212 protein-coding genes and 9 tRNA genes (2 of these 221 running past the window's edge) are annotated in these 225,157 nt (G+C 62.3%); 125 read left to right on the forward strand and 96 right to left on the reverse strand.

Translation table 11 applies throughout. From position 1 onward, the window contains the following. The 3 genes from BMY68_RS02070 to BMY68_RS02080 all read left to right on the forward strand — a co-directional run. Nucleotides 1-785: the 3' portion of an NADP-dependent oxidoreductase gene (locus BMY68_RS02070; RefSeq protein ID WP_009042951.1), read on the forward strand. Its footprint begins 250 nt before the window's first position; only the last 785 of its 1,035 coding nucleotides appear in the window; its start codon lies off the left edge, out of view; it ends in the stop codon at nt 783-785. 65 nt (nt 786-850) lie between these two features. After that, nucleotides 851-1,453 (forward strand): recombination mediator RecR, encoded by a 603-nt coding sequence (recR, locus tag BMY68_RS02075; protein ID WP_007922386.1) that lies wholly within the window; start codon nt 851-853, stop codon nt 1,451-1,453. A gap of 182 nt (nt 1,454-1,635) precedes the next feature. Continuing rightward, nucleotides 1,636-2,784, forward strand: a complete 1,149-nt coding sequence (locus BMY68_RS02080; RefSeq protein WP_085530286.1) for an acyl-CoA dehydrogenase family protein — start codon at nt 1,636-1,638, stop codon at nt 2,782-2,784. A gap of 107 nt (nt 2,785-2,891) precedes the next feature. Here BMY68_RS02080 and BMY68_RS02085 read toward each other — a convergent pair whose 3' ends face one another. The 18 genes from BMY68_RS02085 to ccoN (BMY68_RS02170) all read right to left on the reverse strand — a co-directional run bounded on the left by BMY68_RS02085 (nt 2,892) and on the right by ccoN (BMY68_RS02170) (nt 19,490). After that, the gene (locus tag BMY68_RS02085) at nt 2,892-3,440 is read right to left on the reverse strand and encodes an adenine phosphoribosyltransferase (RefSeq protein WP_085530287.1); all 549 of its coding nucleotides are present in this window, start codon (nt 3,438-3,440) and stop codon (nt 2,892-2,894) included. Nucleotides 3,441-3,524: 84 nt separating this feature from the next. Beyond that, the gene (fnr, locus tag BMY68_RS02090) at nt 3,525-4,259 is read right to left on the reverse strand and encodes a fumarate/nitrate reduction transcriptional regulator Fnr (protein WP_009042954.1); all 735 of its coding nucleotides are present in this window, start codon (nt 4,257-4,259) and stop codon (nt 3,525-3,527) included. A 307-nt stretch (nt 4,260-4,566) separates the two neighbouring features. Continuing rightward, nucleotides 4,567-5,949, reverse strand: a complete 1,383-nt coding sequence (gene hemN, locus BMY68_RS02095) for an oxygen-independent coproporphyrinogen III oxidase (protein WP_062823112.1) — start codon at nt 5,947-5,949, stop codon at nt 4,567-4,569. A gap of 155 nt (nt 5,950-6,104) precedes the next feature. Beyond that, nucleotides 6,105-6,788 carry a sulfite exporter TauE/SafE family protein gene (locus BMY68_RS02100; RefSeq protein ID WP_009042956.1) on the reverse strand — a complete coding sequence of 228 codons (684 nt, stop codon included), beginning with the start codon at nt 6,786-6,788 and terminating at the stop codon, nt 6,105-6,107. Beyond that, the gene (gene ccoS / locus BMY68_RS02105; protein WP_085530288.1) at nt 6,781-7,011 is read right to left on the reverse strand and encodes a cbb3-type cytochrome oxidase assembly protein CcoS; all 231 of its coding nucleotides are present in this window, start codon (nt 7,009-7,011) and stop codon (nt 6,781-6,783) included. Before ccoS ends, BMY68_RS02100 begins: the two co-directional genes overlap by 8 nt. A 24-nt stretch (nt 7,012-7,035) precedes the next feature. Continuing rightward, nucleotides 7,036-9,486 (reverse strand): heavy metal translocating P-type ATPase, encoded by a 2,451-nt coding sequence (locus BMY68_RS02110; protein WP_085530289.1) that lies wholly within the window; start codon nt 9,484-9,486, stop codon nt 7,036-7,038. Nucleotides 9,487-9,573: 87 nt separating this feature from the next. Beyond that, the gene (locus tag BMY68_RS02115; protein WP_085530290.1) at nt 9,574-10,113 is read right to left on the reverse strand and encodes a FixH family protein; all 540 of its coding nucleotides are present in this window, start codon (nt 10,111-10,113) and stop codon (nt 9,574-9,576) included. Nucleotides 10,114-10,124: 11 nt separating this feature from the next. Continuing rightward, nucleotides 10,125-11,540 (reverse strand): cytochrome c oxidase accessory protein CcoG, encoded by a 1,416-nt coding sequence (gene ccoG / locus BMY68_RS02120; protein WP_037004574.1) that lies wholly within the window; start codon nt 11,538-11,540, stop codon nt 10,125-10,127. A gap of 205 nt (nt 11,541-11,745) precedes the next feature. After that, complete coding sequence (locus BMY68_RS02125) at nt 11,746-12,156, reverse strand: type II toxin-antitoxin system VapC family toxin (RefSeq protein ID WP_085530291.1); 411 nt, start codon at nt 12,154-12,156, stop codon at nt 11,746-11,748. Then, entirely contained in the window at nt 12,156-12,410 is a 255-nt protein-coding gene (locus BMY68_RS02130) for a type II toxin-antitoxin system Phd/YefM family antitoxin (protein ID WP_007922405.1), read from the reverse strand. Before BMY68_RS02130 ends, BMY68_RS02125 begins: the two co-directional genes overlap by 1 nt. Nucleotides 12,411-12,575: 165 nt before the next feature. Beyond that, nucleotides 12,576-13,553 carry a cytochrome-c oxidase, cbb3-type subunit III gene (ccoP, locus tag BMY68_RS02135; RefSeq protein ID WP_062823108.1) on the reverse strand — a complete coding sequence of 326 codons (978 nt, stop codon included), beginning with the start codon at nt 13,551-13,553 and terminating at the stop codon, nt 12,576-12,578. Then, entirely contained in the window at nt 13,550-13,735 is a 186-nt protein-coding gene (locus BMY68_RS02140) for a CcoQ/FixQ family Cbb3-type cytochrome c oxidase assembly chaperone (protein ID WP_003175465.1), read from the reverse strand. Before BMY68_RS02140 ends, ccoP (BMY68_RS02135) begins: the two co-directional genes overlap by 4 nt. A gap of 5 nt (nt 13,736-13,740) precedes the next feature. Then, nucleotides 13,741-14,349 carry a cytochrome-c oxidase, cbb3-type subunit II gene (gene ccoO / locus BMY68_RS02145; RefSeq protein ID WP_009042961.1) on the reverse strand — a complete coding sequence of 203 codons (609 nt, stop codon included), beginning with the start codon at nt 14,347-14,349 and terminating at the stop codon, nt 13,741-13,743. Next, on the reverse strand, nt 14,349-15,791 hold the full coding sequence (gene ccoN, locus BMY68_RS02150; RefSeq protein ID WP_009042962.1) for a cytochrome-c oxidase, cbb3-type subunit I: 1,443 nt from the start codon (nt 15,789-15,791) through the stop codon (nt 14,349-14,351). Before ccoN (BMY68_RS02150) ends, ccoO (BMY68_RS02145) begins: the two co-directional genes overlap by 1 nt. 477 nt (nt 15,792-16,268) lie before the next feature. Then, the gene (gene ccoP / locus BMY68_RS02155; RefSeq protein WP_085530292.1) at nt 16,269-17,222 is read right to left on the reverse strand and encodes a cytochrome-c oxidase, cbb3-type subunit III; all 954 of its coding nucleotides are present in this window, start codon (nt 17,220-17,222) and stop codon (nt 16,269-16,271) included. Beyond that, nucleotides 17,219-17,443 (reverse strand): cbb3-type cytochrome oxidase subunit 3, encoded by a 225-nt coding sequence (locus BMY68_RS02160; protein WP_007921351.1) that lies wholly within the window; start codon nt 17,441-17,443, stop codon nt 17,219-17,221. Before BMY68_RS02160 ends, ccoP (BMY68_RS02155) begins: the two co-directional genes overlap by 4 nt. Nucleotides 17,444-17,446: 3 nt before the next feature. Next, nucleotides 17,447-18,055, reverse strand: a complete 609-nt coding sequence (ccoO, locus tag BMY68_RS02165; RefSeq protein WP_062823107.1) for a cytochrome-c oxidase, cbb3-type subunit II — start codon at nt 18,053-18,055, stop codon at nt 17,447-17,449. A gap of 10 nt (nt 18,056-18,065) precedes the next feature. Next, complete coding sequence (ccoN, locus tag BMY68_RS02170) at nt 18,066-19,490, reverse strand: cytochrome-c oxidase, cbb3-type subunit I (RefSeq protein WP_009042964.1); 1,425 nt, start codon at nt 19,488-19,490, stop codon at nt 18,066-18,068. A 99-nt stretch (nt 19,491-19,589) separates the two neighbouring features. Here ccoN (BMY68_RS02170) and BMY68_RS02175 point away from each other — a divergent pair, with 99 nt between their 5' ends. Further along, nucleotides 19,590-20,288, forward strand: coding sequence for an alpha/beta family hydrolase (locus BMY68_RS02175; RefSeq protein ID WP_085530293.1), 699 nt, complete (start codon nt 19,590-19,592; stop codon nt 20,286-20,288). Nucleotides 20,289-20,482: 194 nt separating this feature from the next. On the opposite strand, the gene BMY68_RS02180 is transcribed toward BMY68_RS02175, so the two are convergent. From BMY68_RS02180 to acnA, 3 genes are all read right to left on the reverse strand, one after another. After that, nucleotides 20,483-22,048, reverse strand: a complete 1,566-nt coding sequence (locus tag BMY68_RS02180) for a methyl-accepting chemotaxis protein (protein ID WP_009042966.1) — start codon at nt 22,046-22,048, stop codon at nt 20,483-20,485. Between the two features lie 171 nt (nt 22,049-22,219). Continuing rightward, the gene (locus BMY68_RS02185; RefSeq protein ID WP_062823105.1) at nt 22,220-23,011 is read right to left on the reverse strand and encodes a CPBP family intramembrane glutamic endopeptidase; all 792 of its coding nucleotides are present in this window, start codon (nt 23,009-23,011) and stop codon (nt 22,220-22,222) included. A gap of 163 nt (nt 23,012-23,174) precedes the next feature. Further along, nucleotides 23,175-25,916 (reverse strand): aconitate hydratase AcnA, encoded by a 2,742-nt coding sequence (gene acnA, locus BMY68_RS02190; protein WP_085530294.1) that lies wholly within the window; start codon nt 25,914-25,916, stop codon nt 23,175-23,177. Nucleotides 25,917-26,130: 214 nt separating this feature from the next. Here acnA and rlmM point away from each other — a divergent pair, with 214 nt between their 5' ends. Beyond that, on the forward strand, nt 26,131-27,204 hold the full coding sequence (gene rlmM / locus BMY68_RS02195; protein WP_085530295.1) for a 23S rRNA (cytidine(2498)-2'-O)-methyltransferase RlmM: 1,074 nt from the start codon (nt 26,131-26,133) through the stop codon (nt 27,202-27,204). A 79-nt stretch (nt 27,205-27,283) separates the two neighbouring features. After that, nucleotides 27,284-27,535: a sulfurtransferase TusA gene (gene tusA, locus BMY68_RS02200; protein WP_038580637.1), complete on the forward strand. Its 252-nt coding sequence runs from the start codon at nt 27,284-27,286 to the stop codon at nt 27,533-27,535. On the opposite strand, the gene BMY68_RS02205 is transcribed toward tusA, so the two are convergent. Next, entirely contained in the window at nt 27,532-28,938 is a 1,407-nt protein-coding gene (locus BMY68_RS02205; protein ID WP_085530296.1) for an MATE family efflux transporter, read from the reverse strand. The two genes, tusA and BMY68_RS02205, sit on opposite strands and share 4 nt — an antisense overlap. 179 nt (nt 28,939-29,117) lie before the next feature. On the opposite strand from BMY68_RS02205, the gene pdxB reads away from it, so the two are divergent. Beyond that, nucleotides 29,118-30,263: a 4-phosphoerythronate dehydrogenase PdxB gene (gene pdxB, locus BMY68_RS02210; protein WP_085530297.1), complete on the forward strand. Its 1,146-nt coding sequence runs from the start codon at nt 29,118-29,120 to the stop codon at nt 30,261-30,263. Between the two features lie 98 nt (nt 30,264-30,361). Here pdxB and BMY68_RS02215 read toward each other — a convergent pair whose 3' ends face one another. Then, nucleotides 30,362-30,541, reverse strand: a complete 180-nt coding sequence (locus BMY68_RS02215; RefSeq protein ID WP_007921326.1) for a PA1571 family protein — start codon at nt 30,539-30,541, stop codon at nt 30,362-30,364. A 362-nt stretch (nt 30,542-30,903) separates the two neighbouring features. Between BMY68_RS02215 and BMY68_RS02220 the strand changes: the two genes are divergently transcribed. Further along, entirely contained in the window at nt 30,904-32,679 is a 1,776-nt protein-coding gene (locus tag BMY68_RS02220) for an ABC transporter transmembrane domain-containing protein (protein WP_175534802.1), read from the forward strand. Nucleotides 32,680-32,740: 61 nt separating this feature from the next. Here BMY68_RS02220 and BMY68_RS02225 read toward each other — a convergent pair whose 3' ends face one another. Continuing rightward, a complete protein-coding gene (locus BMY68_RS02225; protein ID WP_062823101.1) occupies nt 32,741-34,669 on the reverse strand; it encodes a transglycosylase SLT domain-containing protein in 1,929 nt (642 codons plus the stop codon). A 213-nt stretch (nt 34,670-34,882) separates the two neighbouring features. Here BMY68_RS02225 and BMY68_RS02230 point away from each other — a divergent pair, with 213 nt between their 5' ends. Next, nucleotides 34,883-36,802 carry an ATP-binding cassette domain-containing protein gene (locus BMY68_RS02230; protein ID WP_007921321.1) on the forward strand — a complete coding sequence of 640 codons (1,920 nt, stop codon included), beginning with the start codon at nt 34,883-34,885 and terminating at the stop codon, nt 36,800-36,802. Between the two features lie 84 nt (nt 36,803-36,886). Here BMY68_RS02230 and BMY68_RS02235 read toward each other — a convergent pair whose 3' ends face one another. After that, complete coding sequence (locus BMY68_RS02235; protein WP_007921319.1) at nt 36,887-37,324, reverse strand: universal stress protein; 438 nt, start codon at nt 37,322-37,324, stop codon at nt 36,887-36,889. Between the two features lie 104 nt (nt 37,325-37,428). Here BMY68_RS02235 and BMY68_RS02240 point away from each other — a divergent pair, with 104 nt between their 5' ends. The 9 genes from BMY68_RS02240 (at nt 37,429) to BMY68_RS02285 (ending at nt 47,491) form a co-directional block, all read left to right on the forward strand. Next, nucleotides 37,429-37,866 carry a hypothetical protein gene (locus tag BMY68_RS02240; RefSeq protein WP_085530298.1) on the forward strand — a complete coding sequence of 146 codons (438 nt, stop codon included), beginning with the start codon at nt 37,429-37,431 and terminating at the stop codon, nt 37,864-37,866. A gap of 567 nt (nt 37,867-38,433) precedes the next feature. Then, the gene (gene fadB / locus BMY68_RS02250; RefSeq protein WP_009042975.1) at nt 38,434-40,581 is read left to right on the forward strand and encodes a fatty acid oxidation complex subunit alpha FadB; all 2,148 of its coding nucleotides are present in this window, start codon (nt 38,434-38,436) and stop codon (nt 40,579-40,581) included. Between the two features lie 29 nt (nt 40,582-40,610). Next, nucleotides 40,611-41,786, forward strand: coding sequence for an acetyl-CoA C-acyltransferase FadA (fadA, locus tag BMY68_RS02255; protein WP_007921313.1), 1,176 nt, complete (start codon nt 40,611-40,613; stop codon nt 41,784-41,786). Between the two features lie 88 nt (nt 41,787-41,874). Beyond that, nucleotides 41,875-42,111 carry a DUF1653 domain-containing protein gene (locus BMY68_RS02260; RefSeq protein WP_007921312.1) on the forward strand — a complete coding sequence of 79 codons (237 nt, stop codon included), beginning with the start codon at nt 41,875-41,877 and terminating at the stop codon, nt 42,109-42,111. Nucleotides 42,112-42,225: 114 nt separating this feature from the next. Continuing rightward, nucleotides 42,226-44,838, forward strand: coding sequence for a type I DNA topoisomerase (gene topA, locus BMY68_RS02265; protein WP_007921310.1), 2,613 nt, complete (start codon nt 42,226-42,228; stop codon nt 44,836-44,838). 143 nt (nt 44,839-44,981) lie between these two features. Next, a complete protein-coding gene (locus tag BMY68_RS02270; protein WP_007921306.1) occupies nt 44,982-45,506 on the forward strand; it encodes a DUF6586 family protein in 525 nt (174 codons plus the stop codon). A 51-nt stretch (nt 45,507-45,557) separates the two neighbouring features. Then, nucleotides 45,558-46,592 carry a hypothetical protein gene (locus BMY68_RS02275; RefSeq protein ID WP_085530299.1) on the forward strand — a complete coding sequence of 345 codons (1,035 nt, stop codon included), beginning with the start codon at nt 45,558-45,560 and terminating at the stop codon, nt 46,590-46,592. Further along, a complete protein-coding gene (locus BMY68_RS02280) occupies nt 46,593-47,147 on the forward strand; it encodes a LemA family protein (RefSeq protein WP_009042979.1) in 555 nt (184 codons plus the stop codon). Between the two features lie 110 nt (nt 47,148-47,257). Beyond that, nucleotides 47,258-47,491 carry a hypothetical protein gene (locus tag BMY68_RS02285; protein ID WP_009042980.1) on the forward strand — a complete coding sequence of 78 codons (234 nt, stop codon included), beginning with the start codon at nt 47,258-47,260 and terminating at the stop codon, nt 47,489-47,491. 104 nt (nt 47,492-47,595) lie between these two features. Here the strand turns inward: BMY68_RS02285 and sulA are convergent, their stop codons facing one another. Both sulA and lexA read right to left on the reverse strand, forming a co-directional pair. Beyond that, complete coding sequence (sulA, locus tag BMY68_RS02290; protein WP_007921302.1) at nt 47,596-48,069, reverse strand: SOS-induced cell division inhibitor SulA; 474 nt, start codon at nt 48,067-48,069, stop codon at nt 47,596-47,598. Nucleotides 48,070-48,079: 10 nt separating this feature from the next. Beyond that, nucleotides 48,080-48,688 carry a transcriptional repressor LexA gene (gene lexA / locus BMY68_RS02295; RefSeq protein WP_007921301.1) on the reverse strand — a complete coding sequence of 203 codons (609 nt, stop codon included), beginning with the start codon at nt 48,686-48,688 and terminating at the stop codon, nt 48,080-48,082. Nucleotides 48,689-48,940: 252 nt separating this feature from the next. Between lexA and BMY68_RS02300 the strand changes: the two genes are divergently transcribed. From BMY68_RS02300 to BMY68_RS02310, 3 genes are all read left to right on the forward strand, one after another. Further along, entirely contained in the window at nt 48,941-49,648 is a 708-nt protein-coding gene (locus BMY68_RS02300; protein WP_009042982.1) for a TetR/AcrR family transcriptional regulator, read from the forward strand. A gap of 204 nt (nt 49,649-49,852) precedes the next feature. Then, entirely contained in the window at nt 49,853-50,851 is a 999-nt protein-coding gene (gene nagZ, locus BMY68_RS02305) for a beta-N-acetylhexosaminidase (protein ID WP_175534822.1), read from the forward strand. A gap of 11 nt (nt 50,852-50,862) precedes the next feature. Continuing rightward, nucleotides 50,863-51,606: an S-methyl-5'-thioinosine phosphorylase gene (locus BMY68_RS02310; RefSeq protein WP_009042984.1), complete on the forward strand. Its 744-nt coding sequence runs from the start codon at nt 50,863-50,865 to the stop codon at nt 51,604-51,606. Between the two features lie 124 nt (nt 51,607-51,730). Here the strand turns inward: BMY68_RS02310 and BMY68_RS02315 are convergent, their stop codons facing one another. The 3 genes from BMY68_RS02315 to mfd are packed head-to-tail and all read right to left on the reverse strand — an operon-like array spanning nt 51,731 to nt 58,459. Beyond that, nucleotides 51,731-54,424, reverse strand: coding sequence for a DEAD/DEAH box helicase (locus BMY68_RS02315; protein ID WP_085530300.1), 2,694 nt, complete (start codon nt 54,422-54,424; stop codon nt 51,731-51,733). An 11-nt stretch (nt 54,425-54,435) separates the two neighbouring features. After that, on the reverse strand, nt 54,436-54,999 hold the full coding sequence (locus BMY68_RS02320; protein ID WP_085530301.1) for a CsiV family protein: 564 nt from the start codon (nt 54,997-54,999) through the stop codon (nt 54,436-54,438). Between the two features lie 10 nt (nt 55,000-55,009). After that, nucleotides 55,010-58,459, reverse strand: a complete 3,450-nt coding sequence (gene mfd / locus BMY68_RS02325) for a transcription-repair coupling factor (protein ID WP_085530302.1) — start codon at nt 58,457-58,459, stop codon at nt 55,010-55,012. Nucleotides 58,460-58,809: 350 nt separating this feature from the next. Between mfd and BMY68_RS02330 the strand changes: the two genes are divergently transcribed. After that, the gene (locus BMY68_RS02330; RefSeq protein ID WP_007921292.1) at nt 58,810-60,273 is read left to right on the forward strand and encodes a glyceraldehyde-3-phosphate dehydrogenase; all 1,464 of its coding nucleotides are present in this window, start codon (nt 58,810-58,812) and stop codon (nt 60,271-60,273) included. A gap of 110 nt (nt 60,274-60,383) precedes the next feature. On the opposite strand, the gene BMY68_RS02335 is transcribed toward BMY68_RS02330, so the two are convergent. After that, complete coding sequence (locus BMY68_RS02335) at nt 60,384-61,682, reverse strand: MFS transporter (protein WP_085530303.1); 1,299 nt, start codon at nt 61,680-61,682, stop codon at nt 60,384-60,386. A gap of 373 nt (nt 61,683-62,055) precedes the next feature. On the opposite strand from BMY68_RS02335, the gene BMY68_RS02340 reads away from it, so the two are divergent. Further along, nucleotides 62,056-63,033, forward strand: coding sequence for an FAD:protein FMN transferase (locus BMY68_RS02340; RefSeq protein ID WP_085530304.1), 978 nt, complete (start codon nt 62,056-62,058; stop codon nt 63,031-63,033). Between the two features lie 200 nt (nt 63,034-63,233). After that, a complete protein-coding gene (gene sthA / locus BMY68_RS02345) occupies nt 63,234-64,628 on the forward strand; it encodes a Si-specific NAD(P)(+) transhydrogenase (protein ID WP_007926939.1) in 1,395 nt (464 codons plus the stop codon). Between the two features lie 42 nt (nt 64,629-64,670). On the opposite strand, the gene BMY68_RS02350 is transcribed toward sthA, so the two are convergent. After that, entirely contained in the window at nt 64,671-65,393 is a 723-nt protein-coding gene (locus BMY68_RS02350) for a glycerophosphodiester phosphodiesterase (protein WP_007926940.1), read from the reverse strand. A 61-nt stretch (nt 65,394-65,454) separates the two neighbouring features. Further along, nucleotides 65,455-66,042 (reverse strand): PilZ domain-containing protein, encoded by a 588-nt coding sequence (locus BMY68_RS02355; RefSeq protein ID WP_007926941.1) that lies wholly within the window; start codon nt 66,040-66,042, stop codon nt 65,455-65,457. 94 nt (nt 66,043-66,136) lie between these two features. Between BMY68_RS02355 and BMY68_RS02360 the strand changes: the two genes are divergently transcribed. The 3 genes from BMY68_RS02360 (at nt 66,137) to BMY68_RS02370 (ending at nt 69,387) form a co-directional block, all read left to right on the forward strand. Beyond that, the gene (locus tag BMY68_RS02360; RefSeq protein WP_007926943.1) at nt 66,137-67,387 is read left to right on the forward strand and encodes a lipoprotein-releasing ABC transporter permease subunit; all 1,251 of its coding nucleotides are present in this window, start codon (nt 66,137-66,139) and stop codon (nt 67,385-67,387) included. Between the two features lie 7 nt (nt 67,388-67,394). Then, nucleotides 67,395-68,078: a lipoprotein-releasing ABC transporter ATP-binding protein LolD gene (gene lolD / locus BMY68_RS02365; RefSeq protein ID WP_164485326.1), complete on the forward strand. Its 684-nt coding sequence runs from the start codon at nt 67,395-67,397 to the stop codon at nt 68,076-68,078. Nucleotides 68,079-68,142: 64 nt separating this feature from the next. Then, nucleotides 68,143-69,387: a lipoprotein-releasing ABC transporter permease subunit gene (locus tag BMY68_RS02370; RefSeq protein WP_009047979.1), complete on the forward strand. Its 1,245-nt coding sequence runs from the start codon at nt 68,143-68,145 to the stop codon at nt 69,385-69,387. Between the two features lie 56 nt (nt 69,388-69,443). Here the strand turns inward: BMY68_RS02370 and BMY68_RS02375 are convergent, their stop codons facing one another. Together BMY68_RS02375 and BMY68_RS02380 are read right to left on the reverse strand one after the other, a co-directional pair. Further along, nucleotides 69,444-70,805, reverse strand: coding sequence for a heavy metal sensor histidine kinase (locus BMY68_RS02375; protein WP_085530305.1), 1,362 nt, complete (start codon nt 70,803-70,805; stop codon nt 69,444-69,446). After that, on the reverse strand, nt 70,805-71,485 hold the full coding sequence (locus BMY68_RS02380) for a heavy metal response regulator transcription factor (protein WP_085530306.1): 681 nt from the start codon (nt 71,483-71,485) through the stop codon (nt 70,805-70,807). Before BMY68_RS02380 ends, BMY68_RS02375 begins: the two co-directional genes overlap by 1 nt. A gap of 156 nt (nt 71,486-71,641) precedes the next feature. On the opposite strand from BMY68_RS02380, the gene BMY68_RS02385 reads away from it, so the two are divergent. Together BMY68_RS02385 and queF are read left to right on the forward strand one after the other, a co-directional pair. Then, nucleotides 71,642-72,196: a copper-resistant cuproprotein CopI gene (locus BMY68_RS02385; protein WP_085530307.1), complete on the forward strand. Its 555-nt coding sequence runs from the start codon at nt 71,642-71,644 to the stop codon at nt 72,194-72,196. A gap of 68 nt (nt 72,197-72,264) precedes the next feature. Continuing rightward, nucleotides 72,265-73,095 (forward strand): NADPH-dependent 7-cyano-7-deazaguanine reductase QueF, encoded by an 831-nt coding sequence (gene queF / locus BMY68_RS02390; RefSeq protein ID WP_053278166.1) that lies wholly within the window; start codon nt 72,265-72,267, stop codon nt 73,093-73,095. 46 nt (nt 73,096-73,141) lie between these two features. Here the strand turns inward: queF and BMY68_RS02395 are convergent, their stop codons facing one another. Both BMY68_RS02395 and BMY68_RS02400 read right to left on the reverse strand, forming a co-directional pair. Then, nucleotides 73,142-73,405: a DUF4404 family protein gene (locus BMY68_RS02395; protein WP_007926964.1), complete on the reverse strand. Its 264-nt coding sequence runs from the start codon at nt 73,403-73,405 to the stop codon at nt 73,142-73,144. 113 nt (nt 73,406-73,518) lie between these two features. Beyond that, on the reverse strand, nt 73,519-74,139 hold the full coding sequence (locus BMY68_RS02400) for an HAD superfamily inactivated hydrolase PcrP (RefSeq protein WP_085530308.1): 621 nt from the start codon (nt 74,137-74,139) through the stop codon (nt 73,519-73,521). Between the two features lie 200 nt (nt 74,140-74,339). On the opposite strand from BMY68_RS02400, the gene BMY68_RS02405 reads away from it, so the two are divergent. Continuing rightward, nucleotides 74,340-75,023, forward strand: coding sequence for an MlaA family lipoprotein (locus tag BMY68_RS02405; RefSeq protein WP_062823091.1), 684 nt, complete (start codon nt 74,340-74,342; stop codon nt 75,021-75,023). Nucleotides 75,024-75,080: 57 nt separating this feature from the next. On the opposite strand, the gene BMY68_RS02410 is transcribed toward BMY68_RS02405, so the two are convergent. Next, complete coding sequence (locus BMY68_RS02410) at nt 75,081-75,380, reverse strand: PilZ domain-containing protein (protein WP_085530309.1); 300 nt, start codon at nt 75,378-75,380, stop codon at nt 75,081-75,083. A 277-nt stretch (nt 75,381-75,657) separates the two neighbouring features. On the opposite strand from BMY68_RS02410, the gene rssB reads away from it, so the two are divergent. Both rssB and rssC read left to right on the forward strand, forming a co-directional pair. Further along, on the forward strand, nt 75,658-76,839 hold the full coding sequence (rssB, locus tag BMY68_RS02415) for a two-component system response regulator RssB (protein ID WP_062823089.1): 1,182 nt from the start codon (nt 75,658-75,660) through the stop codon (nt 76,837-76,839). Continuing rightward, nucleotides 76,839-77,321, forward strand: a complete 483-nt coding sequence (gene rssC / locus BMY68_RS02420) for an anti-sigma factor antagonist RssC (protein ID WP_007926970.1) — start codon at nt 76,839-76,841, stop codon at nt 77,319-77,321. Before rssB ends, rssC begins: the two co-directional genes overlap by 1 nt. Nucleotides 77,322-77,395: 74 nt before the next feature. Here the strand turns inward: rssC and tal are convergent, their stop codons facing one another. The 3 genes from tal to BMY68_RS02435 form a co-directional block, all read right to left on the reverse strand. Continuing rightward, a complete protein-coding gene (tal, locus tag BMY68_RS02425) occupies nt 77,396-78,322 on the reverse strand; it encodes a transaldolase (RefSeq protein WP_009043002.1) in 927 nt (308 codons plus the stop codon). A 189-nt stretch (nt 78,323-78,511) separates the two neighbouring features. After that, nucleotides 78,512-79,513: a tRNA dihydrouridine(20/20a) synthase DusA gene (gene dusA / locus BMY68_RS02430; RefSeq protein WP_085530310.1), complete on the reverse strand. Its 1,002-nt coding sequence runs from the start codon at nt 79,511-79,513 to the stop codon at nt 78,512-78,514. 224 nt (nt 79,514-79,737) lie between these two features. Continuing rightward, complete coding sequence (locus tag BMY68_RS02435) at nt 79,738-80,376, reverse strand: FMN-dependent NADH-azoreductase (protein ID WP_085530311.1); 639 nt, start codon at nt 80,374-80,376, stop codon at nt 79,738-79,740. A 94-nt stretch (nt 80,377-80,470) separates the two neighbouring features. Between BMY68_RS02435 and BMY68_RS02440 the strand changes: the two genes are divergently transcribed. Further along, nucleotides 80,471-81,325, forward strand: coding sequence for a LysR family transcriptional regulator (locus BMY68_RS02440; protein WP_085530312.1), 855 nt, complete (start codon nt 80,471-80,473; stop codon nt 81,323-81,325). A 51-nt stretch (nt 81,326-81,376) separates the two neighbouring features. Here BMY68_RS02440 and BMY68_RS02445 read toward each other — a convergent pair whose 3' ends face one another. After that, a complete protein-coding gene (locus BMY68_RS02445; RefSeq protein ID WP_085530313.1) occupies nt 81,377-81,865 on the reverse strand; it encodes a hypothetical protein in 489 nt (162 codons plus the stop codon). Between the two features lie 256 nt (nt 81,866-82,121). On the opposite strand from BMY68_RS02445, the gene BMY68_RS02450 reads away from it, so the two are divergent. Beyond that, entirely contained in the window at nt 82,122-83,684 is a 1,563-nt protein-coding gene (locus BMY68_RS02450) for a sensor domain-containing diguanylate cyclase (protein WP_085530314.1), read from the forward strand. A gap of 224 nt (nt 83,685-83,908) precedes the next feature. Then, a complete protein-coding gene (locus tag BMY68_RS02455) occupies nt 83,909-84,745 on the forward strand; it encodes an arylamine N-acetyltransferase family protein (RefSeq protein WP_085530315.1) in 837 nt (278 codons plus the stop codon). 46 nt (nt 84,746-84,791) lie between these two features. Here BMY68_RS02455 and BMY68_RS02460 read toward each other — a convergent pair whose 3' ends face one another. Then, complete coding sequence (locus BMY68_RS02460) at nt 84,792-85,211, reverse strand: hypothetical protein (RefSeq protein WP_085530316.1); 420 nt, start codon at nt 85,209-85,211, stop codon at nt 84,792-84,794. A gap of 240 nt (nt 85,212-85,451) precedes the next feature. Here BMY68_RS02460 and BMY68_RS02465 point away from each other — a divergent pair, with 240 nt between their 5' ends. Next, the gene (locus tag BMY68_RS02465; protein ID WP_085530317.1) at nt 85,452-86,990 is read left to right on the forward strand and encodes a nucleobase:cation symporter-2 family protein; all 1,539 of its coding nucleotides are present in this window, start codon (nt 85,452-85,454) and stop codon (nt 86,988-86,990) included. A gap of 52 nt (nt 86,991-87,042) precedes the next feature. Here the strand turns inward: BMY68_RS02465 and BMY68_RS02470 are convergent, their stop codons facing one another. Continuing rightward, a complete protein-coding gene (locus BMY68_RS02470) occupies nt 87,043-88,209 on the reverse strand; it encodes an MFS transporter (RefSeq protein ID WP_345788660.1) in 1,167 nt (388 codons plus the stop codon). 553 nt (nt 88,210-88,762) lie between these two features. Beyond that, nucleotides 88,763-88,838, reverse strand: a tRNA-Asn gene (locus BMY68_RS02475). Between the two features lie 270 nt (nt 88,839-89,108). Between BMY68_RS02475 and BMY68_RS02480 the strand changes: the two genes are divergently transcribed. After that, a complete protein-coding gene (locus BMY68_RS02480) occupies nt 89,109-89,342 on the forward strand; it encodes a hypothetical protein (RefSeq protein ID WP_007923734.1) in 234 nt (77 codons plus the stop codon). Nucleotides 89,343-89,348: 6 nt separating this feature from the next. Here the strand turns inward: BMY68_RS02480 and BMY68_RS02485 are convergent, their stop codons facing one another. Both BMY68_RS02485 and BMY68_RS02490 read right to left on the reverse strand, forming a co-directional pair. Beyond that, nucleotides 89,349-89,543, reverse strand: a complete 195-nt coding sequence (locus BMY68_RS02485) for a hypothetical protein (RefSeq protein ID WP_007923732.1) — start codon at nt 89,541-89,543, stop codon at nt 89,349-89,351. A gap of 134 nt (nt 89,544-89,677) precedes the next feature. Beyond that, nucleotides 89,678-90,874: an amino acid aminotransferase gene (locus BMY68_RS02490; protein ID WP_009043014.1), complete on the reverse strand. Its 1,197-nt coding sequence runs from the start codon at nt 90,872-90,874 to the stop codon at nt 89,678-89,680. Between the two features lie 335 nt (nt 90,875-91,209). Here BMY68_RS02490 and uvrB point away from each other — a divergent pair, with 335 nt between their 5' ends. Continuing rightward, entirely contained in the window at nt 91,210-93,225 is a 2,016-nt protein-coding gene (uvrB, locus tag BMY68_RS02495; RefSeq protein WP_025804187.1) for an excinuclease ABC subunit UvrB, read from the forward strand. Nucleotides 93,226-93,351: 126 nt separating this feature from the next. Here uvrB and BMY68_RS02500 read toward each other — a convergent pair whose 3' ends face one another. Both BMY68_RS02500 and BMY68_RS02505 read right to left on the reverse strand, forming a co-directional pair. After that, a complete protein-coding gene (locus BMY68_RS02500) occupies nt 93,352-94,842 on the reverse strand; it encodes an MDR family MFS transporter (RefSeq protein ID WP_175534823.1) in 1,491 nt (496 codons plus the stop codon). A gap of 49 nt (nt 94,843-94,891) precedes the next feature. Next, nucleotides 94,892-95,953: an HlyD family secretion protein gene (locus BMY68_RS02505; protein ID WP_085530320.1), complete on the reverse strand. Its 1,062-nt coding sequence runs from the start codon at nt 95,951-95,953 to the stop codon at nt 94,892-94,894. Nucleotides 95,954-96,189: 236 nt separating this feature from the next. Between BMY68_RS02505 and gltX the strand changes: the two genes are divergently transcribed. The 12 genes from gltX (at nt 96,190) to BMY68_RS02565 (ending at nt 105,676) form a co-directional block, all read left to right on the forward strand. Then, complete coding sequence (gene gltX, locus BMY68_RS02510; protein WP_007922014.1) at nt 96,190-97,671, forward strand: glutamate--tRNA ligase; 1,482 nt, start codon at nt 96,190-96,192, stop codon at nt 97,669-97,671. A 225-nt stretch (nt 97,672-97,896) separates the two neighbouring features. Then, a tRNA-Ala gene (locus BMY68_RS02515) sits at nt 97,897-97,972 on the forward strand. 78 nt (nt 97,973-98,050) lie between these two features. Beyond that, nucleotides 98,051-98,126: transfer RNA gene (locus BMY68_RS02520), tRNA-Glu, on the forward strand. Nucleotides 98,127-98,179: 53 nt separating this feature from the next. Further along, a tRNA-Ala gene (locus tag BMY68_RS02525) sits at nt 98,180-98,255 on the forward strand. Nucleotides 98,256-98,335: 80 nt separating this feature from the next. After that, nucleotides 98,336-98,411, forward strand: a tRNA-Glu gene (locus BMY68_RS02530). 182 nt (nt 98,412-98,593) lie between these two features. Further along, nucleotides 98,594-99,133, forward strand: coding sequence for a TetR/AcrR family transcriptional regulator (locus BMY68_RS02535; protein ID WP_007922012.1), 540 nt, complete (start codon nt 98,594-98,596; stop codon nt 99,131-99,133). Between the two features lie 29 nt (nt 99,134-99,162). After that, complete coding sequence (locus BMY68_RS02540; RefSeq protein ID WP_009043018.1) at nt 99,163-99,996, forward strand: alpha/beta fold hydrolase; 834 nt, start codon at nt 99,163-99,165, stop codon at nt 99,994-99,996. 48 nt (nt 99,997-100,044) lie between these two features. After that, on the forward strand, nt 100,045-100,482 hold the full coding sequence (locus tag BMY68_RS02545) for an acyl-CoA thioesterase (protein WP_085530321.1): 438 nt from the start codon (nt 100,045-100,047) through the stop codon (nt 100,480-100,482). A 100-nt stretch (nt 100,483-100,582) separates the two neighbouring features. Beyond that, a complete protein-coding gene (locus BMY68_RS02550; RefSeq protein ID WP_085530322.1) occupies nt 100,583-101,542 on the forward strand; it encodes a tRNA dihydrouridine synthase in 960 nt (319 codons plus the stop codon). A 121-nt stretch (nt 101,543-101,663) separates the two neighbouring features. After that, complete coding sequence (locus tag BMY68_RS02555; RefSeq protein ID WP_009043021.1) at nt 101,664-102,110, forward strand: Hsp20 family protein; 447 nt, start codon at nt 101,664-101,666, stop codon at nt 102,108-102,110. Nucleotides 102,111-102,296: 186 nt separating this feature from the next. After that, nucleotides 102,297-102,995, forward strand: coding sequence for a DUF1266 domain-containing protein (locus BMY68_RS02560; protein WP_085530323.1), 699 nt, complete (start codon nt 102,297-102,299; stop codon nt 102,993-102,995). Continuing rightward, nucleotides 102,992-105,676 (forward strand): DUF805 domain-containing protein, encoded by a 2,685-nt coding sequence (locus BMY68_RS02565; protein WP_085530324.1) that lies wholly within the window; start codon nt 102,992-102,994, stop codon nt 105,674-105,676. Before BMY68_RS02560 ends, BMY68_RS02565 begins: the two co-directional genes overlap by 4 nt. On the opposite strand, the gene BMY68_RS02570 is transcribed toward BMY68_RS02565, so the two are convergent. From BMY68_RS02570 to BMY68_RS02580, 3 genes are all read right to left on the reverse strand, one after another. Then, on the reverse strand, nt 105,673-107,364 hold the full coding sequence (locus BMY68_RS02570) for a molecular chaperone HscC (protein ID WP_085530325.1): 1,692 nt from the start codon (nt 107,362-107,364) through the stop codon (nt 105,673-105,675). The two genes, BMY68_RS02565 and BMY68_RS02570, sit on opposite strands and share 4 nt — an antisense overlap. A 106-nt stretch (nt 107,365-107,470) precedes the next feature. Further along, nucleotides 107,471-110,749 (reverse strand): sensor domain-containing protein, encoded by a 3,279-nt coding sequence (locus BMY68_RS02575; protein WP_085530326.1) that lies wholly within the window; start codon nt 110,747-110,749, stop codon nt 107,471-107,473. 81 nt (nt 110,750-110,830) lie between these two features. Next, entirely contained in the window at nt 110,831-111,721 is an 891-nt protein-coding gene (locus tag BMY68_RS02580) for a LysR family transcriptional regulator (protein ID WP_062823060.1), read from the reverse strand. A 145-nt stretch (nt 111,722-111,866) separates the two neighbouring features. On the opposite strand from BMY68_RS02580, the gene leuC reads away from it, so the two are divergent. The 6 genes from leuC to BMY68_RS02610 all read left to right on the forward strand — a co-directional run bounded on the left by leuC (nt 111,867) and on the right by BMY68_RS02610 (nt 120,432). Continuing rightward, a complete protein-coding gene (leuC, locus tag BMY68_RS02585; RefSeq protein ID WP_085530327.1) occupies nt 111,867-113,285 on the forward strand; it encodes a 3-isopropylmalate dehydratase large subunit in 1,419 nt (472 codons plus the stop codon). 10 nt (nt 113,286-113,295) lie between these two features. Further along, nucleotides 113,296-113,940, forward strand: coding sequence for a 3-isopropylmalate dehydratase small subunit (gene leuD, locus BMY68_RS02590; RefSeq protein WP_007921993.1), 645 nt, complete (start codon nt 113,296-113,298; stop codon nt 113,938-113,940). Between the two features lie 228 nt (nt 113,941-114,168). After that, nucleotides 114,169-115,251: a 3-isopropylmalate dehydrogenase gene (gene leuB, locus BMY68_RS02595; RefSeq protein WP_009043028.1), complete on the forward strand. Its 1,083-nt coding sequence runs from the start codon at nt 114,169-114,171 to the stop codon at nt 115,249-115,251. 54 nt (nt 115,252-115,305) lie between these two features. Continuing rightward, on the forward strand, nt 115,306-116,418 hold the full coding sequence (gene asd / locus BMY68_RS02600; protein WP_007921989.1) for an aspartate-semialdehyde dehydrogenase: 1,113 nt from the start codon (nt 115,306-115,308) through the stop codon (nt 116,416-116,418). A 184-nt stretch (nt 116,419-116,602) separates the two neighbouring features. Then, nucleotides 116,603-117,613: an aspartate-semialdehyde dehydrogenase gene (locus BMY68_RS02605; protein WP_085530328.1), complete on the forward strand. Its 1,011-nt coding sequence runs from the start codon at nt 116,603-116,605 to the stop codon at nt 117,611-117,613. 203 nt (nt 117,614-117,816) lie between these two features. Next, the gene (locus BMY68_RS02610) at nt 117,817-120,432 is read left to right on the forward strand and encodes a motility hub landmark protein FimV (RefSeq protein WP_085530329.1); all 2,616 of its coding nucleotides are present in this window, start codon (nt 117,817-117,819) and stop codon (nt 120,430-120,432) included. A 77-nt stretch (nt 120,433-120,509) separates the two neighbouring features. Here the strand turns inward: BMY68_RS02610 and BMY68_RS02615 are convergent, their stop codons facing one another. Continuing rightward, a complete protein-coding gene (locus BMY68_RS02615) occupies nt 120,510-121,169 on the reverse strand; it encodes a M24 family metallopeptidase (protein WP_085530330.1) in 660 nt (219 codons plus the stop codon). 230 nt (nt 121,170-121,399) lie between these two features. Here BMY68_RS02615 and truA point away from each other — a divergent pair, with 230 nt between their 5' ends. The 11 genes from truA (at nt 121,400) to BMY68_RS02670 (ending at nt 130,659) form a co-directional block, all read left to right on the forward strand. After that, nucleotides 121,400-122,224, forward strand: a complete 825-nt coding sequence (truA, locus tag BMY68_RS02620) for a tRNA pseudouridine(38-40) synthase TruA (RefSeq protein ID WP_016704910.1) — start codon at nt 121,400-121,402, stop codon at nt 122,222-122,224. A gap of 64 nt (nt 122,225-122,288) precedes the next feature. Continuing rightward, nucleotides 122,289-122,912: a phosphoribosylanthranilate isomerase gene (locus BMY68_RS02625; RefSeq protein ID WP_085530331.1), complete on the forward strand. Its 624-nt coding sequence runs from the start codon at nt 122,289-122,291 to the stop codon at nt 122,910-122,912. Between the two features lie 268 nt (nt 122,913-123,180). After that, nucleotides 123,181-124,101 carry an acetyl-CoA carboxylase, carboxyltransferase subunit beta gene (gene accD / locus BMY68_RS02630; protein WP_007921980.1) on the forward strand — a complete coding sequence of 307 codons (921 nt, stop codon included), beginning with the start codon at nt 123,181-123,183 and terminating at the stop codon, nt 124,099-124,101. Continuing rightward, nucleotides 124,098-125,405 (forward strand): bifunctional tetrahydrofolate synthase/dihydrofolate synthase, encoded by a 1,308-nt coding sequence (gene folC / locus BMY68_RS02635; RefSeq protein ID WP_085530332.1) that lies wholly within the window; start codon nt 124,098-124,100, stop codon nt 125,403-125,405. The genes accD and folC overlap by 4 nt, the downstream gene beginning before the upstream one ends. Continuing rightward, nucleotides 125,389-126,066, forward strand: a complete 678-nt coding sequence (locus tag BMY68_RS02640; protein ID WP_085530333.1) for an SPOR domain-containing protein — start codon at nt 125,389-125,391, stop codon at nt 126,064-126,066. Before folC ends, BMY68_RS02640 begins: the two co-directional genes overlap by 17 nt. A gap of 98 nt (nt 126,067-126,164) precedes the next feature. Next, entirely contained in the window at nt 126,165-126,722 is a 558-nt protein-coding gene (locus BMY68_RS02645) for a CvpA family protein (RefSeq protein WP_007921975.1), read from the forward strand. A 41-nt stretch (nt 126,723-126,763) separates the two neighbouring features. Further along, nucleotides 126,764-128,269, forward strand: coding sequence for an amidophosphoribosyltransferase (gene purF / locus BMY68_RS02650; RefSeq protein ID WP_009048108.1), 1,506 nt, complete (start codon nt 126,764-126,766; stop codon nt 128,267-128,269). A 34-nt stretch (nt 128,270-128,303) separates the two neighbouring features. Further along, complete coding sequence (locus BMY68_RS02655) at nt 128,304-129,515, forward strand: O-succinylhomoserine sulfhydrylase (protein WP_085530334.1); 1,212 nt, start codon at nt 128,304-128,306, stop codon at nt 129,513-129,515. Continuing rightward, nucleotides 129,512-130,288, forward strand: a complete 777-nt coding sequence (locus BMY68_RS02660; protein ID WP_007921969.1) for an SDR family oxidoreductase — start codon at nt 129,512-129,514, stop codon at nt 130,286-130,288. Before BMY68_RS02655 ends, BMY68_RS02660 begins: the two co-directional genes overlap by 4 nt. 159 nt (nt 130,289-130,447) lie before the next feature. Further along, a tRNA-Val gene (locus tag BMY68_RS02665) sits at nt 130,448-130,523 on the forward strand. A gap of 59 nt (nt 130,524-130,582) precedes the next feature. Beyond that, nucleotides 130,583-130,659 (forward strand) — tRNA-Asp (locus BMY68_RS02670). A gap of 207 nt (nt 130,660-130,866) precedes the next feature. Here BMY68_RS02670 and BMY68_RS02675 read toward each other — a convergent pair. Then, a complete protein-coding gene (locus BMY68_RS02675; RefSeq protein ID WP_085530335.1) occupies nt 130,867-132,150 on the reverse strand; it encodes an NAD(P)/FAD-dependent oxidoreductase in 1,284 nt (427 codons plus the stop codon). 183 nt (nt 132,151-132,333) lie between these two features. Here BMY68_RS02675 and BMY68_RS02680 point away from each other — a divergent pair. The 7 genes from BMY68_RS02680 to BMY68_RS02710 all read left to right on the forward strand — a co-directional run bounded on the left by BMY68_RS02680 (nt 132,334) and on the right by BMY68_RS02710 (nt 137,424). After that, a tRNA-Val gene (locus BMY68_RS02680) sits at nt 132,334-132,410 on the forward strand. 422 nt (nt 132,411-132,832) lie between these two features. Continuing rightward, nucleotides 132,833-133,309: a DUF3757 domain-containing protein gene (locus BMY68_RS02685; RefSeq protein ID WP_175534803.1), complete on the forward strand. Its 477-nt coding sequence runs from the start codon at nt 132,833-132,835 to the stop codon at nt 133,307-133,309. Between the two features lie 171 nt (nt 133,310-133,480). Further along, complete coding sequence (locus tag BMY68_RS02690; protein ID WP_009043045.1) at nt 133,481-133,843, forward strand: NUDIX hydrolase; 363 nt, start codon at nt 133,481-133,483, stop codon at nt 133,841-133,843. Nucleotides 133,844-133,999: 156 nt separating this feature from the next. After that, complete coding sequence (locus BMY68_RS02695) at nt 134,000-134,350, forward strand: hypothetical protein (RefSeq protein WP_007920558.1); 351 nt, start codon at nt 134,000-134,002, stop codon at nt 134,348-134,350. A gap of 323 nt (nt 134,351-134,673) precedes the next feature. Then, nucleotides 134,674-135,303: a lytic polysaccharide monooxygenase auxiliary activity family 9 protein gene (locus tag BMY68_RS02700; protein WP_085530336.1), complete on the forward strand. Its 630-nt coding sequence runs from the start codon at nt 134,674-134,676 to the stop codon at nt 135,301-135,303. A 60-nt stretch (nt 135,304-135,363) separates the two neighbouring features. After that, nucleotides 135,364-136,827 carry a carbohydrate-binding protein gene (locus BMY68_RS02705; RefSeq protein ID WP_085530337.1) on the forward strand — a complete coding sequence of 488 codons (1,464 nt, stop codon included), beginning with the start codon at nt 135,364-135,366 and terminating at the stop codon, nt 136,825-136,827. A 135-nt stretch (nt 136,828-136,962) separates the two neighbouring features. Then, complete coding sequence (locus BMY68_RS02710) at nt 136,963-137,424, forward strand: DUF2214 family protein (RefSeq protein ID WP_085530338.1); 462 nt, start codon at nt 136,963-136,965, stop codon at nt 137,422-137,424. A gap of 64 nt (nt 137,425-137,488) precedes the next feature. Here the strand turns inward: BMY68_RS02710 and BMY68_RS02715 are convergent, their stop codons facing one another. Together BMY68_RS02715 and csrA are read right to left on the reverse strand one after the other, a co-directional pair. Further along, nucleotides 137,489-137,737 carry a hypothetical protein gene (locus BMY68_RS02715; protein ID WP_062823043.1) on the reverse strand — a complete coding sequence of 83 codons (249 nt, stop codon included), beginning with the start codon at nt 137,735-137,737 and terminating at the stop codon, nt 137,489-137,491. Nucleotides 137,738-138,084: 347 nt separating this feature from the next. Beyond that, a complete protein-coding gene (gene csrA, locus BMY68_RS02720) occupies nt 138,085-138,279 on the reverse strand; it encodes a carbon storage regulator CsrA (RefSeq protein WP_007920550.1) in 195 nt (64 codons plus the stop codon). 267 nt (nt 138,280-138,546) lie between these two features. On the opposite strand from csrA, the gene BMY68_RS02725 reads away from it, so the two are divergent. Then, nucleotides 138,547-138,903 carry an SPOR domain-containing protein gene (locus BMY68_RS02725; protein WP_085530339.1) on the forward strand — a complete coding sequence of 119 codons (357 nt, stop codon included), beginning with the start codon at nt 138,547-138,549 and terminating at the stop codon, nt 138,901-138,903. Nucleotides 138,904-139,006: 103 nt separating this feature from the next. Here the strand turns inward: BMY68_RS02725 and BMY68_RS02730 are convergent, their stop codons facing one another. The 3 genes from BMY68_RS02730 to BMY68_RS02740 form a co-directional block, all read right to left on the reverse strand. After that, nucleotides 139,007-139,696: an endonuclease gene (locus BMY68_RS02730; protein ID WP_007920548.1), complete on the reverse strand. Its 690-nt coding sequence runs from the start codon at nt 139,694-139,696 to the stop codon at nt 139,007-139,009. Nucleotides 139,697-139,700: 4 nt separating this feature from the next. Beyond that, complete coding sequence (locus tag BMY68_RS02735) at nt 139,701-139,937, reverse strand: DUF1654 domain-containing protein (RefSeq protein WP_007920547.1); 237 nt, start codon at nt 139,935-139,937, stop codon at nt 139,701-139,703. A gap of 235 nt (nt 139,938-140,172) precedes the next feature. Beyond that, the gene (locus BMY68_RS02740) at nt 140,173-141,261 is read right to left on the reverse strand and encodes an asparaginase (RefSeq protein WP_062823040.1); all 1,089 of its coding nucleotides are present in this window, start codon (nt 141,259-141,261) and stop codon (nt 140,173-140,175) included. Nucleotides 141,262-141,584: 323 nt separating this feature from the next. Here BMY68_RS02740 and BMY68_RS02745 point away from each other — a divergent pair, with 323 nt between their 5' ends. The 8 genes from BMY68_RS02745 (at nt 141,585) to BMY68_RS02780 (ending at nt 149,254) form a co-directional block, all read left to right on the forward strand. Then, nucleotides 141,585-142,034, forward strand: a complete 450-nt coding sequence (locus BMY68_RS02745) for a hypothetical protein (RefSeq protein ID WP_062823039.1) — start codon at nt 141,585-141,587, stop codon at nt 142,032-142,034. Nucleotides 142,035-142,279: 245 nt separating this feature from the next. Further along, the gene (locus tag BMY68_RS02750; RefSeq protein ID WP_009043052.1) at nt 142,280-143,236 is read left to right on the forward strand and encodes a sugar ABC transporter substrate-binding protein; all 957 of its coding nucleotides are present in this window, start codon (nt 142,280-142,282) and stop codon (nt 143,234-143,236) included. A gap of 57 nt (nt 143,237-143,293) precedes the next feature. Further along, complete coding sequence (locus BMY68_RS02755) at nt 143,294-144,847, forward strand: sugar ABC transporter ATP-binding protein (protein ID WP_085530340.1); 1,554 nt, start codon at nt 143,294-143,296, stop codon at nt 144,845-144,847. After that, nucleotides 144,844-145,821, forward strand: a complete 978-nt coding sequence (locus BMY68_RS02760; RefSeq protein WP_053260356.1) for an ABC transporter permease — start codon at nt 144,844-144,846, stop codon at nt 145,819-145,821. Before BMY68_RS02755 ends, BMY68_RS02760 begins: the two co-directional genes overlap by 4 nt. A gap of 3 nt (nt 145,822-145,824) precedes the next feature. Further along, nucleotides 145,825-146,844 (forward strand): LacI family DNA-binding transcriptional regulator, encoded by a 1,020-nt coding sequence (locus BMY68_RS02765; protein WP_085530341.1) that lies wholly within the window; start codon nt 145,825-145,827, stop codon nt 146,842-146,844. 22 nt (nt 146,845-146,866) lie between these two features. Further along, on the forward strand, nt 146,867-147,784 hold the full coding sequence (rbsK, locus tag BMY68_RS02770) for a ribokinase (RefSeq protein WP_085530342.1): 918 nt from the start codon (nt 146,867-146,869) through the stop codon (nt 147,782-147,784). Further along, nucleotides 147,781-148,185 (forward strand): D-ribose pyranase, encoded by a 405-nt coding sequence (gene rbsD / locus BMY68_RS02775; protein WP_085530343.1) that lies wholly within the window; start codon nt 147,781-147,783, stop codon nt 148,183-148,185. Before rbsK ends, rbsD begins: the two co-directional genes overlap by 4 nt. A gap of 40 nt (nt 148,186-148,225) precedes the next feature. After that, the gene (locus BMY68_RS02780; protein WP_007920524.1) at nt 148,226-149,254 is read left to right on the forward strand and encodes a nucleoside hydrolase; all 1,029 of its coding nucleotides are present in this window, start codon (nt 148,226-148,228) and stop codon (nt 149,252-149,254) included. 34 nt (nt 149,255-149,288) lie between these two features. Here the strand turns inward: BMY68_RS02780 and BMY68_RS02785 are convergent, their stop codons facing one another. Next, nucleotides 149,289-149,501, reverse strand: a complete 213-nt coding sequence (locus tag BMY68_RS02785) for a hypothetical protein (protein ID WP_009043057.1) — start codon at nt 149,499-149,501, stop codon at nt 149,289-149,291. A 163-nt stretch (nt 149,502-149,664) separates the two neighbouring features. Here BMY68_RS02785 and BMY68_RS02790 point away from each other — a divergent pair, with 163 nt between their 5' ends. Together BMY68_RS02790 and BMY68_RS02795 are read left to right on the forward strand one after the other, a co-directional pair. After that, complete coding sequence (locus BMY68_RS02790) at nt 149,665-149,970, forward strand: hypothetical protein (RefSeq protein WP_007920522.1); 306 nt, start codon at nt 149,665-149,667, stop codon at nt 149,968-149,970. Between the two features lie 161 nt (nt 149,971-150,131). Beyond that, a complete protein-coding gene (locus BMY68_RS02795; protein ID WP_007920521.1) occupies nt 150,132-150,443 on the forward strand; it encodes an I78 family peptidase inhibitor in 312 nt (103 codons plus the stop codon). A gap of 73 nt (nt 150,444-150,516) precedes the next feature. On the opposite strand, the gene BMY68_RS02800 is transcribed toward BMY68_RS02795, so the two are convergent. Next, nucleotides 150,517-150,729 carry a cold-shock protein gene (locus BMY68_RS02800; RefSeq protein ID WP_003179963.1) on the reverse strand — a complete coding sequence of 71 codons (213 nt, stop codon included), beginning with the start codon at nt 150,727-150,729 and terminating at the stop codon, nt 150,517-150,519. Nucleotides 150,730-151,022: 293 nt separating this feature from the next. Continuing rightward, complete coding sequence (locus BMY68_RS02805) at nt 151,023-151,322, reverse strand: hypothetical protein (protein WP_009043058.1); 300 nt, start codon at nt 151,320-151,322, stop codon at nt 151,023-151,025. Between the two features lie 384 nt (nt 151,323-151,706). Here BMY68_RS02805 and thrS point away from each other — a divergent pair, with 384 nt between their 5' ends. The 9 genes from thrS (at nt 151,707) to BMY68_RS02850 (ending at nt 159,174) form a co-directional block, all read left to right on the forward strand. After that, the gene (thrS, locus tag BMY68_RS02810) at nt 151,707-153,629 is read left to right on the forward strand and encodes a threonine--tRNA ligase (protein WP_009043059.1); all 1,923 of its coding nucleotides are present in this window, start codon (nt 151,707-151,709) and stop codon (nt 153,627-153,629) included. Then, entirely contained in the window at nt 153,629-154,180 is a 552-nt protein-coding gene (gene infC / locus BMY68_RS02815; protein ID WP_169914426.1) for a translation initiation factor IF-3, read from the forward strand. The genes thrS and infC overlap by 1 nt, the downstream gene beginning before the upstream one ends. A 60-nt stretch (nt 154,181-154,240) precedes the next feature. After that, nucleotides 154,241-154,435, forward strand: coding sequence for a 50S ribosomal protein L35 (gene rpmI / locus BMY68_RS02820; RefSeq protein ID WP_002553160.1), 195 nt, complete (start codon nt 154,241-154,243; stop codon nt 154,433-154,435). A gap of 30 nt (nt 154,436-154,465) precedes the next feature. Next, nucleotides 154,466-154,822 (forward strand): 50S ribosomal protein L20, encoded by a 357-nt coding sequence (rplT, locus tag BMY68_RS02825; protein WP_007905879.1) that lies wholly within the window; start codon nt 154,466-154,468, stop codon nt 154,820-154,822. A 109-nt stretch (nt 154,823-154,931) separates the two neighbouring features. After that, nucleotides 154,932-155,948, forward strand: a complete 1,017-nt coding sequence (gene pheS / locus BMY68_RS02830; RefSeq protein ID WP_007920512.1) for a phenylalanine--tRNA ligase subunit alpha — start codon at nt 154,932-154,934, stop codon at nt 155,946-155,948. Between the two features lie 36 nt (nt 155,949-155,984). Further along, nucleotides 155,985-158,363 carry a phenylalanine--tRNA ligase subunit beta gene (gene pheT, locus BMY68_RS02835; protein WP_085530344.1) on the forward strand — a complete coding sequence of 793 codons (2,379 nt, stop codon included), beginning with the start codon at nt 155,985-155,987 and terminating at the stop codon, nt 158,361-158,363. A gap of 3 nt (nt 158,364-158,366) precedes the next feature. Further along, entirely contained in the window at nt 158,367-158,669 is a 303-nt protein-coding gene (gene ihfA / locus BMY68_RS02840) for an integration host factor subunit alpha (protein ID WP_002553164.1), read from the forward strand. Then, nucleotides 158,650-159,006, forward strand: a complete 357-nt coding sequence (locus BMY68_RS02845; protein ID WP_007920509.1) for a MerR family transcriptional regulator — start codon at nt 158,650-158,652, stop codon at nt 159,004-159,006. Before ihfA ends, BMY68_RS02845 begins: the two co-directional genes overlap by 20 nt. A 91-nt stretch (nt 159,007-159,097) precedes the next feature. Then, nucleotides 159,098-159,174 (forward strand) — tRNA-Pro (locus BMY68_RS02850). Between the two features lie 70 nt (nt 159,175-159,244). On the opposite strand, the gene BMY68_RS30010 is transcribed toward BMY68_RS02850, so the two are convergent. Then, nucleotides 159,245-159,502 carry a hypothetical protein gene (locus BMY68_RS30010; RefSeq protein ID WP_085530345.1) on the reverse strand — a complete coding sequence of 86 codons (258 nt, stop codon included), beginning with the start codon at nt 159,500-159,502 and terminating at the stop codon, nt 159,245-159,247. A 391-nt stretch (nt 159,503-159,893) separates the two neighbouring features. Beyond that, nucleotides 159,894-160,250 carry a phiTE_072 family protein gene (locus BMY68_RS02865; RefSeq protein WP_239694061.1) on the reverse strand — a complete coding sequence of 119 codons (357 nt, stop codon included), beginning with the start codon at nt 160,248-160,250 and terminating at the stop codon, nt 159,894-159,896. Between the two features lie 599 nt (nt 160,251-160,849). Here BMY68_RS02865 and BMY68_RS02875 point away from each other — a divergent pair. Next, complete coding sequence (locus BMY68_RS02875) at nt 160,850-161,146, forward strand: hypothetical protein (protein WP_085530348.1); 297 nt, start codon at nt 160,850-160,852, stop codon at nt 161,144-161,146. Nucleotides 161,147-161,896: 750 nt separating this feature from the next. On the opposite strand, the gene BMY68_RS02885 is transcribed toward BMY68_RS02875, so the two are convergent. Next, on the reverse strand, nt 161,897-163,705 hold the full coding sequence (locus BMY68_RS02885) for a calcium-binding protein (RefSeq protein WP_085530349.1): 1,809 nt from the start codon (nt 163,703-163,705) through the stop codon (nt 161,897-161,899). 280 nt (nt 163,706-163,985) lie between these two features. Then, on the reverse strand, nt 163,986-164,540 hold the full coding sequence (locus tag BMY68_RS02890; protein WP_085530350.1) for a cytochrome b: 555 nt from the start codon (nt 164,538-164,540) through the stop codon (nt 163,986-163,988). Between the two features lie 309 nt (nt 164,541-164,849). On the opposite strand from BMY68_RS02890, the gene BMY68_RS02895 reads away from it, so the two are divergent. After that, nucleotides 164,850-165,305: a MarR family winged helix-turn-helix transcriptional regulator gene (locus BMY68_RS02895; RefSeq protein ID WP_009043065.1), complete on the forward strand. Its 456-nt coding sequence runs from the start codon at nt 164,850-164,852 to the stop codon at nt 165,303-165,305. Nucleotides 165,306-165,396: 91 nt separating this feature from the next. On the opposite strand, the gene fabF is transcribed toward BMY68_RS02895, so the two are convergent. Continuing rightward, nucleotides 165,397-166,665: a beta-ketoacyl-ACP synthase II gene (gene fabF / locus BMY68_RS02900; protein WP_085530511.1), complete on the reverse strand. Its 1,269-nt coding sequence runs from the start codon at nt 166,663-166,665 to the stop codon at nt 165,397-165,399. A gap of 114 nt (nt 166,666-166,779) precedes the next feature. Between fabF and BMY68_RS02905 the strand changes: the two genes are divergently transcribed. Then, complete coding sequence (locus BMY68_RS02905) at nt 166,780-167,286, forward strand: winged helix-turn-helix transcriptional regulator (RefSeq protein ID WP_085530352.1); 507 nt, start codon at nt 166,780-166,782, stop codon at nt 167,284-167,286. A 46-nt stretch (nt 167,287-167,332) separates the two neighbouring features. On the opposite strand, the gene BMY68_RS02910 is transcribed toward BMY68_RS02905, so the two are convergent. The 7 genes from BMY68_RS02910 to BMY68_RS02940 all read right to left on the reverse strand — a co-directional run bounded on the left by BMY68_RS02910 (nt 167,333) and on the right by BMY68_RS02940 (nt 172,952). Then, entirely contained in the window at nt 167,333-167,746 is a 414-nt protein-coding gene (locus tag BMY68_RS02910; RefSeq protein WP_009043068.1) for a VOC family protein, read from the reverse strand. A gap of 217 nt (nt 167,747-167,963) precedes the next feature. Next, the gene (locus BMY68_RS02915) at nt 167,964-169,427 is read right to left on the reverse strand and encodes a GDL motif peptide-associated radical SAM/SPASM maturase (protein WP_007932309.1); all 1,464 of its coding nucleotides are present in this window, start codon (nt 169,425-169,427) and stop codon (nt 167,964-167,966) included. Nucleotides 169,428-169,580: 153 nt separating this feature from the next. Further along, nucleotides 169,581-170,162, reverse strand: coding sequence for a DUF1842 domain-containing protein (locus tag BMY68_RS02920; RefSeq protein WP_062822933.1), 582 nt, complete (start codon nt 170,160-170,162; stop codon nt 169,581-169,583). A gap of 53 nt (nt 170,163-170,215) precedes the next feature. Next, nucleotides 170,216-170,860, reverse strand: a complete 645-nt coding sequence (locus BMY68_RS02925) for a DUF1842 domain-containing protein (protein WP_009043071.1) — start codon at nt 170,858-170,860, stop codon at nt 170,216-170,218. 34 nt (nt 170,861-170,894) lie between these two features. Further along, the gene (locus tag BMY68_RS02930; RefSeq protein ID WP_009043072.1) at nt 170,895-171,083 is read right to left on the reverse strand and encodes a DUF1843 domain-containing protein; all 189 of its coding nucleotides are present in this window, start codon (nt 171,081-171,083) and stop codon (nt 170,895-170,897) included. A gap of 428 nt (nt 171,084-171,511) precedes the next feature. Continuing rightward, entirely contained in the window at nt 171,512-172,108 is a 597-nt protein-coding gene (locus BMY68_RS02935; RefSeq protein ID WP_062822931.1) for a TetR/AcrR family transcriptional regulator, read from the reverse strand. After that, nucleotides 172,101-172,952 (reverse strand): 3-hydroxybutyryl-CoA dehydrogenase, encoded by an 852-nt coding sequence (locus BMY68_RS02940; protein WP_085530353.1) that lies wholly within the window; start codon nt 172,950-172,952, stop codon nt 172,101-172,103. The genes BMY68_RS02935 and BMY68_RS02940 overlap by 8 nt, the downstream gene beginning before the upstream one ends. Before the next feature lie 171 nt (nt 172,953-173,123). Here BMY68_RS02940 and BMY68_RS02945 point away from each other — a divergent pair, with 171 nt between their 5' ends. Then, nucleotides 173,124-174,140, forward strand: coding sequence for an AraC family transcriptional regulator (locus BMY68_RS02945; protein ID WP_085530354.1), 1,017 nt, complete (start codon nt 173,124-173,126; stop codon nt 174,138-174,140). A 165-nt stretch (nt 174,141-174,305) separates the two neighbouring features. Here BMY68_RS02945 and BMY68_RS02950 read toward each other — a convergent pair whose 3' ends face one another. Continuing rightward, entirely contained in the window at nt 174,306-176,174 is a 1,869-nt protein-coding gene (locus BMY68_RS02950; protein ID WP_085530355.1) for a sigma-54-dependent Fis family transcriptional regulator, read from the reverse strand. A 342-nt stretch (nt 176,175-176,516) separates the two neighbouring features. Here BMY68_RS02950 and BMY68_RS02955 point away from each other — a divergent pair, with 342 nt between their 5' ends. The 5 genes from BMY68_RS02955 to BMY68_RS02975 all read left to right on the forward strand — a co-directional run bounded on the left by BMY68_RS02955 (nt 176,517) and on the right by BMY68_RS02975 (nt 181,906). Then, nucleotides 176,517-177,617: an ATP-NAD kinase family protein gene (locus BMY68_RS02955; protein WP_009043077.1), complete on the forward strand. Its 1,101-nt coding sequence runs from the start codon at nt 176,517-176,519 to the stop codon at nt 177,615-177,617. After that, entirely contained in the window at nt 177,595-178,572 is a 978-nt protein-coding gene (locus BMY68_RS02960; RefSeq protein ID WP_085530356.1) for a thiamine pyrophosphate-dependent dehydrogenase E1 component subunit alpha, read from the forward strand. Before BMY68_RS02955 ends, BMY68_RS02960 begins: the two co-directional genes overlap by 23 nt. Nucleotides 178,573-178,618: 46 nt before the next feature. Then, nucleotides 178,619-179,635 carry an alpha-ketoacid dehydrogenase subunit beta gene (locus BMY68_RS02965; protein ID WP_009043079.1) on the forward strand — a complete coding sequence of 339 codons (1,017 nt, stop codon included), beginning with the start codon at nt 178,619-178,621 and terminating at the stop codon, nt 179,633-179,635. Continuing rightward, nucleotides 179,632-180,744 carry an acetoin dehydrogenase dihydrolipoyllysine-residue acetyltransferase subunit gene (locus BMY68_RS02970; RefSeq protein WP_085530357.1) on the forward strand — a complete coding sequence of 371 codons (1,113 nt, stop codon included), beginning with the start codon at nt 179,632-179,634 and terminating at the stop codon, nt 180,742-180,744. The genes BMY68_RS02965 and BMY68_RS02970 overlap by 4 nt, the downstream gene beginning before the upstream one ends. 88 nt (nt 180,745-180,832) lie before the next feature. Beyond that, complete coding sequence (locus BMY68_RS02975; protein WP_239694081.1) at nt 180,833-181,906, forward strand: 2,3-butanediol dehydrogenase; 1,074 nt, start codon at nt 180,833-180,835, stop codon at nt 181,904-181,906. A gap of 99 nt (nt 181,907-182,005) precedes the next feature. Here the strand turns inward: BMY68_RS02975 and BMY68_RS02980 are convergent, their stop codons facing one another. Beyond that, complete coding sequence (locus tag BMY68_RS02980; protein WP_085530359.1) at nt 182,006-182,635, reverse strand: HAD family hydrolase; 630 nt, start codon at nt 182,633-182,635, stop codon at nt 182,006-182,008. A gap of 929 nt (nt 182,636-183,564) precedes the next feature. Next, the gene (locus BMY68_RS02985; protein ID WP_085530360.1) at nt 183,565-183,786 is read right to left on the reverse strand and encodes a hypothetical protein; all 222 of its coding nucleotides are present in this window, start codon (nt 183,784-183,786) and stop codon (nt 183,565-183,567) included. 211 nt (nt 183,787-183,997) lie between these two features. Between BMY68_RS02985 and BMY68_RS02990 the strand changes: the two genes are divergently transcribed. Further along, nucleotides 183,998-184,627, forward strand: coding sequence for a DUF3885 domain-containing protein (locus BMY68_RS02990; RefSeq protein ID WP_085530361.1), 630 nt, complete (start codon nt 183,998-184,000; stop codon nt 184,625-184,627). Between the two features lie 304 nt (nt 184,628-184,931). On the opposite strand, the gene BMY68_RS02995 is transcribed toward BMY68_RS02990, so the two are convergent. Beyond that, entirely contained in the window at nt 184,932-185,579 is a 648-nt protein-coding gene (locus BMY68_RS02995; RefSeq protein ID WP_085530362.1) for a hypothetical protein, read from the reverse strand. Nucleotides 185,580-185,924: 345 nt separating this feature from the next. Here BMY68_RS02995 and BMY68_RS03000 point away from each other — a divergent pair, with 345 nt between their 5' ends. Continuing rightward, complete coding sequence (locus BMY68_RS03000; protein ID WP_239694062.1) at nt 185,925-186,641, forward strand: hypothetical protein; 717 nt, start codon at nt 185,925-185,927, stop codon at nt 186,639-186,641. A gap of 379 nt (nt 186,642-187,020) precedes the next feature. Here BMY68_RS03000 and BMY68_RS03010 read toward each other — a convergent pair whose 3' ends face one another. From BMY68_RS03010 to BMY68_RS03030, 5 genes are all read right to left on the reverse strand, one after another. Then, a complete protein-coding gene (locus tag BMY68_RS03010) occupies nt 187,021-187,404 on the reverse strand; it encodes a type II toxin-antitoxin system HicB family antitoxin (RefSeq protein ID WP_085530363.1) in 384 nt (127 codons plus the stop codon). A gap of 234 nt (nt 187,405-187,638) precedes the next feature. Then, nucleotides 187,639-187,920, reverse strand: coding sequence for a hypothetical protein (locus BMY68_RS03015; RefSeq protein ID WP_085530364.1), 282 nt, complete (start codon nt 187,918-187,920; stop codon nt 187,639-187,641). A gap of 355 nt (nt 187,921-188,275) precedes the next feature. Beyond that, entirely contained in the window at nt 188,276-188,632 is a 357-nt protein-coding gene (locus BMY68_RS03020) for a DUF7079 family protein (RefSeq protein WP_085530365.1), read from the reverse strand. Then, nucleotides 188,617-189,399 (reverse strand): hypothetical protein, encoded by a 783-nt coding sequence (locus tag BMY68_RS03025; RefSeq protein WP_063429476.1) that lies wholly within the window; start codon nt 189,397-189,399, stop codon nt 188,617-188,619. Before BMY68_RS03025 ends, BMY68_RS03020 begins: the two co-directional genes overlap by 16 nt. A gap of 10 nt (nt 189,400-189,409) precedes the next feature. Further along, nucleotides 189,410-189,955: a PAAR domain-containing protein gene (locus tag BMY68_RS03030; protein WP_085530366.1), complete on the reverse strand. Its 546-nt coding sequence runs from the start codon at nt 189,953-189,955 to the stop codon at nt 189,410-189,412. Between the two features lie 331 nt (nt 189,956-190,286). Between BMY68_RS03030 and BMY68_RS03035 the strand changes: the two genes are divergently transcribed. Together BMY68_RS03035 and BMY68_RS03040 are read left to right on the forward strand one after the other, a co-directional pair. Continuing rightward, nucleotides 190,287-190,550 (forward strand): hypothetical protein, encoded by a 264-nt coding sequence (locus BMY68_RS03035; protein ID WP_085530367.1) that lies wholly within the window; start codon nt 190,287-190,289, stop codon nt 190,548-190,550. Between the two features lie 259 nt (nt 190,551-190,809). After that, nucleotides 190,810-192,255: an ATP-dependent nuclease gene (locus BMY68_RS03040; protein WP_085530368.1), complete on the forward strand. Its 1,446-nt coding sequence runs from the start codon at nt 190,810-190,812 to the stop codon at nt 192,253-192,255. 510 nt (nt 192,256-192,765) lie between these two features. Here BMY68_RS03040 and BMY68_RS03045 read toward each other — a convergent pair. After that, the gene (locus tag BMY68_RS03045) at nt 192,766-193,314 is read right to left on the reverse strand and encodes a YniB family protein (RefSeq protein WP_085530369.1); all 549 of its coding nucleotides are present in this window, start codon (nt 193,312-193,314) and stop codon (nt 192,766-192,768) included. Between the two features lie 147 nt (nt 193,315-193,461). Between BMY68_RS03045 and BMY68_RS03050 the strand changes: the two genes are divergently transcribed. From BMY68_RS03050 to BMY68_RS03090, 10 genes are all read left to right on the forward strand, one after another. Beyond that, nucleotides 193,462-193,611, forward strand: coding sequence for a hypothetical protein (locus BMY68_RS03050; protein ID WP_307669563.1), 150 nt, complete (start codon nt 193,462-193,464; stop codon nt 193,609-193,611). A gap of 185 nt (nt 193,612-193,796) precedes the next feature. Next, entirely contained in the window at nt 193,797-194,450 is a 654-nt protein-coding gene (locus BMY68_RS03055; RefSeq protein ID WP_085530371.1) for a peroxiredoxin, read from the forward strand. 267 nt (nt 194,451-194,717) lie between these two features. Next, a complete protein-coding gene (locus BMY68_RS03060; RefSeq protein ID WP_085530372.1) occupies nt 194,718-195,386 on the forward strand; it encodes an ABC transporter ATP-binding protein in 669 nt (222 codons plus the stop codon). Between the two features lies 1 nt (nt 195,387). Then, the gene (locus tag BMY68_RS03065) at nt 195,388-197,868 is read left to right on the forward strand and encodes an FtsX-like permease family protein (RefSeq protein WP_085530373.1); all 2,481 of its coding nucleotides are present in this window, start codon (nt 195,388-195,390) and stop codon (nt 197,866-197,868) included. Next, on the forward strand, nt 197,858-198,940 hold the full coding sequence (locus BMY68_RS03070; protein ID WP_085530374.1) for a lipocalin-like domain-containing protein: 1,083 nt from the start codon (nt 197,858-197,860) through the stop codon (nt 198,938-198,940). Before BMY68_RS03065 ends, BMY68_RS03070 begins: the two co-directional genes overlap by 11 nt. Before the next feature lie 203 nt (nt 198,941-199,143). Next, on the forward strand, nt 199,144-199,281 hold the full coding sequence (locus tag BMY68_RS29795; protein WP_164485835.1) for a hypothetical protein: 138 nt from the start codon (nt 199,144-199,146) through the stop codon (nt 199,279-199,281). A 101-nt stretch (nt 199,282-199,382) separates the two neighbouring features. After that, on the forward strand, nt 199,383-200,573 hold the full coding sequence (locus BMY68_RS03075; protein WP_062822918.1) for an efflux RND transporter periplasmic adaptor subunit: 1,191 nt from the start codon (nt 199,383-199,385) through the stop codon (nt 200,571-200,573). Next, nucleotides 200,570-203,752 (forward strand): efflux RND transporter permease subunit, encoded by a 3,183-nt coding sequence (locus BMY68_RS03080; protein ID WP_062822917.1) that lies wholly within the window; start codon nt 200,570-200,572, stop codon nt 203,750-203,752. Before BMY68_RS03075 ends, BMY68_RS03080 begins: the two co-directional genes overlap by 4 nt. Then, nucleotides 203,745-205,127, forward strand: a complete 1,383-nt coding sequence (locus tag BMY68_RS03085) for an efflux transporter outer membrane subunit (RefSeq protein WP_062822916.1) — start codon at nt 203,745-203,747, stop codon at nt 205,125-205,127. Before BMY68_RS03080 ends, BMY68_RS03085 begins: the two co-directional genes overlap by 8 nt. A 118-nt stretch (nt 205,128-205,245) precedes the next feature. Then, nucleotides 205,246-205,833: a hypothetical protein gene (locus BMY68_RS03090; protein WP_007923530.1), complete on the forward strand. Its 588-nt coding sequence runs from the start codon at nt 205,246-205,248 to the stop codon at nt 205,831-205,833. A 396-nt stretch (nt 205,834-206,229) separates the two neighbouring features. Here the strand turns inward: BMY68_RS03090 and BMY68_RS03095 are convergent, their stop codons facing one another. The 3 genes from BMY68_RS03095 to BMY68_RS03105 form a co-directional block, all read right to left on the reverse strand. Next, nucleotides 206,230-206,520 (reverse strand): addiction module antidote protein, encoded by a 291-nt coding sequence (locus BMY68_RS03095; protein ID WP_009043099.1) that lies wholly within the window; start codon nt 206,518-206,520, stop codon nt 206,230-206,232. A 1-nt stretch (nt 206,521) separates the two neighbouring features. After that, on the reverse strand, nt 206,522-206,815 hold the full coding sequence (locus BMY68_RS03100; protein ID WP_085530375.1) for a type II toxin-antitoxin system RelE/ParE family toxin: 294 nt from the start codon (nt 206,813-206,815) through the stop codon (nt 206,522-206,524). A gap of 235 nt (nt 206,816-207,050) precedes the next feature. Then, nucleotides 207,051-208,445 carry a 2-oxoadipate dioxygenase/decarboxylase HglS gene (locus BMY68_RS03105; protein ID WP_085530376.1) on the reverse strand — a complete coding sequence of 465 codons (1,395 nt, stop codon included), beginning with the start codon at nt 208,443-208,445 and terminating at the stop codon, nt 207,051-207,053. 264 nt (nt 208,446-208,709) lie between these two features. On the opposite strand from BMY68_RS03105, the gene BMY68_RS03110 reads away from it, so the two are divergent. The 3 genes from BMY68_RS03110 (at nt 208,710) to BMY68_RS03120 (ending at nt 211,817) form a co-directional block, all read left to right on the forward strand. After that, on the forward strand, nt 208,710-209,834 hold the full coding sequence (locus tag BMY68_RS03110; protein ID WP_085530377.1) for a diguanylate cyclase: 1,125 nt from the start codon (nt 208,710-208,712) through the stop codon (nt 209,832-209,834). A gap of 93 nt (nt 209,835-209,927) precedes the next feature. Then, nucleotides 209,928-211,172: a M20/M25/M40 family metallo-hydrolase gene (locus BMY68_RS03115; protein WP_085530378.1), complete on the forward strand. Its 1,245-nt coding sequence runs from the start codon at nt 209,928-209,930 to the stop codon at nt 211,170-211,172. 249 nt (nt 211,173-211,421) lie between these two features. Next, nucleotides 211,422-211,817: a carboxymuconolactone decarboxylase family protein gene (locus tag BMY68_RS03120; protein ID WP_062822909.1), complete on the forward strand. Its 396-nt coding sequence runs from the start codon at nt 211,422-211,424 to the stop codon at nt 211,815-211,817. A 24-nt stretch (nt 211,818-211,841) separates the two neighbouring features. Here BMY68_RS03120 and astA read toward each other — a convergent pair whose 3' ends face one another. From astA to BMY68_RS03160, 8 genes are all read right to left on the reverse strand, one after another. Next, entirely contained in the window at nt 211,842-212,906 is a 1,065-nt protein-coding gene (gene astA, locus BMY68_RS03125; RefSeq protein WP_009043105.1) for an arginine N-succinyltransferase, read from the reverse strand. 58 nt (nt 212,907-212,964) lie between these two features. Beyond that, on the reverse strand, nt 212,965-213,981 hold the full coding sequence (locus tag BMY68_RS03130; RefSeq protein ID WP_085530379.1) for an arginine N-succinyltransferase: 1,017 nt from the start codon (nt 213,979-213,981) through the stop codon (nt 212,965-212,967). 192 nt (nt 213,982-214,173) lie between these two features. Continuing rightward, nucleotides 214,174-215,517: an APC family permease gene (locus tag BMY68_RS03135; protein ID WP_009043107.1), complete on the reverse strand. Its 1,344-nt coding sequence runs from the start codon at nt 215,515-215,517 to the stop codon at nt 214,174-214,176. Between the two features lie 193 nt (nt 215,518-215,710). Continuing rightward, a complete protein-coding gene (locus BMY68_RS03140; protein WP_085530380.1) occupies nt 215,711-216,463 on the reverse strand; it encodes an N-formylglutamate amidohydrolase in 753 nt (250 codons plus the stop codon). After that, nucleotides 216,447-217,793, reverse strand: a complete 1,347-nt coding sequence (locus tag BMY68_RS03145) for a type I glutamate--ammonia ligase (RefSeq protein ID WP_085530381.1) — start codon at nt 217,791-217,793, stop codon at nt 216,447-216,449. Before BMY68_RS03145 ends, BMY68_RS03140 begins: the two co-directional genes overlap by 17 nt. Then, the gene (locus BMY68_RS03150; protein ID WP_009043110.1) at nt 217,790-218,434 is read right to left on the reverse strand and encodes a cysteine hydrolase family protein; all 645 of its coding nucleotides are present in this window, start codon (nt 218,432-218,434) and stop codon (nt 217,790-217,792) included. Before BMY68_RS03150 ends, BMY68_RS03145 begins: the two co-directional genes overlap by 4 nt. A 2-nt stretch (nt 218,435-218,436) precedes the next feature. Continuing rightward, complete coding sequence (locus tag BMY68_RS03155) at nt 218,437-219,291, reverse strand: MurR/RpiR family transcriptional regulator (protein ID WP_085530382.1); 855 nt, start codon at nt 219,289-219,291, stop codon at nt 218,437-218,439. 169 nt (nt 219,292-219,460) lie between these two features. After that, the gene (locus tag BMY68_RS03160; RefSeq protein ID WP_085530383.1) at nt 219,461-220,327 is read right to left on the reverse strand and encodes a LysR family transcriptional regulator; all 867 of its coding nucleotides are present in this window, start codon (nt 220,325-220,327) and stop codon (nt 219,461-219,463) included. A 94-nt stretch (nt 220,328-220,421) separates the two neighbouring features. Between BMY68_RS03160 and BMY68_RS03165 the strand changes: the two genes are divergently transcribed. From BMY68_RS03165 to cobF, 3 genes are all read left to right on the forward strand, one after another. Then, nucleotides 220,422-220,985: a DUF4865 family protein gene (locus tag BMY68_RS03165; protein WP_085530384.1), complete on the forward strand. Its 564-nt coding sequence runs from the start codon at nt 220,422-220,424 to the stop codon at nt 220,983-220,985. 94 nt (nt 220,986-221,079) lie between these two features. Then, entirely contained in the window at nt 221,080-221,643 is a 564-nt protein-coding gene (locus BMY68_RS03170) for a histidine phosphatase family protein (RefSeq protein ID WP_085530385.1), read from the forward strand. Between the two features lie 179 nt (nt 221,644-221,822). Beyond that, a complete protein-coding gene (cobF, locus tag BMY68_RS03175) occupies nt 221,823-222,587 on the forward strand; it encodes a precorrin-6A synthase (deacetylating) (RefSeq protein WP_062822901.1) in 765 nt (254 codons plus the stop codon). An 80-nt stretch (nt 222,588-222,667) separates the two neighbouring features. On the opposite strand, the gene ftrA is transcribed toward cobF, so the two are convergent. Beyond that, nucleotides 222,668-223,645, reverse strand: coding sequence for a transcriptional regulator FtrA (gene ftrA, locus BMY68_RS03180; RefSeq protein ID WP_085530386.1), 978 nt, complete (start codon nt 223,643-223,645; stop codon nt 222,668-222,670). 101 nt (nt 223,646-223,746) lie between these two features. Here ftrA and BMY68_RS03185 point away from each other — a divergent pair, with 101 nt between their 5' ends. Continuing rightward, on the forward strand, nt 223,747-224,181 hold the full coding sequence (locus tag BMY68_RS03185; protein WP_009043116.1) for a rhodanese-like domain-containing protein: 435 nt from the start codon (nt 223,747-223,749) through the stop codon (nt 224,179-224,181). 465 nt (nt 224,182-224,646) lie between these two features. Next, nucleotides 224,647-225,157 carry the 5' portion of an ABC transporter substrate-binding protein gene (locus BMY68_RS03190; RefSeq protein WP_007932592.1) on the forward strand. 269 nt of this gene lie beyond the right edge of the window, so the window shows 511 of its 780 coding nt (coding positions 1-511); its start codon is at nt 224,647-224,649; the stop codon falls past the right edge of the window.

Consider the following 225,157-nt stretch of genomic DNA (forward strand, 5'->3'; position numbering starts at 1 on the left):
GCTCGCTGAATCCGAAATTCCAGGAGGGCGACCTGGTGGTAGGCGCCACCGGATGGCAGAGCCACAGCATTTGCGACGGGCGTAACCTGATACCGGTGCCGGCGGGTTTGCCCAGCCCTTCGATGGCCCTGGGCGTGCTGGGTATGCCGGGCATGACCGCCTACATGGGCCTGATGGACATCGGCCAGCCCAAGGCCGGGGAAACCCTGGTGGTGGCCGCGGCGTCGGGCGCCGTGGGCTCGGTGGTGGGGCAGGTGGCCAAGATCAAGGGGCTGCGGGTGATCGGGGTGGCGGGCGGTGCCGACAAGTGCCGCTATGTGGTCGAGGAGCTGGGGTTCGATGCCTGTATCGACCATCACAGCCCGGACTTTGCCGACGAACTGGCGCAAGCCTGCTCCGAGGGCGTGGACATCTACTTTGAAAACGTCGGTGGCAAGGTGTTCGATGCGGTGCTGCCGTTGCTCAACCCCAAGGCGCGGATTCCGCTGTGCGGGCTGATCGCCCAGTACAACGCTCAGGAGTTGCCGCCAGGACCTGACCGCCTGCCACTGTTGCAGCGCCAGCTGTTGACCAAGCGCGTGCGCATCCAGGGGTTTATCGTGTTCGACGACTACGGCGATCGGCAGCCGGAGTTTGTCAGCGCCATGGCGCCCTGGGTGCTGCAGGGCAAGGTCAAGTTCAAGGAAGATGTGGTCGACGGCCTGGAGCACGCACCGCAAGCCTTCATCGGGCTGCTGGAAGGGCGTAACTTCGGCAAGCTGGTGGTGCGGGTCGCCCCGGACTGAGCATTTGACGCTAATCGGAGGCGCGGGTATAAACCGCGTCTCGTCGTTTTGTCGGACCTTTACCCATGAGCTTCAGCCCCCTGATTCGCCAACTGATCGACGCCCTGCGCACTTTGCCGGGCGTGGGTCAGAAAACCGCCCAGCGCATGGCCTTGCAGCTGCTGGAGCGCGACCGCAGCGGCGGTACGCGATTGGCCCAGGCGCTGAGCCAGGCCATGGAGGGCGTCGGCCACTGCCGCCTGTGCCGCACCCTGACCGAGGACGACCTGTGCCCGCAATGCGCCGATCCGCGGCGCGACGACACGCTGCTGTGCGTGGTCGAGGGACCGATGGATGTCTACGCGGTGGAGCAGACCGGTTATCGCGGTCGCTACTTCGTGCTCAAGGGCCACCTGTCGCCGCTCGACGGCCTGGGCCCCGAAGCCATCGGCATCCCCCAGCTGCTGGCGCGAATCGAAGAGCAAGGCAGTTTCACTGAGGTGATTCTGGCCACCAACCCGACGGTGGAAGGCGAGGCGACCGCCCATTACATTGCCCAGCTGTTGACCAACAAAGGCCTGATCACCTCGCGTATCGCCCATGGCGTGCCCCTGGGCGGCGAGCTGGAACTGGTGGACGGCGGCACCCTGGCGCACTCGTTTGCCGGGCGCAAGCCGATCGCGCTGTAAGTGTTTCGGCTGCGAGCAAAAAACTACTGTAGGAGCGAGCTGGCTCGCGATGGCCGCCCGACCTGGCGCACCGCGTCGCCTGCATCGCCAGCAAGCTGGCTCCTACAGGTGGTTCGGGCGGTCCTTCTTGAAAACCAAGCAAGCGCTAGGTAAGTTTCCTCAACCTTCAGAGGAGCTTGCCGATGTCTGCCTGCCAGGAATACTTCGACCCTAGCCATCAGTTGGTCCGCGACAGCGTTCGACGTTTCGTCGAGCGGGAAATCCTCCCGGACATCGATCAATGGGAGGAGGCGCAAGGCTTCCCCCGCGAGCTGTACCTCAAGGCTGGCGCGGCCGGCATCCTCGGTATCGGCTATCCAGAAGCCCTGGGGGGCAGCCATGAGGGCGACCTGTTCGCCAAGATCGCCGCCAGCGAGGAGCTGATGCGCTGTGGCTCCGGCGGCCTGGTGGCGGGCCTGGGCTCGCTGGACATCGGTTTGCCGCCGATCGTCAAATGGGCGCGCCCCGAGGTTCGCGAGCGGGTGGTGCCGCAGGTATTGGCGGGGGAAAAGATCAGCGCCCTGGCGGTCACCGAGCCCGGCGGCGGTTCGGACGTGGCCAATCTGCAGACCCGGGCGCTGCGTGACGGCGACTTCTATCGCGTCAGTGGCAGCAAGACCTTTATCACCAGTGGCGTGCGCGCCGATTTCTACACGGTGGCGGTACGTACCGGCGAGCCCGGTTTCGGCGGCATCAGCCTGCTGCTGATTGATAAGGGCACGCCGGGATTCACCGTCGGCCGGCAACTGAAGAAGATGGGCTGGTGGGCGTCGGATACCGCCGAGCTGTTTTTCGACGATTGCCGGGTGCCGGCCAGCCACTTGATTGGCGTCGAGAACCTGGGCTTCGCCTGCATCATGGGCAACTTCCAGAGCGAGCGTCTGGCGCTGGCCTTGATGGCCAACATGACCGCGCAGTTGGCGCTGGAAGAGAGCCTGAAGTGGGCCCGGGAGCGCGAGGCCTTTGGCAAGCCCATCGGCAAGTTCCAGGTGATCAAGCATCGCCTGGCGGAGATGGCGACCGCGCTGGAAGTGTCCCGCGAATTCACTTATCGCCAGGCGGCGAAGATGGCGGCGGGCCAGAGCGTGATCAAGGAGATTTCCATGGCCAAGAATTTCGCCACCGATGCCGCCGACCGCATCACCCACGATGCCGTGCAGATTCTCGGCGGGCTGGGTTACATGCGCGAAAGCCTGGTGGAGCGGCTGTATCGCGACAACCGCATCCTGTCCATCGGCGGCGGCACCCGGGAAGTGATGAACGAAATCATCAGCAAGCAGATGGGGCTGTAGGGCTATTGCTTCGCGAGCAAGCTCGCTCCTACAGGGGAATGCAAGCGACTGTAGGAGCGAGCTTGCTCGCGATAGCGTCGGGCCTGACTACTCAAGGGCGGAGTGATTTACCGCTCGCTCAACGAGAACTGCGTCAGGCAGAAGGTTGGAATGTCCAGGTCGCGCAGGCGTTGCGAACCGCCCAGCTCAGGCAGGTCGATGATGGCGGCGGCTTCGTAGACGCTGGCCCCCATGCGGCGCACCAGGTTGGCCGCGGCGATCAAGGTACCGCCGGTGGCGATCAGGTCATCGAACATCAGCACCGAATCGCCTTCGCACAGGCTGTCGGCATGTACTTCCAGGAAGGCTTCGCCGTATTCGGTCTGGTAACCCTCGGCAAGCACATCGGCCGGCAGCTTGCCTTGCTTGCGGAACAGGATCAGCGGTTTGTTCAGTTGATAGGCGATGATCGAGCCGATCAGGAAGCCGCGGGCGTCCATGGCACCGACGTGAGTGAAGTCTTCTTCGACATAACGCTGGGCAAAGGTGTCGGCGACCAGGCGCAAGGCCTTGGGCGACTGGAACAGGGGAGTGATGTCACGGAAGATCACGCCCGGCTTGGGGAAGTCGATGACTGGGCGGATCAGGGATTTGATGTCGAAGGAGTCGAAGGCCATCGTGGCGGTGTCCTGGCGGGCATGAAGTGGAGCGCGCCAGTATAGCCCCGACCGAGCCGCTTGGCTCGGACGGGGGGCTCTGCCTCAGCCTTCCAGGGAGCCGCCGGCGAGGGCGCACAGCTGGATCGGATCGAGAATGTGCACCTCTTTGCCTTCGGCGGCGATCAGCGCGTTCTGCTGGAAGCGGGTGAACACCCGGGACACGGTTTCCACCGCCAGGCCCAGATAGTTGCCGATCTCGTTGCGCGACATGCTCAAGCGGAACTGGTTGGCCGAGAAGCCGCGGGCGCGAAAGCGTGCCGACAGGTTGACCAGGAAAGTGGCGATGCGCTCGTCGGCGGTCTTTTTCGACAGCAACAGCATCATCTGCTGGTCGTCGCGGATCTCGCGGCTCATCACCCGCATCAGCTGGCGGCGCAGTTGGGGCAACTGCAGGGCCAGTTCGTCGAGGCGTTCGAAGGGGATTTCACAAACCGATGTGGTTTCCAGGGCCTGGGCGGAAACCGGGTGGATCTCGGTGTCCATGCCAGACAGGCCGACCAGTTCGCTGGGCAGGTGGAAGCCGGTGATCTGTTCTTCGCCGCCGTCGCTGAGACTGAAGGTCTTCAGCGCACCGGAGCGCACTGCATAGACGGAGTCGAAGGCGTCGCCCTGGCGAAACAGGAACTCGCCTTTTTTCAGCGGGCGGCCGCGTTTAACGATTTCGTCCAGCGCATCCATGTCTTCCAGATTCAGAGAAAGTGGCAGGCAGAGGGGGGCCAGGCTGCAATCCTTGCAATGGGCCTGGTTGTGAGCGCGCAGTTTTACTGGCTCGGACATTCAATAGAATCCTTGTGGGAAAACACACATAAGCCGTAAGGGTAACTCACGGGAGGAGGTTCCGGCCAGTCCGTGCCGTATTGGCGCTTAGTCGTAAAGCTGTCCGTTTGTAGCTTCCAGGCCACTGCGGAAAAATGCGCTCGTGCAGTCCATTCAGGGTATTTCCAGCGCTGACCGTCACTTGCAGCCGCCGATTATCCCAGCGTCAAGTATCAGGCTTGTTTGCGCCTTGTCTGTCCCGACATTTTTTGCCCGCCACCTGCGACAAGTTGCCGCGCCGAACGGTCGGGCCGCGGCTCATGACGCCCTAGATGACCCGGGAAAAACGCTGTCGATTCTGTTGCTCCAGATACGTGTCGAACACCATGCACACCGAACGCACCAGCAGGCGCCCGGCCGGCAGCACTTCAATGCCTTGGTTGCTCAGCTTGATCAGGCCGTCTTCGGCCATGGCTTGCAGTTGCGGCCAGAGGTCGCCGAAGTAACCGCGAAAGTCGATGTTGAACTGCTGCTCGATGGCCTCGAAGTCGAGGCTGAAATTGCAGATCAACTGCTGGATCACCGCGCGCCTGACGCGGTCGTCCTGATTGCACACCAGGCCGCGGCTGGTGGCCAGTTGCGCGCCACCCAGCAGGTTCTGGTACTGGGTCAGGTCGCTGCTGTTCTGGCAGTACAGGTCGCCGATCTGGCTGATGGCCGAGACGCCCAGGCCGATCAAGTCGCAGTGGCCGTGGGTGGTGTAGCCCTGGAAATTGCGTTGCAGGGTCGACTCTTCCTGGGCGATCGCCAGCTCGTCGTCGGGCAGGGCGAAATGGTCCATGCCGATGTAGCGGTAACCCGCGGCCGTCAGTTGTTCGATGGTGCGCTGCAGCATCTGCAGTTTTTCCGCCGGTTCCGGCAGCTCGTGGCTGTTGATCCGCCGTTGCGGCATGAAGCGCTCCGGCAGATGCGCGTAGTTGAACACCGACAGCCGGTCCGGCTGCAGGTTGATGACTTCCTCGACGGTGCGGGCGAAGTTGTCCGGCGTCTGTTTTGGCAGGCCGTAGATCAGGTCGATGTTGATCGAGCGAAATTGCAGGGTGCGCGCCGCTTCGATCACCGCCCGGGTTTCCTCCAGGCTCTGCAGGCGATTGACCGCGCGCTGCACCGCCGGATCGAGGTCCTGCAGGCCGATGCTGACGCGGTTGAAGCCCAGCTCGCGCAGCAGGCCCATGGTCGACCAGTCGGCTTCGCGCGGGTCGATCTCGATGCCGTAGTCGCCCGAATCGTCGTCCAGCAGGTTGAAGTGCTGGCGCAGATGGCTCATCAACTGCCGCAGTTCGTCGTGGCTGAGAAAGGTCGGGGTGCCACCGCCGAAGTGCAGTTGCTCGACCTTCTGCCCGGGGTCGAGATGGCAGGCGATCAGCTGGATTTCCTGCTCCAGGCGCTGCAGGTAGGGCAGGGCGCGCCCGCGGTCCTTGGTGATGACCTTGTTGCAGGCGCAGTAGTAGCAGATGTTCGCGCAGAACGGCACATGCACGTACAGCGACAGCGGGCGCAGCGCCTTGCGGCTCTCGCGCAGGGCGTGGAGCAGGTCGAAGGTGCCCACCTGGCTGTGGAATTGCACAGCGGTGGGGTAGGAGGTGTAGCGCGGTCCCGCCAGGTCGTAACGGCGGATCAGATCGGTGTCCCAACGAATGGCGTCGAGCATGCGGGAATTCCCCCGGTAGGCAGGCAGTGTTCGCGAGTCTAGGGGGTTGGCGCCCGGACCATCTTGATTTGCATCAAGGCTGGCGGGGCGCGGAGTCTGTCATACGAGTCTTGCGTCGGCGCTGCCGAAGGCCGGAGGCCGGAGGAAGGGTTGCCTCAGTGCCCCATCAACCAATGCTGATGCGGACCGGGCAAGGTCCAGATGCCGAACAGGATCACCAGCAGGCCACCGGCCATGCGCACGCTGCGCCGGCGCAGCAGCGCGGTGACCCGTTCCGCTGCGAGCCCGGTCGCCAGCAGCACCGGCCAGGTACCCAGGCCGAAGGCCAGCATCAGCAAGGCGCTGTCGAGGGCATTGCCCTGGCTGGCGGACCACAGCAGGGTGCTGTAGACCAGGCCACACGGCAGCCAGCCCCAGAGCGCGCCCAGCAGTAAGGCGCGTGGCAGGCTCGACACCGGCAGCAGGCGATTGGCCACCGGCTGTATATGGCGCCACAGGCCGCGTCCGAGGCTTTCGATGCGGGTCAGGCCGCTCCACCAGCCGGCCAGATACAAGCCCATGGCGATCAGCAGCAGGCCAGCCAGCACACGCAGGGCCATGGCCGCCGGGCTGCTGGCCACGGCCCAGCCGGCCAGGCCGATCAGCAGGCCCGCGGTGGCGTAACTGAGAATGCGCCCCAGGTTGTAGGCCAGCAGCAGGCGAAAGCGCCGGCTGCGTTGCTCCTGGGGAATGGCCAGGGTCAGGGCGCCCATCAGGCCGCCGCACATGCCCAGGCAGTGACCGCCGCCGAGCAGGCCGAGAATCACGGCGGAAACCAGCAGCGGTGCCAGCTCAAGCATGGGGCGGCGCCTGGTCTTTGTGCGGTGGTTGCTCGGCCGTCGGTGAGCCCTTGGCTTCGTCGATCGCGGCGGTGTGCTTGGGGTCCTGGTCGTCGAACAGAATGCTGTGGGCGGGGCCGTCGAGGTCGTCGTACTGACCGCTGTCGACCGCCCAGAAGAAGATGTAGATGGCGATGGCCACGATCAGCAGCGCCGCCGGAATCATCACATAGAGAGCTGGCATGGGTAGGCTCCATGCCCGCGCGGCTCAGGCCGGCAGCGGGCGGGTTTGGGTCGTGGCCTCGGCCTGGGGCTGGCCCGGCAGGCGAGTCAGGCGCAGGGCATTGAGCACCACGGTCAACGAACTGATGGACATGCCGATGGCGGCCCATACCGGAGTGATCCAGCCGAGGGCGGCGAACGGCAGCATGAGGCCATTGTACAGCCCGGCCCACAGCAGGTTCTCGATGATTATCCGGCGTGTGCGGCGGGCCAGGCCGAAGGCCTGCACCAGCGCATCCAGGCGGTTGGACAGCAGCACCGCATCGGCGCTGGTCTTGGCCAGGTCGGTGGCCGAGCCCATGGCCACGCTGATATCGGCGGCGGCCAGCACCGGCACATCGTTGACCCCGTCGCCGAGCATCAGCACTTTGCGACCCTGGCGATGCAGTTGCTGCAGCACCTGCAGCTTGTCGTCCGGGCGCAGGCCGCCGCGGGCTTCGTCGATGCCCAGTTCGGCGGCGACGCTGGCGACCATCGGCGAGCTGTCGCCCGAGAGCAGCAGGGTGTTCCAGCCGCGCGCCTTGCAGGCGGCCAGCAGCGCCGGAGCATCGCTGCGCAGGCGATCGTCGAGGACCAGCCAGGCCAGCGGCCCTTGGCTATCGCCCAGCAGCAGCCATTGGCCGGCTTCGTCCGGCATCGCCGGGACCGCACAGGCGCTGAGCTCGCAGACGAAGGCGGGCTGGCCGATGCGCAGGCGTTGTTCACCCACCCGCCCTTCCAGGCCCAGCCCGGGCATGCTCAGCACTTCTTCCGCGGCCAGCGGCGCACGGCCGAAGGCCCGGGCAATCGGGTGTTCGGAGCGGTTTTCCAGGGCAGCGGCCAGGCCCAGGCACTGCTGGCTGTCGAGGTCGCCCACAGGACGAATCGAGCGCAAGGCCAGGCGCCCCTCGGTGAGGGTGCCGGTCTTGTCGAAAATCACCGTATCAATCTGGTTCAGACCTTCGAGTACATGGCCGCGGGTCAGCAGCAGGCCGAGTTTGTGCAGGGTGCCGGTGGCGGCGGTCAGCGCGGTCGGGGTGGCCAGGGACAGCGCGCAGGGGCAGGTGGCGACCAGCATGGCCAGGACGATCCAGAAGGCCCGGGAGGCGTCCAGCTGCCACCAGAGCAGGCCAATGGCGGCCGCGGCGATCAGGGAGAACAGCAGGAACCATTGGGCGGCGCGGTCGGCGATTTCCGCCAGGCGCGGTTTTTCCGCCTGGGCCCGGTCCAGCAGGCGGACGATGGCTGACAGGCGCGTGTCCTGCCCCAGGGCCAGGACTTCCACGGTCAGCGCGCCCTCGACATTGAGGGTGCCGGCGGTGACTGCATCGCCGATGCTGCGCGGTTGCGGCAGGTATTCACCGGTGAGCAGGGATTCGTCGATGCTCGACTGGCCATCGAGGATCTTGCCGTCGGCCGGCAGGATGGCGCCGGGATGCACCAGCACCTTGTCCCCCAAGCGCAGTTCGCTGAGCAGGATGCGTTCGCTCTGGCCATCGGCGCCCAGGCGCAGGCACGAGGCCGGCAGCAGGTTCACCAGTTGCGCGGTGGCGGCGGCGGTGCGCTCGCGGGCACGGCGTTCCAGGTAGCGCCCGGCCAGCAGGAACAGGGCGAACATGCCCACGGCATCGAAGTACAGCTCGCCGACGCCAGTGATCGAGGTCCAGATCCCGGCGATGTAGGCGGCGCCAATTGCCAGCGACACGGAAACGTCCATGGTCAGGTGGCGGGTGCGCAGGTCGCGCAGGGCACCCTTGAAAAACGGCGCGCAGCTGTAGAACACGATCGGCGTGGTGAGAAACAGCGCGACCCAGCGCAGGATGGTGTGCAGCTCGGGGCTCAGGTCGATATTGAATTCAGGCCAGGTGGCCATGGTCGCCATCATCGCCTGGAACCACAGCAGCCCGGCCACGCCCAGCTGGCGCAGGGCCAGGCGGTTTTCACTGGCCAGTTGCTCGGAAGCACGGTCGGCCTGATAGGGGTGCGCGGCGTAGCCGATCAGGCGCAACTCGCTGAGCACCTGGCTCAGTGGCAACTGGCTGTCGGCCCAGCGCACATGCAGGCGATGGTTGGACAGGTTCAGCCGCGCCTCGGCCACCGCCGGCAGGCTGCGCAGGTGTTTCTCGATCAGCCAGCCACAGGCGGCGCAGCTGATGCCTTCCATCAGCAGGGTGGTTTCGGCCAGCTCGCCCTCATGCCGGACGAAGGGTTGCTGCACGTCCGCCCGGTCGTACAGCGCCAGTTCGTCCACCAGTTGCACCGGCAGCGCCTCCGGGTTGGCCGAGGCTTCGCTGCGATGGCTGTAGTAGCTTTCCAGGCCGCCGGCGACTATGGCTTCGGCCACCGCCTGGCAGCCCGGGCAGCAGAACTCGCGGGGAGCGCCGAGCACGACGGCGGTGAAGCGGCTGCCGGCGGGGACGGGCAGGGCGCAGTGGTAGCAGGGCAGTGGCGTGGTCATCGCGGGTCTTTGTTCCAGGGGCGGACCTCATCGCCGGCAGGCCGCTGCCTGGGAAGCAGCAGCCTGCCGGCGATGTTCGGAGGGCGCTTACTTGTCCAGGTGTTCCGCGCCTTGCAGCGGTTCATCACCCAGCAGCAGGTCCTTGTCGTGGCTGACCTGTTCCTCTTCGAACAGGCGCCAGGTCTTGTCGCCTTCGACACCCAGCAGTTCGACAAACCGGCGGCCATCGACCTTGTCGCTCAACTGGCCAATGTAGCGGCCCTGTTCGGTTTCGCTGCGGGCGAGGGTGATCTTGCGGTCTTTTTCCGGCTGGGTCGGCGAGATCAGGTTCAGCTCCAGAGTGGCGGGCGCGCTGTTGCCGCTCAGGCGCAGGTCGACTTCGCCGGTAAGGTCATCCAGGTGCACGCTGGCGCGCAGTTGCAGGGTCTGGGCCAGCAGCTCGCGGTCCAGGGAGCGGTTGATGCCTTTGCCGGCCTCGTAGTAGTTGTCGTTGACCAGGTTGTCCGGGTTGTTCACCGCGATGGTCACCATGGACAGGGTCAAGGTCACCGAGCAGGCCAGGATACCGATGATGATCCAGGGCCAGAGGTGCTTGTACCAGGGGCTTGTGGCGGTCGCTGCGGGCATGATGACTTCTCTTAACGAATTTGTGGGCCGATGAACCGGCTCTTGGCTTCAACGTGGACGCTTTCGTCGTCGGCGTCCTTGAGGATGAACTTCACCTCGTTGGTGCTCGACGGCAGTTGCTCCGGCGAACTCGACAGTTCGACCGGCATGCTGACGATATCGCCGGCTGCCACCTTGATCTCGCGTCGGCCTTGCAGTTTGAGGTCCGGCAGGCCGGCGGCGTCCAGGACGTAGGTATGGTCGCGCTGGTCCTTGTTCATGATCTTCAGGCTGTAGACGTTTTCGATCCGGCCTTCGGCGTTCTCGCGATAGAGCACGCGGTCCTTGCTGACATCGAAGCCCACCAGCGAGCGCATGAAGAAAGCCGTGACCAGCAGGCTGATCATCGCCAGCAGCACCAGCGCATAACCGATCAGGCGTGGACGCAGTTTATGGGTTTTCTGCCCGGACAGGTTGTGCTCGGTGGTGTAGCTGATCAGGCCGCGCGGGTAGTCCATCTTGTCCATGATGTTGTCGCAGGCATCGATACAGGCGGCGCAGCCGATGCATTCGATCTGCAGGCCGTCACGGATGTCGATGCCGGTCGGACAGACCTGCACGCACATGGTGCAGTCGATGCAGTCGCCCAGGCCCATGGCCTTGTAGTCGACACCTTTCTTGCGCGGGCCGCGACCTTCGCCGCGACGCGGGTCGTAGGAGACGATCAGGGTGTCCTTGTCGAACATCACGCTCTGGAAGCGGGCGTACGGGCACATGTAGATGCACACCTGTTCGCGCAGCCAGCCGGCGTTGCCATAGGTGGCGAGGGTGAAGAAACCGACCCAGAAATACGACCAGCCATCGGCCTGGCCGGTGAAGAAGTCGATGACCAGCTCGCGGATCGGCGAGAAGTAACCGACGAAGGTCATGCCGGTGACGAAGCCGATCAGCAGCCAGAGGCTGTGCTTGCTGAACTTGCGCAGCAATTTGTTGGCGCTCATCGGCGCCTTGTCGAGCTTGATGCGCTGGTTGCGGTCGCCTTCGGTGACCTTCTCGCACCACATGAAGATCCAGGTCCAGACGCTTTGCGGGCAGGTATAGCCGCACCAGACGCGCCCGGCATACACGGTGATGAAGAACAGGCCGAAGGCGGCGATGATCAAAAGCCCCGACAGCAGGATGAAATCCTGGGGCCAGAAGGTGGCGCCGAAGATGAAGAACTTGCGCTCCGGCAGGTTCCACCAGACGGCCTGGTGGCCGCCCCAGTTGAGCCAAACCGTACCGAAATACAGCAGGAACAGGGCCGCCCCGCCCACCATCCGCAAGTTGCGGAAGAGGCCGGTGAAAGCGCGTGTGTAGATTTTTTCCCGAGAGGCGTAGAGGTCTACGCTGTTGTTCGAATTCTTGGCAGGAGGGGTGACGTCATGTACCGGAATCTGGTTGCTCATCATTGCATCCCACGGCAGTGGAGAAATGCCCCGGTCAGTACGTGCCGACCGCGATCAAATAGGGGTGTTGCAGTGGCGCAATGATACGCCTGTCGCTCTAGCTCAAGGGTGCGACCTTTGGTCGCGTTGGGGGAAATCAATTGATGGTGTAATGACTTGAATCAATTGACTTGTGAATTATGGACGCTTTTCGCCGCGACCGCGTTCAATCGTTCCACGGGTTGAGCAGCTGCACACCGCTGGACTGGAAGTCGGCGATGTTGCGGGTAACGACTGTCAGCCCATGTTCCAGGGCGGTCGCCGCAATCAGGGCATCGCATTCATTACTGTGATCAGGAGCGTGCAATCGGGCGCAGCGCATTGCGACAGCAGGGTCAATGGCCAGTATTCGTCCGTCGAAAGCAGGCATCACGTGCAGTTCCAGCCAGGCACGCAGCAGCGCCCCTTGGGTGCGGTCGCGGCGTTCCAACCGCAGGATGCCGGTTTCCAGTTCCAATAACGTAATGACTGACAAAAACAGGCTGGTTGGCGCCACGGTCTGAGCCCAGGCCACTACCTTGCGATCAGCGTTGGGCTTACGTAATTCGGACACGACGTTGGTATCGAGCAAAAACATCAGGACAGATCGATCTCGCGAGGAATGATGGTTGCGCGCTCTGTTTCGAAATCGATTTCAGGCGCTTCAGGCATGACCAGCATGTCGACGATGCTGGTGTTCAGGCCGCTCAGTTTTTCGTAGTCCTCAATGCTTAGCAGCACATGGGCGGGCCTGCCACGGTCGGTGATGATGACCGGGCCGTTTCTTGAGGCTTTTTTGGCACCACTTGTGTCCTGATTGAATTCGCGACTGGAGATGGTGGTGGTAGGCATCGTCATACCCTCGACAAAAATTTCATGTAGCAACGTTACTACTCTTGGCGGTGAGGCGGCAATCTCAAGCGGGGGCAGAGCGACGGACGTGAGGGGAGAGGAAAATAAAAAGGCCCCGCCAATGGACATTGGCGGGGCCTTTTCTGTTACCCGAAGGTGTCTGCCTTACTCGGCGTCCGCCGGCTTGTCACTGTGGGACAGGCTGTAGACGTAAGCGGCCAGCAGGTGAACCTTGTCGTTGCCTTGCAGCTGTTCCTGGGCAGGCATCTGGCCCTGGCGGCCGTAACGGATGGTCTGCTGCAGTTGGGCGAAGCTCGAGCCGTAGATGAACGCGCCCGGGTGGGTCAGGTCAGGCGCGCCCATGGCTGGGGTACCTTTACCGGCCGGACCGTGGCACGCCACGCAGTTGGCGGCGAAGATCTTCTGGCCGTTGGCCGGGTCGGCCTTGGCGCTTTCCGGCAGCTTGCGGCCATCGAGGTTAGTCAGCACATAGGCGGCCACATCGCTGACGCCTTGCTCGCCGATGACTTCGGCCCAGGCCGGCATCACCGCGTGACGACCGCCCATGATGGTGGTCTTGATGGTTTCCGGCTCGCCGCCCCAGCGCCAGTCGGCGTCGGTCAGGTTGGGGAAGCCATAGGCGCCCTTGGCGTCGGAACCGTGGCAGACCGAGCAGTTGGAGGCGAACAGGCGGCCACCCATCTTCAAGGCTTGCGGATCCTTGGCGACTTCTTCGATCGGCATGGAGGCGAACTTGGCGAAGATCGGACCGAACTTGGCGTCCGACTTGGCCATTTCCTTTTCCCACTCGTGCACGCCGGTCCAGCCGGTCTGGCCGTTGGCGAAGGGGGTCTGCTTTTCGGTGTCCAGGTAGTTGTAGCCTGGCAGCAGGCCTTTCCAGTTGCCCAGGCCCGGGTAGAGCACCAGGTAACCCAGGGCGAAGACGATGGTGCCGACGAACAACATGAACCACCATTTCGGCAGCGGGTTGTCGTACTCCTCGATCCCGTCGAAGGCGTGGCCGACCGTCTCGTCGGTCTGCTCGGCGCGCTGGCCCTTGCGGGTCGACAGCAGCAGCCAGGTCAGGGCGAAAATGGTACCCAGACTGAGGACTGTGACGTACAGACTCCAGAACGTAGTCATTCTTTGTTACTCCTAGAAGCTTGCTCGACGTGCTTGATGGCTTCGGGATCATCCGCGAACGGCAGCAAGGTCGCGTCTTCGAACTCGGACTTGCGCTTGGGGCTGAACACCCACAGCGCCAGGCCGATGAAGGCCACCATCACCACTACGGTGCCCAGGCCACGAATCATCCCGATATCCATCTAAATCACCGTTTGCTTTTGATGATGGTGCCCAGGCCTTGCAGATAGGCCACCAGCGCGTCCATTTCGGTTTTGCCCTTCACGGCATCCTTGGCACCGGCGATGTCTTCGTCGGTGTAAGGGACGCCGAGCGTGCGCAAGACTTCCATTTTTTTCGCGGTGTCTTTACCGTCGAGCTTGTTTTCTACGAGGAACGGGTAAGCCGGCATTTTCGACTCGGGTACAACGTTGCGCGGGTTGTACAAGTGCGCACGCTGCCAGTCATCGGAGTAACGACCACCGACGCGGGCCAGGTCCGGACCGGTACGCTTGGAACCCCACAGGAACGGGTGGTCCCAGACGCTTTCACCGGCGACCGAGTAGTGGCCGTAGCGTTCGGTTTCGGCACGGAACGGACGGATCATCTGCGAGTGGCAGCCGACACAGCCGTTGGCGATATAGACGTCGCGGCCTTCCAGTTCCAGGGCGGTGCGCGGCTTCATGCCTTCCACCGGCTTGTTGGTGACGTCCTGGAAGAACAGCGGGACGATCTGGGTCAGGCCGCCGATGCTGACGGCGATGACCATGAAGAAGGCCAGCAGGCCGATATTCTTCTCTACTGCTTCATGCTTCATCAGTGAGCTCCAACTACAGCGATCTGAGCGGCGGCTTCAGCTTCAGCCGGGTTCGAGGCGCGAACGGTGCGGAACACGTTGTACGCCATGAACAGCATGCCGGCGGCAAAGAACGCACCGCCCAGGGCGCGCACGATGAAACCAGGGTGGCTGGCCTGCAGGGCTTCGACGAAGGAGTAGGTGAGGGTGCCGTCATCGTTGATTGCACGCCACATCAGACCCTGGGTGATGCCGTTGACCCACATCGAGGCGATGTAGAGCACGGTACCGATGGTTGCCAGCCAGAAGTGGGTGTTGATCAGGCCGATGCTGTGCATCTGCTGGCGACCGAAGACTTTCGGGATCATGTGGTACAGGGCGCCGATCGAGATCATCGCTACCCAGCCCAGGGCGCCGGCGTGTACGTGGCCGATGGTCCAGTCGGTGTAGTGCGACAGCGAGTTGACGGTCTTGATCGCCATCATCGGACCTTCGAAGGTCGACATGCCGTAGAACGCCAGGGACACTACCAGGAACCGCAGGATCGGGTCGGTGCGCAGCTTATGCCAGGCGCCCGAGAGGGTCATCATGCCGTTGATCATGCCGCCCCAGCTTGGCGCCAGCAGGATGATCGACATGGCCATGCCCAGGGACTGCGCCCAGTCCGGCAGCGCGGTGTAGTGCAGGTGGTGCGGACCGGCCCAGATGTACAGGGTGATCAGCGCCCAGAAGTGCACGATGGACAGGCGATAGGAGTAGATCGGACGCTCGGCCTGTTTCGGCACGAAGTAGTACATCATCCCCAGGAAGCCGGTGGTCAGGAAGAAGCCCACCGCGTTGTGGCCGTACCACCACTGGATCATGGCGTCGGTCGCACCCGAGTAGGCCGAGTAGGACTTGAAGAAACTGACCGGCAGGGAAGCGTGGTTGACGATGTGCAGCATCGCGGTGACCACGATGAAGGCACCGTAGAACCAGTTACCCACATAGATGTGCTTGGTCTTGCGCTTGACGATGGTGCCGAAGAACACCAGACCGTAGGTGACCCAGACGATGGCCAGCAGAATAGCCAGGGGCCATTCCAGTTCCGCGTATTCCTTGGTGGTGGTGTAACCCAGCGGCAAGGTAACGATCGCGCCGACGATCACGGCTTGCCAACCCCAGAAGGTGAAGGCCGCCAGGCTGTCGGAAATCAGTCGCGTTTGGCAGGTTCGCTGCACGACGTAGTAAGAAGTGGCAAACAATGCACATCCACCGAAGGCGAAAATCACCAGGTTGGTGTGCAGCGGGCGCAGGCGTCCAAAGGTCGTCCATGGCAGACCGAAGTTCAACTCCGGCCAGACCAGTTGCGAGGCGATGAAGACACCGAGCCCCATGCCAAGGATCCCCCAGACCACCGTCATGATGGCGAACTGGCGGACTACCTTATAGTTATAAGCAGTCGGACTGATTGCTGTGCTCATTCTAAGGTTCCACGGTTTGGGTGTTTTATTAGGAGTAAAAATCGGCCGCAAGTATGGAGAAAGCAGGGGGTCATTGCAACGCGCCATGACCTGGGTCAATGCTTTCAAAAGCTGATTCTGCGGCCTTTCCATGCGCGGAGTAAGGACAAAATCGGCCCAGGACAAAATGTCGCAGCGGATGAAAAAGGCGAGGGGTACAGGTCAGTTGTAACCGGGTGTGTGGAAAGCCATTCAACGAGCGACAGACGGTAAGTGGCACGACAGCCGGTATACACCAGCCTTTGCGGCCTGTCCTCGAACGACGGCTTCGAATGGAACGGCTACTTCTGGTCTGTGACCGGCCATTGCCAGTCCACTGCGAAGCAGCTTAGACCTGAATCCGGAGAGTGGAAAGGCAGAGGGTAGAGAGGGTGCGACACTTGGTCGCGCAGAGGCAGGGAACTGCCGCATCGAGCGATGCGGCAGTGGGTGGAGCGGCTATTGCTCGCTTGGGGTTTCAGTCTGCGGCTGGCTGGCCGCGTTGTGGGACAGGCTGTAGACGTAGGCCGCGAGCAGCTGCACCTTGTCGTTGCCCAGCAGTTCGCTCTGCGCCGGCATGTGGCCCTGGCGACCGTGGCGAATGGTCTGTTGCAGCTGGGTCAGGCTGGTGCCGTAGATGAAGCCCGCCGGTTGCGTCAGGTTCGGCGCGCCCATGATTTCCGTGCCCTGGCCGTTGGCGCCGTGACAGGCGACGCAGGTGGTGCTGAACGCCTGCTTGCCGGCGACCAGGTCGGCGCTGCTGTCGGCGGGCAACGGCAGGCCGGCGAGTTCGTGACGCACATAGGCCGCGACGTTCTTCACCCCGTCCTCGCCCAGCACTTCGCCCCAGGCCGGCATGGCCGCCATGCGACCGCCCATGATGGTGGCCTTGATGGTGTCGGCGTTGCCGCCCCAGCGCCAGTTGTTGTCGGCCAGGTTAGGGAAGCCGAAGGCGCCCTTGGCATCCGAGCCGTGGCACACCGAGCAGTTGGAAGCGAACAGGCGTCCGCCCATTTTCAGCGCCTGCGGATCCTTGGCCACTTCTTCCACGGGCATGGCGGCGAACTTGGCGAAGATCGGGCCGAACTTGGCGTCTGCCTTGTTCATTTCCTTTTCCCATTCCTTGGTCTGGGTCCAGCCGTCCTCGTAGCCCGGCAGGATGCCTTTCCAGTTGCCCAGGCCCGGGTAGAGGATCAGGTAGCCGACGGAAAACACCAGGGTGCCGGCGAACAGTAGGAACCACCATTGCGGCAGGGGGTTGTCGTACTCCTCGATGCCATCGAACGCGTGCCCCATGGTCTGGTCGACGCTGCCCTTGGTCTCGCCCTTGCGCGTGCCGATCAACAGCCAGGTCAGGCCGATCAGGCTGCCTATGGTCAGTACGCAGATGTACGTACTCCAGAAGGTGGTCATGGCCGAATGCTCCTTGTCGCGTGCTCTTCGGATTGAGCGTCATCAGATGGATTGCCGTGTACTTGCGGCGAAGGTTCGTCGGCGAAGGGCAGCAGGCGCGCCTGGGCGAACTCCGGGTTGCGCTTGGCGTTGAAGACCCAGATCGACAGGCCGATGAAGGCAATCATCACCACCAGCGTGCCGAGCCCGCGGATCATGCCGCTATCGAGTTCAAGAACCATGGCTCACCTCTTGCTCTTGATCGCAGTGCCAAGCACTTGCAGGTAGGCGACCAGGGCGTCCATCTCGGTCTTGCCCTTGAGGGAGGCGACGGCACCGGCGATATCGTCGTCGTTGTACGGCACGCCGAGGGTGCGCATGGCGCGCAGCTTGGTCTCGGTGTGGCTGCTGTCGACCGGCTGGGTGACCAGCCATGGGTAGGCCGGCATCTTCGACTCGGGCACCACGTTGCGCGGGTTGTACAGGTGCGCGCGGTGCCAGTCGTCGGAGTAGCGGGCGCCGACCCGGGCCAGGTCCGGACCGGTACGCTTGGAGCCCCACAGGAACGGATGATCCCAGACGCTTTCGCCGGCGACCGAGTAGTGGCCGTAGCGTTCGGTCTCGGCGCGGAACGGGCGGATCATCTGCGAGTGGCAACCGACGCAGCCTTCGCGGATGTAGATATCGCGGCCTTCCAGCTGCAGGGCGGTGTAGGGCTTCATGCCTTCCACCGGCTTGTTGGTGACGTCCTGGAAGAACAGCGGGACGATCTGGGTCAGACCGCCGATGCTCACGGCAAATACCATCAGCAGCATCAGCAGGCCGACGTTTTTCTCGATGACTTCGTGTTTCATGGCGGACTCCTCAGGCCATCTGCGCAGCGGCGGTGATTTCGGCAGGCTGGGCCGCGCGCACGGTGCGCCAGGTGTTGTAGGCCATCAGCAACATGCCGAAGAGGAAGATCGCGCCACCGACCAGCCGCACGATGAAGCCTGGGTGGCTGGCCACCAGGGTTTCGACGAAGGAGTAGGTCAGCGTCCCGTCTTCGTTGACGGCGCGCCACATCAGGCCCTGGGCGATGCCGTTGACCCACATCGAGGCGATGTAGAGCACGGTGCCGATGGTGGCGAGCCAGAAGTGCGCATTGATCAGGCCGATGCTGTGCATCTGCTGGCGACCGAAGACTTTCGGGATCATGTGGTACAGGGCGCCGATGGAAATCATCGCCACCCAGCCCAGGGCGCCGGCGTGGACGTGGCCGATGGTCCAGTCGGTGTAGTGGGAGAGGGCGTTGACGGTCTTGATCGCCATCATCGGACCTTCGAAGGTCGACATGCCGTAGAACGCCAGGGACACCACCAGGAACCGCAGGATCGGGTCGCTGCGCAACTTATGCCAGGCCCCCGACAGAGTCATCATGCCGTTGATCATGCCGCCCCAGCTTGGTGCCAGGAGGATCAGCGACATCACCATGCCCAGGGACTGCGCCCAGTCCGGCAGCGCGGTGTAGTGCAGGTGGTGCGGGCCGGCCCAGATGTACAGGGTGATCAGCGCCCAGAAGTGCACGATGGACAGGCGATAGGAATACACCGGACGTTCGGCCTGCTTGGGCACGAAGTAGTACATCATCCCCAGGAAGCCCGCAGTCAGGAAGAAGCCCACCGCGTTGTGGCCGTACCACCATTGCACCATGGCGTCGGTCGCACCGGCATACACCGAGTAGGACTTGGTCAGGCTGACGGGCAGTTCCAGGTTGTTGACGATGTGCAGGATGGCCACGGTGATGATGAAGCCGCCGAAGAACCAGTTGCCGACGTAGATGTGCTTGGTGTTGCGCTTCATCACCGTGCCGAAGAACACGATGGCGTACGCCACCCAGACGATGGTGATGAGGATGTCGATCGGCCATTCCAGCTCGGCGTATTCCTTGGAGCTGGTGTAGCCCAGCGGCAGGCTGATGGCCGCCAGGAGGATTACCAGCTGCCAGCCCCAGAAGCAGAACGCGGCGATTTTCGGCGCGAACAGCTGGGTCTGGCAGGTGCGTTGCACCGAGTAGAAGGAGCTGGCGAACAGTGCGCAGCCACCGAAGGCGAAGATCACCGCGTTGGTGTGCAATGGGCGCAGGCGACCGAAACTGGTCCAGGGCAGGTTGAAGTTGAGTTCGGGCCAGACCAACTGGGCAGCGAGAAAAACCCCGAGCCCCATGCCGACGATGCCCCACACCACCGTCATAATGGCGAATTGGCGGACCACCTTGTAGTTGTAGGCGGTACTGATAGAAGTGTTCATGGTTCCCCATCCACGGTTCAGCTGAAGTGAAAGCGACTGCGCACGGCAAGGCGCGCTCACTTCTTCTGGAGTTATAGGCAGACTAAAAGCGAGGTAAGCATGGGCAAACGGCAAGGGGCTGTTATTGACGGGGATCAATGGGCGCAGTGCGTGCGGGAACGGGGCTGGCTCTGGGATGTCGCGCAGCAGTCGCTGGCCGGCGAACCGCTGACCCTGATCCTGGCCCATGGCGCTGGCGCGCCGATGGACAGCGCTTTCATGAACGATATGGCCGCACGCCTTGCGGCGCATGGGGTCAACGTCCTGCGCTTCGAGTTTCCCTATATGGCCCAGCGTCGCCTCGATGGTGGCAAACGGCCGCCTAACCCGGCGCCGAAGCTGCTGGAGTGCTGGCGCGGGGTGTATGCCCAGGTGCGACCTCATGTCGCTGGGCGGTTGGCCATCGGCGGCAAGTCCATGGGCGGGCGCATGGCCAGTTTGCTCGCCGACGAGCTGGGCGCCGATGCGCTGGTGTGCCTGGGGTATCCGTTTTATGCCGCCGGCAAGCCGGAGAAACCGCGGGTCGCCCACCTGGCCGAATTGCGCACCACGACCCTGATCGTCCAGGGCGAGCGCGACGCCCTCGGTAACCGGGCGGCGGTCGAAGCCTATGCGCTGGCGCCGGCTATCGAGCTGTTCTGGCTGGCGGCGGCCGACCATGACCTGAAACCGCTCAAGGTCTCAGGCTTCACCCATGAGCAGCACCTGGAAGCGGCGGCGCAGAAAGTTGCCGAGGTCTTGCGCCAGTTGAATGGCTGAACGCGTTTTCACTGCAGGAGCGAAGCTTGCTCGCGATGCGGCCTGGCAGTCGCCATCGTTGTCGCCTTGAAAAACAATCGCGAGCAATCGAGCGTCGACCGGCTGCTCCTACAGAAAATGCACGCGTGGTGCTTGAAAACAGGCAATAAAAAACCCGGAAGGCGAACCTTCCGGGTTTTTTGTCTGGTTTCGGCTTAGCGGTTAAAGCGTTCGACCAACGAGTACTGCGTATTGGCGGTGCGGGTCAGCTCTTCGCTGAGTTGCGCCGAATGCTGCGCCTGTTCCGAGGTCTGGTCGGCCAGTTGGGCGATGGTGCTGATGTTGCGGCTGATCTCCTCGGCCACGGCGCTTTGCTCTTCGGTGGCGGCGGCGATCTGGGTGGTCATGTCGGTGATGTTGGCCACCGCTTCGCTGATGCCCACCAGCGCCTGGTCGGCTTCCAGTACCCGGGCCACGCCTTCCTCGGCCTGACGGTGTCCGGCGTCCATGGTCTGCACCGCCGTGCTGGCGGTTTGCTGGAGCTTGGCGATCAGGGTGTGGATCTGCCCGGTGGATTCGCTGGTACGTTGCGCCAGTTGGCGAACCTCGTCGGCCACCACCGCGAAGCCGCGGCCCATTTCCCCGGCACGCGCCGCTTCGATGGCCGCGTTCAACGCCAGCAGGTTGGTCTGGTCGGCGATGCCCTTGATCACATCGACCACGCCACCGATTTCGTCGCTGTCCTTGGCCAGCTGGGTCACGGTCAGGCCGGTTTCGCCCACCACCACCGACAGGCGCTGGATCGCTTCGCGGGTTTCCCCGGCGATGTCGCGCCCGCGCCCGGTGAGGCGGTTGGCTTCCTGGGTAGCGTCGGCGGTGCGCTGCACGTGGCTGGCCACTTCCTGGGTGGTGGCGGCCATTTGGTTGACCGCGGTGGCCACCTGTTCGGTTTCCACGCGCTGGCGTTCCAGGCCGCTGGAGCTGTTGTGCGCCAGGGTGTCGGACTGCCGCGCCTGCTCGTTGAGGTGCTCGGCGGTGTCCTGCAGGCGGGTCAGGCAGGTTTTCAGGCGGGCTTCCTGGCTGAGGATCGACATCTCCAGGCGCGCCTGGGCGCCACGGCTGTCGGTGTACATCTGGGCGATCAACGGGTCGGAGGTGGTCTGTTCGGCCAGGCGCAGCAAACGCTTGAGGCCGCGCTGTTGCCAGCTCAGCCCGAGCAGGCCGAGCGGCACGCAAAGGCCGGCGGCGAGGGCAAAGCCCCAGGAAGAGTTGAGCCAGGCGCCAATCAGGAAGCTCAGCTGGCTGATCAGGATGAATGGCAGCCAGTCCTGAAGTATCGGCAGCCATTTGTCGCGTTTCGGAATGGCCGACTTGCCCTGGTTGATGCGTTGGTAAAGCGCTTCGGCGCGGCGGATCTGCTCGGCGGTGGGCTTGACCCGCACCGACTCGTAGCCGACCACTTGCTGGCCTTCGAAGACCGGTGTCACGTAGGCGTTGACCCAGTAGTGGTCACCGGTCTTGCAGCGATTCTTGACAATGCCCATCCATGGCAAGCCTTGTTTCAGGGTGGCCCACATATGCGCGAACACCGCGGCCGGGACGTCGGGGTGACGGACCAGGTTGTGCGGTGCGCGGACCAGTTCCTCACGAGAAAACCCGCTGATTTCAACGAAGGCATCGTTGCAGTAGGTGATCACGCCTTTGGCATCGGTGGTGGAGATCAACCGTTGCTGAGCTGGAAAGGTACGTTCGCGCTGGGTGACGGGCTGGTTGTTACGCATGGTTTTTCAATCCGCAAGGCTTTGGTAGGTTGTCGGCGGCCTTCGCCAATTGTTGAAGTTTTTTTCAGTAATTTGAGAAGTGCCTCATTGACAGAGGCCTGATTCTGCAAGGAGGGGCGAGGGGAAGCGGCGAAGCCGAGGCCCGTCCAGGGAACCCCGGCTTGGCCAGGGTCAACCCGCGAGCATCGGGTAGGTGAACAGCCCGAAGTGCAGCAGGTTCAAGCCGAAATGGGTGGCCACCGCGGCGCCCAGGCCGCCAAAGCGGTAGGCCAGGCCGTAGCCGACCCCGGCGATGCTCGCCAGCAGCCACCATTGCCAGCCGGCGCCCACATGCACCAGGCCGAACAGCAGGGCCGCGCACATCAGCGCCAGGTTTTCACCATAGGGCAGGTGCTTGAAGCGACGGCTCAGGCCGCCCTGGATGTAGCCACGGAACAGCGCTTCTTCCACCAGGGTGACCAGCAGCAGGTTGTTCAGCACCCACAGCCAGGCCTGGTCCGGCCATTTCGGCGCCCAACTGATGATGCCCAGCAACACTGCGCCGCCCAGGGCCGCCAGGGCGGTCAGGGTCAAGGCCAGGGCGGTGGTGTAGAGGGACAGGCGCAGCGAGCGGCGCCCGATGATCCAGGGGCAGACCAGCAACAGCCAGAAGCCGATCAGCGGCTTGTCCTGGTTCAGGTACATGGAAAACGGTACGGCATCGGCGGTGAAGCGTTGCGGGCCGATCGCCCGGCCATTGTAGAAACCGGGCAGCCAGTGCATGGCCAGCGCCAGGGCCAGCACCACGAACAGGCCGTGTCCCAGGTAGCGCGCGTAAGGGCTCTTCTGCTGGCGCACGGCAAAGCCCGCGCACAGCAGCAAGGCGACGGAAACTGCCGCCAGCAGGCCCAGTTGGCCGTAGCTCAGGGCCAGGGCGTAACCAATGGAGAGAAGTGCCAGGTACATCCATGGCAGAACAGTCATGTGAAATCCTTGTTGCGAAGAATGGAATCAGCCGCTCGCGCAATCTGCGCCGGGGCGGTTACTGGATAGAACGAGCGGGCGGCCAGTATAACGAGGCGCGGGCGATGAATAAGTGAAACAAAAAAACACCGCCCGTAGGCGGTGTTGGTGTTGCGGCATGGCGTTACGCGGCGATCAGTTGCCGCAGGACATAGTGCAGGATCCCGCCGGACTTGAAGTATTCCACTTCGTTCAGGGTGTCGATGCGGCACAGCACCTCGACCTTTTCCTGGCTGCCATCCTCGCGGGTGATCACCAGGGTCAGGTTCATCCGCGGCGTCAGCTCGACGCCGGTCAGACCCTGGATATCCAGGGTTTCCTTGCCGGTGAGGTTCAGGCTCTTGCGGTTCTGATCGAGCTTGAACTGCAGCGGCAGCACGCCCATGCCCACCAGGTTGGAGCGGTGGATGCGCTCGAAGCTCTCGGCGATCACCGCCTTGACCCCCAGCAGGTTGGTGCCCTTGGCGGCCCAGTCGCGGCTGGAGCCGGTGCCGTATTCCTGGCCGGCGATCACCACCAGCGGCGTACCCGATTGCTGGTACAGCATGGCCGCGTCATAGATCGCCAGTTTCTCGCCGGTGGGGATGTAGATCGTGTTGCCGCCTTCTTCGCCGCCGAGCATTTCGTTGCGGATGCGGATGTTGGCGAAGGTGCCGCGCATCATCACCTGGTGGTTGCCGCGACGCGAGCCGTAGGAGTTGAAGTCCCGCGGCTCCACGCCCTGCTCGCGCAGGTAGCGGCCGGCCGGGCTGTCGGCCTTGATGTTGCCGGCCGGGGAAATGTGGTCGGTGGTCACCGAGTCGCCCAGCAGCGCCAGGACCCGCGCGCCCTCGATATCCTTGATCACCGGCAGCGGGCCGGCGATGTCGTCGAAGAAGGGTGGATGCTGGATATAGGTGGAATCCGCCTGCCACACGTAGGTCGCGGCCTGCGGTACTTCGATGGCTTGCCATTGGGCGTCGCCGGCGAACACCTCGGCGTATTCCTTGTGGAACATCCGGGTGTTGACCTGGGTGACGGCCTCGGCAATTTCCTGGCTGCTCGGCCAGATGTCGCGCAGGTAGACCGGCTTGCCATCCTTGCCTTCGCCCAGCGGTTCGCTGCTGATATCGATGCGCACGCTGCCGGCCAGGGCATAGGCCACCACCAGTGGCGGGGAGGCCAGCCAGTTGGTTTTCACCAGCGGGTGCACCCGGCCTTCGAAGTTGCGGTTGCCGGACAGCACCGAGGCGACGGTCAGGTCGGCTTTCTGGATGGCTTTCTCGATCGGCTCCGGCAAGGGGCCGGAGTTGCCGATGCAGGTGGTGCAGCCATAACCCACCAGGTCGAAGCCCAGGGCGTCGAGGTATTGGGTCAACCCGGCGGCCTTGTAGTAGTCGGTGACCACTTTCGAACCCGGGGCCAGCGAACTCTTCACCCAGGGCTTGCGCTTGAGACCTTTTTCCACAGCCTTTTTCGCCACCAGGCCGGCGGCCATCATCACGCTGGGGTTAGAGGTGTTGGTACAGGAGGTAATGGCGGCGATCACCACCGCACCGTTTTTTAGGCGGTAGGTCTGGCCGTTATGGGCGTAATCGACTTCGCCTATCAGGTCGGCGCTGCCCACGGCCACGCCGCCACCGCCTTCGCTTTCCAGGCGGCCTTCTTCCTTGCTGGTGGGCTTGAACTGCAGATCGAGAAAGTCGGTGAAGGCCTGGCCAACGTTGGGCAGGGAGACTCGGTCCTGCGGCCGCTTCGGCCCGGCCAGGCTGGCTTCCACCGTGCCCATGTCCAGCGCCAGGCTGTCGGTGAATACCGGCTCCTTGCCCGGCAGGCGCCACAGGCCCTGGGTCTTGCTGTAGGCCTCCACCAGTTTCACCACGGCGTCCGGGCGGCCGGACAGGCGCAGGTATTCCAGGGTGACGTCATCCACCGGGAAGAAGCCGCAGGTGGCGCCGTATTCCGGGGCCATGTTGGCGATGGTGGCGCGGTCGGCCAGCGGCAAGTCGGCCAGGCCGTCGCCATAGAACTCGACGAATTTGCCGACCACGCCTTTCTTGCGCAGCATCTGGGTGACGGTCAGCACCAGGTCGGTGGCGGTGATGCCTTCCTTGAGCTTGCCGGTCAGTTTGAAACCTATGACTTCCGGGATCAGCATCGACACCGGCTGGCCGAGCATCGCCGCCTCGGCCTCGATGCCGCCCACGCCCCAGCCGAGTACGCCGAGGCCGTTGATCATGGTGGTGTGGGAGTCGGTGCCGACCAGGGTGTCGGGGAAGGCGTAGGTGCGGCCGTCTTCGTCCTTGGTCCAGACCGTGCGGCCCAGGTATTCCAGGTTGACCTGGTGGCAGATGCCGGTGCCCGGTGGCACCACGCTGAAGTTGTCGAAGGCGCTCTGGCCCCAGCGCAGGAAGGCATAACGCTCGCCGTTGCGCTGCATTTCAATGTCGACGTTCTGTTCGAAGGCGGTGTTGCTGCCGAACTTGTCGACCATCACCGAGTGGTCGATCACCAGGTCCACCGGCGACAGCGGGTTGATGCGCTGCGGGTCGCCGCCGGCCTTGGCCATGGCCGCGCGCATGGCCGCCAAGTCGACCACCGCCGGCACGCCGGTGAAGTCCTGCATCAGCACCCGCGCCGGGCGGTACTGGATCTCGCGATCGGAGCGGCGCTCCTTGAGCCAGGCGGCTAGAGCCTTGAGGTCGGCGCCGGTGACGGTCTTTTCGTCTTCCCAGCGCAGCAGGTTTTCCAGCAGGACTTTCAACGACATCGGCAGTTTGTCGAGATCGCCAAGGCTCTTGGCGGCTTCCGGCAGGCTGAAGTAGTGGTAGGTCTTGTCGTCGATTTTTAATGTTTTAAGGGTTTTCAGGCTATCGAGGGACGGCATTGAATCACTCCTTTTGGTCCGCACGGCTACGGACCTGACGGGACGGGCAGAGCTCTTAACCTAGCCCTGTTTTCAGTAGCTGGCTAATAACTGGACTCTATGGACAAGTCCAAGGTTCCGAACTCGGCTATCATGCGCCGGTTTTCGTGACAGGCTTTGCGCGCACTTCGGGCAGGTTTGCGCATGATTCATTGCCCATTGCCCAGGAGATTCGATGAACACCCTCTTTATGCACTGCCGGCCGGGCTTCGAAGGCGAAGTCTGTTCCGAGATCGCCGACCATGCCGCGCGCCTGAACGTGGCCGGGTACGCCAAGGCCAAGCCGAGCACCGCCTGTGCCGAGTTTGTGTGCAGCGAAGAAGACGGCGCCGAGCGCCTGATGCGCGAGCTGCGTTTCGCCGAGCTGATCTTCCCGCGGCAATGGGCGCGGGGCGTCTTCGTCGATCTACCGGAAACCGACCGCATCAGCGTGATCCTGGCCCATCTGGCGAGCTTCCCGGCCTGCGGCAGCCTGTGGCTGGAAGTGGTGGATACCAATGACGGCAAGGAGCTGTCGAACTTCTGCAAAAAATTCGAAGCACCGCTGCGCAAGGCCCTGACGGCGGCCGGCAAGCTGGTGGACGATGCCGGCAAGCCGCGCTTGCTGCTGACCTTCAAAAGCGGCCGCGAGGTGTTTGTCGGCCTGGCGGATGCCGGCAATTCGGCCATGTGGCCGATGGGCATTCCGCGCTTGAAGTTCCCTCGTGAAGCGCCCAGCCGCTCGACCCTGAAACTGGAGGAGGCCTGGCACCACTTCATTCCTCGCGATCAGTGGGACGAGCGCCTGCACGGCGACATGACCGGCGTCGACCTGGGCGCGGCCCCGGGTGGCTGGACCTGGCAACTGGTCAACCGCGGCATGCTGGTCACCGCTGTCGACAACGGGCCGATGGCCGAAAGCCTGATGGACACCGGCCTGGTGCAGCACCTGATGGCCGACGGTTTCACCTTCAAGCCCAAGCAGCCGGTGGACTGGATGGTCTGCGACATCGTCGAGAAACCGGCGCGCAACGCCGCCTTGCTGGAAACCTGGATCGGCGAGGGGCACTGCCGCGAAGCGGTGGTCAACCTGAAGCTGCCGATGAAGCAGCGTTACGCGGAAGTGAAGCGTTTGCTCGAGCGGATCGAAGACGGCTTCAAGGCCCGTGGCATTCGTGTAGCCATTGGCTGCAAGCAGCTGTACCACGACCGCGAAGAAGTGACCTGCCACCTGCGCCGGCTGGATGAAAAGAAGCCCAAGGCCCGTTGATCGTGGTTGCGGCGCAATGCCACAGATAGCGTCGATGCCGGCATTGCGCGACAATGCCGGCCAGTTTCAGGAGTGAGTTATGAGTCAAATCATCGATACGCCGGTCGACGGCACGCTGGATGCCACCGGGCTCAATTGCCCGGAGCCGGTCATGATGCTGCACCAGCATATTCGTGACCTGCAGCCCGGCGGCCTGCTCAAGGTGATCGCCACCGATCCCTCGACCCGCCGCGACATCCCCAAGTTCTGCGTGTTCCTCGACCATGAGCTGGTTGCTCAGCAGGAAGAGGCCGGCACCTATCTGTACTGGATTCGCAAGAAGTCCGATTAAGCCGCCGCCCGGCTGATGCGGATCCGCTTGCGCGCGCTGCGCGCCAGGCGGATCGATAGCATCAGCGCCGCGCAACTCAGGCCGGCGATCAAGCCTTCCCACAGCCCGCTCGGGCCGCTGGCAGGGCCGAACCAGTCGGTCAACCCCAGCACATAACCCACCGGCAAACCGATGCCCCAGTAGGCGAGCAGCGTCAGGACCATGGTCACCCGAGTGTCCTGGTAGCCACGCAGCGCGCCGGCGCAGATCACCTGGATCGCGTCGGAGAACTGGTAGAGCGCGGCATACACGATCAGCATCGCCGCCACCTGGATCACCGCGGTGTCCGGGGTGTAGATCGAGGCGATGGACTCGCGCAGCAGCAGGATCAGGCTCGCGGAGAACAGGGCGAAGGCCAGCGCCGCGCCCAGGCCGACGCCGGCGGCGAAGCGCGCCTGATGCGGGTTGCCGGCGCCCAGGGCCTGGCCGACCCGCACCGTGACCGCCATGCCCAGGGAATACGGAATCATGAACAGCAGGGAGCTGATGTTGAGGGCGATCTGGTGCCCGGCCACCACCGTGGCGCCGAGGCTGCCGATCAGCAGGGCGATCACCGCGAAGATGCTCGATTCGGCGAACACCGCGATGCCGATCGGCAGGCCGACGCTCAGCAAACGCTTGATCACCGCCCATTGCGGCCAGTCGAAACGCTTGAACAGCTGGCTGCTCTGGTAGGCCGGGGCCCAGCGGGTCCAGCCCGCCATGGCCAGCATCATCGCCCACATCACGATGGCCGTGGCCCAGCCGCAACCGACGCCGCCCATGGCCGGCACGCCGAAGTGGCCATAAATGAACACGTAGTTGATGGGGATGTTCAGGGCCAGGCCGAACAGGCCGATGACCATGCTTGGCCGGGTGCGGCCCAGGGCATCGCTGCAGCAACGCAGCACGTAATACAGCGCCACCGCCGGCAGGCCGCTGGCAATGCCGTGCAGGTATTCCATGCAGGGGCCGATCAGCGTCGGGTCGACCTTCATCAGGTGCAGCACCGGCTCGGCACTGATCAGAATCAGGCTGGCGCTCAGGCCGACCGCCAGGGCCAGCCACAGCGCCTGGCGCACGATCGGGCCGATCTCGCCATAGGTGCCGGCGCCGACCCGCTGAGCCACCTTGGGCGTGGTGGCCAGCAGGGTGCCGGTCATCAACAGGAACACCGGGATCCAGATTGAGTTACCCAGCGCCACCGCCGCCAGGTCCCGTGGGCTGACCCGTCCGGCCATCACTGCATCGACGAAGCCCATGGCCGTGGTCGCCAGTTGCGCGATCATGATCGGCAAGGCCAGGGCCAGCAGGCTGCGCAGTTCAAGGCGCACCCGGGCCGGGCGGTTGAGGGAAGTGGCAGGAGTATCGGTCAAGGAATTCACAGGCGAAGCGTCCACAGGGTTGATGCGCAGGGCGGCGTATTCTACGCATTGACGGATAAGTCAGGAAAAAACCTCTGTTGTCGATTTGTAAGTGCTGGCGGCGGTTGACGGAGTGGATTGCTCGCTGGCCCCAAACGGCCTTCTACGCCTAAACTGCGGCTCCGCGAAAGGAGCCTGCCATGCTGATTGTTGCCGACGAAAATATTCCCCTGCTCGATGCCTTTTTTGCCGGCTTCGGCGAGATCCGCCGTTTCCCGGGGCGGGCTATCGACCGCGCCGCCATCGAGGACGCCGATGTGCTGCTGGTGCGTTCGGTGACCCAGGTCAGCCGCGCCCTGCTCGAGGGCAGCCAGGTGCGGTTTGTCGGGACCTGCACCATTGGCACCGACCATTTGGACCTCGAGTATTTCCAGGAGGCGGGCATCCGCTGGTCCAGTGCGCCGGGCTGTAATGCGCGCGGGGTGGTCGACTATGTGCTGGGCAGCCTGCTGACCCTGGCGGAAATCGAATGCGCCGACCTGACGCAACGCACTTACGGCGTGGTGGGCGCGGGCGAGGTCGGTGGACGGCTGATCGAAGTGCTGCGCGGCCTGGGCTGGAAGGTCCTGGTCTGCGACCCGCCACGGCAGGTGGCGGAAGGTGGCGACTACGTCAGCCTGGAACAGATCCTCGCCCAGTGCGATGTCATCAGCCTGCACACCCCCTTGACCAAGGCCGGCGAGCTATCGACCTGGCACCTGCTGGACAAGCAGCGCCTGCGGCAACTGCGCCCCGGCGCCTGGCTGATCAACGCCAGCCGTGGCGCGGTGGTGGATAACACTGCCCTGCGTGAAGTGCTGCTCGAGCGTGAAGACCTGCAGGCGGTGCTGGATGTCTGGGAGGGCGAGCCCCAGGTCGACGTGGCCCTGGCCGACCTGTGCGTACTGGCCACGCCGCACATCGCCGGTTACAGCCTCGATGGCCGGCAGCGTGGGACGGCGCAGATCTATCAGGCACTCTGCGATGACCTTGGGCAGCCGCAAGCGATTCATTTGCGCGACCTGCTGCCCCGGCCATGGTTGTCGGAGGTGAGCCTCGATGCCCATAGCGACCCGGCCTGGTCCCTGGCGATGATCTGCCGAGCGGTCTACGACCCGCGGCGCGACGATGCGGATTTCCGCCGCAGCCTGGTGGGCAGCGTGGCCGAGCAGCGCGCGGCCTTCGATGCGTTGCGCAAGGGTTATCCGCCGCGCCGTGAAATCGACGGGTTGGCCGTGCGCATCCAGGGCGAAGCGCCAGGCTTGCAGCAGATCGTCTCGGCCTTGGGCGCGGTGTCGGTTCGCTGAAGGCTCGAGCCCAGTCGTTTGTGACGGGGCGACAAGGAATCCGGCAGGCATAAAAAACCCGGCTTCAGGGCCGGGTCAAGAGGACGTGAGGCTATGTGTCAATCTTGCTGCGCAGGCTTGACCAGTCGCTTTTCCAGTTCGCGGCAGGCGTTCTGGATCATGTCTTCGGTGATCGGTACTTCGCGACCCTGAGCGTCGATGATGGCGCATCCCAGAGACTGGTCGGGGTGGGTACGAATCACTTCAATCTTGTCATTGCTGCTGTTTTGCAAGGACATGGCCTGTCTCCTCATCAGGTTGTGCGCTTACTTTAAAACCGCCAGGTGACCAAGCTGTGACAACTCCCTGCAAGGTCCCACTACGGCGTTTTCTATCCGGGGCGTCCTCAGTCCAACAGAAATGTCTGTGGACTTCCACTCGGACCTTAGACCAATAGCATCTAGGCTCTAGTGTTGGCGGACATAATTAACCTGACTCATTTTGATTTACCTAAGTTCCAGGAAATGCAGGTTCCAGGAAATGCAGGTTCCAAGAAACAGGCTCCAGGAAAATCGGTTCCGACAAACAGGGCTCAACCTCATCGCCTTGCTGGATCACGCGGCGGTGAATGGGGCGGGGCCGTTCCCAGGTGTGCTCCCGGATGAACTTCATGCTTTCTTCGCGTCAACGCCGGGCGATTCGCCTGGCCAGTCGTTTCATCGCGCCTTATCGCTGGCAGGCCCTGGGGGCGTTGCTGGCGCTGGTGGTGACCGCGGGCATCACCTTGTCCATGGGGCAGGGCATCCGCCTGTTGGTGGACCGGGGCTTCATGACCGGGTCGCCGGATTTGCTCAACCAGTCCATCGGCCTGTTTCTGTTATTGGTGCTGGGGCTGGCGGTGGGGACGTTCGTGCGTTTCTACTTGGTGTCGTGGATTGGCGAGCGTTGCGTGGCGGACATCCGTCGGCAGGTGTTCAACCATCTGATCTACCTGCACCCGGGCTTCTATGAGAACAATCGCAGCTCGGAGATCCAGTCGCGGCTGACCGCCGACACCACCTTGCTGCAATCGGTGATCGGCTCGTCGCTCTCACTGTTTTTGCGTAATGCGCTGATGGTCATCGGCGGCATCGTGCTGCTGTTTGTCACTAACCCCAAGCTCACTAGCATCGTGGTGATCGCCTTGCCCCTGGTGCTGGTGCCGATCCTGATTTTCGGCCGCCGGGTGCGCAGCCTGTCGCGCTTGAGCCAGGACCGTATCGCCGATGTCGGCAGCTACGTGGCGGAAACCCTGGGCCAGATCAAGACCGTCCAGGCCTATAACCACCAGCCCCAGGATGAGCAACGTTTTGCCCAGACGGTGGAAGAGGCGTTCAATACCGCGCGCCGGCGTATCGTCCAGCGCGCCTGGCTGATCACCCTGGTGATCGTGCTGGTGCTGGGGGCGGTCGGGGTGATGCTCTGGGTCGGCGGCATGGATGTGATCGCCGGGCGCATTTCCAGTGGCGAGCTGGCGGCCTTTGTCTTCTATAGCCTGATCGTCGGCAGTGCCTTCGGCACCCTGAGCGAGGTGATCGGCGAGCTGCAACGGGCCGCCGGCGCGGCGGAGCGGATTGCCGAATTGCTGCGTTCGGAAAACCTGATCCAGCCGCCGAGCGACGGCCCGGCCAGCTTGCCCGAGCGGGTTCGGGGCGAGCTGGTGCTGGAGAACTTGCGCTTCTCTTATCCGTCGCGTCCGGACAGTTACGCCGTCGATGGCTTGAGCCTGACTATCCACGAGGGGGAAACCCTGGCGCTGGTCGGGCCGTCGGGGGCGGGCAAGTCGACCCTCTACGATCTGCTGCTGCGCTTCTACGACCCGGAGCAGGGACGGATCCTGCTCGATGGCGTGCCCTTGACCCAGCTCGACCCGCAGGATGTGCGGCGCTGTTTTGCCCTGGTGTCGCAAAGCCCGGCGCTGTTCTTCGGCAGCATCGAGGAGAACATTCGTTATGGCAAACCCTCGGCCACCCCGGAGCAGGTCAGGGAGGCGGCAAGGATCGCCTACGCCCATGACTTCATCGAGAACATGCCCGAGGGTTACCGGACCCATCTCGGCGACGCGGGGCTGGGACTGTCCGGCGGCCAGCGCCAGCGCCTGGCGATTGCCCGGGCGCTACTGGTGGATGCGCCGATCTTATTGCTGGATGAAGCCACCAGCGCCCTGGATGCCCAGAGCGAGCATTTGATCCAGCAAGCCTTGCCGAGCCTGATGAAGAATCGCACCACCCTGGTGATCGCCCATCGCCTGGCCACGGTGAAAAACGCCGACCGCATCGCGGTGATGGATCAGGGCCGGCTGGTGGCGGTGGGCACCCACCAGGAGCTGATCGCCAGCAATCCGCTGTATGCGCGCCTGGCGGCCTTGCAGTTCAGCGATGGCCAGTCTGTGTCCTGACCTTGCGCTGGAAACGAAAATGCCCGCATCGCTGCGGGCATTTTTTATGAGGCGTTATCGCTTACTGATCGTCGAAATACCGCTCATGCCAATCCACCAGTGGCTGTGGCGAATTGAGCTTCTGGCCGTAGATCACCGAATAGGACAGCACGTTCTGCACATACTGGCGGGTTTCGTCGAACGGAATGCTTTCCACCCAGACGTCGAAGCTCAGGTGGTCGGCGCCACGGAGCCATTGGCGCACGCGTCCGGGGCCGGCGTTGTAGGCGGCGGAGGCGAGCACCCGGTTGCCGTTGAACTGGCTGTGTACCTGGCTCAGGTAGGCGGCGCCGAGCTGGATGTTCTTGTCCGGGTTCAGCACTTGCTGCGGCGAGGCCAGCGGGATGCTGAACTTGCGTGCGGTTTCCTTCGCGGTGCCGGGCATCAGTTGCATCAGACCGGCCGCGCCGACGCCCGAACGAGCGTCGTCCATGAACGCGCTTTCCTGGCGGGTGATCGCGAAGATCCAGCTCGAGTGCAGGCCACGGACCTTGGCTTCGCGCACCAGGGTGTCGCGGTGGGCCATCGGGAAGCGGATGTCCAGGTCGTCCCAGTACTTCGCTTGGCTGATGGTGCGAATGGCCGGGAAGTACCATTTCAGGTCATAGGCCAGCTTGGCCTGGGCGACCATTTCGTCACGGTTGAAATGACGGCTGACGTGGTACCACTCACGCCGGCCATCGACGATCTGGCCACGGGCATGAAACTCCAGGGCGCGCCGCACGCCGGGCGTATTGCGCACCTTGTTGATCACCTGCTGGCTGAGCGCCAGCGGTTTGTTGTTCAGCTGATAAGGCAACTGGGTACGGTCGGCCGCGAGGAAACCATAGAAATCGCGCTCGTTGGCCAAGCCTTTGTAGAGGGTCTGGGCCTGGGGGTTCTGCGGTTCGGCCAGTTCCAGGCTGCGCGCTTGCCAGTAGCGCCAGCGGTTGGTGGTCGCCAGATCCTGGGGCAGCTTGCGGGTCAGCTGGTAGGCATCTTCCCAGCGAGCCAGGCGCAACAGCAGGCGCAGGCGCCATTCGGAAACGGTGTTGTCGCGCAGCTCGGGATCGTATTTGGTCATCACTTCAAGGCCACGGCTGTCGAAGCGCCGCGCCAGGGTCAGGCCGATTTCCCGGGCGATCGCCACTTTTTCGTCACGGGAGAAGTGCATGCTGCTGGCATAACCGTCGAGCAGGGCCATGGCCCTGTCCGGATCCTGGCGGGCCAGGCGGCGCAGACCCAGGCCAACCACGTCGGACATGGCTTCGCTGGCCGGAGTGAAGCGCGACGGCTGGCTGAGCAGTTCGGGCTTCTGGGCAACGTCTACTAGCAGCCGACCCTGAGGGGCGAGGGTGGTCATGCTTTTGACCAGGCTATTGGCCAGCGGATAGTTGCGGGCCTCGGCAGCCAGTTTGGCGCGCTGCCAGCGCTTCTGTTCGGTCAACTGGCCTTCGGCGGCCCACTGGGCGAACAGCGCGTCGCAGGTGGCGGGCAGGGACTTGCCGCTGAGCCAGAGCTTGTCGGTGGCGGCGTAACCTTCGGCCTTGAGGTTGTGGCCCAGCTGGTATTGCGCGTTCAGGCAGTCCAGCTCGGTGAAGTTGAGTTTGGGGTCGTAATACTTGACGAAGGTGGCCCAGTCGCCGCGTTCGGCCAGCCAGCGCAACCAGCGCAGTTTCATCCAGTTGGCCTGGGGCAGGTCGCCGTGTTCACGGAGAAACTTTTCGATCTCGGCGTTGCTGGCGGTCTTTAGTCGGGCGGTCAGTTCGTCATAGGCCAGATAGGGCTCGAGCGGGTAGTCGGCCAGGACCTGGCTGTAGCGGAAATACGGGCCGGAGTCGCCCTTGGCCAGGGCGCGTTTGGCTTCATCGTAATATTGACGCTGGAGTGAGAGGTCTGCGGCCTGAGCGGTGTGCACGGCAGAGGCAGAAAGAAGCAGGCAGGATAAAAGACTGAAAAGGCGACTGCGCATGAGACATCCGGGCAGAGAAATCATGACAAGTGCCGACAATGCCAACACTGATTATTCCCTAGCTTAGCCTTTTGCCAGCAGCGGGTGAAAGCTTTGCCGGCCTCTTGTCGCCAGTTCGCTGCAAATGTTGTTCAGGGTGCTTCAGGAATGAAAATGCCGGCCTTCTGAGGCCTCAACTCAGGTAGAATGCGCGCCCGGTTTTTGGAGAAGCTCATGACCCTGCTCAAATTCAGCGATGTGTCCCTTGCGTTCGGCGCTATGCCGTTGTTGGACAAGGTGTCCTGGCAGATCGCCCGTGGTGAGCGGGTGTGCATCATCGGCCGTAACGGCACTGGCAAATCCAGCATGCTGAAGCTGGTCAAGGGCGATCAGAAGCCCGACGACGGTTCCGTATGGCGCGCACCCGGTCTGAAAATCGGCGAATTGCCGCAGGAATTGCCAGTGGCCGACGAGCGGACGGTGTTCGACGTGGTCGCCCAGGGCCTCGATGGCGTTGGCGAATTGCTGGCGCAGTATCACCACCTGAGCCAGAACATTGTCACCGATGCCGATCTGGAAAAGCTCATGCACGTCCAGCACGACCTCGAAGCCCGTGACGGCTGGCGCTTGCAGACCCTGGTGGACAGCACCCTGAGCCGCCTGCAGTTGCCGGCCGACAAGACCCTCGCCGAGTTGTCCGGTGGCTGGCGTCGTCGGGTCCTGCTGGCCCAGGCCCTGGTGTCCGAACCGGACCTGCTGCTGCTCGACGAACCGACCAACCACCTGGATATCGGCGCCATCGCCTGGCTGGAAGAAGCCCTGAAGGACTTCCAGGGCGCCGTCCTCTTTATTACCCACGACCGTTCCTTCCTGCAGAACCTGGCGACCCGGATTCTGGAGTTGGACCGTGGTGGGCTGATCGACTGGAACGGCGACTACGCCAGCTTCCTGGTGCACAAGGAGGCCGTGCTGGCGGCTGAAGAGACGGCCAACGCGCTGTTCGACAAGCGCCTGGCCCAGGAAGAAGTCTGGATTCGCCAAGGCATCAAGGCTCGCCGTACCCGTAACGAAGGCCGCGTACGCGCCCTCAAGGCCCTGCGTGTCGAGCGCAGCGAGCGTCGCGAGCGTACCGGCAAGGCCAATATCCAGCTGGAAACCGCCGACAAGTCCGGCAAGCAGGTCATGGTGCTCGAAGACGTGAGCTTCGCTCATCCGGGCGGTCCGTTCCTGGTCAAGAATTTCTCCATGGTCCTGCAGCGCGGCGACCGTATCGGCCTGCTCGGCGCCAACGGTACCGGCAAGACCACGCTGCTCAAACTGATGCTGGGCGGCCTGGTGCCGAGCAGCGGCAAGGTCGAGGAGGGCACGCGTATCGACGTGGCCTACTTCGACCAGTTGCGTCACCAGCTGGACCTGGAAAAGACCGTGATCGACAACGTCGCCGAAGGTCGCGACTTTATCGATATCGATGGCCAGAGCCGCCACGTGCTCAGCTACCTGGGGGATTTCCTGTTCAGCCCGCAGCGTGCCCGCACGCCGGTCAAGGCGCTGTCCGGTGGCGAGCGTGCTCGCTTGTTGCTGGCCAAGCTGTTCAGCAAACCGGCCAACCTGCTGGTGCTCGACGAACCGACCAACGACCTGGACGTGGAAACCCTCGAGCTGCTGGAAGAAGTGTTGCTGACCTTCCAGGGCACCGTGCTGATGGTCAGCCACGACCGGGCATTCCTCGATAACGTGGTGACCAGCACCCTGGTGTTCGAAGGTGAAGGCAAGGTTCGCGAATACGTCGGTGGTTATCAGGATTGGTTGCGCCAAGGCGGTTCGCCACGCCTGCTGGGCGTGACCGAGAACAAGTCGGGCAAGGCCGAGCTGAACTCGGCGGTGGTTGCGCCTGTGGCGGCGGCACCTGCCGCGGCACAGGAAGCGCCTGCGGCCAAGAAGAAGCTCAGCTACAAGTTGCAGCGCGAGCTCGAGGCGTTGCCTGGCCAGATCGAAGCCATGGAGCAGCAGATCGCCACCGTGGAAGCGGAAATGGCCGACGCTGGCTTCTATCAGCGTCCTGCGGCCGAGACCACGGCGGTTATCGCTCAACTGGAACAGCTCAATGCTGAACTGGATGTGATGGTCGAGCGCTGGGCCGAGCTGGATGCCTGAGTGACCTGGCGGCAATAAAAAAGCCCGACATTCATGTCGGGCTTTTTGCAGGGCCGGTGCGGGCGGAGCATTCCGCCGGCGGGCTCAGCGTTTGACCAGGTGCACGGCCAGCACGTCGCAAGGGGCGCCGTGCAGCACGTCGTTGGCGGTCGAGCCCAGCAGCAGCGCCAGGCCGTGCCGGCCATGGCTGCCGACCACGATCAGGTCGCATTCCTGTTCCTTGGCCAGATGATGGATTTCCTGGCGTGGCTGGCCATAGGTCAGGTGGCTGTATTCCTTGGACAGCTCAGGGTATTTGGTGATGAGGCGATCGAGGCGTTCCTTGGCCTGGTCGAACTGCTGCTGTTGCAATTGGGACAGGTCCATCGGTACGTCGCCGCCGAACGCCATGGCCATCGGCTCGACGATATGCACCAGGGACAATTTGGCGCTGTTGCTGACCGACAGCTCGCGAGCCCGGTGGATAACAGGATCGCACTCTTCGGTTAGATCTACGGCGACCAGAATATGGTGGTAGGGCATGAGGTGCTCCTCCTGAGGATTGCAATAGCTTCAAGTATGGCTGGTTTCAAGCGGATTGGTTCCGACCTGGATCAATCGGCTCATCAAGAATCGGGAGTACAGATATGACGGTCTGGATAGTGGTGTCAATCCTCGCGGTGGTGTTGAGCCCGCTGGCATGGCTGCGCCCGTCGCGCCGCCAGAGCGGGCAGATCGCCCTGCGCATGGAGGCGCGCCGCATGGGCCTGGGCATGCAACTGGCGCCTCAGGAGTGGCCCCACTGGATGGATCCGCAGCCTCCAAGCCCCTGTGCGCAATACCATCGGCCGCGGCGCGGCACACAACCGGCCTGCTGGGCCTACTGGCAAAGTGCGCCGGGCGTGTGGGTCAACCAATGGCGGGAAGTCTGTGAGGATCCTGCTTTGCTCGAGCACTTTCGCACACTGCCGGCCAACGTGTTCAAGGTCGAGGCCGACCGGCAGATGATCGTCTTGTATTGGGGCGAACGTGGCGAAGTCAGTGTTTTGCAAGACATTGCCGCAGTGCTCAAGGCGCTGGCGTGAAGCATGACCTACGCTGCAATGGCACAGGTTATTGAAAAGCAGGCAATAAAAAGCCCGACAAGGTCGGGCTGGGTTGGCCAGGCAGGCCGGTAAATCCTTTCTGATCCCCAGGTTCTGAGCGGCGGGGATGAGAGTTGTCGCTGATCTTACGCCTGGTTTTCGGCCAGGCATCCATATTTTTGCTCCAGGATCATGCCAGCGTAGCCGCGAATCGGTTATGGGGGCCACGCATTAGGGCGACTTTTCTAAAGATTGATTCTATGAATGTCCTCAGATGAGCCAGCTTGTTGATGGTGCGTGCCCGTCTGGAATGACTAAGAAGTCGCGTTTTAAACAACCTTTTGGGCGATTGACAATTGTCGGATTTTGCCTGAATGTGGCGTACCCAAATCAAACGGGCGTATGAATTGAGCGTTTGTATTACCAGACGGCTCTTCCAGAATCCCGACTATCGCGTTGGCGGGTGTGCCTGGCGGATTGGCGTAGCATCGATGGAAACGTCGTTGCCGAGTCAGAAGTTAGCGTCCGACGTGTACTGTTCAGCTTCCATATCGTGGAGATCAGTTGATGATTTACGAAGGTAAAGCCATCACGGTTAAGGCTCTTGAAAGTGGCATCGTCGAATTGAATTTCGACCTCAAGGGTGAGTCCGTCAACAAGTTCAACCGTCTTACCCTGAACGAATTGCGTTCGGCCGTGGACGCCATCAAGGCAGATGCGTCGGTCAAGGGTGTGATCGTCAGCAGTGGCAAGGACGTCTTCATCGTCGGCGCCGACATCACCGAATTTGTCGACAACTTCAAGCTGCCGGATGCAGAGCTTGTCGCAGGCAACCTCGAAGCCAACAAGATTTTCAGCGATTTCGAAGACCTCAACGTTCCGACCGTTGCCGCGATCAATGGCATCGCGCTGGGCGGCGGTCTGGAAATGTGCCTGGCAGCTGACTATCGCGTCATGTCCTCCAGCGCCAAGATCGGCCTGCCGGAAGTCAAGCTGGGCATCTACCCGGGCTTCGGCGGTACCGTTCGCCTGCCACGCATCATCGGTGCCGACAACGCCATCGAATGGATTGCCGCCGGCAAGGAAAACCGTGCTGAAGACGCACTGAAAGTCGGTGCGGTCGACGCTGTCGTCGCTCCGGAAAAACTGCATGAAGCGGCCCTGGCCACCGTCAAGCGCGCCATCTCCGGCGAGTTCGACTACAAGGCCAAGCGTCAGCCGAAGCTGGAAAAGCTCAAGCTCAACGCCATCGAACAGATGATGTCCTTCGAAACTGCCAAGGGTTTTGTCGCCGGCCAGGCTGGCCCGAACTACCCGGCGCCGGTCGAAGCCATCAAGACCATCCAGAAAGCCGCCAACTTCGGTCGTGACAAGGCGCTGGAAGTCGAGGCAACAGGCTTCGTCAAACTGGCCAAGACCTCTGCTGCGCAGAGCCTGATCGGCCTGTTCCTGAATGACCAGGAACTGAAGAAAAAGGCCAAGGCCTACGACGAAATCGCCCAGGACGTGAAGCAGGCCGCCGTACTCGGCGCCGGCATCATGGGTGGCGGTATCGCCTACCAGTCGGCGTCCAAGGGCACGCCGATCCTGATGAAAGACATCAACGAGCACGGTATCGAGCAAGGCCTGGCGGAAGCCGCCAAGCTGCTGGTCGGCCGTGTCGATAAAGGTCGCATGACCGCGGCGAAGATGGCCGAAGTGCTCAACGGCATTCGCCCAACGCTGTCCTACGGTGACTTCGGCCACGTCGACCTGGTGGTCGAAGCGGTCGTCGAGAATCCTAAGGTCAAGCAAGCGGTTCTGGCCGAAGTCGAAGACCAGGTCAAGGAGGACACCATCCTCGCTTCGAACACCTCGACCATTTCCATCAGCCTGCTGGCCAAGGCCCTCAAGCGTCCGGAAAACTTCGTCGGCATGCACTTCTTCAACCCGGTGCACATGATGCCGCTGGTCGAAGTCATCCGTGGCGAGAAGTCCAGCGAGCTGGCCGTGGCCACCACCGTTGCCTACGCCAAGAAAATGGGCAAGAACCCGATCGTGGTCAACGACTGCCCGGGCTTCCTGGTCAACCGCGTGCTGTTCCCGTACTTCGGCGGTTTCGCCAAGCTGGTCAGCGCCGGCGTGGACTTCGTGCGCATCGACAAGGTCATGGAAAAATTCGGCTGGCCGATGGGCCCGGCGTACCTGATGGACGTGGTCGGTATCGACACCGGTCACCACGGTCGTGACGTGATGGCCGAAGGTTTCCCGGATCGCATGAAAGACGACCGCCGTTCGGCTATCGATGTGCTCTACGAAGCCAAGCGCCTGGGCCAGAAGAACGGCAAGGGTTTCTACGCCTACGAGGCCGACAAGAAAGGCAAGCAGAAGAAGGTGGCCGACCCGTCGGTGCTGGAAGTGCTCAAGCCTATTGTGTACGAGCAGCGTGAAGTCACTGACGAGGATATCGTCAACTGGATGATGATCCCGCTGTGCCTGGAAACCGTTCGTTGCCTGGAAGACGGCATCGTCGAAACCGCGGCCGAAGCCGACATGGGCCTGGTGTACGGTATTGGTTTCCCTCCATTCCGTGGCGGCGCGCTGCGCTACATCGACTCGATCGGTGTTGCCGAGTTCGTTGCCCTGGCCGACCAGTACGCCGATCTGGGCGCGCTGTACCACCCGACCGCGAAGCTGCGCGAGATGGCCAAGAACGGCCAGAGCTTCTTCGGTTAAGCGCCCCCTACTAGAGCGAGAGTGAATATATGAGCTTGAATCCTAGAGACGTCGTGATTGTCGACTTCGGTCGTACTCCGATGGGCCGCTCCAAGGGCGGCATGCACCGCAATACCCGCGCCGAAGACATGTCGGCGCACCTGATCAGCAAATTGCTGGAACGCAACGCCAAGGTCGATCCGGCGGAAGTCGAGGACGTGATCTGGGGCTGTGTGAACCAGACCCTGGAGCAGGGCTGGAACATCGCGCGCATGGCGTCGCTGATGACCCAGATCCCGCACACCTCGGCCGGCCAGACCGTCAGCCGTCTGTGTGGCTCGTCGATGAGCGCGCTGCACACCGCCGCGCAGGCGATCATGACCGGCAACGGTGACGTCTTCGTGGTGGGTGGCGTCGAGCATATGGGCCACGTGAGCATGATGCATGGCGTCGACCCGAACCCGCACATGTCCCTGTACGCGGCGAAAGCCTCGGGCATGATGGGCCTGACCGCCGAGATGCTCGGCAAGATGCACGGCATTACCCGTGAGCAACAGGATGCCTTCGGCCTGCGCTCCCACCAGCTCGCCCACAAGGCGACCGTGGAAGGCAAGTTCAAGGACGAAATCATCCCGATGCAAGGTTACGACGAGAATGGTTTCCTGAAACTGTTCGACTACGACGAAACCATTCGTCCCGAGACCACCCTGGAAAGCCTGGCGGCCCTCAAGCCGGCCTTCAATCCAAAGGGCGGCACCGTGACGGCCGGTACTTCGTCGCAGATCACCGACGGTGCTTCGTGCATGATCGTGATGTCGGCGCAGCGTGCCCAGGACCTGGGTATCCAGCCGCTGGCGGTGATTCGCTCGATGGCGGTGGCGGGTGTGGATCCGGCGATCATGGGCTATGGTCCAGTACCGGCCACGCAGAAAGCACTGAAGCGCGCGGGCCTGGGAATTGCCGATATCGACTTCTTCGAGCTCAACGAAGCTTTCGCGGCGCAGGCTCTGCCGGTGCTGAAAGATTTGAAAGTGCTCGACAAGATGAACGAGAAGGTTAACCTGCACGGCGGCGCGATCGCCCTGGGTCACCCATTCGGCTGTTCCGGTGCGCGTATCTCCGGCACCTTGCTCAATGTCATGAAGCAGAATGGCGGCACCTTTGGCGTGTCCACCATGTGCATTGGCCTTGGCCAGGGCATTGCCACCGTCTTCGAACGCGTTTAAGCGTTGCGTTGATGGAAGCCGGGGCCCAGTGCCCCGGTTTTTGTTTTTCTGAAGATTTATATTTTTTATTTTGCACGAGGGCCAGAACATGCAATTACAACCCGGGCTCTATCAGCATTACAAGGGACCGCAGTACCGCGTTTTCAGCGTGGCGCGGCATTCCGAGACGGAAGAGGAAGTAGTGTTCTATCAAGCCCTGTATGGCGATTACGGCTTTTGGGTGCGCCCCTTGAGCATGTTCCTGGAGTCGGTCGAGGTTGACGGCGAGCAGGTGCCACGCTTTGCTTTGGTGCAGGCCGAACCCAGTCTTTTTTCGCAGCCTTAAGCTGAGGTCGCGCAGTACCCTGCGCTTGACCTCACCTTGTTGCCACTATATATAGCGGTGCCGCGTCAGGCGCCAACCGCCTCTCACTTCTCGAATTCAGGAATTTTCCGATCCATGGGCAAATCGCTGGTCATTGTGGAATCCCCGGCTAAGGCCAAGACCATCAACAAGTACTTGGGTAACCAATACGTGGTGAAGTCGAGTATCGGCCATATCCGAGACCTGCCCACCAGTGGTTCGGCGAGCGCCGCCAAAGAGCCTGCCGCCAAGCGTGGCAAGGCGGCTGCTGGTGAAGCACCGGCGCTGTCGGCCAAGGAGAAGGCGCGCAAGCAGCTGGTCTCGCGCATGGGAGTCGATCCGGACCACGGCTGGAAAGCCAAGTACGAGATCCTTCCAGGCAAGGAAAAAGTCATCGAAGAGCTGCGCCGGCTCGCCAAGGATGCCGACACCATCTATCTCGCAACGGACTTGGACCGCGAAGGGGAGGCCATTGCCTGGCACCTGCGGGAAGCCATTGGTGGGGATGACAGCCGCTACAAGCGCGTGGTGTTCAACGAAATCACCAAGAAGGCGATCCAGGAAGCCTTCTCCCAGCCGGGCGAGCTGGATATCGATCGGGTCAACGCCCAGCAGGCGCGTCGCTTCCTCGACCGCGTGGTGGGTTACATGGTTTCGCCGTTGCTGTGGGCGAAAATCGCCCGTGGCCTGTCTGCCGGTCGTGTGCAATCGGTGGCGGTGAAGCTGGTGGTGGAGCGCGAGCGCGAAATTCGTGCCTTCATCCCTGAAGAATACTGGGAAGTTCACGCCGACCTCGGCACCGCCAAGGGCGCCAATGTGCGCTTCGAAGTGGCCCGGGAAAACGGCGAGGCCTTCAAGCCGCTGAACGAAGCCCAGGCCATGGCGGCGCTGGAGAAGCTCAAGGCGTCGACCTACACCATCGCCAAGCGCGAAGACAAACCGACCAGCAGCAAGCCGTCGGCCCCGTTCATTACTTCCACCCTGCAGCAGGCCGCGAGCAACCGCCTGGGCTTCGGGGTGAAGAAAACCATGATGATGGCCCAGCGTCTGTATGAAGCCGGCTACATCACCTATATGCGTACCGACTCGACCAACCTCTCGGCTGATGCCCTGACGATGGCGCGGACCTATATCGAAGAAGAGTTCGGCAACAAATACCTGCCGTCCTCGCCGAACTTCTACAGCAGCAAGGAAGGGGCCCAGGAGGCGCACGAAGCGATTCGTCCGTCCGATGTGAACACCCATCCAAGCAAGCTGTCGGGCATGGAACGTGACGCCGAGCGGCTCTACGAGCTGATCTGGCGCCAGTTCGTGGCCTGCCAGATGCTGCCGGCACAATACCTGTCGACCACCGTCAGTGTCGCCGCTGGTGGCTTCGAGCTGCGTGCCAAGGGCCGCATCCTCAAGTTCGACGGTTACACCCGGGTCATGCCGCAGATGAGCAAGCCGGGCGACGACGATGTCCTGCCGGACATGGCGCAGGGCGATGTGCTGAAGTTGATCAAGCTCGACCCGAGCCAGCACTTCACCAAGCCGCCGGCGCGTTACTCCGAAGCCAGCCTGGTCAAGGAAATGGAAAAACGTGGCATCGGTCGTCCTTCGACCTATGCGGCGATCATTTCCACGATTCAGGACCGTGGCTACGTGGCGCTGCACAACCGTCGTTTCTATTCGGAAAAGATGGGCGACATCGTCACCGAGCGTCTGTCCGAGAGCTTCTCCAACCTGATGGACTACGGCTTCACCGCCGGCATGGAAGAGCACCTCGATGACGTGGCCCAGGGCGAGCGTGACTGGAAAAACGTCCTCGACGAGTTCTACGGCGACTTCAAGAAGAAGCTCGAAGTGGCCGAAGGCAGCGACAGCGGTATGCGCGCCAACCAGCCGGTGATGACCGATATCCCGTGCCTCACCTGTGGTCGCCCGATGCAGATTCGCACCGCGTCGACTGGTGTATTCCTCGGCTGTTCGGGTTACAGCCTGCCGCCGAAAGAACGCTGCAAGGCTACCGTCAACCTGGTGCCGGGCGATGAGATCGCCGCGGACGACGAGGGTGAATCCGAGTCGCTGGTACTGCGCGGCAAGCACCGTTGCCCGATCTGCAGCACGGCGATGGACGCCTATCTGCTGGACGAGAAACGCAAGCTGCACATCTGCGGTAACAACCCGGATTGCGCGGGCTATGAGATCGAAGAGGGCAGCTACCGCATCAAGGGTTACGAAGGTCCGAGCCTGGAATGCGACAAGTGCGGCAGCGAGATGCAGCTCAAGACCGGCCGTTTCGGCAAGTTCTTCGGGTGCACCAACCCGACCTGCAAGAACACCCGCAAGCTGCTCAAGAGCGGTGACGCGGCACCACCGAAGATGGATCCGGTGAAGATGCCCGAGCTGAAATGCGAGAAGGTCAACGACACCTACATCCTGCGCGACGGGGCATCGGGTCTGTTCCTGGCGGCCAGCCAGTTCCCGAAAAACCGTGAAACCCGCGCACCGCTGGTGCTCGAGCTGATCCCGCACAAGGACGAGATCGATCCGAAGTATCACTTCCTCTGCGAAGCGCCGAAGAAGGACCCGGACGGTCGCCCGGCGGTGATCCGCTATAGCCGCAAGACCAAGGAGCAATACGTGCAGACCGAAGTCGACGGCAAGCCGACCGGCTGGCGTGCGTTCTACGACGGCGGTAGCTGGAAGGTCGAAGACAAGCGTTAAGGTCCGCATCGGACGCTTCTGAAAAGGCCGCGTAAACCTCTCAAGGGTACGCGGCCTTTCTTTTGGGCTTGCGGTGGGCTGGAGTGTTCCACGACACTGTACGGCCAGCCTGCTGTTATCTATTCGTTGTGGAGATTGCCGTCATGGCCCACGAACTCTATACCCGCACCAACCAGAAAATTTACTTCGCCGGTCTGTCGCTGGAAGCCTTGGCGCGAGCCGAAGCGGGCGGGGCAATGAATGCTCAGGCGCTGGTGCAGGCGGGACGAGAGTCAGTGTTGTTTCACCTGTATGGCGCGCTGCTTGGCTTGTGCCATGAAATCGCCGGCTTCTATCGCCTCCCACAGGCCAATGCGCCCCGCGCGGAGCTGCTGCTCACCCGTGAGGTGCTGGAAAGTATCGCCATCCCCGAGCTGGCCGAGCTGGTGGAACTGGCCCATAACCCGGAGACCTGGCTGGCGAAGCTGCTGGCTGCCCATTCGGCGATGTTCCAGCCACCGCGGGTGCCGCATAAACCCAAGGGCGATGTCACCCAGCCGTTGATTGTCGCAGTGAACCTCGATGAAGAAGAGCAGGCACCGCAACTGAGCCGGGAAGAGCTGGAGCAATGGCGTCAGAACCTCAAGGCTTTGGCGATTCGCTTCCGTGACGGCCTGAATGAGTGTTGAGCCGCCGCTAGCGGATATCTTCGAGTACGACCAATCATTCAAGGATGAGTAATGGCTTCAGCTACAGAGACGAATGCGCTGCCTGCGTTGTTCGATCGTGTCGATCGTCTGGCGGACGCGGCCGCTTCGTCCCGGGATTTGCTCAAGGCGGTGGAGCAGATTCGCGATTTTCCCGAACCTATTGTCCTTAGTCGTTCAGATCCCAATTCAAAAAAACTGGCCTGGTGCCTGTGCATTGTCGGAATACTGGTCTGGCCGTTGCTGATTCCCGGGATCTATCTGATGCGCCGGCGTGGCGCCAACCACTTCATTCATCCGGATGTGGTGAAGGCGCTATCGCAGAAGATCATTCGTAAAGCGGCTCTGCTCAGCGCTGGTGTAGGTGATGCGTCGGCTTCGGGGATTTTCACCTTGGCCGTGATGATGAATGAGTTTGCGCACTATCGTCGGGGTAACTATTCCCGTGAGCTCAAGAACACGCTGCTGGGCGTTTATAACGGTGCGGTGCACGATCTGCCTTACGCTTTCCACCATCTGCATTACGTCGATATGGAAACCTACGAAGTATCGGTTTCCGATGGCAAGGGCGGTTCTCGAAGGGAAACCAGAACCCGCTATGTTGGGTATGACCGCTATAGCTTGGTGTTCGATTTTCCCTGGACAGCCGAGGTTGCCGTTCGTGGTGACAAGCATCGAGCCATGGACCGCAAGCATCTCTACAAGACCACGACTCGGGAATTCAATTCTGCCTTCACCCTGACTGGCGCGACGGAGATGGCCTGCGCGACTTTCGCCACGCCGGTCACCGTGCTCAAGTTGCTGCAGATCGCCAAGGAGCTGAAAGACGTCAGTTTCGAGTTTTCCTCCCAGAGTCGCCTATGCGTGAGCTTCAACAATGATGATGTGGTTGGCATCGCTACCTCGGCGGTAAGCCTTGCGGAGCCGGTCGCCTTTCATGCCGGCTTGATGCAGGGGGCGACGATGCCGCGCCTGAGGCCGGTGCTGGAGCTGTTGCACCAGTTTGCCGAGTTGCATGACGACAATTTCAATCTACCGAAGAAAAGAACGCAGGACATGGAGCAGTAAATGATCATCCTTCTTACAGCGATACTGGTGGCCTGGCTCCTCTGGTACTACTACAACAAGATTGTCGGCGCAGGGAACCGTGCTCAGCGCGCATGGGCCGATGTGCTCGTGTATGAGCGGCAGAAGATCAAGGTGCTGGATGCCCTGGAGGAGCAGGCTTCCAGCTTCAAGATCTATGAAAGCAACGTGCTGGAGAAAGTGGTGGGCCTGCGTTCGGCCCTCGGAAGGTTGCCTGAGGCGGCCAGTGGTGAGGCGCTGAAGTCGACGCAAATGGCCACTAGGGAACTGGTGGGTGGCCTGAACATGGCCTTTGAGGCCTATCCGGAACTCAAGGCGGCGGGAATCGTCAGTGGGTTGATGAAGGAAATCGTCGAACAGCAGGCGAACATTGCAGCTGCCGTTACGGTCTTCAACCGGACTGTCGAGGAGTTCAATAACTGCATTCAGATGTTCCCCAGTTCGATGGTCAACACGGTCATCAACAAGAAGCAGGCCATTACGCCGTTTTCCGATAAGGAAGCCGCCGCGAGTTTTGATTACAGGCCGAATTTCTGATGGCAAATGCCTGTTTGTAACGTCAGGCCAATAAAGAAAACCGTTTGGGCCCGCGCGAGGTCGGGGTGATGACTGATATAATCCCGGCCTTTCGTGGAGAACAGACCTTTATGCCAACGTCCTTTCTAGAAATTGTCGAATTGCCAGACGGTCGTATCGAGCTGCGCAGGGCCGAGGACGAGGGTTCTCTGGTCACTCTGGACTTTTCAGAAGATGCCAAAGCCTTCTTGCAAGGCCAGCATGTCGAGGTGGCCAAGGCCATGTTGAGCGTGGGTGTGCAGATGGCGGGTCGCCTGGTTGAAGGCGAATTGGAGAAAGAAGAGGGGCCACGGATTCTTCACTGAGTCCGTTTGTCGGTTTTTTTGCTGTCGTTCGTCGCCTCCTTTCGGCTTCTCAATCCTGGAGAAGCCTTGTGTCATTCAAGCGTATCCATCGACGCTTCTAGCGGTCAGCCCAGACGAATATTCAGGCTTTGTGCGTCGCCCGTGCGGGCTGCGCTGATGAGCTGTTGACGGGCGCTGCTGTTCAGCGGGTTGAGCCAGCTGACAACGGTGTGGCTGCGTCCCAGGCGCAGAGCCTCGCAAGCCAGCTGTTGCGCGCTTTGGGCGCCACGCGGGTGCAGCAGCAGAATCCGTTCGCGGTTCAGGCCGGCATCCCGCAACCAGGCCTGGGTCAGGCTGGCCGGCGGGGCAATCAATGTCAGCCAGCGCGCATCCTGGTCCTGGCTCAGTTCCCTGAGGATGGGCGCCAGCAGGCTCAGGCAGTTCCCGGCGGCACCGCGTAACGACAGTTCACTGAAGGCTTCCGGTTCGTTGCTCCAGGGCGATTCGACGACCTCTTTGAGGATAGGCGCCAGGGGTTGGGCCATGAACGCTTCGAACAGTGGCAGTTGTGCATGCTGTGGTGTGTGAGGGAACTGCATACAGCCTCCTTTAGCGGCGAATGACGCCGACACTCAAGCCTTCGATCACCAGGTCCTGATCTTTCAGGTTGACTTCGATAGGGGCGAACTCAGGGTTTTCGGCAATCAGCCAGACTTTGCTGCCTTCGCGCTTGAAGCGTTTCACGGTGACTTCGTCGCCAATGCGGGCGACGACGACCTGGCCGTTGCGGGCCTCGCGAGTGGTATGCACGGCCAGCAGGTCGCCATCGAAAATACCGATGTCCTTCATGCTCATGCCGTGAACCCGCAGCAGGTAGTCCGCACGAGGGTGGAAGAAGGCCGGATTGATGTTGCAGGACTCTTCGATGTGCTGTTCGGCGAGAATCGGAGCACCGGCGGCAACCCGGCCAATGATGGGCAGGCTGGAGTCGTCGGGCTTGGCTTCGAACCCCGGGATACGAATACCGCGGGAGGCGCCTGGAGTCATTTCGATCGCGCCTTTGCGGGCCAGCGCCTTGAGGTGTTCTTCGGCGGCGTTGGGCGACTTGAAACCCAGTTCCTGGGCGATTTCCGCGCGGGTCGGTGGGTAGCCGTTGTCTTCGAGGCAGCGTTTGATAAAAGCCAGAATCTCAGCTTGGCGTGGCGTCAGTTTTAGCATGTCGATCGCTCTGTCTTTTTATACAGTGACTGGAATTATATACAGTGAATGCGGCTTGGCAATCCTCCTTTTTCCAATCGCCGCTGGACGGTCGGGTCGCCGCTGCGCATGCCTGGTGTCGCGTGGCTGGCTACAGGAAGCGGCAGGTATGATTAAATAACTGACTGACCGGCCGCAAAACGGACAGGCAGGCTTGACAAGGCTGGGGCTGAAACGTATGTTTCAAACAAGTGTTTGTCAGGCGGAGTAGCCATGGCCCAGTCGGAAACCGTTGAACGCATTCTCGATGCTGCCGAGCAGTTGTTCGCGGAAAAAGGTTTTGCCGAAACCTCATTGCGGCTGATCACCAGCAAGGCCGGGGTCAACCTGGCGGCGGTGAATTATCATTTCGGTTCCAAAAAGGCCCTGATCCAGGCGGTGTTCTCGCGCTTCCTCGGGCCGTTCTGCATCAGCCTCGACCGTGAGCTGGAGCGGCGTTCGGCCAAGCCGGACAGCAAGCCAAGTCTTGAAGAGTTGCTGGAAATCCTCGTCGAGCAGGCCCTGGTGGTCCAGCCTCGCAGCGGCAACGACCTGTCCATTTTCATGCGCCTTCTGGGCCTGGCCTTCAGCCAGAGCCAGGGGCACCTGCGGCGTTATCTGGAAGACATGTACGGCAAGGTGTTCCGCCGCTACATGCTGCTGGTCAACGAAGCCGCGCCGCGTATCCCACCGATCGAACTGTTCTGGCGTGTGCACTTCATGCTGGGAGCGGCGGCTTTCAGCATGTCGGGGATCAAGGCCTTGCGTGCGATTGCCGAGACCGACTTCGGGGTCAATACCTCGATCGAGCAGGTAATGCGTCTGATGGTGCCGTTCCTCGCGGCCGGCATGCGCGCCGAAACCGGCGTCACCGATGATGCCATGGCCACAGCGCAGCTCAAGCCGCGCAGCAAATCGACTCCGGCGGTCGCCAAGGCCTGACCGTCCGGGTGGGCGCGGCAGCTTACATCCGCTAAGCTAGCCGCCCATGCCAACTCTCGTTTCCTACCTCTCTTCACACCTTTCGCCGATCGTCGCTTGCCGGGCCTTGCCGCCGGCAATGGACTCGTGCGTCCGCGCCACGCCAGCACCCTTTGCGGTGCCGTGCGCGCACTTCGTTACTAAGGAATTGCTATGACCACAGGCCTGCAAGGCTCCTTGATGGTGGATGTCGCCGGTACCTGGCTGACGGCTGAAGATCGCCAACTCCTGCGCCAGCCCGAAGTGGGCGGGCTGATCATCTTTGCCCGCAATATCGAGCATCCGCGGCAGGTGCGTGAGCTGAGCGCGTCCATCCGGGCGATTCGCCCGGACCTGCTGCTGGCGGTGGACCAGGAGGGCGGCCGGGTGCAACGCCTGCGTCAGGGCTTCGTGCGGCTGCCGGCCATGCGCGCCATCGCCGACAATCCGAATGCCGAGTACCTGGCCGAGCAGTGCGGCTGGATCATGGCCACCGAAGTGCTGGCCGTCGGCCTGGACCTGAGCTTCGCGCCGGTGCTGGACCTCGATCATCAGCGCAGCGCCGTGGTCGGCACCCGTTCCTTCGAGGGCGACCCCGAGCGCGCCGCCTTGCTGGCAGGCGCCTTTATCCGTGGCATGAACAGCGCCGGCATGGCGGCCACGGGCAAACATTTTCCCGGGCACGGCTGGGCCGAGGCGGACTCCCACGTGGCGATCCCCAATGACGAGCGCAGTCTCGACGAGATTCGCGCCAAGGACCTGGTGCCTTTCGCGCGCCTGAGCAAGCAACTGGCAGCGGTAATGCCGGCCCACGTCATCTACCCTCAGGTCGATGCCCAGCCAGCCGGGTTCTCCCGTCGTTGGTTGCAGGAGATCCTGCGCGGTGAATTGCAGTTCGACGGTGTCATCTTCAGTGACGACCTGTCGATGGCCGGTGCTCATGTGGTGGGCGATGCCGCGAGCCGGATCGAAGCGGCGCTGTCGGCCGGTTGCGATATGGGCCTGGTGTGCAACGACCGGGCAGCGGCCGAGCTGGCCCTGAGCGCGGCCCAGCGTCTGAAAGTGACGCCGTCGGCGCGTATTGCGCGGATGCGTGGCCAGGCGTTTGCCTGCACCGACTATCGTCAGGATCCGCGTTGGCTGACGGCGCTCGGCGCACTCAAAGATGCCCAACTGATCGATTAAGGGCTTTTGCGATGACGGTCTACGCGATTATCGGCGGTACCGGCCTGACCCGGCTCGAAGGCTTGAGCATTCACCAATCCTTGCCCCTGGACACGCCCTATGGCGCTCCGTCGGCGGATATCCAGAAGGGTGAATACGCCGGTCGCGAGGTGCTGTTTCTGGCGCGTCACGGTCATCCGCATCGCTTCCCGCCGCATCAGGTGAACTATCGGGCCAATCTCTGGGCGCTGAAGCAGGCTGGCGCCGAGGCGATTCTGGCGGTCAACGCGGTGGGTGGCATTCATCCGGCGATGGGCTCCGGGCATTTCTGCGTGCCGCATCAGCTGATCGACTACACCAGCGGTCGTGAGCACACCTATTTTGCCGACGACCTGGAGCAGGTCACCCACATCGACTTCAGCTATCCCTACAGCGAGTCGCTGCGCCAGCAATTGATTGCCGCGCTGGCCGCCGAAGGCTGCGAATTCAGCAGTCAGGGCGTGTACGCCTGCACCCAGGGCCCGCGCCTGGAAACCGTGGCGGAGATCGCCCGCCTGGAACGTGACGGCTGCGACATCGTCGGTATGACCGGCATGCCGGAAGCGGCGCTGGCCCGGGAGCTGGAGCTGGACTACGCCTGCCTGGCGCTGGTGGTGAACCCGGCGGCGGGCAAGTCCGCTGCGGTGATTACCATGGCCGAGATCGAGCAGGCGTTGCAGGACGGCATGGGCAAGGTGCAGGCGACGCTGGCGCGAGTGCTCGCGGCAAACCTGTAGCCGCTGCCGCAGGCTGCGATCGAGCGCGTAGCGCTCGCAAAACCTGAGCCCGCGATATTACTGAAACATCATGAGGCTTTACGTCTGTTGCGCAGCCGATCGCAGGCGCGCCAGCGGCTCCAGATCAGCGTCCGCCTTTCTTGTCGGGCAGCGGGGCGAAGAGGGCTTCGATGTCTTCGCTCTGCAGCTTCCAGTCCCCGGCCTTGCGCCCATCCAGCACGCCCGCGGCCAGGTCGGACTTCTCCTGCTGCAGGTGCTGGATTTTCTCTTCCACCGTGCCGCGGGCAATCAGCTTGTAGACGAACACCGGCTTCTCCTGGCCAATTCGATAGGCGCGGTCGGTGGCCTGGTTTTCCGTGGCCGGGTTCCACCAGGGGTCGTAGTGGATCACGGTGTCGGCTTCGGTCAGGTTGAGGCCGACGCCGCCGGCTTTCAGGCTGATCAGGAAGATCTGCAGCTTGCCGCCCTGGAAGTCCCTGACCGGCGTGCGGCGATCGCGGGTCTGCCCGGTCAGTAGGGCGTAGGCGACGTTGCGCCGTTTCAGCTCGGCCTCGATCAGGCTCAGCATCGAGGTGAATTGCGAGAACAGCAGGATGCGCCGACCCTCGTCGAACAGTTCCTCGAGCATCTCCATCAGGCTGTCGAGCTTGCCGGAGGAGCTGCCTCGCGCCGGCACCGCGTCTTCGTTGACCAGGCGCAGGTCGCAGCACACCTGGCGCAGTTTCAGCAACGCTTCAAGAATGATGATCTGGCTGCGGGCCACGCCCTTGCGGGTGATCTCGTCGCGGACTTTCTTGTCCATGGCCAGGCGCATGGTTTCGTACACATCGCGCTGGGCTTCATTGAGCTCCACCCAATGGATGATCTCGGTCTTGGGCGGCAGTTCGGTGGCCACCTGTTCCTTGGTGCGGCGCAACAGGAAGGGCTTGATCCGCCCATTGAGGTGCTGCAGGCGCACTTCGCTGGCATGCCTTTCGATCGGCACGCGGTAGTCGCGATTGAAGCTCTTCACGTCCCCCAGCCAGCCGGGCAGCAGGAAATGGAACAGCGACCACAGCTCGCCCAGGTGATTCTCCAGTGGCGTGCCGCTCAGGCACAGGCGCTGCCGGGCATTGAGCGCGCGCGCGGCCTGGGCCGCCTTGCTCGACGGGTTCTTGATGTATTGCGCCTCATCCAGCACCAGGACATGCAGGGGCAGGGCGGCGAGTTGCTCGACATCCTTGGGCAGTAGCGCGTAGGTGGTCAGGATCAGGTCGTAGTCGCTCAGCCGGGCGAAGTGCTTATGGCGGCCGGCGCCATACAGGGCCAGGACCTTGAGTTGCGGCGTGAAGTGCGCCGCCTCGTCGAGCCAGTTGGGGATCAGGCTGGTGGGCATCACCACCATGCACGGCCGGTCCAGGCGCCCGGCGTTCTTTTCGCTGAGCACATGGGCCAGGGTCTGCAGGGTTTTGCCCAGGCCCATGTCGTCGGCCAGGATGCCGCCGACTTCCAGCTGGCGCAGGGACTGCATCCAGCTCAGGCCTTCGAGCTGATAGGGGCGCAGCGTGGCGTTCAGGCCCTCCGGCGCGGGGGCCGAGTAGTCCTTGATGTCGCGCAGCCGCTGGGCGAAGGAGCGGATGTGTTCGCCGCCTTCCCAGAGCAGGGGCAGGTCTTCCAGCGGATTGAGGCGGGTCGCGTCGGCACTGCTCAGGCGCAGTGTGGTTTCGCCGGGTTCCTGCAGATAGAACTCGCCCAGGGTGGCCAGCACCGGCTTCAGCCGGCCGTAGGGCAGCGCCACTTGCAGGGGACCGTTGGGCGAGTTGGGGCGCCCGGGAATGTTCACCAGGATCAGCTCGTCGTCCCGGCGTCTGGCCAGGCGTTCCGGGTTGAGAATCTCGGTGTGGGAGCGCATCAGGTTGAGCAGGATCGGCAGCAGGCTCAGGCGCTCGCCGTTGACGATGATGCCCAGTTCCAGGTCGAACCAGTCGCGCCCCGGCGCTTCGTCCACCGTGGCGTACCAGTCGTCCACGGCAGTCAGGTCGAAGCCGAAGTCGTCGTCGATCTGCAGCTCCCAGCCCTGGGTGCGCAGCTTGGGCAGTTCGTTGAGGGTGAAGGTCAGCCAGGCGCTGTCGTTGACCATTTCATACAGCTCGCCGGCGCTTTCCGGCAGGGCTTTGCTTTGCCGGGTGGCGATCTTGAAACCCAGCGCCCGCAGCTGTTCGCGATAGCGTTGTTCGACTTCCGGCTGGCGCTTGATGCGCAGGGTCTGGTGTTCCTGGCGAATCACCACGTCGGCGTTTTTCTGGCCGCTGACGTATTCCTCCAGGTAGCTGAACGACAGCGCGGCACGGTGCTGGATGTAGCGCTGCATCTTGCCGTTACGCGGTTCGAAGGCGCTGAACTCGATACTGGCCAGCCACAGCCGGGGCACTGGCTGCACGTTGTCGACGATCTGTTGCGGCAGCGGGGCGGGGCTACGGTTTTCCAGGACGGCCTGGAGTTTTTCCAGCAGCTCGGCGTCTTTCGCCGCCGCCGGATAGGCCAGGGTCTCCTCGATTTTCAGCAGCACCGCGGCAATGTGTTTGCAATTGCTGCGCACCGGGCAGGTGCAGGAGGCTTCGACCATCAGCAAGGTGTTCCTGGCCGACTCGCGCAGGCTGATGGTCTGTCGATAGACGTTGCCTCCCGAGCCCTCGCAACTGGCGGTGATGACGCTGTCGCCGGCCTGGACGATCCTGACGCGGTTCTCCAGGGCGTAGCGGCGGCCACGCTCCAGGGCTTGTTCCTTGAATCGGCTGACCCAGGAAGGTGCCAGGGGTTTGGTCAGGGTCGGGGGCATAGGGACTTCTGTCAGTCCACGATTTCAGGCGGCGCCTCGCGCGGCGTGGGGGCCGACAGCGAGGTGATCTTGATCAGCAGGGCCAGGTGACCGTTGTCGAGGTAGTTGAGCTGGCCGTTCTTGGTGTGGCTTTCCTGTTTCAGGCGTTCGCTGGCGGTCACCAGGCCGTTGCTGTCGATCCGGTTGACCCAGAACTGCGCATCCACATCGGTGAAGCGCCCGAGCTTGAGGGTCAGGGTGCCCTCGATCGGGAACTGGCCGAACTGTTCCTGGCCCTCGCTGACCGCGACTTTCACCGGGTTTTCGCCCAGCGCCTGTTGCCAGGCCTTGTGCATCAGCACGCTGTAGTCGCCGCTGGCGGTGAGTTTCTCGACCACGCCACCCAGCGCCGGGGTGCGCTGGCTGTCGGCGCCCAGGCGTTGGGCGCCGGCGGCCCAGTCTTCGGGGGCGGCGCGGCTGACGATGGCGGGAACCGCGTTCTGCCGGACCAGAATCATTTCGACCTGATACATGTCGGCAAACGCCGAGGGAGCGACCAGGGTCAGGAGCAAGGTCAGTGAGCGAAACAGGCGCATGGGGCGTCCTTCAAGCAGTTTTCGGGGTGAGGCGCTCGAACAGCGCCTCCAATGTGTTGAAGCGTTCTTCCGGGCGTTCCATCGGCACCATGAATTTGAACAGCGTGGCGCCTTCAAATTTGTAGCGATTGGGTTGGCCCTGGATGAGTTTGATCAGCGCCAGCGGGTCCACCGGGGTATCGGCGGCGAACTCGAGACGACCGCCCTGCGGGCCGCCGTCGACCTTCTTGATGCCCAGTTGCTCGGCCTGCAGTTTCAGCAGGGTCAGGCGTACCAGGTTCTTGGTCGGTTCCGGCAGCAGGCCGAAGCGGTCGATCATCTCCACCTGCAGGTCCTTCAGGCCGTCCTCGTCGGTGGCCGAGGCGATGCGCTTGTACAGGATCAGTCGTGCGTGCACATCCGGCAGGTAGTCTTCGGGAATCAGCGCCGGCAGGCGCAGGTTGATTTCCGGACCGCCGCCCAGCGGCTGGTCGAGGTTCGGCTGCTCGCCCTTGCGGATGGCTTTCACCGCGCGCTCGAGCATCTCCATATAAAGGGTGAAACCCACCGCCTGGATTTGCCCGCTTTGGCCATCCCCCAGCAGTTCGCCGGCACCGCGGATCTCCAGGTCGTTGGTGGCGAGCACGAAGCCGGCGCCGAGGTCCTGGGTGTTGGCGATCGCCTCCAGGCGCTTTTCCGCGTCTGGGGTGATCTGCTGGCGCGGTGGCGTCAGCAGGTAGGCATAGGCCTGGTGGTGACTGCGACCGACCCGGCCGCGCAACTGGTGCAGCTGGGCCAGGCCGAACTTGTCGGCGCGCTCGATGATGATGGTGTTGGCACTCGGCACGTCGATGCCGGTCTCGATGATGGTCGAGGCGATCAGCACGTTGAAGCGCTTGTGGTAGAAGTCGCTCATCACCTGTTCGAGTTCGCGTTCGCGCATCTGCCCGTGGCCGATGCCGATGCGCGCTTCCGGCACCAGTTCGGCGAGGTCGGCGGCGCATTTCTCGATGGTCTTCACATCGTTGTGCAGGTAGTAGACCTGGCCGCCACGCAGCAGCTCGCGCAGCAGGGCCTCTTTGACCGTGCTCTTGTTCTGCTCCATGACGAAGGTGCGCACCGACAGGCGTCGGGCCGGTGGCGTGGCGATGATCGACAGGTCGCGCATGCCCGACACCGCCATGTTCAGCGTGCGCGGAATCGGCGTGGCGGTCAGGGTCAGGATGTCGACCTCGCTGCGCAGGGCCTTGAGCTGTTCTTTCTGGCGCACGCCGAAGCGGTGTTCTTCGTCGATGATCACCAGACCGAGGTTCTTGATCTTCACATCGTCCTGCAACAGCTTGTGGGTGCCGATGACGATGTCGATCTTGCCTTCGGCCAGGTCGGCCACCGCGGCATTCACTTCCTTGGCGGATTTGAAGCGGCTCATCACTTCCACGCTCACCGGCCAGTCGGCGAAGCGGTCGCGGAAGCTGTTGTAGTGCTGCTGGGCGAGCAGGGTGGTGGGCACCAAGATCGCCACTTGTTTGCCGCCATGCACGGCGATGAACGCGGCGCGCATCGCCACTTCGGTCTTGCCGAAGCCGACGTCGCCGCAGACCAGGCGGTCCATCGGCTTGGCCGCGAGCATGTCCTCGCGCACCGCTTCGATGGTGGTTTGCTGGTCGGGGGTTTCTTCGAACGGGAAGCCGGCGCTGAAGGTGGCGTAGTCGGCTTTCGGATCGGCAAAGGCATAGCCTTCGCGGGCCGCGCGGCGAGCGTAGATGTCCAGCAGTTCGGCGGCGACATCGCGCACCTGTTCGGCGGCCTTGCGCTTGGCTTTCTGCCAGGTTTCCGAACCCAGGCGGTGCAGCGGCGCCAGGGCATCGTCGCTACCGGTGTAGCGGGCGATCAGGTGCAGGTTGGCCACCGGCACATAGAGCTTGGCGCCCTCGGCGTATTCGAGGGTGAGGAATTCCGCGGCCTGGTTGTCGATTTCCAGGGTGGCCAGGCCCAGGTAGCGGCCCACGCCGTGATCGATATGCACCACCGGCGCGCCTTCGCGCAGCTCGGTGAGGTTCTTGATCACCGCATCGTTGTTGGCGTCGGCGCGTTTTTCCCGGCGCCGGCGCTGCATCACGCGCTGGCCGAACAGCGGGCTTTCGGCCACCAGCGCCAGGGCCGGATCGTCCAGCAGCAAGCCTTCGTCCAGCGGTGCGATGGTGATCGCCAGGCGATCCTTGCCCGCGACGAAGTCCGGCCAGCTGTCGACGGTCTTCGGCCGCAGTTTCAGGCGCTCCAGCAACTCCAGCAGCACCTCGCGGCGTCCGGCGGATTCGGCGGTGAACAGCACGCGCCCAGAGAATTCATCGAGGAAATTGGCCAGGGCCGCCAGCGGCTGATTGGCCTTGGCTTCAATGGCGAGGTTGGGCAGGGGCTGCGCCGGGAAGCGCTCGCGGCCGCCGCCAGCCTCGATGTCCTGCTGGCTGGCGACCACCCGCGGCCAGCTTTTCAGGCGGGCAAAGCAGTCTTCCACCGGCAGGAACAACTCGGCAGGCGGCAATAAAGGACGGGACGGATCGACGCGGCGTTCTTCGTAACGGTTGCGCACGTCGTTCCAGAAGTTTTCGGCCGCTTGCTCGATGCCCGGCAGGGAGAACACCTGGGTGTCCTGGGGCAGATAGTCGAACAGGGTCGAAGTGTCTTCGAAGAACAGCGGCAGGTAATACTCGATGCCGGCCGGGGTGATCCCGCTGCTCAGGTCCTGGAAGATCGGGCAGCGGCGGAAATCGACGTCGAAGCGTTCGCGGAAGCGCGCCTTGAAGCGGGTGACGGCTTCTTTCTGCAGTGGGAATTCTTTCGCCGGCAGCAGGCGCACCGAATCGACCTTGTCGATGGAGCGCTGGTTTTCCGGATCGAAGGTGCGCAAGGTCTCGATTTCATCGTCGAACAGGTCGATGCGATAAGGCAGTTTGCTGCCCATCGGGAACAGGTCGATCAAGGCGCCGCGCACCGCGAATTCGCCGTGCTCGTAGACCGTGTCGACACAGCGATAGCCGCTGGCTTCCAGGCGAGTGCGCATCTGTTCGACATCCAGCTTCTGACCGATGTCCAGCACCAGGCTGCTGCCCAGCAGGAACTTGGTCGGCGCCAGGCGATGCAGGGCCGTGGTGATCGGCACCACCAGCACGCCATGCTCCAGCTCCGGCAGCCGGTACAGGCTGGCGATTCGCTGGGAGATGATGTCCTGGTGCGGCGAGAACAGGTCGTAGGGCAGGGTTTCCCAGTCCGGGAAGTGCAGCACGGGCAAATCCGGGGCGAAGAAACTCAGCTCCTGCTCCAGCCGTTCGGCACTTTGGCTGTCGGCGGTCAGCAGCAGGGTGAAGCGCTTGGCGGCGCTGGCAGCCTCGGCAATGGCGAGGCTGAGGGCGGCACCGGGCAGATTGCCCCAGTGCTGTTTGCCGGCGGCGGCAGGGAGTTGCGGTAGACGCAGAACGGGCACGGAAGGTTGAGCTCCAGCGTTGCGACAAAGTCGGTAATTGTAGCGGTCCGGCGTACCGGCTGTCAGTTGCTGATGTGTCTAATACGCGGTTGCGGAAAATGTAGTGGTTATGACAAAAAAACGCGTTTTTTGGCGGGAAATGTAGTGCCGAATCGGGGCGGTGTTACGGAGGGTTACAGACAACGCTGGGATACCGCGCAAAATGAGGCCTTTCTGGAAGCCGCGTATTTACTGGGCTGGAGCGGGGTGTATTTTTTTCGGATGGGTTTTTGTTACGTTCCGCGCGACAGGCGCGCATTGCTACGCAGGGGACTCGGCTGCATAATGTAGCCCCTTTTTTCAGCCCCTACATGTGGAAGGTTCCCGTGACTCAGAAGCCCGACCAGTGTCTTGGTGAATGGATCGACCGTGAAGCGCTCGCAGAAGCGATGATTCCGCTTATCGGTCAGCTCTACCGCAATAACAATGTGGTGAGTTCGATCTATGGCCGCAGCCTGATCAACCAGTCTGTCATCGCGATTCTCAAAGCTCACCGCTTTGCTCGCCATCGCTCTTCCGACGATAGCGAACTCTCCGTCCACGAAACATTCCCACTGCTCAAGGCCATGAGCGAGCTCAAGCTCGGCGCGGCTTCGGTGGACCTGGGCAAGTTGGCGTTCAAATTCCGTAACGAAGGCAATGGCCGCACCGCCGAGCAATTCGTTCGCGAAGAGCTGGCTGACGTGGTTGGCCAGCAAAACGCTTCGCCCCGCAAAGGCACCGATGTGGTCCTGTACGGCTTCGGTCGTATCGGCCGTCTGCTAGCGCGCATCCTGATCGAGAAAACCGGTGGTGGCGATGGCCTGCGCCTGCGCGCCATCGTGGTGCGCAAAGGCGCCGAAAACGACCTGACCAAGCGCGCCAGCCTGCTGCGTCGCGATTCGGTGCACGGTTCGTTCAACGGCACCATCACCATCGACGAAGCCAACAACACCATCACCGCCAACGGCAACCTGATCCAGGTTATCTACGCGAAGAATCCGACCGAGGTGGACTACACCCAGTACGGCATCAAAGACGCGCTGCTGGTGGACAACACCGGTGTATGGCGTGACGCCGACGGCCTGGGTCAGCACCTGGCCTGCCCGGGTATCGACCGCGTCGTTCTGACCGCGCCTGGCAAAGGCAAGCTGAAGAACATCGTTCACGGTATCAACCACGCCGAAATCACCGCTGACGACAAGATCGTTTCCGCCGCCTCCTGCACCACCAACGCCATCGTGCCGGTGCTCAAGGCCGTGAACGACAAGTTCGGCATCGTCAACGGTCACGTCGAAACCGTTCACTCGTACACCAACGACCAGAACCTGATCGACAACTTCCACAAGGGCGATCGTCGTGGCCGTAGCGCCGCGCTGAACATGGTCATCACCGAGACCGGTGCTGCCACCGCTGCCGCCAAGGCCCTGCCTGAGCTGGCCGGCAAGCTGACCGGTAACGCGATCCGCGTTCCGACGCCAAACGTGTCGATGGCCATTCTCAACTTGAACCTTGAGAAAGCCGCTACCCGTGAAGAGATGAACGAGTACCTGCGCTACATGGCGCTGCACTCCGATCTGCACAAGCAGATCGACTTCGTCAATTCCCAGGAAGTGGTTTCCACCGACTTCGTGGGCTCGCGCCACGCTGGTGTGGTGGACGCTGAAGCGACCATTACCCAGGATAACCGCGTTGTTCTGTACGTCTGGTACGACAACGAATTCGGTTACAGCTGCCAGGTGGTTCGCGTGATGGAAGACATGGCCGGTGTGAACCCGCCTGCGTTCCCGCGCTAAGCCTTAGCCGCACATGAAAACGCCCCGACTTGTCGGGGCGTTTTTGTTTGTGGCGTTTGACGGCTGGAGGGATGAGTTGATTGTGTGGGCTTGCCCGCGCAGGCTGTCGATCAGGCGCCACCCACTACTGCTGCCTGCGCAGTGCGCAGTTCATGCTTGTTGCCGCGGAACAGCACCAGGGTCGCGATCAGGCCCAGCACCGCCGCGCCGCTGAGCCAGATCCCCGGCGCCGCCTTGTTGTCCAGCGCATGGATCAGGTAGGTGCAGGCCGCCGGCGTGAAGCCGCCAAAGGTGGCAGTGGCCAGGCTGTAGGCCAGGGAGAAGCCGGTGGTGCGCACTTCAACCGGCATGATCTCGGTGAGAGCCACCACCATGGCGCCGTTGTATGAGCCATAGAGGAAGGACAGCCACAGCTCGACGATCAGCAGGTGGCTGAAACTCGGGTTGGCCACCAGCCAAGACAGTGCCGGGTAAGCCGTGAGGATCGCCAGGATGGTCGCCGCCAGCAGCAGCGGCTTGCGCCCGACCTTGTCCGAGACGGCGCCCATCACCGGCAGCCAGAAGAAGTTCGACAGGCCGATGCACACGGTGACCAGCAGAGCGTCCAGGTCCGACAGCTGCAATTCGGCCTTGCCGAAGGTCGGGGTGTAGGCGGTGATCAGGTAGAAGGACACAGTGGTCATCACCACCAGTGCCATGCCGGCCAGGACGATGCCGAAGTTCTGGCCGATGGAGCGGATGATCTCCTGCAGGGTAGGGCGGTGCTTGCGTGCCTGGAACTCCGGGGTTTCTTCCAGCGAACGACGGATCATGAAGATCGCCGGCACTATCATGCAGCCCACCAGGAACGGCATGCGCCAGCCCCAGTCGCCCATTTGTTCCGGGCTCAGCCAGTGGTTCAGGCCAACGCCCAGCAGGCCGGCGAAGACCACGGCGGCCTGCTGGCTCGCCGATTGCCAGCTGACGAAGAAGCCCTTGCGGCCCGGAGTGGAGATTTCCGCGAGGTAAACCGAGACGCCTCCCAGCTCCACTCCGGCAGAGAAGCCCTGCAGCAAGCGGCCGAGCAGCACCAGCAACGGCGCAGCGACGCCGAGGGTGGCATAACCCGGGACGCAGGCGATCAGCACAGTGCCCGCAGCCATGAGCAGCAGGGTGATGATCAGGCCCCGGCGCCGGCCATGGCGGTCGATATAAGCGCCAAGAAAGATCGCGCCCAGCGGGCGCATCAGGAAGCCGGCGCCGAAGGTTGCCAGCGACAGCATCAATGACGCGAAAGCACTGTCGGCAGGGAAGAAGGTCTTGGCAATGGCCGTGGCGTAAAAGCCGTAGACCATGAAGTCGAACATCTCCAGAAAGTTGCCGCTGACAACGCGAAAGATCGCCTTGCCTTTGCCCGTGGTCGTGGACATTTTATTCACTCACTTTGGCTATTTTGTTAGCGATCCCTGGTTGTTATCCGTCCTGGCTGCCCGGTCTGGGGCGGCTAAGCCGCAGGCCAGACAGTTTGTAACAATATGTGTATGAGTCTGCCGAGGCAACAAAAACTCTTAGCTTGCTTGCTAAGTAGATGGACGGCTTGGGATTTATTGCCAGCTAGTTCGCGGAATAAACCCCCAGGAGCGAGTTCACGATGAGCCGGGTTCGGCCTGCATCAAATCCGCGCTGGCTGCCGCATAATGGCCCGCCCTGGTCGGACGAAGCCGGGAGGGAAATCGATTGTCGGGAGGCGAAGTCTTGCTGGGTGGATCTTGGGTGCGAGGGGGGCTTCCTGTCGTTTTGGCAATGGCCCTGGCCGGATGCGGTCGGGGCGACTCGCTGGAAAGTTTTGGCGGCCCGACCATGGGCAGCACCTACTCGATCAAGTACGTGAGGCGGGCAGGCTTGGCTGCGCCGAGTGAGGTGCAGGCCCAGGTCGAGCGGATACTTGCGCAGATCGACCGGCAGATGTCGACCTATCGCAGCGACTCGGACATCGAACGCTTCAACGATCTGCCGGCCAATAGCTGCCAGGCGATGCCGGCGGCGGTCCTGCGCTTGATCGAGGTTGGCCAGCAGCTGTCGCGGGACAGCCAGGGCGCCTTCGATCTGACGGTCGAGCCGTTGCTCAACCTCTGGGGCTTCGGTCCGCAGGGGCGCGGGGAGGCGGTGCCGAGCGATACGGCGCTGGCGCAGGTGCGGCAGCGAGTCGGCTATACCCATCTGCGTATCGAGGGCGACCAGCTGTGCAAGGACGCCGCGGTCGAGGTGGATTTCAACAGCATCGCCGCCGGTCATGCGGTGGACCGGATTGCCGCCAGGCTCGCGGAAATGGGCATCGACAGTTACCTGGTCGAAGCCACTGGCGAACTCAAGGCAGTCGGCAGGAAACCCGACGGTTCGGCGTGGCGCATTGCCCTGGAGGAGCCGCGGGACGATCGACAGCTGGCCGAGCGGGTCATCGCCGTCGATGGTTATGGGATCTCGACTTCCGGCGACTACCGCAATTATTTCCAGCGCGATGGACAGCGTTATTCCCACGCCTTCGACGCTCGTACCGGCAGGCCTGTCGAGCATGGGCTGGCTTCGGTCACGGTGATTCATCCTGCGGCCGTGATGGCCGATGGTCTGTCGACCCTGCTGCTGATCCTCGGCCCCGAGCGCGGTTGGGATTACGCGGAAAAACACGATATCGCCGCATTTTTTGTGATTCGCGCCGATACAGGCTTCGTCACACGCAGCAACCGCGCGTTTGATCGCCTGTTTGCCGGACAAAAGCAGTAATCTTGCGCGGTGCCGCGGCGCGATGTCGCAGGCAAAAGTAGCCGGCGACGCGACCAAGGGTTAATGTGCGCGGCGTTGACGCTTCTATAGACTGTGCCCGGGTTCGTAACCGAGCCAAATTGATCCTTCATGCCGCTGGCCGCGACATGATTTAGCCGCAGGTGCCACACGGGTGCCGCGGCCTGTTCTGAGGAGTACGCATGGCTGTCTACAACTACGACGTAGTGGTGCTGGGTTCAGGCCCCGCTGGAGAAGGTGCGGCGATGAACGCCGCGAAAGCAGGGCGCAAGGTAGCGATGGTCGATAGCCGTCGCCAGGTCGGCGGTAACTGCACCCACCTGGGCACCATCCCGTCCAAGGCCTTGCGTCACTCGGTCCGGCAGATCATGCAGTTCAACACCAACCCGATGTTCCGGGCCATTGGCGAGCCACGCTGGTTCTCGTTCCCCGACGTACTGAAAAGCGCCGAGAAAGTCATCTCCAAGCAGGTTGCCTCGCGCACCGGCTACTACGCGCGTAACCGGGTCGATGTGTTCTTCGGCACCGGCAGCTTCGCCGACGAGCAGACCATCGAAGTGGTCTGCGCCAACGGCGTGGTCGAGAAGCTGGTGGCCAAGCACATCATCATCGCCACCGGCTCGCGCCCGTATCGCCCGGCCGATATCGATTTCCACCACCCGCGTATCTATGATAGCGACACCATCCTCAGCCTCGGCCACACCCCGCGCAAACTCATCGTTTACGGCGCTGGCGTGATCGGTTGTGAATACGCCTCGATCTTCAGTGGCCTGGGGGTACTGGTCGAGCTGGTGGACAACCGCGGCCAGTTGCTGAGCTTCCTGGATTCCGAGATCTCCCAGGCGCTGAGCTACCACTTCAGCAACAACAACATCACCGTGCGCCACAACGAGGAATACGACCGCGTCGAAGGCCTCGACAATGGCGTGATCCTGCACCTCAAGTCGGGCAAGAAGATCAAGGCCGACGCCTTGCTCTGGTGCAATGGCCGGACCGGCAATACCGACCGGCTGGGCATGGAAAACATCGGGGTCAAGGTCAACAGCCGTGGCCAGATCGAGGTGGACGAGAACTACCGCACCTGCGTGCCGAACATCTACGGCGCCGGCGACGTGATCGGCTGGCCGAGCCTGGCCAGTGCCGCCCATGACCAGGGTCGTTCGGCCGCCGGCAGCATCGTCGACAACGGCAGCTGGCGCTTCGTCAACGACGTGCCGACCGGGATCTACACCATTCCGGAGATCAGTTCGATCGGCAAGAACGAGCAGGAACTGACCCAGGCCAAGGTGCCGTATGAAGTGGGCAAGGCCTTCTTCAAGAGCATGGCCCGCGCGCAGATCGCCGGTGAGCCGCAAGGCATGCTGAAGATCCTGTTCCACCGCGAAACCCTGGAAGTCCTGGGCGTGCACTGCTTCGGTTACCAGGCTTCGGAGATCGTGCACATCGGCCAGGCGATCATGAACCAGCCGGGCGAACTCAATACCCTGAAGTACTTCGTCAACACCACGTTCAACTACCCGACCATGGCCGAAGCCTATCGGGTAGCCGCTTACGACGGCCTCAACCGGCTTTTTTGAGCGACTCCGGCCGGTGGCCTGAGCCGGCCGGGGAGACCGATTTCAGTAACTCTCGAGCGTGGCGCTGGCCAAACCGGGAAAGTCTGTAATCAGGCTGTCTACGCCGAAGTCGGCGAGTCTGCGCATCAGCGCAGGCTCGTTGACTGTCCATACCGACACATGCAAGCCCTGACGCTGCGCCCGTTGCAGTCGCTCCGGGGTGCAGAGTGTCCAGTTCAACGCCAGAATCTCGCAGCCGTAGCTTTGCGCGACCTTCAACGGGTCGAGCCAGGCGTATTCGGCGACCAGTCCGCGCGACAAGTCCGGGGTCAGCTCGACAGCCGCCTTGAGCACTTCCCGTGAGCTGGAGGTGACGGTGACCTTGTCCAGCAGGCCGAAACGCTGCGCCATCTCGCGAATCGCCAGCACCGTGGTGGCGGCACGGGTGCGCGAGGCGCTCTTGACTTCCAGCTGCCAGTGCTCGAAGTCGCATTTTTCGAACAGTTCTTCCAGGCGCGGGATCGGGCAGGGCGTGACCCACCCCGGGCCGCCCTTGCGAGCGTCATAGGACACCAGTTCTTCGGCGCTGTGTTCGACCACCTTGCCGCGGCGGTCGGTGGTGCGCTTGAGGGTCGGGTCGTGGATTACCATCAGCTCGCCGTCCATGGACAGGTGCAGGTCCAGTTCGCAGCGGCGCACGCCATGCTTGAGGCACTGCTGGAAGCTGGTCAGGGTGTTTTCCGGTGCTTCGCCTTTAGCGCCGCGGTGGCCATAAATCAGGGTCACGATTGCTCCTTCACGGAAATTTTTCCATTAGATGGTCAGTGCTGCGCGGTGGGGCCGCAGGTCAATCGGCTGCCGGGTCGTTCTGTTCTCGGGCCTGGCGACGTTCCTGGGCTTGCTTCTGCAGGATATAGCGCGCCAGCAACTGGCGTTGGGCGTCGGTCAATGATTCGAACTCGGTACCGATTTCGAACGTGCCGAAACTGCGGGTTTCGCAATGGGTGACCTTGGCCCGCAGTAACAGGCCCAAGGCCTGGGGCATCAGCAGCAGCTTGACCGCCAGGTGGGTGCCGGCCGGGTAGGACAGGTGATGTTCGAACTCGATGCCGCCCTCGGAGAGAATCACCCGCTGCGGCTCACCGAACTTGCCGAGTACAGTCTGCGCCACCACCTGGCTGAGCAGGTCGATGCGCTTGTTCATGGACTTGAGGTAGTTGGCCAGGGTCCGGTCGCGCTCGCTGACCTGGCGCAGCAGGTGCTGCGATTCGAATTCGCTCAGATGCAGCTCGCTGAGCAGGTTGAACAGCGGCGACGCATCCTGCAACACTTCCTTGCTCGCCGCTTCGTGGGCGGACAAGGGGCTAATTTCCAGTGCGATCGTGTCCTCGATACGGTAGTATTCGCGGCGATCTTCTTCATCTAATGTCGACATGGCGAACCCATGGTAGCGGCGGTGGTCTGAGTGTAAAGCTGCTTACCAGGACCCGCCACAAGGACGTCTTCTTTTCCTCCGAACAAGCCCCGACATGTTCAGACCTCTCTTCGTATTTATTGGCACGCGTTATACCCGTGCAAAGCGCCGCAATCATTTCGTGTCATTCATTTCCCTGACCTCGATGATCGGACTCGCCCTGGGCGTGGTCGTGATGATCGTCGTGCTGTCGGTGATGAACGGCTTCGACCATGAGATGCGCACCCGCGTGCTGGGCATGGTGCCCCACGCGACCATCGAATCCGGTGAGCCGATCAGCGACTGGCAAGGCCTGGCCGACAAGGTCAAGCAGAACCCCAAGGTGCTGGCGGTTGCGCCGTTCACCCAGATGCAGGGGTTGCTGACCAATAACGGCCAGGTGCAGAAAGTCCTGCTCAACGCCATCGATCCGGCCAAGGAGCGCCAGGTTTCGATCATCGATAACTTCATGAAGCAGGGCAAGCTGGACGACCTGGCCCCCGGCAGCTTCGGCATCGTGATCGGCGACAAGGCGGCGACCAAGCTGGGGGTTGGCCTGGGCGACAAGCTGACCTTCGTCGCCCCCGAGGTCACGGTGACCCCGGCCGGGATGTTCCCGCGCATGAAGCGCTTTACCGTGGTCGGCATCTTCCATGTCGGCGCCGGCGAGCTGGACGGCTATCTGGGCCTGACCAACCTCGACGACCTGGGCCGCCTGCATCGCTGGAAGCCGGACCAGGTGCAGGGCCTGCGCCTGAAGTTCGACGACCTGTTCCAGGCGCCACGCACCGCCTGGGAAATCGCCGAGCAGCTGGGCGAGAACCAGTACTACGCCCGTGACTGGACCCGTACCCACGGCAACCTGTACCAGGCCATCCGCATGGAAAAAGCCATGATCGGCCTGCTGTTGCTGCTGATCGTCGCTGTGGCCGCCTTCAACATCATTTCCACCCTGGTGATGGTGGTGAACGACAAGAAGGGCGATATCGCGATCCTGCGTACCCTGGGCGCGACGCCGGCCAGCATCATGGCGACCTTCATGGTCCAGGGCACGGTGATCGGCGTAATCGGTACCTTGATCGGCGCCGTGGTCGGGATGTTCGCGGCGTTGAACGTGAGCGCGGCGATCTCCGCCCTCGAAGGCCTGATCGGGCACAAATTCCTCAATGCCGACGTGTACTTCATCGACTACCTGCCATCGCAACTGATGGCCGAGGATGTGTTGATGGTCTGCGGCGCGGCACTGGTCCTGAGTTTCCTCGCCACCCTGTATCCAGCCTGGCGTGCCGCGCGCACCCAGCCGGCGGAGGCGCTACGTTATGAGTGAGTTGGGCATGAGTGAAAAAGCAATTCTGAGCTGCCGCGACCTGGGCAAGTCCTACGAGGAAGGTCCGGAATCGGTGGTGGTGTTGTCCGGCCTGCAACTGGAGTTGCACCCGGGCGAGCGCGTGGCGATCGTCGGTACCTCAGGTTCAGGCAAGAGTACCTTGCTCAACCTGCTGGGCGGCCTCGACACGCCGACCAAGGGCAGTGTCTGGCTCGACGGCGAAGAGCTTTCGGCGCTGAGCGAAAAGGGCCGCGGCCTGCTGCGTAACCGCTCCCTCGGCTTCGTCTACCAGTTCCACCACTTGCTGCCGGAATTCACCGCCCTGGAAAACGTCTGCATGCCGCTGCTGATCGGCAAGACCGCGATCCCGGAAGCCCGTCAGCGGGCCACCGCCTTGCTGGAGCGGGTCGGGCTGGCCCATCGCCTGGAGCATAAGCCGGCCGAACTGTCCGGTGGCGAACGCCAGCGCGTGGCCATCGCCCGTGCCCTGGTCAACAAGCCAGGGCTGGTGATGCTCGACGAGCCGACCGGCAACCTCGACTCCCACACCGCGCAGGGCATCCAGGACTTGATGCTGGAACTCAGCACCTCGATGCGTACCGCGTTCCTGGTGGTGACCCACGACATGAACCTGGCTCGCCAGATGGACCGCGTCCTGCACCTGCAGGAAGGTTTCCTGACGCCCATCTGATTGGTCGCAACCCGGGGCCTGAAACAGGCGCCGGGTCTTTAATTTCCATACGGTGCCCCAGCGAATGTTCAGACCGTTATCGATCTTTATCGGCACGCGCTATACCCGCGCCAAGCGCCGCAATCGCTTTGTTTCCTTCATCTCCATGACCTCGATGATCGGTCTCGCCCTGGGCGTGCTGGCGATGATCGTGGTGCTGTCGGTGATGAACGGTTTCCAGCGCGAAATGAGCTCGCGCATCCTCGGCATGGTGCCTCACGCCACCATCGTCGGCGTCAAGCCGATCGACGACTGGCAGCCGGTGGCCGCCGCGGCGATGAAAAATCCCGAGGTGACGGCCGCGGTGCCGTTCACCGAGATGGAAGGCATGCTCTCCTACAAGGGCTCGATGCAGCCGATCCAGATCAGCGGCATCGACCCGGCCCAGGAAGGCAAGGTCTCCATCGTTGCCCAGCACATCGTCCAGGGCCGCCTGGATGCCTTGAAACCGGGCGAGTTCGGGGTGGTGATCGGTGAGATCACGGCACGGCGCTTCCGCCTGAATGTCGGCGACAAGCTGACCCTGATCGTGCCGGAAATCAGCTCCGCGCCGGGCGGCATCACCCCGCGCATGCAGCGTTTGAATGTGGTCGGGGTGTTCAAGGTCGGGGCCGAGCTCGATGGCTCCATGGGCCTGATCCATGTGGCCGATGCCGCCGAGATGCAGCACTGGCAGCCAAACCAGGTGCAGAGCGTGCGCCTGGCGGTCAAGGACCTGTACGCCGCGCCCAAGGTTTCCAGCGATATCGCAGCCAGCCTGGGTGCTGGCTTCAAGGCCGACGACTGGACCCACACCCAGGGCAGCCTGTTCAGCGCGATGAAGATGGAAAAAACCATGATCGGCCTGTTGCTGCTGATGATCGTGGCCGTGGCCGCGTTCAACATCATCGCCACGCTGATCATGGTGGTGAACGACAAGGGTGCGGACATCGCGATCCTGCGCACTATCGGCGCCACGCCACGGCAGATCATGGCGATCTTCATGGTCCAGGGCACGGTGATCGGTATCGTCGGCACCTTGATCGGTGGCGTGCTGGGGGTGATCGCGGCGTTGAACGTCAGCGCGCTGGTGGGTTGGCTGGAGCGGGTCAGCGGCCAGCACATCTTCAGTTCCGACGTGTACTTCGTCAGCAACCTGCCTTCCGAGCTGCAGGGCGGCGACGTGGCCCTGATCTGTACCGCGGGTTTCGTCCTGAGCTTCCTGGCGACCCTGTATCCAGCGTGGCGTGCGGCGAAGGTCGAGCCGGCGACTGCATTGCGTTACTCGTAATCTCGCTATCGCGAGCAAGCTTGCTCCTACGAGAGAGCTTGCTCGCCAACCCTGCGCTATTCCTGCCTCGGCAACTCAATCACGAAGCTCGTCCGGCCCTGCGTCGATTCGCAATGAATCTGCCCGCCATGGGCACGGATGATCGATTGGGTGATGGCCAGCCCCAAGCCTGCATGTTCACTGCTGCCTTCATGGCGCGCCGGGTCGGCGCGGTAGAAGCGGTCGAACAGCCGTGGCAAGCGTTCAGGCGCAATGCCTTCGCCGGTGTTTTCCACCCGCAGGTATGACCCCTTGGCCGTCTCGCCAAGCCGCACCCGCACTTCGCCGCCAGCCGGGGTGAAGCGCAGGGCGTTGTCCAGCAGGTTGGAAAGGGCGCGGCGCAACATGCTGCGGTCGCCCTGGATCTTCGCGCTGCCTTCGCGCCCCAGGGCGATACCGGCGTCTTCGGCCAGCGGCGTATAGAACTCCAGCAGCATGTCGGTTTCCTCACCCAGCTCCAGGGCTTCGCATTTCGGCGTCAGCAGGCCGTGGTCGGCCTTGGCCAGGTAGAGCATGTCGTTGACCAGTTGGGCCATCCATTGCAGCTCTTCGAGGTTGCTGTGCAGGGCTTCGCGATAGTCTTCCAGCGCCCGTGGGCGGGTGAGGGTGACCTGGGTGTGGGTCAGCAGGTTCGATAGCGGGGTGCGCAGCTCATGGGCGATGTCCGCCGAGAACGCGGAGAGGCGCTGGAAGGAGTCGTCCAGGCGTCCGAGCATGGCATTGAAGGCATGGGCCAGTTCGGCGAGTTCACCGGGCATCTGCTGCTCTGGCAGGCGCTGGGTCAGGGAGCTGGCGGACACGCCCGCGGCGACTTCGCTCATCCGCCGCAGCGGACGCAAGCCGCTGCGCGCGGCCCAGGCCCCGAGCAGCGCGGTGGCCAGGGCCGAGAGGCCGACGGTCAGCCAGATCAGGTGCTGCATACGCTGCAGAAAATGCTGGTGGTGGGTGATGTCGAGCATCAGGGTCAGCTCTGGCGAGCCGGCCTGGCCTGGCTCCAGGGCCGCACTGTAGACACGGTAGGCGGTGCCGTCATGTTGCAGGCTGTGCAGTCCGCTCGGCTGGGCCGAAGTGGCCGGCAGAACCTTGGCGCTGTCGAACCAGACGGCGCTATCCGCCCCTGTGACCCGCAGCGTCAGGTCCGGTTGATGGCTGAGTTCATCCTGCAGCTGTGCCTTGCGTTCGGCAAAGCGTTGCGGGGTGTCGGCGCCCTGCAGCGCACTGCGCATGGCGATCAGCTTGCCTTCCAGCAGTTGCTGGTCGAGCTCGATGAAGTGCGCCTCGCTGGCGCGGCTGAACAGCACCCCGGCGAGCAACGAAACCACCGCGGTGCAGCCGGCGAACAACAAGGCCAGGCGGCCGCTCAGGGACAAGCGGCGCATCAGGCCTGGCGCTCTTCGAGCACGTAGCCCATGCCGCGCACGGTGTGGATCAGTTTGTTCGGGTAATCGTCATCGATCTTCAGGCGCAAGCGGCGGATCGCCACCTCGATGACGTTGGTGTCGCTGTCGAAGTTCATGTCCCAGACCTGGGAGGCGATCAGCGTCTTGGGCAGCACTTCGCCCTGGCGCCGCAGGAGCATTTCCAGCAACGAGAATTCCTTGGCGGTGAGGTCGATGCGCTGGCCGCTGCGTTCGACCCGTCGGCGAATCAGGTCCAGGCGCAGGTCCGCCAGTTGCAGGGTGGTTTCCTGGGGGGTAGAGCTACCGCGGCGCAGCAGGCTGCGGACCCGGGCCAGCAGTTCGGAGAAGGCGAAAGGTTTGACCAGGTAATCGTCGGCGCCCAGTTCCAGGCCGTGAACCCGGTCTTCCACCGCATCTCGCGCGGTCAGGAACAGCACCGGGATCTCCAGCCCGGCGCTGCGCACGGCTTGCAGGATCTGCCAGCCATCGCGGCCCGGCAGCATCACGTCGAGAATCAACAGGGAATAGTCGCCGGTCAACGCCAGGTGTTGCCCCGTGGTGCCATCGGCCACCAGCTCGGCGTTGAAGCCTGCCTCGCTCAAGCCCTGGCGCAGGTAGTGGCCGGTTTTCGGTTGGTCTTCGACGATCAGCAGTTTCATGGGGCGGCTCATGGCAAATGGAACGCGGGCTTTATACCCTGGGTGACGGCCGCAGGGCACAAGCTGACAAAGTTGTAATCTAGCAGTCAGCTGGCTGGCAGCGGTGCGGCCTTAGAGTTTCACACAAGCTGAACCTCATCTTGTTGGAGTGCGATTATGTTTTTGCCCAAGGGTGCTTTACCTCGTTCATTGGCGGTGGCCGCGTGCCTGCTGGCGTTGAATGTGCCGGCCTGGGCGTCGCCGGCGCAGACCTACGATTTCGGTCAGGCGGCCCCGGCGGCCAAGGCGACACGTACGGTGGAACTGGTCATGAACGACATGTCCTACACCCCCAAGAGCCTGGACATCAAGGCTGGCGAGACCGTGCGTTTCGTCTTGATCAACAAGGGCCAGTTGCTGCATGAGCTCAATCTCGGCACCGCGACCATGCATGCCGAGCACCAGCAGGAAATGTTGAAGATGCAGCAGAGCGGCATGCTCACGCCCACCGCGATGAAGAGCATGCCCGCCGGGGCCATGGATCACGCCGCCATGGGCCATGGCGCGATGCCCGGCATGAAGCACGACGACCCGAACAGCGTGCTGGTGGAGCCAGGCAAGACCGCTGAGCTGACCTGGACCTTCAGCAAGGCCGGCAGCCTGGAGTTCGCCTGCAATATCCCGGGGCACTATCAGGCAGGCATGGTCGGCAAGCTGACGGTCAGCCAGTAAGCGCCTGGGGCTCAAAGGCGGAGGCAAAGACTGATAGAATCGCCTGATTCTTCAGTCAGGTTTCCGCCATGCATCCCGCAGCCGAACATTCGCCGCTGGGCAAGTCCAGTGAATACGTCTCCACCTACACGCCATCCTTGCTGTTCCCGATCCCGCGGGCGGCAAAATGGGCCGAGTTGGGCCTGAGCGCCGACACCCTGCCTTATAAAGGCGTGGACTTCTGGAACTGCTTCGAGCTGTCCTGGCTGTTGCCCTCCGGCAAGCCGGTGGTAGCCATCGCCGAGTTCAGCATTCCGGCGGACTCACCGAACATCATCGAGTCGAAGTCGTTCAAGCTGTACCTCAACTCGCTGAACCAGACTCCATTCGCGGATCGCCAGAGCCTGGAAGAAACCTTGCGTGCCGACCTCTCTGCGGCGGCCGGCAAGCCGGTGGGCGTGCGCATCCGCAGCCTGGGCGAAGTGGAGGCGGAAGGTGTGGTGGCCTTGCCGGGCACCTGCATCGATGAGCTGGATATCAGCGTCAGCAGCTATGAACACCCGCGTCCGGAGCTGCTGCAGTGCGACAGGTCGCGGATCGTCGAGGAGAGCGTGCACAGCCACCTGCTCAAATCCAATTGCCCGGTCACCAGCCAGCCGGACTGGGGCAGCGTGGTGGTGGAGTACCGTGGTCCGGCGCTGGACCACGCCAGCCTGCTGGCCTACCTGGTGAGCTTCCGCCAGCACTCGGACTTCCATGAGCAATGCGTGGAGCGGATCTTCCTCGACCTGCAGCGCTTGCTGCAGCCGGAGAAGCTGACGGTGTATGCGCGTTATGTGCGTCGTGGTGGCCTGGACATCAACCCGTATCGCAGCACCGAAACCGCGAGTTTCGCCAACTTCCGCCTGGTTCGCCAGTAATGAAAAGCCCCGCTCTGGTAGCGGGGCTTTTTTTGTCTGTAAGGGGTTAAATCCCCATGTTGCCGAGAGTTTGCACGATGTTGCGCAAGGTGCCGGCAATGGCGGGGTGCTCAAGCTCGAAGCGTTCGACGGCGAGGTTGACCCCGTCGGCCAGGCTGGTGTCCTGGGTGGCGTTTTCCAGTTTGAGCTCGAGCTCGATCTGTTGCATCAATTCCTGCAGATTGGCGCGTTCTGCTTCCGAAAGCGGTGGGTTCTGCTCCAATTGCTCGCGCAGGGTATTGAGCTGTTCTTGCAGTTCGCGGGCAGGCATGGCGTTCTCCCTTCATTGATAGGCTCAGCCATGGACCGCGCCGATTCGCTAAAGGTCCATGTCTGAGCCTTAGCGTAATCCACTCGCGGGCAATGTGCATGATCTTGATCAAGTCAGGGTTTTTCACCTTTCTGGCGACGCTGGCCGATGTCGGCCAGGCAGGTTGGCAGCTCGCCCAGATGGTCGATCACCGAGTGCACGCCGAGGCTGAATAGATGCAGGGTGGCCTTGCCACGCTTGAGCTCGCGCTCCTGTTGGCTCAGTGCCTGCCATTGCGTCGGGCTCATGCCGCAGAGCGAACCGCAGGACGCCAGGCCGATGGTCCACAGGCCGGCGTTGAGGCCCGATTGCAGCAGGCGCGGTTCGCCGCTGACCAGCACGCAGCCGTCCAGCCGGCTGACATTCAGGGCCATCAGCGCCTGCCAGCAAGCGTCGGGAGCTGGCCAGCGGGAGCCTGTGTTGGGGCAAGGGGTGAGCCAGTCGGGTAGTGAGCTTGCCAGGTGCTGGCTGAGGGTGGCGGGCAACTCGTCAAGCCAGGCGCAAGGTACGCCTTGATGTTGCAGGCTGTGCAGAATGTCCAGGGCGCCGTGAGTGGCGTGGGCCTGTTCCAGGACCGGGTGGTCGGCGCTGTGCAGGCGCATCCGCGCGCCGAAATCCACCAGGCAACCGCTGAGCCCAAAGAGCACGGCGGTCAAGGTGGGGGCGGATACAGGCAAGGCTTCGGCGTGAGGCATCGTGACGTCCCTGAAATACCTTGCAAGAGTATCGACGACAGATGACCGTTGGATGACATCCCTGTGAACAGGCCATGCAAACGAGGGGAGAGGGCGAAGCACTGCACCAGTGCTGCATAAATGGATATATCCGACTTATACTAGCGCGCTTACCGCCAGGGCATAGCGCCCGCGACAGTACAATCCAAGGAGTTTCTGCTATGCGCTGGAGCAATCGTCTCGCTCAGCTTATGTGTGCCGGCATGCTGTTGGTGCCGGTTTTGGCCCACGCTGCGGAAGACGATCCGTGGGAAAGCATCAACCGTCCGATCTTCACGTTCAACGACACCATCGACACCTATGCGCTGAAACCTCTGGCGCAAGGTTATCAGGCAGTAACGCCGCAGTTTCTCGAAGACGGCATTCACAACTTCTTCCGTAACATCGGTGATGTCGGCAACCTGGCCAACGATATCCTGCAAGCCAAGCCCCATGCCGCTGCCGTCGACACCGCGCGGCTGTTGATGAACACCACCATCGGTGTGGCGGGTTTCTTCGATGTGAGCACCAAGATGGGTTTGCAGCGTAACGATGAAGACTTCGGCCAGACCCTCGGTTACTGGGGCGTCGGCAGCGGTCCTTATGTGATGCTGCCATTCTTCGGGCCGAGCACCCTGCGCGATGCGCCGGCCAAGTATGTGGACAGCTTCACCGAACCTTACCGTTATGTGAATGACGTGCCAGTGCGCAACAGCGCGTTTGCCCTGGACCTTGTCGACACCCGCGCGAGCCTGCTGTCGAGCGAGAAGCTGATCAGTGGCGACAAGTACACCTTCATTCGCAATGCGTACCTGCAGAACCGCGAATTCAAGGTCAAGGACGGCAAGGTCGAAGACGATTTTTAATCGACCTGTCCATGAAAAAGGCGGCCCTTGGGGCCGCCTTTTTTGTTGATCTTAGAATCAGTCCATCTTCAGGATTGTAAGGCCAAGTTTCTGGCCGTTGCCTTCCAGCTCGGTGACCCAGACCACTTCGGTGTCCGCTTCCAGTCCCCTGAGGGCGGCGTGCTCGGAATCGATACGCACGCTGAGCTGATCGCCGACCTTAAATGAGCGCGGAGCCTGAACCTGCATGCCACTGCTGGAAAGGTCGATGCAGACGGCCGCAATCACCTGGCCCTGGTGAATCAGCGTGACCTCTGCATCCACTCGCATGCGGATGTAATCGCGCTTTTCACTGTAGTCACGATCGTTTGGGCTCATAGGCTCCAACCTGCGTTTAAGTTGCGGATTTGCCTGTTCTTATAACTCCCGGTGATTTGAGGTGTAAAGACGTCCAGCGACCATCGGCATGAGCTTGAAACGCCCCGCGGATGGGAGTACCGTCTGCGCCTTAGAAGGGCACCTCTGATGGTCGAGCGTGCAGGGCTATGGGCCCTGACTCCATTTCCAGAGTGGCTAGAAAGCGAATCCAGTAGTGTGTGTCCAGGCCTCGTGCCCAGCCACCTACGCCAACCTAATTCTGGCGCCGTTTGCCCACATGCCAAAAACCAGTGCCACGCTGCTGATAATCGATGACGACGAAGTAGTGCGCGCGAGCCTCGCGGCCTATTTGGAAGACAGTGGCTTCAGCGTCCTGCAGGCCAGTAACGGTCAGCAGGGACTTCAGGTGTTCGAGCAGGAAAAGCCCGACTTGGTGATCTGCGATCTGCGCATGCCACAGATGGGCGGCCTCGAACTTATCCGTCAGGTAACCGACATCGAACCGCAAACCCCGGTCATCGTGGTTTCCGGTGCCGGTGTGATGAACGATGCCGTCGAGGCCCTGCGCCTGGGCGCGGCGGACTACCTGATCAAGCCGCTGGAAGACCTCGCGGTGCTGGAGCACTCGGTGCGCCGGGCCCTGGATCGCGCGCGCCTGCTGCTGGAAAACCAGCGCTACCGGGAGAAGCTGGAAGCCGCCAACCGCGAGCTCGAAGCCAGCCTGAGCCTGCTGCAGGAAGATCAGAACGCCGGGCGCCAGGTGCAGATGAACATGCTGCCGGTGAGCCCATGGACCATCGATGAGTTCAAGTTCGCGCACCAGATCATTCCGTCGTTGTACCTGTCCGGCGATTTCGTCGACTACTTTCGTGTCGACGAGCGCCGCGTAGCCTTTTACCTGGCGGATGTTTCCGGGCATGGCGCGTCTTCGGCCTTTGTCACGGTGCTGCTCAAGTTCATGACCACGCGCTTGCTGTTCGAGTCCAAGCGCAACGGCACTTTGCCGGAATTCAAGCCGTCGGAAGTCCTGGGCCATATCAACCGTGGCCTGATCAGCTGTAAGCTGGGCAAACACGTGACAATGGTCGGTGGCGTCATCGACGAGGAGACGGGCTTGTTGACCTATAGCATTGGCGGACACCTGCCATTGCCTGTGTTGTACACGCCAGACAGTGTGCGTTACCTGGAAGGGCGGGGGCTGCCGGTAGGCTTGTTCAATGAAGCCACCTATGAAGACCACATTCTGGAACTGCCGCCGAGCTTCAGCTTGACGCTGATGTCTGATGGCATTCTGGACCTTTTGCCGGAACCCACACTCAAAGAGAAAGAGGCCGCCTTACCTGATCGGGTGAGAACGGCCGGCGGCAGCCTGGATGGTCTGCGGCAGGTTTTTGGATTGGCCACGCTAGGGGAGATGCCGGATGATATCGCCCTGTTGGTGTTGAGCAGGAATCTTTAATGAGTACCGGTAGAATCCAGTTCGCCGAGCAGGACGGCACCTTTGTCCTGAAGTTTATCGGTGAAGTGCGCCTGACCCTGTGTTCGGCGCTGGATGCGACTATTGAGCGGATCTTCACGGCGCTGAACTTCTCGGCGATCGTGATCGACCTGACCGAAACCCGCAGCATCGACAGCACCACCCTGGGCCTGCTGGCCAAGCTGTCGATCCTGTCGCGGCAGAAGGTCGGCCTGTTGCCGACCGTCGTCACCACCCACGAAGACATCACCCGACTACTGCAGTCCATGGGCTTCGATCAGGTGTTCAACATCGTTGATCGTCCGATCCCATGCCCGGAATGCCTGACCGACTTGCCATCCCAGGACCAGTCGGAAGAGGTGGTGCGGCTCAAGGTGCTGGAGGCGCACAAGATCCTCATGGGCCTGAACGACTCCAACCGCGAGGCTTTCCACGATCTGGTGAATGCCCTGGAACGCAACTGATCCCATAAAGCGGCAGCACATAAAAAAGGGCGAACCCGTGAGGGTCCGCCCTTTTTGCGTTGGCGCTCGCTCGATCAGAGCTTGGCGGCCAGCAGTGCCTCGAGTTTTTCCTGGTCGCGGGCGAACTGACGGATGCCTTCGGCCAGTTTTTCGGTGGCCATGGCGTCTTCGTTGGAGGCCCAGCGGAACTGCGCTTCGTTCAGGCTCTGGCGAGCTTCGCCAGCGTGGCCTGGTGCCAGTTTGCGCTCCAGCTTGCCAGTATCGGCGGCCAGTTTCTCGATCAGGTCCGGGCTGATGGTCAGGCGGTCGCAGCCGGCCAGTTGCTCGATCTGGTTCAGGTTGCGGAAGCTGGCACCCATGACCACGGTCTTGTAGTCATTGGCCTTGTAGTAGTTGTAGATGCGGGTCACCGACTGCACGCCCGGATCGTCGGCGCCGGTGTAGTCGTTGCCGCTGGCCTTCTTGTACCAGTCGTAGATGCGGCCCACGAACGGCGAGATCAGGAACACTCCAGCCTCGGCGCAGGCGATCGCCTGGGCGAAGGAGAACAGCAGGGTGAGGTTGGTCTGGATGCCTTCGCGTTCCAGCTGCTCGGCGGCGCGGATACCTTCCCAGGTGGAGGCGATCTTGATCAGTACACGGTCACGGCCGATGCCGGCCTTGTCGTACAGCTCGATCAGGCGATGGGCGCGCTTGAGCATGGCATCGGTGTCGAACGACAGGCGGGCATCCACTTCGGTGGAAATGCGGCCGGGGATCAGTTTGAGGATTTCTTTGCCCACTGCGACGCCAAAACGGTCGCTGGCCAGGCCGACATCGCCCTTGACGTCACTGACGCAGGCGTTCAGCAGCTCGGCGTAACCTGGAATGGCCGCGGCCTTGAGCAACAGGGAAGGATTGGTGGTGGCGTCTACCGGTTTGACCCGGGCGATAGCGTCGAAGTCGCCGGTGTCGGCAACCACGGTGGTGAACTGCTTGAGTTGTTCCAGCTTGGAAGTCATGGGTGTGCTCTGTCCTGTGGGTCTGTTGACATTACCCGAGCGCTGACAGCCGCTCAAGGGCGCGAATACGTAACCGGATGCCTAAACGAGCCCCAAGGGCAACAACCTGAAAAACAGGTGTTTGAATGCTGGGGCGCTATCCGTTTACTACGATGCCAAAACACCCATCAGGTTCAACCCGAGCGACCGTTAGCGACCTTCGAGCAACTGCCCGGCCTGATCCAGCAGCGCCAGCGGATCCTTGGCCTTGTGAATGTCCACCGAGAGCAACTGGCGGAACTTGCGCGCCCCCGGAAAACCGGTGCCCAGCCCCAATACATGGCGAGTGATGTGGTGCATGGCGCCGCCCGTGGCCAGGTGCCTGGCGATATAAGGTCGCAACTGCGCCAGCGCCTCGGCCCGGGAAATCACCGGTGCCGTGCTGCCGAACAACTGCTGATCCACCTCGGCCAGCAGGTAAGGGTTGTGATAGGCCTCGCGGCCCAGCATCACCCCGTCGAAAGTCTGTAGATGCTCATGACAGGCTTCCAGGGTCTTGATGCCGCCGTTGAGGATGATCTCCAGCTCGGGGAAATCCGCTTTCAAGCGTGCCGCCACGTCATAACGCAGAGGAGGAATATCGCGGTTTTCCTTCGGCGACAGCCCTTCGAGAATCGCGATCCGCGCATGCACGGTAAAACTGGTGCACCCAGCTTCGCGCACCTGGCCGACGAAATCGCACAGTTCTTCATAACTGTCGCGGCCATTGATGCCGATCCGGTGCTTGACCGTCACCGGAATGCTCACCACATCGCGCATCGCCTTCACGCAATCGGCCACCAGGCCTGGATGCCCCATCAGGCAGGCGCCGATCATATTGTTCTGCACCCGATCGCTCGGGCAGCCGACGTTGAGGTTCACCTCGTCGTAACCATGCTCCTGCGCCATCCGCGCGCAAGCCGCCAGATCCGCCGGCGTACTGCCACCCAACTGCAACGCCAGGGGATGCTCGGACTCGTCGTGACGCAGAAAACGCTCATGGTCGCCATTGAGCAACGCACCGGTGGTGACCATCTCGGTGTAGAGCAGGGCGCGCTTGGACAGCAGGCGCAGGAAGAAGCGGCAGTGGCGGTCAGTCCAATCCATCATCGGCGCCACGGAGAAGCGGCGGGAGAGGGCTGGCGAGGCAGTTGGAGCAGGAGATAAGAGCATTGGGCAATCTGGATGGGTGAGGCGAAGGAGGGGAAGTTTATCAGGAATGGAGTTCCGGGGTTGGAAGGGCGCGCGTACCAGGAAGATGAAGGGTCTTCGGTTCCTATATTCCGGTCGGTTGTATGAACAGGGCAGGCTAATAAAAAGCGGGCGATCTTAAGGTCGCCCGCTTTTGTGTGTGATTCGATAGCCGCATGGCGAGGCGAATGTTCGCTGCATTTGAATCACTTGAAGCTGTCTGCCAGCTCCCTGGCCCGATTCCCGGCCTCTTGCCGCGCCACCTGATCCACCTCATGCCCCAGGATGGTCTTTTCCACGATCAGCGCGTGGACCTGGGTGACGCCAACGAACTTCAGCCAGGCCTCGACGTAGGGCTTCTGGAAGTCAAAGCGTTCCGCAGGCGTGTCGGATAGCGGCGAGAAGTCGAGGCCGCGGGCGTAGGCGACGACTGCGGTTTTGTTGTGCAGCAGGCCGCGCAGGCCGTGTTCGGCGGTGAAGCTGAAGAGGATGTCTTTCTGTGTGACCAGGTCGATGAAGTGCTTGAGCTTGTAGGGGATGCTGTAGTTCCACAGGGGGACGGAAAGTACCAGCAGATCGGCGTGGTGCAGGTGGGCGGCGAGGGTTTCGAGGGTGTTCCAGGCGCCTTGCTGGTCAGGGGGCAGGGCCAAGCCTTGCAGGCCGGCGTACTTGGCGTCCATGGCGTGCTGGTCGAATTCCGGCAGGTCCAGGCTCCACAGGTCCAGGGTGCTGACTTCGGTGTGTGGATGGTGGGTCTGATAGCGGTCGATAAAACCTCGGGCGATTTGTTGCGAGGCGGAGCGCTCTTTGCGGGGGGAGCATTGGATATGCAGCAGGCGGGTCATGACGGCATCTCGGATGAGGAATGCCGACATTGCAACATAGCAATTTACGGAATATAAATTGTAAATAAATGGCTGATTGATCACGTATCTTTATATGTTCGATGTTCTGTTACTCAAGACCTTTGTAACAGTGGTGGACGAGGAAGGCTTCAGCCGTGCCGCCGAACGGTTGCACCTGACGCAGTCGGCGGTCAGCGGGCATCTGCGACGCCTGGAAGAGCAGGTCGGCAAGCCGCTGCTGACCCGTACCACGCGTTCCCAGCACTTGACCGCCGATGGCGAGCGCCTGATGGCCTATGCGCGAGCCATCCTCGCCTTGAACCGCGATGCCTGGGCCGAGCTGACGCGTTCGCCGTTTCACGGCCGGGTGCGGATCGGCATGTCCGAGGATTTTGTCGAGCCCCGCCTGCTGCGCCTTTTGCAGGAGTTCGCGGCGCAGTACCCGGGCATGGAAATCGATATACAGGTGAATATTCCCGGCACGCTGCTCGAGCGTATGCAGCAGGGCGGCCTTGAGGTGGTCATAGGTTCGCTGTGTGAAACCCGTGAGCCGGGCCTGCTGTTGTGGCAGGAGCCGTTGGTATGGGCCAGTTCCGCGTACCTGGTCGGCCGCTTGCCGACTCCGCTGCCGCTGGCGCTGTTTCCCGAGCCATGCCCTTATCGGGCGGTAGCCCTGCAGCATCTGGCGCAAGCGGGAATCGCCCAGCGCACGGCAATGCTTTGCTCGAGCACCGCAGCGTTGCGCACGGCGGCCCTGTCCGGGTTCGCGGTGGCGCCGATAGCCACCAGCCAGCTGGGGCAAGGGCTTGCGGTATTGGGGGCTGAGCATGGTTTGCCGGTACTGCCTGACGCGGAGTTTCGGCTGTTCACGGCCAAGGATGCCGATCAGGGCATAGTGGCTGCGTTGTCCCAGGTGATAGTGGCGTATTGTGCGGCGCGGCGGCTCTAGCCGTCGGCTTCAGCGGCGCGACTGCCGGAGGGGCAGTCGCTTGAGCGGAGTTCAGAGATCCAGGCCTTCCTGGATCACGGACAACAAGGTGTCTTCATTGAGTTCGAGCGGGTCCGGCCTGGATTTACCGGAGCCGGGAACCGTCTGGATCAGCCAGTGCCCCTCTCCATGTTCGCTGCCGTTGCGCAGCAGGTAGCGTTCAGGGCCTTTGCCGTGGATTTCGACACGCCCGGCGCCACCCGTGGTGAAGCGGGCGATAGGGTCGAGGAGGATGTTCTGGTGGTTGCCCTCGATCAGCAGTTGATCGATGGCATAGTTGAAGGTGGCGCCAGAGGGGTGGCTCTCGAACACGCGAGTGGGGACGCGCCGGATATTCAGCCCGACCTCTGAAAGTGGAGTCAGCCAGGTCTCGACCTGGTGGTACATCTCATAGACCTGTGCAGGCCACAGCTCGATGGCCTTGTCTGCCGAGATGTCTTCCTTGGCCCAGCTGTCCTGTTTTTGTTTCAGCCTTGCGGCGAGTTCATCGACCTTACTCATTCCGACTTCCTATCGTGATGTGAGGGTAAGTGTAGTCTCGGAAGGTACTTTACCTTGGCGGAGGGTGGCCAGCGATTCATGACCCTCTGCTGGATGCCGATGTTTGTATTGTGACAGGGTGTTTTTATATATCCCTGATGAGCATCAGAAAAATGCTCTACATTTTCAGACGACGCCACCCTGAATTGTCCGCTATTACCTCTTAGGATTGGCCGGCCCGGCTGCATTGGATGCCTTACCCTGCCAGGATGATGCTTTGCCTATCCCGATTCACGACCCTCACCATGCCTCCGATCGAACCTTGAAACGGCTTCCGCTGCTCAAGGCTGCGGTGGTATTCATTTCGATGGTTTGCCTGTGCCTGTGCGGCCTGCTTTATCTGCAGCTGGCGCAGTCCTATCACTACGATATGGCGCGGGCGCAGGTCGCCTCGTCGAACCTGACCCGGGCCATGGCGCAACAGGCCGAGGACACCTTCATCGAGGCCGACCTGGTGCTGGCCAGCCTGGCCGACTGGATTCAGAAGGATGGTTATGGCCCTGAGCAGAAGCCTTTCCTGCAGAAGATCTTTGCGCAGAGGGCGCAAGCGCTCAAACAGATGCATGGCCTGTTCCTGTTCGACCGGGCGGGGCAATGGGTGGTCACCTCCTTCGAGCGTTTGCCACGCAGCGAAGGCGTGGCCCATCGCGACTACTTCCGCTTTCATCAGCAGAACGCTTCCTTGCTGGCCCACGTCGGGCCTGCGATCCGCAGTCGGGAAAACGGCGAGTGGATCATTCCGCTGACGCGGCGCCTGAACGACAAGCAGGGCAATTTCGAAGGCGTGCTGCTGGCCGGCATCCGGCTGGCCTATTTCGACCGGTTCTTCAAAGGCTTCGACATCGATGACAACGGCAGCATGTTCCTCGCCCTGTCCGATGGCACCCTGCTGGCGCGGCGTCCGCTGGAGGAGCGGCAGATCGGCGCATCCCTGGCGCGCGGGGAGATCTTCAGCAAGTACTTGCCTGAGTCTTCTTCGGGCACTGCGATGATTCGTTCGCTGGTCGACAGGAAGATGCGACTCTACGGCTATCGGCAGCTGGAGGCTTACCCACTGGTGGTGGGCGCGGCCAGCTCGAAGGATGCGGTCCTCAAGGACTGGTACGCCAGCGCCTACCAGTCCAGCGCCATTGTCGCCCTGGTGGTTCTGGGGATCGGCCTGTTCGGCTGGGTGTTTGTGCATCAGGTGCGCAACGGCGAACGCATCGAGGCCGACCTGCGGACCGCGCAGGCGGCGCTGGAGGTGATCGCGACCCATGACAGCCTGACCGGCCTGGCCAATCGCCGGCTGCTCGAGCGGGCGCTGGAGACCGAGTTCGGGCGCGGCGGGCGGCAAGCGAGCCCGCTGAGCCTGATCATGCTCGATATCGATTTCTTCAAGCGCTACAACGACACCTACGGCCATGTCGCCGGGGATCAGTGCCTGGCCGAGGTGGCGCAGGTGCTGAGGGATTGCTGTCAGCGCAAGGCCGACCTGGCGGTGCGTTATGGCGGGGAGGAGTTCGTGGTCCTGTTGCCCGATACCGAGATGCAAGGGGCGCTGGCCATGGCCGAGCAGATTCGCTGCGGCGTCATGGAGAAAAACATCCCGCATACCGGCTCGCCCTTTGGGCGAGTCACCCTCAGCCTGGGTTGCTACTGCTTCGTGCCGAACGGGCACGACAGCATCGAAGCGTTCCTCGAACACGCCGATGCCGCGCTGTACCAGGCCAAGAAATCCGGGCGCAATCAGGTGGCGATCGAGAGCGTCAGCGAGCCCTTGGCCCGTTCGGATCGCTGACCTGCGGCTATTTCCGCGCGCCACCAGGAAGCGCGCCCGCATACCGTCGGGTCAAGACAGGGCGCAGCATCGTCCAGCTATTCCAGATAATCGCCGGAGCTCTGGCAGGGTCCATTGGTAGGCTGTTTCGAGCAGGGGTATTGGCCAAATCAATTGTCGATTCGGGGTTTTAATGGCTTATACATAGCGCCGATACGCGACACCTCATGCATAAGGACAACCCCATGAGTCAGCCCCACCTGATGAACTTCGCGCTTTACCTGCAACGGCTCGGCTACGACAGCGCGCCGCCGCCGACCCTGGCGACCTTGCGCGAGCTGCAGTTGCGCCACACCAGCACCTTTGCCTTCGAAAGCCTGTCGACCCTGTTGCGGGTGCCGGTGCCGATCGACCTGGCTTCGGTGGAACGCAAGGTCCTGCATGAGGGCCGTGGTGGTTACTGCTACGAGCTCAACCAGATGTACCAGGTGCTGTTGCAGTACCTGGGGTACGAGGCGCGGGGCATTACCGGGCGAGTGGTGATGGGCGGGCCGGAAGATGTCTGGCCGGCGCGTACTCATCGCCTGGTACTGCTGACCCTGGATGGCGTGCGCTATGTCTCGGATGTCGGCTTTGGCGGCATGGTGCCCACCGCGCCGCTGCTGCTCGATACCGAGGATGAGCAGCCCACGCCCCACGAGCCCTATCGCATCACCGAGCGTGACGGCAGCTACACCCTGCGCGCCAAGGTCGCGGGTGAATGGCGGGCGATTTATGTGTTCGACCTGCAGCGGCAGGAAGCGGCGGATTACGAGATGGGCAACTGGTTCGTTTCGACCCACAAGGACTCGCCGTTTCTCGGTCAGTTGAAAGTCGCGCTGATGGGCGAAGGCCTGCGCCGGAGCCTGAATAACGGCAGTTACGCCGTGCATCGCCTGGGCCAGGACAGCGAGCGGAGGCAGATCAGCGACCCCGACGAGCTGATTGCCCTGTTGCAGAACGAGTTCGCCATTCGGGTGCCGCAGCATCCGCGGCTGCGAGAGGTTCTTGGCGAATTGCTCGCGCTGCCGCAACCGGCCTGATCGGTTCGGCTTCAGGGCTCCTCGGTGTCAAAGAGGCGGCTCAGGGTCAATGCCATAAAGGCGTCTGCTCATAACCATCCTTCAGCTGGCGGCGATACGTCCAGTGAGTCAGCAGCGCAATCAACGCACTGTCCAGCAGCCAGAGCGGCATCAGCAGGCGCAAGGCCGGGTGAAGGCAAAGTACACCGGCGATCGACAGCCCCAGCAGCAGGCTGCTGAGCCAATTGGCGAGGCCTTTGGCGCAGAGCAGGGCGTACAACGGGGTAAACACCAGCGCCATGGGCAGAAAGCCGAATATCGCGCCGCCGGCGACGAATAGGGCAAAGGTCCCCAGGCCAGCCCAGAACCCTTGCCACAGGCTGTCGGTGAAGCTGGCGCTATACATGGCCAGGACAAAACCCTGCAAGGCCACGACCGTGCGGAAGCTGCCATAGGCGAGGTTGAAGCTATTTCGGAGATGATTCATTCGATCGCTTCCATGCGCGGGCGGAGGGCGTCACCTGTGTGGGCGCCGCGGGGGCTGGGATTCTATCAGGGTGGCTGTCTGGGGCGGGGGTCGGCGGGAAAAAGGCGGAGGCTGACTATCAGGTTTTGCTGGTTTATGAGGTTGGGTGGCGTCGAATAAAGTGTATACAACTCTATAGACATTTGTCCCGACTGTTGAATACAGTGTGCCCCATAACAAAAACCAGGGAACCCCCCAACCATGAAAACGCCCTCTGTTTCACTGCAACGGCCTGAAGATGAAAACCTGGGTCTTGGCGCGAATATGGCTTACGGCCTGCAACATGTCCTGACCATGTACGGCGGTATCGTTGCGGTGCCTTTGATCGTTGGCCAGGCCGCCGGCCTGGCGCCGGCGGACATCGGTCTGCTGATCGCGGCATCGCTGTTCGCCGGCGGTCTGGCGACTCTCCTGCAAACCCTCGGCCTGCCGTTTTTCGGCTGTCAGCTGCCGCTGGTCCAGGGCGTGTCCTTCTCGGGCGTGGCGACCATGGTGGCGATTGTCAGCAGCGGTGGCGAAGGGGGCTTCCAGTCGATTCTCGGGGCGGTGATCGCCGCCTCGCTGATCGGCCTGCTGATCACTCCGGTGTTTTCGCGCATCACCAAGTTCTTTCCACCGCTGGTCACGGGCATCGTGATCACCACCATCGGCCTGACCCTGATGCCAGTGGCGGCGCGCTGGGCCATGGGTGGCAACAGCCATGCGGAAAACTTCGGCAGCATGGCCAATATCGGCCTGGCGGCGATCACCCTGGTCTTGGTGTTGCTGCTGAGCAAGATCGGTAGCGCGACCATCTCCCGGCTGTCGATCCTGCTGGCCATGGTGGTGGGCACGATCATCGCGGTGTTCCTGGGCATGGCCGATTTCTCCATGGTCACCCAGGGGCCGATGTTCGGCTTCCCGACACCCTTTCATTTCGGCATGCCGACTTTCCATTTCGCCGCCATCCTGTCGATGTGCATCGTGGTCATGGTGACCCTGGTGGAAACCTCGGCCGACATCCTCGCGGTGGGTGAGATCATTGACACCAAGGTCGACTCCAAGCGCCTGGGCAACGGCCTGCGCGCCGACATGCTGTCGAGCATGATCGCGCCGATCTTCGGTTCCTTCACCCAGAGCGCCTTTGCGCAGAACGTCGGGCTGGTGGCGGTGACGGGGATCAAGAGCCGTTATGTGGTGGCCACCGGCGGGGTGTTCCTGGTGATCCTCGGCCTGCTGCCGTTCATGGGGCGGGTGATCGCCGCCGTGCCGACCTCGGTGCTCGGCGGGGCCGGTATCGTGCTGTTCGGCACCGTGGCGGCCAGCGGTATCCGGACCCTGTCCAAGGTCGACTACCGCAACAACGTCAACCTGATCATCGTTGCCACCTCGATCGGCTTCGGCATGATTCCCATCGCTGCGCCGAACTTCTACGACCATTTCCCAAGCTGGTTCGCCACCATCTTCCATTCCGGCATCAGCTCCTCGGCGATCATGGCCATTGTGCTGAACCTCACCTTCAACCACTTCACCCTGGGTAACTCGGACCAGCAATCGGTGTTTGCCGTGGCGTCCGAGCGCACCCTGCGCTACCAGGACCTGGCAGCGCTGCGTGAGGGCGATTATTTCAGCGGCGGCAAGCTGCACGATGCCGAGGGCAACGAGATTCCGGTGGTGGATACGTCTCATGGCGAGCATTCTCCGGCTGCTCATCAGGCGTCGTCCCATGCCTCGGGCGCGGTCGAAACCAGCAAGGTCTAGGGCCGGCCGAATTGCCAGGCTGGACGCCATCAGTCCAGGCCTGGCTGGCTAGCTACTCCGCGACTCGGTCTGGCAGCCCTTGGCGGACCAGCGCCAAGGCGAACAGCACCACCACGGCGGCTGCCGCCGACAGCGTCAAGGGCAGGCCGTGGGCGCCACTGCTCATGGCTGCGCCGCTGAGCAAGGGGCCCAGCAGGCTGCCGATCCCCCACAACAAGCCCGCGCTGGCGTTGGCCGTGACCAGGTCAGGGCCGCTGAACTCCTGGCCGATCAGGATGATCGCCAGGGTATACACCCCGCCGGCCGCCGCGCCGAGTATCACCAGGCTCGGCCAGAGCAGCGCCGGGTAGTTCATCAGCAGTGGCAGCCCCAGGCCGATCAGCAACGACACCACGCCGCAGCCCAGGTAGATGGCGGCGCGCCCGGCCTTGTCCGATAGCCAGCCCAGAGGAAACTGGAACGCCGCATCCCCCAGCAGAATGATGCTGACCATCAGCGCCGCGAGCTTGATGGCGTAGCCGTGAGTCGCGGCGTAGACCGGAAACAGCGAGAGAATCACCGTATCGAAGAAGGCGAAGAACAGGATGCCCACGCACAGCGCCGGCGCCACCCGGATAAAGCCCAGCACCGAGAAGTTCTGGTTTTCTGCGTGTCCGGCAACGGGGCGCTGACGTGGCAGGGTCAGCCAGATCACCGCAATGGCCAGCAGGTAACCGGTGCTGACCGTGGCGATCACCGCCGGCCCCTCGGTGCCGAGCAGGGCCACCAGGCCGGGGCCGATCATCTGGAACACGGTGAAACAGGTGGTGTAGACCGCGATCACTCGGCCGCGCACGGCGTCCGTGGCCATCTCGTTGACCCAGGTTTCTCCCAGGATGATGATCAGCCCTGCGCCGAAGCCCATGACGATCCGCGCCAGCCCCAGGCCGGTCAGGCTGATCCCGGGGAGTTCCAGGGCGCCGATGCTGAGGGCGCACAGGCTGAAACACAGCAGGTAGATCTGCCGGCGGCTGAGTTTCCGGCACAGGCCGTTCACCAGGAACGCCGACAGCATCATGCCGGCGGCGGGAAGGGCCGACATGATGCCGATCTGGGTGTTCGAGGCGCCGGCCTGGTACAGGCGCAAGGCAATGACCGGCACGGTGGAGCCGATGCTCAGGCCGACAATCGAGATGCCGAGGATCAGCGCGGCCAACAGGGTTTTATTCATGGAAGACACCTGCACCCGATGGGTCGGGTGCTTAAAGACGGTTTGTTGTGGCGCGGCGCTTTTGCTCGGGCAGGGGTGCGATTCGGCATACGCGGGCGTAGGTCGGGCCGGGGGGCTGCGGTGCAAAGCGGCGGATGGGTCAGTGCGCGGCGAACAAGCGCGGCAGCTGTATCAGGTCCGCGCCGGCTTCAGGCGCAACGGTGGGGTTCAGGCGTGAGGGGAGAAGGTGAAGGCGAACAGCACGCTGCGGCGGCGTCGATTGATCGCGCAGTCGGATTGCGACACCGCGAAGGTCTGCGATGGGCTCATCGAGAGAAAGCTGTGATGGAGCTGTGCGGGGAAAAACATGAGTCGTGATGGCTGGCGTGAGAAGGGGCACAGCCTACTTCAGGCGCTGGCGCCAGGCAATCGGAGACAGGCTGGAATCGGGCGCAGCGCAAACGCGTATCCGCATGCCGGTCTGGCATGCGCTGAATCGATCTTGGGGAGGGTGACGCTGAACTGATTCGCCGCAGGAGCAAGGTGCTCCTTGAAGTGTTGCTGGCCAATCAGTGTAGGAAGATGGCTCCACGACCTGGACTCGAACCAGGGACCCAGTGATTAACAGTCACTTGCTCTACCAACTGAGCTATCGCGGAATGCGGCGTATCTTACTGATTAAGAAGGAGAAGTCAAGCCTCTCCAAATATTTTTTCGCTTGAGTGAGCCTGGTCGACCCTGGCCATTATGCCAATCCGCGGCTATTTGCCCGTTGGCGGTTACCGGAATCGCGGCACAGGTCTACCATGGCGCCCCGGCAGTGGTTTCACGCGCTCCCGGCTTCCAGCCGAAAAGGTAACGCTCATGACCCTGTTCAAGTTTTTACCCGCCACACTGCTTGCCCTGTCGCCTCTGCCTGAGGAGGTTTTATGAGCATCGAGCAGATCAGCCTGCCCAAAGGTGTCGGTCCCCAGGCCATGAAACTGTGGGATGCCATTACTCAGGCCGGATCGGCCGCTGAACTGAACCGCGCGGGTGGCAAGGCCGAAGGTTTTGTCCTCGGGCTGGAAAGCGCCAAGGCCATCAAGAGCCAGGTCGCCGAGTCGCTGTATGTGGCCTTCGATGATGCCGCCAGCCAGCGCAGCGCTGAACTGGCCGGTTGAGCGTTCTCAACCGCCGAAAGTGAAGGTGCCCAGCATGAACTTCGCGGCCAGCGAGGTGGCGGCCAGTTGCACCAGCCACAGCGCCAGGCCGCCGAGAAATACCCCCAGGGCAATTTGCAGGACCAGGTTCCTTTCGCGTTTCTGCGGGCGGGGGAAGTGGTCCAGTTCGTCGCGGTCGGCTCGCAGGTCGTCGTGTCTCATGGGGATTCTCGATAGGGAAGCGATGGGGAAGAAGGCAAGCTGGATTCAGTCTAGTGGGCATCGGGCTGGCGAGGGCGGCCCACAAAAAAGGGGGAAGCCCTCAGGCTTCCCCCTTTTCACTCACCGCGCGTGGCTCAGATCACCTGGATGATGGCCTTGGTCACGACGTCGATGTTGTTCTGGTTCAGCGCGGCCACGCAGATGCGGCCGGTATCCAGGGCGTAGATGCCGAACTCGTTGCGCAGGCGCGTCACTTGTTCGACGCTCAGGCCGGAGTAGGAGAACATGCCACGCTGACGGGCCACGAAGCTGAAGTCGCGCTGTGGCGCGCCCTTGGCCAGCAGGTCGACCATCTGCAGGCGCATGCCGCGGATGCGCAGGCGCATTTCGGCCAGTTCGGCTTCCCATTGGGCGCGCAGTTCCGGGCTGTTGAGCACGGCGGCGACGATGCTTGCACCGTGGGTCGGCGGGTTGGAGTAGTTGGTGCGGATCACGCGTTTGACCTGCGACAGCACGCGCGCGCTTTCTTCTTTCGATTCGCTGACGATCGACAGGGCGCCAACGCGCTCGCCGTACAGCGAGAACGACTTGGAGAACGAGCTGGAGACGAAGAAGGTCAGGCCCGATTCGGCGAACAGGCGCACGGCGGCGGCGTCTTCGGCGATGCCGTCACCGAAGCCCTGGTAGGCCATGTCGAGGAACGGCACCAGGTTTTTCGCCTTGATCACCTGCAGCACGTTTTTCCAGTCTTCCGGGCTCAGGTCGACGCCGGTCGGGTTGTGGCAGCAGGCGTGCAGGACCACGATCGACTGGGCTGGCAGGGCATTCAGGTCTTCCAGCAGGCCGACGCGGTTCACATCGTGGGTGGCAGCGTCGTAGTAGCGGTAGTTCTGCACCGGGAAACCGGCGGTTTCGAACAGCGCGCGGTGGTTCTCCCAGCTTGGGTCGCTGATGGCCACGACCGCGTCAGGCAGCAGCTGCTTGAGGAAGTCGGCGCCGATCTTCAGCGCGCCGGTACCGCCGACGGCCTGGGTGGTGACCACGCGACCGGCGGCCAGCAGCGGCGAGTCGTTGCCGAACAGCAGCTTCTGCACGGCCTGGTCGTAGGCGGCGATACCGTCAATCGGCAGGTAGCCACGGGAGGCATGTTGAGCGGCGCGGATCGTCTCGGCTTCGACAACGGCGCGCAGGAGTGGAATTCGCCCCTCCTCGTTGCAGTAAACACCGACCCCCAGGTTGACCTTGTTGGTACGGGTATCGGCGTTGAATGCTTCGTTGAGGCCCAGGATAGGATCGCGTGGTGCCATTTCGACAGCGGAGAACAGGCTCATTATTACGGCGGCTCTGAATGGAGTGTGGAGGGACGTGTCGCGCTCCAGCCGAATGCACTAGAGCGGTGCACAAACGGGGAGCTAGTATAGAGGCCATCACTGTGCGCGGCGACAGCTGAAAGGGCTTTTCCGGCAAGTTTTTCGGTTTATTTTTCGACCGTTAGTCTTATTGCAACGTCAAAGTCGTACAGGGCCCTGGGACCTTTGCCTTGAAAGCTGTGGAATTTGCCTCCACATCCAGCACAATCCAGTATTTTCCCGGCGACGCTCGTCGTTTGTGGTCTTTCTCGTTCCTGTGCGGCGGCGTCGTGCTGGAGTGAACCCAGAGGTACGTTATGTCTGAATTCCAGCTAGTCACCCGCTTCCAGCCCGCCGGCGACCAGCCGGAGGCCATCCGCCTGATGGTCGAGGGCATCGAGGCCGGGCTGGCGCACCAGACGCTGCTCGGTGTGACCGGCTCGGGCAAGACCTTCAGCATCGCCAACGTGATCGCCCAGGTACAGCGCCCGACCCTGGTGCTGGCGCCCAACAAGACCCTGGCCGCGCAGTTGTACGGCGAGTTCAAGGCGTTCTTCCCGAACAACGCGGTGGAGTACTTCGTTTCCTACTACGACTACTACCAGCCGGAAGCCTATGTACCTTCGTCCGACACCTTTATCGAGAAAGATGCCTCGATCAACGACCATATCGAGCAGATGCGCCTGTCGGCGACCAAGGCGCTGCTGGAGCGCAAGGACGCGATCATCGTCACCACGGTGTCGTGCATCTATGGCCTGGGCAGCCCGGAAACCTATCTGAAGATGGTGTTGCACGTCGATCGCGGCGACAAGCTCGACCAGCGCGCCTTGCTGCGCCGCCTGGCCGACCTGCAATACACCCGCAACGACATGGATTTTGCCCGCGCCACCTTCCGCGTGCGCGGCGACGTGATCGATATCTACCCGGCGGAATCCGACCTGGAAGCGATCCGCATCGAGCTGTTCGATGACGAGGTGGAAAGCATCTCCGCCTTCGACCCGCTGACCGGCGAAGTGATCCGCAAGCTGCCGCGTTTCACCTTCTACCCCAAGAGCCACTACGTGACGCCGCGGGAAACCCTGCTGGATGCCATCGAGGGGATCAAGGTCGAGTTGCAGGAGCGCCTGGAATACCTGCGCAACAACAACAAGCTGGTGGAAGCCCAGCGCCTGGAGCAGCGCACCCGTTTCGACCTGGAGATGATCCTCGAGCTGGGCTACTGCAACGGCATCGAAAACTACTCGCGCTACCTGTCCGGGCGGCCTGCCGGGGCGGCGCCGCCAACCCTGTATGACTATTTGCCGGCGGACGCCTTGCTGGTGATCGACGAGTCCCACGTCAGCGTGCCGCAGGTCGGCGCCATGTACAAAGGCGACCGTTCGCGCAAGGAAACCCTGGTGGAATACGGTTTCCGCCTGCCCTCGGCGCTGGACAACCGGCCGATGCGCTTCGACGAATGGGAAGGGGTCAGCCCGCAGACCATCTTCGTCTCGGCCACGCCGGGCAACTATGAAGCCGAGCATGCCGGCCGCGTGGTCGAGCAGGTGGTGCGCCCGACCGGGCTGGTCGACCCGCAGGTGGAAGTGCGCCCGGCGCTGACCCAGGTCGATGACCTGCTGTCGGAAATCACCAAGCGCGTGGCCGTGGAAGAGCGGGTCCTGGTGACCACCCTGACCAAGCGCATGGCCGAGGACCTGACCGATTACCTCGCCGATCACGGTGTGCGTGTGCGTTATCTGCACTCGGACATCGACACCGTGGAGCGGGTCGAGATCATCCGCGACCTGCGCCTGGGCACCTTCGATGTGCTGGTGGGGATCAACCTGCTGCGCGAAGGCCTGGACATGCCGGAAGTGTCGCTGGTGGCGATTCTCGATGCGGACAAGGAAGGTTTCCTGCGCTCCGAGCGCTCGCTGATCCAGACCATCGGCCGAGCCGCGCGTAACCTCAACGGCCGGGCGATTCTCTACGCCGACCGCATCACCGGTTCCATGGAGCGGGCGATCGGCGAGACCGAGCGCCGTCGCGACAAGCAGATCGCCTTCAACCTGGCCAATGGCATTACCCCCAAAGGCGTGTTCAAGGACGTCGCCGACATCATGGAAGGCGCCACCGTGCCCGGTTCGCGCAGCAAGAAGCGCAAAGGCATGGCCAAGGCCGCCGAGGAAAATGCCCGCTACGAAAACGAACTGCGCTCGCCCAGCGAGATCACCAAGCGCATTCGCCAGCTCGAAGAGAAGATGTACCAGTTGGCCCGCGACCTGGAGTTCGAAGCCGCGGCGCAGATGCGCGACGAAATCGGCAAGCTGCGCGAGCGCTTGCTGACGGTTTGAGCCTCACCTGTAGCCGCTGCCGCAGGCTGCGATCGGCCGGTACGGCCGTGGCGGTATCACTACCGCTGAAGGTCTTTCGGACCTATCGCAGCCTGCGGCAGCGGCTACAGCGGTTACCCTGGCAAGTCAGTGCGCTTCCCCGGCCTTGATCCCGGCCGGCAGCGCCTTGGTCAGCAGAATCGCCAGCATGCTGACGCCCAGGGCGATCCCGACAAAATGGAAGGCGTCGTTGTAGGCCATGATCAGCGCCTGCTGGTGGGTGATTTCGCTGAGCTTGCCGAGGGCGGCGGTATCACTGCCGAACTTCTCGGCCAGGGTCGCCAGGCGTTCGGCCACCTGCGGGTTGCTCGGCACTATGGATTCGCGCAGGTAGTCGAAGTAAGTCTTGGTCCGCGCATCCAGCAGGGTCGCGAGCAGGGCGATGCCGATCGCGCCGCCTAAGTTGCGCAGGATGTTGAACAGGCTGGAGGCCGAGCCGGCGTCCAGCGGCAGGATGTAGGCGGTGGCGATCAAAGAAATGGTGACCATGATCAACGGCTGCCCCAGGGCGCGGATGATCTGGATCTGGTTGAACTGCGGCCCGGCGAAGTCCGGGTTGAGCACCCCCGAAGAAAAACTCGCCAGGCCGAACAGGCCAAAGCCCAGGGTGCATAGCCATTTGGGCGAGATGAACTGCATCAGCTTCGGCACCAGCGGAATCAGGAACAGCTGCGGCACCCCCATCCACATGATCACTTCGCCGATCTGCAAGGCGTTGTAGTTCTGGATCTGCGCCAGGTACAGCGGCAACAGATAGATGGAGCCGTACAGCCCGACGCCCATGCCCAGGCTGGAAATGCTCGACAGGCCGAAGTTGCGGTTGCGCAGGATGTCCAGGTTGATCAGCGGGTTGGGCTTGGACACCTGGACAATGACAAAGGTGATCAGGCTCAGCAGGGCGATGCTGCCCAGGCTGACGATCAGGTTCGATTCCAGCCAGTCCTTGCGGTGACCTTCCTCGAGAAACACCTGCAGGCAACCGAGGCCGACACCCAGGGTGAGAATGCCGGCGTAGTCGGTGCTTTTCAGCAGCTCCCAATGGGCTTCCTTCTTCTCCAGGCCATAGAGCAGGCCGGCAATCATGATCAGGCCGGGCGGGATGTTGATATAGAAGATGTATTCCCAGCCCCAGTGCTCCGTGAGCCAGCCCCCCAGGGTCGGGCCGATGGACGGGGCGAAGGTGGCGGTCATGGCGAACATGGCCATGCCCTTGGCGCGATGATGCTCGGGGAGCTTGATCAGGGTCAGGGTGAACGCCAGCGGGATCAGCGCGCCGCCGGTAAAGCCCTGCAGGGCGCGGAACACGATCATGCTTTCCAGGCTCCAGGCCATGGAGCAGAGCAGGGAGGCGATCAGGAAACCCGCCGACACCCAGACCGCCAGGCGCCGCGCCGACAGCAGCTGCACCAGCCACGCGGTGAGGGGGATCATGATGATCTCCGCCACCAGGTAGGAAGTGGAGATCCACGAGCCTTCTTCGAGGGTTGCCGACAGCGCGCCCTGGATGTCCTTGAGCGAGGCGTTGGTGATCTGGATGTCCAGCACCGCCATGAAGGCGCCGAGCATCACGCTCATCACTGCGATCCAGTCGCGCCGGGTCGGTTCGCCGACTGGGCGCAACAGTTGGTCACCGGCCATCGTTCGCGGGTTCTGGGTTCAGGGGCTGGATATTCACTTTGACAGTGACTGACATGCCCGGGCGGATCTTGCCGTGCAGCGGATTGTCGGCGGCAAAGGTCAGTTTCACCGGAATGCGCTGCACCACCTTGGTGAAGTTGCCGGTGGCGTTGTCCGGCGGCAGCAGGCTGAACTGCGCGCCCGAGGCGGCGAACAGGCTGTCGACGCGGGCTTCGATCGGCGTGTCGCCGTAGGCGTCGAACAGCAGTTCGGCCTTTTGTCCCGGTTGCATATGGCCGATCTGGGTTTCCTTGAAGTTGGCCTGAACCCAGATGTCCTGGTCCGGCACGATCGACAGCAGATAGGCCCCAGCCTGCACGTACTGGCCGTTACGCGCCGCGCGCTGGCCGATCAGGCCGCTGATGGGGGCGTGGATTTCGCTGCGGGTCAGGTTCAGCTCGGCCTGGGCCAGGTCGGTGCGGGCATTGGCGATCTGCGCGTCGAGGCGCTTGATCTCGGCGCTCAGGGCATTGACCTGTTGGCGCTGGCCTTGCAGGTCGGCCTGGGCCTTGGCCACTTGCGAGCGGGCGATATGGTTGTCGGCGGACAGGGTGGTGACCCGCTCTTCCGAGACATAACCCGGCTTGCGCAGGGTTTGCGCGCGGGACAGGTCGATCTGCGAACGCCCGAGGCTGGCCTGGCTGGAGGCCACCTGGGCCTCGCCGGCGGCGATCAGACTGGCCTGTTGCGTGAGTCTGCTCTGGGCTTGCAGGCGTTCGGCCTCGCGGGTGGCCAGGGTGGCATTGGCGCGATCCACGGCGAGGTGGAAATCATCGCCTTCGAGCCTGATCAGCAACTGGCCTCTTTCGACGTGCTGGTTGTCCTGCACCAGCACTTCGTCGATACGCGCGCCAAGCTGGCTGGAGACGCGGGTGATTTCACCCTGGACATAGGCGTTATCGGTGCTTTCATAAAAGCGTCCATGAAAAAACCACTGCGCCAGAAAGCCCAGGGCAATCAGCAGGACCAGGAACAGGAAAATAAACAGGCGACGCTTGAGTTGAACTGGCATGGGGCGGCAGGCTGCGCTCAGGTAAATGTAAGGAAATTTGTCAGAGGGCGAATCTGGCATACGGCCGACCAGTGGTAAATGCCATGGACGGACAATCGACGGTTCGGCGGCCCGGGCGACTCGAGTAGCCTCAACCTTGGCTTAAATGCCCTGCTCACTGGAGCGGGGCCGGCATCGCCTGTTACCATTCGCCTCTTGTTTGATCTTCGCTTTTCATATTCTTTCCGAGACATGCCATGACCACCGTCCGCACGCGCATCGCGCCATCGCCTACCGGGGATCCCCACGTAGGTACCGCTTACATCGCCTTGTTCAACTACTGCTTCGCCAAGCAGCATGGCGGTGAGTTCATCCTGCGCATCGAAGACACCGATCAACTGCGTTCGACCCGCGAGTCCGAGCAGCAGATTTTCGACGCCTTGCGCTGGTTGGGCATCAACTGGAGCGAAGGCCCGGACGTGGGCGGCCCGCACGGTCCTTACCGGCAGAGCGAACGTAGCGAGATCTACCAGAAGTACACCCAGCAGTTGGTCGACATGGGCCATGCCTTCCCGTGCTTCTGCACCGCCGAAGAACTGGACCAGATGCGTGCCGAGCAGATGGCCCGTGGCGAGACGCCGCGCTACGACGGTCGCGCGCTGCTGCTGTCCAAGGAAGAGGTCGCGCGGCGCCTGGCCGCTGGCGAGCCGCACGTGATCCGCATGAAGGTGCCGAGCGAAGGCGTCTGTGTGGTGCCGGACATGCTGCGTGGCGATGTCGAGATCCCGTGGGATCGCATGGACATGCAAGTGCTGATGAAGACCGACGGCCTGCCGACCTACTTCCTGGCCAACGTGGTCGATGACCACTTGATGGGCATCACCCACGTATTGCGTGGCGAAGAATGGCTGCCTTCGGCGCCGAAACTGATTCTGCTCTACGAGTATTTCGGCTGGGAGCAGCCGCAGCTGTGCTACATGCCGCTGCTGCGCAACCCGGACAAGAGCAAGCTGTCCAAGCGCAAGAACCCGACCTCCGTGACCTTCTACGAGCGCATGGGCTTCATGCCGGAAGCCATGCTCAATTACCTGGGTCGCATGGGCTGGTCGATGCCGGACGAGCGCGAGAAGTTCTCGTTGCAGGAAATGGTCGACAACTTCGACCTGTCGCGGGTCTCCCTGGGTGGGCCGATTTTCGATATCGAGAAACTGTCCTGGCTCAATGGCCAGTGGTTGCGCGACCTGCCGGTGGAAGAGTTCGCCAGCCGCGTGCAGACCTGGGCGCTGAACCCCGAATACCTGATGAAGATCGCGCCGCACGTGCAGGGCAGGGTGGAAACCTTCAGCCAGATCGCGCCGTTGGCTGGGTTCTTCTTCGCCGGTGGCGTGACCCCGGATGCCAAGCTGTTCGAGTCGAAGAAGCTTTCGGGCGATCAGGTGCGGCAACTGATGCAACTGATCCTGTGGAAGCTGGAAAGCCTGCGCCAGTGGGAAAAGGACAGCATCACCGCGACCATCCAGGCTGTGGTCGAATCCCTGGAGCTGAAGCTGCGCGATGCCATGCCGCTGATGTTTGCTGCGATCACCGGTCAGGCCAGCTCGGTCTCGGTGCTCGATGCCATGGAAATTCTGGGCCCGGACCTGACCCGTTTCCGCCTGCGCCAGGCCATCGACCTGCTGGGTGGCGTGTCGAAGAAAGAAAACAAAGAGTGGGAAAAGCTGCTGGGCGCGATCGCCTGATTCAGCCTGCTGATTCGCGGGAGCCGGCATGCTGGCTCCCGCGGACCTGCGCAAGAAGTGAAGTTGCGACCGTTGGTGGAGGGTACAACGGTCGGCAAAAGCCCCGGATTTACGGGGGAGGGCGGTAAGTGATTGTTATGCCGGCAAATTTTTTTAAAAAAAGCTGAAAAAAAATTTGACAGCCTTCCGATACGCCCTTAAGATTCGCCCCGTCCTCACCGACGAGGGGCTATAGCTCAGCTGGGAGAGCGCTTGCATGGCATGCAAGAGGTCGACGGTTCGATCCCGTCTAGCTCCACCAATTTACAGTTCAAGGTCTGGCCACACCGGCCTTGAATCGATCAGTTCTCAGCGCTGATCAGTTGTTAGAAGGGTTTGCGTCCCCTTCGTCTAGTGGCCTAGGACACCGCCCTTTCACGGCGGTAACAGGGGTTCGAGTCCCCTAGGGGACGCCAGTTTTACAGAAGCGATGTTGCAAGATGTCGCTCCGCCGCGAGGCGAAAAATCTGGGGCTATAGCTCAGCTGGGAGAGCGCTTGCATGGCATGCAAGAGGTCGACGGTTCGATCCCGTCTAGCTCCACCAATTTTACAGTTCAAGGTCTGGCCACACCGGCCTTGAATCGATCAGCTCTCAGCACTGATCAGTTGTATAGAAGGGTTTGTGTCCCCTTCGTCTAGTGGCCTAGGACACCGCCCTTTCACGGCGGTAACAGGGGTTCGAGTCCCCTAGGGGACGCCACGTTTACCCGCTCTGCGGGATTTATAAGGGTCATTCAATTATTGAATGGCCCTTTTGTTTGTCTGGCGTTTGGCCAATTCTCCCTTTCTCCCCACACTGTTCTCCTGACCGACGGTCACACTAACGACTTGCGAAAATTTATTATGGGAATAATATTTTGATCGTAATATTCGGAGGCAACGATGAACGATAAAAAAGCTCAAACCCGCGAGCGCATTCTCCAGGCCGCCAGCACTGCGCTGGTGCAGCGTGGCCCGGCCGAGCCGAGCGTGGGCGAAGTGATGGGTGCCGCGGGCCTGACGGTCGGTGGCTTCTACGCGCATTTTGAAAGCAAGGACGCCCTGATGCTGGAAGCGTTCAGTCAATTGCTGGCCCAGCGCCGGGGCCTGATCGCCGATATGGACGCATCGTTGACCGGCGAGGAGCGGCGAGCGCTGGTGGCAGCATTCTATCTGTCGCGCAAGCACCGCGATTCCACCGAGCAGGCCTGCCCGATCCCCGCGTCGGTCGGTGAAATGGGGCGCCTGCCGGACGATTTCCGCAAAGTCCTGAATGAACACATCGAGCTGATGCTGGCTCAGTTGGCGACCACCCCCGAAGACACCGACAAGGCCCTGGCCGATCTGGCCCTGATGGTGGGCGGCTTGTCCCTGGCCCGGGCGCTGGGAGCCGGTGAGCTGTCGGACCGTTTACTGCGCGCTGCCAAGTCGGCGGTGCTATGACCTGAGGCGCTGGCCTGAGGAGAGAAGCGATGAGCACGTTAAGTTGGGTTCGTGGCGTTAACGGCACCTTGGGCTGGGTTGCACCGAAGCTGGTCGCCAGCAAGATGCGACTGGCCTTCATGACGCCGCGCGAGCGGCTGCCGCGTGACTGGGAGCTGCCGCTGCTGGCGCGTTCGGAGCGTATCACCCTGCGCTTCGGACTCTCGGCATTGCGCTGGGGCCAGGGGCCGGCGGTGCTGCTGATGCATGGCTGGGAAGGCCGCCCCACGCAATTTGCCAGCCTGATCGATGCGCTGGTGGACGCCGGCTACAGCGTCGTGGCGCTGGACGGTCCCGCCCACGGGCGTTCTCCCGGTCGCGAGGCCAATGTGATGCTGTTTGCCCGGGCCATGCTCGAAGCCGCCGCGGAGTTGCCGCCGCTGCGCGCGGTCATCGGCCACTCCATGGGTGGCGCCAGCGCCATGCTGGCGGTGCAGCTGGGCTTGCGTACCGAGACCCTGGTCAGCATCGCCGCCCCGGCGCGGATACTCGGCGTGTTGCGCGGCTTCGCCCGTTATGTGCGCCTGCCGCCCAAGGCACGCTCGGCCTTTATCCGCCAGGTGGAGCAGGATGTCGGCATGCGCGCCGCAGCCCTGGATGTCGCGCACTACCAGCTGGATATGCCCGGGCTGATCGTGCATGCCGAAGACGATTGCTTTGTCCCGGTCAAGGAGTCCGAACTGATCCACGACGCCTGGTTCGACAGTCGCTTGCTGCGCCTGAAGGAGGGCGGGCATCAGCGCGTATTGGCCGATCCGCGGCTGATCGAGGGTGTGCTGACGCTGTTGGCCGGCCGCAGCCTGCAAGCGCGCCAATCCGCCTGAGCAATCCGTTACACTGCCCCGGTCGAATAATCTGACCGGGAGTGGGGCATGGGCTGGGATCTGGCAACGCCGTTTATCATCGATCTGCAGGTAGGCGCCGAAGACATCGACGGCTTGGGGCACGCCAACAACGCGGTGTACGTCACTTGGCTGGAGCGTTGCGCCTGGCGTCATTCCCAGCGCCTGGGCCTGGACCTGAGTGAGTACCGCCGCCTGGATCGGGCCATGGCGGTGGTACGCCACGAGATCGACTACCTGGCGGCGGCCTATGAAGGCGACGAGCTGCAGCTGGCGACCTGGATCGTCGACTGGGACCAGCGCCTGAAGATGTCGCGGCGCTTCCAGCTGGTGCGTCCGAGCGATGGCAGCACCTTGCTGCGGGCCCAGACCACCTTTGTCTGCATCGAGCTGTCCAGCGGCAAGCCCAAGCGCATGCCGGCGGAGTTTCTCGAGGGTTATGGGCCGGCGTTGCAAGGGGCGAACTGAACCAGCCCGCGACCATCCACCCGTTGAAATACCTGCTTCCCAGCGAAACCCAGTAAACTGCCGCACGTTTTTTTACCGCGTTTTACGTTGAGTGTGATTCATGCAAATTGCTTTGGCGCCCATGGAAGGGTTGGTCGATGACATCCTGCGGGATGTGCTGACCCGGGTCGGTGGTATCGACTGGTGCGTGACCGAGTTCATCCGGGTCAACGACCAGTTGCTCACACCGGCCTATTTCCACAAGTTCGGCCCCGAGTTGTTGAATGGCGCCCGGACCGCGTCCGGCGTGCCGCTGCGGGTGCAACTGCTGGGTTCCGATCCGGTGTGCCTGGCGGAAAACGCCGCCCTGGCCTGCGAACTCGGTTCCGAAGTCATCGACCTGAACTTCGGCTGCCCGGCCAAGACCGTCAACAAATCCCGTGGCGGTGCGGTGCTGCTCAAGGAGCCGGAGCTGCTCAACCAGATCGTCGAGCAGGTGCGGCGTGCCGTGCCTGCGCACATTCCGGTGACCGCCAAGATGCGCCTCGGCTTCGACAGCCCGGATGGCTCGCTGGTGTGCGCCACGGCGCTGGCCGAAGGCGGCGCGGAACATATCGTGGTGCATGCGCGGACCAAGGTCGACGGCTACAAGCCGCCGGCGCACTGGGAGTGGATTCCGCGGGTGCAGGACGTGGTCAAGGTGCCGGTGTTCGCCAACGGCGATATCTGGAGTGTCGAAGACTGGCGCCGCTGTCGCGAAATCAGCGGCGTGGAAGACATCATGCTCGGCCGTGGCCTGGTGTCGCGTCCGGACCTGGCCCGGCAAATCGCCGCCGCGCGGGCCGGGGAAGAGGTGGTCGAGATGACCTGGGCCGAGCTGATGCCGCTGATCCAGGACTTCTGGCTGCAAGCCAAGGCGCAGATGACGGCTCGCCAATCGCCGGGTCGCCTGAAGCAGTGGCTGGCGATGCTGACCCGCAATTATCCCGAGGCGGTGGCGCTGTTCACCGTCCTGCGTCGCGAAACCGAGCCGGATCAAGTCTCGCGTTTGCTGGGCTTGCCGGTGGCCGAGGCGGCCTGAAAAAAATCTGCGAAAAGTCTCTTGAAATGCAATCGGCGGTCCCTATCTAAGGGTTACGCGATGCCGAATTCGGGTCGCGGAGACAAAAAAACTTGCTGATTGTTTTCAGGAGATTTGAACCATGAGTACTGCATTTTCCCTCGCGCCACTGTTCCGTTCCTCGGTGGGTTTCGACCGTTTCAACGACCTGTTCGAAACCGCCCTGCGCAATGAGCCAGGCAGCACCTATCCGCCCTACAACGTCGAAAAGCACGGTGACGACCAATACCGCATCGTCGTGGCCGCCGCCGGGTTCCAGGAAGAAGACCTGGAGCTGCAAGTCGAGAAGGGCGTGCTGACCATCAGTGGCGGCAAGCGTGACGCGAACGAAGGCGTCACCTTCCTGCACCAGGGCATCGCCCAGCGTGCGTTCAAGCTGTCCTTCCGCCTGGCCGATCACATCGAGATCAAGGCCGCCGGCCTGAGCAACGGTCTGTTGAGCATCGACCTGCTGCGAGTGATCCCGGAAGAGGCGAAAGCCAAGCGCATCCCAATCAACGGGACGCAGCAAGCGGCTCTGCAGCATTGATCCATGCGCAGCAATGCAGGCGCTTGATCGAGCGCTGAGTCGCCAAATGAAGGCCCCGACTTGTCGGGGCCTTTTTTATGCCCGGCAGAATCATCGTTCACCTTTGCTGCCTGCGATGGTTTCTCTACAATCCGCCGCAGTTTTGCCGACCCCCCATTCCTCACCGGTCGGCCTGGAGCCTTTTTCATGGACGAGATACAGCAGCGCTGGCTGTGGAGCCTCTCTGCGCCGATGGTTGCACTCAACCCTCGCGCCGGATACGACAACCCCGCGTTCTACCCCGGCCCGGAATCCATCGACCTGCAAGGCAGTTGGGGCATCGGTGACCGACGGCAGTTGCTGGACATGCTGGAAAAGATGACTGACCACGGTCACGCCGCCCGCCTCGACGACGCCTATCGCGCCTGGCAGCACTGCCTGCCGAGCGAGTGGCAGGCCCTGCTCGAGACCCTCGAGCCCCGTGAACGCATCCTGCATGAGTTCGCCAGCCGTACCTTTGGTGCTTGCGGCCCGGGCGGGATCCTGGCCTGGGATTACGGGCGCATGGGGTTTCTCTTGCGTTGTGGCGTGCGCAACCAGTGGATCGATCTGGCCGAGAGCCTGTGGCTGCACGGCCGGCTGGCGGTCAGGGCGCAATACCACTACGGCAGCTGGTTCGCCTATTTCAATGGCTTCCTGGCTGGCCGCGCGTTCTGGGGTTGCCTGGGCAATAGCGACGACGAATTGGCTTACGAGCTGGATCGACAGGGGGAGAACCCCAACAGCCTGATGATCGCCCAGGGGCTTGCGCAAAACATGGCGGACTGCCTGGCGGACTTGCCCTGGCACCTGGATCTCGATTTGCCGCAACGTCCGGCGTCGCTTGAGGAGTTCGACTGGTCATGAGTTGCTGGATAAAGCTGGGTATCGACCCTACCACCGATGAAACGCTGATTCGCAATGCCTATCGTGCCCGTCTGCCGGAGCATCACCCGGAGACCGATCCCGAAGGGTTCCAGGCACTGCGCCAGGCCTACGAGAGTGCCCTGCGGCTGGTGCGTGACAAGGAGCAGGAACTTGAAGCGGCGCAGGAGAGCGAGCCTGAGCCTGCGCAGGCCATCCTCGATTTTGATGCGCTGCTGAGTGATCCGGCGCGGCGCTTCAATCCTGAGGCCTGGCAGGCCTTTATCAAGACACTGGATCAACTGCCGCTCGGCATGCTCGATGACCTGCGCTGGGAGTTGTTCGGGCGGACGGCCAACGCCGGACCGCTTTCCCATCGTTGCGCGGGCCTGTTGGCCCAGCGCATGGGCTGGGAGCATCAGTTGCTGGAGCTGGGGTTCGATCAGGCCCGGCATGTCGAGGACTATCTGAACCGGATCAAGACCCCGGACCCATTCGATACGGCGCTGATGGGGAACTGGTCGGAACCGGCACAGACCGAAAGCCTGTGGTACGCGCGCAGTCTCGACTTCATCTTCGACCGGCGACCGCTCCACGAGTACGAAGGCTTCGCCAGCCAACACACCTGCCTGCCGTTGCCGAACGATGCGCTCTTCATCAAGCGCTTGCTGGTGCAATTCACCCAGGCCGGCATCGGTGGCCAGGGGCTGTTGCAGTTGTGCATCGAGCAGCAGCGCGAAGCGCCGGATGATGTGGACTGGCTTTACCTGTTGGCGTGCCAGAACAGCCTGCTTGGGCTGGACGATCAGGCGTTGCCTTGCTGGGTCCGGCTTTGGCAGGAGCATCGTCATCCCAAGGCCGAGAGCCAATTGCTGGCGTTGTGCGCCAAACGTCAGCCGGACTTTTTGCCGCTGCTGATCCAGGCGTTTGATCGTCTGGAGAATTTCAGCGGCTGGTCCACCGATCTCGCCCATGTCACTCAGGAATACGGCAGCCCTTCACAACGTCCCGAGACGCTGATCCGCTGGCTCGGCGTTGGCCGGCTCGAGCTGCAGGGATTGGCGCAGGCCTTTATCGACTGGCGAATGACCGGCGACGAGTTGCCCTTGCTGGCGCAGTTGCTGGGCCAGAATACCGACACCCGGTTGTTGCGCATGTACCGGCATGCCTGGGCCTTGCACCGTGGCGCAGCAGATCTGTTGCAACAGGTGCTGGACGAACCGCAGCCACTGGATGCCCTCGAAGGCCTGGTGCTGAGCGGGTTCAAGGACCAGGCCGGGCAGCACCTGCGCTGGTTGAGCCAGGCGCCGATTCCGTTGGCGATGAATGCCTTCATTGATGAGGGCGCGGCTTCGGTACAACTGGCCGCTGCGCTGACAACCGGTGAGCCGCATAAGATCTGCCGTGTGTGGCTGCGCCGATTGCGCCCTTACGGTCACGCTGCCCTGGAGCGTATCGCCGAGTCTTTCGAATTGAACGATACGGATGCCGCTAGCGATTTGTCGGAACTGAACCTGCTGCTGCAACTGAGCCAGCATGGCGTAGTGTTGCCGCCGCCAGGGACGGGGGAGGCGGTCTGGCACTGGTACGCCCATACGCTGTTCCTGATGGCGTTGCTGGAGCAGCCGGAACGCTGGTGGCAATTGATCGACTCGCGGTGCCTGGAGCGCCTGGCGCTCAATCCGTCCCATCCGCTCAGCCGGCTGCAGCCGCAGCTTGCCCAATTACAGCGCGAACAGGGCGACCTGAGCGCTTTGCTCGGCTGGCTGCAATTGGCGGATCCGCTGCATGCCTTGCTCGACCGGCAATTGCTTGGCGTCCAGGAAGCGCTCGACAGTGCGCGGTTGTTGAGCAATGAGCGCTTGTTCGCATGCCTGCGCAGCGACCTGCACGCCTTCGCGGACGATTTGCTCGGGCGCATGCTCTTGAGCGGTGTGCTGTATCACGACCCGGTGATCGATGCGCAGCAGCGTCGATACCTGCTCGACCGGATTACCGAAATCACCAATCCCCAGGACTGGTTCGACGGCTTCCGCCACGGCTTGATCAAGGGCGAGCCGCCACGGCCGCCGCAGCAGACGCTGGTCGAAGACGAAGGGATCGACAGCGAGGCTTTTTACCTGGCCCTCGATGTGCTCAAGGGGCTGGTGCGTTACGGCAGTGCCGGGGTGCCTCGGCAGAAAGTGCTGCTGCGCATGCAGCGGGCCAAGGACAACCCGGAACACGGACTCGGCCTGCGGTTTGCCTTCAGTGCGCTGCTGTCCTGGAGCGAGCGTCTGCTGCTGGCCAAGGGCGACAGCCGTCCGACGCCCGCCACGGCTTTCTGGCGTCTGGGCACACGGCTGGGACGTGGGGCGTTTTTCTGGCAGGTGCTGGGCGCTGTGCTGGTAACCCCGCTGGCCGCGTTGTTCAGCGGCACGTCGCTGTCCGCGATCGTTGTGTCATTGCTGGGCAGCCTGTTTTTACTCGGGGTGATTCTGCGCCGCCTGCATGACATGGGGCGTGGTATCCCGACCTTGCTGGTGCTGGGCGGTCTGTCGGTGTTCTTTCCATTTCTGTCGCTGATCCTGTTCGCCTTTCCCGGCGACAAGCTGCCCAACCGCTATGGCGTACCGCCGGACAGCGCGGGTGAAGACGCGCTGCCCGGTGGTTTGCAGGCCTGTTTACGGCGGCTCAACGGCTAGAGACGCAGTTGGTCCAGCGCCTTGTTCAGCTGGGTTCGATGGCTGGCGATTTGCGCTGGTTGCTGGCCGCCGAGCACGGCGGTGAAGGTGCCCAGCCAGTCGGCGATCTGTTCGCGTTCGTCGCCCAGGCTTTGCGCCCACGCCCGTTCCAGGCGTGCCAGCAGGGTGCGGTTGGGCAGGGCGTCGCGGGGGTGGATTTTCAGCGCGGTCAGCCGCTCATGGCTGGCCTGCCGGGATTGCGCATCGAGCCCGGTGGGGCTGCGGTCGATGCTGTGGCTATGGCGTTCGCCGCTGGCCAGCAGGGTGACGTCGACTTCGAGCAGGCCATTGATGTCATAGCTGAAGCGCACGTCCAGGGACTGGATCTGTTCGCTGGGCGTCAGGGGCACGTCGAAGGCGTCGATGAAAATATTGTCCCGTACCCAGGGCCGCTCGCCCTGGTACACCTCGATGCGGATAAACGCCTGATGCGGATGTGTGGTGTAGAACTGCTGCACCCGTGAGGTCGGGATTACCGTGTTGCGTTCGATGATCGGTGAAAAGGCCCCGCTGACCTGTTCGCCGCGACGGGTGGAAATCCCCAGGGTGTAGGGGCAGACGTCAGTCAGGATCAGTTCTTCGATGGCCCCGTCCCGAGCCTTGCAGGCGGCCTGGGTGGCGGCACCCAGCGCGACGATCGTATCCGGGTCGAGATGGCGGTAAGGCAGGCGGCCGAACAGGGTGGCGACCATTTGCTGCACCGCCGGCATCCGGGTGGCGCCACCCACCAGCACCAGGCTGTCGAGGTCGCGAGGCTTGAGGCGGGCATCGCGCAGGGCCTGTTCGATGGGCGCGCGCAAGCGGGCCAGCAGCGGTTCCCAGATTTTCAGTGCCAGCGCTTCGTCCAGCGTCCATTCATACGAGGTGTCCCCATGGCGCCAGCTCAGTGACTGAGTGCCTTCGGCGAGTGTGCACTTGAGCTGCTCCAGGGCGTCGCCCAGGCTGGCCATGCCCTGGGCGTCGATCTGCGCCGGGGTGAGTTGCCAGTCCTTGAGGCAGGCCTGCAACAAGGCCTCGGTAAAGTCCTCGCCGCCCAGGAAGTTGTCGCCGGTGGAGGCATGCACCTCAATCAGCGGCAGTGCGTATTCCAGCACCGTGACGTCGAAGGTGCCGCCGCCCAGGTCGAAGATCAGTGTGCGTTCGAACTTCTGTTCGTGCAGTCCGTAGGCCATGGCGGCGGCCGTCGGTTCGTTGATCAGCCGCGACACCGTCAGGCCCGCCAGTTCGGCGGCGAACAGCGTGCGCTTGCGTTGTTCGTCGCTGAAGTAGGCGGGCACCGAAATCACCGCTTCCTGCACCGGATGGCCGAGAAAGGCTTCGGCATCCTGTTTGAGCGAGCCGATCACCAGCGCCGAGAGTTCTTCCGGGCTGAACGGCCGGCCGCCCAGTTCGAGGCGCTTGTCGCTGCCCATGAAGCGCTTGAAGGCCGCGACCGTGCGTTCCGGGTGGGTTGTCAGGCGGGCCCGCGCGGCCTTGCCCACCAGGATGCTGTCGTCTTCATCGAGGCTGACCACCGACGGGGTCAGGACATCGCCGAGGGCGTTGGGGATCAACTGGGCGCGGCCGTCCTGCCAGACGGCGATCAGGCTGTTGGTGGTGCCAAGGTCAATGCCCAGCAGGGCCGGGCGGGGGAGGGTTGCATCCTGCATGATCGATCTCGTGGGCGTCACAAAAAACGCGACCCTACAGGTTGTGCCAAACACTGGCAATTGCTGCCCCGTTGATCTGTCAGGCCGGCGATTGCATGTCGCCCGCTCAGACCAGCAGGGCTTTCAAACCCTCCAGCGGCAGCGGTCGGCTGTGCAGGTAACCCTGATACAAATGGCAGCCCAGGCCTTGCAGGAACTCGAGCTGCTCCGCGGTTTCCACGCCTTCGGCGATCACCTTCAGGTCCAGGCTGCGGGCCATGGCGACGATGGCGCGCACGATCTCCGCGTCGTTGGGGTCGTGGGTCGCATCGCGGACGAAGGACTGATCGATCTTCAGCGCATCCACCGGCAAGCGCTTGAGGTAGGTCAGCGACGAATAACCGGTGCCGAAGTCGTCCATGGCGAAACTCACGCCGAGCTTTTTCAGGCGACGCATCTTGCCGATGGTGTCTTCCAGGTTCTGGATCACGATGCCTTCGGTGATCTCCAGCTTCAGCAGCGAAGGCGGCAGCTGGTAATGGCTCAGGCTGTTCTCTATACGCTCGACGAAGTCGTTCTGGCGGAACTGTCGCGGGCTGATGTTCACGCACAGGCTGAAGTCGAGCGGGTCCACCAGGCCTTCGGCGATCAGTTGGCTGAAGGCCTGGCAGGCTTCGTCGAGAATCCAGGTGCCGACCTCGAGGATCAGGCCGCTGTCTTCCAGGACCTTGATGAACTCGGTGGGCGATTGCGCCCCCAGTTCGGGGTGGTGCCAGCGCACCAGGGCCTCGGCACCGACGATGCGGTTGTCGCGGGCATCGACCTGGGGCTGGAAGTGCAGGCTGAATTCGCCCCGGGACAGGGCCAGGCGCAGGTCGGTTTCCATGCGCATGCGCTCGCTGGCGGCTTTCTGCATGGTGTTGTGGAACATCTGGGTGGTGTTGCGCCCGGAGTCCTTGGCCCGGTACAGCGCGATGTCGGCGCGCTTGAGCAGGTCGGTGGGGGTCGAGCCATGATCGGGGATCAGCGCCACGCCGATGCTCGGGGTCACCTGCAGGCGCTGGCCGTCGAGGAACATCGGTTCGGACAGCAGCTCGCGCAGGGTATCGGCCAGTTCACGCACCTGCTCGCTGACTTCGCTGCGGCTGCCTTCCAGGCCGCTGAGCAGGACCACGAACTCGTCGCCGCCCAGGCGTGCCACGGTGTCTTCCATGCGCACGCTGGCTTCGAGCCGCGCGGTGACGATCTTCAGCACGGTGTCGCCCACCGGATGGCCGAGGGAATCGTTGATGTGCTTGAAATGGTCCAGGTCGAGAAACAGCAGGGCGCCGCGCAGGTTGTGGCGCTTGAGCAGGGCGATCTGCTGGCTCAGGCGGTCCATCAACAGCGCGCGGTTGGGCAGGTTGGTCAGCGGGTCGTGGTAGGCCAGGTGGCGAATCTGCGCCTGGGCGTTTTTCAGCAGACTGACGTCCCGCGCGGTGAGCAGCAGGCAGGGGGTTTCATTGAGGGTAATGGGTTCGATCGAGACCTCGACTGTCAGGATATCGCCACGCTTGTTGCGGCCGAGCATTTCCAGGTGATTGACCCGACCTTTGAGCTGCAGCTCGGCGAGCAGGATCGAGCGCTGTTTTTCCTCGGCCCAGATGCCGACCTGATACACGGTGCGGCCGATCACTTCTTCGGCGCGGTAGCCGGTCAGCCGGCAGAAGCCGTCGTTGACCTCCAGGTAACGCCCGGTGTCGCGTTCGGTGATGGTGATGGCGTCGGGGCTGGAGTGGAACGCCTTGGCGAACTTCTCTTCGCTGGCCTTGAGCGCGGCTTCGGAGCGTTGTTGCTGGGTGATGTCGCGCAGCGTGGTGACAATGCACGGCTGTTTGTCGACGGTGATCTGCCGGCTGGAAATGATGCAGGTCAGGGGTTGCCCGTCCTTGTGCCGGACCACCACCGCGACGTTGTTCAGCGCCTGTTCGCGGATTACCTGTTCGACCCGTTGCAGGCGCTGGGCGGAGTCGTCCCACAGGCCGATTTCGTCGGCGCTGCGGTTGAGCACTTCGTCGGCGGTCCAGCCGAAGGTCTGGGTGAAGCTGGAGTTGATCTCGATGAGCTGCCCGGTTTCCTGGAGCGTGACGCAGATCGGGTCCGGGCTGACCTGGAACAGGCTGGCGAACTTCTCCTCGGACGTCACCAGGCGCTGCTCGCGCTCGACCTGTTCGGTAATGTCCAGCAAGGTCCCGGCCATGCGCAGCGGACGGCCCTGCTCATCGCGGTAGAGGCGGGCGCGGCTTTCCAGAAAGCGTGACGAGCCATCGGCCAGTTGTACGCGGTAGGTCAGTTGATAATTGCCGGCCGGGCCTTCGCGCAGGCTGCGGTAGGCATCGCGCATGCTGTCGCGCTCTTCGTCGGGCACGCCCTCGAAAAACGCATCGAAGGACTCATGGAACGGCATCGGCTCCAGGCCGTGCAACTGCGCGGCGCGGGCCGAGCCGTAGAGCATGCCGCTGGGAATGTGCCAGTCCCAGGTGCCGAGCTGGGCCGAGTCCAGCGCCAGGTCGAGGCGCTCCTGGCTGTCCTTGAGGGCCTGTTCGGCGAGCTTGCGTTCGCTGGTGTCGAGAAAGGTGCTGAGCAGGTAGGCCTGGCCTTCCAGCTCGACTTTCTGGGCACTGAGAATGCCGTCGTGAATCTGCCCGTTGCTGGCGCGCAGTTGCACCTCGAGGGTGGCGGCCTGGCCGCGCTTTTGTACCGCCTTGACCATTTGCGCGCGTTGTTCCGGGTCGACCCACAGGCCCAGTTCGAGGGTGGTGCGGCCGATGACGTGCTGCACCGGCCAGCCGAAGAGGCTTTCGAAGTACTGGTTGGCTTCGCTGATCAGGCCATCTTCCAGGCGGGTCAGCAGCACCATGTTCGGGCACAGGTGAAACAGCGTGGCAAAGCGTTTTTCCGAGCTGCTGAGAGCCTGTTCCCGCTGGCGTTGGTGGGTGATTTCGCGAATCACCCCGATCATTCGGGGCTTGCCATGTTTGTCCGGCAGCACGCTGCCATTGATTTCCAGCCAGTGCAGGCTGCCGTCGGGCCAGCGGATGCGGTGATGCATCGCCTGTTCCAGCGGCGCGCCGGCCAGCACCGAATGGAAGGCGCGAATGGTTTTGGCGCGGTCTTCCTCGGGCAGCAGGTCGAGGTATTCCAGGTCTTTGGGCAGCGGCTGGCGCGGATCGAAGCCAAACAGCGCCTGGGTGCCCCGCGACCAGCTGATTTGTCCGCTTTCGATGTCCCAGTACCAGGCGCCCAGCCGTGCGCCATTGAGGGCGGCAAGCAACTGCGGGGCGCTCTCCCAGCTTTGCTCCGACTGTTTCGGGTCGAGCGCGTGAATGCGCGGCATGGGCGGTAGACGGTCAGCGGGTTTTGGCATGAGCAGCGGGCCTTGGGCTGAAAAGAGCGTTAGGCGCAGGTTCAGGCAAGCAAAGAGGTGGCATAAGTCATGCCGGGACGCTTACGCCTGGGTCCCTGGCAGGTCGACTTGTGCATCCAGTAAGGCCATGAAAGCCCGCGCAGCATTCGACAACGTCCGTTCGGTATGCAGGATATAGCCTAGCTGGCGAGTGAGCTGTATGCCCGGTAAAGGAATGCGCGCCACCTGTTCGTCGAGCATGGTGCGCGGCAAGACGCTCCAGGCCAGGCCGATGGACACCATCATCTTGATGGTTTCCAGGTAGTTAGTGCTCATGGCGATGTTCGGGGTCAGGCCCTGGGCCTCGAACAGGCGCTGGACAATATGGTGAGTGAAGGTGTTGCCGCCGGGAAATACCGCCGGATGCAGGGCGATATCGGCCAGGCTGACCGTGCCGTTGCTCACCAGCGGGTGCTCGGGGGCGGCGACGAAGTCCAGCGGGTCGTTCCACACCGGCGTGGCCTTGACCAGTGTATGGGGCTCGGGGGCCAGGGTGATCACCGCCAGCTCGGCGCGACCATGGAGAATCTCTTCATAGGCCACTTCCGAGTCGAGAAACTGGATGTCCAGGGCCACTTCCGGGTATCGGCGGGTAAAGGCGCGCAGCAGGGGCGGCAGGCGGTGCAGGCCGATATGGTGGCTGGTCGCCAGGGTCAGGCGGCCGCTGACTTCGCCGGTCAGGTTGGTCAGCGCCCGGCGGGTGTCGTCCAGCACGTTGAGGATCTGATAAGCCCGCGGCAGCAAGGCGCGTCCGGCCTCGGTCAGGCCCACTTCGCGGCCCAGGCGATCGAACAGCCGGACATTGAGCTGTTGCTCAAGGCCGGCGATGCGCTTGCTGATGGCCGGCTGGGTCAGGTGCAGGCGCTCGCCGGCTCCGGAGAAGCTGCCGGTTTCGGCAATCGCGATAAAGGCATTGAGGTTGGCCAGGTCCATGGTTGTATTCCAGTCGGTTATCCAAAGTATAAAAAATATGAATTTGAGTTATTTAATGTAACGCCATAGCATCAGCCTCACAAGCCAAGGGGTTATTGACCGGTGTCAGAGACCCGCGGCATAGAAAATGATGAGGAACCGTCTGATGGCCGGCAAAACGCTCTACGACAAGCTCTGGGATTCGCATTTGGTCAAGCAGCGCGACGATGGCTCGGCGCTGATCTATATCGATCGTCACATCATCCACGAAGTGACCTCGCCGCAAGCCTTCGAAGGCCTGCGTCTGGCCGGGCGCAAGCCTTGGCGCATCGATGCCAACATCGCGACCCCGGACCACAACGTACCGACCACGCCGGAGCGCAAGGGCGGCATCAGCGCTATCGCCGACCAGGTCTCGCGTTTGCAGGTTCAGACCCTCGACGACAACTGTGACGAATACGGCATCGTCGAATTCAAGATGAACGACGTGCGCCAGGGCATCGTTCACGTCATCGGCCCGGAGCAGGGCGCGACCTTGCCGGGCATGACCGTGGTCTGCGGCGACTCCCACACCTCGACCCACGGTGCCTTTGGCGCCCTGGCGCACGGCATCGGCACCTCCGAGGTCGAGCACGTGCTCGCGACCCAGTGCCTGGTCGCCAAGAAAATGAAAAACATGCTGGTGCGGGTCGAGGGCCAGTTGCCATTTGGCGTGACCGCCAAGGACATCGTCCTGGCCGTGATCGGCAAGATCGGCACCGCAGGCGGTAACGGCCATGCCATCGAGTTCGCCGGCAGCGCGATTCGCGACCTGTCCGTCGAAGGCCGCATGACCATCTGCAACATGTCCATCGAAGCCGGCGCCCGCGTGGGCCTGGTGGCCGCGGACGAAAAGACCGTGGAATACGTCAAGGGTCGTCCATTCGCCCCCAAGGGCGCGCAATGGGACCTCGCCGTCGAAGCCTGGAAGGACCTGGTGTCCGACGCCGACGCCAAGTTCGACACCGTGGTCGAGCTGGATGCCGCGCAGATCAAGCCGCAAGTCAGCTGGGGCACTTCGCCCGAGATGGTCCTGGCCGTCGATCAGAACGTGCCGGACCCGGCCAAGGAAATGGACCTGGTCAAGCGTGATTCCATCGTCCGTGCCTTGAAATACATGGGTTTGACCGCCAACCAGGCGATCACCGACATCCAGCTGGACCGGGTATTCATCGGTTCCTGCACCAACTCGCGGATCGAAGACCTGCGTGCCGCGGCGGTCATCGCCAAGGGCCGCAAAGTGGCCTCGACCATCAAGCAGGCGATCGTGGTCCCGGGTTCGGGCCTGGTGAAGGCCCAGGCGGAGTCGGAAGGCCTGGACAAGATCTTCCTCGAAGCGGGTTTCGAATGGCGCGAGCCGGGCTGTTCGATGTGCCTGGCGATGAACCCGGACCGCTTGGAGTCCGGCGAGCATTGCGCTTCGACCTCGAACCGCAACTTCGAAGGTCGTCAGGGCGCCGGTGGCCGTACCCATCTGGTCAGCCCGGCCATGGCCGCGGCCGCCGCCGTCAACGGTCGTTTCGTCGACGTCCGTGAATTGATCTAAGGAGCGCAGCATGAAAGCTTTCACCCAGCACACCGGTCTTGTCGCGCCTTTGGATCGTGCCAACGTCGACACCGATCAGATCATTCCCAAGCAGTTCCTCAAGTCGATCAAGCGCACCGGCTTCGGCCCGAACCTGTTCGACGAGTGGCGCTACCTGGATGTCGGCCAGCCGTACCAGGACAACTCCAAGCGTCCGTTGAACAAGGATTTCGTGCTCAACGCCGAGCGCTACCAGGGCGCCAGTGTATTGCTGGCCCGGGAAAACTTCGGCTGCGGCTCCAGCCGCGAGCACGCGCCTTGGGCGTTGGAAGAATATGGTTTTCGCAGCATCATTGCGCCGAGCTACGCTGACATCTTCTTCAACAACAGCTTCAAGAACGGCTTGCTGCCGATCATCCTCAGCGATGCTGAAGTCGATGAATTGTTCCAGCAGGTCGAGGCCAATCCGGGCTACCAGTTGCAGATCGATCTGCAGGCCCAGACCGTGACCCGTCCCGATGGCAAGGTGTTGAAATTCGAGATCGATGCGTTCCGCAAGCATTGCCTGCTCAACGGTCTGGACGATATCGGCCTGACCTTGCAGGACGGTGACGCGATTGCCGCCTTCGAGGCCAAGCATCGTGCCAGCCAGCCGTGGTTGTTTCGCGACGCCTGATCGGCGTTAAAGTGATCCATTGATGGCGAGCCAGCTCGCTCCGGCAGGAGAGGACACAAAACCTGTAGGAGCGAGCTTTTTGCTCGCCGCAACCGCCAAAAAAAGCCATGGCGGCTTGATATTCGGGCCAGCGCTTCGTTCTCTACGGGTGAACGGACGCCGCAGGCCAGGCAACAGCATTTTTCCGGGCGTGCCAACCAGCACACCGACAGAGCAAATGAGGAAAGCATGAGCAAGCAGATTCTGATTCTCCCAGGTGACGGCATCGGCCCGGAAATCATGGCCGAGGCGGTCAAGGTGCTGGAGCTGGCCAACGACAAGTACAGCCTGGGCTTCGAACTGAGCCATGACGTGATCGGTGGCGCGGCCATCGATAAGCACGGCGTGCCGCTGGCCGACGAGACCCTGGATCGTGCGCGGGCTGCCGACGCGGTCCTGCTGGGCGCCGTGGGCGGCCCGAAATGGGACAAGATCGAGCGTGATATCCGCCCTGAGCGCGGCCTGCTGAAAATTCGCGCGCAGTTGGGCCTGTTCGGCAACCTGCGTCCGGCGATCCTTTATCCGCAACTGGCCGATGCTTCCAGCCTCAAGCCGGAAATCGTCTCCGGCCTGGACATCCTCATCGTTCGCGAGCTGACCGGCGGCATCTACTTCGGCGCGCCGCGTGGCACCCGCGAGCTGGAAAACGGCGAGCGTCAGTCCTACGACACCCTGCCGTACAGCGAGAGTGAAATCCGCCGCATCGCCCGGGTCGGCTTCGACATGGCCCGTGTGCGCGGCAAGAAGCTCTGCTCGGTGGACAAGGCCAACGTCCTGGCGTCCAGCCAGCTGTGGCGCGAAGTGGTCGAGCAGGTGGCCAAGGATTACCCGGATGTCGAACTGAGCCACATGTACGTCGACAACGCCGCCATGCAGTTGGTGCGTGCGCCGAAGCAGTTCGACGTGATGGTCACCGACAACATGTTCGGCGACATCCTGTCCGACGAAGCGTCGATGCTCACCGGTTCCATCGGCATGCTGCCGTCGGCGTCGCTGGATGCCAACAACAAGGGCATGTACGAGCCATGCCACGGTTCGGCGCCGGACATCGCCGGGCAGGGCATCGCCAACCCGCTGGCGACCATTCTGTCGGTGTCGATGATGCTGCGTTACAGCTTCAACCTGAACGACGCGGCGGATGCCATCGAGCAGGCCGTGAGCCTGGTACTGGACCAGGGATTGCGCACCGGCGACATCTGGTCGGCCGGTTGCACCAAGGTGGGTACGCAGGAAATGGGCGATGCAGTAGTCGCCGCGCTGCGGAATCTGTAATCTTTCGGGCCCACCGCTCAGACGGTGGCCCACTTTTGTATAGGTGTAGTTGCGATGAAACGTGTAGGTCTGATCGGTTGGCGCGGTATGGTCGGTTCCGTGCTCATGCAGCGGATGCTGGAAGAGCAAGACTTCGATCTTATCGAGCCGGTGTTTTTCACCACTTCCAATGTCGGTGGCCAAGGCCCGTCCGTGGGCAAGGACATTGCTCCGCTCAAGGACGCTTACAGCATTGAAGAGCTGAAGACCCTCGACGTGATTCTGACCTGCCAGGGTGGCGACTACACCAGCGAAGTCTTCCCCAAGCTGCGCGAAGCCGGCTGGCAGGGCTACTGGATCGATGCCGCTTCCAGCCTGCGCATGCAGGACGACGCGGTGATCATCCTCGACCCGGTGAACCGCAAGGTCATCGACCAGCAGCTGGACTCCGGCACCAAGAACTACATCGGTGGCAACTGCACCGTCAGCTTGATGCTGATGGGCCTGGGCGGCCTGTTCGAAGCCGGTCTGGTGGAGTGGATGAGCGCCATGACCTATCAGGCGGCCTCCGGTGCCGGCGCGCAGAACATGCGCGAACTGATCAAGCAGATGGGCGCGACCCACGCCGCCGTGGCGGATGACCTGGCCAATCCGGCCAGCGCCATTCTCGACATCGACCGCAAGGTCGCCGAAGCCATGCGCAGCGATGCTTACCCGACCGAGAACTTCGGTGTGCCGCTGGCCGGCAGCCTGATCCCGTGGATCGACAAGGAACTGCCGAACGGCCAGAGCCGCGAAGAGTGGAAGGCCCAGGCCGAGACCAACAAGATCCTCGGCCGCTTCAAGAGCCCGATCCCGGTCGATGGCATCTGCGTGCGGATCGGCGCCATGCGCTGCCACAGCCAGGCGCTGACCATCAAGCTGAACAAGGACGTGCCGATCGCCGATATCGAAGGGTTGATCAGCCAGCACAACCCTTGGGTCAAGCTGGTACCGAACCAGCGTGACATCAGCATGCAGGAGCTGAGCCCGACCAAGGTCACCGGCACCCTGAACATCCCGGTGGGCCGTCTGCGCAAGCTGAACATGGGGTCGCAGTTCCTCGGCGCGTTCACCGTCGGCGACCAGCTGCTGTGGGGCGCCGCCGAACCGCTGCGCCGCATGCTGCGGATCCTGCTCGAGCGTTGATGCTCTGATGCGTTGAAAGAGCCCGCGCCTTGCAAGAGGCGCGGGCTTTTTTCATCTCGGAGCAGCTCCTGATTGCTGGCTATGAGCATGTTTGCGAAAAGTCTGATGTGCCAGATCTGATAAATTGCCTCGCCCCCAAGCGCCGGGTAAAGTGCCGCTCCCCCGTTTCGCCAGAGGTAGCACCATGAACCAGTCCTTCGATATCGCCGTTATCGGTGCCACCGGTACTGTCGGCGAAACCCTCGTCCAGATTCTCGAAGAGCGCGATTTTCCGATCGCCAATCTGCACTTGCTGGCCAGCAGTGAATCGGCGGGGCACTCGGTGCCGTTTCGTGGAAAAAATGTGCGCGTGCGTGAGGTCGACGAGTTCGATTTCAGCAAGGTGCAGCTGGCGTTTTTCGCTGCCGGCCCGGCGGTGACCCTGAGCTTCGCCCCGCGGGCGACGGCGGCCAATTGCGCGGTGATCGACCTGTCGGGCGCATTGCCTTCGGCCCAGGCACCGAATCTGGTGCCGGAAGCCAACGAGCGCGTGCTGGGCGGCCTGGAAAAGCCCGTTCAACTGAGCAGCCCCAGCGCCGCAGCCACATCGCTGGCGGTGGTCCTGGCGCCGTTGCAGGCCCTGTTCGAGATCCAGCGGGTCAACCTGACCGCCAGCCTCGCGGTGTCCACTCAGGGCCGTGAAGCGGTAACCGAGCTGGCGCGGCAGACCGCCGAATTGCTCAATGTGCGTCCGTTGGAGCCGCGATTCTTCGACCGGCAGATGGCATTCAACCTGTTGGCACAGGTCGGCACGCCCGACGAGCAAGGTCACACCTTGTTGGAAAAACGCCTGGTCCGGGAGTTGCGCGAGGTGCTGGCGCAGCCTTTATTAAAGATTTCTGTCACTTGTGTTCAAGCCCCGGTGTTTTTTGGCGATAGCTATAGCGTGACTCTGCAGTCAGCCACGGCGATCGACCTGGACGCGGTCAATGCTGCGCTCGAAGCGGCGCCCGGCATCGAGTTGGTGGAGGCGGGCGACTACCCGACCGCGGTGGGCGATGCGGTGGGGCAGGATGTGGTCTACGTTGGTCGGGTGCGCGCGGGGATCGACGACCCGGCGGAACTTAATCTCTGGCTGACGTCAGATAACGTACGCAAAGGGGCTGCGCTCAACGCCGTGCAGCTGGCTGAGTTGTTGATAAAAGACCTTCTGTAAAAGATACTTGGCAACAATTTGCAGAATGATTCTAGCTGGGCGCTATGCTTGGCTGGTTGCTGGAGGTGAGCTGCCGTCGCGCTCTTCCAAGGCATGCAGACATATATCGCGCGAAGCGGCCCTTCAGGCCGCACGCAATGCCTTACGGCAGCGCTACAACACCTTCTCGCTGGCCGAGGAATGTTCAAACAAAGGATGAGGCTATGGTTCAAGTTCGCAAACTGGTGTTAGCAATAGCGGCCGCGTCGGCGCTGTCCTCCGGTATGGCGCAGGCGCTTGGGCTCGGGGAGCTGACCCTGAAGTCGACTCTGAACCAGCCACTGGTTGCAGAAATCGAGTTGCTGGACGTCAAGGATCTTACCGCCGCCGAGGTGGTGCCGAGCCTGGCCTCGCCTGAAGATTTCGCCAAGGCGGGCGTCGATCGCCAGGCCTTTCTCAATGACCTGAGCTTTACGCCGGTGCTCAATGCCAACGGCAAGAGCGTGCTGCGGGTCACGTCGAGCCAGCCGCTCTCCGAGCCGATGGTCAAGTTCCTGGTGCAGGTGATGTGGCCCAATGGCCGTCTGCTGCGCGACTACAGCGTCTTGCTCGACCCTTCCAAGTTTTCCCCGCAAACCGCTGAAGCGGCCGCGCAATCCGCGGCACAAACTCCAGCGGTTGCCGCGCCGGTCACCGGTGCCGGCAAGCCTGCTCAATACACCACCTCGGCCCGCGACACCCTCTGGGAAATTGCGGCCAAGGCCCGCAATGGCGGTTCGGTCCAGCAAACCATGCTGGCCATCCAGGCGCTGAATCCGGATGCCTTTATCGACGGCAACATCAACCGGCTGAAAACCGGGCAGGTATTGCGCCTGCCCGATGCCGTGCAGAGCACCAGCCTGCCGCAGCCGCAAGCGATCGCCGAGGTCGCCGCGCAGAATACGGCGTGGCGTCAGGGGCGCCGCCTGGCGCCGCGTGGCGCTCAGCAGCAACTGGATGGCACCCGGCGTGCGGGCGCGGACAAGGCGCCTGCACAAGGCGCGGTCAAGGATAATCTGAGCCTGGTGTCTGCCGAGTCGGGCAAGGCGCGGGGCAAGGGGGCGGCTGGCGACAGCCAGGCGCTGAGCAACAAGCTGGCGGTGACTCAGGAAAGCCTCGATACGGCCCGGCGTGACAACGCCGAGCTGAAAAGCCGTCTGACGGACCTGCAAAGCCAGCTGGACAAGCTGCAACGCCTGATCGAATTGAAGAACGACCAGTTGGCCAAATTGCAGGCGCAAGGGGCGGGTGCCGTGGCGCCAGCACAACCGACCGCGGCCATGCCGGCACAACTGGCCGAGCAGCCTGCGACCCCGGCGGCGCCAGTGGCCGATCCTGCGGCAACGTCGGGCGAGGCCTCGGCTGAAGCGGCACCGGCCCAGGCGCAAACACCGGCGTCCGATGAGGACAAATTCAACGACCTGCTGACCAATCCGATCCTCCTGGGGCTGGCGGGCGGCGGGGCAGTGTTGGTGCTGTTGTTGCTGCTGTTGCTGGCTCGCCGTCGCAAGGCTCGGCAGGAGGCGGAAAAGCATCTGCGCATGGCTCGCGCCCTGTCCGAAGAGTCTGAGCTGTCCAAGGATCTGGATCTGCCGGAAAGCAGCTTCGAAGGCCTTGAAGTTCCACCGCCGAGCGTCAAGCTCGCTCCAGCTCCAGCTCCAGCTCCAGCTCCAGCTCCAGCTCCAGCTCCGGTCGTGGTGCCTGTGGTGGCCGCGGCGCCGGTGGCTGCCGCAGTCGAGCATCCGGCCGATGTGCTGGATCAGGCCCAGTCCCATATCGATGGCGGTCGCCTGAACCAGGCGGCGGCGATCCTGGAGGAGGCGGTCAAGCTGGAGCCGCAGCGTAGCGAGGTGCGCTTGAAGCTGATGGAAGTCTACGGTCATCAGGGCGATCGCAGCGCCTTTGTGGCCCAGGAGCGTCAGCTGGTGGCCAATGGCAAGAATCACGCTGAAGTCGAACAGCTGAAAAGCCGTTTCCCGGCAATGGCTGCTGTGGCGGCTGCGGGTCTCGGCGCTGCGGCCGCAGCGGCGGCGCTGGATGCTCAGTACGTCAAGGAGCTGTTGCTCGACGAGCCGCAGGAGCCAGCGCCGGCACCGGCTGTCGACGACCTGGATACCGACTTCGATCTGAGCCTGGACGATCTGGAGGCAGCCTCTCCAGCGGCGCCGGTTGCTCCGGCTGTTCCTGCTCAAGTTGAGCCTGAGCTGGACGACTTCCCGCTGGATGACGACCTGAGCTTCGAGTCGGTGCTGCAGCAGCAAACCGCAGCCAAGGAAAGCCTGGATGATCTGTCGGATTTCGACCTGGATCTGGGTGAGGATCTTCCTGCAGCGGCGCAAGCCGATGAGGATTTCCTTCTCAGCCTGGATGACGACCTGAAGGATCTGCCGGCTGTCGAAGTGCCTACGGTGACCGAAGCTGCGCTCGACGATCTTGAGCTGCCTGCGGACTTCGACTTGTCCCTGGCGGACGAGATGGATGCACAACCCGCTGCCAAGGATGCTTTCGCTTCCGAGCTGGACGATGTCAACGCCGAGCTGGATCGCTTGTCGCAAAGCCTCGAGCAGCCGGACCTGGCCGAGCCGACCTTTACCGCAGAGGATGCCGCAGGCAGTGCCGACGAAGGGGATTTCGATTTCCTTTCCGGCGCCGATGAAGTGGCGACCAAGCTCGATCTGGCCCAGGCCTACATCGACATGGGCGATAACGATGGCGCGCGGGATATTCTCGGCGAAGTCATCAGCGAAGGTAATGACGGTCAGAAAAGCGAAGCCAAGGAAATGCTCGCGCGTCTGGCCTGAGTCGGCGCTAGCAGCAAAAAACGGCAGCCATCGAGGCTGCCGTTTTTGTTTCTGGGCCCATGGCAGCGCTTGCGCGGTTAAGCCAGCAGGTCTTCGTAGAAGGCGCCGAACGGCCGGGTAGGGTGGGCGATCTGGATTTCCAGAATCCACAGGCCGACGTTGGGGCATGCCTCGAAGTTGCCCAGGTCGCCCGCTCGATAAATGGCATGGGGGAAGTCGCTGACCCGGTGCCCCTTGATCTCAAGGTTCAGCACCCAGCCCATGGCGATCGCCTGTTCTTCGGCATAGCGATACAGGGCAGGGCCGGCCACCTTGTGCTCGTTCCAGTGATCACGAACCCGTTCGAACAGGGTTTGGGCCGCCGTGGCGCAGGCTTGCATCTCGGGATCGTTGCCGGTGACGAAGGTGGCGCCGCAATCGCCTTCGTGTCGGTCCCAGACCACCCCCAGGTCAATAAAGAAGATGTCGTTGTCGCCCAGTATCGGATCGCCTTCGGAGCGTTGCTTGAAGGTCTTCAGGGTGTTTTCGCCAAAGCGCACCAGCGCCGGATGCCAGATCCGGTCCATGCCCAATTCCGCAAGCACCTCCAGCCCCAAGGCGCGAGCCTGGGATTCGAGCATGCCTGGCTGAATGCGCGCGGCTGTCTGCGCGATGGCTTCCCAGGTCTTGCGCTTGGCGTGGAGCATACCTTGCAGGCTGTAGGCGAGGCCCACGGCCTCCTTGTTGATGGCGGTCATTGGTCAGGTCCCGGTCGAGTGGATTTATGCTTGTCGCTATGTACTTGTCTATATAGCGTTTGTCTTGGTTTTCACGCAATCCTGTTTGCGCTCGCTGGCGCTTAATGGGCAAACATCAACTAAAAGCGGGCCGCGCATGGCGTCTGCTTGCGCGCGCCTTATAATGGCTGCCTTTGCGCATATCAGCAGGCTGTAAGTTCTTGGCAAATATAGATAACGCGGCCGCCGAAATGGCGGCCGCAGGCTTTTTCAGAATCGCGTTGGGTGTCGAATACAAGGGCTCGCGTTATCGCGGCTGGCAGCGTCAGGCTTCCGGTGTCCCGAGTGTCCAGGAAACCCTCGAGAAGGCGCTGTCCCGGGTGGCGGACTCACCGGTGCTGCTGTCTTGCGCTGGACGTACCGACGCCGGCGTGCACGCCTGTGGGCAGGTGGTGCACTTCGATACCCAGGCCGAGCGTTCGATGAAGGCGTGGGTGATGGGGGCCAATATCAACCTGCCCCACGACATCAGCGTGAGCTGGGCCAAGGTCATGCCGGCGCATTTTCATGCGCGGTTCAAGGCGATTGCCCGCCGCTATCGCTACGTGATCTACAACGACCAGATCCGTCCGGCGCACTTGAACGAGGAGATCACCTGGAATCACCGGCCGCTGGATGTCGAGCGGATGGCCGAGGCTGCCCAGCATCTGGTGGGCACCCATGATTTCAGTGCATTTCGGGCAGGGCAGTGCCAGGCCAAGTCGCCGATCAAGGAAATCCACCATCTGCGGGTCACCCGGCACGGCAAGATGATTGTCCTGGATATCCGCGCCAGCGCGTTCCTGCATCACATGGTGCGCAATATCGCCGGAGTGCTGATGACCATCGGCGCGGGCGAGCGTCCGGTCGAGTGGGCCAGGGAAGTGCTGGAGAGCCGGATTCGCCGCACGGGCGGGGTGACGGCGCATCCTTTCGGACTGTATCTGGTGCAGGTCGAGTATCACGATGAGTTCGAGCTGCCCGAGCGATACATCGGGCCACATTTCCTCACCGGCTTCTCGGAACTTGACGGCTGACGCCCGGAAAAGCATTTGCTACCATCCGGGACTTTCCCCGGATTTGCCCTGAGGTTTAAACGACATGTCAGCCGTTCGCAGCAAAATTTGTGGGATTACCCGCATTGAGGATGCGTTGGCGGCGGTCGAGGCCGGGGCCGATGCCATCGGGCTGGTGTTCTACGCCAAGAGCCCACGGGCGGTGAGTGTGCAGCAGGCACGGGCGATCATTGCCGCGCTGCCGCCGTTCGTGACCACCGTGGGCCTGTTCGTCAATGCCAGCCGCTGCGAGCTGGGCGAGATCCTCGATGCAGTGCCGCTGGACCTGTTGCAGTTTCACGGCGATGAAACGCCGGCGGACTGCGAGGGCTATCACCGGCCCTACATCAAGGCGCTGCGGGTCAAGGCCGGCGACGATATTGCCAGCCGTTGCGCGGCTTATGCGCGGGCCAGCGGCATCCTGCTCGATACCTATGTCGAGGGTGTACCGGGCGGAACCGGCGAAGCCTTCGATTGGTCACTGGTACCGCAAGGCTTGAGCAAGCCGATTATCCTGGCCGGTGGCTTGACTGCCGAGAATGTCGGCCAGGCGATAGCGCAGGTTCGCCCGTACGCCGTGGATGTCAGCGGCGGGGTGGAGCGGAGCAAGGGCATCAAGGATCACGCAAAGATTCGCGCATTTATGCAGGCCGTTCGCGGCAGCTGTTAGTCGATGTGACGGCTGGCAGTCTGCCGCCGTCCATAACACCACTGTACAAAACAGGCCGGCACCGTCGCTGGACGGGCCGAAATCGAAGTGGCAGCCGCTCTATCCGGGGGTTGCCGGGATGGCTGAGGAGCCGTTCGGTACAGGCAGGTCAAGCTCGCGCTGACCGCGGTAGCGAACAGATCATCGCCGCACACATGAATTTAGCTCAAGGGCATACGCGGGGCCGCGAACCAGAGCGTTCGGGCCGCCGGTACTGGAGAAAGAAAGCATGAGCAACTGGTTAGTAGACAAACTGATCCCTTCGATCATGCGTTCCGAGGTGAAGAAAAGCTCGGTGCCTGAAGGTCTGTGGCACAAGTGCCCGTCCTGCGAGGCGGTGCTGTATCGTCCGGAGCTGGAAAAGACCCTGGACGTCTGCCCCAAGTGCAACCACCACATGCGTATCGGCGCTCGCGCCCGTATCGACATTTTCCTCGACGCTGAGGGCCGTGCCGAACTGGGCGCCGACCTGGAGCCGGTAGACCGTCTGAAATTCCGCGACGGCAAGAAGTACAAGGATCGCCTCACCGCGGCCCAGAAGCAGACCGGTGAAAAGGACGCGCTGATTTCCATGAGCGGTACCCTGCTGGGGATGCCGGTGGTGGTATCGGCGTTCGAGTTCTCCTTCATGGGCGGCTCCATGGGTGCCATCGTTGGCGAGCGTTTTGTGCGTGCTGCCAACTATGCGCTGGAAAAGCGTTGCCCGATGGTCTGCTTCTCCGCTTCCGGCGGTGCGCGGATGCAGGAAGCGCTGATCTCCCTGATGCAGATGGCCAAGACCTCCGCGGTGCTGGCGCGTCTGCGTGAAGAAGGCCTGCCATTCATTTCTGTGTTGACCGACCCGGTCTACGGTGGCGTTTCCGCCAGCCTGGCGATGCTGGGTGACGTGATTGTCGCCGAACCCAAGGCCCTGGTCGGTTTCGCCGGCCCTCGCGTGATCGAGCAGACCGTGCGTGAAAAACTGCCGGAAGGTTTCCAGCGCAGCGAGTTCCTGCTGGAGCATGGCGCTATCGACATGATCATCCCGCGCCAGGAGCTGCGTCCGCGTCTGGGTAACCTGCTGGCTCAACTGATGGGCTTGCCGACGCCTGAGTTCGTGGCCGCGCCCGTCGAGGCGATCGTAGTGCCACCGGTGCCTGCAAACATATGACCGAGCGTACCCTTGGCGACTGGCTTGCCTACCTTGAGCAGTTGCATCCGTCAGCCATCGACATGGGGCTGGAGCGCTCGCAAGAAGTAGCGTCCCGCATGGGATTGGGCAGGCTGGCGCCTCGGGTCGTCACGGTGACCGGTACCAACGGCAAGGGTTCTACCTGTGCGTTCGTGGCGTCCTTGCTGCGAGCCCAGGGGCTGAAGGTCGGTGTCTACAATTCCCCCCATCTGTTGCGCTACAACGAGCGCGTGCAGATCGATGGCGTCGAAGCCAGCGATGCCGAGCTGTGCGAGGCCTTTGTCGCGGTCGAAGCCGGGCGCGGTGAAATTTCCCTGACCTATTTCGAGATGGGTACCCTGGCGGCCTTCTGGCTGTTCCAGCGTGCCGGTCTCGATGCCGTGGTGCTGGAAGTCGGCCTGGGTGGGCGCCTGGATGCGGTCAACCTGGTGGATGCGGATCTGGCGCTGGTCACCAGTATCGGCGTCGACCATGCCGATTACCTGGGTGACACCCGTGAGTCCGTGGCCTTCGAGAAGGCCGGGATTTTCCGTCAGGGCGCGCCTGCGCTCTGCGGTGACCTGAATCCCCCTCAGCCCTTGCTGGATAAGGCGCGTGAATTGAACTGCCCGTTCTTCCTGCGCGGTCGTGATTTCGACCTGGGGATCACCGAGGCGAACTGGCAGTGGCGGGGGCTCGATGCGCGGGGCAATGCTGTCGAGCTGCGCGACTTGCCGCTGCTCGATCTGCCCATGGAGAACGCCGCGCTGGCCTTGCAGGCCTATTTGTTGCTGGGGCTGCCTTGGCAGGCTGAACGCATCGCCGAAGCCTTGCAGCAGACGCGAGTGGTCGGGCGCCTGGATCGCCGTCAATTCGAATGGCAGGGCAAGCGCCTGAACCTGTTGCTGGATGTCGGGCACAACCCTCATGCCGCGGAGTATCTGGCCGAGCGCCTGATGCGCCGACCAGTGGCGGGCAAGCGCCTGGCGGTATTTGGCCTGTTGGCGGACAAGGATCTGGAGGGCGTGGTTGCCCGCCTGGATGCCTGTGTCGAGCATTGGGCGGTGGCGCCGCTGGATTCTGCCCGTGCGCGTCCCGTTGCGGACTTGCAGGCGGCACTGCAGAACCTTGGGGCTTCGGTAGCGTCTTATGAAAGTGTCGCCGCAGCCTTGGAAGGGCAGTGTGCGCAGGCTACGGCCGAAGACGAGATTCTGCTGTTCGGATCTTTTTATTGTGTTGCCGAGGCGCTCGAGTGGCTCGCTCGGCGCTCCACGGAGGAAGCTGCACATGGCTATGCTGGATAACGTCTACAAGCAGCGAATGGTTGGGGCCTTGGTTCTGGTGGCGTTGGCGGTGATTTTCCTGCCGATGCTGTTTTCCCGCGAAGATGAGCAGCGGCATATCAATGTCGAGGCGCCAGCAGCGCCTCAGGCGCCTGCTGTAACCCAGGTGCAAGTCGAGCCTGTGGTGGTGCCAGAGCCGCAGGCGCTGCCACAGGAGCCGGTACCCACCGATGAAGAAGTGGCCCAGCAGGCCGCGCCTTCGATGCCGATTGCGCCAAGCGCTCCGGTTGCTCCGGCTCCAGTCTCGGTGGCACCGCCAGTCGCCGCGAGCAAGCCCGTGACTCCACCTCCAGCGCCAGCCCCCAAGCCGGCTCCGGCCCAGCCGATTGCCGCAGCGCCAGCCAAGCCCGATGCGACCCCAAGCCGTGTCGATGCAAACGGCCTGTCGGTCAGTTGGTCGGTGCAACTGGCCAGCCTGTCCAGTCGGGAAAGTGCTGAAAACCTGCAGAAAACCCTGCGCAGCCAGGGGTACAACGCTTATATCCGTTCCGCCGATGGCAAGAACCGGGTATTCGTCGGTCCATTGATCGAGCGGGCCGAGGCAGACCGCCTGCGCGATTTGCTGAGCCGTCAGCAGAACCTCAAGGGTTTTGTCGTGCGCTTCCAGCCTGAGCGCGGTTAAGGCTATCGCCTTGATTTGCAAAGCACAGTGAATCGCAGCTTACCGACGGCCATGCGCTCTGTTAAAATGCGCCGCCTTATCCGTCTGTAGGCTGCACTGTGCCATTTACCTGGGTTGACTGGGCGATCGTTGCAATCATCGCCATCTCCGCTTTGATCAGTTTGAGCCGCGGCTTCGTCAAAGAAGCGCTGTCGCTGCTTACCTGGATCGTCGCAGGAGTCGTTGCCTGGATGTTTGGTGGCTCTCTGTCCGAATACCTCAGCGGATACATCGAGACTCCCTCGGCTCGCGTGATCGCGGGCTGTGCCATCATGTTTGTCGCCACTTTAATCGTGGGCGCAATGATCAATTATCTTATCGGCGAATTGGTTCGCGTCACCGGGCTATCCGGGACCGATCGATTCCTCGGCATGGCCTTCGGCGCGGCGCGTGGCGCGTTGCTGGTGGTCGTGGCGGTCGGGCTATTGAGCCTGGGGCCGGTACAACAGGATTCCTGGTGGCAGCAGTCGCGACTGGTGCCACAATTTCTATTGGTTGCAGACTGGTCAAAAAACCTCATATTGGGGTGGAGCAGTCAGTGGCTGGCCAGCGGTATCAGCGTACCCGCTGAAATACCGTTCAAGGAACAACTCTTACCGGCCAAAACGCCTCAGTAAGATGTGTTCAGTTCAGTTTCATTAAGTAGGGGTTGCGTCGCATGTGTGGCATCGTCGGTATCGTCGGTAAGTCGAACGTCAATCAGGCGCTGTATGACGCGCTAACCGTCCTCCAGCACCGCGGCCAGGACGCTGCCGGTATCGTGACCAGCCATGATGGCCGGTTATTCCTGCGCAAGGACAACGGCCTGGTCCGTGACGTTTTCCATCAACGGCACATGCAGCGCCTGGTCGGTCACATGGGTATCGGCCATGTGCGGTATCCGACCGCTGGCAGCTCGACTTCGGCCGAAGCTCAACCGTTTTACGTCAACTCGCCTTACGGCATCACCCTGGCGCATAACGGTAACCTGACCAATGTTGAACAGCTGGCCAAGGAGATCTACGAATCTGACTTGCGCCACGTCAACACCAATTCCGATTCGGAAGTCCTGCTCAACGTCTTCGCTCACGAGCTGGCCCAGCGCGGCAAGCTGCAACCGACCGAAGAAGACGTGTTCGCCGCCGTGACCGACGTGCACAACCGTTGCGTTGGCGGTTATGCGGTAGTCGCCATGGTCACCGGTTATGGCATCGTTGGCTTCCGCGACCCTCACGGTATTCGCCCGATCGTTTTCGGTCAGCGTCACACCGACGAAGGCGTCGAATACATGATCGCCTCCGAAAGCGTGTCCCTGGATGTGCTGGGCTTCACCTTGATTCGCGACCTGGCGCCGGGCGAGGCGGTCTACATTACTGAAGACGGCAAGCTGCACACCCGTCAGTGCGCGACCAATCCGAAGCTGACTCCGTGCATTTTCGAACACGTCTACCTGGCGCGTCCGGACTCGATCATCGACGGCGTGTCGGTGTACAAGGCGCGCCTGCGCATGGGCGAGAAGCTGGCCGAGAAGATCCTGCGCGAGCGTCCGGATCACGATATCGATGTGGTCATCCCGATTCCGGATACCAGCCGTACCGCGGCGCTGGAGCTGGCGAACCACCTGGGCGTCAAGTTCCGCGAAGGTTTCGTGAAGAACCGCTACATCGGCCGGACCTTCATCATGCCGGGCCAGGCTGCGCGGAAAAAATCCGTGCGCCAGAAACTCAATGCCATCGAGCTGGAGTTCCGCGGCAAGAACGTGATGCTGGTGGATGACTCGATCGTTCGTGGCACCACCTGCAAGCAGATCATCCAGATGGCCCGTGAAGCCGGCGCGAAGAATGTCTACTTCTGCTCCGCGGCGCCTGCCGTGCGTTTCCCGAACGTGTACGGCATCGACATGCCGAGCGCTCACGAACTGATCGCACACAATCGTTCGACTCAGGATGTGGCCGATCTGATCGGCGCCGACTGGCTGATCTATCAGGATCTACCTGACCTGATCGAAGCGGTCGGTGGCGGCAAGATCAAGATCGAGAGCTTCGACTGCGCGGTGTTCGACGGCAAATATGTCACTGGCGACGTCGACGAGGCCTACCTGAACAAGATCGAAAACGCACGTAACGATGCCTCCAAGGCCAAGACCCAGGCGGTCAGTGCGATCATCGATCTGTACAACAACTGATTTAGAGCATTAGAAGACATAAGGAGTAGGCGGCATGAGTCAGGATTGGGATGCCGGTCGGCTGGACAGCGACCTTGATGGCGTAGCTTTCGACACCCTGGCCGTGCGCGCCGGCCAACACCGTACCCCGGAAGGGGAGCACGGCGATCCGATGTTCTTCACCTCCAGCTACGTGTTCCGCACGGCCGCCGATGCGGCCGCGCGGTTCGCTGGCGAGGTGCCGGGCAATGTCTATTCCCGCTACACCAACCCGACCGTGCGGGCGTTCGAAGAACGTATCGCCGCCCTGGAAGGTGCCGAGCAGGCTGTAGCCACGGCCACTGGCATGGCGGCGATTCTCTCGGTGGTCATGAGTTTGTGCAGCGCGGGCGACCATGTATTGGTTTCGCGCAGTGTGTTTGGCTCGACCATTAGCCTGTTCGAAAAGTATTTCAAGCGCTTCGGTATCGAGGTCGATTACGTGCCCCTGGCGGACCTGTCCGGTTGGGATGCGGCGATCAAGGCCAATACCAAGTTGCTGTTCGTTGAATCACCGTCCAACCCGCTCGCCGAACTGGTGGATATCGCTGCGTTGTCCGAAATCGCTCACGCCAAGGGCGCGATGCTGGTGGTCGACAACTGTTTCTGTACCCCGGCGTTGCAGCAGCCGCTGAAGCTGGGCGCGGACGTGGTGGTGCACTCGGCGACCAAGTTCATCGATGGTCAGGGGCGTTGCATGGGCGGTGTGGTGGCTGGCCGCAGCGAACAGATGAAAGAGGTGGTGGGTTTCCTGCGTACCGCGGGACCGACCCTGAGTCCGTTCAACGCCTGGATCTTCCTCAAGGGCCTCGAAACCCTCAACCTGCGGATGCGCGCCCATTGTGCCAATGCCCAGGCCCTGGCCGAATGGCTGGAGCAGCAGGACGGTATCGAGAAGGTGCACTACGCCGGTCTGCCAAGCCATCCGCAATACGAACTGGCCAAGCGTCAGCAACGTGGTTTCGGCGCGGTGGTGAGCTTTGAGGTCAAGGGCGGCAAGGACGGGGCCTGGCGTTTTATCGACGCCACTCGCCTGATTTCCATTACCGCTAACCTGGGCGATAGCAAGACCACCATCACTCATCCGAGCACCACCTCTCACGGCCGTCTGGCGCCGCAAGAGCGTGAAGCGGCGGGCATTCGTGACAGCCTGATTCGCATCGCTGTCGGCCTTGAGGATGTGCTGGACCTGCAAACCGACCTGGCGCGCGGGTTGGCAGCCTTGTGATCGAGTTGTCCGAACAGCAGAGCATTGCCAACGGCCGCGTCGCGCTGGTGACTGGCGCGGCACGCGGTATCGGCCTGGGCATCGCTGCCTGGCTGATCAGCGAAGGCTGGCAGGTGGTGCTGACCGATCTGGATCGGGTACGCGGCTCCCAGGTGGCCAAGGTCCTGGGTGACAGTGCCTGGTTCATTGGCATGGATGTGGCGGATGAAGCGCAGGTCGCCCTGGGTGTCGCCGAAGTGCTGGGGCAGTTCGGGCGCCTCGATGCGCTGGTGTGTAACGCAGCAGTCGCTGACCCGCGCAACATCACCCTGGAAAGCCTCGACCTGGCTTACTGGAATCGGGTGCTGGCGGTGAACCTCAGCGGTCCGATGCTCCTGGCCAAGCACTGTGCGCCATATTTGCGTGCTCATGGCGGAGCCATCGTCAACCTGGCATCTACCCGTGCCCGGCAATCGGAGCCGGACACTGAAGCCTATGCGGCGAGCAAGGGCGGTTTGCTGGCCTTGACTCATGCATTGGCCATGAGCCTGGGGCCGGAGATCCGGGTCAATGCGGTCAGCCCCGGCTGGATCGACGCTCGGGACCCGGCGGCGCGTCGGGCCGAGCCCCTGAGCGATGCCGATCATGCCCAGCATCCGGCGGGCAGGGTAGGGACGGTCGAGGATGTGGCGGCGATGGTGGCGTGGCTGTTGTCGAAGAACTCCGGTTTTGTCACTGGTCAGGAGTTTGTGGTCGACGGCGGTATGAGCAAAAAAATGATTTATCGCGACTGATGGCGTGGGGAGGGCGCAACGAGCACGGCTTTAGGTCGTCGGTGTTGTTGATTCCTTTTTCAGGCGTTGTCGTGATTTTGTCTTTTTCAGAAAAACTTCAAGCAGGGTATTGACTTAGCATCGGTATCTGCGTAAATTTCGCGGCCTCAACGAAGCAAAGGGTGATTAGCTCAGCCGGGAGAGCATCTGCCTTACAAGCAGAGGGTCGGCGGTTCGATCCCGTCATCACCCACCACTTCTTGAGTGTCTTTCGAAAGAAAGGCGGAGGCTTCCACGGAAGCATCCAACCGACGCGCAGCGGTAGTTCAGTCGGTTAGAATACCGGCCTGTCACGCCGGGGGTCGCGGGTTCGAGTCCCGTCCGCTGCGCCATATCTACTTGAAGGAACACTGAACGCCTTCAAGTGACGAAGAAGCCGCAAGCTCTTCGGATCGATAGCAAAGGCCCTGGTCGAAAGACCGGGGTTTTTTGTTTTCGGAATCCGGCTTTTTTGATGCTGCTCAGGCAGTCGATATTGCCTCTCTGCAAATAAAAAACCGCCTTATGGGCGGTTTTTTATTTGCAGAGAGGCAGGGTTATCAGAACCCCAGCTTGTCCCGCAGGCTGTAATACCAGGCGCCCATTGCGGTAAATGGGGTGCGCAACAGCTGGCCGCCAGGGAAGGGGTAGTGCGGCAGCTCGGCAAAGGCGTCAAAACGTTCTGCCTGGCCGCGCAGGGCCTCTGCCAGTACCTTGCCCGCCAGATGGGTGTAGGTGACGCCATGGCCGCTGCAGCCCTGGGAGTAGTAGATGTTGTCGCCCAGGCGTCCGACTTGCGGCAGACGCGACAGGGTCAGCAGGAAGTTGCCGGTCCAGGCGTAGTCGATCTTCACATCCTTGAGTTGCGGGAAGGCCTTGAGCATCTTCGGTCGGATGATGGCTTCGATATTTGCCGGGTCGCGAGCGCCGTAGACTACGCCGCCGCCAAAGATAAGGCGCTTGTCGGCGGAAAGACGGTAGTAATCCAGCAGATAGTTGCAGTCCTCGACGCAGTAGTCCTGGGGAAGCAGACTTTTTGCTAGCTCATCGCTCAATGGTTCAGTGGTGATGACCTGGGTGCCGCACGGCATCGACTTGGCGGCCAGCTCCGGCACCAGGTTGCCCAGGTAGGCGTTGCCCGCGACTATGACGAACTTGGCCCTGACCTTGCCTTGAGGGGTATGTATCACCGGATTGGCGCCGCGTTCGATGCGTACCGCCGGGGACTGCTCGTAGATAACGCCACCCAGGGATTCCACGGCTGCCGCTTCACCCAGTGCCAGATTGAGTGGGTGGATATGCCCGCCGCTCATGTCGAGCATGCCGCCCTGGTACAGGTCACAAGCGACGACTTCGCGAATGCGGCGCTGATCCAGCAATTCCAGCTGGGTGTGGCCGTAGCGCTTCCACAGGCGCTTCTGCGACTCCAGGTGACCCATCTGCTTGCTGGTGATGGCGGCGAACACTCCGCCATCCTTCAGGTCGCACTGGATTTGATACTTGGCGACCCGCTCACGGATGATCCTGCCGCCTTCAAAGGCCATCTGGCCAAGCAGTTGAGCTTGCTTGGGGCCGACACTGCGTTCAATCACATCAATGTCACGGCTATAGCTATTGACGATCTGTCCACCGTTGCGCCCGGAAGCGCCGAAACCTACCTTGGCCGCTTCCAGGACAGTGACTTTAAAACCATTCTCAAGCAGGAACAGGGCGCTGGAGAGGCCGGTATAGCCAGCACCGATCACACAGACATCGGTTTCCACATCATCTTGCAGCAGCGGGCGGGCTGGAGCAGCGTTGGCTGACGTCGCGTAATACGACTGTGGGTAAGGTGTGTTCGCCATCCTGCAACCTCTGTTTAATATTCTTGACGATTGCGTGGATCCTACCTGAGTTGAAAAACGCCTACCAGCCATCGAAAAATCTTCTTGGCAGGCTCAAAAAATAAAAATTCGCATATTCAGAGGGTTAGCTGCAAAAAAGGTGTTGACACCCCTCCGGAATTCCGTAGAATGCCGCCTCACAGCAGGCACGTAGCTCAGTTGGTTAGAGCACCACCTTGACATGGTGGGGGTCGTTGGTTCGAGTCCAATCGCGCCTACCAAACAAAATCCGCTCTGCTGGGCGGTCTAGAAGGGCCCACCGAAAGGTGGGCCCTTTTTTGTTGTCCGCGGTTTTCAAAACCTTTGCGAAGCCGCCACTCAAAAGGCCAAGTCGGCACCTGCTTCCAGGTACACGATCTCTTTTTCGGCATGCCCTTCCTGATAGTGTTCTTTCAAGGTCCACCGATGACTTCAAGCTGGAGATTTTCGCGGCGTTGGAGGCAGGCCTGGTCCAGATGGATAGCACGCTTTAGTCAGGGGCGTCGTTGTGACTGCACTTTGCAACTGACTGCCAAGAGCAGGCGCTTCGATGGAGAGACTGCTGGGCTTAAGAGAAAAAACTAATATTTTAGGAATCGTCCTACATTCTAAAGTTGTTCTAGTTGATAGAACCTTCCTTCTGATATTTACGAAGGAATGGAACGTGTCTAGATTGTTGGGTTGGGTGTTGCTGTGTTCGCAGCTATTTACATTCGTGCATGCTGCGCCTGGTAGCAATGACCTCAATATCCCTGACTGGCCGGGTGATCAGGAATCATGTCCTTCGCCGCGAGATATCAAGGGCGTGATGGGGATTTTTAGCGCGCCAGCTAAAAGTGAGGGTGTTGAATGGACAGGTGTGCTGGTTGACGGTGCCATGGAAGCTGTTACCAACTTCGAGAAAAGCTATTTTGTATTGACTCACCAAGGTGTCGATAAAGTTGGTTTTATAAATAGCTGTATCTATGTGACCTCCGGTGGCCGATATTTGAATATGCATCTTGATCTCGGCGGTCATTACAAACAGGTCATGTGGATTGGAAGCTCGTTGTCATGGAAAGAGTCTCGAGACTTCTCCTCATCAACAATCCTGGAGTGCACGGATACCTATAGAGATGCATGCAGTTTTTATTTGAAGTGAATGTCTCCGTCTGTATGGATGGGTTTTGTTCCAGGTTATGCCGTTGTCTTTTTGGCATCCTTAATGCTTATGCATTTCATGACATTTTTGTGACACTTTTAAGTCGGTTTTCGGTCTGTATGCACGTTCCCTGCGCAATACGGGCAGGATGTGGTCGGGTAGGGTGCAGGTATGAAGAGTAGAGCGACGGTAATTTGTGCGCACGGAGGGCAAATTCTTTTTGTCCGCAAGGATCGCGCAAAATGGTCTTTACCGGGCGGCAAGGTCGAGCCTGGGGAGTCTCCCGCTGCTGCCGCGATACGTGAGTTGCGGGAAGAGACAGGGCTGGATGCCAGTGAGCCTCTTTACATCCTGGAGTTCGACGCCGGCAATGTACGGCATCACGTATTCGAGGTTGCCGTGGCCAATGCCGAGGATGCCCGGCCCTTGAATGAAATTGCAGCCATTGCTTGGCATGCCTATGGGGCTGCCCGTGAGCTGGATGCAACGGCTGCCACCAAGAGTATTGTGAGCTCGTTTTTACGCCGCCTTTAACCGAGATGTTATCGATTCATGAAGAAGCCCGCCTTGCGCGGGTTTTTGTTTTTCCGGCCAGTGAGCGAAATGGTCTGCGAGTGGTTTTCTCGCAGCCGAGTGCCAATGGCTTGTCATGTGAGTGATACAGTCGCGTTTTTACGGCGAGGTAGCGTGATGCGGGTGTTGATGGCGGTAATGGTCGTGGCGTTGCTGGCGGGGTGTGCCGGCTCGGCGATGAATGAGGCACGTTCGAAGAGCCCCTACAAGGTGCTCTCGTCGGCCAAGGCGGAGCAAATCGTGGCGCAGTGTGTGCAGTTTGCCTGGCAGGACGAAGCTGTGTTCGGTGTGGATGCGTCGGCCTATCTGGAATCTGCCAAGGTGGGTGGATACACGGTCTATACCCGTTCGGCGGAGTCCTTTGCCGATATTCGGGGGCAGGCTTCGGGTACCACCGTCAATTATTACGCGGTCCAGGACAACTGGGTCGCCAAGCGTAGACTGGCCGCATTGGCGACTTGCCTGTAATTCCTTTTTGAACGCTATCCAGTAAACGGATCATGAACCCGGCTCTTGCCGGGTTTATGGTTTATTGAATATCTCCATTGTTTTTCCTGAAGGGTTGGTTGACAAGAGGCTAGTTGAATATTCATTTAGTTGCTTGTGTAAGTTATTTGCCTTTCTCCCTGTAGGTTTGCGCTGTAATTATTGGTTGATGTCCCGGCTTTGTTGAGGTGCGACAATTTGCTCGGCATTTTGTATGCGCGAATCAGTAGACAAAACACTGGTTTGGACTAGTTTAAAAGTTCTCCTCAAGAAGGAGATTTATTTAATCAAAGGAGTGAACAATAATGAATAAGCCATTAGTTCAACCGAAACACGGGCGTGTCGTATCCCCCTCCAGCCGTGGCGCTGTCGCCGTCGAGCTGGGGCTGCTCGGCACCTGGCAGGTCAATGAGATGGAAGGCGGTAAAAATTTCCCGGCCCTGGTGGGCGGACCTTTTCAGAAGCCATACGAGAGCGACGTCGCCAGCGTTGTGCCACCGGCTGATGGGTATATCCTCAGCGGCGGCAAGACCGACGAGCGTGACTGCCTCAACTTCACCAATGAAGAAATGTCGAAGAAGCTTGGGCGTTCGTTCTCCTGGCCGTTGCTCAACGTCGATCCGGGGCAGGTGTTCCAGGTCAAGTGGGAGTACACCGCTCCTCATGTGACCCGCGGTTACAGCTGGTTCATCACCAAAGATGGCTGGGACCCGAAACAGCGTATCAGTCGTGCGCAACTGGAGCCGCAGGCTTTCTTCAAGGACTTCTATACACAAGTTCCGTATGACCAGCACGGCGATGAAATGAAGGCCAAGGTCGAACATCAGGTGACACTGCCCAAGAACAAGAAAGGCCATCACGTGATTGTGCTGGCGTGGATTGTCGCCAACACTGGCAATGCGTTCTATCAGGCGTTCGACGTCGACTTCAAATAGTCGACTTCGAATAACAGCAGAAGTTGTCATTCTCTTTAAATGGTTCTGAAGGATTAGAACGTGAACAAGATCAACTTTGCAGCGGTAAAAACTCAGGCGAATGATTCGGCATCGTTGATGCCGTCGATCGCAGGCAAGAAGATTCTCATGGGCTTCTGGCACAACTGGCCGGCTGGCCCCAGTGACGGCTACCAGCAGGGGCAGTTCGCCAACCTCGACCTGGTCGATGTACCCAAGGAATACAACGTGGTGGCGGTAGCCTTCATGAAGGGCAACGGCATTCCCACCTTCAAGCCCTACAACCTGTCGGACGAGGAGTTCCGGCGCCAGGTTGGCGTGCTCAACAGCCAGGGGCGGGCGGTGTTGATTTCCCTTGGCGGTGCGGACGCTCATATCGAGTTGCACAAGGGCAACGAGCAAGCGTTGGCCCACGAAATCATCCGTCTGGTGGAAACCTATGGTTTCGACGGGCTGGACATCGACCTCGAGCAGAGTGCCATCGATTTTGCCGACAACAAGATCGTGCTGCCGGCGGCGCTCAAGCTGGTGAAGGATCACTACGCAGGCGAGGGCAAGCATTTCATCATCAGCATGGCGCCGGAGTTTCCCTACCTCGCCACCGGCGGCAAATACGTCGGTTATATCCAGGCGCTGGATGGCTACTACGATTTCATCGCGCCGCAATACTACAACCAGGGCGGCGACGGTCTGTGGGTCCAGGAAGCCAACGGCGGGCAGGGTGCCTGGATTGCCCAGAACAACGATGCACTGAAGGAAGACTTTCTGTTTTATCTGACCGAGAGCCTGGTCACCGGTACGCGTGGCTATATCGCCATCCCTGCCGACAAGTTCGTGATCGGTCTGCCGGCCAACGTCGACGCGGCAGCAACCGGGTATGTCATCGACCCTGCGGCAGTGAGCAATGCCTTCAAGCGTCTGGATCATGCCGGATTGTCGATCAAGGGCCTGATGACCTGGTCGGTCAATTGGGATGACGGCCTCAACAAGTACGGCGTCCGTTACAACTGGGAGTTCCGTGATCGTTATGCGCCGCTGATCCATGGCGGCAGCGGCGAGGAGCGACCTTCGGCGCCGGGCAACCTGTTTTCCCCCGCGCAGACAGAGAACAGCGTGACCTTGAGCTGGAGTGCTGCCCACGGTGTTCGTCCAATCGAGTTCTACACCCTGTTTCGCGATGGCAAGCCGGTGGCCCAGACGGCCTCGCTGACCTTGAAGGACGAGGGGCTGAAAACCGATACGCTGTACAGCTACTTTGTCAGCGCCACGGACGCCCAGGGCAATCAGTCGCTGCCCAGTACCAACCTGAACATCAAGACCGCCGGCGGGGTGCCTGACCCGCAATACCCGGAATGGCAGTTGAATCATCACTATCGCAAAGATGATGGTGTGACTTATCAGGGCAATCTGTATCTGTGCTTTCAAGAGCACACCTCGAATGCCGGCTGGACTCCGGATGTCGCCTTCACCCTTTGGGCCAAGGTGGCGGTTCAGCGTCGTGCGTGAACGCGGCTAGGCGCAGTACAGAGGCGCCCCGATGACGGGCGCCTTTTTTATTGGGTGTCGGGCAAGGCAAAGCTGCGGGTTATGGGCTAATACTCACAGGCCGTTTTTTGTCATCCGTCAATGGAGAGTGGAGCGATGCTCATGCACTGGTTTCTCGCGGCCGTACACCTGTTGGCCTTTGCTGTCGCCTTTGCGGCGGTGCTCAATCGCGGTACAGCGTTGCGCCGCGTGGTCACCGAGGGGGCGGATGTGCGCCGGGCTCTGCTGGCCGACAATGGCTGGGGGCTGGCCGCCGCGGTGTTGTTGATCACCGGCTTGCTGCGCGCCTTCGCTGGTTACGAAAAAGGCACGGATTACTACCTGCACCAGCCGCTGTTTCATATCAAGATGACCTTGTTCGTCATCATCCTGTTGCTCGAAATATGGCCAATGGTTGTGCTGATCAGATGGCGAATCGCCCTGGGGCGCGGGGCGTCGATCGATACCGGCCGCGCCACGCTGTTTGCGCGCATCAGCCACCTGCAGGCGCTGCTGATTGTGCTGATAGTAGTGGCGGCCAGTGGCATGGCGCGTGGGGTCATGCTCAACCAGTCATGAGGTGAGGAGTCGCGTGTCCTCGGGCTTGCTGCGGGCTGTTGCGCGTCATCGAGCACCGCGCGCCCTAGCAGAGTTGGCTGAAAGCCTTGCTAATGGTGGCTCGGTTGGTTTTGAACTCGGCCTGCTGCACGGGAATGATGCCGAACTCGTCGCTGACGATAGCCAGCACGCGGTGCAGGTAGTCGACGTTGGCCTCGGAGCGGAAGGTGAATATTCCGCGTTTGACTTCGTAGAGCCCCTCCGTCGAGCAGGCGGCAATGGTCCGTATCGCATTCAGGTCGTTGGTGATCAGAAGGTAAGCGAACTCTTGCATATGACCACTCCTTGTTCGTAAAGCATCTGCCGATGGCAAGGGGGGAGCCTCGGCGGGTTCGCGGAGGCGATAGGTTTTGAAATTACTCCTCCTGCTCATTGCCACGCTACTGAGTATTTATACAAAAACGAGGGAGGGCTTTCTCCCGGCCGAGTCGTATCGACCGATTGCCGGGATGGAGCGCTATCAGTGAAGGGCTTGGGTAGTGCACTTTTGCCAGGGCTGGCGCTGGCGGCCTGAACTGCGCCGCTGCCATTTGAAGAGGGGGAGGGTGCTGCGGGGAATCAATCAACGATGACGCTGCGCCAGCCATTGTGATGAGACAAAGGGCTGGCTGCTCATGACGCTCAAGGTGTTTCGCGTTTGTCCGGGGCGGTGAGGCCGGCTTGGATCCGTTGGTAGATTTCTTCGCGATGGACTGCGACGTCTTTCGGGGCATTGATGCCGATCCGGACTTGCTGGCCGCTAACGCCCAGAATGGTGATCGTGATGTCGTCACCGATATTTATGCTTTCACCGACCTTGCGGGTGAGTATCAGCATGATCTTCTCCTTGATTGCTTAGTAGGGCACCTGATTCAGACAGTGCAGATGTCGGTAGTAGTGCGTATAGATTACTGCGAAGTACCACTGTGTGGGTGCCTCTTTCTGACGCGCAGACGCTGTATTAATTCCCGAGGTGCAACTATACAGAGGCGATAAATATCATTCTCCTTGTTTCGCGCTGATTTTGTGGCGTTTGTACAGGGGATTGGGGTGCTAAAATCGCCGCCTCAGACTTTCAAGGGGTAGGTTGTGCGCACAGTAGCGATGATGATAGCGGTCCTGGCATTGGCGGGATGCGGTGAAGGCAAGCATGTCGAGGAGGACAAGAAGGTGGCGCCGGTTGTCCAGGCACAGCCGCCGCAGGCCGCCACGAAACCGCAATGGGATGTGCTGGTCGCCGGCACCCTGCCTCAGGCGACGAGCGATCTGGCCGGCTGGCTGATCGAACACGGGATCATTTCCTATGTTGTCGTCGAAGATGGCAAGGATCGGGTGCTGATCGGCCCGTTCGATTCCCAGGCCGAAGCCGAAGCCAAGAAAACCGAGCTGGTCGAGAAGCTGACCAAGGCCAAGAAGCGCAATATCGAGCCGCAGGTGATCGAGCACCGCGTCGCGCAATAAGCTGTTCTTTTGGGTGCCGGGTCAAGGCCAGTCTTGCCGGCGCTCAATCATCCTTGAGGGGGCCATCCATGCCCCAGACGTTAATCGGCAACCCGGACGGATATCAGCCGCAGGCCTTCAGGTTGACCGGGCCGACGAACTCGTTGCCACGCCCCATCACACAAGCCACGCTCTGATTGCGCTGGCGCTCCCAGGGTTGTACCGGATAGGTCTTGTTCCAGGCTTCGTACAACTGGCGATCCTGTTTCGACAGGCGCAGGTTGTACTGCTTGCTCATATAGAAATAGGTTCGGGCGATCATGCCGCGAATGGACGGGCGCGGCATGACCTTCTTGGCCTTGAAGTCGACCTGAGTCAGGCACGAACCGTACTGGCCGGACCGCGCCGGCAGCCAGCCGAAGCTGAAGTTGTTACGGTCGCCATTGACCTCGCCGATGCTCGGCACCAGGTTGTGCAGATCGGCTTCGGCGCGTTGATAAATCGGGTCGTGGCGTGTGCAGTTCTTGCGCCCGCCTTGCTGCCAGCATTGACGCTGATGGCCGATCTGCCAGGCGGGAACGATGTGCTCCCATTCGATGCGCGCGGCGCGATTGGCGTTTTTGCGGGGGACATAGCCGCAGGCGGCGAGATTGACCCGATTGCCGCTGTACTTGCAGCCACAGTAGAACTCGGTGGATTGCGGGGCGTACAGCTTCCAGGCGATTTTCTTCGCTTCGTTGAAGGTACGGGGCGCATCGGCGTGGGCATTCAGGGCAACGCAAAACAGCAGTACAGCAAAACAGCGGGCAATCATCGACTCAGTCTTCCTTCGGCACGACCCAGAAAATCTGCACACCGCCGTCATCGCGATAGGCGAGGGTGACGTTGTCGTTTTCGGCGATTTCTTCGAGCAGGCGCTCCCACTCGTCGACCGCTTCGTCGGGCTGACGGAAGATCAGGGCGGCCTTGGCTTTTTGTGCGTTGGGCGAGTTGATGATTTTCTGAACGCGCAAACCGAGGCGTTCATAAGAGCTTGGTGGTGCTGCGGCGGGCACGGAACATTCCTTATTAGGCTGTATGCGCGTACAGTATTTTACTGTAGGAAATTTCGCAACCGCTTAAAATTCAAGAGGTTCTTCTGACAGCAATATCCGCGGATTACTGCAAAACGAATGAGTTTTTTATCTGCGGGATAAAGAAGAGGGCAGGCCAACCGGGGCGGAGCACTCGCCCAGGGCGGGCGAGTGCGGGGTAGAGCGGTGCCCGACCAGAGCAGGTCGGGCGGGCCAATCAGTATTCCCAGAACATCCGCTGCAGTTCCTTGCTGTCCTGGGTCTTGGTCAGGGCGACCATGGCCAGGATGCGGGCTTTCTGCGGGTTCAGGTCGTTGGCCACGACCCAGTCGTATTTGTCGTCAGGCTGTTCCGCGTTGCGCAGTACGAAGCCGCCGGCATTGACGTGGGACGAACGGATGATCTGTACGCCATTCTTGCGCAGCTCCTGCAGGGCCGGCACTACGCGGGAAGACACCGAGCCATTGCCGGTACCGGCGTGGATGATGGCTTTGGCGCCGGACTGGGCCAGGGCCTTGTAGGCGGTGTCGCTGACGTTGCCATAGCCATAGGCGATTTCGACGTCAGGCAGGCTCTTGATGGTCTTGATGTCGAATTCCGAATCCAGGGTGTGACGCTTGGCCGGCAGGCGGAACCAGTAGGATTTGCCTTCCACCACCATGCCCAGCGGGCCCCATGGGCTCTTGAAGGCTTCGGTCTTGATATTGATCATTTTGCTGACGTCGCGACCCGACTGGATCTCGTCGTTCATGGTGACCAGCACGCCCTTGCCATGGGCTTCCTTGCTGCCGGCGACGGCGACGGCGTTGTACAGGTTGAGCATGCCGTCGGCGGACATGGCGGTGCCCGGACGCATGGAGCCGACCACTACGATGGGCTTGTCGGTCTTTTCCACCAGGTTCAGGAAGTACGCGGTTTCTTCCAGGGTGTCGGTGCCGTGGGTGATGACGATGCCATCGACGTCCTTGCTGTCGGCCAGTTCGGCGACGCGGCGGCCCAGTTGCAGCAGGTTTTCGTTGGTGATGCTTTCAGAGGCGATCTGCATGACCTGTTCGCCGCGCACATTGGCGACCTGGCTCAGCTCGGGGATCCCGGCGATCAACTGCTCGATGCCGACTTTGGCGGCCTGGTAGGTGGCGCTGTTGGCGGCACTGGCGCCAGCGCCGGCAATGGTGCCGCCGGTAGCGAGTACGACCACGTTGGCCAGCTTCTGTTGGGTTTCGACTTCCTTGGCCTGCAATGCAGTCGGAAGGAGCAAGAGGAGGGCCAAAGCGCCCGGAACAAGGGTGTTGAAAGCAGATTTCATTATTTTCTCTCTAGTAGTGAGACGGTGCTGGTGCAGGTTCATCTAGATACACCCGAGACAGATCTGAATGCCGCGGGCGAAAGGGAACAGCAGGATCTGTACCAGTCGGACTTTGGTCGCAAAACTCTTTTAACTTAATGATTTATATCAACTTATTTTTAGTTATCGGATTCGGTGGCCGTTTCGTTGTCCGGTTTTCCGAATGCTCGGAAGATTTACGTTCGGTTGTCCGACAGTTCTGGTTAGCCTGAGGAAAAGGCTGAATTAAAGAGAAGGCCCTTGCAGCCGATGCCCTTCAAGGATCGTTTCTTTATGGAGCTCACATGTCTATTTCTGTCGGTTTTCCCGCTGCCGGGGCCATCACCATCAACGGTAAATCACCGGCCACTATCGAGGCTCTGAGCCAGGGTGCCGCCGATAGCGCTGCGCAAGCCCTGGGGATCGATGAAGAGGGCAAGCTGCGAGTGGCATCCGCTTCCGAGGCCGAGAAGGCAGAGACCCAAGGCTCTGAAGGGGATAATCAAAGCCTGGTGGTGAAAATGCTGCTCAAGCGCATGAAAGAACTGCAGGCCCAATTGCAGGAGCAACAGCAGCAGTTGGCTGCTGCCCAGGCGGCGAGCTACCCGACCCCGGAAGCCAAAGCGACGGTCGTGATGGCGATTCAAGGCCAGCTCGCCGATACCAGCGGTGCATTGCAGGAAGTGGTGGGGAAGCTGGTCAAGGAACTGAGCAAGGACGCTTCGTCAGGCGCACTGGTCAGTACCACCGCATGATTGTGTGATGTCGTACGGGGCGCCTGTCCTGGCGTTCCGGGCGGCTCATGGGCTTGGTTTGCCCGTTGACAAATAGCGGCAGGGTTCGCATAGTTCGTTTTACGCAAACGTTTGCGCAGGCCCTGGGCGATAAAAGTCATACACCTCTCAGGTTCGCTTCAAGCCGCGTTAATCGGGTCTGAAGGTCGTCGAGCGTACTCCGGCGCAAGCGTTGCTCACAATAATCATAAGATCGGAGTGAACCCATGAAGCTGCCATTCGCTGGACGTCTTCTCGCTGTCGCTGTTCTGGCTGCCGCATCCGCTACGCTTCCCCTTTCTTCGGCATTCGCCGAGACCCCGGAAAAACCCAAGGTCGCCCTGGTCATGAAATCCCTGGCCAACGAGTTTTTCCTCACCATGGAAGACGGCGCCAAGGCGTATCAAAAAGACCATGCCGCCGATTTCGACCTGGTTTCCAACGGCATCAAGGATGAAACCGACACCGCCAACCAGATCCGTATCGTCGAGCAGATGATCGTTTCCAAGGTCAACGCGCTGGTGATCGCCCCGGCGGACTCCAAGGCCATGGTGCCGGTGATCAAGAAGGCGGTGGACGCCGGTATCACCGTGATCAACATCGACAACCAGCTGGATCCGGCCGTACTCAAAAGCAAAAACATCAGCGTGCCTTTTGTCGGCCCCGACAACCGCAAGGGCGCGCGTCTGGTGGGCGAGTACCTGGCCAAGGATCTGAAGGCCGGGGACGAAGTCGGCATCATCGAAGGCGTGTCGACCACCACCAACGCCCAGCAGCGCACCGCAGGCTTCAAGGATGCGATGGAGGCCGCGCAGATCAAGGTGGTCTCGCTGCAATCCGGTGATTGGGAAATCGATGCCGGCAACCGCGTCGCCGCCGCCATGCTCAGCGAATACCCGAACCTCAAGGCGCTGCTGGCCGGCAACGACAGCATGGCCGTCGGTGCCGTCTCGGCGGTGCGCGCGGCGGGCAAGGCCGGCAAGGTCAAGGTGGTCGGCTACGACAACATCAATGCCATCAAGCCGATGCTCAAGGACGGTCGCGTGCTGGCGACCGCCGACCAGTTCGCCGCCAAGCAGGCGGTCTTCGGTATCGAGACGGCGCTGAAGATCCTCAAGGGCGAGAAGGTGGACGGTGGCGCCAATGGCGTGATCGAAACTCCGGTTGAGCTGGTCACCCAGTAATCTTTCTGGCGGCGCAACGGCGCCCGCCTGAACAGGCGGGCGCATGGAGAGTTTCTTATGTCAGTTTCCGCTGTGAACGCTGTCCTTTCGGTCAGCGGTATCGGCAAGACCTATGCGCAACCGGTATTGACCGGCATCGACCTGACGCTGATGCGTGGGGAAGTGCTGGCGCTGACCGGGGAAAACGGCGCGGGCAAAAGCACCTTGTCGAAAATCATTGGTGGCCTGGTGACCCCGACCACCGGCGAGATGCGCTTCAACGGTCAGGCTTACCGTCCCGGCAGTCGCACCCAGGCCGAAGAGCTGGGCATCCGCATGGTCATGCAGGAACTCAACCTGTTGCCGACCCTGTCGGTGGCCGAGAATCTGTTCCTCGATAACCTGCCCAGCCGTGGTGGCTGGATCAGTCGCAAGCAGTTGCGCAAGGCGGCGATCGAAGCCATGGCCCAGGTCGGCCTGGAGGCGATCGACCCCGATACCCTGGTCGGCGAACTGGGGATTGGCCACCAGCAGATGGTAGAGATCGCGCGCAACCTGATCGGCGACTGCCATGTGCTGATCCTCGACGAGCCGACCGCGATGCTCACGGCCCGCGAAGTCGAGTTGCTCTTCGAACAGATCACTCGTCTACAGGCCCGTGGCGTGGCCATCATCTATATCTCCCATCGCCTGGAAGAGCTGGCCCGGGTCGCGCAGCGCATTGCGGTGCTGCGCGACGGTTGCCTGGTCTGTGTCGAGCCGATGGCCAATTACAACAGCGAGCAACTGGTCAACCTGATGGTAGGGCGCGAGCTGGGCGAACACATCGATCTCGGCCCGCGCAAGATTGGCGCGCCGGCCCTGACGGTCAGCGGCCTGAGTCGTTCCGACAAGGTTCTGGACGTGTCTTTCGAGGTGCGCAGCGGTGAGATCTTCGGTATTTCCGGGTTGATCGGGGCGGGGCGCACCGAACTGTTGCGACTGATCTTCGGCGCTGACAAGGCTCACAGCGGCACGGTGGCCCTGGGTTCTCCGGCGCAGGTGGCGAATATCCGTTCGCCGGTCGATGCAGTGGCCCACGGCATTGCCCTGATTACCGAGGACCGCAAGGGTGAAGGCCTGCTGCTGACGCAATCCATCAGCGCCAATATCGCCCTGGGCAACATGCCGGAGATCTCCAGTGGCGGCCTGGTCAATGGTCGTGACGAATCGGCATTGGCGCAGCGGCAAATCGATGCCATGCGCATTCGCAGTTCGGGGCCCGCGCAGCTGGTATCCGAACTGTCAGGGGGCAATCAGCAGAAGGTAGTCATCGGCCGCTGGCTGGAGCGCGATTGCGCGGTGCTGCTGTTCGACGAGCCGACCCGGGGCATCGATGTCGGCGCCAAATTCGATATTTATGGCCTGCTTGGCGAACTGACCCGCCAGGGCAAGGCGCTGGTGGTGGTCTCCAGCGACCTGCGGGAGCTGATGCTGATCTGCGACCGGATTGGCGTGCTGTCCGCCGGGCGCCTGATCGAGACCTTCGAGCGCGACAGCTGGACCCAGGATGAACTGCTTGCCGCCGCTTTCGCCGGCTATCAAAAACGTGATGCGTTGCTCAACGAAGCGGCGCCTAGGGACCTCCCATGAAAACTGCATCTTCGGCCGGCAAACGTGGCGGCAACTATTACGGCCTGGGCACCTACCTGGGGCTGGCCGGTGCCTTGCTGGCAATGATTGCGCTGTTCTCGACACTGAGCAGCCACTTTCTTTCCTACGACACCTTCAGCACCCTGGCCAACCAGATCCCGGACCTGATGGTGCTGGCGGTGGGTATGACCTTTGTCCTGATCATCGGCGGCATCGATTTGTCCGTCGGCTCGGTGCTGGCCCTGGCGGCCTCCACCGTCAGCGTGGCGATTCTCGGCTGGGGCTGGAGCGTGGTTCCGGCGGCATTGCTGGGCATGGGTTGCGCGGCATTGGCCGGGACCATCACCGGCTCGATCACCGTGGCCTGGCGCATTCCTTCGTTCATCGTCTCCCTCGGCGTGCTGGAAATGGCGCGCGGCGTGGCTTACCAGATGACCGGATCGCGCACGGCCTATATCGGTGATGCCTTCGCCTGGTTGTCGAACCCGATCGCCTTCGGTATCTCGCCATCGTTCATCATCGCCTTGCTGATCATCTTCATCGCCCAGGCGGTGCTGACGCGCACGGTGTTCGGCCGCTACCTGATCGGCATCGGCACCAACGAAGAAGCGGTGCGCCTGGCGGGCATCAATCCCAAGCCCTACAAGATCCTGGTGTTCAGCCTGATGGGGCTGCTGGCGGGCATCGCCGCGCTGTTCCAGATTTCCCGCCTGGAGGCCGCGGACCCGAATGCCGGCTCCGGCCTGGAGCTGCAAGTGATCGCGGCCGTGGTGATCGGCGGCACCAGCCTGATGGGCGGACGCGGATCGGTGATCAGCACCTTTTTCGGGGTGTTGATTATCTCGGTGCTGGCCGCGGGGCTGGCGCAGATCGGCGCGACCGAGCCGACCAAACGCATCATCACCGGCGCGGTCATCGTGATTGCGGTGGTGCTGGATACTTATCGCAGCCAGCGCGCAAGCCGGCGGAGCTGAGTCATGGCAACGATCAAAGATGTGGCGGCGCTCGCAGGGATTTCCTACACCACGGTTTCCCACGTGCTGAACAAGACGCGTCCGGTCAGCGAGGAAGTGCGGATCAAGGTCGAGGCGGCGATCCAGCAGCTCGACTACGTGCCCAGCGCCGTGGCGCGCTCGCTGAAGGCCAAGACCACGGCGACCATCGGCCTGTTGGTGCCCAACAGCCTCAACCCGTATTTCGCCGAGCTGGCCCGGGGGATCGAGGATTATTGCGAGCGTAACGGCTACTGCGTGATTCTCTGCAACTCCGACGACGACCCGGAAAAACAGCGCAGCTACCTGCGGGTGCTGTTGGAAAAACGCATCGACGGCCTGATCGTGACCTCGGCCGGTGGCGACGGCGGGCTGGCCAAGGGCCTGGCCGCCGTGCGCACGCCGATGGTGATCGTCGACCGCGGGCTGGAAGGGGTGGATGCGGACCTGGTGCGTATCGACCACGAATACGGTGCGTATCTGGCGACCCGTCATCTGCTCGAGTTGGGCCATCGCGATATCGCCTGCATCGGCGGCCCGGACTACACCAGCGTGGCGCAATTGCGTCTGGCGGGGTTCCAGCGGGCGTTGCGCGAAAACGGCGTGGAGGTGCCTGCGGAGCGCATCCTGCAGAGCGACTTCACCAGCACCGGCGGTTATCACGCGGCGGCCCAACTGCTGGAGCTCAACCCGCCCAGCGCGATTTTTGCCAGCAACGACATGATGGGCATCGGTGTGCTGCGCGCGGCGGCGGAGCGCAATATCCGGGTGCCGAGCGAACTGTCGGTGATCGGCTTCGACGACATCCAGATGAGCCGTTATGTGTATCCGGCGCTGACTACAGTTGGTCAGTCGATCCTGCAGCTGGGCGAGCAGGCGGCGGAGCTGTTGTTGCGCCGCATTGCCACCCCAGGATTGCCGACTGACCAGCGTATCGTCACCCCAAGCATTGTCCTGCGCGAGTCGACGGCGCCCGTGGCCGGCGCATTCGCCGAGTACCGTTGAATCGAATTGTGAGTATCGATGTATGCCAGCAAAAGTAGTGGTAGTAGGCAGCCTCAATATGGACCTGGTCACCCGGGCCGAGCGGTTGCCGCGTGCCGGTGAAACCCTGATCGGCCAGTCGTTCGCCACGGTTTCCGGTGGCAAGGGGGCGAATCAGGCGGTAGCGGCAGCCCGCCTGGGCGCGCAGGTGTCGATGGTCGGTTGCGTCGGTGATGATACCTACGGCGAGCAATTGCGCTCGGCGTTGCTCGCCGAACGGATCGATTGCCAGGCCGTCACCGCTGTCGCCGGCTCCAGTGGCGTCGCCTTGATCGTGGTGGACGACAGCAGCCAGAACGCAATCGTGATCGTGGCCGGTAGCAACGGTCAGCTCACGCCAGAAGTGGTCAGCGGCTTCGACAAGGTGCTGCAGGCGGCCGACGTGATCATCTGCCAGCTCGAAGTGCCGCTGCCCACGGTGGGGCATAGCCTCAAGCGCGGCCGTGAACTGGGCAAGACAGTGATCCTCAATCCCGCGCCGGCCAGTGGCCCTCTGCCGGCGGATTGGTACGCGTCCATCGACTATCTGATTCCCAACGAAAGCGAGGCCGCGGCCCTCAGCGGCTTGCCGGTGGATTCCCTGGCGAGCGCCGAAGCCGCGGCCGCCCGCTTGATCGCCGCCGGGGCCGGCAAGGTCATCATCACGCTCGGCGCCCAGGGCTCGCTGTTCGCCAATGGCACGAGCTTCGAGCATTTTCCGGCGCCCAAGGTCAAGGCGGTCGACACTACGGCCGCCGGCGATACCTTCGTCGGTGGTTTTGCCGCCGCCCTGGCCGCCGGCAAGAGCGAGGCCGAGGCGATTCGTTTCGGTCAGGTCGCGGCAGCGCTGTCGGTGACCCGCCCAGGTGCGCAACCTTCCATTCCCACGTTGTCCGACGTACAGGCGTTCTCTCCCGCATGAAAAAAACACCCTTGCTCAATGTCGCCCTGTCGCGACTGATTGCCTCCCTGGGGCACGGCGATATCGTGGTCATCGGCGATGTCGGCCTGCCGGTGCCGCCGGGCGTCGAGTTGATCGACCTGGCCCTGACCCAGGGTATTCCGGATTTTCTCAGCACCTTGCAGGTGGTGCTTTGCGAGATGCAGGTGGAAGGCCATGTGCTGGCGCAGGAGATCCTGGATCGACAATCCCCGACCCTGCAAGCGCTCGAGGCGTTGAGCGCCGAGGGGGCGCTGGGCGCGCGCAAGCTGTTGAGCCACGATGAGTTCAAGGTGCTCAGCCGCCAGGCGCGGGCAATCGTTCGTACGGGGGAGTGTCAACCTTATTGCAACATCGCTTTGATTGCCGGGGTGACGTTCTGAGCGTTGCCTCTCTCTGTTCAACCACGCAAAGGAGTGCGCCATGCACCGCTATGCTCAGCTACTGAAACACCTGATCCGGAGTGTTCTGCTCGTGTCCCTGTTCACTGCTACCAGCGCCCATGCGGCAGAAAAAATCGATCTGATCATCGATACCGATCCGGGTGCCGATGATGTGGTTGCGTTGCTGTTCGCCCTGGCATCGCCGGAAGAACTGCAGATCCGCGCGCTGACCACGGTGGCCGGCAACGTGCGCCTGGACAAGACCTCGCGCAATGCGCGCCTGGCCCGTGAGTGGGCGGGGCGCGAAGAGGTGCCGGTGTACGCCGGCGCGCCGAAGCCGCTGCTGCGCACGCCGATCTATGCCGAGAATATTCACGGCAAGGAAGGCATTTCCGGGGTCACGGTGCATGAGCCGAAAAAGGGCCTGGCCGAGGGCAGTGCGATCAATTACCTGATCGACACCCTGCGCGCCGCCAAGCCCCACAGCATCACCATCGCCATGCTGGGGCCGCAGACCAACCTGGCGCTGGCGCTGATCCAGGCACCGGATATCACTCAAGGCATCAAGGAAGTGGTGGTCATGGGCGGGGCGCATTTCAATGGCGGCAACATCACCCCGGTGGCCGAGTTCAACCTGTTCGCCGATCCGCAGGCCGCCGAGGTGGTGCTCAAGAGTGGCGTGAAGCTGACTTACCTGCCGCTGGACGTCACCCACAAGGTGCTGACCAGCGATGCGCGCCTGCAGAAGATCGCGGCCTTGAACAACAATGCCAGCAAGGTGGTGGGCGATATCCTCAACGAATACGTCAAGGGTGACATGGAACACTACGGCATCCCGGGTGGCCCGGTGCATGACGCGACCGTCGTTGCCTACCTGCTCAAGCCCGAACTGTTCAGCGGGCGCCAGGCCAACATGGTGATCGACAGCCGTGAAGGTCCGACCTTCGGCCAGACCATCGTCGATTGGTACGACGGCCTGAAGCAGGAGAAGAACGTGTTCTGGGTGGAGAATGGCGATGCCCAGGGCTTCTTCGATCTGCTGACCGAGCGCCTGGCTCGCCTGAAGTAAGTGCTATTCCCGGCAGGTGCCAGCCTGTCGGGCGTTACGCCTTCCCTGTATCCGGCGTGCCCGAGTGCTCGCCGGGATACTTCTCGAATATCTGCTCGATGAATGTCTGGGCCGCTTCGGTGCCCAGCTCCCTGATCAGCAAGTCGATGCCGATGATCGCCAGCTCTTCGGGGCTGCCGGGGCTGTAGGAACAATGGCCTTCAGGCCATTTGGCTTTGATGTCGGCGTCGATCGTCACGGTGGCCATGGAAGTCTCGCGAGCTCGGAAAGGATAGGGCCGGACAGGCGCTTGTCGAGGGCTTCCGGTCTTGTAGAGTTAAACACCTTGGCGGGCTTTTCGCACTCCGACTTAGGCATGGGGGGAGGGCTGTGCGACACTTGGTCATTGTCTGTTTTCAAAGGGTGCCAGTGTGCAGATCGATTTGAACAACCCTGATGCCTTGACCTTCGAGGCGGTGCGCCAGTTGCTGGCGTCGGCCAGTGACGATGTGCATACCCAGCTGCGAGTGACCAAGGCGGGCATTGCCTATATCTCGTCGGGCGTGGTCGGTGGCGCGGACATCGACGGCCTGCTGTTCAGGCTGGAGACCTGGGCCGCCGGTTCCGGTTATGTCGGGCGGGTAGCGGCCAGCGATGAGGTCTGGGTGACGCAGATTTTTAACGCGTTGAAACAGAACTGGCCGAAGCCACCATTCGATTACATCGATATTTACTGAGGCTGTTCATATCCGGTCACGATTGCTGCATGAAAACGTGGCCGTACCTGATGCAGACTTGCCCGCTGCCTGGCCAAGAGGCCATTGGCCAGTCCGTTTGTGAAACCAATAGTCAGAGCGGTTGTCGCACTATCTCTGCTTATTTTTGAAAAGGAGGCTTCATGCCTTGGAAGCTCGCGTCATTCGGTACCTTGTTGGCTGCAGTCGTTTTGACGGGGTGCAGCACTTCTTCGCCGGATAAGGATCCGGTAGCGACCGAGAGCGGCCATAGCCGCTGTGAGGCTAAGGCGGCCGAATTCGCCATCGGCAAAAAAGCTTCGCCTGAGCTGCTGGAACAGGCGCGTACTCGCGCAGGTGCGCAGAACGCCCGTATTCTCAAGCCGAATGACATGATCACCCTGGAATACCGTTCCGATCGGCTGAACCTAAACACCGATACCAATCTGGTGGTCACCCGGGTCAACTGCGGCTGATCCTGTCAGCGCTTTTGCACCTTGCATAAAAAACCCCGTCACATGGACGGGGTTTTTTTAGCTCGCTGAGAAATTACTCAGGACGAACTTGTGCAGCTTGCATACCCTTTTGGCCTTTCTCAGCCACGAAGGAAACGGTCTGGCCTTCTTTCAGGCTTTTGAAACCGTCGCTTTCAATAGCTTTGAAGTGTACGAACAGGTCGTCACCGCCACCTTGAGGAGTGATGAAGCCGAAGCCTTTTTCATCGTTGAACCATTTTACGGTGCCGGTTTGGCGATTAGACATGGTGTATCTCCAAGAAACATATATTTTCAGTAGTACTGTGCTGCTCAGGCCAACTGGGCACACCGGGCTATCATAGTCGAAATGTTCGACTTGGGAGCCCCCCGGACGTGCCGATTCCCAGGTGCTTGAGTCCGTTTTGTTGCTCCGATCGGCTGAAGGCCCCGGTTTAAGGGGCTTTCGCTGAAAATATTCGGTGATAAAAAAAGCCGTAAAAGCTGCATAAATTGTGAAAAAAGGCCGGTTTTCAGATCGCATCGAACCTGATTCAAGGCCCTCTCTCGCGCTTTAAAGGCTTATTTCACCACCCGGCAAGCGGCAATAGCGTCCAGGGCCTTGGTTCTCAGCGCCGGATCCGGTTGAGTCTGCTTGCTCATGAGCTGTTTGATTTCGTCGGTAGTGAATTTCTCATTGAGCTTGTCCGCACCACAGGCGCAGTGCTTTTCCGCACTTTTCACATCAACGCTCTGGCTGGCGGCAGCCGTGCAATCCTTCATGTATTCGGCACGTACCCCGGCTGGCCAGGCGGCTTGCGCGCTCAGTGGCAGCAGCAGGGCAAAAGGGGCGGCAAGGGCGAATAGTTGGGTGAGGCGCATGAGTCGAGCTCTCCTGGGATTGGTACAAGAATGGCGATTCTCGGTGTATTTGAGACCTTGCGTACACACCAAGTTCACTTTCTCGAAAGAAAGCGTGGATACGCTGGTCCCGGTGGGAAGTACGGCGCGATGACCGTTCATCTGTGCTAGCATGCCCGGCTTGGGTGTTTTCAGGCTCTGGGCGAGTTTCAATCCCACCGCGGTCTATGCCTCTATTTTTCTGATTTGAACTCCAGTCACTCTGGTTCGTTTTACCGGTTGGCCGCAAGGCTCCTGCCACTGTGAGGCAGGCGTTCGTCACGAACGGCCTGGATCGAACCGCGTACTGGCTCATCCCAACCCACGTGACCTTTGGTAGGGGTCACCACTAGGAGAGGAGGCGCCATGCCCACTATTACTCTTCCCGACGGCAGTCAACGTTCATTCGATCATCCGGTTTCCGTAGCCGAGGTCGCCGCATCCATTGGTGCAGGTCTGGCCAAGGCCACCGTGGCCGGCAAGGTCAATGGCAAATTGGTCGACGCCTGCGATCTGATCGACAGCGACGCGACCCTGCAAATCATCACGCCAAAGGATGAAGAGGGGCTGGAGATCATTCGCCACTCTTGCGCTCACCTGGTTGGCCACGCGGTCAAGCAGCTGTATCCGACAGCGAAGATGGTTATCGGTCCGGTGATCGATGAAGGCTTCTATTACGATATCGCCTACGAGCGTCCTTTCACCCCGGACGACCTGGCGGCCATCGAGCAGCGCATGCAGCAGCTGATCGAGAAAGATTACGACGTCATCAAGAAGGTCACTCCGCGCGCCGAAGTGATCGAAGTGTTCAAGGCTCGCGGCGAAGACTACAAGCTGCGCCTGGTCGAGGACATGCCGAATGAACAGGCCATGGGCCTGTACTACCACGAAGAATACGTCGACATGTGCCGTGGTCCGCACGTGCCGAATACTCGCTTCCTCAAGTCCTTCAAACTGACCAAGCTGTCCGGCGCCTACTGGCGCGGCGATGCCAAGAACGAGCAATTGCAGCGCGTCTATGGCACTGCCTGGGCGGACAAGAAGCAGTTGGCGGCTTATATCCAGCGTATCGAAGAAGCCGAAAAGCGCGACCATCGCAAGATCGGCAAGCGTTTGGGTCTGTTCCATACGCAGGAAGAAGCGCCGGGCATGGTGTTCTGGCATCCGAACGGCTGGACCCTGTACCAGGTGCTCGAGCAGTACATGCGCAAGGTGCAGCGCGACAATGGCTACCTGGAGATCAAGACTCCGCAGGTGGTCGATCGCAGCCTGTGGGAGAAATCCGGGCACTGGGCCAACTACGCCGAAAACATGTTCACCACCGAGTCGGAAAGCCGCGACTACGCCATCAAGCCGATGAACTGCCCGTGCCACGTGCAGGTATTCAATCAGGGCCTGAAGAGCTACCGCGAGTTGCCGATGCGTCTGGCCGAGTTCGGTGCCTGCCACCGTAACGAGCCGTCCGGTGCATTGCACGGCATCATGCGTGTGCGTGCCTTCACCCAGGACGATGCGCATATCTTCTGCACCGAAGAGCAGATGCAGGCTGAGTCCGCGGCATTCATCAAGCTGACCATGGATGTTTATGCCGACTTCGGCTTCAAGGACATCGAAATGAAGCTTTCCACTCGCCCTGAAAAGCGTGTGGGTTCCGACGAGCTGTGGGATCGCGCTGAAAATGCCTTGGCCGCCGCGCTTGATAGCGCCGGGCTGCCGTATGACCTGCAACCGGGCGAAGGGGCGTTCTACGGTCCGAAAATCGAGTTCTCGCTGAAAGACTGCCTGGGTCGTGTCTGGCAGTGTGGTACCCTGCAGCTCGATTTCAACCTGCCGATCCGTCTGGGCGCCGAGTACGTTTCCGAAGATAACAGCCGTAAACATCCGGTGATGTTGCACCGGGCGATCCTCGGCTCCTTCGAGCGTTTCGTCGGTATTCTGATCGAGCATTACGAAGGGGCATTCCCTGCGTGGCTGGCTCCGACCCAGGCCGTGGTGATGAATATCACTGATAAACAGGCAGATTTTGCCCTCGAAGTGGAAAAAACCCTCAACCAAAGCGGATTTCGTGCCAAGTCCGACTTGAGAAATGAAAAGATCGGCTTTAAAATCCGCGAGCATACTTTGCTCAAGGTTCCCTATCTCTTGGTTATTGGAGATCGGGAAGTCGAGACGCAGACTGTCGCTGTGCGTACCCGTGAAGGTGCTGACCTGGGCTCCATGCCCGTCGCCCAATTCTCGGAGTTCCTTGCACAAGCGGTTTCCCGGCGTGGTCGCCCAGATTCGGAGTAATTATTATTAAGCGTGAAATGAGACAAGATAAACGAGCTGCACCGAAAGCCCCGATCAACGAGAATATCTCGGCACGCGAGGTTCGGTTAATTGGCGCTGACGGCGAGCAGATTGGCATCGTCTCGATTGATGAAGCGCTTCGTATTGCTGAAGAAGCCAAGCTTGATCTGGTGGAAATCTCCGCCGACGCAGTCCCACCGGTTTGCCGTGTGATGGACTACGGCAAGTCGATCTTCGAGAAGAAGAAGCAGATTGCCGCGGCGAAGAAGAACCAGAAGCAGATTCAGGTAAAAGAAATCAAGTTTCGTCCAGGGACGGAGGAAGGGGATTACCAGGTAAAACTGCGCAACCTGGTACGTTTCCTGAGTGACGGGGACAGGGCCAAGGTATCCTTGCGATTCCGCGGCCGTGAGATGGCCCACCAGGAGCTGGGGATGGAACTCCTCAAGCGGGTTGAAGCTGACCTGCAAGAGTACGGTTCGGTCGAACAGCATCCTAAGATGGAAGGACGCCAGCTGATCATGGTCATCGCCCCGAAAAAGAAGAAGTAATCAACAGGGCACGGCAGGCCTTCTGATTATGTTTATCAACTGAATGCGGAGTATCCGAACATGCCAAAGATGAAAACCAAAAGTGGTGCTGCTAAGCGGTTTCTGAAAACTGCTAACGGTATCAAGCACAAGCACGCTTTCAAGAGCCACATCCTGACCAAAATGTCGACCAAGCGTAAGCGTCAACTGCGCGGTAGCAGCTTGCTGCATCCGTCTGACGTGGCAAAAGTCGAGCGCATGCTGCGCCTTCGTTAATTTTTGGATCAAGAATAGAGGAAGTAACTCATGGCTCGTGTAAAGCGTGGCGTCATTGCCCGTAAACGTCACAAAAAAATTCTGAAACTTGCTAAAGGCTACTACGGCGCGCGCTCCCGCGTATTCCGTGTTGCCAAGCAAGCGGTAATCAAGGCAGGCCAATACGCCTACCGCGACCGTCGTCAGAAAAAACGTCAGTTCCGCGCTCTGTGGATCGCTCGTATCAACGCTGGTGCTCGTATCAACGGTCTGTCCTACAGCCGTTTCATCGCCGGCCTGAAAAAAGCGTCCATCGAGATCGACCGTAAGGTTCTGGCTGATCTGGCAGTGAACGAAAAAGCGGCGTTTGCTGCGATTGTCGAGAAAGCTAAAGCCACTCTGGCTTAAGTACCCCCGACAGTCACCCGGGCTCACCTCTGTGGGCCCAGGTGTTAAACGTCATAAATAGGGGAAGAGCCTACAAGCTCTTCCCCTATTTTGTATCTGGAGTCTGTACATGGAAAACCTGGATGCGCTGGTCTCTCAAGCACTAGAGGCTGTGCAAAGCGCTGAAGACATCAATGCCCTGGAGCAAATCCGGGTTCAGTACCTTGGCAAGAAGGGTGAATTGACTCAGGTGATGAAGACCCTGGGGAATTTGCCGGCAGAGGAGCGCCCGCAGGTCGGCGCCCTGATCAACGTTGCCAAGGAGCGTGTTACAGAGGCTCTCAATACGCGTAAGGCTTTGTTTGAAGAAGCTGAACTGGCTGCCAAACTGTCCGCCGAGTCCATCGATGTGACCCTGCCTGGCCGTGGCCAGGTCTCCGGCGGTCTGCATCCTGTGACCCGGACTCTGGAACGTATTGAACAGTTCTTCACCCATATCGGCTACGGCATCGCCGAAGGCCCTGAGGTCGAAGACGACTATCACAACTTCGAGGCGCTCAACATCCCAGGCCACCACCCGGCCCGTTCGATGCATGACACCTTCTATTTCAATGCGAACATGTTGTTGCGCACCCATACCTCTCCGGTACAGGTCCGCACCATGGAATCGCAGCAGCCGCCGATCCGCATCGTCTGCCCAGGCCGTGTGTACCGTAGCGACTCCGATATCACCCACTCGCCGATGTTCCATCAGGTCGAAGGCCTGCTGATCGATCGCGACATCAATTTCGCCGACCTCAAAGGGACCATCGAAGAGTTCCTGCGGGTGTTCTTCGAAAAAGAACTGGCAGTGCGCTTCCGTCCTTCGTACTTCCCGTTCACCGAGCCGTCCGCTGAAGTCGACATGGAATGTGTGATGTGCAGCGGCAAGGGCTGCCGTGTCTGCAAGCAGACTGGATGGCTGGAAGTCATGGGCTGCGGCATGGTTCACCCGAACGTGCTGCGCATGTCCGGGATCGATCCGGAAGAGTTCCAGGGTTTTGCCTTTGGCATGGGCGCCGAGCGTCTGGCCATGCTGCGTTACGGCGTGAATGACTTGCGCCTGTTCTTCGACAACGACTTGCGGTTCCTCGCGCAATTTCGCTAGGTCGCACGCCCGTAACGAATCTTTCAGGAGAGCAGGATGAAATTCAGTGAACAATGGCTGCGCGGCTGGGTAAGCCCGCAGGTAAGTCGCGACGAGCTGGTTGCTCGTCTGTCGATGGCCGGTCTTGAGGTCGATAGCGTAACGCCGGCCGCCGGTGTTTTCAGTGGCGTGGTGGTGGGCGAGGTGCTGAGCACCGAGCAACACCCTGATGCTGACAAACTGCGTGTTTGCCAGGTCAGCAACGGCGCGGAAACCTTCCAGGTCGTGTGCGGTGCGCCAAACGTGCGTCCGGGCCTGAAGATTCCTTTCGCCATGATCGGCGCGGAGCTGCCTGGCGACTTCAAGATCAAGAAGGCCAAGCTGCGCGGCGTCGAGTCGAACGGCATGCTGTGCTCCCAGGCAGAACTGCAGGTGGGAGAGGGCAATGACGGTCTGATGGAATTGCCGGCCGATGCGCCGGTAGGCAAGGATTTCCGTGAGTACCTGGAACTGGACGATGCCAGCATTGAGGTCGACCTGACTCCTAACCGAGGTGACTGCCTGTCGCTGGCGGGGCTCGCCCGTGAAGTCGGCGCGCTCTACGCAGCGCCTGTCGCCCGTCCGGTGGTGCTATCCGTGGCACCTGCGCACGATGAAGTGCGTCCGGTTGAAGTGCTGGCGCCCGCAGCGTGTCCGCGTTATCTGGGTCGGGTTATCCGTAATGTTGATCTGTCCAAGCCAACCCCGCTGTGGATGGTCGAGCGTCTGCGTCGCGCTGATGTACGCAGCATCGATGCGGCCGTAGACATCACCAACTACGTGATGCTGGAACTGGGGCAACCGCTGCATGCTTTTGACCTCGCCGAAATCAACGGTGGCATCCGTGTGCGGATGGCCGAAGACGGCGAGAAGCTGGTCTTGCTTGACGGTCAGGAAGTAGCCCTGCGCAGCGATACCCTGGTTATCGCCGACCATACCCGTGCTCTGGCGATTGCCGGTGTCATGGGCGGCGAGCACAGCGGTGTAGCGGCAACTACCCGCGACGTTTTCCTGGAAAGTGCCTTCTTCGACCAGATCGCTGTCGCTGGTAAAGCCCGTTCCTATGGCCTGCACACCGACGCCTCGCATCGCTACGAGCGTGGTGTGGACTGGCAATTGGCCCGTGAAGCCATGGAGCGCGCCACCGGCTTGCTGCTGGAGATTACTGGTGGCGAAGCTGGCCCGATCATCGAAGCCGTCAGCGAGCAGCACCTGCCGTCGATCGCTCCGGTCACTCTACGTGCCGAGCGCATCACCCAGATGCTGGGCATGGAAATCGAAGCGGCAGAAGTCGAGCGTCTGCTCGGCGCACTGGGTCTGAAGATTTCCGCCGATGGAGCAGGGCAGTGGCGCGTTGAAGTGCCAAGCCATCGCTTCGACATCAGCCTGGAAGTCGATCTGATCGAAGAACTGGCTCGCCTGTACGGCTACAACCGCCTACCGGTTCGCTACCCTCAGGCGCGCCTGGCTCCACAAGCCAAGGCCGAAGCTCGTAGCGATTTGCCTGAGCTGCGTCGTTTGCTGGTGGCCCGCGGTTATCAGGAAGCTATTACTTACAGCTTCATCGATCCGAAACAGTTCGAGTTGTTTAATCCAGGTGTCGAGCCGTTGTTGCTGGCTAATCCGATTTCCAACGACATGGCTGCCATGCGTTCCTCGCTGTGGCCAGGGCTGGTCAAGGCGCTTCAGCACAACCTGAACCGCCAGCAGGACCGTGTCCGTCTGTTCGAGAGCGGCCTGCGTTTCGTCGGTCAACTGGAAGGCTTGAAGCAAGAGCCGATGCTGGCCGGTGTGGTATGCGGTACTCGTCTGCCGGAAGGCTGGGCACAAGGTCGCGATGTCGTGGACTTCTTCGACGTCAAGGCCGACGTGGAAGCGGTGCTGGGTTTTGCCGGTGCACTCGATGCGTTCACTTTCGTGCCTGGTAAGCACCCTGCGTTGCACCCGGGTCAAACCGCGCGCATCGAGCGTGAAGGTCGTCTGGTTGGTTATATTGGCGCTATCCACCCTGAGTTGTCGAAAACCCTCGGTCTCGACCGTCCGGTCTTCGTTTTCGAGCTGGTTCTGGCCGAAGTAGCCTCGGGAAAAATGCCTGAATTCCGTGAGTTGTCGCGCTTTCCTGAAGTGCGTCGTGACTTGGCCTTGCTGGCTGATCGCGATGTTGCTGCCAGTGCGGTACTGGATGTAATCCGTGAGAATGCAGGCGAATGGCTGACAGACCTCAGGTTGTTTGACGTGTACCAGGGTAAAGGCATTGATCCTCATAGAAAAAGCCTTGCAGTTGGCTTGACCTGGCAGCATCCATCGCGCACTCTTAATGACGATGAGGTGAACTCCACGACGCAAAATATCCTCACCTCGCTCGAACAAAGGTTGAACGCCACGTTAAGGAAGTGACGTATGGGGGCTCTGACGAAAGCTGAAATGGCCGAACGTCTCTACGAAGAGCTGGGCCTGAATAAACGTGAGGCCAAGGAATTGGTCGAGCTGTTTTTTGAGGAAATCAGGCACGCTCTCGAAGATAACGAACAGGTCAAACTGTCCGGTTTCGGTAACTTCGATCTTCGGGATAAACGCCAGCGACCTGGCCGCAACCCGAAGACGGGTGAAGAAATCCCGATCACGGCACGCCGTGTGGTCACCTTTCGTCCAGGGCAGAAGTTGAAGGCCCGAGTTGAGGCTTATGCTGGAACCAAGTCATAACGACGAGCTCCCGGTCATTCCGGGCAAGCGCTACTTCACCATTGGTGAAGTCAGCGAGCTCTGTGCGGTCAAACCGCATGTGCTGCGTTATTGGGAGCAGGAGTTTCCTCAGCTCAACCCCGTCAAGCGCCGCGGAAATCGCCGGTATTATCAGCGCCAGGATGTGCTGATGATCCGGCAGATCCGCGCGTTGCTGTATGATCAGGGGTTCACCATCGGTGGAGCGCGCCTGCGCCTTTCCGGTGATGAAGCCAAAGACGACACCACCCAGTACAAGCAATTGATCCGTCAGATGATCTCCGAACTGGAGGACGTTCTGGTGGTACTCAAGAAATGATTTTCAGCTTTTAAAATACTTCCAAATTTCAAAAGCTTGCGATATATTCTTGAGCGCTTCATTAAGAAGCAAACCCAGTAACACGCCTAGTCGGGGCGTAGCGCAGTCCGGTAGCGCACTAGCATGGGGTGCTAGGGGTCGAGTGTTCGAATCACTCCGTCCCGACCATATTTTTCAATGACTTAGCCCAATCTTCACAGGTTGGGCTTTTTCATTTGTGGGGAGATTTTTCGGGACTTCATCCTGTCCTCCTCTTCAAAATTGTCAGTACAGGCCCGCGTGAGTCCGTGGCTGATACCCGAACCCCCCACTCTTTGCTCAGTCCGCGCTGCTTGTCGATAATCATGTTGACGGTGTATTTGTCGGCGATGTACCAGCACTGCGCTGTTTCACCGATCACCGTGTAGGTGATGCAATGCACTTCAAGACCATCTGAACCAATTGTGTCGATGTAGCGGTAGTGGTCCGGACCTGTCTTTTTGATTTCTTCAGGCATGACTTTGTCCTTGCCGCTATAGCGGCTGACTTTGAGGAGGAGTTTTCCTTTTCTGGTACCTGGTCTTTACTTCACAAACCAGATCACTATGAAGAGAAGGTCGTAATGGGCGAATGGTCGGATTACTTCGAGGACTTTCCGGAAGAAGATCCCGCGAATTTTAGTAAGCGAAATCCTGACCCCTTGGAGGGCGTCATGGAGTCGACAAAAAAGCGTGTTCGTGAGCGCTCCATCGCTGAGCGGGATGAGGTTCGGAAAAAACTTAACGAAGCTTTCTCCCGAGACAACTCAAAGAAGAACTAATCCTGGCTTTGAATGAGCTGGGATAAGGGTTGCTGCGGTGTGAATTCGCGTGCCTCTGCCGATATCAGGTCATAGGCATTCACGACCGTCATGCAGCCTGTTGCTGCTGTTCCTGGCGTAACGCCTGTTGAACAGCCTCGACAACACGTCGCAGGTACGTGAACTTGTGATTCTCTTCGACAGCCTTGCCATCGAGTGGGTAATGCCATTCCTCGCCGAATAGCTCGGTCAGCAGCGTGCTGTGGTGCCAGCATTCATTTGCACTCTCGATGCCGCGCAGAACATCGATGTCATGCCAAAGCTCGCGGGCTTCGCCCTTACTCAGCTCACCCAGTTCCCAATCATGGCGCCCGGTCTGTTGTCGGCGGCGTTGGACGATGCACTTCTTAGCCAGAGCATGCAGGGCGTTACCGCTGAAAACCGTCGAACTGATTCCGCGATCCAAACAGTTCAGGACGTAGTCCCAGCCACAGTCTGCGACGAACTCCGCGACTGTGCGCGGCCCCATCCCGCCCCAACGGGTGACTGGCTCTGTTTAAGAGCGTCTATGAAGCAGGCAATGGAAAAGTAATAAGGAAATTACGTGCTACGGAAGCTCATTTTGATGTTGGCTATTTCGCAGTTGAGCGGCTGCGCTTGGTTTGCCGCGGTTTCACATGGTTCATATGACTGCTACGACGGATTAGAAACCGAGTATCAGCTCGCCCAGTTCATAGGGCCGCTGGCTCTCATCGATCTACCATTCACGTTTGTAGCTGATACCGCCTCGCTCTCGTTCTGTTGGTATTGACGTGGTGTGGTGTTGTCGGTCACGCATTGATCCTGCTGTCACCTGTGTCTTGCGTTGTCGAGCGCTATCCCCGGCTCAACATGCTGGCGAGGCTTGCCTGTCATTCCTGCGCGCGCAGGGTTGACCGAATAGAAATCCGGCCATCGAGCCGGTTTTTTATTGACCGCCGTTTATCCATTTCTCGGCACTTGCAAGGCTCTGTCGTTTCTCATGTTTAAGTACGGATTTCCCGAGCATTAGAACGGAGAGCCAACATGAACAATGACGAAAATGCACCTGGTAGCTGGTCGCAGCAGGGCGTAGAGCGAACCTCGGATAGCGAAGCAGGCCATGACCCAAGGCGTAAGGAGCCTGAGGTTCCATTGCCTGCGAACGATGAAGCGCCGGTCGATGAAGAGATGATCGACGTAGATGTAAACAACTCGGTGTCGAGTGAGCATCCAGAAGCAGGGAAAAGTGGTCGCGTCGATGATCCTGGCGCAGATACACAGGACGAAAAGGACAAGGAGCCTCGTGGCATGCCCGCGAGCGACCCTGAGTCAGGGGCCTGAAATTCGGATCAGCCCTTTGCCCACTCAGGGCAGGCTTTTTTATGCCTCAAATTCACCTGTAGCCAAGGCAGCCCCTGGGAAGACCAGGACATCGCATGCCGCGCCCCTCATCAAATACCGCTCTTCAACCTTTGTCATTGATCCTTGGCCTAGACCTGCGCCATTCAAGAAGCGTCGGTCGATCCCTGACGTTGTTCCTGTTGGCACTGTTCGGACCCGGGACCGGAAATGGACAGGCTGACACTGATGGGGTCGACATAGCGTCTGCCGACGGTCAGCACGGCTTCCCGCGCACCTTCCAGACTCGCCCCTTGGGAGGCCAGCCACTGGGACATCAGGACCTGCTCTCGCTTGTTCATCCGCCGCTTGGTCGATGGCTGCCGAGGGCGCGCCATAGCGCTGGGGGAGTAGGCGAGTCAGTTCTTCGAAGCGGGCGCGAATAGCTAAGTCCTGCGCATTCGCCGGCATCTCGACCGCAGTGTAGATTTCGCACAGCCGGGCTGTCTTTACCAAACTTGAGTGATAACTCATCAAACCTGGTAATCGGCCCCGGCGGGTGATGCGCCACGGCGCAGCCGGTGGGACTTTCTCGCGTGGCGATGCCGCTTGCCGATGGCTCAAGTGGCCTAAATAAAGAACGGACGATCAAAAAAAAGGGTCCACCCCAAGGTAGACCCTTTGTGTTTCTGAAATGGCCAAAGCCGGCTGGAGCAACACCCTCACAGGAACGGAGGGTGTGCCCATCGAGCGTCAGACCAGGCTGATCATGTCCGCACTGAGTTGCGCGGGGTTGAGGCCGACCAGGGTAATGCTGCTGTCTCCCGCCACGATCAGGCTGTCGCTGCCTTGCTGGCTGGTGGCGCTGAGGACGGCGGCCGTGGAAGCGAACAGCGACTTGGAAAACACCAACTGATCGAAGCCGTTCTGGTGAACGTTGAAATCGCTGATCACGTCATGGCCGAAGCCGCCCACGTCGAAGACAAACAGATCGCTGCCCACACCGCCGCTGAGCGTGTCGTTGCCCAGGCCACCCACCAGGATGTCGTTGTGCGCGCCGCCGTAGAGTGCGTCATTGCCATTGCCACCGAGCAGGGTGTCGTTGCCGCTTCCACCGTGCAGCAGATCATGGCCCGCGCCGCCTTCGATAAGATCGTCGCCGCCCTGGCCGAAGATCAGGTCTCGGGAGGCGGTACCCTTCAGCAGGTCTGCCAACTGCGTGCCTTCGGTGGCCTTGGCGTAGCTCTTGTCCGACCCGAACAGGCCTTCGAAGTCGAGCTTGCTGCCGGTCACGGTAAAGGCCGGGGTCAAGGCCTGGCCCAGGAGGCCTTCGAACTCGACATGCTCGACGTCGTGCAGCTCCTTGAGGCCGTAACGCCCGTTGGTGTCGTTGAGAAACAGGCTGCCATCGCTCAGGCGCACGGCTTCGTAACTGGTGACCGTACCCTGCAGGAAGACTTTGTCGTCGCCCACGCCACCGGCGACGATGTCGGTGCCGGTGCTGACCCTGAAGCTGTCGTTGCCGGCGAAACCGTCGAGGAAGTCGTCGTTCCTGCCGTCCTGCAGCTTGTCCGCGCTGTCCGTGCCGAGGAGAAAGGCCGGTGTGCCGAAGTGGTTGGAGGTGGGGGAGTATTTGTCGCTGACCCAGGTAAAGCTGCGGCTGACCGGGTCGAGGTTGCTGATGACGATGGTGCTGTCACGCTCGATGTAGTCGTAGAACGTCGACTGGCCGATGCGCTGGATGGGGTTGATGAAAACGCCTTCCAGGTGCGCCACCCAGCCGTTGGGATTGATCACGGAGAAGGGGCCGTTGGGCCAGGTGGGCAAAGCGTAGACCGTGTCGAACAGCACGATGTTGTCGGTGGTCGAGGTGTAGCTGGCGTCACTGCCTTTGAGGGCCGCGAGAATGGCGCCGCTCAGGTCGGTCTGTTCGCCGATCAGCCGGTGCACGATGTCGTTTTCGAAGCCGAAGTTGAAGATACCGTCGCTGTTGCTGGCCTTTGGCGACGCCATGCCGAAGTAATCCGAATCCTTGAAAAAGCCGTCTGCCAGGGTTTCCCTGCCCTGGTACATGCTGTTGGTCACGGAGCCGCCCTGGCTGTAGCCGGTGACCAGCACATCCTTGCTCGTCAGGTTATGGCTGCTGGCGTAGTTCTTGATCGAGTCGAGCAGGTAGTCGTAGCCGTGGATATAGGAGTTGTCGATCATTGCCGGGTATCCCAGCAAGTCCATTGGCGAGTTGGTGCCGGCAATCGAAAAGCCCATTTTCACCAGCTTGCCGCTCTCGTCGTATTGGCCGAATACCTTGGCTTGGGAGCCGGAGACGTTTTCGCCCTTGAAGCTGCCTGTCAGGTCGAGGTGGCTGCCGTCGATGCCCAGGTCGCTGGCGCTGATCTCGCGCCAGCCCTTGGGCAGGACAAAGGTGTTGCCTTCGCCCAGGACCGCCCCGGGCAAGTGGTAGAGCGCGCCTACCGTCGCTACGCCGCTGGTGTAGGTGGCCAGGTTCCAGGCATCTGAAATCAGCACGCGGCCGTCTTGGCCCTTGTAGTCGAATATCGCCATGGTTCGTTTTCCCTCACAAACTAAAAAGTCATGAAAAAAAACAAGAGCTGAAGTCTTCTTGTTCTTCTTCGCTCGGATTTCGGAGCCTGGTGACTGCGCGCTCCGGAATCTGCGCCCAAGCTACTCATTCATTTGGAGGGTGTGGGTAAGGTAAGGGGGTGTTGGCACGATCGTCCTAGTGAAAGCCCGATCCAGCCGCTATAAATCCGGCGTCATTACAGTTTGGTTAGCTCGAGGGTGGCTCGCAGCCGCCCATCCTCTCTACCTTCCAGCTCGGGCGTCAGCCGCGGCGGCGAACCCTGAGCAACATGCGCGCAAGAATGTCGTCCTTGTCGAAGAAGTGATGCTTGAACGCCGCCAGCACGTGGACCAGGATCAAGGCGCCGGCGCCCCAGGACAGCAGGCGATGTATCCACATAGCCAGGTCGTAGCGGGACTGATCCACCGGCGCTATGGGCGGCAGGTTGAACAGACCCAGCAGCGGTATCGGGTGACCGGCGACCGAACTCCAGTACCAGCCCGAAAGCGGCACGGCCAACATGGCGATCAGGTAGAGCAGGGCGTGGGCGATATGGGCGATGCCGGACATCGCCCTGGAGACGCTGCTGGGCATGGCCGGGTAGCGGTGGGTCAAGCGATAGCAGAGCCGGGCAAGCAGCAGGAACAGCACGGTGCTGGCAATCGCTTTGTGCACGAAGACCGCCGGGCCGCCCCTGGGCACATCGCCACGCAGGTTGGCGGAGTAAAAACCGATCAGCCAGACGCCGATGATGATCAGCGCCATGCTCCAGTGGAAAAGCCGTGCTGCCAGACTGTAGGAAGAGGAAGCATTCATAGGGACAATCTGCCGTTGTGAAAGGTGGAAGGACTCCGGGTTGCCGTCGGTTGAGTCAACCGGGTGTCGCCTCCTTGGCTCGGAACGCGATGGCGGCCTTGGGTCGAGGGCGATCGCGGAAGGAGTATTTCAACAGACATTTGTATTTGCAAGTTTTGCATTTGCAATAGTTGTAAGTGCATGTTTGCCACCATCTCCATTCGGGCAGTGTCGAATGAAAGGGACAGGCGCATTTCACCGGATCAGCTCAACGACGTAACATGCCCCCGCGCAGAGCCGTCTCAGCAATGGATACCGAGGTCTGAACCTTTGAACAGTTACTGTTTTTCCACCGCCGTCCCTTATCTGGTCACTCGTGTCGGGATGCGCATGGGCGAGTGCTTTTCCCAGGAGCTTGGCGAGCATGGCCTGACGCTGGTCATGTACCGAGTGCTTGCGGTGCTTCGGGAACAGGGCGGGCTCAGCCTTGGCGAGCTGGGCGGACGGGTTTCGGCGGAGATCTCCACCTTGTCGCGGCAAGTGACCAACATGCAGAAGCTGGGGCTGATCCTGCGCGAGCGGCAGGACGCCAATGGCCGTCAGGTCTGCATCAGCCTGACGCCCGCGGGGTTGGCCCTGGTGGAGTCGCTGGTACCACGGGCGATGTATTGGGAGGAGGTGGCCATCCAGGGTTTCAGCGAGGCGGAAGTGGAGCAGCTCAAAGCCATGCTGATGCGCATGCATGTCAACCTGGCGAAGGTGCCGGATGGTTTGACATCCGGCTGAAAATACTCAGTTGCACGGGACTGACTGGGCACATTGAGGTTCCAGCTAACCCGCACTGAAACCGCCCTGTGCCCGGCGAACAATCCCGGCCTTACGCCCAGCGCCGGAACAGCACGCTGGCATTCACCCCGCCAAAGCCGAAGCCGTTGGACAAGGCATATTCCATCGCCAGCGGCTGGGCCTGGCCACGAATCAGGTTGAGGCCTTCGGCGCCGGCATCCGGGTTTTCCAGGTTGAGGGTGGCGGGGGCGATCTGGTCGCGCAGCGCCAGGATGGTGAAGATCGCTTCGATCCCGCCGGCGGCGCCCAGCAGGTGGCCGGTGGCCGACTTGGTCGAGGCGATGGCCAGCTCGCTGTGGTTGCCAAACACGCTCTTGATCGCCGCCAGCTCGCCTTTGTCGCCCACCGGGGTCGAGGTCGCGTGGGCGTTCAGGTGCTGGACCTGCGACGGCTCGATGCCAGCCTGACGCAACGCCTGTTGCATGGCGCGGCGGGCGCCGTCGCCGTCCTCTGGCCCGGCGGTCATGTGATAGGCGTCGGCGCTGGTGCCGTAGCCCACCAGTTCGGCGATCGGCGTGGCGCCCCGGGCCAGGGCGTGTTCCAGCTCCTCGATCACCAGCAGCCCGGCGCCTTCGCCCATCACGAAGCCGTCGCGCGCCTGGTCGAAGGGCCGCGATGCGCGTTCCGGCGTGTCGTTGAAATCGCTCGACAGGGCGCGCGCGGCCGCGAAACCGGCCAGGCTGACCCGGTGAATCGTGGCTTCCGTGCCACCGCAGACCGCGACGTCGATCTCCCCGGCGCGAATCATCCGCGCGGCGTCGCCGATGGCCTGGACGCCCGCGGCGCAGGCCGTCACCGGCGTGCCCAGCGGCCCCTTCAGGCCATGCTGGATCGACACATGACCGGCGGCCATATTGCTGAGGAAGGACGGAATGGTGAACGGCGAAAGGCGGCGCGGCCCTTTGCTGTCGGTGGTGCGCACGGCGTCGGCGATGGCCGGGAAGCCACCCACGCCCGATGCGATGATGGTGGCGGTACGTTCCTGCGCCTCTGCCGTCTGCGGCGCCCAGCCAGCCTGGGCCAGTGCCTCCTGGGCGGCGGCGAGGGCGAACAGGATGAAGCGGTCCATCTTGCGCTGTTCCTTGGGCGCCAGCAGCGCGTCCGGATCGAAGCCGGCCTGCGGGTCCTCGGTACGGTCGGGAACCTGCCCGCCGATGCTGATCGGCAAGTCGCCGATCAGTTCTTCCGGTAGCCGGCGGATACCCGATTGCCCGGCCAGCAGGCGTTTCCAGATCTGTTCGACGCCGCAGCCCAGCGGGGTCAATGCGCCCATGCCGGTGACGACAATGCGTTTGTTCATGACCTTCAGCTCCTTCATCTCGTGTGGGGTGTGTCGCTCTATGGACGTCACTATCATCATGAAAGTAACATGCCCGAACCACAAATACGCAACTGCGAAATCCGAGGAACCACCATGCAACGCAAGACCCTCCTTCACGACGAATGCCCGATTGCCCGCAGTCTGGAGCGGGTGGGCGAGTGGTGGAGCATCCTGATCATGCGCGACGCCCTGCATGGCCTGCGGCGTTTCGAGGAGTTTTCCCGTAGCCTGCAGATCGCCCCCAACATGCTCACCCGGCGCTTGAATTCGCTGGTCGAGGACGGCTTGCTGGAGCGCCAGGCCTACAGTCAGCGGCCGCTGCGCTACCAATATGTACCGACGGCCCGGGGCGAGGATTTTCGTGTGGTGCTGATGGCGTTCGTCGCCTGGGGCAATCGCCATTACGCGCCGGAAGGGGAAAGCGTGCAGATCGTCGAGCGCGCCACTGGCCGGCCGGTGCGGCCGATGATGGCCGACCTGGCCGATGGTCGCCCGGTGCCGCTGGAGGCGTGCACGGTCCAGGCCGGGCCGGTGGCCAGCGAAGGCATACGTCAGCGGCTGGCGGGGCTGCGGGCGATGGAGGCCGAGGGCGAGGCCTGAGGGGCAGCGGATCGCCACGGCCCCTTGGCTTAACGACAGGCGCCTGTCACTGGTCCTTTTCGCAGTTGACCATCCACGAGGCGCCGAAGCGGTCGACCAGCATGCCGAAGCGCGCCGCCCAGAAGGTGGCCTCCAGCGGCATTTGCACAGTGCCCTGGTCCGCCAGCGCGGCGAACACCCGCTCGGCCTCGGCGATGCTGTCGACATTCAGCGATATCGAGCAGCCGTGGATCCCCGAATAAGGCCGGTCGGGCGTGCTGTCCGAGCCCATGATGGCCTGGTCGCCCACCAGCAGGCGGGTGTGGATGACCAGGTTGTGGCACTCGGCGGGAACATGGTCGCGGGCGGGGCTTTCGCCGAAGGTCATCATCACTTCGAGGGTGCCTTGCAGGCACTGGGCGTAGAACTTGAAGGCGGCGGCGCAATCGCCGTTGAAGATCAGGTAGGGATTGATTTTCATACTGGAACTCCCGGATGGCAGGGGCCGCGGGCGCGCCGGGTGAGCCGGCCCGCTGGCAAACGCTGATGGGTTGAGGCCTTCACTAGCAAAGCCTAAACCTGTGTGGCAGTGGGCTTGTTTTTAGACGGTTTTCTCATGGGCCCGTGGCGGGTTATCACCCTTGCTGCAACCCTCTGTCAGGCCCGCCGCCCGGTGGGCGGCGGGCTTTGGCTGGTGGCTACACCAGCCGGGTCTGGGGCATGCCCAGCAGGCCTGTCAGGCGATCCATGATCGCCTGTTGCCGGGCGCGGTCGGCCAGGTAGTCGGCCTCGGCGCTGGCCACATCGGCCGAGCAGTGCGGGCAGGTGGTTTCGTGGGCATGGATGTACTGCCAGCAGCCGCGGCACAGCGCCAGCTGGGTGGGCAGGCGTCCTTCCTCGGGGGATTTCTGCCCCTGGTTGATCCACGCCAGCTTGATCACCTGGCCGCTGTCGCTGACGCTGCTGACCGTCTCGCCGGTGTCGATGCGTTCGGTGATCAGGTCGAAGCGACCGACCGCGAACGACGCCTGGGCGGCGTCCTCGAGTTTGACGATGCGTTCGCGCAGGCCCTTTTTCTGCAGGTCCAGGGCGCGGTAGTGGCAGTACGGATTGTTACCGGGCTTGCCCAGCAGCGAGTGCGAGGTCCAGGTGCAGCCGCCGCGGCACACGTCGTTGTAGTAGCAGGTGCGGCAATAACCCCAGAGGTCGTCGACCGAACGCAGGCGGCCAAAATGCATGCCCTCGCTGTAGTGCCAGATGTCGTGCAGGTTCATGTCGCGCACATTGCCGCCGGAAAACCCCACCGTCGCCAGCGAAGGGCAGCCCTTGACCGTGCCGTCGGCTTCCAGGGCCAGCACCGTTTGCCCGGCGGCGCAGCCGCTCCAGTGCACGCGCTCGTCGCCGAAGCCGCGCCACATATGCTCGTAAGGGCCGTAGTAACCGATGTTGTTGCCCACGTTCATCAGCAGGCCGCGTTCCTGGCCTTCACGGTAGAGACGCGCGAGCAGGGGCATCACTTCCAGCAGTTGATAGGGTTGCAGCAGCAGTTCCGGGTGGTCCACCGCGTTGCCCATGGCCACCGTCAGCTGGATCTGCCAATGGGTGGCGCCCAGTTCGATGATCTGGTTCATCAGCTCCGGCAAGTCGGGCAGGGTGGCCGCGCCGATCTGCGTGTTGACGCTGACCGCGAGCCCGGCCTGCTTGGCCCGGCGCAGGGTGTCCACGGCCTTGTCGAAGGAGCCCGGGACATTGCGCACGGCGTCGTGCAGGGGCGCCAGGCCGTCCAGCGAAACCCCCACGCCGTTGAGCCCGGCCTCCACCGCGGCCTGCATTTTCGCCGGGGTCAGGTTGCGCCCGCCGGTCTGGATCGCGCAGTAGATGCCGTGGTCGTGGATGGCCTGGATCAGGCGGGTCCAGTCCTTGCGCAAATAGGCTTCGCCGCCGATCAGGGTGACTTCCCGCGTGCCGAGGGCGGCGAGGGCGTCGATCACGTCGAGGCATTCCTGGGTATTCAATTCATTGGGGCGTCGGTGGCCGGCGCGCGAGCCGCAATGCAGGCATTTGAGGTCGCAGGCGAGAGTGATTTCCCAGACCACATGCACCGGTACGTAACGCTTGAGGTCGGTTTCGCTGAGGTAGCGGGCGGGGCGATTGGCTGACATGGACAGTCCTTTGCGCGCACACCGGCGCGCGGCACGAACCTGGCGGATGTCCGCGCCGTCCCTGGCGATGCCGGCCCGGGCGGACAAAGGGTTTGCCAGTGGGGAACCGGGCCTGGCCCTGGGGGAAGGAAGGCCAGGCCCGGACGCCACCTTTCAGCGAGCTTCGAGGCGGGCGATCTCGGCGTTCAGCTGCTGCAGGGCGCTGCGCAGCGCATCGCCGCTGGCCAGTTGCTGCTCGCCCTGGCGGACGACCGCCTTGAGCTGCGCCAGGTCACCACTGCTTTGCGCCTGCTGCACCGCCACCGCATACAGCGGCACGGGGTGATGAGGTACAGGCTCGGGGTGCGGGATCGACGCCTGGCTGACCGTGGCGTGCTGCACGTCCTGCCAGTTGCCCTGGTAGCAGTATTTGTAGCTGGCGAAACCGCTGGCCCAGTCGAGCCCGAGAATCCCGTGCAGCTGGAAGGTCGCGGCGATCTGGCTGGTCGGTCCGCTGGGGTTGCCGGTCAGGCTCAGGATGATGTGGCCTTCGGTCGACGGGTGCAGCTGTAACTGGGAGTAGTCGCCCCACACGTCGGCGAAGAAGTTCACTGGCGGATAGGTGCTCTTGAACACTCGGGCCACGCCGCTGACTTTTTTCTGCACGGTGTTGACCAACAGGTCGAGGATCAGAACCGGGGCACCCAACAGCCCCGTGGTGGCTTGGATGCGGGTATGGAACAGTCCAGTTTGCATGGTGCAACTCCTTGTTCTTGTTCAGGGAAGCCGGATGGGTTGGCGCGCCATGGTCAACGCCGCTCGAGCCTGCCGATCTCGTCCTTGGCCGCGTCCAGCGCGCTGCGCAGCTGGGGCAATTGTTCCAGTTGCTGCTGGGCCAGGCTGGCCAGGCTCTTCATCTGGGCCAGGTCGCCACTGGCGATGGCGCCATGGATCGGCGCGGCATACAGCGGGGTGATCGGTGGATAGGGCAGCAGGACCGGGCCGGGCTCCAGCGGTATCGGCAAGGCCGAGAAGGCGTAGGAGGGCACCGACTCGACGAGGTGGGCGGGAACGTTCTCCACCGATACCCAGCGCTGGCCGTTGTAGTACTGGTAGTTGGCGATGCCGTTCTTCCAGTCGTGATCCACCACCAGTTGAATCTTGAAGGTGATGATCGAGTTCGAGCCCGGCCCGCCCTGATTACCCTGGGCGGTGACCAGGATCTTGCTGGTGCTGGGTGGCATGACGGTCAGGTAGGTGTATTGCCCCCACACATCGGACGACAGCTCCAAAGGTGGGTTGACGGCCTGGGTCACCAGCGAGGTGCCACGCACGCTCTGCTCGGGGGTGTAGACCAGCAGGTCGAGGGTGAGGCTCGGCGCGCCGGGGATCGAAGTACCGATCCGGTAGCTGAGGGGAAACAAGCCAAGATTGGACGAAGTGGAACCGGACATGATTGCCTCCAGTGCATTAGAAAATGGAACGGCCTTAGCGTCGTTCCAGACGGGCGACTTCCTGTGCCAACTGCTCGTAAGCGCTGCTCAGTTCTTTGGATTCTTTCTGGGATGAATCGCGTTGTTTGAGCAGGGACTTCATCTGCGGCAGGTTGCCGAGGGCGATTGCTTCTTGAATCGCCACGCCATAAGGCGTGACGGGGTGGAGCGAGGATGAACTCATGGCGTTGCCTTCCGTGGGAGGTTGCAGAGACTGCGCTATCCGGCAGCTTTTGCAGTTAAGCAGGCCGGGCATGGGGCAAACGCGAGGGTGAACGAATAACTTTGAATAGCCGTTATCGGGAAAAAATATATCCAGGCAGGACAAGGAACTGACGCGGCTCTATAGCGCGTTTGGCAATCAGCGACCCACCGCTTACAAGGAATGAATACAAGCAGGCACCGCCACTTACATGCCCCGTCATCCGCCTCACCGGTAGCCGCTGCCGCAGGCTGCGATCGAGCCGCAGGCTCGCGGAGAACGCACGGACGCCGAAGCCCTTGCGGGCCTTATCGCAGCCTGCGGCAGCGGCTACAGGGGCGGTTGTTGTCTGTGGGAGTGCGGTCGGCAGTCGATGGTCGCAGGGGCGGCGATTGGTGTTGCGCCGCGGTTCAGGCCACGGCGCTCTGCGGCGCGCTATTCAACAGCCGTTCCAGGGCGCCGCTGAGCAGGTGTTCCAGCAGGGTTTCGCGCTCGTGCTCGGTCAGTGGCTGCTCGTCCAGCCAGCCGGGCGCGCTGTTGAGCAGGCTGGCGATGGCATGCCCGGTGGCCAGCAGCGCCGCGTCGCCGAGCCGCGGCAGCGGGCCGAGGAGCATCAGCAGGCGGCGTTCATATTGCTCGCGCAGTTGGCGCACACGCTGCTGCTGGTCCTGGTTCAGGCAACCGCTGTCGCGCTCCACCAGACGGAAATGCCGAGGCAGTTCCCGGTGCAGTTTCAGGTGGGCGCGGATCAGGGTGCGCAGGCGATCGTCCGGCGCCTTGCGCCGCCGTTCGATGCGCCCCAGGGTGCCGAGCAGTTCGTCGTAGAACTCTTCGATCAGGTCCAGCAGCAGGTGCTGTTTGCTTGGGTAATGGTGATACAGCGAGCCCGGGGTCAGCCCCAGGTGGCTCGCCAGCTCGCGCATGCCGACCTGGCCGAAACCCTTGCTGGCGAACAGCTCCAGGGCCTTGTCGCGGCTTTCGGCGAAACGCGAGCAACGCTCAGCCATAGCGGTGGAAGCCACGTTCGGTCTTGCGCCCCAGGTAACCGGCGGCGACCATTTCCTTGAGCAGCGGCGCGGGCCGGTATTTGCTGTCGTTGAAGCCATCGTAGAGGGCCTCAAGGATCGCCAGCAGGGTGTCCAGGCCGATCAGGTCGGCCAGGGCCAGCGGGCCGATCGGCTGGTTGCAGCCCAGGCGCATGCCGGCGTCGATGTCCTCGGCGCTGGCCAGGCCTTCCTGCAATACCAGGATCGCCTCGTTGATCATCGGCACCAGGATCCGGTTGACCACGAAGCCCGGGCGGTTGCCGGCGGTGATCGCGACCTTGCCCAGGCGGGTGGCCATGTCCAGGGCCAGGGTGTGGGTCGCGTCGCTGGTCTGCAGGCCGCGGATCACTTCGATCAGCCCCATCACCGGCACCGGGTTGAAGAAGTGCAGGCCGATGAAGCGCTCGGGCGCGCTGACGCTGGCGGCGAGCTGGGTGATCGACAGCGACGAGGTGTTGGAGGCGATGACACAGGTGCTGGAAACCTGGGCGGCGATCTGTTGCAGCACCCGCCGTTTCAGCTCGAGGTTTTCCGTGGCCGCTTCGATCACCAGTTGTGCGTCGACCAGGCTGGCGTAGTCGGTGCTGGTGCGGATGCGCCCCAGGGCCGCCTGTTTCTGCGCTTCGTCCAGGCTGCCCTTGGCGATCAGCCGGTCGAGGTTCTTGCTCACCGTGGCCACGGCCTTTTGCAGGGCGCTGTCGCTGATGTCCAGCAAGGTCACTTCGAACCCGGCCTGGGCACAGACCTGAGCGATACCGTTACCCATGGTGCCGGCGCCGATCACACCGATATTCTGCAGATTCATCTTGGCTTCTCTTTCTTCGTCCGGACGTGTCGCAGCGCAGCGCGAGCGCGTCTTGCAATGCAACCTTCGAGGCGCGAGTCTAGTGCCCGCGCCGACCCCGGCCTATGCCAAAAGCGCTCAGCCGCGCTGGCGTTTTTTGCCATGTCCACAGCCACAGAGAGCAGTCATTCCATGCGGGAAAAGGATTCGGTCGCGGTCTACTTCGTGCAGGTGATGGTCCACGCCTTGCGTGAGCGGCCCGAGCGCCTGGCCGCGGTGCTGGCCGAAGCGGGCATCGATCCGGCCTTGCTCGGCCAGCCCGAGGCGCGGGTGCCGGCCAGCGCGTTCGCGGCCCTGTGGCTGATCCAGATCCGCGAGCTGGGCGACGAGTTTTTCCAGCTCGATTCCCACGGCCTGCCGCCGGGGGCGTTCGCCCTGATCTGCCGCGGGCTGATCCAGGAGCCGACCCTGGAAAAGGCCCTGCGCCAATGCCTGGCCAACTTCAGCCTGTTCCTGCGCGACTTCCGTGGCTGCCTCAGCGTGCGCGGCAAGCGCGCGGTGCTGAGCCTCGACAGCCAGCCTTGCGATGACGCCGCCGGGCGTTTTGGTGAAGAGACCTTCCTGGTGCTGATGATCAGCCTGCTGTGCTGGCTCGGCGGGCGGCGCATTCCCATCGACCGCGCCGACTTTCGTTATCCGCGCCTGTCCCTGAGCGACGATGCCTTGCTCTGGGGGCCGAACCTGACCTTCGGCGCCGAGCGTACCGAAATCGAATTCGCCAGCCGCTTCCTGCGCCTGCCGGTGGTCCAGGACCTGGCCTCGCTCAAGGTTTTTCTGCGCAGCGCGCCGCAATGGCTGGTGATCCGTTTTCGCAACCAGCACGGCCTGGCGACCCAGGTCTATCAACGCCTGCGCCGCAGTCACTACAGCCAGTGGCCGACCCTGGAAGCTTTTGCCGGCGAGGTGCAGGTCAGCCCCAGCACCCTGCGGCGGCGCCTGGAGCGCGAGGGCGTGTCGTACCAGGAGATCAAGGACGAAGTGCGCCGCGCCATGGCCGTCGAACTGCTGCGCCAGAGCCGCGCCAGCATCGGCGAAATCGCCGAGCGCACCGGCTTCCAGGAACCCAGCGCCTTCCACCGCGCGTTCAAGAAATGGACCGGCGAAAGCCCCGGCCGCTACCGCGCGCGCTACCAACCCCCGACCCCATAGCCACTGCCGCGCGCCCGACGGTGTAGCCGCTGCCGCAGGCTGCGCACGGCCGCGCAGCGGACGCCAAGCCAGGCAGCGCGGTGCACAGGTCAACCATGGATGCGGGTTTTACGTCTCCTGCGCAGCCTGCGGCAGTGGCTACGGACTCTGCATCGCCGACCCCGCTCAGGCCGGGCTGCGTCCGGGCATCTGGATGCCGTGCTGTTGCACCCGGCGGTACAGGGTCGCGCGGGAAATACCCAGGGCCCTGGCCGCCGCCACCGGCTTCCAGCGATGGCGCACCAGGGCATCCAGCAACGCCTGGCGCTCGGGGCTGCCGCCGGTTTCCTGGGCGGGCAGGGCGCCCGCGGGCTCGACCCCGCGCACCTGTTCCGGCAGGTCATGCAGCTGGATCAACGGCCCCTCGCACACCGCGCAGGCATAGCGCAGTACATGCCGCAATTGCCGCACATTGCCCGGCCAGCGATAACCCAGCAGGCATTCCAGGGCCGCGTTGCCCAGTTGCACCGGCGCTCCGCAGCGCTTGGATTCCTCCTCGACAATCCGCGTGATCAGCGCCAGCCGGTCGCTGCGTTCGCGCAGCGGCGGCAACTGAAAGCGCGCGCCGCCCAGGCGGAAATACAGGTCCTCGCGAAAGCGCCCCTCGGCCACCAGGCTTTCCAGGTCGCGGTGGGTAGCGCAGATCACCTGGATATCCACCGACCGGCGCTGCGACGCCCCCAGCGGCGCCACTTCGCCCTCGGCCAAAACCCGCAGCAAGCGGGTCTGCAAGGCCAGGGGCATGTCGCCGATCTCGTCGAGAAACAGGGTGCCGCCATCGGCCTGTTGCAGCAGGCCCTGCATGCCCTTGCCGGAGGCTCCGGTAAAGGCTCCGGCGACATAGCCGAACAGCTCGCTCTCGATCAGGCTTTCCGGGATCGCCGCGCAGTTCACCGCCACGAACGGCCGCTCGCGGCGCTGGCTGGCCTGGTGCAGCTGGCGGGCGAAGACTTCTTTGCCGGAACCAGTCTCGCCCTGGATCAGCACCGGCAGATGCCGATCCTTGACCCGCACCGCCAGGCGCAGGCTCTGCTCCACCCGCGGGTCCAGTGGCTCGCCGGCCATGCTCAGGCGCGGGCGGCTCAGGGGCCGGCGCGGCGCCCGCAGCCGTCCATGCAGTTCCGCGGACAGCGGGCACAGCGCTTCATCCCGGGCGCGATGCAGCAATTGCGGATCGAACACCTGGGCGATGTGCTGGGGCAGCTGGCCATAACGTTGCAGCAGGTAGGCGCGGGCCGCCGGGTTCAGCGCGCGCAGGCAGCCGTCGTCGTCCCAGGCCAATAGATAATCGGGCTGGCTGTCGACATAACCCGGGCTGGCGTGGGCCCGCAGCACCCAATAACCCTGGGCGCTGCTCATGAAGAACGCCTGTTCGATCTCCCGGGCGCTCTGCACCACCATCTGCCGGATCAGGTGCTGGGAACGGCGCTCGTCCGGGGAGCGCACCGCCGAAACATCCAGCACCCCCAGCAGTTCGCCCAGGGGGTCGAACACCGGCGCGGCGGAGCAGGTCAGGCCGATAAAGGCCGCGCGAAAGTGGTCGCGCTTGTGCACCGGGATCGGCGCGCGGGCGGTGAGCACCGCCGCCACGCCGCAGGTGCCTTCCTCGCCCTCCGACCAGCAGGTGCCCAGGTACAGGCCGGCCTTGCGGCAGTCGTTGCGAATGGTCGATTCCACCCGGTAGTCGATGGTCCGGCCCTGGGCGTCGGTGAGCAGCACGCAATAGTCGGCGTCGCGCACCCGGCCGTGGAGGCGGGCCACTTCTTCGCTGGCAATGCGCAGGAACAGCTCGGAGCGCTCGCGGCATTCCTTGAGCACATCCTGGGACAGGATACGTGGCCCCTGTAGCGAACCGGGGTCCAGGTGGTGCTGCTCCAGGGAGCGGCGCCAGGAGTCGAGGATCAGGCTCGGGACCGGCGCCTGGGGCAGGTGCGCGGCGTTTTTCAGGATCCGGCTGACGCAGTCCACGTGGGCTCTTGAGTGTGCGGAAAGCATGAAGGCCTCCGGTTGCAGCTTCTTATCGTTGTGGGCGCAATTAAGCGCCGATCCGCCCGCCTCGACAAGCGCCGGCTGCCCCGGCGGCGGGCGTGAGACGCAACGTCTCAAGGTCTCGCCGAAGCCCCGTGCAACCTGACATGCAACGTCTCATCGGTGGGGCTGGCCAAGGCCTCGCCAGCTTCAAGGCAAGCGCTCTGGATCGGCCTTGTCCGGGTTTTCCAGGGCAATTGGCACCGGCCTTGCTCTATCCCTGGATAACCAGCCCCGACTGGCTCATCGAAGAATAACAACGAGGTGCCCCATGTCTTGTCCTGCCTGTGATCCGCCCGCGGTGGGCTTATGAGTCGCCGTCCCCTGAGCGTGGGCATCATCGCCAACCCGGCCTCGGGGCGCGATGTGCGCCGCCTCACCGCCAACGCCGGGCTGTTTTCCAGCACCGACAAGGTCTCGGTGATCCAGCGCCTGCTGGCGGCCTTCGGCGCCACCGGCATCGAGCAGGTATTGATGCCCACCGACATGACCGGGATCGCCGCCGCGGTGCAGAAGAACAGCCGCAGCCGCCAGGCCCGGGACAACCACTGGCCGGCCCTGGAATTCCTTGACCTGACCCTGCGCCAGAGCGTCGAGGACACCCGCCGGGCGGCGCGCTGGATGGCCGAGCGCGAGGTGGCGCTGATCGCCGTGCTCGGCGGCGACGGCACCCACAAGGCGGTGGCCGCCGAGGTCGGCGATATCCCCTTGCTGACCCTGTCCACCGGCACCAACAATGCTTTCCCGGAACTGCGTGAAGCCACCAGCGCCGGGCTGGCCGGCGGCCTCTACGCCAGCGGCCGGGTGCCCGGCGCAATCGCCCTGCGGCGCAACAAACGCCTGCTGGTGCGCGAGCCTTCCCGGGGCCTCTGCGAAGTGGCCCTGGTGGACGTGGCAGTGTCGCCCCTGGCCTTTGTCGGCGCCCGCGCCATCAGCCGCGCCAGCGACCTGGCCGAGGTCTTCGTGACCTTCGCCGAGCCCCAGTCCATCGGTATTTCCGCGCTCTGCGGGCTGTGGTTGCCGGTCACCCGCCAGGAGCCCCACGGCGCCTGGATGCGCCTCGATCCTCAATCCCCCGAAGCGCTGCTGGTGCCCCTGGCCCCGGGCCTGTTGCAGGGCTGCGGCGTGCGGGACGCCGGCTACCTGCTGCCCGACGTGCCCCAGCCGCTGTGCCTGAGCGCCGGCACCCTGGCCCTGGATGGCGAGCGCGAGATCGAATTCAACGCCCACGACCGGCCCACGGTCACCCTCGATGGCGGCGGCCCGCTGAGCATCGACGTCAACGCGGTGCTGGACCACGCGGCGCGCCAGCGCCTGCTGGCCATCGACCGCCAGCACCGGCAACACCCCGTGAACTTTCAGTCCGAAGACACCCTGGAGAATAAAAATGTCGACACCTTTGACCACTGAGCAGTTGCTGCATGCCTACCGGGTGATGCGCACCATCCGCGCATTCGAAGAACGCCTGCACGTGGAATTCGCCACCGGCGAGATCCCCGGTTTCGTCCACCTGTACGCCGGCGAAGAGGCCTCGGCCGCCGGGGTCATGGCCCACCTGCGGGACGATGACTGCATCGCCTCCAACCACCGTGGCCACGGCCATTGCATCGCCAAGGGCGTGGACGTGTACGGGATGATGGCCGAGATCTACGGCAAGAAGACCGGGGTCTGCCAGGGCAAGGGCGGCTCCATGCACATCGCCGATTTCGAAAAGGGGATGCTCGGCGCCAACGGCATCGTCGGCGCCGGCGCGCCACTGGTGGTGGGCGCTGCCCTGGCGGCGCGGCTGCAGGGCACCGACGGCGTGTCGGTGGTGTTCTTCGGCGACGGCGGCTCCAACGAAGGGGCGGTGTTCGAGGCCATGAACATGGCCTCGGTGTGGAACCTGCCGTGCCTGTTCATCGCCGAGAACAACGGCTACGCCGAGGCCACGGCGTCCAACTGGTCGGTGGCCTGCGACCACATCGCCGACCGCGCCGCCGGCTTCGGCATGCCCGGGGTGACGGTGGACGGCTTCGATTTCTTCGCCGTGCACGAGGCCGCCGGCGCCGCCGTAGAGCGGGCTCGGGCCGGCGAGGGCCCCTCGCTGATCGAGGTCAAGCTGACCCGTTACTACGGCCACTTCGAGGGCGACGCGCAGACCTACCGCGCCCCCGACGAGGTCAAGCATTACCGCGAGCACAACGACTGCCTGATGCAGTTTCGCGAGCGCACCACGCGCTCGGGCCTGGTCCAGGCCAGCCAACTGGAGCAGGTCGACCAGGAGGTGGACGCGCTGATCGAGGACGCGGTGCGCAAGGCCAAGTCCGACCCCAAGCCGAGCCCGGCCGATCTGCTCAGCGACGTCTACGTCGCTTACCCCTGAGCGGCCCCCTTCATCGCCCCCACAACAAAAAATCGAGAGAACCATCATGGCGAGAAAAATCAGTTACCAGCAGGCCATCAACGAAGCCCTGGCCCAGGAAATGCGTCGCGACCCCAGCGTGTTCATCATGGGTGAAGACGTGGCCGGCGGTGCCGGTGCCCCCGGCGACAACGACGCCTGGGGCGGCGTGCTGGGCGTGACCAAGGGCCTCTACCACCAATTCCCCGGGCGAGTGCTGGACACCCCGCTGTCGGAAATCGGTTATGTCGGCGCCGCCGTGGGCGCGGCCACCCGGGGCGTGCGCCCGGTGTGCGAACTGATGTTCGTCGACTTCGCCGGCTGCTGCCTGGACCAGATCCTCAATCAGGCGGCCAAGTTCCGCTACATGTTCGGCGGCAAGGCGCAGACCCCGCTGGTGATCCGCACCATGGTCGGCGCCGGCCTGCGCGCCGCGGCCCAGCATTCGCAGATGCTCACCTCGCTGTGGACCCACATCCCCGGGCTGAAAGTGGTCTGCCCGTCGTCGCCCTATGACGCCAAGGGCCTGCTGATCCAGGCCATCCGCGACAACGACCCGGTGATCTTCTGCGAGCACAAGCTGCTCTACAGCCTGCAGGGCGAAGTGCCGGAGGAGTCCTATGCGATTCCGTTCGGCGAGGCCAACTTCCTGCGCGACGGCAAGGACGTGACCCTGGTGTCCTACGGGCGCACGGTCAACACCGCGCTGGAGGCGGCGCGCAGCCTGGCCGGGCGCGGCATCGATTGCGAGGTCATCGACCTGCGCACCACCAGCCCGCTGGACGAAGACAGCATCCTGGAAAGCGTGGAGAAGACCGGGCGTCTGGTCGTGATCGACGAAGCCAACCCGCGCTGCTCCATGGCCACCGACATCTCGGCGCTGGTGGCGCAAAAAGCCTTCGCCGCGCTCAAGGCACCCATCGAAATGGTCACCGCGCCGCACACCCCGGTGCCGTTCTCCGATGCCCTGGAAGACCTGTACATCCCCGACGCGGCGAAGATCGAACAGGCCGTGCTGAACCTGATCGAGTGGAGCCGCCGATGAGCCAGATCCATACCCTGACCATGCCCAAGTGGGGCCTGTCGATGACCGAGGGCCGGGTCGATGCCTGGCTCAAGGAAGAGGGGCAGAGCATCAGCAAGGGCGACGAAATGCTGGACGTGGAAACCGACAAGATCTCCAGCAGCGTCGAGGCGCCGTTCTCCGGGGTGCTGCGCCGGCAAGTCGCCCGCCAGGACGAGACCCTGGCGGTGGGCGCCTTGCTCGGCATCGTGGTCGAGGGCGAAGCCAGCGACGCCGAGATCGACGCGGTGATCGAGCAGTTCCAGGCGGCTTTCGTGCCCGGCGATGCCGCCGACGAAGACAGCGGCCCGGCGCCGCAGAAGGTCGAGCTGGAGGGCCGGCTGATCCGCTACTTCGAGCGCGGCGCAGGCGGCATGCCGCTGGTGCTGGTGCACGGTTTCGGCGGCGACCTGAACAACTGGCTGTTCAACCACGAGGCCCTGGCCGCCGGGCGCCGGGTGGTCGCCCTCGACCTGCCGGGCCACGGCGAGTCGGCCAAGGCCCTGCAACGGGGCGACCTGGACGAACTGAGCGACGTGCTGCTGGCCTTGCTCGATCACCTGGAGATTCCCGTGGCCCATCTGGTGGGGCATTCCATGGGCGGCGCGGTGGCCTTGAACACCGCGCGCCTGGCGCCGCAGCGGGTGCGCTCGCTGAGCCTGATCGGCAGCGCCGGGCTGGGGGCCGAAATCAACGGCGATTACCTGCGCGGTTTTGTCGAGGCCGGCAACCGCAATGCCCTCAAGCCGCAGCTGGTGCAGCTGTTCTCCAACGCCGAACTGGTGAACCGACAGATGCTCGACGACATGCTCAAGTTCAAGCGCCTGGAAGGGGTGGACGCGGCCCTCGGGCAACTGGCCGGCCAGCTGTTTGCCGAGGGCCGCCAGCAGGCTGACCTGCGCCCCGTGGTGCAGGACGGCGGGCAGCCGGTGCTGGTGATCTGGGGCAGCGACGACCGGATCATTCCGGTGAGCCACAGCGCCGGGCTCAAGGCGCAGATCGAGGTGCTGCCGGGGCAGGGGCACATGGTGCAGATGGAAGCGGCGGAGCAGGTCAATCGCCTGATCCTCGACTTTATCCAGCAGCACTGAAGTTTTCTGCGGCGGCCAAGGGGCCGTCGCAGCCCGACAAAAACAAGGAGAAGCCAAGATGAGTGTTTCCCTCAAAGCCGTCCCCAGCATGCGCGCCGCGGTCTGGCATGGCCGTCACGATATCCGCGTCGAAGACGTGCCGCTGCCCGAGGCGCCGCCCGCCGGCTGGGTGCAGATCCGGGTCGACTGGTGCGGCATCTGCGGGTCCGACCTGCACGAATACGTGGCCGGGCCGGTGTTCATTCCGGTGGAAGCGCCGCACCCGCTGACCGGGATCAAGGGCCAGTGCATCCTCGGCCACGAGTTCTGCGGCGAGATCGTCGCCCTCGGTGCCGGGGTCCAGGGGTTCAGCGTTGGCCAGGCGGTGGCCGCCGACGCCTGCCAGCATTGCGGCACCTGTTATTACTGCACCCACGGCCTGTACAACATCTGCGAGAATCTGGCCTTTACCGGGCTGATGAACAACGGCGCCTTCGCCGAGCGGGTGAACGTGCCGGCCAACCTGCTGTACGCCTTGCCGGACAACTTTCCCGCCGAGGCCGGGGCCTTGATCGAGCCGTTAGCGGTGGGCATGCACGCGGTGAAAAAGGCCGGCAGCCTGCTGGGCCAGAACGTGGTGGTGGTCGGCGCCGGCACCATCGGCCTGTGCACCATCATGTGCGCCAAGGCTGCCGGCGCGGCCCAGGTGATCGCCCTGGAAATGTCCGGCGCGCGCAAGGCCAAGGCCCTGGAAGTCGGCGCCAGCCATGTGCTCGATCCCAAGGCGTGCGATGCCCTGGCCGAGGTCAAGCGCCTGACCGGCGGGTTGGGGGCGGATGTCAGTTTCGAATGCATCGGCAACAAGCACACCGCCAAGCTGGCCATCGACCTGATCCGCAAGGCTGGCAAATGCGTGCTGGTGGGCATCTTCGAGGAGCCCAGCGAGTTCAACTTCTTCGAGTTGGTGGCCACCGAGAAGCAGGTGCTGGGGGCGCTGGCCTACAACGGTGAATTCGCCGACGTGATCGCCTTTATCGCCGACGGCCGCCTGGACATTGCGCCGCTGGTGACCGGGCGTATCCAGCTGGAACAGATCGTTGGCCAGGGCTTCGAGGAACTGGTCAACAATAAGGAACACAACGTCAAGATCATCGTTTCACCCGGACCGTTGCAAGGCGCCTGAGCAGGGCGATTTGGCGATGGCCGGCAGCGGCCATCGCCTTTTTTCATCGCGATCGGTTGATCCCCGCTGTCATTGCGGCAACGGCTTCATCCAGCTATTTCACATCGCGCCCAAAAGCCCCAAGACCTGCAACTGGCGACGGGTTTCAGCCGCCGACTGGTGGTGAATCGCATTCCAGCCCAGGGCCTTGGCGGCGACGATATTCGGCGCGTGGTCGTCGATGAACACCAACTCCTGCGGCGCCACATCCGGCAGGTGCGCGCGAATGCGCTGCAGGGCGGTGTGGTAGATCTCGGCGTCAGGCTTGATCTGCCGCTCTTGCCCGGACACCACGATGTCGCGAAAGCGCTGGAGGAACGGATAGTTGTCCCAGGCGTAGGGGAAGGTCTCCCGGGACCAGTTGGTCAGCCCGAACAGCGGCATCTGCGCCTGGTGCAACTCTTCCAGCAAGGCCACGCCGTCATCCAGCTGGCCGCGGAGCATTTCCGGCCAGCGCCCGTAATAGGCCTCGATCAGCGGCGCATGCTCCGGGTGTTCGGCCAGCAGGCTGCGGGTCGCTTCGGCCAGCGTTCGCCCGGCGTCCTGCTGGGTGTTCCAGGCCTGGGTGCAAATGGTCTCGAGGAACCATTGGCGGCGGGCATCGTCGGGGATCAGTTGGCGGTACAGGTGGTGCGGGCTCCAGTCGAACAGCACGCCACCAAAATCGAAAACCACAGCACGAATTGTCATCGGCACGTCCTTTTGAGCGGTTGTGGGTCAGGGCGACATCCTGCGACGGTAGGCGATGCAATGCAATTTGCTGGGGGATCGACAGCTGTACGTTGTGGGCTTTTGTAGGAGCGAAGCTTGCTCGCGATAGCGTCGGCCCTGGCACCGCACTTTTTGGACGGTGTACCTATCCGTCGCTGCGGTCACGGCCGCTAGCGATTATGCGGTGGGCATCTGTAGGAGCGAAGCTTGCTCGCGATAGCGTCGGTTCTGGCACCGCACTTTCTGGACGGTGTACATATCCGTTGCTGCGGTCACGGCGGCTTAGGGTTTCGCCCTGACGGCGAGTCACTTTGGAAAGGCCCCAAAGTAACCAAAGGGCCTTGCCCCACCACTCGGTGCCTCGCCTCTAGGCTCGGCATGCCCTCACTCCGGCATTGATCCGTGGGCCGCCGCAAGGGGCCATCCCTGGCCCCGTGCGGCTAACCCGGCGTCCTGCCGGGTTACCCACGGCTCAATGCCTGCGTTCGGCCATCGTGGTTAACGGGGCCTTCAGATCAAAAGCCAAAGCAAAAGCCAGACGGCGGCCTACCGGCTGACCTGAAGTTGAACGCGTTCTCTCATGAAACCCTGTGATGTAGCCGCTGCCGAAGAATGAGGCTGCGACCGGGTGCGAAGCACCCGCCAAACCTGACAACGCGGTGTAACAGATAAACCCGCGAAGCAGGATGTGCGTCTGCTACGCAGCCGATCGCAGCCTTCGGCAGCGGCTACAAACAGCCTTCCAGGCCCAATAGCGCTCAGGAATGGCTACTAACGGCCTATGCAGTTATTCAAATCGGGTGTGCAGAATGGACAAAATGACGTCACGTTCTCTCGCCGGGCCTGACCAGATAGCGATCGGAGAGATTGGAGCTGAAAGGACTAGCTCGTGCCAACGTGATAGGGACTTACCCATACATGTACAAAAGGTCGTCGATTAGCTCAAGCTCTTGTTGCGTGTACTGCATCTTGTTGTACTGCTGAATATCCTCGAGCACACCTCTAATCGGGACTTGCCGTGATGGATCCTGGATGATTTCGATCAGACGGTCATAATCGGGATCTCTTCCCTTGAGGTATTTTTCGATCAGCTCTTTGAGTGATACACGGGCCTGCAGATCGGTTAGCACTGTTACTTCTCCGGCAAAATAGTGACGTCATCCACTTTTATGACAGTGGTACTGCCCGGTTTCGGGATGAGTTGTGCGCGCCACTCGTTCCGTATTCTGGGTTCAGAAGCGGTCTCTCGCTGGCCAACTTAGCCCAGACCTTACGTATACAGTAATATCACCCCACACCGCCCCAGCCATGGAGTCGGGCTGATAGTCACGAAGGGATTAAATGAGTTTAGCGCTTGAAATTGAAAGAGTTTTTGAGGGCAAAGCTTTTGTTAGACCTCTTTTCTATTCGTATCCAGGAGGGTTGCGCTTTGAACTCTCTGAAGGCAGCGGGGTGATAGAGCAGTTCCTTTCGGCACTGCGAAAATCAACGCAGATTTGCAGCGATATCTTTGTTGGTGAAACGACGCTTGTCGCTTGCCTACGCATTCACTCCGGAAGCAATCCATTTGCTCATCGTGCCGCGATTCACGCTCTTCGATCTGCCGGCATTGATATACCCGTTGAACGGTCAGTTTGGAGCGAGGAAATAGATCCAGGTGAGTGGTACTGCGAAAATGAGTCGGAGCATTGGGTCAACGTGGCATTTGAAGCGCCTATAACCCTGCTCCAAGCATTTCTTTGGTGTGCATTGGCTAAAGACTTCTCCGTGATACAGCCAAAACCCAGATGTAATTTCTATCTGTTCAATTTGAAAAAGCACGTCATGGTTTTCCCATATGACGATAGGGGGATGGATGTGGTTGGCCCCAATACAGCTCTGCTCTTACAGTTGTACCGCCACTATCATGCACACCTGTTGGACTATGACCGTCCGGTAATGGACATCACATTCGCAAAGCATGTGATCTAGCGTCTATTTTGGATTGAACCTAGCACAGAGATTGATCGTCTTCTTTGAGTCGGAAGTGGCGCTGCCGCCTGTGATCGCTGCCGCATATGAATCATTGATGGGTTTAACAATCTCTCCGATGGGGCACGAAGATCAAAAGCAAAAGCGACGCGATCTACCGGGCTGTATTTAGAAGTACATTTCACATCCGTAGCCGCTGTTGCAGGCTGCGCCGAACGCGAAGTGTACGCAAAACCAGGCGGCGCGGTATGTCAGGCAAAGCACGGAAGACGCTCTTGCGTCTGCATCTTCCAAGTCCCGCCCATCAATCAACGATCACCCGCTCGTTCGGGTCATCGCTCAGGCACACGCTCAGCTGTTGCCCGGCCTTGTTGAACGCACAGTTGGGCAAGGGCTGCTTGATGAAATTCAGCGCCGGGAGGATGAACACGCCAGCCAACAGCAGCGCGCCAACGATCCGCGGCAACAGCACATCCGCGCTGGTGGCGGCTGGCCGGGGCTTGAGGCGCCCGCGCTGATACCAGTACAGCCCGCTGAAGGCCAGGCCGCAGCCGATCGCCATCGCGTAATCCAGCTCCCAGGACTGCGGGCTGAAGATCAGGTTGCCGTCGGCATCGTCCGGGTAATTGATCCGCCACCAGGCGCCCAGCAGCAGCGGCACCAGCCCGGCGACGATCCAGGCCAGGCGGGCGCCGGGCATGCGGGTGAGCAGGGCCAGGGTCAGGCCGAGGAGGCAGACGAGCCACAGGCCGAGGAACAGTTGGAAGCCCATGGCGCCGCCGAACAGCGTGCCGCTGACGTCCCGCGGGACGATCAATTGCAGGTCGGCGATTACCATCACCGCCAGCGGGGCGGCCACGGCGATGCCGCTCAGGAGCGCGTTGATCCATGAGCACAGGGTGAACAGGCGACGGATAAGCAGGTTCGACAAAGAGGGGGCAGGCGCCAACACGTTTCTTCCTTGGGCAGTGTGCGGGGCGCGCAGTATGCAAGGCCGCCGGCGGTTTTGCATCAGTCGTCGAAGCCGTATCGGCAAGCCGCCATGGGCGGGGCGCGTGGCCATTGGCGGGCTGGCGTCGGCGCCTTGATGTTTTTTTGGGGCGAGCCTGCATGCTGCCGGCCAGGGCTTCGGCGGGGTTGGCCGGCGATGCACGGTTGGCCCGGTCACCGCACTTTTTGCGTTTTTGCGGTTCTATTCAGGGCCAGGCCGCGCCGACTCCCCGCGCGGCCAGAGTCCAGAATGGTGCCGATGGTTTATCCGCTTTCTCGTTATTCCTTGCGCGTGTTTTGCCTGCGTATGCCGCGCCAGCCTCTGTGGCTGGCCGCTGTCTTGATGCTCTGCGCCAGTGGCTGCAGCCAGCAGCAGGGGCGCGACATGGTCCACCAGTTCAGCAATGGCAAACCCCAGGAGTTCTTCCAGACCAGCGTCGACCGCATGGCCACCCTGAGCATGCGCGACAACCTGCAAAGCCTGTACCTGCTGATGAACAAGCTTTACCTGCGCAACCCCAACCAGTGGCGCGAGTGGGGGTATACCGATGCCACCAGCGCCCAGCGGGAAATCCGCCAGGCCATCGAGCAGCAGAAGGCGTTGCCGGCCCTGGGTAACCGCCGCGATCTGGCGGCGTTGAGTTATGCCCTGAGCCCGGAGTTTCGTGGCGACCGGGTCGGCGCTTTCATCTATGCCATTGGCAGCATGCTGGTGACCGCCCACGGTGGGCGCACTGAGTTTTTCATGACCGACACTATCGATCCGCAGTTTGTCAGCAATGCGGCGCGCAATATTGAAAAGGCTACCTGGATGCTCAGCCAGCGGCAGGGGGCCAATGGGGAGTTGTTGCTGTTTTCCAATGAGATTTCGGAGGAGGGCAGCAATCTGAGTTTTGCTGTGGAGTTTGGGAAGATTGTGGCGCGGTTGGATTTGTTGACGCAGATGCTGGATGAGCGTTATCGGCGGATTGGGTTGAATTATGCGCAGAGTTTGTTGCTGATGAATTTTTTGCCGGTGCAGTGAGAAGGTTGTAGGTCGCGATTGTCTTGGGGGCATATCCGTTGCTGCGGTAACGGCGGCTTAGGGTTCCGCCCTTACGGCGGGTCACTTTTGGCAAACGCCCCAAAAGTAACCAAAAGGTCTTGCCCCACCACTCGGTCCCTCGCCTAGGCTCGGCATGCCCTCACTCCGGCATTGATCCGTGGGCCGCCGCCACAGGCCATCCATGGCCTGGGGCGGCTAACCCGGCATCCCTGCCGGGTTACCCACGGCTCAATGCCTGCGTTCGGCCATCGTGGTTAACGGGGCTTTTAGATCAAAAGCCAAAGCAAGAGCAGAGCAAGACGGCGGCCTGCCGGCCGGTCTGGGGTTTTGGGGCTGGGTGTAGGGCGCTTTTCGGTCTTTACCGCCCCAGCTTTTCCATCGCCGCATCCGCCAGGAAAGACGACCGGCTCTTGATGTTGTGCTCGCGCACAAAGCGGTCGATGCGTTGAATCACGTAACCCGGTAGGGTCACATTGACCTTCTCGGTTTTATCGATAGCCAGCATGCCCCAGCCCATCCCTTCGAAGTCGGGGTTGGCGCGGTGTGTGCTGGTGGGCGAGGGCAGGGGAATGGCTTGTCCCTCACGGGCCAGTTCTTCGAGCATGACGTGGGCGATTTCGATGGCGGCGCTATACGCGGCCTCGAAGGTATCGCCGGCGGTGACCGCGCCAGGAATGTCGGGAATCTGGATGCCGGTAGCCGTGTGCTCGTCGCCCCACTCGATGCTGATGGGATAGTGCACGGGGATCTCCTCATAAGGTGCGAAGGCTGAGTCGGCGGCTTGGGGTTGACGCTCCCTGTAGCCGCTGCCGAAGAATGAGGCTGCGATCGGGTTGGGCGGCATTCCGACGAAGCGCCCGCCAAACCTGACGACGCGGTGTAACAGGTAAAGCCGGGAGGCCGGATATGCGTCTGCTACGCAGTCGATCGCAGCCTTCGGCAGCGGCTATAAACAGCCTCCCTGGCTCAATAGCGTTCAGGCCTCCTGCGCCGTGCGCCACTGAATCACCTCCAACACCGCACACCCTTCCCGGGTCAGCAAATGCACCCCTCGCGTCACCCGCGCCAGATCGCAGTCGGAAATGTCTTTCAGGTTAAGCGTGGACAGGCTGTCCATCAGGTCGCGCACCACGGTGAAGCGATGGGCTGCGCTGCTGGCCAGATCGTTCAGGGAGGCTTGGGTATCGAGGTAGAAAACCGCTTGATCGGCGTCGTGGGTGTCGACGGGGATGAAACGAGAAAGTGGCTGGTCAATCATCGGTGCAGCTCCTGTGTAGGGAGCAATCACCTGTGTTGCCGACGACGAGGAAAATGACCGTTGTACGCGTATATGACGACCGGAGAATCACCGCGCACAGCCGTCATAACATCCTGTCGCGAGCACCAGATAGGTGACTGCAAAGGTGTTGTGAGTGCTGATGTTGCGTTGTAATTCGACCGGCCAAGGTCGTTCGCGAATTTAGCTGCGACGCCGAACTATAGGAGCGGCGCTTAAGCGCTGCAACCGCACGCTGGCTGAGATGTTTGAGTGGTTGTGTCGGGGCGTTGGCGGCGACGGCGGTGGGGCGTAGTTACATTGACTTGACGCCCTAATGTCCGTCCATAACCGAACCTCAAAGCCTGCAAGAAATTTCCTTCCAGATATAGCCGTAGTTGTATTTCAGCCAGAGAACCAGCGCTTTATCAAACTGCCTGCGAAACCAATTGTTCTCCCTCGCCGCGAGCCTTTCTTCGATCATCGCGTTGAGTGAGTCAGGATCAAAACCCGTCCAAACAGAGGGCACGGCTGCCGCAATATTGGTGAAACACACCGGTGCAACTTCTGAATAAAGGATCTCGTACAGCACGTCAGGATCGACGTCTTTTACTTCCTTGGCTATGGAGTCGTAATCCACCGGGAAGTCATTGAACGGATCAGAAAGTGCGGTTCTGACCTTTGTCAGTTCAGGTTCACTTAGAAAATGTCCCAATGCGAAAACTCCTCTAGTTCCTCATCGAGAGAATCCGCGACTGCTTCCCCTGCGACGCCGCCTGCGACCGATCCAACCAAGATAACCGCAATCGCGCAAATGGGGGCACCAGGTCCACAGAGCGCGCTGACTCCCATCCCTGCAAGGATACCTCCGACTGCACCACTGCCGACGATAATGCCTTGGCGCGCCGTCTCTTTCGGCTTGTTTTCAGCATTCAAGATTTGATAAGTCGCCAGAGCAGCCGTCACGAGAATGCCGAGTTTCCCCATGATCAGCATTTTTTGAGTGCCTTTCGTGAACTTAACATCGTCCCGGCCGGCAGCTTCCAAAATGGTGTAGTGAACCTTCGACTGCTCTGCAGCCGAAAGACTGTTGTAGGGTTTATTGAAGAGTCGCTCCGAGTAGCGGTCAAAGAGCGATTGCAGCGTCCTGCCATCAGCTTTTTTCTTTTGGACAATCGCTAAACCCTGCGCAGAGGTGAATTTGCGATGCTCCATCATGATTTTGTTTCTCATCTCATGACTGAACTGCACGCCTTCTTGCGCTGTAATCTTTCCTGCTTTCACATCATCCAATGTTTGCTGAGACATGCGTTTGATGTTTTTCAGATAACTCGCCCTGACTTTCTCATCAGAGATGGCATCCAAAGAGAACCTCAGTGCAGCGCCTTCCATCAGCTCTAGTGCTCTATCGAGCGGAGAGTCTTTTAAAGCGTGCTCACGCTGAACAACATAGCTGCCAGTGACAATGTACGGCTCTGTCATAGGATGTTCCTTATCCTAGAATTTTGTTCAATAAGCTCTCGGTGAGAGAGGGGGCCTCAGCAGGCGCTTCATCTTCGAACTTGAGCATCAAGCACGTCTTGCCCGATGGGTTCGAAAACTTCACGGTATTTTCTTTATTAAACACGCCTGGGAGTGATGAGCCATCGTCAAAATGAGCGGTGCACGATAAGCCCTCATAGCTTTCGTCAGCAGGAATTCTGAAGCCGATCCATCTTGCATGGCCGGCTAAAAGCTCAGGAGAAATGAATTCGCAGGGTGTATGGGTATCACCAATGATCACCGTACTCGATCCACCGATGACGATGCTGCCATGGGTTCCCCCCGTATCGATGGTGGCGGCATTTTTGCCGTTTATGAAAACGCTTGAAGACAGACCCGACGACAACGCACTGCCACAAGTACAAGTGTCGCCCTGGCGTGCAGCGGGTAGGCCATCGAAAAGCACATCAGAAGAGCCTGTCGCGATAGGGTTGGTACCGTGCCCTGGCATAGGGCAACTAGATGGGTCGCTCTTACGCGCCGCTGGTTTAGCCATGATGACCTCCTGTCAAAAACTCGTGAGCGTCACAACCTATCACGAATGCCACACTCAATTAGTAACCCTCGCATAAGACGCTAGGGACAGAAATGTACAAAATGCTCCGCTTTTAAAAACTACGAGTCCGCTTTCGGCCAAAAGCAGTCATTGCGTAGATGCTGAATTGGACGCTATGAGGCTGGTGGCACACAAGCAGTAGACGTGCTAATTGGGGAAATGCGAGCCTGTGGGCGCCATAGCTTCGGCTATGTGGCTGCTGCCATCACGCCGGGTCGTGCTAGTCGGAATCAATAGCGGTTCGAGTCACAAACAGAAAGGAACGCCTACCATGCTGAAGATCGACATCGCCCAAATCAAGCCTGCCAGTGACGCCGTGCAGGCAGCTCAGGGGGTTATGCAGGATATTAATAATGAGCTGACCCATCTAGAGTTGGAAAGACCCCGGGATGCTGAAAAAATCCGTCAAGCCAAGGAAGCGTTAGAGATTGCCAGAGGGCCATATCTGACGGCTCTATTCGAACTGTCCGTGAAGGTGCACGAAGTGATCAAGGCCGCTGATCTGGCCGAGCAACAAGCCAGTGCTGAAGGGTAAGGGCGCTGCGTTACCGGTAATGTCACGTATGTTCAAGAGCCCCCACACCTTGCCCCGGTGTGGTTTCTTTGTGGTCCAGGGATGATGCTTGAGCGTGGATGCATTAGATGAGGGGGGATGCTGATCAAAGAAAATTTGCCCCACTCATATTGGTTGTGGGGCGAAGTTTACGGCCGTAGCATGGTGGCGCATTTTGCCATCACTGGACGTTACCCGAATGCTTCTGAAGATACCTCACATCGAATGATAAGGAAGTGCCATGGACGAACATGAAATCCACCAAATCCGTCAGCAGTTCACGTCAAATGGTTGGCCACAGTTTCTGAATAGAGTCAAAATTAATGGGCTAAGAAGCTGGGAGGGTTCTGTTGTTGATTTCAGGTTCCCTATTGTTGCTATTGTTGGGGAAAACGGAACCGGGAAGAGCACCTTATTAAAAAGCGCTGCCTGTGCCTATGACAATGATGATGTATCAAAAAGATTCGACCCTTCGGACTTTTTTTTGCAAACTTTCTGGGACACTATCGAAGGAGTGTCACTTGAATACAATATTACTCGCGGGCCTAATTCAAACGACTATCGGATTACTAAGCCTTCGAAACGTTGGCGCAAGCAGATCAACCAACCAAAACGAAATGTATATCTACTAGATATATCAAGAACGCTACCAATCGATGCGTCTGTGGGTTATGCAAAAATTGCACGGCTCGCTAGCGGAGAGATATCAAGTAACGTTTTGAGTGATGATTACAGAATAAAGTTATCACATGTGCTTGGTCGAGATTATAATGTGGCCCGATTTGCTGTTTCGGATGTCGATAGAGGTAGAAACGTTGGTCTCTTGACTTCTGGCGGTGCTGAAATATCTCAATACCATCAAGGCGCCGGCGAAGATGCTACCTTGGATACTTTTCTTATTCTAGAAGGTTTGCCAAACAACTCATTACTTATCATTGACGAAGTTGAAGCCTCTCTTCATCCTAAGGCTCAAAGGCGACTTGTAAGATTTCTTCTGTGGCTATGTAGGCAGAAAAAAATTCAAGTTATTTTGTCGACTCATAGCCCCTATGTTTTAAATGAACTTCCAAAAGACGCTCGAATCCTTTTAATGCCATCACCGCAAGGTGTCAACGTAATTCAAGGCGTTTCCACGGAGCTTGCAATGAGTGCTCTGGATGACGAGGTTCATTCTGAACTTGATGTTTATGTTGAAGATAATTCTGCTCATGTTTGGCTACGGGAGATTTTGGCGTCTAATGAGGAGTCATCTCCTTTATTGCAACGTATCTCCATCTACCCTGTTGGTGCAGCAAATGTAGTAAAGACTATGGGGAAATTGGCAGTAGACGAAAAGTTGCCGCGAAAAGGTCTTGGAGTGGTCGATGGGGACCACAGGGATGAAATTTGTTCATACTTGCCTGGCGAGGTCGCACCAGAAAGATTTGTCTATAGTCAACTCAGAGACTCGCAGTGGGCTGAGTTGCCAGAGCGCTTTGGTGTAGGGGCGGGAACTCTTTTTACAGTGTTAGAAGATGTTATGAGAGAGCCCAACCATCATAAGTGGAATACGTTGGTTGGTGACAGAATTAGAAAAAGCTCCCAAAGTGTTTGGGAGACGATGGTGGATGAGTGGTGCAAGGTCTGTCTCACAGATGGCGAACGCCAGAGACTTGTTGAAGATATAAACGTTGCATTGAATCGGTGAAAAATAAGATTCAATAGCGCTTTCGGAAGGTCCTTTCGCAACAGGCAAACCAAGCTCAACTGAGCATGGGTTGCCTGTTCGAATATTTTACTGTAACGCTGTAGAAGTTTTCGAATAGTGGGCTATAGAGTCAGTGCATGTGTAGCATTCCCATGACGTCCGGTCCATCCCCGTTGACCCATGTAACGTAATGTTTGGGGATGTTCACGTTGGCATGCCCCATCGGTTCAGCGATCCTATCGGCTGAGGCAATGCCCCTCCTCAGAAACTCATTGCTTAGGTGTGCCGGTAGGAGAAATCATCGCGAGGGGCGCTTTTTGGCTGTCTCCACCTAATCAGTTGAATGACCGCTATTGGCCGTTTGCTGCCGATTATGATCATTGCCGCATGTGGACCATTTTGTGTTTTGGCTCCCATGGCGACTTCATGTATTAGAAAGATCTCCATGATTTGGCGAAAATTCATGGAGATCTATTACCGAGTACAGAAGAGCTCGACCCACCACCGGACCTACAAAATCCGCAACACCCACAACACCCCAACGTAAACCACCCCAATCCCCACCGGCAGCACACAAAGCACCCGAACCTGCGAAAAAAACGAAGGCACGGCCTCCACCGGAGTCGACTCCTCCAGTTGCTGCAACGTCATGACCGCGACACCTTCCTCCGCTGGGGCATTGAGCCGCGCCTGGATCAGCGGTTCGACTTCTTCGACTTTGCGCATCAGGGTCCGGCCCCAGGTGAACAGGGCGGCGCCGATGAAGATCAGCAGGTAGATCACCAGGAATTTCCAGTGGGGCGGGTTGCTCAGGCGGATGAAGTCGGGGGTTGGGCTGTTGTCCCAGAACCAGTCCAGGGGGCGGGTGTTTTCGTAGACGGTGAACATGAAGTTCTTGATCGGGCGGTTGATGGTCGCCGCGGCGGTGGTGTAGCTGTCCAGGCGCCAGTGGAGCATTTTCAGGGTGGAAAACACGGTGGAGATCAAGGCGCCGGTAAACAGCAATGCGCCTGCGGCGATAGCCAGCCGGTATTTCAGTTGGGCCTGGGTGTAATTCATCTGTGCGTCCTGCGATGAAGAAAAGGGCCGCAATACTAATAGTTCGTTGCCCCTGGCCGATAGGGGCGGCGCTGGCTTATGGGCTGCCTTTGGGCCTCGAGGGTTTCAGCCGGCAGGGCTGCGACGAACGCTATCGGCGGCTCGGCCTTGCTGTACAACCTGCCGAAATGGGACATGGCCCTGCGCCTGCGTAACGTCTTCGACAAGGACTATTACGCCTCGGCCCATGGTTCGGTGGACCTGATCACGCCGGGCGCGCCACGCACCCTGGAACTGAGCGCCAACTACCGGTTTTGAAGGCCTACCCTGAGACCAAAGCCCGGCAGTGCGACACTGCCGGGCTTTTTTGTCTGCGCTCGCCTTGCCTGATGGGTCTCCTATACTCATTCGCGCCGACAGGTTCACGCCGTACCCGAACGCCGCCGCAACAGCCGTCAGCTCCCTGACAACTACCCCTCCCAGTCACTGCAAGGAGACCAAACATGGCAATCCGCATTGGCGACGAAGCACCCGATTTCACTGCCGACACCACCGAAGGTCCGCTGCATTTCCACGAGTGGATCGGCGATAAGTGGGCAATCCTGTTTTCGCACCCCAAGGACTTCACCCCGGTGTGCACCACCGAGCTCGGTTATATGGCCAGGCTCAAGCCGGAATTCGACAAGCGCAATACCAAGATTGTCGGGCTCAGCATCGACCCGGTCAGCGACCATAAAGCCTGGGTCGGCGACATCCAGGAGACCCAGGGGCATGCGGTCAACTACCCGATGATCGGTGACGAAAACCTGGTGGTGGCCAAGCTCTACGACATGATCCACCCCAATGCCAGTGGCGGCGCGCGCACCGCCGTGGACAACGCCACCGTGCGTTCGGTGTTCATCATCGGCCCGGACAAGAAGGTCAAGGCGATGCTGGTGTACCCGATGAGCGCCGGGCGCAATTTCGATGAAGTGCTGCGCCTGCTCGATGCCCTGCAACTGAATGCCAAGCACACCGTCGCCACCCCGGTGAACTGGCGCCCGGGCGAGGATGTGATCATTCCTACCTCGGTATCCGACGAGGACGCCCGGAAGAAATATCCGCAAGGCTTCAAGACGTTGAAGCCCTATCTGCGGGTCGTGGAGCAACCGAAGTAACCACCACCGACAAGGGCTCGCTCACGGAGCTGGCCTGCGGGGATGACGCGACGCCGACAGGGTTCACCCGGCAGACCGCCGGCGCGGCGTTGCAGTCACCTCCAGGCATGTCCATGGGGGCGCCTTTAGCCCGGATGGGCAGCCACTGCCCATCCGCGGTTCGAACAGTCCGTCGATACCACTGAGTGCCGGGCGGGGTGCGCCGCGAACCTTCGTGGCCTGACAAGCGCTATCCTTGAGCCTTCCTTCCGCTGCCAGAGCCCACCCATGCTCGATGTTCAAGCCGTCCGCAAAAGCTACGCCACGCCCCAGGGCCCGTTGCCAGTGTTGCAGGGTGTCGACCTGCACCTGGAGCAGGGCGGCAGCCTGGCGTTGATGGGCGAATCGGGCAGTGGCAAGAGCACCTTGCTGCATCTGATCGCCGGCCTGGACAAGGTCGATGGCGGCAGCATCCGCATCGGCGGGCAGCAGCTGGAGCGGATGAACGAACACCAGTTGGCCAACTGGCGGCGCACCGAAGTCGGGCTGGTGTTCCAGCAGTTCAACCTGATCGGCAGCCTGCGGGTGGAGGACAACCTGGGGTTCCAGGCGCGGCTGGCCGGGCGTTTCGATGGGCGTTGGCAGGCGCAACTGGTGGAGCGTTTGGGCCTGGGCGGTCTGCTGCGGCGTTACCCGGAGCAACTGTCCGGCGGCCAGCAACAGCGGGTGGCCCTGGGTCGCGCCCTGGCCGGCAAACCACGGCTGCTGCTGGCCGACGAACCCACCGGCAGCCTCGACGAAGCCACCAGCGACGACGTGCTGCAGCTGTTGCTGGAGCTGCTGGCCGAGACCCCCACCAGCCTGTTGATGGTCACCCACAGCCAGCGCGTGGCCAGTCGCCTGGGGCGGATCGCATTGCTGCAGGGCGGGCGTCTGGCCGGCGCAGGCGAGCGCTGAGGTGCGGGTGTTCTGGCACAGCCTGCGGGCGCTGCTCAGCCATTGGCGGCGGCACCCAGTGCAGTTTTTCAGTGTGCTGACCGGGCTGTGGCTGGCCACCAGCCTGTTGACCGGGGTGCAGGCGCTCAACAGCCAGGCGCGGGACAGTTACGCCAAGGCCAGCCAGTTGATTGGCGGCGCGCCCCAGGCCAGCCTGGCCACGGCCAATGGCGTGGCGTTTTCCCAGGAGCTGTTCGTCGGCCTGCGCCGGGCCGGCTGGCCGGTGTCGCCGGTGGTGCAAGGCCGGTTGACGCTCAAGGGCCATGCACAGCAGCGCCTGCAATTGCTCGGGATCGAGCCGCTGTCGTTGCCGGCCGGTGCGGCGGTCGCCGGCCAGGTGCTGGATTCCGCGCGTATGGTCGAATTCGTCAGCCCGCCGGGCAGCACCTGGATCGCCCCGCAAACCCTGCAAGCCCTCGGCTACCGCGAAGGCGATCGGCCGGTGACCGCGAGCGGCCAGCCACTGCCGCCGCTGCACAGCCAGGCGGATATGGCGCCGGGGTTGCTACTGGTGGATATCGGTTTTGCCCAGCCGCTGCTGGGTTTGCCGCAGCAGCTCTCACGGCTGCTGTTGCCGGCGGATTTCGCCGCCAGCGCGCCGGCCTTGCCCGATGCGTTCAAGGGCCTGCTGGTGCTCAAGCGCGGCAGTGAGGAAAACGATCTGGCGCGCCTGACCGAGAGCTTTCACCTGAACCTGGATGCCCTGGGTTTCCTGTCGTTCCTGGTCGGCCTGTTTATCGTCCACGCCGCCATCGGCCTGGCCCTGGAGCAGCGGCGTGGCCTGCTGCGGACCTTGCGCGCCTGCGGGGTCAGCGCGCGGATGCTGATCGCCTGCCTGTGTGTCGAACTCGGTGGCCTGGCCTTGCTCGGCGGCTTGGCCGGGGTGCTTAGCGGCTACCTGCTGGCCAGCGTGCTGCTGCCGGATGTCGCCGCCAGCCTGCGTGGCCTGTATGGCGCCGAGGTGGCGGGGCAGTTGAGCCTGAGCCCCTGGTGGTGGTTGGGCGGGATCGGTCTGAGCCTGCTCGGCGCCTTGCTGGCGGGGGCCAACAGTTTGCTGCGGGCGGCACGCTTGCCGTTGCTGGCGCTGGCCGATCCCCAGGCCTGGCACCAGGCACATGCCCGCTGGCTGCGGCGTCAGGCCTGGGTGGCGACGGCCCTGATCGTACTGGCGGGCGCGGCCTGGACCTGGGGCGACAGCCTGGGCAGCGGTTTCGTGCTGATGGCGGGCTTGCTGCTGGGCGCGGCCCTCGGTTTACCGGTGCTGCTCAATGCATTGCTCAGCGCGCTGCTCGGGCGCAGCCGTTCGGTGCTCGGGCAGTGGTTCCTCGCCGATTGCCGGCAGCAGTTGCCGGCCCTGAGCCTGGCGTTGATGGCGCTGCTGCTGGCCCTGGCCGCCAATATCGGCGCCGGCAGCATGACCGCCGGTTTTCGCCAGACCTTCGCCGACTGGCTCGAGCAACGCCTGAGCGCTGAGCTGTACATCAACCCGCAGACCCCGGCGCAGGCGCGGGAGCTGCAACGCTGGCTGCCCGAGCAACCTGCCGTTGCCGCGGTGCTGCCGGTCTGGCAGGTGGCGCTGCAGCTGCAAGGCTGGCCGGCGGACCTGTACGGGGTGGTCGACCATACCAGCTACCGCCAGCACTGGCCCTTGCTCGAAGCCCTGGGCGAGCAGCCCTGGACCCAGCTGGCCAGCGCCGACACCCTGATGCTCAGCGAGCAGACGGCGCGCCGGCTCAAGGTGCGGCTGGGCGATCGGCTGGAGATTCCCGTGCCCGTGGGGCAGTGGGCGCCGCAAGTGGTGGCGATCTATGCCGACTACGGCAACCCCAGGGGCCACCTGCTGGTGAATGCCGAGCACTTGCTGGCGCATTGGCCGCAGCTGACGCCCAACCGCTTTAACCTGCGCATCGAGCCAGCCGCCGTGGCGCCGCTGGTCAGCGCCTTGCGGCAGCGCTTCGGTCTCGACGACAGCCGCATGGTCGAGCAGGCGCAGCTCAAGGGTTGGTCGAGCCAGGTATTCGAACGCACCTTCGCCGCCACCGCCGCGCTCAACAGCCTGACCCTGGGGGTGGCCGGCGTGGCGCTGTTTATCAGCCTGCTGACCCAGAGCCAGAGCCGCCTGGGCCAGCTTGCGCCGCTGTGGGCGCTGGGGGTAAGCCGGCGCCAGCTGATGCTGCTCAACCTCGGGCAGACCTGGCTGCTGGCGCTGCTGACCTTGCTCCTGGCGCTGCCGTTGGGCATCGCCCTGGCCTGGTGCCTGGACACGGTGATCAATGTCCAGGCCTTCGGCTGGCGCCTGCCGTTGCGGGTGTTTCCGTTGCAACTGGTGCAGCTGCTGGCCCTGGCGGTATTGGCCACCTTGCTCGCCTCGGCCTGGCCGTTGCTGCGCTTGTATCGCAGCCAGCCGGCGGATCTGCTCAGGACTTTCGCCCATGAAGATTGAACGGCTGCTTGGCCTGTTGCTGGTGTTGGCCCTGTGCGGTTGCGATAAAGGCGACGAGCCGGCGCAAGGTTTCGCCGGCCTGGGCGAGGACGCCGCGGCGTTCACCCAGGTGGTGCCGGGGCGGGTGTTCAGCTTCCCGGCGGACCATGGCGTGCATGACGGTTTTCGCATCGAGTGGTGGTACCTCACCGCTGACCTCAAGGCCAGCGACGGCCAGCGCTTCGGCGTGCAGTGGACGCTGTTTCGCAGCGCCTTGCGCGCCGAACCCGACCAGCCCGGCTGGCAGGCGCCGAATGTCTGGCTGGGCCACGCCGCGGCGACTTCGGCCACTGCCCATCACGCCGCCGAACGTTACGCCCGCGGCGGGGTGGGGCAGGCCGGGGTGACGGTGCAGCCGTTCAAGGCCTGGATCGATGACTGGAGTTTCAGCAGCCAGTCCGCCGACGCCAACGCCGACCCGCTGGCCCATATGCAACTGCAAGCCAGCGGCGCGGGTTTCGCCTACCGCTTGCAGCTGCGCAGCGACCGGCCCCTGGTGCTCCAGGGCGAGGCGGGCTACAGCCGCAAGTCCGAGCAGGGCCAGGCGTCCTATTACTACAGCCAGCCGTTTTTCCAGGCCGAGGGCAGCCTGCAGATCGACGGCCAGACCTATCAGGTCAGCGGCCCGGCCTGGCTCGACCGCGAATGGAGCAGCCAGCCCCTGGCGGCCGGGCAGAGCGGGTGGGACTGGTTCTCCCTGCACCTGGACAGCGGCGAACGGCTGATGCTGTTCCGCGTGCGGGAAAGCCACAAACCGCCCTACATCACCGGCACCTGGATCGAGCCCGACGGCCGCACCCAGACCCTGCACAAGGACGATATCCAGCTCACCCCACTGGAGGACTCCAAGGTGGCGGGACGCACGCTGCCCACCCGCTGGCGTTTGCGCATTCCCGGCCACGGCCTGGATATCAATGCCGAGGCGCTCAACCCCAAGGCCTGGATGAACCTGCGCATTCCTTATTGGGAAGGCCCGGTGCAATTGAGCGGCAGCCATGCCGGCAGCGGTTATCTGGAAATGACTGGCTATTAACGAGGTATTCGTGAGGGCCGGTCATTAGTTATTTGCCCAATATTCATTTATCTCTCGCGTCAAACTGTGAGTGGTTTTCTGTTGAACTAATAAAGTGTCGATTCATGATTTCGACTCAATATTCTTTTCCCCGGCGCAGCATTTATCTTTTTTCGCAAAGACGGAGAATTCGCTCAACTTAAATATCACTGAGGTTCTCCGCCATGTTCAGCCTGAAAAAATCCGCAGCCCTGTTCCTTGCCTTGTTGGCCTTGTCTTCCGTGGTTAGCGTGCAGGCCGAGGAGTCCGGCGCCTTTGTCGAAAGAAACCGCGCACTGAGCGCGGGCTCGGCACAAAACTGAAGTTTAAAGTTCAAGTGGCCGCTGCTGGAAAGTAGGCGGCCGACTCTTTTGTGTGGCTGAAAACTGGGTTGCAAAGTTGTTCGCCAACCCCGGAGAAAGTTATGAAACCAGGATTATCCGCGATGAAATCCAAACCCTTGAAGTTTGCCGCGTTGTCCGCCATCGGCCTGGCGCTGCTGTCGGCGTTGTCCGGCTGCGGTCCGGATCAGGTACTGGCCCCGCCCGCGCCGCCGACGGTTTCGGTGAGCCAGCCGGTGAACCGGCAGATCATCGATTGGGACAGTTTCACCGGACGTTTCGAGGCTACCGATTCGGTGGAAGTGCGTTCGCGGGTCAGCGGCTACCTGGAAAAGGTCGCCTTCACCGACGGCGCCATCGTCAAGAAGGGCGACCTGCTGTTCGTCATCGATTCGCGCTCCTTCCAGGCCGCGGTGGTCCAGGCCCAGGGCAAGCTGGCCCAGGTACGTTCGCAGCTGGCCCTGGCCGAGCAGGAGTATGCCCGGGCCAAGGTGCTGATCGAATCGAAGACCATTGCCCGCAGCCTGTATGACCAGCGCTTGCAGGCGCGGCAGGCGGCCCAGGCCGAAGTCCTGAGCGCCGAAGGCGCCTTGAGCAATGCCCGGCTCGACCTGGAGTTCACGCGCATCACCGCGCCCATGAGCGGGCGGATCAGCCGCAAGCTGATCAGCGAAGGCAACCTGGTCAACGGCGGCAACAACAATGCGACCCTGCTGACCACCATCGTGTCCCTGGACCCCATCGACATCTACTTCGATATCGATGAGCAGAGCTACCTCAAGTACCGCCGCCAGGAGCAGGGCGCCGCGGGCCAGAACCTGGTGCGCATCGCCTTGCCGGGGCAGAGCGAACCGACCCTGAGCGGGCGCATGGATTTCATCGACAACCGCCTCGACCCGTCCACCGGTACCCTGCGCCAGCGCGCCCGGGTGGCCAACCCGGACCTGCGCCTGAGCCCGGGGCAGTTCGGGCGTGTGCAGTTTTCCGGGCGCCCGAGCTATCAGGCGCTGTTGCTGCCGGACACGGCGATCAGCGTCGATGCCACGCGCAAGGTGGTCTATGTGCTCAATGCGCAGAACCAGGTGGAACTGCGTCCGGTGCAGCTGGGCAAGCTGCATGACGGCCTGCGTGAAGTCGCCAGCGGCCTGCGGCCCGAGGACCGGGTAATAGTCGATGGCATCCAGCGGGTGCGCGTCGGCGAGACCGCGACCGCCAGCGAGCAGGCCCTGGCGCTGGCGCCTAAGGCCTCGGCCAGCGAAGGAGCGCCGCTATGAACCTGGGGAAAATCTCCGTCGAACAGCCGGTGCTGGCGATCGTGCTGTCCATCGTGCTGATGATCGTCGGCGGCCTGGCCTACCTGATCCTGCCGACGTCCGAGTACCCGGACATCGCGCCGCCCACCGTGGTGGTGCAGGCGACCTACCCGGGCGCGTCGGCGCAGACCGTGGCCGAGACCCTGGCGATCCCCCTCGAACAGGAGGTCAACGGCGTCGAGGACATGCTCTACATGTACAGCCAGGCGACCTCCGATGGCAGCCTCAACCTGACCGTGACGTTCAAGAGCGGCACCGATGTCGACAAGGCCCAGGTGCTGGTGCAGAACCGCGTGGCCCTGGCCACGCCGCGCCTGCCGGAGCCGGTACAGCGCAGCGGCGTGTCGGTGCGCAAATCGTCGCCGACCCAGCTGTCGACCATCTTCATTTCCTCGCCCAAGGGCACCTACGACCAGCTCTACGTTTCCAACTTCGCCATCCGGACCGTCGCCGATACCCTCAAGCGCATCGACGGCGTGGGCGACATCAATCCGCTGGGCGCCCGTGAATACTCCATGCGCATCTGGCTCGACCCGGAGCGCGTGGCGTCCTTCAACCTGACGCCGGCGGACATCATTGCCGCGGTGCGCGCGCAGAACACCCAGGTGGCGGGCGGGGTGATCGCGCAACCGCCGGTGGCGTCCCAGGCCTTCCAGCCGAACCTGATTTTCGAAGGCCGCCTGAAAGAGCCCGCGGACTTCGACAACATCGTCATCAAGTCCGGCAGCGCCGGGCGCCTGGTGCGCCTGAAGGATGTAGCGCGCACCGAAATCGCCGGCCTGGCCTACGTCAACAACACCTATTACCTGCGCCACCCGGCCATCGGCTTGCAGGTGCTGCAACGTCCCGGCGCCAATGCCCTGGCCACCATGAAGGTGGTCGAGCAGACCATGCAGGACCTGAGCAAGGAATTCCCCGAAGGCATCGAATACAGCATCGGCTACAACCCCACCGCGTTCATCGCCGACAGCATCGGCGAGCTGGGCAAGACCATCTACGAGGCGGTGATCCTGGTGGTGCTGGTGATCCTGGTATTCCTGCAAGGCTGGCGTCCGTCGATCATCCCGATCCTGGCGATTCCGGTGTCGCTGGTGGGGACCTTCGCGGTTATGGCCATGCTCGGTTACTCGATCAACAACCTGACCCTGTTTGGCCTGGTGCTGGCGGTGGGCATCGTGGTCGACAACGCCATCGTCGTGGTGGAAAACGTCGAGCGTCATCTGGCCGAAGGCAAGAGCCCGTTGCAGGCCACGCTGATCACCATGCAGGAAATTGGCGGCGCGCTGGTGGCGATCACCCTGGTGCTCTGCGCGGTGTTCATTCCCACGGCGTTCATTCCGGGGATCTCCGGTGAGTTCTTCCGCCAGTTCGGCATCACTATCGCGGTGGCCACGGCGATCTCGCTGTTCAACTCGGTGACCCTGTCGCCAGCGCTGGCGGCAATGATCCTGCGACGCCACGACCCCAAGGCGCATCAGGCGCCACGGCGCGGTGTGGCCGGCCTGCTCAAGCGCGCAGCGGAGGGCTTCAACCGCGGCTTCCTCAAGCTTTCGGTGGGCTATGCCGGCAGCGTGCGGGGGCTGGTGGCGCGCACCCCATTGATGCTGGCGATCTACGCGGTATTGATCGCGGCCACGGCTTACCTGCTGGTGTCCACGCCCAAGGGTTTCATTCCGGCCCAGGACCGCGGTTACCTGGTGGTGATTGTGCAACTGCCGGAAGGCGCTGCGCTGGAGCGCACCAACGAGATTTCCCGGCAGATCGAAGCCATCGCCCTGCAAGTGCCGGGTGTCGACCGAGTGCCGACGTTCTCCGGGTTCTCCATGGTCACCGGCACCAGTTCTTCCAACTCGTCCGGCCTGGCGCCGGTGTTCGAGCCCTGGTCCAAGCGCAAGCTGCGCGGCCTGACCTCGGACAAGATCGCCGCCGACCTGCGTGAGCGCCTGAAAGTGGTCAGCGGCGCGTCGGTGATTGTCGCCACGCCGCCTCCGGTCCAGGGCCTGGGCAGCACCGGTGGCTTCTCCATGCGCCTGCAGGACCGTGCCGGCCTGGGCAGCCAGGCCCTGGCCAAGGCCACCGAGCAACTGATCGCCGCGGCCAATGCGACCCAGGGCATGACCGGTGTCTACTCGCCGTTCTCGGCCCGTACGCCGCAGGTGTTCGTCGAGCTGGACCGTGAGCGCGCCGAAATGCTCGGGGTGCCCAGCAGCCAGATCAACCAGGCCATCGAGACCTATTTCGGCTCGACCTATATCAACGACTTCAACCTGGTGGGGCGCACCTATCGGGTGACGGCCCAGGCGGACTTGCCGTATCGGGTCACGCCAGAGGACCTGGCGCGGGTCAAGGTGCGCAACGAGGCCGGTGACATGGTGCCGATCGCCAGCGTCACGCGGTTGCACGAGTCGCTGGGGGTCGAGCGTTTCCCACGCTACAACCTGTTCCCGACCGCGGAAATCAACGGCGACACCTTGCCCGGACTGGGCTCCGACTTCGCCCTGCAAACCATGGAGCGCCTGGCCGGGCAGACCCTGCCACCGGGCATCACCTACCAGTGGACCGACCTGAGCTACCAGCAGACCACCGCCGGCAACATGGGCCTGCTGGTATTCCCGCTCTGTGTGATCTTCGTCTACCTGGTGCTGGCGGCGCAGTACGGCAGTTGGAGCCTGCCGTTGGCGATCCTGCTGATCGTGCCCATGTGTCTGCTGGCCGCCGCCGGTGGCGTGCGCCTGATGGGCCTGGACATCAACATCCTGACCCAGATCGGTTTCATCGTGCTGGTGGGGCTGGCGGCGAAAAACGCCATCCTGATCGTCGAGGTGGCGCGGCAGCAGGAACAGGACGGGCAGGGCATCGTCGATGCCGTGGTGGAGGCGTGTCGCCTGCGCCTGCGACCGATCCTGATGACCTCCCTGGCCTTCATCCTCGGTGTGCTGCCGCTGGTGCTGTCCGAAGGCGCCGGTTCGGAAATGCGCCAGGCGGTCGGTTCGGCGGTGTTCTTCGGCATGATCGGCGTGACCCTGTTCGGCCTGCTGTTCACCCCGATCTTCTATGTCCTGATCCGCCGTCTCGCCGGGGGCGAGCGGCGGTTGCAGGCCCCATCCAGCGTCTCTGCTTCGGGAGTGGTCCATGAATAACCTGCTGCGTTTTCCCGCCCTGGCCTTTACCGCGGCGCTGCTTGCGGCCTGCGCCGCGCCGACCTTGCCACCGGCTGTCGAGGCGCCCGCCGGGCGTTTCGTCAATGCGCCGCAAATACCGGCGGCGGGCATTGCCGAGCAATGGTGGACGCTGTACCACGACCCCTTGCTCGACCGACTGGTGGCGCGGGCACTGGAGGAAAACCTCGACCTGCAGATCGCCCTGGCGCGGATCGATGCCAGTCGTGCCTTGCGCGGCGTCGCGGCCGCCGGCGCGAGCCCCGAGCTGAACCTGGGGGCCAGCGCCGCCCGGCAACGGATCTCGGCGGACCAGGCCGGGTTCAGCGAACCCTTGATGACCGAGCCGCTGAGCCTGGGCCTCGACGCCTCCTGGGAGATCGACCTGTTCGGGCGGATTCGCGAAGGTGTGCGGGCCGCCGATGCCGACCTGCAGGCCAGCGCGGAAGAGGCGCGCGGGGTCAAGGTGGCGCTGGTCACCGAGGTGGTGCAGGCCTATGCCCAGGCGCGGGGGCTGGAAGAGCGCCTGAGCATCGTGCGGCAGAACGCCGAGAGCCAGAGCCGCACCCTGCAACTGACCGAGCAGCTGTATGCGGCAGGCAGCAGCCCGCAGGCCGATCTGCTGCGGGCGCGTTCCCAGTCGGAGTCCACCGCGGCCCAGGTGCCGGCCCTGCAACTGGAGTGGCAGCGCTCGTTGCACCGCCTGGCAGTGTTGCTGGCGCAGCCGAGCGAGGCGCTGTACCAGCAGTTCGCCGCCAGCCCGGCGCAACTGAGCGAGGTGGATCTGGTGGATGCCGGCACCCCGGCCGACCTGCTGCGTCGGCGTCCCGACATCCGCGCCGCCGAGGCCCGGCTGATCGCTGCCTACGCACGGGTCGGGGTGGCCAAGGCCGACCTGCTGCCGCGCCTGAGCCTGTCGGCGGCCCTGGGCTCGCTGGTCGATGGGGTCAGTGCCGCGAATCTGGCCAGCTCGACCTTCTGGCTGGCCGGTATCAATGCCAGCGTGCCGCTGCTGGACGGCGGACGCCGGCGCGCGGTGGTGGAACTGCGCGATGCCGAGGGGCGTCAGGCCTTGCTCGGCTATCGCCGTACCGTGCTCGGCGCGGTGGCGGAAGTCGAGTCGGCCCTCGCCGCGGCCCGGCGTAATGCCGAGAGCCAGCAGCATCTGGCCAGTGCCGCGGCACAGGCCAGTTCGGCGGCGCAGCAGATCCAGCGTTCCTGGGCCGCCGGTGAGGCGCCGTTTCTCGATGTGCTGCAGGCCCAGCGCGTCGAACTCACGGCGCAGAACGCGCTGTCGCGGATCAAGACCGCGCAATTGCAGAACCAGGCTGTGCTGGTGCGGGCGCTCGGTGGTTGAACGGGCAGCAACGAATCTGTGGTTCGCGGCGGCGTGGGCATTTACAGCGTCTATGCTCAAGCGGCACCGCGCGCCTGAACCGCGCGGGTCTTGTCTTCAATTACAGGGATGAACTTCTATGAAGCCGCTTCACTCTCTGGCCAAAGCCGTTGCCTTGGCCACTCTGTTGTCTGCTGCCAGCCTGCATGCCTACGCCGCCGACATTCCGTTGGCCGGTACCGTGGAGGCCGATGAACTGGTGACCAAAGTGCTCTCCGTGGATGCCGCCAAGCATCGTGTGGTGCTGGAAGGCGCGCAGGGCCAACCGGTGCATGTGCAACTCAGCGATCAGGCCAAGGACCTGGGGCATTTGAAGGTGGGCGACCAGGTCAATGTGCGGGTCACTCACGCGGTGGTGGCGGTGCTGGACACCAATGTGGAAAAAGGCCTGCCGGATTCCGCTGAGCGCACCGGGGTGATTCGCGCCACCAAGGACAACCCCAACCCGGGCGGTGAAGCCTATCGCCAGGTGCAGGTGCAACTGAAGATCACCGACATCGATCTGAAGAACAACCAGCTGACCTTCCAGGGGCCGGCGGGTAACAAGAAGGTCCTGGCCGTGGAAAAACCGGAAGTCCAGGCCCGGCTGAAAGACCTCAAGGTCGGCCAGAGCGTGGTGGTGACCTATACCGACGTGTTGCAAGTTACGACCCAGCACGAAGGTTGATTGAGACCGGGCGCTGGTCGCTGTGGCGGCCGGCGCGTCGGATCTCGGAGGTCCGTGCGCGGAGTTGAACGAAGGTGAGCGAAATAAAAAAAATTCCGTCAGCTTTGTGTTCAGAATTCTTCAGAATATGTGCACGGACTTTCTTTTGTTGTTCGATTAAAATAGTTCTCGTTCGCCCGGTGCAAGGGCTCTTTACCGGTGCATGGATTGCCAGGCCAGAGCACTGGGCGAACACCCTCTTCGGGGTTCCCGCCCCACGATTTCCGTCATTGCGTTCATGCGACCCGCGCAGGTTCGACGCCTGTTGCCCGCGGTTGCCAAGAGCGCTCGGCTCTCTCCAGCAAGACTCTTTACCGACACAGCCTGTTGTTTCATTGCCTGCCGCCTGGGTCGGCTTCAGCCGCGGGACACGGTGGTGCACAGCTGCAGGCCCAGCGCGCGCATGACCTTGACTACGGTATCGAAACGCGGCTTGGCACCCGGGGCAAAAGCCTTGTAGAGGCTGGCCCGGCCCTGGCCGGTGGCCTTGGCAATCTGCGTCATGCCCCGCGCCCTGGCGACATGGCCCAGGGCGCGGATCAGTTCATCGGTATCGCCATCGGCCAGGACCTGGGACAGGTATTCGCTGATCGCCTGGTCGCTGTCGAGCAGGGCGGCGATGTCGAAGGGAAGCAGGGTGTCGGACATATCAGAACTCCTTGGCCAGGGAACGGGCCTGGCAGATATCGGCAGGCTGGGTGGACTTGTCGCCGCCCAGCAGCAGGACGATGAGGGTGTGGCCGCGTACCGTGAAATAGAGGCGGTAGCCGGCGCCTGTATTCACGCGCATTTCCGAGAGGCCGCCGCCGAGGTTTTTCACGTCGCCCAGGTTGCCCGCCGAAGCCCGCTCGATACGCCGAGCGATGGCTATCCTGGCGCGCAGGTCCCGTAGTGTGGTGTGCCATTGGGCAAAGACGGTCGTCTGCAGGATCTCGTAATCCATGAGTGACTGTATCCATATAGAGACAAAATAAAAAGGTGTAACGACCCCCAGGCGACTGACGGTGCACCTGAAGACGTCATGGGAAGGTAAGCAGGAGGGGAGTGGGCGAGGCGGGCTGTTTCGTATCGGCATGTTGTCGATCAGGGCTGCCGAAACACCCTGTAGCCATTGCCCGGCTGCGGGGGCGGGAAAGAGCCAGCATCAGCCGTTCTGGCTGATGCTGCGGGACGGAGAATCAGAGAGCGGGCAGGCCCAGCGCCGCGGCGCATGCCTGGAGCGAGCGCTGTTGGGTGTCGGCGTACAGCTGCAGTTCATCGATGGTCGGGCGCCCCAGGGCCCGCTCGAAAGCCTGCCGGTTGGAGTGGCCGGCGTAGTGGCTTTGCGCATCGTCGCCCAGGTTGGACTGGAAGATCCCGGCGGCGCTGACCGGCAGGAAATCCTCGTACACCAGCGGCTCGGCCCGCACATGCCCGGCGTGGATCAGCGCCTCCAGGTTCGTCGGTCGATCCGCCTGTTGGCGCGCGGCCAGGCCTTGTTCGTTGACGAAGTAGCGGAAGTACGCCAGGCCCTGTTCGCGCATGGTCTCGTGGTCATCGGGAAAGGCGCGGAAGTGTTCGGCCATCAGGGTGTTGTAGCGCTGGGCATTGGCTTCGTTGGGAAAGTCCCCCAGGGCGTCGCGGGCGGCGTTCAACAGCTGGTCGTACAGCGCCCGGCCCTTGGGGGTGAGGGCGGCGCCGCGCTGTTCGATCTCGCCGAAGCGCGCGCTGTGGCTGCCGCGGCTATCGGGCTGGTCGGTGAAGGCCACGGCTTCCTCCAGCGCCTTGAAGCTGGTCTGGCGCAAGAGGATCGGGCATTCCCGGCGCGGCGGGCCTTCGATCACCGCCTTGGGCGTGATGCCGCGGGCCGGCATCAGCGCTTGCACCTGGTCGATGTCCAGGGTGCGCGGCGTCAGGTGGTTGATGTGCGGTCCCTTGAACGCCACCACGTCGGCGATCAATCGGTGCTGGGCGCTCAGTTGCTGGTACTGCGCAGCTGTGACCGTGGCGCTGTGGTGCCAGCGGAAGGTTTCCAGGGCCTGCTCGACGAATTCCCCGGCGGCGCTGTCATCGAGGCCGCCCTGGGTTTCGGCCTGTTCGATCAGGGCCAGGGCGCGCGGGGTGAAAATGCTCCGGCGCGCCAGCACCGATTCGGCGAAGCTACGCAACTGCGGGTTGTCGATCAGCTCCAGGCGCAACAGCGAGGTGAAGACCCGGAACGGGCTGACCTGCAGGGCGCTTTCATGCACCGCGCGAAAGGCCGTGGAATGCACCGGCACCCCGGCCGGAGTGAGGTCGTAATAACCCACCGGCTGCATGCCCATGACCGCGAACAGCCGGCCGAGGGTCGCCAGTTCCGTGGCGGTGCCGACGCGAATGGCGCCGTGGCGCTCCAGGTCCAGGCGCTGGATTTCGCCGGTGCTGCGCAGCTGCCGGGCGATCCTCTCGTCGCTGTCCAGGACCCCGGCGTTGACCTGGGCCACCAGCTCCATCAGGGCACCGTACAGCGGCACTTCCTCGCGGTACATGTCCGACATCGCCCGTGAAAAACGTTGGCGGATCAGGTCTGGGCTGACGAAGCTCTGCAGGCTCATAAACAAGGATTCCCGGCGTAGTGAGACAAAGAGGGTAGCGGTGTTGGCTGGGCCTGATTCTGGTTGGCGCGGGGTGTGCTGACAAACGAAGTTTCTTCCGGACTTCATTCTGCAAATGAATGCAGGCGGGCAGGGTGGCTACGTGCAGCGGGACCGATGGCATCCGCTGGTTTTCACTCAGGCAACCCGCAGCGCTTTCCGGCGGCCGAGCGGTGATGGCTATTTGCCGTTGCGCTGATAGACTTCTGAACACCACCGCATCCCATGGCTTGCGTACCGTTCAACGGAGGCGACTTGGCCTTGACGCCGCACAATGGAGGAAAGGGACTTTCACTGGCCAGGAGGCTATACAAGACGCGAATTCTGGGGCTGGCCCTCGGTTTCCTTTGCGTGTCCGCGGGCATGTACCCGCTGCATCCATCGCCCTGGGTCTGGGCGTTCATGTCGTTCAACGCTTTCATCTGGCCGCACCTGGCGTATCAGTGGGCGCGCTGCTCGGCAGTGCCGTTTCGCGGCGAGCATCGCAACCTGCTGGTGGATGCCTTCCTTGGCGGGTTCTGGGTGGCGGCCATGCACTTCAACCCGCTGCCGACCACCACCACCCTGTCGCTGATGGCGATGAACAATATCGCCCTGGGTGGCGTGCCCTTTTTCCTGGCCGGTTGTCTGGCGCAGGCGCTGGGGATCGCTGTCGGGCTGTTGCTGTTCGGCGTCGGGTTCGTGGCCCAGACCAGTGCGCTGCAACTCTATGCCTGCCTGCCGATGCTGACCCTGTATCCGCTGGCCCTGGGTTTTATCTGCTACCAGCAGGCCAACGTCCTGTCCCGGCATAAACGCGAATTGCTGGCCCTGAGCCGCACCGACAGCCTGTCGGGCCTGCTCAACCACGGGGCCTGGAAGGACCAGCTGGAAATCGAGTTCCAGCGTTGCCGGCGCCAGGGGACGAACCCGAACCAGGGCGGCGCCATCGCGCTGATCGACATCGATCATTTCAAAGCCATCAACGACACCTACGGCCATGTCGCCGGCGACATTGTGTTGCGCCAGCTGAGCAAGCTGCTCAAGCAGAACCTGCGGATCAGCGACCTGGCCGGGCGTTATGGCGGCGACGAGTTCTGCGTGATCCTGCCGGACGTGCCGCTGGAGCATGCCGCCGAACTGATGGAGGCTTTGCGTTGCCGTTTCGGCGGGTTGGGCTATGAACAGAGCCCAGCCCTCGAGGTCAGCCTGAGCATTGGCCTGGCCGCCTATTCCCCGGACCACAGCGATGCCCTGGACTGGTTGAACGATGCCGACCAGGCCTTGTACGAGGCGAAGACCACCGGCCGCAACAAGGTCAGCTGCGGCCGCGGCGACCGCTCGCCAAAGGTCCTGCTGAACTCGCTGTGAGGCCGCTCGCAGAGCATTGCGCCAGCATGGAGGGGGGCGAATTTGTCAGGTAGGGTGGGCGGGCACCTTCCGACACGAAACAAGGACCGATTCATGACGCAGACTTCCCCTCGCTCATTGCTGGCCGCCCGTATCGGCCTGACCCTCGCCCTTGGCCTGCTGGCCACCCACGCCAGCGCCGCCCCCCACCCACAAGTGCAGAACGATGCGCAGCAATACCAGGGCGACGCCCTGAAACTGCTGGAGCGTCTGGTGAACATCGACTCGGGCTCCGGCTACGAGGCGGGGCTGGACCAGGTGAGCGACATCGCCATCGCCGAGCTGAAGAAGCTTGGCGCCAGCATCGAAAAAGTCCCCAACGGCACGGCCGGCGGCAGCCATGTGCTGGCCACGCTCAAGGGCACCGGCAAGGCGAGGATCCTGCTGATGGCGCACATGGACACGGTGTTCAAGGAAGGCACCGCGGCCGAGCGGCCGTTCCGCATCCAGGACGGTCGCGCCTACGGCCCCGGGGTGATGGACGACAAGGGCGGCATCGTCGCCGGGATCTACGCGCTGAAGGTCCTGGATAACCTCAAGTTCAAGGACTATGCACAGATCACCTTCCTGCTCGACGCCAGCGAGGAAACCGGTTCGGAGATCGCCACCGAGCTGATCAAGAAAACCGCCAAGGCCCACGACGTGACCTTGAACCTGGAACCGGGGCGCCCGGCCGATGGCCTGGTGGTGTGGCGCAAGGGCAGCGCCACGGCGCTGGTGGAGGTCAAGGGCAAGGCCGCTCACGCAGGCGTCGCGCCGGAGCTGGGGCGCAACGCGGCGATGGAGGCGGCGCACCAGATCCTGCAACTGGGCAAGCTGGGGGATGAAGAGAAGAAAACCACCATCAACTTCACCGTGCTCAAGGCCGGCGACCGGACCAATGTGATTCCCGACCAGGCCACCGCTAAGGCGGATGTGCGGGCGGCGGTGCCGGAGGAGTTCGACCGCATCGAGAAGGATCTGGCGCGGGTCTCGGCCAACAAGCTGATCGCCGACACCGAAGTCAAGACCACCTTGCAGCGCGGTTTGCCGCCGATGCCGCAGACCGAGAAGTCCGATGCGCTGGTGGCCATGGCCCAGGGCATCTACGGCGAGCTGGGGCGCAAGCTGACCATCGAGGGTAGCGGCGGGGCGGCGGACTCCAGCCTCTCGGCCGGCGTCGGCACGCCGACCCTGGATGGCTTCGGCATCGTCGGCGGCAATATCCACACCCCCGAGGAATACGCCGAAGTCGAGAGCGTGGCGCCACGGATCTACCTGCTGGCGCGGATGATCATGGAGCTGTCGGCCAAGCGCTGATTGCAGGAATAGACGCTCGATCGGCGATGGCCCTGCATTTTCTCATGGCCGGACCTGTAGCCGCTGCCGAGCCCGCGAGGCTGCGATCGACTGCGCAGCAGGCGCAAGGTTCTCGAGACCGCTGGAGGACCTGCGGTCCTATCGCAGCCTCGCAGGCTCGGCAGCGGCTACAAGGGGGAATGTGACTACAGGCGCCTGCGATCCCTCTGCCTATACTCGAAAGCCTCGTCCCCCACAGCGGAGCCTTCAATGAGCAACCACCTCACCGAATACGCCGACGCCAGCCCGGAAGTGCGGGCGGTGTTCGACGACATCATGCGCACCCGCCGGGTCGACCAGGTGAACAACTTCTGGAAATGCCTGGCGGCCCATCCGCCGACCTTGCGGCGTACCTGGGACAGTCTCAAGGAGATCATGGCGCCGGGGGCGCTCGATCCGCTGACCAAGGAGCTGATCTACGTCGCGGTCAGCGTCACCAACAACTGTCCGTATTGCATCGCTTCGCACACCGCCGCGGCGCGCAAGGCGGGGATGACGGAGGCGATGTTCGGTGAGTTGCAGGCGGTGGTCGGCATGGCCAACGAAACCAATCGCTTGGCCAACGGCTACCGGGTGCCGCTGGATGACGGGTTCAAGCTCGAATGAGTCCGATGCGGCCCTTGGCGCCGCTCAGGCATCAGCCAGCGCCGTCCTTGGGCTTTCGACCGCAGCCGCCTTGGCCTGGGTGGCCAGCAGCGGCACGGCGCGCACCAGATCGCCCGGCTGCACTTGCAGGCGCTTGGCGCTGAGGCGATCCACCAGCAGGCAGCCGGACACCAGGCGAGCGCGGGCGCGGGTGACGCGGCAGCTTTCCAGCCGGCGGTTGTGGATCAGCCAGGTCGGCGCATCGTCGTCCGGGGTGCCGACCAGCAGCGGCAGCACCTGGCTTTCGCGCACCGCGCGGACTTTGCTCAGCTCGGCCTCGATCACCGGCCCGCCGTCGAAGATGTCGATATGGCCCTGATGGGCAAAACCTTCGTGGCGCAGGATGGCCAGCGCCGCCTCGGCGTTTTCGTGGGCCTGGCCGATCGCGGCCTGGGCCGGTTCGCTGAGCAGGCAGGTGTACAGCGGCTGGCGCGGCAGCAGTTCGGCGATAAAGGGTTTGTGGCCGAGGCTGGACAGGTGGTCGGCCTGAACGAAATCCATCTGCAGAAAGTGCCGGCCCAGGCTGTTCCAGAATGGCGAGCAGCCGTTCTCGTCGCCCTTGCCGCGCAGCTCGGCGATCAGCTTGTCGCCGAACAGGTGCGGAAACTCGGCGACGAACAGCAGGCGCGCCAGGGACAGCAGGCGGCCGTTGCTGTCACGGCGCTGGTCGGGGCGCAGGAACAGCGAGCAGAGTTCCGATTGGCCGGTCATCTCGTTGTTCAGGAACAGGGTCGGGATCTGCCGCCGGATGCCCAGGTGCGGCGCCGAATTGACGGTCATGCCGACCCGGTAGCTGTACCAGGGTTCGCGCAGGCCCACGGCGCCGGTCAGGGCGCTGATGCCGATCACTTGCTGGTCGTCGTCCTCGAGCACGAACAGGTAGTCGGCGTCGGCCCGTTCCACCTGTTCGGCAAAGGTCCGCTGGGCCCAGCGAATCCGATGAGTCAGGCGATCCTGGTTGGCCGGCAGAGTGGTCAGCCCCAGGCCCGCGCGCTGGGCCAGGGCCATCAGCGCGGGCAGGTCAGTCATGCGTACCGGGCGAACGATCATGATGCAGCTCCTTCTGCGCGCCTGTTGCGGCGGCGAATGCAAACGTGTCCGGGGTTCTTCATAGGGCGACCAGCCGTACCGGGTCGCCGGTTTGCAGGTGCAGGGCCTGGAAGGTTTGCGGGTCAAGGTTGACCAGGTCCCCCGGCGCTTCGTCCAGGTGCACCAGGGCCGCCCGGTATTGCCCCAGCCGTTCGTTGCTCGCCAGCCAGGCCCGGCCGCTGCCGCTCTGCGGGCCCGGGCAGGCGTTGGCGATAAGGCTCTGGCGGATGGAGCGAACGCCGTTGTGGCGGGCGTACAGCGTCGGGCCGCCGTCGAACAGGTCGACATAGTGGTTGGCTTCGAACCCCTCGCGCAGCAGGATCTCGTAGGCCTCGCGGCCCTGCGGGTGGACCTGGCCGATACAGTCCTGGGCCGCCTTGGGCAGCATCGGGATGTAGATCGGGTACTGCGGCATCAGGTCGGCGAGGAAGCTGCGGCTTTGCAGGCCGCACAGGCGTTCGGCCTCGACGTAGGGCAGGTCGAAGAAGTGCTTGCCCAGGGCATCCCAGAACGGCGAATGGCCGTCGTCGCTGCTGTAGCCGACGATCTCGGTGATGCTGGTGTCGGCGAAGCGCGAGCCATGGGCGGCGATGAACAGCAGGCGGGCCCTGGAAAGCAGCTCCGCCATCGGCGTGCCGACCAGGTCCGGGTCGATATGAAAGCCGCGCAGCAGGCTGTGGTTGCTCAGGTCCTGGCACAGCGACAGGGTCGGCACGCCGTGCTGCACGTTCAGCTCCCGCGAGCTGCTGACGAAGGGCCGGTTGCGCAGGCTATAGAAGGGCGCGGAAAACCCGGCCATGGCGAGGATTTCCGAACAGCCGCGCAACTGGCCGCTGGCGGGGTCGTGCAGGACAAAAAAATAGTTCTCCGGCCCCGGCGCCTGCACGTTGGCGGCGAAGGAGGCGCAGGAGTCGAGGATCTTGTCCAAAAGGTGTTGTCGATCGTCCGGCAGGGACGTCACCCCCACCAGGCTTTCACGGGCCAGCCGTTGCAACTCCGGCAAATCGTCTGGCGCAACTGGGCGTAAGACCAGCATGGATGCACTCCTGTATCAAAATGATCGACGCCTGGTCGCGAAACCCGGGGCGCCGAACCTGACAATCACTGTCGGTTTCCACGCATTACTGCCACTGCCCGCATGGGCGGGTGGTGGCACGCAGGCACCTGTCGGCGCCCACTCGGATTCGCCGGAGCACCTTCATGGTGCCGCGGCGGCCGGGGGTATTGATTAAAGTGGATCGGCCAGCGCCGTATTGGCGCCCAGCTTGTTGAGGAAAAACAGGTAGACCAGGCCGATGGCGATCCAGATGCAACCGAGTTTCTGCGCATCGACCCCCATGTTGTACATGATCGCGCAGACAATTAGAAAGCCGATCACCGGGCAAATCAGATGCCGCAGTACCTGGGCCGAATGGTTGCGACGCCAGTAGTGATTGATCACGGTCAGGTGCAACAACATGAAACCGCTGAGGGCGCCGAAGTTCACCAGGGAGGTGAGGGTGTCTACCGAGTTGATGAACAGGTAGCAGATCAGCAGCGACAGCACGGCCACCAGGTAGATGCTGACGTGCGGCGTGTTGTGCCTGGGGTGGACCTTGGCCAGGATCTTCGGCAGCTTGCCGTCGCGGGCCATGCCGAACAGCAGGCGCGACACCGCCGCTTGCGAGGTGATGGCCACCGCCACGCCCCAGGCCAGCGCGGTGGCCACCGCGGTCAGGGTCGCCAGCCAGCTGCCGCCGGCGATTTCGGCGATCTCGTAGAAGGCGGTGTCGGCCGACTTGAAGCCCATGCCGGCGGCCAGGTCGGTGGCGATCCAGGTCTGCACCACGAAGATCGCGCCCATCACCAGCAGGGTGATCAGCGCGGCGCGGCCGACGCTCTTGCCCGGCTCGCTCTTGATCTCTTCGGCCAGGGTGGAAATGGCATCGAAACCGAGGAACGACAGCACGGCGATCGACACGCCCTGCATCAGCATGCCGAAGTGGAAATTCTCCGGGTGGTACAGCGGCGCCAGGGTCAGCTGGCCGTTACCGGCGCCACCGTGCAGGGCGTTCCAGGCGTAGAACAGGAAGATCCCCAGCACCACCAGTTGCGCCAGGAGAAACACGATGTTCATCCGTGCGGTGAAGGTGATGCCGCGCAGGTTGACGAAGGTGGCGCTGACCAGGAACGCGAGGATGAAGCCGACCTTGGGAATGTCCGGGTACAGGTGGTTCAGCGCCATGGCCGCGTAGACGTACAGCAACGGCGGAATCAGCAGGTAGTCGAGCAGCATCAGCCAGCCGGCGATGAAGCCGACATGGGGGTTGAGCCCGCGCTGGGCGTAGGAGTAGACCGAGCCGGCGATGGGAAAGGCGCGGGCCATGCTGCCGTAGCTGAGGGCGGTGAAAAGCATCGCCAGCATGCCGATGATGTAGGCCAGCGGCACCATGCCCGGTGCTTCCTGGTTTACATAGCCGTAGACCCCGAACGGGGCGATGGGGATCATGAAAATCATCCCGTAGACCACCAGGTCGCGCAGCGTCAGGCCGCGCTTGAGTTCCTGTTTGTAGCCGAATTCTTCAATCTCCATGAAGAGGTTCTCCTTGTCAGCCAAAGGGGGGGCGGGAGCCTGTCGCTGAGGTCGAAGGACGACCTGCAGGGGCAGGCAATGTATTTGAACCTGGCAGGTTTAAAGACACGCCACGGCGGTTTTTTATAGTTATTGTACCGGTACAGCAAACAGCTTTTTTACAACGACAGCTCGATCCTGATTGACAGCTTTTTTACAACAGCGGTGCCAGATAATCCGTCCAGCACTGTATGGCCTGCGGGGTGCGCAGCAGGTCGTTGCGCACCTCGATCAATACCGAATCCAGCCCGCGGGCATCGCCGTGGGCCGGCACGGTCATATCGCCCAGGGCGTCGATCTTGTACGGCTCGTTGCCGGCGATCTTCACGTCGTGGACCGACATGCCTTCCAGCAGGCGCCGGGCGTAACCCTCGGCGCGGTCGAACAGCACGCCCATCTCCAGCGTACGGCGCTGGCCGTAGTACAGCGGGGTAAAACTGTGGATGCCCACCACCCGCACCGGCCGGCCCGCGGCCAGGCGTGCGTCGATCAGCCCGCTCAGGCACGCATGAAAGGGCCTGAACAGCTGCTTGCGGCGGTACTCGCGGGTGGCTTCGTCGAGGTACTGGTTGCCCGGAATCTGGTAGATCTCGCTCTGCAACGGAATGCTGTCGTGGGCCTGGCACGGGCGGTTGAGGTCGATCAGCAACCGCGAATAATTGGCCGTCAGCAGGGTGGCGCCGAGGGTCTGCGACAGGCTTTGCGCCAGCTCCAGGGCGCCGGGGTCCCAGGCGATGTGTTCGCGCGCCGCTTCCGGGTCCAGGCCGAGGTCGTTGAGTTGCGCCGGAATATAACGGCTGGCGTGTTCGCAGACGAGGATCAGCGGGTGCGCGGAATCTTCTCGCAGCAGCTGGTAGGCCGGTCGGGTGTACAGCCCCAGTTCAGCGGTTTCAGTACAGGTGTGCATAGTGCTCACAGAGTTGGGCAGGGGTCAGGTGCTCGGTCAGTTCTACTTCCTTGTGTTTGACGGCGAAATAGGTTTCCAGCAGCGGGGCTGGCAGCGCTTGCAGCAGTTCCGGGCAGTTGCGCAGGCAGTCCAGTGCCTGCGGCAACGAGGCCGGAAGGGCGACGATGCCGCGGTCCTGGCGCTGCTCTGCGCTCAGTTCGTCCGGCACTTCGTCGGTCACGGCGCGCAGGGGCAACTGCTGTTCGATACCCAGGCGTCCGGCGATCAGCACCGCGGCCATGGCCAGGTGCGGCGAGGCGGTGGCGTCCAGCGCGCGGAATTCCAGGTTGTACTGCGGCGCCACGGGCTTGCCGCCGATGCTCACGGTGGGGCAGATGCGCAGCGAGGCTTCGCGGTTGCGCTGGCCCAGGCAGGCGTAGGAGGCGCTCCAGTGATGGGGCTGCAAGCGGGCGTAGGAAATCGGCGTCGGCGCGGTAAAGGCGCAGAGCGCCGGCAGGTACTTGAGCACCCCGGCGGCCCAGCACTCGCCGAGGTGCGACAGGCCATTGGCGCTCTGCGGGTCGTACAGCACCGGCGTGCCATCCAGGTCCTGCAGGCTCAGGTGCAGGTGCACGCCATTGCACACCGCGTGCTCCGCGGTCTTGGGCGCAAAGCTCAGGCCATGGCCGAGTTGCCGGGCGATCTCGCGGGTGATCTCGCGCACGTTTACCGCGCGGTCGGCGGCGGCCACGCCCTGGGTCGGGCGGCAGGTGATTTCGTATTGCTGCTTGCCGTATTCGGGCAGGAACATTTCCGGCTCGACGCCCGCGGCGCGCAAGGCGCTGAGCAGCCAGCCGCCGAAGTCCGCACCCTGGCGCTGGGCCTGCAGGGAGAAGGCCAGGCGCTCCGGTTGCGCGGTGGCGCTGTGCAGGTTGAATTCGTGCTCGAAGGCGGCGGTGATCTGCAGCCCCAGCTCGCTGGCGTAGCGCTGTACCTCGTTGCGCAGCAGGGTGCGCGGGCAGGCGGCCCAGGGCTGGCCGTCGGTCTCGCGGATGTCGGCGTGGATGAAGTCCAGCGGCGAGGCGCTGGCGTCCGGGCCGTTGCCGACCTGGACTCGGCTGGCCAGGTCGGGGATCAGCCGCAGGTCGCCACGGGCGCCCCAGGGGTTGGGCTCGGCAATGATGTCCTGCGGGGTCAGCGCGCTGTTGGCCGGCACCCAGCCGCAGCCGGCGCTGGTGTAGCTGTCCAGTTCGTCGCTGGGGAACGAGCGGCCACGGCTGACGCCGATCAGGTCGGTGGTGAGCAGGGTGGTCATGGCCACCGGCCGCAACGGTTCGCTGTTGCGGCTCATGCCTGCATCTCCCGCAGGCGGTCGAGCACGGTCTGGGTGTCGGTGATCCAGCAGTAGCCCTTGATCGCGTTCAGGCAGGCCTGGTGCCGGACGTCGGTGTAGGTGGCGCAGGCGTCTTCCACCAGGGTCACCAGGTAACCGCGGTCGGCGGCGTCGCGCACCGCCATGTCGACGCACTGGTCGGTGACGATGCCGGCGACGATCAGGTGGCGGGTCTGCAGGTTGCGCAGCACGTAGTCGATGTTGGTCGAGTTGAAGACCCCGGAGGAGGTCTTGGGCAGGACGATTTCGTTCTCCCGCGCCGCGAGCGGATCGATGATCGCCGCCTGCGGGCTGCCCTTGGGCAGGTGCATGTCCGACAGCTTGTGGTCCAGCGAGCGGTCGCGGCCATCGGCGGTCAGGCTTTCGATAATGGTGTGCAGCACGTTCTGCCGGGCGCCGCGCATGGCCGCCAGGAGCTTCTGCTGGTTGGGAATCACCTGCTCGCGGGTGCGCTTGATGAAGTACTCGGCGTCCGGCACCTGCAAATGCGGATCCAGCTGCGGCTCGAGCCAGGCCCGTTGCATGTCCACCAGCAGCAGGGCGGTGCGATCGAGAGTGAATGGCAGGTCGCGGGGCGATTGGTGGGGAAGGCAGACCATCCTTATTTGTCCTCCAGCAGGTGAGTGGCGAATTCGTTGCGCAGGGCGTCGATGCCCTCCAGGCGTCGGTCCAGGTCGGTGCTGCGCAGGGTCAGGCTGGCGACCAGCGCCTCGACCTGGGCCAGCGCCGGCACCAGGGTGTCGAAGGCCGAGGCCGACTCCACCGGGGCACTGATGATCAGGTCCGCCAGCTCCCGCAGGGGCGAGGCGTAGATGTCGGTGAACAGCACCACCCGCGCGTGCCGCGCCTTGGCCGCGCTGGCCACGCGCAGGGCCTGGCTCTGGTAACGGCGGTAGTCGAACAGCAGGACGATGTCCTGGCGCTGCACGTCATACAGGCGGTCGGGCAGTTGCGCGTTGTCGTCCAGGACCACGCAGCCGGGGCGCATCAGGCGCAGGTGATTGAGCAGGTAGCTGGCGAGAAAGTTGCTGAAGCGCCCGCCGTAGCAGTACAGCGCGTGCCGGCTGTCCAGCAGCCAGTCGACCAGGATGCGCACGTCTTCGGGTTGGGTCAGGGCCTGGGTCTGTTCCAGGCTGCGCAGGCTGCCTTGCAGGTAATGGCTCCAGGCATCGTCCCGAGGGACCTGGGCCCGCGGTTGCAACAGGGTGCTGGGCGAACGCAGGCGAGCGTCCATGTCGCTGAGCAGCGCTTCCTGGAACTGCGCATAACCGCCGAAACCGAGTTTTTTCACCAGCCGCACGATGGTCGGATCGCTGACGCCGGCGTGTTCGGCCAACCGCGACATGGGCCCCAGGCCGTTGCGCGGGTAATGGTCGAGCAGGGCCCGGATGACCTTGCGCTCCGAAGGCGTGAGGTCGAGGGCCGGGTCGGTGATCTGGTCTCTGAGAGACGGCATAAAAACGCCTTCGCAAGTGGATGTCGTTTTTGTTTCACTGAAAGTGAAAACAGTATTTATGTAATTTACGCTACATGTCCAGTGAAAAATAAAGGCGCCCTGCAATGCGCCAAAAGGGGGCGTGAAAGCCCCGGTTTATTGGGTGTTCGAGGTTTTTTTGGGCACAGCGTCAGCGCGGCAGGGTGCCGCGAAAGGCGGCGCTGAGGGCGCGCAGGGTTTCCTCGGAGCGGGCGTCGGTGGGCCGCGCGAGCAAGATGATTTCACTGACCGGCAGCACCGGCAGCCCGAGACGTTCGCCGACTTCCACCGCGCCGGCCGGCGCCACCCGATGGGCCAGCGCCGCAACCCCGAGCCCGGCGCTGACCGCGGCGCACACGGCCATCACGCCACCGCCGATAAAGACCTCGGTCCAGGCAATGCCGGCGTCGTCCAGCACCCGCACGGCGACATGCCGCACGCCACAGGGCGCGGCCATGGTCGCCAGCCGCAGCGGGGTGCCCGGCGCCTGCTGCCAGGCCGGCGCGGCGAACCAGCCGAAGCGCTCGGCCACCAGCACTTCGCCATCCTGGCGCGCGCCTTCGTTGCGCACGATGACCGCGTCCAGCTCCTCGCGGTCGAAGGCCGCCGTCAGGTCCCGGGAGGAGGCGATGCGCACCTCGATGATCAGCAACGGATCGTAGGCAGCGATGCGGCTCAGCAGGTGCGGCAGTTCCGCGCCGGCCACGTGGTCGCTGATGCCGATGATCAGCCGCCGCGCCGGCGCCGCCTGCATATCGCCCAGGGCCCGCTCATGGGCGCGCAGCAGGTCGCGGGCGGCCTGCATGAACTGCTCGCCGACCGGTGTCAGGCGCACATGCCGCGGCGTGCGCTCCAGCAGGCGGTAGCCGAGGCGTTCCTCCAGGCGCTTGAGCTTGAGGCTGATGGCGGCCTGGGAGGTGTCCAGCGCCTGGGCGGCGCGGGTGAAACTGCCGAAGTCGGCGATCAGCACGAAGGCGTGCACGGTGTCGATGTCCAGCGGCTTGAGGGGTTCGCTCATATCGAATGCTTATCGCAGATATATATGCCGATATCTTGTTGTAATGGCTGGCCCCGCGCAAGCTGGCAACACCTTCAAGCACAGGAGCATCGCCATGTTGGCCAAACAGTATTCACACCGCCTGCCCGCTGATTACGACATGGGCGTGATCCGCCACCGCGCCGCGGATCGCGGGCCCTTGTGGGATGAGGTCGACGGGTTGCTGTTCAAGGTCTTCGCCGGGCAGGAGCGGGGCGTGCACGGCGCGCGGCATAACCTGTACGCCTCGATCTACCTTTGGGCCGATCCGGCGGGCGCCGCCCAGTTCCTTATGGGCAGCGGTTTCGACAGCGTGATCGACTCGTTCGGCCGTCCGCACATCGAGTCCTGGTTGCCCCTGGACTGGCGTCGCGGGCGTGCCAACCAGGCACGGACGCTCTACCGCGAGCCGCTGGCGATCGACCCGCTGGCGGATCGCGCCAGGTTGCTGGCCGAGCAGGTCGAACACAACCAGCGGCTGGCCGATGACCCGGACACCTTCGCCGTGTTCGTCGCCCTCGACCTGCAGGCCTGGGAGCTGGTGCGCTTCACCCTTTCGGCCAGCGCGCCCGACAGCGCGCGCGGCGCCGAACACTATGAGGTGCTGTACCTGGCCCGGTCGAGGATCGCCAGCTCCTAGATTCGGCTGCGACAAGTTGGGAATCCCTCGGCGGCCCATGATACAAACGCAGCCACATTGCCCGCTGCGTCCATTCAACGTCGAGAGATTCCCCGTGCCGGCCACCCGTTTGACCCTGATCTGCCATGCCCGGACCGTCGCCCAGAAGCGCGTGCGTTTCCCGCTGGACGAACCGCTGGAGATGGACTGGCAGGCGCTGGCGGGCTCGCGGGCTGGCGCGTTCAAGCGTGCGCCGCGCCTGCTCAGCGGGCCGGAGCAACGGGCGCGGCAGACCGCTGCCTTGTATGGCGCCAGCGTGGAGACGGTGGAGGCGTTGCGCGACTGTGACATGGGCCGCTGGCAGGGCCTGGCTCTCGACGATCTGCAGCGCGAGCAGCCCGAGGCCGTGCAAGCCTGGCTGGCCGACAGCCACTTGGCGCCCCATGGCGGCGAGTCGGTGGCGCAGCTGTGCGAGCGGGTCGCGGCCTGGCTGGCGTCGCTGTGCGAGCAGCCCGGGCATGTGCTGGCGGTGACCCATCCGCTGGTCATCCGCGCGGCGCTGGTGCACGTCATGCAGTGCCCGCTGGCCAGTTTCAATGCCATCGATGTCGAGCCGCTGGCCCAGGTCGAACTGCGCTTCAACGGGCGCTGGCGCTTGCGTCTGGACCAGCGCGATTAGCGGGCTTGGCTCGGCGTGGCCTGGGGATTTTTTCGCGAGCAAGCTCGCTCCTACAAAGACAGTGCAACCCCTTGTAGGAGCGAGCTTGCTCGCGATAGGCCGCCCGGCGGCCGCTTTGTGACGCGCCGCGACAACCCGGCCATACTCCATTTCCGATTCGCCATCGAGACCTGCCCCTCGTGAAAACCCTCCTGATCATCGGCATCGGCGCCGGCAACCCCGACTACATCACGATGCAGGCGGTCAAGGCGCTCAATCGCACCGACGTGTTCTTCCTGATGGACAAGGGCCAGAGCAAGGACGCGCTGATCGACCTGCGCCGGGAAATCTGCGAGCGCTACATCGAGCGGCCCGGCTACCGTTTTGTCGAAGCGCAAAGCCCGGAGCGATTGCGCGGCGCCGAGGTGGATTACCAGGCCAGCGTCGCCGAACTGAACCGCGACAAGCAGCGCACCTTCGAGCGGCTGATCGACGAGGAACTGGCGGACGGTGAAACCGGGGCTTTCCTGGCCTGGGGCGATCCGGCGCTGTACGACAGCACCATTCGCATCCTGCAGGCGATCCTGGCCAGCGGCCGCTGTGCGTTCGAGTTCGAGGTGATCCCCGGCATCACCAGCGTCCAGGCCCTGGCGGCGCAGCACAAGGTGCCGTTGAACCGCATCGGCCGCTCAGTGGAGATCACCACCGGCCGGCGACTGGCGGCGGGGCAGGTGAGCGATGCCGACAGCCTGGTGGTGATGCTCGACGCCGAGGACTCCTATCGCCAGGTGGCGGACCAGGACCTGGAGATCTACTGGGGCGCCTACCTCGGTACGCCGGAGGAAATCCTGATTGCCGGCCGGCTCAAGGAGGTCGCGGGGCAGATCCAGCAAGTGCGCAAGGCGGCGCGGCAGGCCAATGGCTGGATCATGGACACCTACCTGCTGCGCAAGCCCGAGGATTGAGGCAAGCGGGAAGCTGCTTCTGCAGGAGCGAGCGGGCGGCGATCCGACTTGCCCGCGATGACGTTCTCCCGCCCGGCCCATCACTCGGCGACCACCTTCTCCTCACGCCCGAACCGTTCGCGGTACGCCGACGGCGGCAGGCCCACCACGCTGCGAAAGGCCACGCGAAAACTCTCCACCGAGCGGTAGCCGCAGCGCAGGGCGATGGTTTCGGTGTGCTCGCTGCCGCTCTCCAGCAACTCCCGCGCCCGGGCCAGGCGTTCGTGCTGCAGCCAGGCCTTGGGCGAGACGCCGGTGGCCTGGTTGAAGCGGCGCAGGAAGGTGCGCTCGCTCATCAACGCCTGGCTGGCCAGGTCGCGCACTTCCAGTGGCTCATGCAGGTGTTCGCGGGCCCAATGCATGACCCGCGACAGGTCGTTGCGCGGCGTGCGGCTGACCGGCGCCGGAATGAACTGCGCCTGGCCGCCGGTGCGTTGCGGCGACATCACCAGGCGCCGCGCCACCGAATTGGTGACGTGGGTGCCGAAGTCGCGGCTCACCAGGTGCAGGCAGGCGTCGATCCCGGCGGCGCTGCCGGCCGAGGTGATGATCTGCCCCGAATCGACATAGAGCACGTCCGGGTCCACCAGAATGGCGGGGAAACGCTCGGCCAGTTCATCGGTGTATTGCCAGTGGGTGGTGGCGCCCCGGCCGTCCAGCAGCCCGGTGGCCGCCAGGGCGAATACCCCGGAGCAGATCGACAGCAGCCGCGCGCCGCGCTCATGGGCGCGCACCAAAGCCTCGCTCAGCCCCGGCGGCAGCGGCTCGTTGCGGTTGCGCCAGCCGGGGATGACGATGGTCCGCGCCTGTTCCAGCAGCTCCATGCCGCCATCGGCCAGCACCTGGATACCGCCCATGGCCCGTAGCGGCCCGGGCTCGACGGCGACGATGCGGTGTTCGTACCAGGGGAAATCGAACTCCGGGCGGGCCAGGCCGAAGATCTCCACGGCGATGCCGAACTCGAAGGTGCAGAGGCCGTTGTAGGCCAGGATCGCGACTAAACCGGGGGCGTTATGCATTTGGCGGGAAGTTACCAGTCAGTGTCTTGTGCGCCACTGTAGCGGCGTCGCTCGTGTCGATAAAGTCTCGCCACACCCACTGTTGTTCTGGAGACGCCGCAATGACCAGCCTGGTTCGTGAAGTTCCCGCCGCCCCCTCGGCCATCGCCCTGATGCATTTTTCCAACCGCCTGACCTTCGAGACCGATTGCTCGGATGTCTTCGGCAGCCAGGAAGCCGGGGAGGTCGACTTCGTCCTGCTGGACGTGCGCGGACCGCTGGCGTTCGAGCGCGGCCATGTGCCGGGGGCGGTCAATCTGCCCGGGCGGCTGATCAACGCCGAGCGCCTGGCGGGCTACTCCCGCGACACCCTGTTCGTGGTCTATTGCGCCGGCCCGCATTGCAATGGCGCGAACAAGGCCGCGGTCAGGCTGGCGGCCCTGGGTTACCCGGTCAAGGAGATGATTGGCGGCGTGACCGGCTGGCTGGATGAGGGCTTTGCCCTCAGCGTCGAGCTGGAGCGGCCGGCGAGCGTGGTGGCGGAGTGCGCCTGCTGAGTCACCGTGGTGCCTGATTGGCGGTCGCTTCGCGCCCGTTCGCAGCCTCGCTGGCACTCGACAGCGGCTACAGTTGGCGTTGTGCGTGTAGCCGCTGCCGAGCCCGCGAGGCTGCGATCGAGGACGTCGTCCTCGCAAAACCGCTGTACCGGGCCTGGCTGAAATACCGCGGCCCGCTCGTATCTAGGATGATTAAGGCCTTGCAAGGCGTTCCGGCGGCGACTGGCGAGTCGCGACTCAGGCGCTGGAACGCGGAAAAATGCCGGGATCGAGGGCATTTTCCAGGGGCCTCGCACTAATGTGGGGCGGCTCGCCCGACGCCTGAATGCGGGTGTGGTTTTTCTATAAGTATTTGTCGCATAAACACAATTTGCCTCCCGGACGCCGCTCTAGACTGCTGGCCACTTCGATTTCCCCCAATCGAACCTTTCTGCCAATAAGAGCCTCCGTCTACGGGAGTTATAAATGAAGAAGCTTGTACTGTTCGGTGCCCTGGCACTGTCCATGCTGTCCCTGACCGCCGTGGCTGACGATGCCAAGCCGATCCGCATCGGTATCGAAGCCGGCTACCCGCCATTCTCGATGAAAACCCCCGACGGCAAGCTCACCGGTTTCGACGTGGATATCGGCGACGCGCTGTGCGAGCAGATGAACGTCAAATGCACCTGGGTCGAGCAGGAATTCGACGGCCTGATCCCGGCGCTGAAAGTGCGCAAGATCGACGCCATCCTGTCGTCCATGACCATCACTGACGATCGCAAGAAAAACGTCGACTTCACCATCAAGTACTACCACACCCCGGCGCGCTTCGTGATGAAGGAAGGCACCGAGGTCAAGGATCCGCTGACCGAACTCAAGGGCAAGAAAGTCGGGGTGCTGCGCGCCAGTACCCATGACCGTTTCGCCACCGAAGTGCTGGTGCCGGCCGGGATCAACCTGGTGCGCTACGGCTCCCAGCAGGAAGCCAACCTGGACA

It is taken from the genome of Pseudomonas sp. NFACC41-3 (genome assembly GCF_900109505.1).
Taxonomy (GTDB): domain Bacteria; phylum Pseudomonadota; class Gammaproteobacteria; order Pseudomonadales; family Pseudomonadaceae; genus Aquipseudomonas; species Aquipseudomonas chlororaphis.

Coding starts and splice junctions, on each gene's coding strand:
- recR (WP_007922386.1), top strand. CDS start 851: ATGAGCTTCAGCCCCCTGATTCGCCAACTGATCGACGCCCTGCGCACT.
- BMY68_RS02080 (WP_085530286.1), top strand. CDS start 1,636: ATGTCTGCCTGCCAGGAATACTTCGACCCTAGCCATCAGTTGGTCCGC.
- BMY68_RS02085 (WP_085530287.1), bottom strand. CDS start 3,440: ATGGCCTTCGACTCCTTCGACATCAAATCCCTGATCCGCCCAGTCATC.
- fnr (WP_009042954.1), bottom strand. CDS start 4,259: ATGTCCGAGCCAGTAAAACTGCGCGCTCACAACCAGGCCCATTGCAAG.
- hemN (WP_062823112.1), bottom strand. CDS start 5,949: ATGCTCGACGCCATTCGTTGGGACACCGATCTGATCCGCCGTTACGAC.
- BMY68_RS02100 (WP_009042956.1), bottom strand. CDS start 6,788: ATGCTTGAGCTGGCACCGCTGCTGGTTTCCGCCGTGATTCTCGGCCTG.
- ccoS (WP_085530288.1), bottom strand. CDS start 7,011: ATGCCAGCTCTCTATGTGATGATTCCGGCGGCGCTGCTGATCGTGGCC.
- BMY68_RS02110 (WP_085530289.1), bottom strand. CDS start 9,486: ATGACCACGCCACTGCCCTGCTACCACTGCGCCCTGCCCGTCCCCGCC.
- BMY68_RS02115 (WP_085530290.1), bottom strand. CDS start 10,113: ATGCCCGCAGCGACCGCCACAAGCCCCTGGTACAAGCACCTCTGGCCC.
- ccoG (WP_037004574.1), bottom strand. CDS start 11,540: ATGAGCAACCAGATTCCGGTACATGACGTCACCCCTCCTGCCAAGAAT.
- BMY68_RS02125 (WP_085530291.1), bottom strand. CDS start 12,156: ATGTTTTTGCTCGATACCAACGTCGTGTCCGAATTACGTAAGCCCAAC.
- BMY68_RS02130 (WP_007922405.1), bottom strand. CDS start 12,410: ATGCCTACCACCACCATCTCCAGTCGCGAATTCAATCAGGACACAAGT.
- ccoP (WP_062823108.1), bottom strand. CDS start 13,553: ATGACTACGTTCTGGAGTCTGTACGTCACAGTCCTCAGTCTGGGTACC.
- BMY68_RS02140 (WP_003175465.1), bottom strand. CDS start 13,735: ATGGATATCGGGATGATTCGTGGCCTGGGCACCGTAGTGGTGATGGTG.
- ccoO (WP_009042961.1), bottom strand. CDS start 14,349: ATGAAGCATGAAGCAGTAGAGAAGAATATCGGCCTGCTGGCCTTCTTC.
- ccoN (WP_009042962.1), bottom strand. CDS start 15,791: ATGAGCACAGCAATCAGTCCGACTGCTTATAACTATAAGGTAGTCCGC.
- ccoP (WP_085530292.1), bottom strand. CDS start 17,222: ATGACCACCTTCTGGAGTACGTACATCTGCGTACTGACCATAGGCAGC.
- BMY68_RS02160 (WP_007921351.1), bottom strand. CDS start 17,443: ATGGTTCTTGAACTCGATAGCGGCATGATCCGCGGGCTCGGCACGCTG.
- ccoO (WP_062823107.1), bottom strand. CDS start 18,055: ATGAAACACGAAGTCATCGAGAAAAACGTCGGCCTGCTGATGCTGCTG.
- ccoN (WP_009042964.1), bottom strand. CDS start 19,490: ATGAACACTTCTATCAGTACCGCCTACAACTACAAGGTGGTCCGCCAA.
- BMY68_RS02175 (WP_085530293.1), top strand. CDS start 19,590: ATGGGCAAACGGCAAGGGGCTGTTATTGACGGGGATCAATGGGCGCAG.
- BMY68_RS02180 (WP_009042966.1), bottom strand. CDS start 22,048: ATGCGTAACAACCAGCCCGTCACCCAGCGCGAACGTACCTTTCCAGCT.
- BMY68_RS02185 (WP_062823105.1), bottom strand. CDS start 23,011: ATGACTGTTCTGCCATGGATGTACCTGGCACTTCTCTCCATTGGTTAC.
- acnA (WP_085530294.1), bottom strand. CDS start 25,916: ATGCCGTCCCTCGATAGCCTGAAAACCCTTAAAACATTAAAAATCGAC.
- rlmM (WP_085530295.1), top strand. CDS start 26,131: ATGAACACCCTCTTTATGCACTGCCGGCCGGGCTTCGAAGGCGAAGTC.
- tusA (WP_038580637.1), top strand. CDS start 27,284: ATGAGTCAAATCATCGATACGCCGGTCGACGGCACGCTGGATGCCACC.
- pdxB (WP_085530297.1), top strand. CDS start 29,118: ATGCTGATTGTTGCCGACGAAAATATTCCCCTGCTCGATGCCTTTTTT.
- BMY68_RS02215 (WP_007921326.1), bottom strand. CDS start 30,541: ATGTCCTTGCAAAACAGCAGCAATGACAAGATTGAAGTGATTCGTACC.
- BMY68_RS02220 (WP_175534802.1), top strand. CDS start 30,904: ATGAACTTCATGCTTTCTTCGCGTCAACGCCGGGCGATTCGCCTGGCC.
- BMY68_RS02225 (WP_062823101.1), bottom strand. CDS start 34,669: ATGCGCAGTCGCCTTTTCAGTCTTTTATCCTGCCTGCTTCTTTCTGCC.
- BMY68_RS02230 (WP_007921321.1), top strand. CDS start 34,883: ATGACCCTGCTCAAATTCAGCGATGTGTCCCTTGCGTTCGGCGCTATG.
- BMY68_RS02235 (WP_007921319.1), bottom strand. CDS start 37,324: ATGCCCTACCACCATATTCTGGTCGCCGTAGATCTAACCGAAGAGTGC.
- BMY68_RS02240 (WP_085530298.1), top strand. CDS start 37,429: ATGACGGTCTGGATAGTGGTGTCAATCCTCGCGGTGGTGTTGAGCCCG.
- fadB (WP_009042975.1), top strand. CDS start 38,434: ATGATTTACGAAGGTAAAGCCATCACGGTTAAGGCTCTTGAAAGTGGC.
- fadA (WP_007921313.1), top strand. CDS start 40,611: ATGAGCTTGAATCCTAGAGACGTCGTGATTGTCGACTTCGGTCGTACT.
- BMY68_RS02260 (WP_007921312.1), top strand. CDS start 41,875: ATGCAATTACAACCCGGGCTCTATCAGCATTACAAGGGACCGCAGTAC.
- topA (WP_007921310.1), top strand. CDS start 42,226: ATGGGCAAATCGCTGGTCATTGTGGAATCCCCGGCTAAGGCCAAGACC.
- BMY68_RS02270 (WP_007921306.1), top strand. CDS start 44,982: ATGGCCCACGAACTCTATACCCGCACCAACCAGAAAATTTACTTCGCC.
- BMY68_RS02275 (WP_085530299.1), top strand. CDS start 45,558: ATGGCTTCAGCTACAGAGACGAATGCGCTGCCTGCGTTGTTCGATCGT.
- BMY68_RS02280 (WP_009042979.1), top strand. CDS start 46,593: ATGATCATCCTTCTTACAGCGATACTGGTGGCCTGGCTCCTCTGGTAC.
- BMY68_RS02285 (WP_009042980.1), top strand. CDS start 47,258: ATGCCAACGTCCTTTCTAGAAATTGTCGAATTGCCAGACGGTCGTATC.
- sulA (WP_007921302.1), bottom strand. CDS start 48,069: ATGCAGTTCCCTCACACACCACAGCATGCACAACTGCCACTGTTCGAA.
- lexA (WP_007921301.1), bottom strand. CDS start 48,688: ATGCTAAAACTGACGCCACGCCAAGCTGAGATTCTGGCTTTTATCAAA.
- BMY68_RS02300 (WP_009042982.1), top strand. CDS start 48,941: ATGGCCCAGTCGGAAACCGTTGAACGCATTCTCGATGCTGCCGAGCAG.
- BMY68_RS02310 (WP_009042984.1), top strand. CDS start 50,863: ATGACGGTCTACGCGATTATCGGCGGTACCGGCCTGACCCGGCTCGAA.
- BMY68_RS02315 (WP_085530300.1), bottom strand. CDS start 54,424: ATGCCCCCGACCCTGACCAAACCCCTGGCACCTTCCTGGGTCAGCCGA.
- BMY68_RS02320 (WP_085530301.1), bottom strand. CDS start 54,999: ATGCGCCTGTTTCGCTCACTGACCTTGCTCCTGACCCTGGTCGCTCCC.
- BMY68_RS02330 (WP_007921292.1), top strand. CDS start 58,810: ATGTGGAAGGTTCCCGTGACTCAGAAGCCCGACCAGTGTCTTGGTGAA.
- BMY68_RS02335 (WP_085530303.1), bottom strand. CDS start 61,682: ATGTCCACGACCACGGGCAAAGGCAAGGCGATCTTTCGCGTTGTCAGC.
- BMY68_RS02340 (WP_085530304.1), top strand. CDS start 62,056: ATGGCCCTGGCCGGATGCGGTCGGGGCGACTCGCTGGAAAGTTTTGGC.
- sthA (WP_007926939.1), top strand. CDS start 63,234: ATGGCTGTCTACAACTACGACGTAGTGGTGCTGGGTTCAGGCCCCGCT.
- BMY68_RS02355 (WP_007926941.1), bottom strand. CDS start 66,042: ATGTCGACATTAGATGAAGAAGATCGCCGCGAATACTACCGTATCGAG.
- BMY68_RS02360 (WP_007926943.1), top strand. CDS start 66,137: ATGTTCAGACCTCTCTTCGTATTTATTGGCACGCGTTATACCCGTGCA.
- lolD (WP_164485326.1), top strand. CDS start 67,395: ATGAGTGAAAAAGCAATTCTGAGCTGCCGCGACCTGGGCAAGTCCTAC.
- BMY68_RS02370 (WP_009047979.1), top strand. CDS start 68,143: ATGTTCAGACCGTTATCGATCTTTATCGGCACGCGCTATACCCGCGCC.
- BMY68_RS02375 (WP_085530305.1), bottom strand. CDS start 70,805: ATGCGCCGCTTGTCCCTGAGCGGCCGCCTGGCCTTGTTGTTCGCCGGC.
- BMY68_RS02380 (WP_085530306.1), bottom strand. CDS start 71,485: ATGAAACTGCTGATCGTCGAAGACCAACCGAAAACCGGCCACTACCTG.
- BMY68_RS02385 (WP_085530307.1), top strand. CDS start 71,642: ATGTTTTTGCCCAAGGGTGCTTTACCTCGTTCATTGGCGGTGGCCGCG.
- queF (WP_053278166.1), top strand. CDS start 72,265: ATGCATCCCGCAGCCGAACATTCGCCGCTGGGCAAGTCCAGTGAATAC.
- BMY68_RS02395 (WP_007926964.1), bottom strand. CDS start 73,405: ATGCCTGCCCGCGAACTGCAAGAACAGCTCAATACCCTGCGCGAGCAA.
- BMY68_RS02400 (WP_085530308.1), bottom strand. CDS start 74,139: ATGCCTCACGCCGAAGCCTTGCCTGTATCCGCCCCCACCTTGACCGCC.
- BMY68_RS02405 (WP_062823091.1), top strand. CDS start 74,340: ATGCGCTGGAGCAATCGTCTCGCTCAGCTTATGTGTGCCGGCATGCTG.
- BMY68_RS02410 (WP_085530309.1), bottom strand. CDS start 75,380: ATGAGCCCAAACGATCGTGACTACAGTGAAAAGCGCGATTACATCCGC.
- rssB (WP_062823089.1), top strand. CDS start 75,658: ATGCCAAAAACCAGTGCCACGCTGCTGATAATCGATGACGACGAAGTA.
- rssC (WP_007926970.1), top strand. CDS start 76,839: ATGAGTACCGGTAGAATCCAGTTCGCCGAGCAGGACGGCACCTTTGTC.
- tal (WP_009043002.1), bottom strand. CDS start 78,322: ATGACTTCCAAGCTGGAACAACTCAAGCAGTTCACCACCGTGGTTGCC.
- dusA (WP_085530310.1), bottom strand. CDS start 79,513: ATGCTCTTATCTCCTGCTCCAACTGCCTCGCCAGCCCTCTCCCGCCGC.
- BMY68_RS02435 (WP_085530311.1), bottom strand. CDS start 80,376: ATGACCCGCCTGCTGCATATCCAATGCTCCCCCCGCAAAGAGCGCTCC.
- BMY68_RS02440 (WP_085530312.1), top strand. CDS start 80,471: ATGTTCGATGTTCTGTTACTCAAGACCTTTGTAACAGTGGTGGACGAG.
- BMY68_RS02445 (WP_085530313.1), bottom strand. CDS start 81,865: ATGAGTAAGGTCGATGAACTCGCCGCAAGGCTGAAACAAAAACAGGAC.
- BMY68_RS02455 (WP_085530315.1), top strand. CDS start 83,909: ATGAGTCAGCCCCACCTGATGAACTTCGCGCTTTACCTGCAACGGCTC.
- BMY68_RS02460 (WP_085530316.1), bottom strand. CDS start 85,211: ATGAATCATCTCCGAAATAGCTTCAACCTCGCCTATGGCAGCTTCCGC.
- BMY68_RS02465 (WP_085530317.1), top strand. CDS start 85,452: ATGAAAACGCCCTCTGTTTCACTGCAACGGCCTGAAGATGAAAACCTG.
- BMY68_RS02480 (WP_007923734.1), top strand. CDS start 89,109: ATGAGCATCGAGCAGATCAGCCTGCCCAAAGGTGTCGGTCCCCAGGCC.
- BMY68_RS02485 (WP_007923732.1), bottom strand. CDS start 89,543: ATGAGACACGACGACCTGCGAGCCGACCGCGACGAACTGGACCACTTC.
- BMY68_RS02490 (WP_009043014.1), bottom strand. CDS start 90,874: ATGAGCCTGTTCTCCGCTGTCGAAATGGCACCACGCGATCCTATCCTG.
- uvrB (WP_025804187.1), top strand. CDS start 91,210: ATGTCTGAATTCCAGCTAGTCACCCGCTTCCAGCCCGCCGGCGACCAG.
- BMY68_RS02505 (WP_085530320.1), bottom strand. CDS start 95,953: ATGCCAGTTCAACTCAAGCGTCGCCTGTTTATTTTCCTGTTCCTGGTC.
- gltX (WP_007922014.1), top strand. CDS start 96,190: ATGACCACCGTCCGCACGCGCATCGCGCCATCGCCTACCGGGGATCCC.
- BMY68_RS02535 (WP_007922012.1), top strand. CDS start 98,594: ATGAACGATAAAAAAGCTCAAACCCGCGAGCGCATTCTCCAGGCCGCC.
- BMY68_RS02540 (WP_009043018.1), top strand. CDS start 99,163: ATGAGCACGTTAAGTTGGGTTCGTGGCGTTAACGGCACCTTGGGCTGG.
- BMY68_RS02545 (WP_085530321.1), top strand. CDS start 100,045: ATGGGCTGGGATCTGGCAACGCCGTTTATCATCGATCTGCAGGTAGGC.
- BMY68_RS02550 (WP_085530322.1), top strand. CDS start 100,583: ATGCAAATTGCTTTGGCGCCCATGGAAGGGTTGGTCGATGACATCCTG.
- BMY68_RS02555 (WP_009043021.1), top strand. CDS start 101,664: ATGAGTACTGCATTTTCCCTCGCGCCACTGTTCCGTTCCTCGGTGGGT.
- BMY68_RS02560 (WP_085530323.1), top strand. CDS start 102,297: ATGGACGAGATACAGCAGCGCTGGCTGTGGAGCCTCTCTGCGCCGATG.
- BMY68_RS02565 (WP_085530324.1), top strand. CDS start 102,992: ATGAGTTGCTGGATAAAGCTGGGTATCGACCCTACCACCGATGAAACG.
- BMY68_RS02570 (WP_085530325.1), bottom strand. CDS start 107,364: ATGCAGGATGCAACCCTCCCCCGCCCGGCCCTGCTGGGCATTGACCTT.
- BMY68_RS02575 (WP_085530326.1), bottom strand. CDS start 110,749: ATGCCAAAACCCGCTGACCGTCTACCGCCCATGCCGCGCATTCACGCG.
- BMY68_RS02580 (WP_062823060.1), bottom strand. CDS start 111,721: ATGGACCTGGCCAACCTCAATGCCTTTATCGCGATTGCCGAAACCGGC.
- leuC (WP_085530327.1), top strand. CDS start 111,867: ATGGCCGGCAAAACGCTCTACGACAAGCTCTGGGATTCGCATTTGGTC.
- leuD (WP_007921993.1), top strand. CDS start 113,296: ATGAAAGCTTTCACCCAGCACACCGGTCTTGTCGCGCCTTTGGATCGT.
- leuB (WP_009043028.1), top strand. CDS start 114,169: ATGAGCAAGCAGATTCTGATTCTCCCAGGTGACGGCATCGGCCCGGAA.
- asd (WP_007921989.1), top strand. CDS start 115,306: ATGAAACGTGTAGGTCTGATCGGTTGGCGCGGTATGGTCGGTTCCGTG.
- BMY68_RS02605 (WP_085530328.1), top strand. CDS start 116,603: ATGAACCAGTCCTTCGATATCGCCGTTATCGGTGCCACCGGTACTGTC.
- BMY68_RS02610 (WP_085530329.1), top strand. CDS start 117,817: ATGGTTCAAGTTCGCAAACTGGTGTTAGCAATAGCGGCCGCGTCGGCG.
- BMY68_RS02615 (WP_085530330.1), bottom strand. CDS start 121,169: ATGACCGCCATCAACAAGGAGGCCGTGGGCCTCGCCTACAGCCTGCAA.
- truA (WP_016704910.1), top strand. CDS start 121,400: ATGGCGGCCGCAGGCTTTTTCAGAATCGCGTTGGGTGTCGAATACAAG.
- BMY68_RS02625 (WP_085530331.1), top strand. CDS start 122,289: ATGTCAGCCGTTCGCAGCAAAATTTGTGGGATTACCCGCATTGAGGAT.
- accD (WP_007921980.1), top strand. CDS start 123,181: ATGAGCAACTGGTTAGTAGACAAACTGATCCCTTCGATCATGCGTTCC.
- folC (WP_085530332.1), top strand. CDS start 124,098: ATGACCGAGCGTACCCTTGGCGACTGGCTTGCCTACCTTGAGCAGTTG.
- BMY68_RS02640 (WP_085530333.1), top strand. CDS start 125,389: ATGGCTATGCTGGATAACGTCTACAAGCAGCGAATGGTTGGGGCCTTG.
- purF (WP_009048108.1), top strand. CDS start 126,764: ATGTGTGGCATCGTCGGTATCGTCGGTAAGTCGAACGTCAATCAGGCG.
- BMY68_RS02655 (WP_085530334.1), top strand. CDS start 128,304: ATGAGTCAGGATTGGGATGCCGGTCGGCTGGACAGCGACCTTGATGGC.
- BMY68_RS02675 (WP_085530335.1), bottom strand. CDS start 132,150: ATGGCGAACACACCTTACCCACAGTCGTATTACGCGACGTCAGCCAAC.
- BMY68_RS02690 (WP_009043045.1), top strand. CDS start 133,481: ATGAAGAGTAGAGCGACGGTAATTTGTGCGCACGGAGGGCAAATTCTT.
- BMY68_RS02695 (WP_007920558.1), top strand. CDS start 134,000: ATGCGGGTGTTGATGGCGGTAATGGTCGTGGCGTTGCTGGCGGGGTGT.
- BMY68_RS02700 (WP_085530336.1), top strand. CDS start 134,674: ATGAATAAGCCATTAGTTCAACCGAAACACGGGCGTGTCGTATCCCCC.
- BMY68_RS02710 (WP_085530338.1), top strand. CDS start 136,963: ATGCTCATGCACTGGTTTCTCGCGGCCGTACACCTGTTGGCCTTTGCT.
- BMY68_RS02715 (WP_062823043.1), bottom strand. CDS start 137,737: ATGCAAGAGTTCGCTTACCTTCTGATCACCAACGACCTGAATGCGATA.
- csrA (WP_007920550.1), bottom strand. CDS start 138,279: ATGCTGATACTCACCCGCAAGGTCGGTGAAAGCATAAATATCGGTGAC.
- BMY68_RS02725 (WP_085530339.1), top strand. CDS start 138,547: ATGATGATAGCGGTCCTGGCATTGGCGGGATGCGGTGAAGGCAAGCAT.
- BMY68_RS02730 (WP_007920548.1), bottom strand. CDS start 139,696: ATGATTGCCCGCTGTTTTGCTGTACTGCTGTTTTGCGTTGCCCTGAAT.
- BMY68_RS02740 (WP_062823040.1), bottom strand. CDS start 141,261: ATGAAATCTGCTTTCAACACCCTTGTTCCGGGCGCTTTGGCCCTCCTC.
- BMY68_RS02745 (WP_062823039.1), top strand. CDS start 141,585: ATGTCTATTTCTGTCGGTTTTCCCGCTGCCGGGGCCATCACCATCAAC.
- BMY68_RS02750 (WP_009043052.1), top strand. CDS start 142,280: ATGAAGCTGCCATTCGCTGGACGTCTTCTCGCTGTCGCTGTTCTGGCT.
- BMY68_RS02755 (WP_085530340.1), top strand. CDS start 143,294: ATGTCAGTTTCCGCTGTGAACGCTGTCCTTTCGGTCAGCGGTATCGGC.
- BMY68_RS02760 (WP_053260356.1), top strand. CDS start 144,844: ATGAAAACTGCATCTTCGGCCGGCAAACGTGGCGGCAACTATTACGGC.
- BMY68_RS02765 (WP_085530341.1), top strand. CDS start 145,825: ATGGCAACGATCAAAGATGTGGCGGCGCTCGCAGGGATTTCCTACACC.
- rbsK (WP_085530342.1), top strand. CDS start 146,867: ATGCCAGCAAAAGTAGTGGTAGTAGGCAGCCTCAATATGGACCTGGTC.
- rbsD (WP_085530343.1), top strand. CDS start 147,781: ATGAAAAAAACACCCTTGCTCAATGTCGCCCTGTCGCGACTGATTGCC.
- BMY68_RS02780 (WP_007920524.1), top strand. CDS start 148,226: ATGCACCGCTATGCTCAGCTACTGAAACACCTGATCCGGAGTGTTCTG.
- BMY68_RS02785 (WP_009043057.1), bottom strand. CDS start 149,501: ATGGCCACCGTGACGATCGACGCCGACATCAAAGCCAAATGGCCTGAA.
- BMY68_RS02795 (WP_007920521.1), top strand. CDS start 150,132: ATGCCTTGGAAGCTCGCGTCATTCGGTACCTTGTTGGCTGCAGTCGTT.
- BMY68_RS02800 (WP_003179963.1), bottom strand. CDS start 150,729: ATGTCTAATCGCCAAACCGGCACCGTAAAATGGTTCAACGATGAAAAA.
- BMY68_RS02805 (WP_009043058.1), bottom strand. CDS start 151,322: ATGCGCCTCACCCAACTATTCGCCCTTGCCGCCCCTTTTGCCCTGCTG.
- thrS (WP_009043059.1), top strand. CDS start 151,707: ATGCCCACTATTACTCTTCCCGACGGCAGTCAACGTTCATTCGATCAT.
- rpmI (WP_002553160.1), top strand. CDS start 154,241: ATGCCAAAGATGAAAACCAAAAGTGGTGCTGCTAAGCGGTTTCTGAAA.
- rplT (WP_007905879.1), top strand. CDS start 154,466: ATGGCTCGTGTAAAGCGTGGCGTCATTGCCCGTAAACGTCACAAAAAA.
- pheS (WP_007920512.1), top strand. CDS start 154,932: ATGGAAAACCTGGATGCGCTGGTCTCTCAAGCACTAGAGGCTGTGCAA.
- pheT (WP_085530344.1), top strand. CDS start 155,985: ATGAAATTCAGTGAACAATGGCTGCGCGGCTGGGTAAGCCCGCAGGTA.
- ihfA (WP_002553164.1), top strand. CDS start 158,367: ATGGGGGCTCTGACGAAAGCTGAAATGGCCGAACGTCTCTACGAAGAG.
- BMY68_RS02845 (WP_007920509.1), top strand. CDS start 158,650: ATGCTGGAACCAAGTCATAACGACGAGCTCCCGGTCATTCCGGGCAAG.
- BMY68_RS30010 (WP_085530345.1), bottom strand. CDS start 159,502: ATGCCTGAAGAAATCAAAAAGACAGGTCCGGACCACTACCGCTACATC.
- BMY68_RS02875 (WP_085530348.1), top strand. CDS start 160,850: ATGAACAATGACGAAAATGCACCTGGTAGCTGGTCGCAGCAGGGCGTA.
- BMY68_RS02885 (WP_085530349.1), bottom strand. CDS start 163,705: ATGGCGATATTCGACTACAAGGGCCAAGACGGCCGCGTGCTGATTTCA.
- BMY68_RS02890 (WP_085530350.1), bottom strand. CDS start 164,540: ATGAATGCTTCCTCTTCCTACAGTCTGGCAGCACGGCTTTTCCACTGG.
- fabF (WP_085530511.1), bottom strand. CDS start 166,665: ATGAACAAACGCATTGTCGTCACCGGCATGGGCGCATTGACCCCGCTG.
- BMY68_RS02905 (WP_085530352.1), top strand. CDS start 166,780: ATGCAACGCAAGACCCTCCTTCACGACGAATGCCCGATTGCCCGCAGT.
- BMY68_RS02910 (WP_009043068.1), bottom strand. CDS start 167,746: ATGAAAATCAATCCCTACCTGATCTTCAACGGCGATTGCGCCGCCGCC.
- BMY68_RS02915 (WP_007932309.1), bottom strand. CDS start 169,427: ATGTCAGCCAATCGCCCCGCCCGCTACCTCAGCGAAACCGACCTCAAG.
- BMY68_RS02920 (WP_062822933.1), bottom strand. CDS start 170,162: ATGCAAACTGGACTGTTCCATACCCGCATCCAAGCCACCACGGGGCTG.
- BMY68_RS02925 (WP_009043071.1), bottom strand. CDS start 170,860: ATGTCCGGTTCCACTTCGTCCAATCTTGGCTTGTTTCCCCTCAGCTAC.
- BMY68_RS02930 (WP_009043072.1), bottom strand. CDS start 171,083: ATGAGTTCATCCTCGCTCCACCCCGTCACGCCTTATGGCGTGGCGATT.
- BMY68_RS02935 (WP_062822931.1), bottom strand. CDS start 172,108: ATGGCTGAGCGTTGCTCGCGTTTCGCCGAAAGCCGCGACAAGGCCCTG.
- BMY68_RS02940 (WP_085530353.1), bottom strand. CDS start 172,952: ATGAATCTGCAGAATATCGGTGTGATCGGCGCCGGCACCATGGGTAAC.
- BMY68_RS02945 (WP_085530354.1), top strand. CDS start 173,124: ATGCGGGAAAAGGATTCGGTCGCGGTCTACTTCGTGCAGGTGATGGTC.
- BMY68_RS02950 (WP_085530355.1), bottom strand. CDS start 176,174: ATGCTTTCCGCACACTCAAGAGCCCACGTGGACTGCGTCAGCCGGATC.
- BMY68_RS02955 (WP_009043077.1), top strand. CDS start 176,517: ATGAGTCGCCGTCCCCTGAGCGTGGGCATCATCGCCAACCCGGCCTCG.
- BMY68_RS02960 (WP_085530356.1), top strand. CDS start 177,595: ATGTCGACACCTTTGACCACTGAGCAGTTGCTGCATGCCTACCGGGTG.
- BMY68_RS02965 (WP_009043079.1), top strand. CDS start 178,619: ATGGCGAGAAAAATCAGTTACCAGCAGGCCATCAACGAAGCCCTGGCC.
- BMY68_RS02970 (WP_085530357.1), top strand. CDS start 179,632: ATGAGCCAGATCCATACCCTGACCATGCCCAAGTGGGGCCTGTCGATG.
- BMY68_RS02975 (WP_239694081.1), top strand. CDS start 180,833: ATGCGCGCCGCGGTCTGGCATGGCCGTCACGATATCCGCGTCGAAGAC.
- BMY68_RS02980 (WP_085530359.1), bottom strand. CDS start 182,635: ATGACAATTCGTGCTGTGGTTTTCGATTTTGGTGGCGTGCTGTTCGAC.
- BMY68_RS02990 (WP_085530361.1), top strand. CDS start 183,998: ATGAGTTTAGCGCTTGAAATTGAAAGAGTTTTTGAGGGCAAAGCTTTT.
- BMY68_RS03000 (WP_239694062.1), top strand. CDS start 185,925: ATGCCGCGCCAGCCTCTGTGGCTGGCCGCTGTCTTGATGCTCTGCGCC.
- BMY68_RS03015 (WP_085530364.1), bottom strand. CDS start 187,920: ATGATTGACCAGCCACTTTCTCGTTTCATCCCCGTCGACACCCACGAC.
- BMY68_RS03025 (WP_063429476.1), bottom strand. CDS start 189,399: ATGACAGAGCCGTACATTGTCACTGGCAGCTATGTTGTTCAGCGTGAG.
- BMY68_RS03030 (WP_085530366.1), bottom strand. CDS start 189,955: ATGGCTAAACCAGCGGCGCGTAAGAGCGACCCATCTAGTTGCCCTATG.
- BMY68_RS03035 (WP_085530367.1), top strand. CDS start 190,287: ATGCTGAAGATCGACATCGCCCAAATCAAGCCTGCCAGTGACGCCGTG.
- BMY68_RS03040 (WP_085530368.1), top strand. CDS start 190,810: ATGGACGAACATGAAATCCACCAAATCCGTCAGCAGTTCACGTCAAAT.
- BMY68_RS03045 (WP_085530369.1), bottom strand. CDS start 193,314: ATGAATTACACCCAGGCCCAACTGAAATACCGGCTGGCTATCGCCGCA.
- BMY68_RS03055 (WP_085530371.1), top strand. CDS start 193,797: ATGGCAATCCGCATTGGCGACGAAGCACCCGATTTCACTGCCGACACC.
- BMY68_RS03060 (WP_085530372.1), top strand. CDS start 194,718: ATGCTCGATGTTCAAGCCGTCCGCAAAAGCTACGCCACGCCCCAGGGC.
- BMY68_RS03070 (WP_085530374.1), top strand. CDS start 197,858: ATGAAGATTGAACGGCTGCTTGGCCTGTTGCTGGTGTTGGCCCTGTGC.
- BMY68_RS29795 (WP_164485835.1), top strand. CDS start 199,144: ATGTTCAGCCTGAAAAAATCCGCAGCCCTGTTCCTTGCCTTGTTGGCC.
- BMY68_RS03075 (WP_062822918.1), top strand. CDS start 199,383: ATGAAACCAGGATTATCCGCGATGAAATCCAAACCCTTGAAGTTTGCC.
- BMY68_RS03080 (WP_062822917.1), top strand. CDS start 200,570: ATGAACCTGGGGAAAATCTCCGTCGAACAGCCGGTGCTGGCGATCGTG.
- BMY68_RS03085 (WP_062822916.1), top strand. CDS start 203,745: ATGAATAACCTGCTGCGTTTTCCCGCCCTGGCCTTTACCGCGGCGCTG.
- BMY68_RS03090 (WP_007923530.1), top strand. CDS start 205,246: ATGAAGCCGCTTCACTCTCTGGCCAAAGCCGTTGCCTTGGCCACTCTG.
- BMY68_RS03095 (WP_009043099.1), bottom strand. CDS start 206,520: ATGTCCGACACCCTGCTTCCCTTCGACATCGCCGCCCTGCTCGACAGC.
- BMY68_RS03100 (WP_085530375.1), bottom strand. CDS start 206,815: ATGGATTACGAGATCCTGCAGACGACCGTCTTTGCCCAATGGCACACC.
- BMY68_RS03105 (WP_085530376.1), bottom strand. CDS start 208,445: ATGAGCCTGCAGAGCTTCGTCAGCCCAGACCTGATCCGCCAACGTTTT.
- BMY68_RS03110 (WP_085530377.1), top strand. CDS start 208,710: ATGGCTTGCGTACCGTTCAACGGAGGCGACTTGGCCTTGACGCCGCAC.
- BMY68_RS03115 (WP_085530378.1), top strand. CDS start 209,928: ATGACGCAGACTTCCCCTCGCTCATTGCTGGCCGCCCGTATCGGCCTG.
- BMY68_RS03120 (WP_062822909.1), top strand. CDS start 211,422: ATGAGCAACCACCTCACCGAATACGCCGACGCCAGCCCGGAAGTGCGG.
- astA (WP_009043105.1), bottom strand. CDS start 212,906: ATGATCGTTCGCCCGGTACGCATGACTGACCTGCCCGCGCTGATGGCC.
- BMY68_RS03130 (WP_085530379.1), bottom strand. CDS start 213,981: ATGCTGGTCTTACGCCCAGTTGCGCCAGACGATTTGCCGGAGTTGCAA.
- BMY68_RS03135 (WP_009043107.1), bottom strand. CDS start 215,517: ATGGAGATTGAAGAATTCGGCTACAAACAGGAACTCAAGCGCGGCCTG.
- BMY68_RS03140 (WP_085530380.1), bottom strand. CDS start 216,463: ATGCACACCTGTACTGAAACCGCTGAACTGGGGCTGTACACCCGACCG.
- BMY68_RS03145 (WP_085530381.1), bottom strand. CDS start 217,793: ATGAGCCGCAACAGCGAACCGTTGCGGCCGGTGGCCATGACCACCCTG.
- BMY68_RS03150 (WP_009043110.1), bottom strand. CDS start 218,434: ATGGTCTGCCTTCCCCACCAATCGCCCCGCGACCTGCCATTCACTCTC.
- BMY68_RS03155 (WP_085530382.1), bottom strand. CDS start 219,291: ATGCCGTCTCTCAGAGACCAGATCACCGACCCGGCCCTCGACCTCACG.
- BMY68_RS03160 (WP_085530383.1), bottom strand. CDS start 220,327: ATGAGCGAACCCCTCAAGCCGCTGGACATCGACACCGTGCACGCCTTC.
- BMY68_RS03165 (WP_085530384.1), top strand. CDS start 220,422: ATGTTGGCCAAACAGTATTCACACCGCCTGCCCGCTGATTACGACATG.
- ftrA (WP_085530386.1), bottom strand. CDS start 223,645: ATGCATAACGCCCCCGGTTTAGTCGCGATCCTGGCCTACAACGGCCTC.
- BMY68_RS03185 (WP_009043116.1), top strand. CDS start 223,747: ATGACCAGCCTGGTTCGTGAAGTTCCCGCCGCCCCCTCGGCCATCGCC.